Source organism: Roseimaritima multifibrata (assembly GCF_007741495.1).
GTDB classification, from domain to species: Bacteria; Planctomycetota; Planctomycetia; order Pirellulales; family Pirellulaceae; genus Roseimaritima; species Roseimaritima multifibrata.
In genome coordinates, this window is record NZ_CP036262.1 from 7,035,916 (window position 1) to 7,216,590 (window position 180,675).

At 54.6% G+C, this 180,675-nt stretch carries 129 protein-coding genes and 1 tRNA gene (1 of these 130 only partly in view); 62 read left to right on the forward strand and 68 right to left on the reverse strand.

Translation table 11 applies throughout. The annotated features are described in order from the left end of the window. Positions 1-338 carry the end of a DUF1501 domain-containing protein gene (locus tag FF011L_RS25410; RefSeq protein WP_145354723.1) on the forward strand. It extends 1,132 nt beyond the left edge of the window, so 338 of the gene's 1,470 nt are visible here — the last part of the coding sequence; its start codon lies beyond the left edge, outside the window; it ends in the stop codon at positions 336-338. A 218-nt stretch (positions 339-556) separates the two neighbouring features. Here the strand turns inward: FF011L_RS25410 and FF011L_RS25415 are convergent, their stop codons facing one another. From FF011L_RS25415 to FF011L_RS25425, 3 genes are all read right to left on the reverse strand, one after another. Beyond that, positions 557-3,868: a serine/threonine-protein kinase gene (locus FF011L_RS25415; RefSeq protein WP_145354724.1), complete on the reverse strand. Its 3,312-nt coding sequence runs from the start codon at positions 3,866-3,868 to the stop codon at positions 557-559. 290 nt (positions 3,869-4,158) lie between these two features. Beyond that, on the reverse strand, positions 4,159-4,578 hold the full coding sequence (locus FF011L_RS25420; protein ID WP_145354725.1) for a hypothetical protein: 420 nt from the start codon (positions 4,576-4,578) through the stop codon (positions 4,159-4,161). Positions 4,579-4,586: 8 nt separating this feature from the next. Continuing rightward, a complete protein-coding gene (locus FF011L_RS25425) occupies positions 4,587-6,383 on the reverse strand; it encodes an ExeA family protein (RefSeq protein ID WP_145354726.1) in 1,797 nt (598 codons plus the stop codon). A gap of 201 nt (positions 6,384-6,584) precedes the next feature. Between FF011L_RS25425 and FF011L_RS25430 the strand changes: the two genes are divergently transcribed. Both FF011L_RS25430 and folE read left to right on the forward strand, forming a co-directional pair. After that, on the forward strand, positions 6,585-7,295 hold the full coding sequence (locus tag FF011L_RS25430; RefSeq protein WP_145354727.1) for an LON peptidase substrate-binding domain-containing protein: 711 nt from the start codon (positions 6,585-6,587) through the stop codon (positions 7,293-7,295). A 242-nt stretch (positions 7,296-7,537) separates the two neighbouring features. After that, positions 7,538-8,152, forward strand: a complete 615-nt coding sequence (gene folE / locus FF011L_RS25435) for a GTP cyclohydrolase I FolE (RefSeq protein ID WP_246109627.1) — start codon at positions 7,538-7,540, stop codon at positions 8,150-8,152. 377 nt (positions 8,153-8,529) lie between these two features. Here folE and recG read toward each other — a convergent pair whose 3' ends face one another. Next, entirely contained in the window at positions 8,530-10,755 is a 2,226-nt protein-coding gene (gene recG, locus FF011L_RS25440; RefSeq protein WP_145354728.1) for an ATP-dependent DNA helicase RecG, read from the reverse strand. A gap of 282 nt (positions 10,756-11,037) precedes the next feature. Between recG and FF011L_RS25445 the strand changes: the two genes are divergently transcribed. The 6 genes from FF011L_RS25445 to FF011L_RS25470 all read left to right on the forward strand — a co-directional run bounded on the left by FF011L_RS25445 (position 11,038) and on the right by FF011L_RS25470 (position 21,299). Continuing rightward, positions 11,038-15,063 carry a DUF4332 domain-containing protein gene (locus tag FF011L_RS25445; protein WP_145354729.1) on the forward strand — a complete coding sequence of 1,342 codons (4,026 nt, stop codon included), beginning with the start codon at positions 11,038-11,040 and terminating at the stop codon, positions 15,061-15,063. A gap of 13 nt (positions 15,064-15,076) precedes the next feature. Beyond that, positions 15,077-15,718, forward strand: a complete 642-nt coding sequence (locus tag FF011L_RS25450; RefSeq protein ID WP_145354730.1) for a methyltransferase domain-containing protein — start codon at positions 15,077-15,079, stop codon at positions 15,716-15,718. Between the two features lie 343 nt (positions 15,719-16,061). Next, the gene (gene pepF, locus FF011L_RS25455) at positions 16,062-17,861 is read left to right on the forward strand and encodes an oligoendopeptidase F (RefSeq protein ID WP_145354731.1); all 1,800 of its coding nucleotides are present in this window, start codon (positions 16,062-16,064) and stop codon (positions 17,859-17,861) included. Between the two features lie 41 nt (positions 17,862-17,902). Continuing rightward, complete coding sequence (locus tag FF011L_RS25460; RefSeq protein ID WP_145354732.1) at positions 17,903-19,555, forward strand: formylmethanofuran dehydrogenase subunit A; 1,653 nt, start codon at positions 17,903-17,905, stop codon at positions 19,553-19,555. Then, positions 19,552-20,448: a formylmethanofuran--tetrahydromethanopterin N-formyltransferase gene (fhcD, locus tag FF011L_RS25465; RefSeq protein WP_145354733.1), complete on the forward strand. Its 897-nt coding sequence runs from the start codon at positions 19,552-19,554 to the stop codon at positions 20,446-20,448. Before FF011L_RS25460 ends, fhcD begins: the two co-directional genes overlap by 4 nt. Continuing rightward, positions 20,445-21,299, forward strand: coding sequence for a formylmethanofuran dehydrogenase subunit C (locus FF011L_RS25470; RefSeq protein ID WP_145354734.1), 855 nt, complete (start codon positions 20,445-20,447; stop codon positions 21,297-21,299). The genes fhcD and FF011L_RS25470 overlap by 4 nt, the downstream gene beginning before the upstream one ends. Here FF011L_RS25470 and FF011L_RS25475 read toward each other — a convergent pair. From FF011L_RS25475 to FF011L_RS25500, 6 genes are all read right to left on the reverse strand, one after another. Further along, on the reverse strand, positions 21,257-21,655 hold the full coding sequence (locus tag FF011L_RS25475; RefSeq protein ID WP_145354735.1) for a hypothetical protein: 399 nt from the start codon (positions 21,653-21,655) through the stop codon (positions 21,257-21,259). The two genes, FF011L_RS25470 and FF011L_RS25475, sit on opposite strands and share 43 nt — an antisense overlap. Positions 21,656-21,772: 117 nt before the next feature. Next, positions 21,773-23,839 (reverse strand): HlyD family efflux transporter periplasmic adaptor subunit, encoded by a 2,067-nt coding sequence (locus FF011L_RS25480; RefSeq protein WP_145354736.1) that lies wholly within the window; start codon positions 23,837-23,839, stop codon positions 21,773-21,775. Positions 23,840-24,028: 189 nt separating this feature from the next. Then, positions 24,029-25,486, reverse strand: a complete 1,458-nt coding sequence (locus FF011L_RS25485) for an efflux RND transporter periplasmic adaptor subunit (protein WP_145354737.1) — start codon at positions 25,484-25,486, stop codon at positions 24,029-24,031. Next, the gene (locus FF011L_RS25490; protein ID WP_145354738.1) at positions 25,483-26,451 is read right to left on the reverse strand and encodes an efflux RND transporter periplasmic adaptor subunit; all 969 of its coding nucleotides are present in this window, start codon (positions 26,449-26,451) and stop codon (positions 25,483-25,485) included. Before FF011L_RS25490 ends, FF011L_RS25485 begins: the two co-directional genes overlap by 4 nt. Beyond that, positions 26,448-28,286, reverse strand: a complete 1,839-nt coding sequence (locus FF011L_RS25495; RefSeq protein WP_145354739.1) for a preprotein translocase subunit SecA — start codon at positions 28,284-28,286, stop codon at positions 26,448-26,450. The genes FF011L_RS25490 and FF011L_RS25495 overlap by 4 nt, the downstream gene beginning before the upstream one ends. Continuing rightward, positions 28,283-30,052, reverse strand: a complete 1,770-nt coding sequence (locus tag FF011L_RS25500; RefSeq protein WP_145354740.1) for a TolC family protein — start codon at positions 30,050-30,052, stop codon at positions 28,283-28,285. The genes FF011L_RS25495 and FF011L_RS25500 overlap by 4 nt, the downstream gene beginning before the upstream one ends. Positions 30,053-30,319: 267 nt before the next feature. Here FF011L_RS25500 and FF011L_RS25505 point away from each other — a divergent pair, with 267 nt between their 5' ends. The 4 genes from FF011L_RS25505 to FF011L_RS25520 all read left to right on the forward strand — a co-directional run bounded on the left by FF011L_RS25505 (position 30,320) and on the right by FF011L_RS25520 (position 43,759). Next, positions 30,320-38,455, forward strand: a complete 8,136-nt coding sequence (locus tag FF011L_RS25505) for an Ig-like domain-containing protein (protein WP_145354741.1) — start codon at positions 30,320-30,322, stop codon at positions 38,453-38,455. Between the two features lie 5 nt (positions 38,456-38,460). Next, positions 38,461-41,049 (forward strand): ATP-binding protein, encoded by a 2,589-nt coding sequence (locus FF011L_RS25510; protein ID WP_145354742.1) that lies wholly within the window; start codon positions 38,461-38,463, stop codon positions 41,047-41,049. A 247-nt stretch (positions 41,050-41,296) separates the two neighbouring features. Then, positions 41,297-42,583 carry an HD domain-containing phosphohydrolase gene (locus tag FF011L_RS25515; protein WP_145354743.1) on the forward strand — a complete coding sequence of 429 codons (1,287 nt, stop codon included), beginning with the start codon at positions 41,297-41,299 and terminating at the stop codon, positions 42,581-42,583. 45 nt (positions 42,584-42,628) lie between these two features. Beyond that, positions 42,629-43,759 carry a serine hydrolase domain-containing protein gene (locus tag FF011L_RS25520; RefSeq protein ID WP_145354744.1) on the forward strand — a complete coding sequence of 377 codons (1,131 nt, stop codon included), beginning with the start codon at positions 42,629-42,631 and terminating at the stop codon, positions 43,757-43,759. A 194-nt stretch (positions 43,760-43,953) separates the two neighbouring features. Here the strand turns inward: FF011L_RS25520 and FF011L_RS25525 are convergent, their stop codons facing one another. The 3 genes from FF011L_RS25525 to FF011L_RS25535 all read right to left on the reverse strand — a co-directional run bounded on the left by FF011L_RS25525 (position 43,954) and on the right by FF011L_RS25535 (position 49,160). Further along, positions 43,954-46,458, reverse strand: coding sequence for a diguanylate cyclase (locus FF011L_RS25525; RefSeq protein WP_145354745.1), 2,505 nt, complete (start codon positions 46,456-46,458; stop codon positions 43,954-43,956). A gap of 173 nt (positions 46,459-46,631) precedes the next feature. Further along, on the reverse strand, positions 46,632-47,561 hold the full coding sequence (locus FF011L_RS25530) for a dihydrodipicolinate synthase family protein (RefSeq protein ID WP_145354746.1): 930 nt from the start codon (positions 47,559-47,561) through the stop codon (positions 46,632-46,634). Between the two features lie 45 nt (positions 47,562-47,606). Beyond that, on the reverse strand, positions 47,607-49,160 hold the full coding sequence (locus tag FF011L_RS25535) for a sodium:solute symporter (RefSeq protein WP_218932889.1): 1,554 nt from the start codon (positions 49,158-49,160) through the stop codon (positions 47,607-47,609). A 170-nt stretch (positions 49,161-49,330) separates the two neighbouring features. On the opposite strand from FF011L_RS25535, the gene FF011L_RS25540 reads away from it, so the two are divergent. From FF011L_RS25540 to FF011L_RS25550, 3 genes are all read left to right on the forward strand, one after another. Continuing rightward, the gene (locus FF011L_RS25540; RefSeq protein WP_145354747.1) at positions 49,331-51,727 is read left to right on the forward strand and encodes a VIT domain-containing protein; all 2,397 of its coding nucleotides are present in this window, start codon (positions 49,331-49,333) and stop codon (positions 51,725-51,727) included. Positions 51,728-51,962: 235 nt separating this feature from the next. Next, complete coding sequence (locus tag FF011L_RS25545) at positions 51,963-52,715, forward strand: ABC transporter ATP-binding protein (protein WP_145354748.1); 753 nt, start codon at positions 51,963-51,965, stop codon at positions 52,713-52,715. Next, the gene (locus FF011L_RS25550) at positions 52,697-54,379 is read left to right on the forward strand and encodes a hypothetical protein (RefSeq protein WP_145354749.1); all 1,683 of its coding nucleotides are present in this window, start codon (positions 52,697-52,699) and stop codon (positions 54,377-54,379) included. The genes FF011L_RS25545 and FF011L_RS25550 overlap by 19 nt, the downstream gene beginning before the upstream one ends. 174 nt (positions 54,380-54,553) lie before the next feature. Here the strand turns inward: FF011L_RS25550 and thiD are convergent, their stop codons facing one another. Together thiD and FF011L_RS25560 are read right to left on the reverse strand one after the other, a co-directional pair. After that, complete coding sequence (gene thiD / locus FF011L_RS25555) at positions 54,554-55,336, reverse strand: bifunctional hydroxymethylpyrimidine kinase/phosphomethylpyrimidine kinase (protein ID WP_145354750.1); 783 nt, start codon at positions 55,334-55,336, stop codon at positions 54,554-54,556. A gap of 5 nt (positions 55,337-55,341) precedes the next feature. Continuing rightward, the gene (locus FF011L_RS25560; protein ID WP_246109628.1) at positions 55,342-55,941 is read right to left on the reverse strand and encodes a peptidylprolyl isomerase; all 600 of its coding nucleotides are present in this window, start codon (positions 55,939-55,941) and stop codon (positions 55,342-55,344) included. 405 nt (positions 55,942-56,346) lie between these two features. Here FF011L_RS25560 and FF011L_RS25565 point away from each other — a divergent pair, with 405 nt between their 5' ends. After that, positions 56,347-57,249 (forward strand): 3-keto-disaccharide hydrolase, encoded by a 903-nt coding sequence (locus tag FF011L_RS25565; RefSeq protein ID WP_218932890.1) that lies wholly within the window; start codon positions 56,347-56,349, stop codon positions 57,247-57,249. A gap of 39 nt (positions 57,250-57,288) precedes the next feature. Continuing rightward, a complete protein-coding gene (locus FF011L_RS25570; protein ID WP_145354751.1) occupies positions 57,289-58,161 on the forward strand; it encodes an endonuclease/exonuclease/phosphatase family protein in 873 nt (290 codons plus the stop codon). 106 nt (positions 58,162-58,267) lie between these two features. Here the strand turns inward: FF011L_RS25570 and FF011L_RS25575 are convergent, their stop codons facing one another. The 7 genes from FF011L_RS25575 to bioB form a co-directional block, all read right to left on the reverse strand. Next, positions 58,268-59,563: a hypothetical protein gene (locus FF011L_RS25575; RefSeq protein WP_145354752.1), complete on the reverse strand. Its 1,296-nt coding sequence runs from the start codon at positions 59,561-59,563 to the stop codon at positions 58,268-58,270. Positions 59,564-59,742: 179 nt separating this feature from the next. Beyond that, positions 59,743-60,552, reverse strand: a complete 810-nt coding sequence (locus FF011L_RS25580; protein ID WP_145354753.1) for a hypothetical protein — start codon at positions 60,550-60,552, stop codon at positions 59,743-59,745. Then, a complete protein-coding gene (locus tag FF011L_RS25585; protein ID WP_145354754.1) occupies positions 60,549-61,376 on the reverse strand; it encodes a tyrosine-protein phosphatase in 828 nt (275 codons plus the stop codon). Before FF011L_RS25585 ends, FF011L_RS25580 begins: the two co-directional genes overlap by 4 nt. A gap of 43 nt (positions 61,377-61,419) precedes the next feature. Continuing rightward, positions 61,420-62,031 carry a hypothetical protein gene (locus FF011L_RS25590; protein WP_145354755.1) on the reverse strand — a complete coding sequence of 204 codons (612 nt, stop codon included), beginning with the start codon at positions 62,029-62,031 and terminating at the stop codon, positions 61,420-61,422. Positions 62,032-62,113: 82 nt separating this feature from the next. Continuing rightward, positions 62,114-62,563, reverse strand: a complete 450-nt coding sequence (locus FF011L_RS25595; RefSeq protein ID WP_145354756.1) for a DUF2752 domain-containing protein — start codon at positions 62,561-62,563, stop codon at positions 62,114-62,116. Between the two features lie 34 nt (positions 62,564-62,597). After that, positions 62,598-62,903 carry a hypothetical protein gene (locus tag FF011L_RS25600; RefSeq protein WP_145354757.1) on the reverse strand — a complete coding sequence of 102 codons (306 nt, stop codon included), beginning with the start codon at positions 62,901-62,903 and terminating at the stop codon, positions 62,598-62,600. Positions 62,904-63,000: 97 nt separating this feature from the next. Next, complete coding sequence (gene bioB, locus FF011L_RS25605; protein ID WP_145354758.1) at positions 63,001-64,032, reverse strand: biotin synthase BioB; 1,032 nt, start codon at positions 64,030-64,032, stop codon at positions 63,001-63,003. Between the two features lie 194 nt (positions 64,033-64,226). On the opposite strand from bioB, the gene FF011L_RS25610 reads away from it, so the two are divergent. After that, the gene (locus FF011L_RS25610) at positions 64,227-67,073 is read left to right on the forward strand and encodes a TolC family protein (RefSeq protein ID WP_145354759.1); all 2,847 of its coding nucleotides are present in this window, start codon (positions 64,227-64,229) and stop codon (positions 67,071-67,073) included. 112 nt (positions 67,074-67,185) lie between these two features. Here the strand turns inward: FF011L_RS25610 and coaD are convergent, their stop codons facing one another. Both coaD and FF011L_RS25620 read right to left on the reverse strand, forming a co-directional pair. After that, positions 67,186-67,695: a pantetheine-phosphate adenylyltransferase gene (coaD, locus tag FF011L_RS25615; protein WP_145354760.1), complete on the reverse strand. Its 510-nt coding sequence runs from the start codon at positions 67,693-67,695 to the stop codon at positions 67,186-67,188. Between the two features lie 15 nt (positions 67,696-67,710). Continuing rightward, positions 67,711-68,904, reverse strand: a complete 1,194-nt coding sequence (locus FF011L_RS25620; protein ID WP_246109629.1) for an aminotransferase class V-fold PLP-dependent enzyme — start codon at positions 68,902-68,904, stop codon at positions 67,711-67,713. Between the two features lie 122 nt (positions 68,905-69,026). Between FF011L_RS25620 and FF011L_RS25625 the strand changes: the two genes are divergently transcribed. From FF011L_RS25625 to FF011L_RS25635, 3 genes are all read left to right on the forward strand, one after another. Next, entirely contained in the window at positions 69,027-69,254 is a 228-nt protein-coding gene (locus FF011L_RS25625; RefSeq protein ID WP_246109630.1) for a hypothetical protein, read from the forward strand. A 67-nt stretch (positions 69,255-69,321) separates the two neighbouring features. After that, a complete protein-coding gene (gene aroC / locus FF011L_RS25630) occupies positions 69,322-70,569 on the forward strand; it encodes a chorismate synthase (protein WP_145354761.1) in 1,248 nt (415 codons plus the stop codon). A gap of 219 nt (positions 70,570-70,788) precedes the next feature. Beyond that, positions 70,789-71,184 carry a hypothetical protein gene (locus tag FF011L_RS25635; RefSeq protein ID WP_145354762.1) on the forward strand — a complete coding sequence of 132 codons (396 nt, stop codon included), beginning with the start codon at positions 70,789-70,791 and terminating at the stop codon, positions 71,182-71,184. On the opposite strand, the gene tnpA is transcribed toward FF011L_RS25635, so the two are convergent. The 5 genes from tnpA to FF011L_RS25660 form a co-directional block, all read right to left on the reverse strand. Continuing rightward, positions 71,137-71,589 (reverse strand): IS200/IS605 family transposase, encoded by a 453-nt coding sequence (gene tnpA / locus FF011L_RS25640; protein WP_218932891.1) that lies wholly within the window; start codon positions 71,587-71,589, stop codon positions 71,137-71,139. The two genes, FF011L_RS25635 and tnpA, sit on opposite strands and share 48 nt — an antisense overlap. 297 nt (positions 71,590-71,886) lie before the next feature. Next, positions 71,887-73,269: a transposase gene (locus FF011L_RS25645; protein WP_145352161.1), complete on the reverse strand. Its 1,383-nt coding sequence runs from the start codon at positions 73,267-73,269 to the stop codon at positions 71,887-71,889. A gap of 514 nt (positions 73,270-73,783) precedes the next feature. Further along, positions 73,784-74,293, reverse strand: a complete 510-nt coding sequence (locus tag FF011L_RS25650) for a Spy/CpxP family protein refolding chaperone (protein ID WP_145354764.1) — start codon at positions 74,291-74,293, stop codon at positions 73,784-73,786. 113 nt (positions 74,294-74,406) lie between these two features. Continuing rightward, positions 74,407-78,186, reverse strand: coding sequence for a hypothetical protein (locus tag FF011L_RS25655; protein WP_145354765.1), 3,780 nt, complete (start codon positions 78,184-78,186; stop codon positions 74,407-74,409). Between the two features lie 251 nt (positions 78,187-78,437). Continuing rightward, the gene (locus tag FF011L_RS25660) at positions 78,438-78,935 is read right to left on the reverse strand and encodes a YaiI/YqxD family protein (RefSeq protein ID WP_145354766.1); all 498 of its coding nucleotides are present in this window, start codon (positions 78,933-78,935) and stop codon (positions 78,438-78,440) included. Between the two features lie 89 nt (positions 78,936-79,024). Between FF011L_RS25660 and FF011L_RS25665 the strand changes: the two genes are divergently transcribed. The 5 genes from FF011L_RS25665 (at position 79,025) to FF011L_RS25680 (ending at position 85,995) form a co-directional block, all read left to right on the forward strand. After that, positions 79,025-79,420: a hypothetical protein gene (locus FF011L_RS25665; RefSeq protein WP_145354767.1), complete on the forward strand. Its 396-nt coding sequence runs from the start codon at positions 79,025-79,027 to the stop codon at positions 79,418-79,420. 296 nt (positions 79,421-79,716) lie between these two features. Then, a complete protein-coding gene (locus FF011L_RS26635; protein ID WP_218932892.1) occupies positions 79,717-79,884 on the forward strand; it encodes a hypothetical protein in 168 nt (55 codons plus the stop codon). Positions 79,885-80,018: 134 nt separating this feature from the next. Further along, positions 80,019-81,020, forward strand: a complete 1,002-nt coding sequence (locus FF011L_RS25670) for a DUF1559 domain-containing protein (protein WP_218932893.1) — start codon at positions 80,019-80,021, stop codon at positions 81,018-81,020. A gap of 260 nt (positions 81,021-81,280) precedes the next feature. Beyond that, positions 81,281-85,126, forward strand: a complete 3,846-nt coding sequence (locus FF011L_RS25675) for an AsmA family protein (protein ID WP_145354768.1) — start codon at positions 81,281-81,283, stop codon at positions 85,124-85,126. Positions 85,127-85,134: 8 nt separating this feature from the next. Then, complete coding sequence (locus FF011L_RS25680; protein WP_145354769.1) at positions 85,135-85,995, forward strand: polysaccharide biosynthesis/export family protein; 861 nt, start codon at positions 85,135-85,137, stop codon at positions 85,993-85,995. 57 nt (positions 85,996-86,052) lie between these two features. Here FF011L_RS25680 and corA read toward each other — a convergent pair whose 3' ends face one another. The 5 genes from corA to FF011L_RS25705 form a co-directional block, all read right to left on the reverse strand. Then, a complete protein-coding gene (gene corA / locus FF011L_RS25685) occupies positions 86,053-87,282 on the reverse strand; it encodes a magnesium/cobalt transporter CorA (RefSeq protein WP_145354770.1) in 1,230 nt (409 codons plus the stop codon). Positions 87,283-87,399: 117 nt separating this feature from the next. Next, complete coding sequence (locus FF011L_RS25690) at positions 87,400-88,848, reverse strand: sulfatase family protein (RefSeq protein ID WP_145354771.1); 1,449 nt, start codon at positions 88,846-88,848, stop codon at positions 87,400-87,402. A gap of 86 nt (positions 88,849-88,934) precedes the next feature. After that, entirely contained in the window at positions 88,935-89,936 is a 1,002-nt protein-coding gene (gene hemB, locus FF011L_RS25695) for a porphobilinogen synthase (protein ID WP_246109631.1), read from the reverse strand. A 39-nt stretch (positions 89,937-89,975) separates the two neighbouring features. Continuing rightward, entirely contained in the window at positions 89,976-90,353 is a 378-nt protein-coding gene (locus FF011L_RS25700; protein WP_145354772.1) for a hypothetical protein, read from the reverse strand. Between the two features lie 34 nt (positions 90,354-90,387). Next, positions 90,388-90,894, reverse strand: a complete 507-nt coding sequence (locus FF011L_RS25705; protein ID WP_145354773.1) for a hypothetical protein — start codon at positions 90,892-90,894, stop codon at positions 90,388-90,390. 331 nt (positions 90,895-91,225) lie between these two features. Here FF011L_RS25705 and FF011L_RS25710 point away from each other — a divergent pair, with 331 nt between their 5' ends. Both FF011L_RS25710 and FF011L_RS25715 read left to right on the forward strand, forming a co-directional pair. Next, positions 91,226-93,697: a DNA gyrase/topoisomerase IV subunit A gene (locus FF011L_RS25710; protein WP_145354774.1), complete on the forward strand. Its 2,472-nt coding sequence runs from the start codon at positions 91,226-91,228 to the stop codon at positions 93,695-93,697. Between the two features lie 243 nt (positions 93,698-93,940). Beyond that, a complete protein-coding gene (locus FF011L_RS25715; protein WP_145354775.1) occupies positions 93,941-95,854 on the forward strand; it encodes a DNA gyrase/topoisomerase IV subunit B in 1,914 nt (637 codons plus the stop codon). A 27-nt stretch (positions 95,855-95,881) separates the two neighbouring features. Here the strand turns inward: FF011L_RS25715 and FF011L_RS25720 are convergent, their stop codons facing one another. Both FF011L_RS25720 and FF011L_RS26640 read right to left on the reverse strand, forming a co-directional pair. Next, positions 95,882-97,111, reverse strand: a complete 1,230-nt coding sequence (locus tag FF011L_RS25720) for a GIY-YIG nuclease family protein (protein WP_145354776.1) — start codon at positions 97,109-97,111, stop codon at positions 95,882-95,884. Between the two features lie 145 nt (positions 97,112-97,256). Continuing rightward, the gene (locus FF011L_RS26640) at positions 97,257-97,463 is read right to left on the reverse strand and encodes a hypothetical protein (RefSeq protein WP_218932894.1); all 207 of its coding nucleotides are present in this window, start codon (positions 97,461-97,463) and stop codon (positions 97,257-97,259) included. Between the two features lie 293 nt (positions 97,464-97,756). Here FF011L_RS26640 and FF011L_RS25725 point away from each other — a divergent pair, with 293 nt between their 5' ends. The 4 genes from FF011L_RS25725 (at position 97,757) to FF011L_RS25740 (ending at position 102,487) form a co-directional block, all read left to right on the forward strand. After that, positions 97,757-99,367: a C25 family cysteine peptidase gene (locus tag FF011L_RS25725; RefSeq protein ID WP_218932895.1), complete on the forward strand. Its 1,611-nt coding sequence runs from the start codon at positions 97,757-97,759 to the stop codon at positions 99,365-99,367. A 737-nt stretch (positions 99,368-100,104) separates the two neighbouring features. Beyond that, a complete protein-coding gene (locus FF011L_RS25730) occupies positions 100,105-101,154 on the forward strand; it encodes a CehA/McbA family metallohydrolase domain-containing protein (RefSeq protein ID WP_145354778.1) in 1,050 nt (349 codons plus the stop codon). Between the two features lie 104 nt (positions 101,155-101,258). Further along, positions 101,259-102,137 (forward strand): DUF1559 domain-containing protein, encoded by an 879-nt coding sequence (locus tag FF011L_RS25735; protein ID WP_145354779.1) that lies wholly within the window; start codon positions 101,259-101,261, stop codon positions 102,135-102,137. 47 nt (positions 102,138-102,184) lie between these two features. Then, positions 102,185-102,487: a hypothetical protein gene (locus FF011L_RS25740; protein ID WP_145354780.1), complete on the forward strand. Its 303-nt coding sequence runs from the start codon at positions 102,185-102,187 to the stop codon at positions 102,485-102,487. A gap of 150 nt (positions 102,488-102,637) precedes the next feature. Here FF011L_RS25740 and FF011L_RS25745 read toward each other — a convergent pair whose 3' ends face one another. From FF011L_RS25745 to FF011L_RS25755, 3 genes are all read right to left on the reverse strand, one after another. Beyond that, the gene (locus tag FF011L_RS25745) at positions 102,638-103,606 is read right to left on the reverse strand and encodes an EamA family transporter (protein WP_145354781.1); all 969 of its coding nucleotides are present in this window, start codon (positions 103,604-103,606) and stop codon (positions 102,638-102,640) included. A 638-nt stretch (positions 103,607-104,244) separates the two neighbouring features. Continuing rightward, positions 104,245-104,631, reverse strand: coding sequence for a hypothetical protein (locus FF011L_RS25750; protein WP_145354782.1), 387 nt, complete (start codon positions 104,629-104,631; stop codon positions 104,245-104,247). A gap of 94 nt (positions 104,632-104,725) precedes the next feature. After that, positions 104,726-105,673 carry a DUF1559 family PulG-like putative transporter gene (locus FF011L_RS25755; RefSeq protein ID WP_246109632.1) on the reverse strand — a complete coding sequence of 316 codons (948 nt, stop codon included), beginning with the start codon at positions 105,671-105,673 and terminating at the stop codon, positions 104,726-104,728. Positions 105,674-106,465: 792 nt separating this feature from the next. On the opposite strand from FF011L_RS25755, the gene FF011L_RS25760 reads away from it, so the two are divergent. Then, positions 106,466-107,173: a hypothetical protein gene (locus tag FF011L_RS25760; RefSeq protein ID WP_246109633.1), complete on the forward strand. Its 708-nt coding sequence runs from the start codon at positions 106,466-106,468 to the stop codon at positions 107,171-107,173. On the opposite strand, the gene FF011L_RS25765 is transcribed toward FF011L_RS25760, so the two are convergent. The 5 genes from FF011L_RS25765 to fae all read right to left on the reverse strand — a co-directional run bounded on the left by FF011L_RS25765 (position 107,170) and on the right by fae (position 112,920). Then, positions 107,170-108,699, reverse strand: coding sequence for a hypothetical protein (locus FF011L_RS25765; RefSeq protein ID WP_246109634.1), 1,530 nt, complete (start codon positions 108,697-108,699; stop codon positions 107,170-107,172). The two genes, FF011L_RS25760 and FF011L_RS25765, sit on opposite strands and share 4 nt — an antisense overlap. 372 nt (positions 108,700-109,071) lie before the next feature. After that, positions 109,072-109,323, reverse strand: a complete 252-nt coding sequence (locus FF011L_RS25770; RefSeq protein WP_145354783.1) for a hypothetical protein — start codon at positions 109,321-109,323, stop codon at positions 109,072-109,074. A 138-nt stretch (positions 109,324-109,461) separates the two neighbouring features. Then, positions 109,462-110,868, reverse strand: coding sequence for an O-antigen ligase family protein (locus tag FF011L_RS25775; RefSeq protein ID WP_145354784.1), 1,407 nt, complete (start codon positions 110,866-110,868; stop codon positions 109,462-109,464). 318 nt (positions 110,869-111,186) lie between these two features. Further along, positions 111,187-112,068, reverse strand: a complete 882-nt coding sequence (locus tag FF011L_RS25780) for an NADP-dependent methylenetetrahydromethanopterin/methylenetetrahydrofolate dehydrogenase (protein ID WP_145354785.1) — start codon at positions 112,066-112,068, stop codon at positions 111,187-111,189. 354 nt (positions 112,069-112,422) lie between these two features. After that, the gene (gene fae / locus FF011L_RS25785) at positions 112,423-112,920 is read right to left on the reverse strand and encodes a formaldehyde-activating enzyme (protein WP_145354786.1); all 498 of its coding nucleotides are present in this window, start codon (positions 112,918-112,920) and stop codon (positions 112,423-112,425) included. Between the two features lie 65 nt (positions 112,921-112,985). On the opposite strand from fae, the gene FF011L_RS25790 reads away from it, so the two are divergent. Beyond that, positions 112,986-114,212 carry an ATP-grasp domain-containing protein gene (locus FF011L_RS25790; RefSeq protein ID WP_145354787.1) on the forward strand — a complete coding sequence of 409 codons (1,227 nt, stop codon included), beginning with the start codon at positions 112,986-112,988 and terminating at the stop codon, positions 114,210-114,212. Between the two features lie 59 nt (positions 114,213-114,271). Here the strand turns inward: FF011L_RS25790 and FF011L_RS25795 are convergent, their stop codons facing one another. Beyond that, positions 114,272-115,564, reverse strand: a complete 1,293-nt coding sequence (locus tag FF011L_RS25795) for a TMEM143 family protein (protein ID WP_145354788.1) — start codon at positions 115,562-115,564, stop codon at positions 114,272-114,274. Between FF011L_RS25795 and FF011L_RS25800 the strand changes: the two genes are divergently transcribed. Next, a complete protein-coding gene (locus FF011L_RS25800; RefSeq protein WP_145354789.1) occupies positions 115,554-116,258 on the forward strand; it encodes an HAD family hydrolase in 705 nt (234 codons plus the stop codon). The genes FF011L_RS25795 and FF011L_RS25800 overlap by 11 nt on opposite strands. Here the strand turns inward: FF011L_RS25800 and FF011L_RS25805 are convergent. After that, positions 116,245-117,252 (reverse strand): DUF1559 family PulG-like putative transporter, encoded by a 1,008-nt coding sequence (locus tag FF011L_RS25805; protein WP_391560950.1) that lies wholly within the window; start codon positions 117,250-117,252, stop codon positions 116,245-116,247. The two genes, FF011L_RS25800 and FF011L_RS25805, sit on opposite strands and share 14 nt — an antisense overlap. 541 nt (positions 117,253-117,793) lie before the next feature. Between FF011L_RS25805 and FF011L_RS25810 the strand changes: the two genes are divergently transcribed. The 9 genes from FF011L_RS25810 (at position 117,794) to FF011L_RS26645 (ending at position 128,434) form a co-directional block, all read left to right on the forward strand. Continuing rightward, a complete protein-coding gene (locus FF011L_RS25810; protein ID WP_145354791.1) occupies positions 117,794-119,182 on the forward strand; it encodes a sensor histidine kinase in 1,389 nt (462 codons plus the stop codon). 191 nt (positions 119,183-119,373) lie between these two features. After that, entirely contained in the window at positions 119,374-120,852 is a 1,479-nt protein-coding gene (locus tag FF011L_RS25815; protein WP_145354792.1) for a sigma-54-dependent transcriptional regulator, read from the forward strand. Positions 120,853-121,071: 219 nt separating this feature from the next. After that, positions 121,072-122,163, forward strand: coding sequence for a redox-regulated ATPase YchF (ychF, locus tag FF011L_RS25820; RefSeq protein WP_145354793.1), 1,092 nt, complete (start codon positions 121,072-121,074; stop codon positions 122,161-122,163). 47 nt (positions 122,164-122,210) lie between these two features. Further along, a complete protein-coding gene (gene trpS, locus FF011L_RS25825; protein WP_218932896.1) occupies positions 122,211-123,227 on the forward strand; it encodes a tryptophan--tRNA ligase in 1,017 nt (338 codons plus the stop codon). 236 nt (positions 123,228-123,463) lie between these two features. After that, a complete protein-coding gene (locus FF011L_RS25830; protein ID WP_218932897.1) occupies positions 123,464-124,927 on the forward strand; it encodes an anthranilate synthase component I family protein in 1,464 nt (487 codons plus the stop codon). Further along, entirely contained in the window at positions 124,924-125,571 is a 648-nt protein-coding gene (locus tag FF011L_RS25835; protein WP_218932898.1) for an anthranilate synthase component II, read from the forward strand. The genes FF011L_RS25830 and FF011L_RS25835 overlap by 4 nt, the downstream gene beginning before the upstream one ends. Positions 125,572-125,642: 71 nt before the next feature. Further along, the gene (locus FF011L_RS25840) at positions 125,643-126,905 is read left to right on the forward strand and encodes an aminotransferase class I/II-fold pyridoxal phosphate-dependent enzyme (protein ID WP_246109635.1); all 1,263 of its coding nucleotides are present in this window, start codon (positions 125,643-125,645) and stop codon (positions 126,903-126,905) included. Positions 126,906-127,244: 339 nt separating this feature from the next. After that, a complete protein-coding gene (locus tag FF011L_RS25845) occupies positions 127,245-128,273 on the forward strand; it encodes a DUF1559 domain-containing protein (protein ID WP_145355987.1) in 1,029 nt (342 codons plus the stop codon). A gap of 17 nt (positions 128,274-128,290) precedes the next feature. Continuing rightward, entirely contained in the window at positions 128,291-128,434 is a 144-nt protein-coding gene (locus FF011L_RS26645; RefSeq protein WP_218932899.1) for a hypothetical protein, read from the forward strand. Between the two features lie 610 nt (positions 128,435-129,044). On the opposite strand, the gene FF011L_RS25850 is transcribed toward FF011L_RS26645, so the two are convergent. From FF011L_RS25850 to FF011L_RS25870, 5 genes are all read right to left on the reverse strand, one after another. Beyond that, complete coding sequence (locus tag FF011L_RS25850; RefSeq protein WP_145354795.1) at positions 129,045-130,877, reverse strand: sigma 54-interacting transcriptional regulator; 1,833 nt, start codon at positions 130,875-130,877, stop codon at positions 129,045-129,047. A 272-nt stretch (positions 130,878-131,149) separates the two neighbouring features. After that, positions 131,150-131,542 carry a DUF3467 domain-containing protein gene (locus FF011L_RS25855; protein ID WP_145354796.1) on the reverse strand — a complete coding sequence of 131 codons (393 nt, stop codon included), beginning with the start codon at positions 131,540-131,542 and terminating at the stop codon, positions 131,150-131,152. Between the two features lie 214 nt (positions 131,543-131,756). Beyond that, entirely contained in the window at positions 131,757-133,991 is a 2,235-nt protein-coding gene (locus FF011L_RS25860) for a biotin/lipoyl-binding protein (RefSeq protein WP_246109636.1), read from the reverse strand. Between the two features lie 90 nt (positions 133,992-134,081). Next, positions 134,082-135,068: an efflux RND transporter periplasmic adaptor subunit gene (locus tag FF011L_RS25865; protein ID WP_218932900.1), complete on the reverse strand. Its 987-nt coding sequence runs from the start codon at positions 135,066-135,068 to the stop codon at positions 134,082-134,084. 32 nt (positions 135,069-135,100) lie between these two features. After that, on the reverse strand, positions 135,101-137,149 hold the full coding sequence (locus FF011L_RS25870; RefSeq protein ID WP_145354798.1) for an HlyD family efflux transporter periplasmic adaptor subunit: 2,049 nt from the start codon (positions 137,147-137,149) through the stop codon (positions 135,101-135,103). A 415-nt stretch (positions 137,150-137,564) separates the two neighbouring features. On the opposite strand from FF011L_RS25870, the gene FF011L_RS25875 reads away from it, so the two are divergent. The 3 genes from FF011L_RS25875 to FF011L_RS25885 all read left to right on the forward strand — a co-directional run bounded on the left by FF011L_RS25875 (position 137,565) and on the right by FF011L_RS25885 (position 141,481). Next, complete coding sequence (locus FF011L_RS25875; protein WP_145354799.1) at positions 137,565-137,957, forward strand: hypothetical protein; 393 nt, start codon at positions 137,565-137,567, stop codon at positions 137,955-137,957. A gap of 345 nt (positions 137,958-138,302) precedes the next feature. Next, positions 138,303-139,628: a UDP-glucose dehydrogenase family protein gene (locus FF011L_RS25880; RefSeq protein WP_145354800.1), complete on the forward strand. Its 1,326-nt coding sequence runs from the start codon at positions 138,303-138,305 to the stop codon at positions 139,626-139,628. 17 nt (positions 139,629-139,645) lie between these two features. Beyond that, positions 139,646-141,481 carry a serine/threonine-protein kinase gene (locus FF011L_RS25885; RefSeq protein ID WP_145354801.1) on the forward strand — a complete coding sequence of 612 codons (1,836 nt, stop codon included), beginning with the start codon at positions 139,646-139,648 and terminating at the stop codon, positions 141,479-141,481. A 415-nt stretch (positions 141,482-141,896) separates the two neighbouring features. Here the strand turns inward: FF011L_RS25885 and panD are convergent, their stop codons facing one another. The 5 genes from panD to FF011L_RS25910 all read right to left on the reverse strand — a co-directional run bounded on the left by panD (position 141,897) and on the right by FF011L_RS25910 (position 148,175). Beyond that, entirely contained in the window at positions 141,897-142,295 is a 399-nt protein-coding gene (gene panD / locus FF011L_RS25890; protein WP_218932901.1) for an aspartate 1-decarboxylase, read from the reverse strand. A 56-nt stretch (positions 142,296-142,351) separates the two neighbouring features. Continuing rightward, complete coding sequence (locus FF011L_RS25895) at positions 142,352-142,723, reverse strand: response regulator (RefSeq protein WP_145354803.1); 372 nt, start codon at positions 142,721-142,723, stop codon at positions 142,352-142,354. 47 nt (positions 142,724-142,770) lie between these two features. Continuing rightward, a complete protein-coding gene (locus tag FF011L_RS25900; RefSeq protein WP_218933246.1) occupies positions 142,771-144,786 on the reverse strand; it encodes an outer membrane protein assembly factor BamB family protein in 2,016 nt (671 codons plus the stop codon). Positions 144,787-145,599: 813 nt separating this feature from the next. After that, positions 145,600-147,807, reverse strand: a complete 2,208-nt coding sequence (locus FF011L_RS25905) for an outer membrane protein assembly factor BamB family protein (RefSeq protein WP_145354804.1) — start codon at positions 147,805-147,807, stop codon at positions 145,600-145,602. Next, entirely contained in the window at positions 147,807-148,175 is a 369-nt protein-coding gene (locus FF011L_RS25910) for a cupin domain-containing protein (RefSeq protein ID WP_145354805.1), read from the reverse strand. Before FF011L_RS25910 ends, FF011L_RS25905 begins: the two co-directional genes overlap by 1 nt. Positions 148,176-149,394: 1,219 nt before the next feature. On the opposite strand from FF011L_RS25910, the gene FF011L_RS26965 reads away from it, so the two are divergent. After that, entirely contained in the window at positions 149,395-149,634 is a 240-nt protein-coding gene (locus tag FF011L_RS26965) for a hypothetical protein (RefSeq protein WP_246109637.1), read from the forward strand. Between the two features lie 461 nt (positions 149,635-150,095). Continuing rightward, positions 150,096-151,796, forward strand: a complete 1,701-nt coding sequence (locus FF011L_RS25920) for a GspE/PulE family protein (RefSeq protein ID WP_145354806.1) — start codon at positions 150,096-150,098, stop codon at positions 151,794-151,796. A gap of 21 nt (positions 151,797-151,817) precedes the next feature. On the opposite strand, the gene FF011L_RS25925 is transcribed toward FF011L_RS25920, so the two are convergent. Beyond that, the gene (locus FF011L_RS25925) at positions 151,818-152,402 is read right to left on the reverse strand and encodes a DUF374 domain-containing protein (protein ID WP_145354807.1); all 585 of its coding nucleotides are present in this window, start codon (positions 152,400-152,402) and stop codon (positions 151,818-151,820) included. A 439-nt stretch (positions 152,403-152,841) separates the two neighbouring features. Between FF011L_RS25925 and FF011L_RS25930 the strand changes: the two genes are divergently transcribed. Then, a complete protein-coding gene (locus FF011L_RS25930) occupies positions 152,842-153,648 on the forward strand; it encodes a hypothetical protein (RefSeq protein WP_145354808.1) in 807 nt (268 codons plus the stop codon). Between the two features lie 189 nt (positions 153,649-153,837). After that, entirely contained in the window at positions 153,838-155,109 is a 1,272-nt protein-coding gene (locus tag FF011L_RS25935) for a polysaccharide biosynthesis/export family protein (protein ID WP_391560951.1), read from the forward strand. 4 nt (positions 155,110-155,113) lie between these two features. On the opposite strand, the gene FF011L_RS25940 is transcribed toward FF011L_RS25935, so the two are convergent. From FF011L_RS25940 to FF011L_RS25950, 3 genes are all read right to left on the reverse strand, one after another. Next, on the reverse strand, positions 155,114-157,915 hold the full coding sequence (locus FF011L_RS25940; protein ID WP_145354810.1) for a hsp70 family protein: 2,802 nt from the start codon (positions 157,913-157,915) through the stop codon (positions 155,114-155,116). After that, the gene (locus FF011L_RS25945; protein WP_145354811.1) at positions 157,912-159,729 is read right to left on the reverse strand and encodes an Hsp70 family protein; all 1,818 of its coding nucleotides are present in this window, start codon (positions 159,727-159,729) and stop codon (positions 157,912-157,914) included. The genes FF011L_RS25940 and FF011L_RS25945 overlap by 4 nt, the downstream gene beginning before the upstream one ends. A 66-nt stretch (positions 159,730-159,795) precedes the next feature. Continuing rightward, positions 159,796-160,326, reverse strand: a complete 531-nt coding sequence (locus tag FF011L_RS25950) for a DUF2760 domain-containing protein (protein WP_145354812.1) — start codon at positions 160,324-160,326, stop codon at positions 159,796-159,798. Positions 160,327-160,629: 303 nt separating this feature from the next. Between FF011L_RS25950 and FF011L_RS25955 the strand changes: the two genes are divergently transcribed. Together FF011L_RS25955 and FF011L_RS25960 are read left to right on the forward strand one after the other, a co-directional pair. After that, positions 160,630-160,701 (forward strand) — tRNA-Cys (locus tag FF011L_RS25955). 117 nt (positions 160,702-160,818) lie between these two features. Beyond that, a complete protein-coding gene (locus FF011L_RS25960; RefSeq protein ID WP_145354813.1) occupies positions 160,819-161,466 on the forward strand; it encodes a class I SAM-dependent methyltransferase in 648 nt (215 codons plus the stop codon). A 135-nt stretch (positions 161,467-161,601) separates the two neighbouring features. Here FF011L_RS25960 and FF011L_RS25965 read toward each other — a convergent pair whose 3' ends face one another. The 3 genes from FF011L_RS25965 to FF011L_RS25975 all read right to left on the reverse strand — a co-directional run bounded on the left by FF011L_RS25965 (position 161,602) and on the right by FF011L_RS25975 (position 166,167). Then, a complete protein-coding gene (locus FF011L_RS25965; RefSeq protein WP_145354814.1) occupies positions 161,602-163,638 on the reverse strand; it encodes an amylosucrase in 2,037 nt (678 codons plus the stop codon). Beyond that, positions 163,619-165,787 (reverse strand): HAD-IIB family hydrolase, encoded by a 2,169-nt coding sequence (locus FF011L_RS25970; RefSeq protein ID WP_145354815.1) that lies wholly within the window; start codon positions 165,785-165,787, stop codon positions 163,619-163,621. Before FF011L_RS25970 ends, FF011L_RS25965 begins: the two co-directional genes overlap by 20 nt. Positions 165,788-165,972: 185 nt before the next feature. Next, complete coding sequence (locus FF011L_RS25975) at positions 165,973-166,167, reverse strand: hypothetical protein (protein ID WP_145354816.1); 195 nt, start codon at positions 166,165-166,167, stop codon at positions 165,973-165,975. 80 nt (positions 166,168-166,247) lie between these two features. On the opposite strand from FF011L_RS25975, the gene FF011L_RS25980 reads away from it, so the two are divergent. The 3 genes from FF011L_RS25980 (at position 166,248) to FF011L_RS25990 (ending at position 169,083) form a co-directional block, all read left to right on the forward strand. Beyond that, positions 166,248-167,147, forward strand: a complete 900-nt coding sequence (locus tag FF011L_RS25980) for a DUF1559 domain-containing protein (protein WP_145354817.1) — start codon at positions 166,248-166,250, stop codon at positions 167,145-167,147. Beyond that, on the forward strand, positions 167,144-167,587 hold the full coding sequence (locus FF011L_RS25985) for a hypothetical protein (RefSeq protein WP_145354818.1): 444 nt from the start codon (positions 167,144-167,146) through the stop codon (positions 167,585-167,587). Before FF011L_RS25980 ends, FF011L_RS25985 begins: the two co-directional genes overlap by 4 nt. A 476-nt stretch (positions 167,588-168,063) precedes the next feature. Next, a complete protein-coding gene (locus tag FF011L_RS25990) occupies positions 168,064-169,083 on the forward strand; it encodes a hypothetical protein (RefSeq protein ID WP_145354819.1) in 1,020 nt (339 codons plus the stop codon). A gap of 341 nt (positions 169,084-169,424) precedes the next feature. On the opposite strand, the gene FF011L_RS25995 is transcribed toward FF011L_RS25990, so the two are convergent. Further along, positions 169,425-170,984, reverse strand: coding sequence for a sigma-70 family RNA polymerase sigma factor (locus FF011L_RS25995; RefSeq protein ID WP_145354820.1), 1,560 nt, complete (start codon positions 170,982-170,984; stop codon positions 169,425-169,427). Between the two features lie 538 nt (positions 170,985-171,522). Between FF011L_RS25995 and FF011L_RS26000 the strand changes: the two genes are divergently transcribed. Continuing rightward, the gene (locus FF011L_RS26000) at positions 171,523-172,065 is read left to right on the forward strand and encodes a hypothetical protein (protein ID WP_145354821.1); all 543 of its coding nucleotides are present in this window, start codon (positions 171,523-171,525) and stop codon (positions 172,063-172,065) included. 33 nt (positions 172,066-172,098) lie between these two features. On the opposite strand, the gene FF011L_RS26005 is transcribed toward FF011L_RS26000, so the two are convergent. The 3 genes from FF011L_RS26005 to FF011L_RS26015 all read right to left on the reverse strand — a co-directional run bounded on the left by FF011L_RS26005 (position 172,099) and on the right by FF011L_RS26015 (position 174,864). Next, on the reverse strand, positions 172,099-173,313 hold the full coding sequence (locus FF011L_RS26005; protein WP_145354822.1) for a hypothetical protein: 1,215 nt from the start codon (positions 173,311-173,313) through the stop codon (positions 172,099-172,101). Positions 173,314-173,398: 85 nt separating this feature from the next. Next, entirely contained in the window at positions 173,399-174,226 is an 828-nt protein-coding gene (locus FF011L_RS26010) for a class I SAM-dependent DNA methyltransferase (RefSeq protein WP_246109638.1), read from the reverse strand. 65 nt (positions 174,227-174,291) lie between these two features. Further along, positions 174,292-174,864 (reverse strand): DinB family protein, encoded by a 573-nt coding sequence (locus tag FF011L_RS26015; RefSeq protein WP_246109639.1) that lies wholly within the window; start codon positions 174,862-174,864, stop codon positions 174,292-174,294. A 161-nt stretch (positions 174,865-175,025) separates the two neighbouring features. Between FF011L_RS26015 and ccsA the strand changes: the two genes are divergently transcribed. Both ccsA and hemA read left to right on the forward strand, forming a co-directional pair. Next, positions 175,026-175,922 carry a cytochrome c biogenesis protein CcsA gene (gene ccsA, locus FF011L_RS26020; protein WP_145354823.1) on the forward strand — a complete coding sequence of 299 codons (897 nt, stop codon included), beginning with the start codon at positions 175,026-175,028 and terminating at the stop codon, positions 175,920-175,922. Then, a complete protein-coding gene (hemA, locus tag FF011L_RS26025) occupies positions 175,919-177,205 on the forward strand; it encodes a glutamyl-tRNA reductase (protein WP_145354824.1) in 1,287 nt (428 codons plus the stop codon). The genes ccsA and hemA overlap by 4 nt, the downstream gene beginning before the upstream one ends. Positions 177,206-177,208: 3 nt before the next feature. On the opposite strand, the gene scpB is transcribed toward hemA, so the two are convergent. Next, the gene (gene scpB / locus FF011L_RS26655) at positions 177,209-178,411 is read right to left on the reverse strand and encodes an SMC-Scp complex subunit ScpB (protein WP_246109640.1); all 1,203 of its coding nucleotides are present in this window, start codon (positions 178,409-178,411) and stop codon (positions 177,209-177,211) included. A gap of 108 nt (positions 178,412-178,519) precedes the next feature. On the opposite strand from scpB, the gene FF011L_RS26040 reads away from it, so the two are divergent. Next, the gene (locus tag FF011L_RS26040) at positions 178,520-179,248 is read left to right on the forward strand and encodes a hypothetical protein (RefSeq protein ID WP_145354825.1); all 729 of its coding nucleotides are present in this window, start codon (positions 178,520-178,522) and stop codon (positions 179,246-179,248) included. Beyond that, positions 179,245-180,390 carry a cysteine desulfurase family protein gene (locus FF011L_RS26045; protein WP_145354826.1) on the forward strand — a complete coding sequence of 382 codons (1,146 nt, stop codon included), beginning with the start codon at positions 179,245-179,247 and terminating at the stop codon, positions 180,388-180,390. Before FF011L_RS26040 ends, FF011L_RS26045 begins: the two co-directional genes overlap by 4 nt. Positions 180,391-180,675 lie beyond the last annotated feature (285 nt).

Here is a 180,675-nt window from a genome sequence, read left to right on the forward strand (position 1 = left end):
TACTGGACGACACGCTGGTGATTTGGGGAGGTGAATTTGGGCGAACGCCGTTCCTCCAGGGCGACATTAAAAATCGCGTTCGCTGGGGCCGCGACCATCACCCCTATGCCTTTACCGTCTGGATGGCAGGTGGCGGAGTCCGTCCAGGCATCAGTTACGGAGCGACCGACGATCTGGGGATCAACGTGGCTGAAAACCCGGTCCACGTCCACGATCTTCAGGCAACCATTCTGAATCAAATGGGAATCGACCACGAACGACTAACATACAAATTTCAAGGTCGACAATTTCGGCTGACCGATGTGCATGGGCATGTGGTTCGTGACGTGTTGATTTAGGCCGAGAATACGTCATCAATAAATAACGCGTCTCGGCGGATGCTTGCTAGCGGTGGGGGGCAAACGACCCGGCAAATACGTTTTGAAGTTGCGTTTTTGCGGTGATTGCTGTGGTCAATCGCCCTGATTTCCGTACTCTTGCAGATGCCAAAGGTGATGGCATTGAGCTGGCGGCGTTCCGGCAACAGAGAATGCCCGTCGATAAGGAGCACGCGCTGCTAGTCCTTAGACGCTTCGTGCTGCGTCTCGTACATGCGAATTTGACCACTGCCTCCTGCGATCGCCAATCGATCGCCCGCTGGCGAAAAGGCAGCCGAGCGGACGGCTTCTAGACCGGTGTCCAAGATCAATTGGGGTTGCCAAATTGTTGTATCCCACAGCAGTAGGGAGCCACCGAAGTGCCCACTAGCAACGACAAGTCCATCGGGCGAAGCGGCCAGGCCGCCTATCCGCCCTTCCGCCGACCCTAGGCGTTTCAAGTGTTTTAAGGGGACCGTCTGCCAAACGTCGATCGCTCCGTTGCCTCCTCCGGTCACAAACTGATTTTTTCCTGGAAGAATTGCGAGGCAGCGAGTCCCGACCGGACAGGGCAAGCGAGCGGACGTGACGCAATCGCCATCGTCTACCGTGCCAACGGCAACCATCGCATCGCGGGCGAGCCCCACCGTAACCCGCTGTGCGTCATCCCATTCCAGAATTTGAAAAGCGTTACACGTACCAACAATGTCTTGGTCTGCGAGGAAGAAATCACGTTGCTTAGGATCGACCGATTGCTGCTTTGAAACGTTGTCCGCCTGCAGTGGAAATTCCAACAGTCCGTTTTTGGGAACCAAGGCGAATAGCGACCGTCCCTGCGAATCAAATCGCAACCGAAACACAGACCCTCTGGATTGCTCAAAAACGGTCCTCATGGTCTGGGTATCGAAATCGTACAAATCGATATTCCCTCCGCCTCCCGAAACAGCCAGTTTTTTTCCATCGGGCGAAAAGCAAACACCGCTGATTGCCGCATACGGCGTTTGCAATAAGCGTGCAGCCGCCTGCGTTTCGGTCGGCATCAACAAAATGTCGCCCCCGCGGAGCGCACAAGCTAACAAGGGGACATCGTCAGCCACGGCAATCATCCGCGGCTCGTCGTCCACCCCATTGCTTGCCTCCGGTGCATCGCCGTTTAGCGATTCAAGAGAGGGGACGGAAACGTTGAATTGCCAAGCATCATAAAGAACCGATTCTCGCTCTCTGCCGGCCCACCGTGAAACACGACCTCGTCCCGAGAGAATCAATTTCAGCTCCGACAGAGAGACGGATGCCGAGGACATTAAGAGTTGCGGACTGACGCCCAAATAATTCCAGCGTTTCATCAACTTGTCACGCCGAACGTCCCAAAGAACGGTATTTGCCGTCCGCTCCGACACCGACACCCAGTGCAGTCCAGCATCCCAGCTTGCGTGAACCGCTGCGTCCAGGCCGACCTGAGCCCGATGGACCGGTTGGCCACTAACCAGCGACAGCACCTCCACTTTTCCGTCGCTTGCCACAACACCGACATTGTCCCCCGCCTCGTTTAAGGCGATTGAAATGATTGGCTGGTCTGAAACATCGTGAACCCACAGCAACGGTTGATCTTCACTCGCTGCCAACAGTGCCAGCGAACCTTGTGCGTCGCCGACAAGATACCGATCGGTACCGGGCACCCCACAGATAACGGTGCATTTATGCTGCGTCCCGGTAGGCAAGTCTTGGACCGTCGCTTGATCGACGTCCAGCCGAGACACCTTTTGATTACCACTGACAAACCAGACCACATCTCCGGTGGGCGAAACATCCAAGGCCTGCGAGTTCCCGGCCAGGACAATTTTCTTGTGGACCAAACATTCCAGCGATCCAGAATCCCACACGCGAATCCCAGCCAATCCCCCTGATACAACTCGCTTACCATCGGCAGATAAACCGACGTGTGTCAGTTCCCCTCCATCCGCAGCAAATCGACGGTAATCAGGCCGGGTCATGCGATTTAGCAGACTCCAGCCAAAACCACGGACCGACGCAGGAAACGTCTCTTCGTCATCCAATTTACGCTGGACCTCTTGAGGCAAACGTTCCGCGAGCGTGCTTAACCGTAGGAGCGTCGAATTTGCATTGGACCGGAGCATCCGATCGGACGAATCCTGCAAGGCAAGCGTTGAGCGACGCAGCTCGCTTTCATTCCTCTGGATTTTTTCCAGCTGATGTTCAACCCGTTGCTTCGCAATCTTCAGGTTTATGTTCGAAGTCGTCAGTAGATCACTGCGACGGGCAGCACTACTGGCCATCCACAGGGCGATGATACTAAGTGAAACCAGCGAGAGGACGGCGGCAGCCGACAACCGGGCCGCGCGAGGATGCCTTGAACACCACCGACGAAAGGTCACCAACGCGGTAGGCCGTTTGGCGTGGACAGGAAATCCTTGAGAGTACCGCCGCAAGTCAGCGATCAAATCCTGCATCGTCGCATAACGTTCGCTGGGCTCTTTCGCCAACATCGTCAGTACGATCGTTTCCAAATCGCCGCGTAAACTTCGATCGAAAGTCGAAGGCAAGACCGGAGGGGTTTCACGAATCACTTCCGCAACTTGCACGAACGATCGTTTCCGCACGTCATAAGGCAATTTCCCCGTCAACAGTTCGTAAAACACGACCCCCAGCCCGTAAATATCGGAGCGTGCATCCACTGCGGAGGGGTCTTCGTCAAATTGCTCGGGGCTCATGTAGGGCCGCGTTCCGACCAAGGTCCGCGACGTCAGACCAGCGACGATGGTCATGTCAGAATGGGGTTGAACGCGAGCGATTCCGAAATCGATCAGCCGGGGCCGTCCTTCGGAATCGACAAGCATGTTTGCCGGTTTTAGATCGCGATGGATCACGCCACTTTGGTGGGCATAACAGAGGGCATCGCAAAACCCCATCAGCAGCTCGACCGTTTTCTTCGTCGACCAATCGCCCTTCTTACACTGAGCTCGCACGTAGTCGCCAACCCCGTGCCCATCGATCCACTCCATCGTGAAGAACGCTCGCTCCTCACCATTCATTTCGACGCGTCCCGCATCGAATACTTTTACAATTCCGGGATGCTGAAGCGCCGACAACAAGCGGACCTCCAACTCAAAGCGGGATCGAATCCGCGGACTGGACGACGAGGCATCAAGCAACTTCAACGCGACGCGGCGACGTGGAAACGAGCTTTCCGCTTCATAAATCGACGAGGAACCTCCACGTGCGATCTGACGGAGGACCTTATAGCTGCCCACCTGCGAAGGGACTTCTCCCCGCGGCCGCGAAACCACCTCGCCATCCGTCATCGCCGCAATGCAAGATCGCAGGGGTTCAATCAGCTCTGGTGCGTCCCGACAAAGCTCTTCCAGCGAAACATTCTGGCCGCCCGCCCGAAGCGCGTTCCACTCGGAAAACAGCCGGTAGATCCGCTGATCGTCGACCCAAGTATCGGTTGAAGATTTGTCGTCCGAGGCGTCATCATGAGTCGCATCGTCCATCGAACCCGCCGCTCATTTTAATTCTGCATGGCATACGATCTACCGGTCCCGGGCGTCCGGTTTCCATGACTACCTTAGCCTAAAACAAAACCACCCGTCAGCTTGCCCATGTCGCTAGAGAATCGCTTACCCCCCAATCAGGGAGCAACCAACAGACGCTCCGTGGAAAGCCCTGGTTCTTCAAGAACGCGTGGCGGATGTTTTAGCAGCGAGAACCGACGTTGCTCCCGCTAGGCTGAACCGTCGGGAAGTTACCGTCAAAATCACACGGTGCTGCTGCAGGCCCGCATTTAGGCCGCTTCGATCGCCAAACGAAAATCGGCTTGAGGCGACGCGTGCGCGCTTAACCGGACGGCCGTTGCCCACGAGGGGAGCGACTGAACGGAGGTTGCAAATCCAAGCACAAATGGACGTTGATTGCCCGCGGGACGACTGACCACGGCGGTTCGTTCCACCGTCACGTCCCAATTCGTACTTGCTGCCAGCGACCGTTGCAGACGTTTTAACATCCAGGCCTGCCCCCATCTTTCCAGAACCGACAACCCGGTCATGAATTCGAAATGTACCTGACGTTCCGTCTTCTCCGCCAGCTGTTCGCCGATCGCAAGGTAAAACGGAATCTGCAGGTGCAAACCTTTTTCAGCGACCAAGACGGGGCTGACAGCTTGCTGATCGGCTAGATCCACCAACCGTTGGATCAAGGTGTTCATCGAACTCATTACGCCTGCCGCATTCGAGTAAGCAATTTTTGATAATCGATCGTGTCGCTTGGATCGTCATCGTATGCATACGCCTGCACCGGATTCGCTTCCACATCGACGACCTCTTCGATGATCAACATGTCACTGTCGTCAATCAGGTGAATATCGTCTGCAGGTGCTGGTTTCAGATCACTAGTCCCCGTTCCGACACCATCGGTACCGATAGCAGGGACCGCCAGCGAGTCGGCCTCTGATAGTGTGTCGCTAGGCGAATCGGTATGGATCTGCAAATGAGCGGCGGCTTGGGAAAGGCTTGCAACTTCGCGATGCAACCGTTGTTCCGGCTGACATTCTAGCGAGGAAATCGACAGTTCGATTTCGTCATCCAACTGCGCCGAAATCACTTCGCCGCGTTTAACGGCTCGCTCCGCAAGCCCATCGGAGAAAGATCGAGGCATCACGGGCGGAACAGGAACGACTTCTTCTTCATCGAAATCGTCGCCGAATAGCTGAGACGCTTCCACCCGATCGCATGCTACAGGGAACTCATCTTCGTAGAATTCGGATTGCGATTCGATGGTCCACTGTACCGGCGATTCTTCAGCAGTGGTTTCCTGGAAGGTTTCATAACCACTTTCATCCATTCCAGGATTGCGAAGACTCGCGTCCAATTCCGCAACTTCCTCTTTGGCTTCCGCGTCGTTCCACTCCACCTCCGCCTCTGGATCGGTGTAGTCGTCTTCGGAGATCCGCAGGAGGGAATCGGTGATCCGGTCTAAATCGGCAGCCACCTGGGGCATTGATTCGGACAACTCGTCCTTTACGTCTGCCTTATCCGTTTCTAAGACCTCTGGTTCCGGATCGCTTAGTTCGCCGTATTCAACAATGTCATCGACTTCGACTTGTTCGGTCACGGACACCGGTTGCTGTTCCGAAGGTGCTTGTTCCGCTGGAGCCATCGCTTGCGATGGACCGGCGATCGGTGCAGCCTGGAATTCAGGATCTTGGATCGGGCTGGCAAGTTGCTGTGCTTGGCTCCATGCCGCGTTAACATCGGCAGCGGTGATCCGAATTTTTGGTTTGTGCGGGGCGTCGTAGCGAACGATCTGCCGCATCAATTGTTGGATCAAACGTGGGACGCCGGTCGTCGCAAAATGGACGGCCGCCGCCGCGGCATCTTCGATCTCGGCAGTCTTGGACAATCGAAGCAGACCGTTACGCAGAAACTGCTGAGTCTCTTCCTGCCGGAAAGGGTGCAGGTAACAACGGACAGCGATGCGTTGAGCCAGCGATTCCAGTTGAGGCTGTCCGAGCCGGTCTTCCAGTTCATGGTTTCCCGCCAGAACGGTTCGCACGCAGGAACGCCCTCCACGAACAATATTGGTGATCATTCGCAGCTCTTCCAAAATCGTATCCGGAAGGGACTGCGCCTCATCGACGATCAGGACCAATTGGTTTTCTCTGGAATGGGCCCCTTGGGTCAACCGGTCAATCAGGGAGAGCCGCAGCTCACCCTCACTGTGGTTCTTGTAAGGCATATTCAAATGGAACAGAATATTCTGCAGCAGACTGATCTGATCCCGAGGCGAAGATTCCGCCAGCAAAACCACCTCAAAGGAATCCCGCAGGCTCTCGGCCAATTTTTGGCACAAAAGCGACTTACCTGTCCCTGGGGGTCCGACCACCACACCGAGACCCGCATCATTTCGAAGCGCCGATTCCAACTGCTCGCGACATGATTCGATCGATCCCAATGGCTGATAATTACGGGGATCAGGAGCAGCAGAAAAAGGGGTGACGGTGGCTCGTGTCATGAAAATGTCTTGCCGGATGGAGGAAACGCAAACGTGCGTTGATGAGACGCAGACGTCGTGAATATCGGCAAATTCGTCTTCCGACTATAACGGTTATGACGAAACTCTTCGCAAGTTCCGCTAATCTATACAGAAACCTCTCGAAACCCGCCGCCAAATGCCTTTGCTGGCATACTCAAAACGCGAATTAGGCCGTCCTCAATGACTGATATGGAAAGTGTGACTCAGTTGCCCGATGACTTTGACGGCCACGTGCGCCTGTTTCCACTGCCCGACCTAGTCGTCTTTCCGCATGCGATGCAGCCGCTGAATATTTTTGAACCACGATACTGCGATTTGCTAGCTGAATCATTGGCTTCGGACCGCCTGATCACGATGTCGACCTACCATCCACGAGCACCGGGAGCTACCGGGGATCCGTCGAAAATCGAGCCGATCGTCTGTATTTCACGGATCATTTCTCACACCCCCACCGATGACAACCGGCACAACGTCCTTCTTCTGGGAGCAAAGCGTGCCAGGATTCTGCGAGAATACGATACGCAGCGTTCGTTCCGAATGGCAGAGGTAGAGATTATCGAGGACGTCTACCCACCCACGGGTGCATCGAAACGGCAGCCCCTCCGCGACCGTGTGCTGCAAGCGTTTCGCAACCTAATCCCTGCAGCGGGAGGCGTGCACGCGAATCTCCATGAATTGATGGCTTCGCAGATGCCACTCGGCGCGATCACGGACATTATCGCCTATACATTGGCATTTGACGTGCGAAAAAAAATCGAACTGCTGGAGCTTGGTGATGTCGACCGAAGAGCGGACCTTCTGGCGAATCTATTAGAGGAACTGGCGACCAAGGAAAATCACCCCACCAATCCCCCTCCAAGCTCCTTCCCTCCTCCGTTCAGCGACAACTAGCGTTTTCGAGCGAATAAAAAACGGCGGCCCAGGTCGGCGCAAAGGAACTCGGATTCTGCTGTTTCAGGCCAATCGAACGAGCCGTGGAATCGATCCTTGCCCCGCTGCTAGGGTCTAACGTAAATGGGTTGCAGAGAGTAGGCTAAACGCTACAAAACTGTCGTCTCCCGGAGAAACATGAATCCTTCCCGGTGAATGCGAATGGCGACATCCCCCTCCCCCTCAAACTCCGATACTCGATAGTGACATCACCAAGCAACAATCGTTTGCATACCGATCGGAATGAACCAGTTCCGCAAGGCGTCGACTTAAAGCGGATCGAAAAGGCCGTTCGCGAAATCCTGGATGCTGTCGGAGAAGATCCGGACCGAGAAGGACTTCTGGAAACGCCCGCTCGAGTTGCACGAATGTATGCCGAGATGTTTGCGGGCCTGAAATATGACGCGGGCCGTCATCTCACCAAAGTATTCACCGAACGCTACGACGAGATCGTCCTGGTTCGCGATATCAGTTTCTGCAGCATGTGCGAACACCATCTCCTGCCGTTTACCGGAACCGCCCACATCGCCTACCTGCCAAGCGGCAAAGTCGTCGGGCTGAGCAAATTGGCTCGCGTGGTCGAAGAGGTCGCTCGCCGTCCGCAAGTCCAAGAACGGATGACCGAAACCGTAGCCGACCTGGTGGAGCAACGCCTGGAGGCCAGAGGCGTCGCAGTCGTTTGTGAAGCAACGCATTCATGCATGACCATGCGAGGCGTCCGCAAACCGGGCAGCCTCTGCATCACTTCATCGATGCGAGGCGTTTTTCGTGACGACCCATCCAGCCGAGCCGAAGTATTAGGCCTGATCAACCGGTAAACAGGGTGCTTCACCAAAACCAAACGCTTTGCAGACGTTCTTTCGCGGAGCGGAAGGCGACAATCAATCGGCGACGGTTTCGGAACAGGTTGCTGATGTGCGGCAAGACTTCAAACGATCCCAACCCGCTGCGTTAGCGAGGGATCGGGACCGGTTATTGCTGCCCCTCGCTTACGCAGCGGGTAGGGATTTCGGCAGCTTAACGGCCCCTGCTTGTTTCCGGCGGGCAAGCCCGGAAACGGAACTTTTTCGGCAGGCTAGAAGCTCGACGCGTCGGCGCAGTTGATTCCAGAGCAAGCAGGGCGGAAGCAATCCTAGCCGATTCGGAGCCAGACTTCCGTCAATTATAAACGTCACGTCCCACGCGAAAGGCGACATTAGGCGACGTCGCCTAGATCCAAAACCTTGCCATAGCGTTTGAGCACTTGCTTCTTTAGCGATTCGAATTCGGGTGCGGTGAGCTCGCTGTCGGCATCGACGATTTCCTGCGCTAATTCTCGAGCGACGTGGAGAATCTTCTGGTCGCGTTGAAGGTCGGCGACCCGTAGCGGCGGCATGCCGCTCTGCTGCGTTCCCATTAAATCGCCGGGGCCTCGCAGGCGAAAATCGGCCTCGGCCAATTCGAATCCATCACTGGTATCCGCAAAAACCTGCAACCGCTCATTCTCTTCCGGCGAACCTTCGGAATCGGTAAACACGCAGACATGCCCGGCAACTTTGCCTCGCGAGACGCGGCCGCGAAGCTGATGCAATTGAGCCAACCCAAAATGCTCGGCGCCTAAAATTGTCATGACGGTCGCGTTGGGGATATCGATACCGACTTCGATCACCGTCGTTGAAACCAAAACCTGCAATCGTCCCTGCGCAAACCGCTGCATGACAGCCGCCTTTTCGTTTGCTGACATTCGACCGTGCAACAACCCGATCCGATACCCTTTTAATCCCCCTTCGGCAAGCTCCTGAAAAACAGACTCCGCTGACGAGATGCTCTCCAATGAATCGGGGGTCTCTCCCAGTTCCTTGTCGCCCTGCGTTGTCGAGGTTTCGGCGGACTCATCGGCGTCGTCCAGTTCCCGAGGGCTGTCGGCCACTCGCGGTGTGACCACAAACGCTTGCCGACCTTCGTCCAAATGTTCACGGACAAATTTCCACCATCGTTCACGCCAGTTATCACGCCCCAGGTAGGTCCGAACCGGTTTACGGCCCGGCGGTTTTTCACGCAAGGTACTGACATCCAAATCCCCAAACATGGTCATTGCCATGGTTCGCGGAATCGGCGTCGCCGACAACACCAGGTAATGCGGATCCAGTCCACCACTCCGCAACATCGCTCGCTGACCAACTCCAAATTTGTGTTGTTCATCGATCACGACCAAACCCAATTTTGCGGGCGTCCATTCGCCATACAACAAGGCCTGGGTGCCAACGATCACGTCGACCTTTCCCTCGACCGCCTCCTTTACCAAAGCCTGGCGTTGGACCGCGGGCAGCGACCCGGTCAACAATCCGATCCGAACCCGACTGTGTGCAAGAGCCTTGGTCAACGTTTCGTAATGTTGTCGCGCGAGGATTTCGGTCGGCGCCATCAACATGGCTTGGTAACCATGCGCGACGGCCAGCAACATTGCATACTGAGCGATCACCGTTTTGCCGCTCCCCACGTCCCCCTGCACCAATCGATTCATCGGGAACTGACGCCCCATATCCTGGCCGACTTCCGCGATCGTTCGAACCTGATCACCGGTCAAAGCGAAGGGGAAACGTTTTTGAATCCGCAGATCGATTTCGGGCGTGGCGGTTAAAGGAGGCGATGCAAGATCGGTCGTTAGCCGGCGGCGACGCAGTGCCAAGGCAAGCTGCATGACAAGCAGTTCTTGAAAAACCAATCGCGTCCGAGCCTGCCGCAGGGCGTCTTCGCCACTTGGTTGATGAATTTCTCGCAGCGCGACATCGATATCGGGCAACGCGCACCCCAGTCGCTCGCCCGCGGACTGACGAATCTCCGCCGGCAACACCTCGCGTACATGCGACGCCAAGTGAGGTGCGATACCAGCCAGCATCCGCCGCATCGCGTACTGTTTGATCCCGTCGGTCAAACCGTACAGTGGCAAAATCTTCCCCGGTGGCGGGTCTTCGTCCGGTCCGAGGGTCGTCACCTTAGGGTGCGTGAACTGCCAACGCAGACCGACCAATTTTGGCGTCCCCGAAACCAGCACTCGCATTCCTCGCTCGATTTGATCGGCTCGGAAAGCCTGGTTATAAAAAACGATTCGGAATGCACCTTCGTCGTTTTCAACCAACACCCCCAGCGTTGATTTCCCCGCGGCCCCCGATCTCAGTTCGACTTCCGTCACCACCCCGACCAACGACGCGGGCACCCCTTCTTTTAGGTCTGGCAGCTTCGTTTCTATCGAAGGGAATTCATAATTTCGCGGGAAGAAAAAAAGGGCCTCCCCGGCGGCTCGAAGTCCAAGCTTTGCTAGCAAAACTGCTCTGTCATGCCCCACTCCGGGGACGAACCGCAGGTCGGTCCCCAGTTCCAGGTCAGACAATTCGTGCACGACGGTACCGGGCGCCGACGCGGCAGGAATGGGATCGGTCATGTAAAAGCCCCCGGAAAGCAGGAAAACGAGCTGCGAATCAGAACTTTAGCAAATCTGAAATTTTTTCGGCAGATTAGTGTTTCGGGAAAAGGGAACAATCGTGTAGATTTCCCGGACGGAATGATTGCCCAGCAATCGACCCCCCCGTTTTTCAAGGAAAGCAGGGAGACCCTTGGTCGATTGTCGCTGTTGAAATGATTCGATCGCGATATTGTTTCGTCCCGCGTTACCGCCCGTTAGGGGTGACTAGATAGGATTGTCGGCCAAGGAGGAGCCAGACTCATGTTATTGGAACGGATTGATATCGATCAGCAGGGACCCCTGCACCAAGTCCAATTAGGACCATTCTCTCATAAATTGAACGCGATTTTTGGAACCGCTGGCGTTGGCAAAACGACGGTGCTTCATTTTTTGCGTGAAACCATGCTAGGTGAACTCCAACCTAGCCAACCTCTACAAGACATCCAACGCGGGCGTGTCGTCTGGGCAGGACGCGACGGTTTGATGCACTGTGTCCGAGGATCCGACGGTGGCTTGGTGGTCGATTTCGAACCGCGCAACGGCCAACCGGTCCAGCACGGCCAGGAACATGCTCACCGCCTAGCCCATGTATCCCAGTCCGTTGTCGACGGGATCATCACCAGCAGCAACGAACACTCGATTACGCAAGCGATCGCAGCTGCCCATCGTGCGGGCTTGGACGATTTGCAGACATCGCCACCCCAAGACATTGAAGAACAAAACCGTCTGAAGCGACGGATTGCCGAACTGGATCGATTCCTTCATAGCGATCTGGCGGCCGGAGAAACGGTCGCTTCGCTTGATCGACGGCTGACTCAGCTGACAGCCGAACTGGCTCGAATTGATCGTTACGATGCTTATACCGAGCAACACCGCGTCAGCGCGACCCGTCGCCAGTGGGCACTGGACCGGGAAGCCAACCTCGAACGCGACCTCCATCGTCTACTGGACCAGAAGCAAGAACTTCAGCGAATGCTGGACGAAATCGACGCCGAACGCAGTGCGATCGCCCGTCATGCAACCGTGGAACAGCCTCGCTATTCGATCACCGACGGCGACCGCCAACAACTGGAAGAACTAGACAACCAGCTGATTCGCTGGCGTCGAACTCTGTTTGATGTCCGCCAACTTCGCAGTCGTCTGGCGAAAGAATTCGCACAGCGTAGCGATCGCCAATGCCTCGAACGGCCCGTTCGTTCCAGCTCGGCAGTCGATTCGTTGCACGCCCTGGAATCGCGACTAGAAGCGACGCAGCGTGAGATCGATTGGCTGGCAAGTCGCTATGACTTAAACGATCACGTCCTTCCACAGCAGACGTTCCCGAATCACTCTGCCGAACTGGAATACCGCAGTTTGTCGCAGAACCTTCAAGACCTGAAGGATCAACTGCAGCAGATCAACTCGCGTTTGTTTCATCGCAGTCCGGCCCGCTCGGGCGTCGAATCCCCACTCACCTGGACCCGCGAAACCAAAAGCGACCTGTCCCGTTGCGAGCGAGAACTACTGACGTCGATCGATCATCTGATCCGGCACCGCAATACGTTGCTAGACCGAATCGCAGCGGAATACAACGTCCCGCTGGAACAGATCCGAAGCTCGTTTGGCGACTGGCGTCCCGATGTCACCTCGACTGCCTACGGTGACGGACACGCAACACTGGGCGATTGGTTGCTCAGCCCTGGTTGCCCGCCAGAAATGAGTGATCGCCGAGCCCACTCCGCTCGAGTCGCTCGCCTGGAATCCGATCGCTTGGATTACTCGCGAGAACTGGATGCAACGGTTCGCCAGATCCAATCCATCCGCGACGAACTGACTCAATTGCAGGCGGAACGTTCGCGTCTAAGCGTTCAAGAAATCCCGGTCGACCATCGCAGTCGTCACGAGGTCATGCGAGAACGCCAACACGTCCACGACCTCCTTTCACGGGCCGGCTCCCATAGCCGCTACCAGCAAGAACGCGACGTATGCGTGGCTCGACTACGTGAACTTCAGCAGCCGGTCGCGACATCGTCGCGTTTGGCAACCCGCGTTGCTTATTGGTTGCAGCGTCTATCGGCTGGTCGCATGAAAGTCATGCAGTGGGAAACCGCTCAGCAGACCAACCTGCATCCGGCGGCAACCTATCAACGCGTCTATGTCGACGGCCGCAGCGACACCCAGCTTTCCTTGGAAGAACGCTACCTCGCAGCACTCGCAGTTCGGATGGCCGCCATCGATGAACTTGCACAGCGTGGCTACGTCGTTCCGCTGCTAATTGAAACGCCCAGTTCGATCGCCATCGACCGGCAGGCTCCGGTTTACGACAATCATTCGGGATCGATCCGCCCCAGCACCCACTACCTGGATGCAAACTACCCGTACGCCGGCTATCGATTCGAGCACGCTGCTTATGATCGACCAAGCTACGATGAAGCCGTCTACGACCATGGCTATCACCGCGCAAGCGTCGCGATGCCTAATTGGTTGGACACCGTCATGGCGTTTGCCGATGCGGGTCATCAAACGATCCTGTTGACGCGTCACCGCGAATTAGCAGATCGCGTTGCAGCGGCTGGCGGCACCGTCCACGGGCTGGATCGCCCCAACGTCCAACCTCGCGTATCGCAGCCTCAGCCAGCGGCTCGCCCCAACACGTCTTACAACCGCTCGGCAGACGTCAATCGGGACCTCGATGCGGCTTGGCAAGAAACGTACAGTTTCGACGACACCTTCGATCGTTACCCCACACGCCCGGCGACGCGTCCCCTCCACAGCGCCGAACGGCCCGCGGTCTCCGCACGCATTTACGCTCCTCCACAGGACCCTCCGTTCGGATCAAAATCCAGCCACCGGGAGGCGGCCCCAAGCCCTTTTTTCTTGACGGCCGACAGCCCCGTCGACCAAGCTCCTTCGATTGATGCCGTTGCCGGAGCTCGCCTGCGAGGCGTCGGAATTGCTCGAATCGGACAGCTATTGGTTGCCGATCCGGGACGTTTGTCCGATGCGATTGGAATGCCAAACGTCGACGAAGCAGCCATGCTTCGCTGGCAGAACGAAGCTCGACTGGTTTGCCGCGTCCCTCAATTGCGTCCTTTTGACGCTCGGGTCCTGGTTGGCTGTGGAGTCACCGATCCGAAACATTTGGCGGGCATGCATCCAGGCGAACTGCTTGACCGTGTCGAAGCCTTCCTGGCGACCGAACGTGGCCTACAGATCCTCCGCAGCGGAAGCAGTTACGAACTGTCCCGCATCACCAGCTGGATCGCCGCCGCCAACCGCTCGGTTTCCCGCGAAAGCCGTCATGGCCGCCGCAACAATTCATCGCGTCGCCGCAACTTGGCCAGCCAAGAACCGAGTGTCGAATTTGCTCCAGCAGCGACGACGTCTCGATCGGAACGCACCGCTGCCAGCGACCGCGTCACCGTTCCCGCCAGCCGCCACGATCACGAAGGTTATGACCGGGACGGGTTCGACCGCTCGGGATACGATCGTGATGGCTACAACCGAAATGGATACAGCCGCGCAGGATTCAACCGTGCCGGTTACGACCGAAACGGCCACAGCCGATCGACGTCGAATGGCCAAAGCCGATCCGGACATGGTTCCGGTAACGGGTACAGTCAATCCTCCGACAACCACTCGCGCACCCCATCCGAACGTGAACCGCGAAGCCGACGTGACCGAGACAATCGAGAACGGACGCGTCGCAACGAACGGGTTCGCGCCGAACGCCAACAGTACGAGCAAGATCGCACCGATCGTGAACGTCAACGCGTTGCCCGGGATGCCGAAGAGCGTCAAAACGCGATCGACGCTGCTGAACACGATGTCGTCCCGATGCAGGCCAGCAAAACCTCCGAATCCGCCAACTGGCGGTTCTACCTGGAACGCAATAGCCCAATTGTCGACGCCCCGACGATCGGCCCTCGTACGGCAAACAAACTAGAAAAAATCGGTTTGATCACCGTTGGGGATCTGCTGCAAGCCGACCCCGATGACGTTGCCAATCGCCTAAACAATCGTCGCATCGATGCCGATGAAGTCCGCCAATGGCAGCGACAGGCCGCCTTGGTCTGCCGAATCCCAATGCTCCGCGGTCACGATGCCCAGCTGCTAGTCGCGGCCGACGTCTACGACCCCGAGCGGATCGCGAGCAGCGATGCCGATTGGTTGCTAAATCTGATCGAAGAAGTCGTCGACACCAACGAAGGAAAACGAATCCTTCGCGGATCCACGCCTCCCGATCATGCCGAAATCGTCGATTGGATTCGGTTTGCTCAGCACCATCGTGAATTGCGTGCCGCGTAGGTAAACTGACGGAATGCCACGCATTGCCCTACAGTCCATCGAACTGCCTCGTCATTTGACCGACCGTCCCATCCCCGGCCCCATCCAGCAATTGCTGGATGAGTCCTTGCGGAGGACGGTCGCTTTTCATGATCGCCGTGAATCGACCGACGCCGAACATTTTGTCGCCAGCGATCATCCGCTGGTTTACCGAACGCTCGACTGGATCGCCGAAACGCGTTTAGCAACCGGCAACCGCTTCATCGAATGGGGCTGCGGTTTTGCCGTCAACGCATGTGCCGCCGCCTCTTTGGGCTGGGACGTGCTGGCCGTCGAAGTCGAACCGAAGGTCGTTGCCGAAGCGGCAAAAATGATCGCAATGTGGCAGCAACCTGTTGAACTGCTTCAGGGCAACTTTCTCCCGCCCAACGCCGAACGTTTCAGCGAAGATCCCTACCTTCCCTCTTTGGGGCACTCGGCAGAATCGATCTATGCAAAACTGGATATGCAAATCGATGACTTCGACATCATCTTCGCCTATCCATGGCCCGGAGAGCACCGTTTCATCGACGAACTGTTCGCCGTCACCGCCGCTCCGGGCGCCCTCCTAGTTACCTTCCTAGGCCCCAACGAAATCACCGTCCAACAAAAAATGGGGCGGGCGTTCAAGCGTTAAGCGAAGACCTATCAGGGCCAGACTCAGCTGCCAAGCGCATCAGGCCAATGCCATCTACTTTCGCATCCCCGGGCGGTTTTCTTAGCAGAGCAAGATTGTCGCCTTTGGCGGAGCGAAAGGCGACAATCACTAAATCAACATGCCGCTCGCGCCGTTCCGCTAAGAAAGCTGATGGCATCGGGTGTCAGATGACGATTTTTGCTGTGTTGCCTGGAAACAGTAGGCTGATAAACGTGGCCCTGTGTCGGATAGCTCGAATCGATACAATCTAAACCAGCTTTAATTGCCATTAAAACGAAATCCTTTCCGGGATCGCCTTTTAGAATTCAAGGATGGAATCACCATGTCCACGACAAGTCTCCCCAACCGTCAAGACGTCGCCGCCGAAGACACCTGGGACCTTTGCAGCCTGTACGAAAACGACGCTGCATGGGAAGAAGATTTCGCCCTCCAAGATGCCGAAATTGTTAAATATGAGCAATTCCAAGGACGGCTTGCCGAATCGGCCGAAACGCTGCTTGCAGCCCTTCGTTTTGACAGCGAATTCGATCGTCGCGGCGAACGTTTGGGAATCTATGCCTTCTTGAAAACAACTGAAAATCAGGCGGACAGCCACTACCAAGGACTGAAATCGCGATTTCAAAACCTGTCCGTGCGAGCCTCGCAGGCGGCCAGCTACATGCGGCCCGAACTGCTCGCGATCGACGACGAAACGATGAACCAGCGTCTGGCCGATCCGCTGTTGGCCCCTTTCCGTTTACAGCTGGAACGTCTCATTCGTTTTCGCCCTCACACGCTTAGCGATCGTGAAGAGCGTCTGCTGGCGATGCAAGGTGAAATGGCCGTCGCCGCTGGCAATGCATTTCGGCAACTGAACGATGCGGACCTGAAATTCGGCGACATGACCGATCACGAGGGGCGGACCTATGAGCTATCCCACGCAACGTTTGTGCAATTTTTACGGAGCCCTGACCGCGCGATCCGCAAACAAGCCTTCGATCAGTATTACCAACAATTCGAAGCTCACGAAAACACACTTGCCGCGACCCTCGGCGGCAGTATTCAGTCGGACGTCTATTACGCGAAGGCTCGCAACTACGACAGCAGCCTTTCCGCCGCACTCTTTCCCGACAATGTTCCGCAGTCCGTCTACGACAATTTGATCACGGCTGTCCGCGATTCTTTACCCGCGGTCCATCAGTACCTTGATGTTCGCCGTCGCAAAATGAAATTGGACGACATCCATCACTACGACACCTACGTACCGATCCTTCAGGGGATCAAAAAGCATCACACCTGGGATCAAGCGGTCAACGTTATCCTGCAATCACTGGAACCGCTCGGCAGCGAATACTGTGGCGTCCTGGAAGAAGGGCTTCGAGGCCGTTGGTCCGATCGCTATCCGAACCGCGGCAAACAAAGTGGTGCGTTCAGTTGCGGCAGTTTTGATGCCGACCCATTCATCCTGATGAACTTCAAAGAAGAGGTCCTCAACGACGTCTTCACGTTGACTCACGAAGCGGGACATTCGATGCACAGCTGGCACTCCGCTCGCAGCCAGCCATTCGAATACTACAACTACACGATTTTCGTGGCGGAAGTCGCCAGCACCTTCAACGAGCAATTGCTGACGGACCATCTGATCAAGAACGCGGCCGACGATACCGAGCGGGCTTATCTGATCAATGAAGAACTGGACAGCATTCGGGCAACGGTTGTCCGTCAGACGATGTTCGCCGAATTCGAAAAACGGACGCATGAGATGGCCGAAGCGGGTGAACCGCTAACGGTTGAATCGTTCCGTTCGGTCTACCGCGAATTGCTGACCGCCTACTTTGGGCCAGAATTTGTTATCGACAAATCTTTGGAACTGGAATGCTTCCGCATCCCTCACTTCTACCGCGCGTTCTACGTCTACAAATATGCCACCGGATTGAGCGCTGCCGTCGCACTTTCGCGACGTGTTCTCCAAGGGGGTGAACAGGAACTGGCCGATTACCTGAACTTCCTTTCCGCAGGATGCAGTAAAGATCCACTGGATCTGCTGAAAGACGCCGGAGTCGACATGACCGCCCCCGAACCGGTTGCGACCACTCTGAAACGATTCGCCGACCTGACCACGGAACTTGATAAGCTACTGTAAGCGAAGTCTTTTCTTATTCGACTACCAGAGCCCCTGCAACCATGCTGTGCAAACTGACCGGTGGACGGCTGTACGATCCAACATCCGAACTGCGTGGCAAGGTGCAGGACCTGTTCTTAGAAGACCAACGGATTGTTGCCGCTCCGCCGCCCGACCGGTCGATCGATAAAACGATCGACCTAGGCGGGCAAGTCGTTATGGCGGGTGCGATCGATATGCACACGCATATCGGTGGAGGCAAAGTTACGCTGGCAAAAATGCTACTGAGCGATTACCAGCGTGAGCGGACCATCCCCGGCGGAGTCGACGGATTCTTGCCGACGTCGGCAATTACCGGTCAGCAATACGCCAGGATGGGCTACGCGGCCTGCTTTGAACCGGCCGTGATCCCCTGCAACGCGCGGGCGGCCCATGCAGAAATGGCCGACACCCCATACATCGACACCGGCGGCTATTGCCTACTCGGTAACGACGACTGCCTGTTAAGAATGATCCGGGACGACGTCCCCCAGCCCTTCCTGAATGACTATGTCGCCTGGATGGTCCAAGCCACACAGTGCATCGCGGTCAAAGTCGTTAATGCGGGCGGGATCAGCGCATTCAAATTCCAGCGTCAACTGCTGGACGTCGATACGCCTCACCCCGAATATGGGATCACTCCCGGGCAGATCATTCGCCGCCTTGCGCGGGCGGTCCACGAAATCGGCCTTGTCCATCCACTTCATGTGCACTGCAGCAACTTGGGCGTGGCGGGCAATATCGAATCCACCTTAAAAACAATCGCGGCGGCCAATGGTTACCCGCTGCATCTAACGCATGTCCAGTTCCACAGCTACGGCGCCGACGGCGAACACGGTTTCTCCTCCGCTGCGGAACGAATCGTTCAAGCCCTACAACGGCATCCTCTCGTCACGATCGACGTTGGACAGGTGATGTTTGGGCAAACGGTCACGATCTCCGCCGACACTGCCCACCAGACCACCAATCGCAAACATGCATCGCCGCGCAAGAGCGTGATCGTCGACATTGAATGCGAAGCGGGCTGCGGAGTGGTCCCGTTCCGTTATCGCAAAAAGCGTTTTGTCTCCGCCCTGCAGTGGTCGATTGGATTGGAACTATTCTTGATGATGGACGATCCATCGCGAGTTTTTCTGACCACCGATCATCCCAACGGCGGCGCGTTCACGACCTACCCGCACCTGCTCCGCTTGCTGGGCGATCGCACGTTCCGTGAAACGGCACTTGCAGAAATCCACCCCGACGCGGCAGCCGCCAGCCAGCTTGGCGGGATGGATCGTGAATACAACCTGGACGACATCGCCACCATGACCCGGTCGGCCCCTGCGGCAATCCTCGGCCTTCAAGACCGAGGTCGCTTGTCTCCAGGAGCGATCGCCGACGTGGTTTGTTACGAAGAAGACCCAGCAGGCAACTTGGAAACGATGTTCGCCGCTCCTAAAAATGTTTTCCGCCGCGGCAAACAGATTGTCACCGATGGGGAATGGACGCCGATCGATCTGCCTCACGTCACCCTCTCGGCAAAGCCGCTTCACCATGCGGAACTGACCGATCAATTGACCGGTTCCGATTACTGGCAAGCCAGCTATCGCATTGAAAACTTAATGATCGGTGACGACGAAATGGAACAGCACATCGGCAGCGAAGTAACCGTTGCAGGGAGGCATTCCCTTTGAACATTCACGGAATCCCCATCGAGGAAACCTTTGCCGAAGCCTTCGACATGAAGGCGACGCGATTGATCCTAACGGCGCATGACCGTCAATGGGTCAGTGATGCCGCCCAAGCGTTTACAGGGTTTGCGACCAGTGTGATCGCCTGCGGAATCGAAATGGGGATCGAACGCGAACTCACCCCACAGGAAACCCCCGACGGCCGGCCCGGAGTCGCGATCCTGGCATTTGCGGTATCCAGCAAGGAACTGGAAAAGCAAATTCCCCGCCGCGCTGGGCAGTGCGTCCTGACTTGCCCAACGACGGCATTGTTTGCAGGTATCGAAAGCCCCAAACCGGTTCCGCTGGGCAAAACGCTTCGCTTCTTTGGCGATGGATTTCAAATCAGTAAAAGCATCGGAAGCAAACGCTACTGGCGCATTCCGGTCATGGATGGCGAATTCCTGTGTGAGCAGCAGACGGCCCGCGTCGACGCGATTGGTGGCGGCAACTTCTTCTTGTTCGGAGCCGACCTCGATTCCGTCACCATCGCCTGCCGCGCAGCAATCGCCGCAATCAAACCGCTTCCAGGGGTGATCACTCCGTTTCCCGGCGGAGCGACTCGCAGTGGTTCGAAAGTGGGATCCAAATACCCAGCCCTTTTCGCTTCGACCAACGAAGCCTACTGCCCTACGCTGCGGGGCTTGGTCGACACCAATCTTCCCGAACAAACCAACGTCGTGCTAGAAGTTGTCATCGATGGCCTGACGACCTCCGCCATCGCAGAGGCGATTCGCGTCGGTATCAGAGCGGCATGCGAAGCGAAGACCAAGCAACCATTGGTCGCCATTAGTGCAGGCAATTATGGTGGAAACTTAGGAAAGCATCACTTTCACCTGTACGAGGTACTGGCATGAACCTAATCGAACTTGAATTGGTTCAGGCCCCGCGTTTTCGCATCGACATGCGGTCGATCCATCCGACAGACTTGGCAACACGAACCGCTTCCCAGATCGAACACCTTGAATTGCCAATCGGCAGACAAACGATCCCGCTGGGCGAACTATTCAAAGTCCGCTGTGGCAACGACGATCATTCGGACGCAACCATTCGGCTTCGCGGCGATTGCCAATCCTGTGATTCCATCGGCCATCGAATGTCCGCAGGAGAATGGATCGTCGAAGGAGACTGCGGCGACTACTTGGGAAAAGAGATGCAAGCGGGATCGATCACCGTTGAAGGCAACGTCGCCGATCATACCGCCCAAGCGATGCGAGGCGGACAAATCAAAATCCGCGGCAACGTCGGCGACTACCTTGGTGGCCCCGCATCCGGCGAGCGTAGTGGGATGTCGGGCGGAGAGATACACGTCAGCGGAAATACCGGCAACCAGACGGGATATCGTCTCCGTCGAGGGACGATCATTATCGAAGGCAACGCGGGGAAAAACACAGCCGCTGAAATGGTGGCTGGGACGATCGCGATCCACGGGCGGGTTGGCGATCACATGGGACATGGAATGCGCCGCGGCACCATTCTGTTAAGCCAGCGACCTCCGCTTTCTCCGTTCGGATTCACGGAACCACGCCGCGAATCCCCTGCGATTCTGTCGATCCTGCTAACGCAATTTTCCCAAATCACCAATGGCGAATCGCAATTCGTCAATCAATTGCAAACCAACCTTCACGATTCACATAGAGTCCTTGGCGACAAAGCCGTGCAAGGTCAGGGTGAGATATTCTGGTTCGCAAACGAATTCGTAGCGTAGGCCAACCGCTGCGATTTATTAAATGCTTTTGTGCCAAACCGCTTCGTGGAAACATACATCAAATGGGCGGTGATCCGGCAGAGAATCGGTTTACCAGAGCATCCGCAGCTTGATTTCATTTGGTTGTAGAAATTCCGATCACAGCTCGCTTTGTCGACCCCAGGAATGCCATAACAAGCATCATGAGCACGGCAATAGGGACGCCAGTCCGCGTTCCCAACTCCCTGTGGAATCAAATTGCGAAGCGGTCCGGTCAAACCGTCTGGACCACAGGGGCAACGATCCTTATCCGCGGAATAGACGGTACCGGAAATCGAAATTGAAACAGCCGCAAAAAGCAACAGAACGCGATTCATATCAACCTCAACATTAAAAAGGGGCAGGCCTCTTCGTTTACTTACTCGACGGGCAGCAAGCTGGTTCCGTCGAACCACTCAAGTCTCTTCGAAGTCAGGACGACATACAAGGACGGATCATCTTTCTCCTCTCCTGACCAATCGTGCTGGCTGACCTCCCTTGAGGCCAACGGGCGGATTCAGCAGCGTCACTTCTAGTTTCAAATGAGGCTCTACTAATTGAGTCGCTTGGTCGCTGCGAGGATCCATCTGAATCGCTAGCGGGCCGCCGTTGGAGGCAATCAGCGAACGATGAGGCGCCACCAACTGAGCATGCCTATCGACCGACAGCAGTTCTGCCGAAACCACCTTGCCAGCGACTCGCACCTGTAAATGCGAATCTAACAACTCGCTTAATCCAGGCAAATCGGTTTGCGGAATCGCGACAATCGCTTTGATCCTAGACGTATCGATCACACGTGCCACGCCATCCCCCTGCTCCACCCATCGGCCCACCATGTCTTCGATTCCCGCAGCGACCACCACCCCGTCGCGGGGAGCCAGCACGGTCAGCGAAGTCAACTTCTTTTCAATATCCTGAATTTGCAAAGCAAGTGCTTCGGCGGATTTACGTTGAGCGATTGCCAGTCCATTTTCATGGCGTTGTTGGTAGCCGCGACGCTGCGCTTGCATCGCTTGCCATTCTGCATTGGCCGCCGCCAAACGGGTATGCAAACGAGGGTTCTCCAATCGGAGAAGCGGGTCTCCCTCTGCGACTTGCTGGCCATCCTGAACCCAGACCTGAGCGACAAATCCTTCGACATCGGTTCGGATCGGATTTGCATCGACGAATTCGATCGCGGCGGGATACCCCTGATCATAGAACGATGCTGCCCAAGAAACGCCAACTCCGCCACCACCCAACAACAATGCAATCAAGGTTAAACGCAGAAGGACTACCGGTCGCTGCAAACAGGCCTGTCCAGTTGCCTTATAGATTTTGCCCAACAAAGGAATCCCCAACGCAAGCACTAGCACGCCCGCCAGCACCATGCCGAAAATCCCCAACCACTGCACCGCTGCCCACAGCAAGGCGGCGATTACAAACAGCCGGTAAAATGCCGATGCGGTCCCAAACAGCAGAATGCCAGTCGATCGCTGCTCGGCGTGGGGATCGGTTTGAGCCAAGCACAACCACGTCATCGCGGACTGGAAAGCTTGCTGCCCATCGGTCGCCAGATTCGGTTGATCCAACCAGTCGATCAATGCGTAGTAGCCATCCAATTTAATCAACGGATTCAGATTAAACAGGACCGAACCAACGCTGGCGGTAACGGCGACCGTCGCCCAGAAGTGAAGCCAAAGCGGGGATTCCGAAGCCGTCCAAGCGAAGATCGCAAACGCAGAGATCGTCAATTCCAGATAGATCCCCGCCAGCGAAGTTGCAATCCGCTTCCAGCGAGAGCGAATTCGATAGGCGTCGGTCAAATCGACATACGCGACCGGAGCCACAACCATCCAAGCGAAACCGATTTCACCAACTCGACCACCAAACTTGTGACAACTAACCGCATGAGCCGCCTCGTGCACAACCTTCAGCACGAACCACACTGCGGCCAATTTCAACCATCCCAGTGGACTCCACAATCCAGCCAGGCTATCTCCCAACTCCGGCAAACGCTCCACTGCAATCCAGCCGGCAAGCATCCACAACAGGCCGACAACACAAGCAATTGGAAAGTTAAATACCCAGCCCGTGGCGGCCGTCAGGGTGTCCAACCAACGGCCTCCCTGCAGCAGCGGCACAGGGATCCAGGTCAGCGACGCTTTCCGTCGATTGAGGCTCGGGTCCGCTTGATTTGCGGCGTTCTGAAAAGCACCGGTAAACAGTTGCTCACGCCTAGCCCACAAAACCAGACTTTCGGTTTGCTCGACGCTTAGTGCACAGCCTTCCTGGGCAGCCAGGGCCCGCGCCTCGGCAATGGTTCGTTCCCCATCCAAGCGAGCCAGCAAGAGGGCTTCGTCTTTGCCGACTCGCAAAAAGCGATCTCGGTCGGAACTCCGGCCAACCGATTTGATCGCTGGCTTCATCAATCGATACCACTGTTTACCTGACCGATCCGAATGGACCGACACGCGCACGCCCGCACTCATCCGGGGTTTGCTTTGCAGCAAATCGATGCAGTTCGGAGCGTTCGTGTTCAAGCGGCTAACCTCCCTAGGGACGTCCGATTTACAAGTTGACCGTTTCGCCGATCGTCATTGTTCTAAATGAGTGTGGCAGTTGTTTGATTGCAGAAACCAGCAGTCTTCCTGCTCTCCTAAAGGAGCGCAAAAACAACTTCGTCACTCGCACTTTCTAATTACACATTGCCGGAAAAATGTCATTTACGATTAAATCCAAGTTCGGATCTGTTGCCACATCCTTTGCAGCAGGCACCAAGCCGCCGGTTTTCGGTCGGTCGCAATGGTTGCATTACCCTGCATTCCAGGTTTAAGATCAGAATTCGAGTTATCGACGGTCATGGTCGCGGTAAATGCGTACTTACCGGCTTCATTCAGTTCCCCTCTTGGAGCGACTCGGGCAATTTTCAATCCGGTTTGACGTCCAGCGGCCTCCAGTCGCATGGTGACTTCCTGGCCCGCTTGAACATGCTGGATCTGATCGGAAGGAATCTCCAACTTAGCAATCATTTGCGTTAACGGAGCGATCTCCAGGAGCGTTTGCCCTTCGGTCACAGGGACACCAACCATCGGTTGCAGGTCTTCTCCCAAGACGACGCCTGCAACGGGACTGCGGATATCCGCTTGGGATAGCTGAAGTTGCAGCTGATCGATTTCAGCTTGTAATTTCTTCGCCTGCAATCGAGCCAATTCGGCATCGCCCTGTCGACCGGCCGCGACATGGCCTGAACGCTCGGCACCAATACGTTCGATTTCTGCCGTCAGCGCCGTCCACTGATTCAGCGCTTCCTCACGATTCAGTTCAACCAGAATCTGGCCCGCTTCGACGGTATCGCCGGGAGCAACCCGAATCCCTTTTAGGCTTCCATCAAAGGGGACCGCTACGATTCGAGAATGCTCAGGTTGCAATGTGACATTTGCGCGCACAGGGTAATGCATCGGCAAGAAACCACAAGCGATGACGCCTCCGATTGCGGTTCCCACGACCAACGACCGTTGGGACCGCAAGCGTTTCTTCCAGCGTTCCCACCGCTGTCCCCATCGCGACGGCTGACCACGATCGATCGCCCCCAAAATGCCAGCCAACACGACTTGAATACGCAAGCAGAACGCTTCATGGTTCGGCTCCATCTGTGCGCGACCAAACCAGATCGCCTGCAGGCCGCCGATCGGCGTATCATCATCCTGCAGCAGAGGCAGGGTAAACGTCGCGTGCAGCCCCGCTTCGGGGTGATGAGCCGCCAAGGCGATTCGCAATCCGTTTGCGGCCAACGCCGAATCGGCGACCGCTTCGTTTGTTGAACCTCTCAATGGGCGTGCTGCAAACAGTGCTTCCGAAAGCGAAGCGGTTATTTCTTCGGTAAGAGCTTCGGCAATCGCGACTCGACCGGCCGCGATCGGCTGTACCGCCAGACCATTGTGCTGGCTACAGATTACGACGATGTCCGCCTGCAAGTATTCCAGGATCAAATCAGCCGCTTGCTGTCGTACTGCGACCGGCTGGACCTGGTTCAATAACCGTCCACAAAGGTCCAAACCGGCCTCCGCGTTCAGGTCATTCGCATTCCCAGCGGCAGCCCTTTGAATCGCCTCCAGCAAACTTTGCGAGGACGATTCAGAGCCTACTTGAGGATCATGACCTTTCGTCTGGGAATCTAGCAAGTTCATTTCCGATCCAAGAAGGGAAACTGTCGAATGGTTTGATTCAGTGACTGTTCGCGATCCAGACTGGAACGTTTGGGTTGCAAGCGCACGTCGACCGCGATACCGGCGGAATACTCTAGATTTGGATTTGGCAAACGAAGTTTGATGTGCCGCATTCCTGATTGGGCGTCGACGACTGGCGAGACAAATTCAACGACTGCCTCAAGTGTCTTACCGCGAATCGTGACTGGCAAAGAATCGCCAACCTCAATGACTCCCAATTGGCGGGCGTTCCCGCTGGCAATAATCTTCAGTGGATCAAGCTGTACGATTCGAAGCAGATGCGGGTCGGCAGGGGAAACCGCCTGCCCGACATCTTTCACTTGTTCAACAACCACCCCATCGATCGGAGATTTGATCGTCAGCCGCGCCAATTGAGCTTCCGCCTGGGCAAGTTCTAGCTGGCGGCGATGAGTCAATTCTTCATAAGCCTGAAGACGAGCGGTCGCTTCATCCAAATCGAGCCGCGCATTCCACAGTTCTTGGTCGGTGGCATGTTCGCGAGAGTGAAGTTCCTTCACCTGCTCAAGACGTCGTTTTTTATCGGCCAGCGAATGTTTTGCCGTATCGATTTCACCCTTCGCGGTCGCTGCCGAACGGGCGACTTCGACGGCGATCCTAACGACGGAATCATTTAACTGAATCAGCGTTTGGCCCGCCTTAACGGTCTCGCCTTCTTCGGCCCAAACATCTTGGATCACGGCCGTTTCAGAAGATCCGATCAGGATATCGCGGTATGCCTGCGTGTACGCTTCCAGCTGAATCGGTGCCGAACCTTTCGATTCCCCGGGCGTTCCGACGCCAACAAAATCGGAGCGTTCAGGTCTTGCCGACGAGCGACCGGACTCCTGGGCCTGGGCTACCACAGGAGCGCACGTCAGCAGGCTAAAGAGAACAAGACTCCATGGACGGGTCCTTGAATCGATCATACGGAGGCCTCTGCATTCGATGAATGAAAAAATGATTCGTGGTCCATATCGCGACGAGCCATCGAGGCCCGAGCCGCCACGGCCCGTTTATCAGCCCGCCTGGCAGCACGACGTACGATCGCTGGCAAACTGCCTGGATCACGCACCGCGGGAGCCGCTTCCTGAACTAACGAGTCCTCAAGACAGATAAATGTTCTGGCGGTGCCCGGCTGACCTTGACGGGCGGCACGCCCGATCAACTGCCGGTCCAAGCGAGGTGATTTTCGCGGCGAAACCACAATCACATGCAAACCACCAGCCTCTTCGACGGCGGGCGAAATTTTGATATCGGTTCCCCGACCAGCAAGGTCCGTGGCAATCGTGATCGCACCTGGATCTCCTGCCGCCGCGACGATGTCCGCTTCCTCAGCATCTTGAATGCCATTCAAAACCTGCAATCGGTAACCGACCAATCGCAAAAAGGCAGCCAATTCTTCAGACTGTCGAATCGATTCGGTCCCCAACAAAACAGGGCGACCGGAATCAATCACCTGCCCGATTTCGATCGCGATCGATTCGTACTTCTCTTGCTGCGAATGAAAAAGACTGGTTGGAAGCACTTGCCGTCGTGACGGAATACGCAGTGGAACGTTTAAGGTTTGCAAACCGTAAACGTCTAGCAATTCATCTTTCGCATCCAACGCCGTGCCGCTGCAACCGCCAAGCTGTTGGTACAAATCGAAGAATCGCCAACGCGATATCTGAGCCGTCGCATCTAGTTCGGCCGACACCGCGACGCCCTCTTTGACCTCAACTGCCTGATGCAAACCCGCCTGCCACTGTCGGTCGGACTGGATTCTTCCGGTCGCCGGATCGATGATCTGAATTTTTCCATCAACGACAACGTAGTCGATATCACGAACCACCCGCTGCCTCGCTTCGACCGCATGCTGGACGTATTCCTGCCAGGGGCGTAGCAGTTGCGATCGTTCGATGCCTTTAGGCGCATGCTGTGCAACACGCTGCAGACCGGCTGCGGTCCACTGGATGGCAAAGCCAGAACGTCCAGGAACCCAATCGATCGATTCCATCAGATCGGCGGCAACCGCATCGGCCTGACGAAAGATCTGCGATGCGTTCTCTTCAGCCGACGGGGGGCCGGGGTTTGAAAGAACTAACGGAGTCCCCGCTTCATCAATCAGAATATGATCGATTTCATCAATCAAAGCAAAATGGCGACGTCGATTCAAAAGTTCAAGCGGGCGTCCCTTCCCTAGGGCCGAGAGCTTGCGTTGTCGTTTGGCGGTGACGTCCCGGAGAAAATCGAAAGCGAAATCATCGGCGGTACCGTAGGTCACATCCGCTTGATACGCGTGCCGTTTATCCTTGGCAGACAACGCGGTTTCGACCAATCGAGTCCGCAGCCCTAATCGAGCGAGTGCAGGCCCGATCAGTTCGCAGTCGCGTCGCGCCAAATAACTATTGGCCGTTGCCACGTGCACGCAACCGCCACGCACCGCAACCATTGCCGCAGCCAGGCCAACCGAAATGGTTTTACCTTCACCGGTTGCCATTTCGGCAACGTTTCCCATCGCCATGACGGCAGCCGCCAAACGCTGCACATGGTAAGGAACCGGCCCGACCTCTTGCTGGATTGCAAGGCAAGCAAGCGCTAAGGCGCGTTCGTGAATCGCATCGGTATTGGAATTCTTTCGCCGCAAAGACTGCAAACGAAGCGATTCGTAGGCAGCCGCTAACGGCACCCCAGCAAACTCTTTTTCATAGCTTGCCGAAGCGACAGCCATCCGTTCTGCTGTGGAAGCTGCAACGAGGTTCTGTTGAGGACGCCGAATCAAAATGCATTCTCCTCAAGCATCTGAGAATCAAGCATTGGCGTCGCGAGGTCCGCTCGTGTTTGATCATCGCTGTCATGCAGGTCACCGCTGGGCGATTGCGTGAAGTGTGCGGACCTTAACAGAGTCCCCACAGCGCGATGGTACTGCAAGATCACAATGTTTAAATCGGCCTCAGCAGCGGAGAGCGACGTTTCTTCGTCGGCGACGCGAACCTGAGCATCAATCAGATTTTCCAGTAACAGAATGGCCGATCCATCCGCAACCGCCATGGTTTGCCAACGATCTTCCAGGTACCACAGTTCCGCTCGAGCGGCCTTTGCGGAAAGCTCTCGCTGCAGCATGGTTTGATAGTTTACTTCCATTAACGAAAGAGCCAATTCAACATCGGCCCTTGTTGTTTGAAGTGCAGCATCGTATTCAGAGATCGAGCGTTGGAGTTCTAGTTCATTGCGTTGGACAAGCCCTCGAGCGGCTCGATTCCCTACCGCACGTTCCCACACCAAGCCGACGTTTACGCTAGGGCGACCATCGACAAATTGGCGACCATAAGCCGGAAAAAGGTTTCGATGCGCATTCAAACCCGCAACATAAGTCCCTGCTAATAAATCCAGTCGTGGCAGCAACTGATTACGGCTGACACCTAATCGCAAGCTTGCTGCACGAACTTCGCGGACGGCCTTTACGATTTCCGGCCGACCTGTCAGCGCCGTTTGAACAACCGTTTCGCGGTCCCACGAAGGAGGGACGCGAGTCGGCAGTTGCGCGGGCACCAATTCGGTCTCGAAATCGACCTGCCCAATAAATCGCTGTAGGCGTGTCTCGGCCGTATCGGCGGCGGCGGCAATCGTCATCAATTCCGCACGACGCTGGGCCGCGGCTACCTTCGCCCGCAAAATTTGTCGACTGGTTGCATCCAGTTTCGACCGCTCGGTTAACGATACAACCAATTTGTCAGCTTCCTCGACCGCGCGCCGGCGAATTAAGAAGGCTGCTCGGGTTTTATAAAGCTGCCAGTACGACGTGCCAACACTCAGCACGTGGTCTTGTAACCTGGCCAATGATTCGGCTTCGGTCGCCGCCGTACCTAGCTGGGCTTCCACGACGCGGAAGTAGTTCACTTCTTTTCCTCGACCGGCCAACAGTGGCTGAGTGACGGTCAATTCCAACCTAGATGTCGACTGCGGGTTCGGAACAAGAAAATCCGAATTGTTTCTTTGCCAGCCTGAACGCTGTGAGATTTCCCATTCGGCTCCGGTCGTCGACCGCTTTCGAACCCCCAAACCACCATTCAGTTGATCGTCTATAAATCGCCCGGTGGTCGAACCTGTCGTTAGCACGCTGCCGATTGGGTCACTTCGATTTGCCCAGCTTGTCTCGAGAAAGTTCGTCCAATCAAAGGCCGCTTTTTGACGGGTGATATCGGTCCGCCGGATTTGAGGTTCGACCCGAATAATCTGCACTTCGGGCGAAAATTCAAGCGATTCCGCAGTTGCGTCGTCTGCAGAAATGGCCAAAGCGCGGGGCCCAATTCCTAGTGGCAACAGAATCGGTTCGTGCCACCAAAGGTCGACGCCCGTGGGAACCAAGCGACTTTCCGCCAATTCCACGCGTTCCTGATCACGCGAATCGCGAGAGATCGGTTCAGGTAATGAACCTGGAACCGAATCCTGAGCCAGCAACTTTTTAGGGCACGGCAGACTTCCGAAAGCGCACAGAACCAACCCCAATAGAAGGGTTTTCCCAATATTTTGATGGGGGCAGGTCATGAAACGTTCAATTCCGTCGAACAGCAGCAAGCTTCTGGGGACATCCGTGCCGCCAGCGATTCTCGCATTGCCTCACTCAAACCATCGGTCCACAGATACTTTGACTTGTCCTGGAGTCCTCAATTGCCGGTTGTATCGGATGTGCGAGAAACAGAAACCGCAAGAAGTTCAACCGCATTGGTTCGGGACGCTAACAAGAATAAATCCAACCTAGGTTTTTTATGGACCGTCGCCCCGCAGTTGCCTTTCTTCACAGTCAGTTAAACGATGCCTCAAAGTCGCCAAACCGCTCGCCGCACCACACGCACCGCCACTCCGTTGACGCGGTTAAGAAATCGGTGCGAAGACTGGTCAAACCGGGCGCGATACCTACTTAGGGAAACGCTTGTCAGTGAAGCACGTCCCTCCAGCGGAATCGATGCCGCGCGACTGGAGGACCGCATCCTCTTAAGTGCTTCCCCCATCGCTCAGGCGATCGGCGAAGGAACTGAAGCGATCACGCCGCTTCAGTTTGAACCAGCTGTAACGGTTACAACGCCAGAAAAGTCCAGTTCGATGTCGGCTCAAGCGAAAGAGCGAGCCTTGGTCATCATCGATCCTACGGTCCAAGACCTCGATGCGCTGGTAAACGATCTTGAACTGGCCGAATCAGCCGATGTCGACTTCTTGTTGCTTGATAGTGAACAAAATGGAATCGATCAGATCAGCCAATACTTGGCAAGCCAAGACGGAATCACCCAAATCCACTTGCTGACGCACGGCAACGAACAAGGCATCCAACTGGGCAACACCTGGTTGAACAATGAACAATTTGCAGCCCATTCCGCGTCGTTTGCCAGTTGGTCTGCAGCGTTAACTTCCGATGCCGACCTGCTCGTCTATGGATGCGATCTGGCAAGCAGCGCCGACGGCCGTCAGTTACTGCAGAATATCGCCGCAACCACCGGCGCCGACGTTGCTGCCAGCGATGACGTGACCGGGCATGCCAACCAGCACGGTGACTGGCAACTGGAATATGAAATCGGAACGATTGACACCCTGATCCCATTCTCTGCCGAATTCCAGCAAGCGTGGCATCACGTGCTTGCGGCCAACGTTGCCCCCACGATTCAAGCCCCCAGCGGCGAAACAATGTCCGCCGGTGGCGAAATCACCTTTTCAAACGACCGCGGAAACGCGATCACCGTAAGCGATACCGACGCGGGCAGTCTTGCGATCGAAGTTCAGATCAGCGTCGGTTCGGGGAACTTGACCCTTGCGTCCACGACAGGATTAACGTTTGTCACCGGAGATGGAACCGAAGATGGCACGGTAACGTTCCGCGGCGACCAAGCGGACATCAACACCGCCCTGGACGGCCTGCTGTACAAACGAACGAACGCTCAAACCGGGCAGCAAGCGTTACTGATTTCCGTGGACGACCTTGGAAATTCTGGCACCGGGACCGCGCTGACCGATTCACACACCGTTCAGATCGGAGTCGTCGCTGAATTCGACAATGCCAATCAGTGGATTGCCAATACATTCCTTGCATCCGAAACGAATTCCAGCGAGCACCGCGGTTCCGCCCAGTCGCTTGCCGTTTCTAAAAGCGGCAAACAGGTAGCCGTCTGGAGCGTGATTGGATTGGCCAGCAAAAGCGAATTTTCGCTGCTGGACACAGACGGCACGTTGATCAAACGAGCCTCAACTCCGCTGCACGGAAGCCAGTTGAGTGTCGCCATCGATGATGTCGGGAATTTCGTTGTCGTTGGTGTCGACAACGATACCGACCAAATTTTTGCACAGCGATATGACTCGGCCGGCAATACCATCGGCGCTGCCTTAACACTGAACACTCTCTCTCCAGAACAGGTCGCTCCCACCGTTGCCATGAATGGGCAAGGCGATTTCGTGGTTTCTTGGGAAGCTAAAACAGCAGGCGATTCGACAATCTATTTCCAACGATTCAATGCAGCCGGAACTGCCGTCGACGCCGCGCGAGTACAGGTCTCCTTGGGGACGAATCAACACGGTCCCTCCGTTGGTATCGATCAAAACCAGAATGTCATCGTTTCCTGGAACGAAGATGGTGGAATGTATTACACAACCTACCGCGGAGGAATACTCTCTAACAAAATCCTCTTAAGTTCCACCAATGAGGCCGGACGCAGTTCGTTGGCAATGAGCGAAATCGGCGAAGCGGTTATCGCCTGGGATGAATCGCCAGCGCAAATGCTTCCCAATAAATCACAGGTCCGCTACCAGCGGATAAATGCTGCTGGCGAAAGGATCGGCAATGTTGAATTTGCTGCGGCAAACCTAACCATCGACCATCACTCTCCTGACGTAGCGTTGGATGAATCCGGCGACTTTGTCATCGCTTGGGACGGAGACGATGGGATCACGTTGCGACGGTTTGGTGCCAATGGATCGATCGGCTGGGAAGAGCAAATCGATCTTTCTGCGCCGACAGCTAAAAACGTCAGTATCGGCATGCTGGATCAAAATAACATTGCCGTCATTTGGGCCGAATTTAATGGTCCTTCGATCTCCAATGGGATTCAACACACCACGCTCCATACTCAGGAAGTAACGGTCACCACCACCGCGGATACCAACGACGGGACAACAACAAGCATCGCGGACCTGAAATCCAACCGCGGAGCCGACGGCCAGATCTCTTTACGAGAAGCGATCCAAGCAGCCAACAATGAAGCCCACGCCGTACGGATCATATTGCCAGCGGGAACCTACACTTTCACTGGATCGAATAGTCACACGTTTGAGCAAGACATCTTTATTGAAGGGCAAGGGATCACCGAAACGATTATCGATGGTGGGCTAATGACGACGACATTCGTTGCGGACAACGATGCAAGTCTATCGATGTCCTCGCTGACACTCACCGGTGGCAATGGCACGTCGGGCGGCGCCATTCGCTTGGATGACGCAAGCGATTTCAGCGGGTCAAAGATTCGATTGACAGCCAATTTCTCGTCGGCCAACGGAGGCGCCATTGAAGGCAACACGGGAGAAATTGCAATCCAAAATGCAGAACTAGATACCAACAATGCAGGTGGTAACGGCGGCGCTATTAGCCATTCAGGAGTCCTGTTTCTCGAAAATACAACGTTGCGTGCCAATCGCAGCGGGGCGAATGGCGGAGCGATTGCCAGTCTGACCACCGATGCGTCCACGTTTCTGTTCAATGTGACCATTAGCGGAAACCAAGCTGGCAGTACTGGAGGTGCAATCCTTACCGATCAAAACCTTACCATTTCTCAGTCGACCATCGCCTTTAACACTGCAGCGTCGACCTACGGGATTCACACGACCGACGACGGCGACAAAATCAAGGTCTCCAATTCGATTCTCTACAATCCCGGTGGCAACAATGCGAACGCCACGTTTACGTCGTTCGGCGGAAACTTAGACGGCGATGCAACGGCCGGATTTGCGGAACTGACAGATCAAAATAACGTCGACCCGTTATTGCAAACGCTGGCCTATAACGGGGGCGTCGGGCAAACCCATGCATTGGACGCGGCAAGTACCGCGATCGATAGTGCGACGGACGTATGGACCTCCCTATTCGACCAAACCGGACAGATGCGAATGGGCGGCGCGGACATCGGAGCCTTCGAAACTCCGACGTCACTCCTCACCGTCGACACAAAATCGGACGTCGCGGATGGCGACACCAGCTCGATTGCAAACCTGCTGCTCGATCGTGGAGCCGATGGAAAAATCTCTCTGCGTGAAGCCATCCTAGCGACGAACAATACTGCGAATACGAATTCAAGTCCCGACCGCATTCAGTTTGAAATAGGCGAAATCGGACCTTGGGTTATCGACGTCACCTCCGCTTTGCCAACGATCACCGATGCGGTCAACATCGACGCGACAACGCAAACCGGTTACGTCGATCGCCCCCTGATCGCATTAGATGGTGGTGCAATCCTAGAAGATGGGATCAAGATAGGTACCGGCGGCAGCAACAGCACCATTCGTGGTTTACTGATTCGTGATTTTGGTTTAAGCGGAATCTCCGTCGTCGCGACGGCAGTGAATAACAAATTGCAAGCGAACTGGATCGGCGATTACCGCTTATCCGGAGAAGCCTCAGGGACTCCACAAGGTAACGACGAATCGGGAATCACCGTTCTGAGCTCAGGAAACCTCATCGGCGGTTCCTCCGCTGGCGACGGAAACCGGATCGGCGGAAATGGAGAGAACGGGATCCTGCTTAAGAATGCTACGGCGACGGCAAACCAAATCTGGGGCAACGAGATTGGCTTGGCAAGCGACGGCGCCACCCTGCTGCCTAATGGCGAATCCGGGATCTACCTCGATGGAAGTTCGCTAAATGAAATCGGTGGTACCACCAGTGAAAAAGGGAACGTGATTGTCGGAATGCTGCAACACGGCATTTTCCTTGAAGAAGCCGACAACAACACGATCCAAGGGAACTGGATCGGAACCAATTCGGCAAACGATTCCGGCCTAGGGAATGTGACCTACGGAATTGGGCTGGGAACCAACAGCGAACAAAACACCGTCGGTGGAGTCGGTGCGGGCGAAGCAAACGTGATTCGCAATAACGGGGTCGGAATCGCAAGCGTTGCCACGGCACGCCAAAACAGCATTCGCGGCAACATCATCACCGGAAGTACCGGGCTGGGGATCGACTTGGACCTGGATGGTGTCGGGACAAATGATGCCGGAGATGTCGACTCTGGCGCGAACACTGGCCAGAACTATCCGCTGCTGGGATCCGCCATATTCAGTGGTGGCAGCGTGACCATCGAAGGCGCATTTGATGGCATCGCCAACCAAACCCTCACCATCGATTTCTACAAAGCCGATGTCGATCTTAGCGGCTATGGTGAAGCGGAAGCCTACCTCGGTTCCACCACCGTTACCACGGATGGCACAGGACAGGGAACCTTCACTTTCAGTCAAGCCGTAACGAATTTTAATGTCGGTTCCACGGTCACCGCAACCGCTACCGATGCAGCGGGGAACACCTCGGAATTCGCCGCAAACATCCTAGCAGCAGCCCCCAACACGGCCCCTACGCTAACCCTTGATTCGACCTCTCTTACGACCCAGGAAGATACGGATGTTAGCTCCGCGGTTTTAATCACAAACATCACCGTTAACGATGACGGCAATGGCACCAATTCACTACAACTAAGTGGCACCGATGCCGCTCATTTCCAAATCATCGGTTCCGCACTTTATCTACGATCGGGTACCGTCCTGGATTACGAATCCAAAACGAGTTACTCCGTGACCGTATCGGTCGATGATACAACGGTCGGTGGAAGTCCGGATGATTCCGAAACCTTTACGCTGACGATCGGCGATGTGAACGAAGCGCCCGTCCTTCAAAACGATGCCTACTCTCTTGCCGAAGGGGGCTCGCGTGTTGTTCCCATTGGAACGGGCGTACTGGGCAACGACAGCGACGTTGACGGCGATACGCTAACGGCAAGCTTGGTGTCAGGACCTGCCAACGCAGCATCGTTCACGCTAAATGCTGACGGATCCTTTTCTTACACCCACGATGGAAGTGAAACCGCAACCGACCAGTTCACCTACCAAGTCAGCGACGGAACCGTCACTCGAAATGCGACGGTCAATCTGACAATTACGGCCGTCAATGATGCTCCGGTCGCTCAAAACGATGCCTACACGATCGGCGAAGGGGGATCGCTAACGATTCCTGTGGGGACAGGAGTCCTCAATAACGACAGCGATGCAGAGGGCGATACGCTAACGGCAAGCTTGGTATCAGGACCTGCCAACGCAGCATCGTTCACCCTGAATGCTGACGGATCTTTCTCCTACACCCACGATGGAAGTGAAACCGCAACCGACCAATTCACCTATCAAGTCAGCGACGGTACGGTCACTCGAAATGCGACGGTCAATCTGACGATTACGGCCGTCAATGATGCTCCGGTCGCTCAAAACGATGCCTATTCCGTCGCCGAAGGGGGATCGCTAACGATTCCGGTGGGGACAGGGGTCCTCAACAACGACAGCGATGCAGAGGGCGATACACTAACGGCAAGTTTGGTATCAGGGCCTGCCAACGCAGCATCGTTCACGCTAAATGCTGACGGATCCTTTTCTTATACCCACGATGGAAGTGAAACCGCAACCGACCAATTCACCTATCAAGTCAGCGACGGTACGGTCACTCGAAATGCAACGGTCAACCTGACGATAACGGCAGCCAATGATGCTCCGGTCGCTCAAAACGATGCCTATTCCGTCGCCGAAGGGGGATCGCTAACGATTCCAGTGGGGACGGGAGTTCTCAATAACGACAGCGATACAGATGGCGATACGCTAACGGCAAGCCTGGTGTCAGGACCTGCCAACGCAGCGTCATTCACGCTAAATGCTGACGGATCCTTTTCTTATACCCACGATGGAAGTGAAACCGCAACCGACCAATTCACCTATCAAGTCAGCGACGGTACGGTCACTCGAAATGCGACAGTCAACCTAACAATTACGGCAGTCAATGACGCGCCGGTCGCTCAAAACGATGCCTACACTGTTGCCGAAGGGGGATCGCTAACGATTCCGGTGGGAACCGGAGTCCTCAATAACGACAGCGATGCAGAAGGCGATACGCTAACGGCAAGCCTGGTGTCAGGACCTACCAATGCAGCATCGTTCACACTGAATGCTGACGGATCCTTTTCTTACACCCACGATGGAAGTGAAACCGCAACCGACCAGTTCACCTACCAAGTCAGCGACGGTACGGTCACTCGAAATGCGACGGTCAACCTAACAATCACCGGGGTCAATGATGCTCCGATTGCACAAAACGATGCGTATACCGTTGCCGAAGGCGGATCTCGCATCGTTCCTATTGGAACGGGCGTGCTTAGCAACGACAGCGACGTGGACGGCGATACGCTAACCGTCAGCCTGGTCACGGGGCCGTCCCATGCTGCGTCCTTCACATTGAATGCGGACGGATCGTTTGCCTACACTCACAACGGAAACGAAGGGGCAACCGATCAATTCACTTATCAAATCAGCGATGGAACGGTCACGCGAACCGCGACGGTAACGTTGACAATCACCGACGTAAACGATGCTCCCATAGCACTGCCTGACGCTTATACGATTAGCGAAGGGGGCCTGATCAGCATCCCAGCAGGCATCGGGTTGCTTCAAAACGACTCGGACATTGAAGGCGACACGTTAACGGCCAGTTTGGTCTCAGGGCCTTCAAATGCGCTGGCATTCGGTTTGAACGCCGACGGATCGTTTACCTACACGCACGACGGGAGTGAAACAGCAGTCGACCAGTTCGTTTACGAAATCAGCGATGGGACTTCGACGCATCAAGCGACCGTCACGGTCAATGTGACCCCGGTGAACGATGCCCCTGTTGGCAATAGTGATAGTTACACCCTGCTCGCAGGTTCCGAGCTAAACGTATCGGCTATCAATGGCGTACTGCAAAACGATATCGATGCAGAAAGTGACACTCTACGGATCGAACTTGTCTCTGGCCCCGATCATGCCGAGGACTTTACGCTGAATGCAGATGGGTCTTTCCATTATGATCACCACAACGACACCCATACCGTCGACCAATTCAGTTATCGCGTCTTTGACGGGGAATCCGGCAGCGAAGTTATAACGGTTACCATCAACATCCTTCCGATCCAGCAACCCGTCCCAATCGCACCGCAAGCACGTCCAGCGCCGCCTGAAGCTATCATTCCGGAAATCCAAGCGAGCGAAGAGGAAGCGGACACCGATTCGGGGAGTGAAGCGACGCAAGAGAGTACCGTTTCCCCAGTACCTCAGCAAACGTCCGATCAGCCAGCCAACAAACCATCTAGCAGTTTGCAGCCAGCCGTTACCGAGGTCGCCGATCCCGGGAGTTCCGACAGCCCGCAGCAATCGTTGGAATTGGGGCAAATTGAATTGATCGTGCTGAATTCAAACCGCACCAGCGACGTGGGCAGCCGATCACAAAACGGGGCGGAAGCACAAGACCTAGCCCAGTCCGCATTGGCTTCGGCAACGACTCGCGTCAACGCCGCTCTGGCACAACCTCAACTGTGGCAAGCCCTTGGTTCGATGCAAGACCAGATGGGTCAGTCGATCTCTACGGCGAATTTAACGATTGGGGCAACTGTTACCGCCACGACCGGAATTACCGTGGGGTATGTCGTTTGGGTGATACGTGGAGGCATTTTGTTAAGTAGTTTGATGGCCAATCTGCCGATGTGGCGTCTAATGGACCCGATGGCCATCCTCGATTCGAGCGGTTCTGTCGAAAGTGACGACGAGTCCCTTGAATCGATGGTTGAAGAAGAGGAGCGTCCCTCCGAGCCAACTTCGCACGCGTCACCAGTTCCCGTTAACCCGGCATAGACCCTATGAATCGTCAGATCACAGCACGCCTGCGACTGGCGATCGGTGCAGCTGGAATTGTTGCCAGCTGTTTGCTGACCTGTGCATTTCTAGGTTTGCTACCGGACGAACGTCCCGCGGTCGCTCAAGGCCGCGCCCACCTGTGCGAATCGATCGCCGTTTACAGTTCGGCGTTGTTGGCTCAGGGGGAAGTCCGAACGATGGACAACACCCTCCAGGCGATCGCCGCCCACAATCCGCAAGTCATCTCGGTCGGCATTCGACGTGAAAATGGCCGCCTTCTGAATAACACCGGGGATCATCAACAACACTGGCACCTTGAACCGGGGCAAACCTCGACAGTCGATCAAGTCCGCGCCCCCTTGCTGGCCCATGGTCAACCTTGGGGTTCTGTCGAAGTCGTCTTTACGCCGCTCACCCACCCTGGCATTCTTGGTGTGATCCGCCAACGTGCGATCGCATTCCCATTGATGGTCGGCGCCGCAACCTGCATCCTCTTTTGGTTCTACTTCGGCCGGATGCTGAAACAGTTGGACCCCAATGCGGCAGTTCCGGGACGGGTTCGAGAAGCTTTGGATGTGCTTGCAGAAAGCCTGCTGTTGGTCGATCACAAGGGCACGATTCGGTTTGCGAACCGCGTTTTCTCCGACCTTCTGCAAATGCCAGCGGAAAGACTGGTCGGCCGTCCAATTCGCAGCTTGCCGTGGTTAGAAACCGACACCAAAGGGGAACATCCTGAAGGTACCGTAAGAGACCTGTTACCTTGGGAAGAATCGCAGCAAGAAGGTCAGGCACTCGTCGGTCAAATGTTGGAACTGGTTGATTCGCATGGGACCAAACGAACCCTCAACGTTAGTTGCTCGCCCGTGTTGGCCGCAGGCGGGGTCGTCCGCGGGGTAATGATCTGTTGCGATGACGTGACCCATCTGGAAGAAATCAAGATTCAACTTCGCAATGCACGTGATCAGGCCGACGCCGCCAGTGCCGCCAAAAGTGCTTTTGTCGCCAACATGAGCCACGAAATTCGAACTCCGCTAAATGCGGTCCTTGGGTTTGCGGACGTTCTTCGCCGCGGGATGGCCACCAGTCGAGAGGAAGAAGTCGAATACCTCGACATGATCCACCGCAGTGGGCACCACCTTCTGGAACTGATTAACGACATCCTGGACCTTTCCAAAATTGAATCGGGGCGCCTGCAAGTCGAATCGATTGAATGTTCCGTCGCCCGCATCGCCCACGATGTCCGCTCGGTGTTGTCTCAACGCGCCTCCGAGAAAAGCCTATCGCTAAACGTTGAATTCAAATCGGAGCTGCCTGAATTCATTCAGTCCGACCCGACCAAGCTTCGCCAGATCCTGACCAATCTGACCGGCAATGCCCTCAAGTTTACCGAGCGCGGCGGCGTCACTATCGAAATCCGAATGGTCCGAGGCCGACAGCCACACATCGAAGCATCGATTCAAGACACCGGCATCGGGATGACACCGGAGCAGCAGAAAAAGATCTTCGATGCATTCCAGCAAGCAGACGGCTCGACAACGCGTCGCTTTGGAGGGACCGGGCTAGGGCTAGCGATCAGCCGCCAGTTCGCCGAGGCGATGGGGGGAACACTGACGGTATCCAGCGTTCCCGATAAAGGAAGCACGTTCCTGGTCCGCCTACCCACCGGATCACTGCGTGGGACACGATTGATGTCGATTGAGGAAATCGAAGCGGACCTAGAAGAGTTGACCGATACGAACGATGCCGCTCAGACGTTGCGTCTGCCAGCCAAACGGATTTTGATCGTCGACGATGGCGAGGCCAACCGCCGCCTGCTGGAATTGGTTCTTCGCCGCGCCGGAGCCGTTACCCATCTGGGCTGCGACGGCCGAGACGCCCTCAAAGCGGTCAGCGAACAAGACTTTGACTTAGTCCTGATGGACATGCAGATGCCTGTCATGACCGGTTACGAAGCGGCACAGCGAATCCGATCGACCGGCTGCAATGTGCCGATCATCGCGCTCACTGGCAACGCAATGAAAGGCGATCGTCAACGCTGCATTGAAGCGGGCTGTAACGAATTCCTAACCAAACCGGTCAATGTCGACCTATTGGTCCAAACCGTTGCCCAGTTTGTCGGCTGTGAACCACGCCCTATCGAGAAGGTCGAACCCGAACCAGCGATCGACGAAACGATGCTGCAGCTACCGGCAATCCCACCGCTCGAATTCCCCACGGTCGAAGAAGAACTGCAGGCGGATGTCGAGGAACTGCAGCAGGAAATCGACGCACAAAAGGTCGATTCCAAAGCGCCCGTTCGGTCCGCTCTACCAATGGATGACGAAGAGTTCCGAGAAATCGTGCAAGAGTTCGTTCCTCGGATGGAGCAACGTTTCGAAGAAATCAAACAGCTGCTAGCGAGCGAAGACTACGAAAACCTCAGCGAACTAGCGCACTGGTTAAAAGGATCCGCAGGGACCACCGGTTTCCTCCCCTTGGTCGAACCGTCAGAACGTCTGCAGGTCGCAGCCCGAGCGGGCAACGCCACCACCTGCCAAGCTACGGTCGCAGAATTAGAAGAACTAATCGGCCGCGTCGAAGTCCCCACCTAGCAAATCACCAACCGGTCTGGGAAACGTTTAAAAAACGCTCAACTCCCAACGAAGAGAACGATATCGGTTTGGTTCGCATACGTCCCCTCCATTGAATCGGCTAGCAATACAGTTTGATTGTTTCCGGTTCCTTAACGGCTCCCATTAAAGCGGGAGACGTCGAAAGGACGATAAGTGCTAAATCATACTTTTCTTTGCGGTTAATCATAGCTCGGCGATCCTCTCGCCTGCTTTAAAAGGTTTTACCATGGCTTCAGCGGACTATTCACCCACAAACAGCACAGACTTCTCATTGGGTGTATCCGCGTCGCCGACCGCAAGCGAAGTCGCGGCTCCGAGTCATGTTGCAGCCACCAAACCAGCAGCTCAAGACCTACCGTCCGATGCCGCGCCAGCGAATGGTTCATTTGGCCCGCAGACCTTAACCGCTGCCAAAATCCTGATCCTCGATGATGAATCGGCCAACGTCCGAGTCTTAAAGAGATACCTAGAAGGTTCGGGCTACACCAACATCCAGACGAGTACCGATTCCACCAATGCAATGGAATGGATCGAACAGCAAAGAGCCGATTTGCTGTTATTGGACGTGATGATGCCGGACGTTTCAGGGATCGACATCCTCGGCGAAATGCGGAAACATAGCCGCCTGCGGTTTGTCCCTGTCCTTGTGATCACCGCCAATACGGACAGCGAAACCAAACAGACCTGCCTCTCCTTAGGCGCGACCGACTTTTTGGCAAAACCTGTCGACCCAAATGATCTATTGCCGCGAGTCCGCAACACGCTGGTGACCCGTGCCTTTCAAAACCAGATGGCACGGTATACCCAACAACTAGAACGCCGCGTCAAAGAACGAACGGCAGAACTTGAAGTATCGCGGCGGGAAGTGGTCGAGTGTTTGGCTCGAGCGGCGGAGTACCGTGACACCGAAACAGGCAATCATGTTGTCCGCGTGGGACGATTCGCCGGCATCATTGCAAAAGGAATGGGCTTCAGCGAAGAAGAGGTCAGCAACATTGAATTAGCGGCTCAGCTGCACGACGTCGGAAAAATCGCCATCGCCGACGCGATCCTCCATAAACCGGGGCGTCTTGATCCCGATGAAATGGATTTCATGAAACGGCATGCAGCGATCGGCAATTCGATCATCCGGGCTCATTCCTCAGCCGACGCCGACACCCTTCGCAAGCACGTGATGGCAGGCGGCCAACTGCTGGCGGCTCAAGCAAGTCCACTGCTGCGGCTAGCAGCGACGATCGCCCTTTCCCATCACGAACGTTGGGACGGAACGGGATACCCGCTCGGATTGAAGGGGGATGATATTCCTCTGGAAGCAAGGATCACCAGCGTCGCCGATGTCTACGATGCCCTGAGCAGCGTCCGGCCGTACAAGAAAGCGATGCCAAGAGAAAAGTGTTTCGCAATCCTCGAAGAAGGGCGCGGAACGCAATTTGATTCACGTGTCCTGGACGCTTTCTTTGCAGCAAGCCCCGAGATCATCCAAATCCAATTAGACTTGGTCGATTTGACCTAGACTGCGCCAGCCCCAGCACCGGCGCTCCTACTTGGAATCACTCGCATGAAATCCATCCTTTCCATCGCGATCGCCCTGCTCTGCTTCATCCCCGTCACGGTTCGCGCCGATTCCCCGCCGCCCAATGACGTTTCTCCGCTACTGACTCCCATCGTTCAGAAGCATGACGTGCCGGGGATGGCCGTGGCCGTCATCCAGAGCGGCGAAACGGTCGCCGTCGGCGTTGCCGGCGTCCGCACGCGTGGCAAAGACGACAAAATCGCAGCCGCCGATCACTTCCATATCGGCTCGGTGACCAAAGGGATGACCGCCATGCTCTGCGGCATCCTGGTCGATGAGGGAAAAATGAAATGGTCTCAGACCCTCGGCGAAACTTTCCCCGAACTGAAGGAATCGATTCACCCCCAGTACCAAGCCGTCACGCTCGAACAATTCCTGACGCACCGCGGCGGAGCCCCTGGAGCGCTCGAGAAGGATGGACTGTGGGGCGAACTTTGGCAGTTCAAGGGGACGCCCACAAACGCCCGCCGGCGACTCCTTACGGGGGTCACGCGGAAGCCGCCCGAAGCCCCTCCCGGCACGAAGTTCATCTACTCTAACGCCGGCGTTTCCATCGCCGGTCACATGGCCGAAAAAGTCACCGGCGAATCCTGGGAAGACCTGGTGCGAGAGAAGGTCTTTCGGCCCCTGGGCATGACGACCGCCGGCTTCGGTCCGCCCGGTACGCGGATCAAGAACGACCAACCCCGCGGACACAAACCCGACGGCTCCCCCGTCGAACCCGGCCCCGCCGCCGACAACCCGGTCGCCATCGGTCCCGCCGGCATCGTCCACTGCTCGATCGGAGACTTGGCCAAGTACGTCGCTGCCAACCTGCGATCTGGCAAGACCCAACTGGTTAAACCCGAAACATTGGAAAGGCTCCACACGCCCGCTTCCGCTGCCCCCGGCGATCCGAAATACGCGATGGGCTGGTTTATCTCCGACGGGCAACCCTGGGCTGGCGGCAGCGCCCTTACCCACATAGGCAGCAACACGATGTGGTTCGCTGTCGTCTGGTTAGCACCCGAAAAGGACTTCGCGGTCGTCATCGCCTGCAACCAAGCTGACGGCAAATCCTGCAACGACGCCGCCCTCGCGCTCATCGCCGACCATTTCAAAGGCGACAATCGCTAAATCGACAGCCGCGACAAACCCGAAACGGAATTCATGCGGCGCGTCAAACCGGGCTTACTCGAACGACCACGCCCAGCTGACTGCAATGCACGGTTATGTCCCCAGTCCTCTTCATGCTTGACCATCGACAAGAAAACGACGCAGCGGTTCACTAGCCAATAGAGTTCCGTTTCGCTCTCGCAATTGGCAGCAACCTAATTGGTTGGCTCCGCCCCCCGCCCGACGGGTGATTCGACTCCGGTTAGGAATGCGTTTTGCGTCTCCCGGCACAGTTCTAGTAATGCGACAGTGGTTCCCAACAAGTGAATCCACTCGGCATCTTCACTGGCCGATTCTTCCTCCAGCTGTCTCGCGGCTGTCGCGAGTGCGGGGACGCCACCTTGTTGAGCAACATCGGCGACGCGGGATGCCAACGCTTGCAGACCATCGACATCCTGTTCATCAAGGGCTGTCGCTAACCGTTCGATCTGCAATCCAATTTGCAGGGCAGCCTGCTTCGGTACCGTCAATGGTGAACCGCTTGGGATCTGTCGCTTCCCATCTAACTTGTGAATGAAATGATCAACTAGTTCGGGATCGAACTGTGTTCCAGAACATCGTTTCAGTTCGGCGACAGCGTCTTCGTGTGACCTTCCTTTGCGATAAGGGCGATCCGAAGTCATCGAATCATAGCTATCGCAAATCGCCAGCAAGCGAGCTCCGACGGGGATATTCGTTCCTTCAGGGAGTGCCGAATTCTGCCCACCACCACCAAAGAACGCATGATGGGTACGAATGATTTCGGAAAGTTCGTGACAATTGAAACTTCCGGCGATGATCTCGACTCCGATCCGATCATGCTTGTTCATCAACTTCCATTCATCCACCGTCAATCGGCCCGGTTTCAGCAAGACATTATCGGGGACACCAACCTTACCGATGTCATGCAGCAACGCACCAATTTCCAAGATGTAGGTCTGTTTCTGATCAAGCAAACCCTTAGCTGCTAACACAGCCAGATCGGCGACTCGGCGGCTATGCTCCGCCGTGTTCGCATCACGAAACGCCAACGCCGAAAAGAGTGCCATGACCGCTTGAAACGGTACCGATTCGGTTTGTTTGTCTTCAACCTTTCGCGATCGTGCGCCCGATTCCTCTTCGGTTTCCATGACCGCGAACTGCGGCAGGTAAACGATCACTCGGTTACGTCCCTGTCGTTTTGCCACGTACAAGCAGCGGTCGGCCTGATTGATCAAATCCTGAGGATCCTCGGGATCGTATCGCAAGTCTGCAATCCCAAAGCTTGCCGTCGTCTTCAGCGCTGGAGCCTCTTCGATTCGAACGGTTTCGATTTTTTGCCGCAGTTGTTCCGCGAATCGTTCCGCATATTTTGCATCTTTACCGGGAAGCACGATACAGAATTCTTCGCCGCCATATCGGCACAACAGATCGTGTTCGCCGCAGACTTCTTTCAGGACCACAGCGACGGCGCGAAGGACTTGGTCCCCTACATGATGACCATAGTTATCGTTGACCGCTTTAAAGTGGTCATTGTCCAGCATCACACAAGCCATCGAACGGCCACCTTTTTGGGCTGCCGTCCAAAGGCGACTTAGGCCTTCGAAGAAAGCACGCCGGTTCAAGCAGCCGGTCAGTGGATCCTGCGTGGCCAGAACTTCCAGTTCCTTATTCTTTAAGCCGATTTCATCACGACTGGACTGCAGAACACTTAGCATTTTCTCCATTTCGATCCGTTGCTTTTCCGTTTGCGTCACATCACGGAAGGTCGCCAGAGTCCCATTGTTCTTCCCTCCAATGCCGACGATCGGAGCACTATTCGTCGAAAAGATCCGAAACTTTCCATCGGGAAGTCGGTAACGGAGCAATTGCTCGGTTTGCATTTCCGAGGTCTGAATGGCTCGAACCCAGGGAAAACCATTTGCTTCTAATCGTGAATCCAAAACCCACGGCAAAGCACTTGCCTGCGTTTCTTTTAATTGCTCCTGCGTGCACTGCGTCGTTTCGGTAAAGGACTTATTTGCCAACACAATTGTCCCTTTTTCATTCAACAACAGCAGCCCTTCGGCCAACGTGTCCAAGGCCCGTCGCACGCGGTCAGGAACCGTGCGGTCATTGTTGAAAACGCCGATCAGACGCGCTGCAATCAGCGTATAAATCCCGATCCCAGCGATCACAAAAAAGATCAATAGCCGAGCCAGCGGAATCTGCAGGATTGCGGGGATGCCGGGCTTTGCGATCGGTTGGTAACAGAGTTCCACCTGTCCCCACTGATACTGGTTCAGTGTAATGGGAACTTTCAAAGTATCGATGGTGCGAGACTTCGCGATTAACGACGAAGGTTCCACGTCCTTCGCCGCCACCGCATCGTTGCTTTCCTCGGCAGCTTGATTCCAATTCTCAGCATGCCCATCGGTTTCCAAACGGAGGAACCCCGATTGAGTCCGGACGCCGACCGATAACAGTTTCTCATCCTGGGCGGTGATCGAGCGGAGAGCCGCATCCAAATTCGCCCACTGGCTGCCACGGATCATGGTGGCAGCGTTGATTGCGATCGCTTCGCACTGCCGCTTGCGGCCTTCCAATTCTGCAAGCCGCGCGTCTGGCAATAGATTCAGCCACTGGGCAGCGAGAATCAAACTGATTCCGACGCATACCAGCGCAACAGCCAAACGCAGCGAATTGAAAAACAGCCTAATCACGGAGAGCTTCACAGAGATTCAGGGACACAACTTCCGGGAGACAAATAGAACCCGACAAATTGTTGCTTACTGCTTCTCGTTCGCTCTACTTTCGAACCGGCCAAGGTAACTTCCTTCCCCAGCCCGGCACCCTGCGACGGTTACACGGGCTGCGCCACCAGCGACCAACGCTGCTACTGAATCAGGTTCTGATCTAGGCTAGCCAAAATGGCGGCCACTCTTTCCCTTTCGGGGGGCAAGAAGTGCGAAAAGGGCTCGGCCAGTTGATCTGCACAAACCTCTAAAATGGCCAAGCCGCTTTTGGTTGCCTTGATGTGCCGCGACGCGTACTTACCGATGTCATAGATCGCTTGCAGTTGTTCAATTTGATCTTGCAACGCATCGATCCGGGGTGGGTCGCCATCACGGGTCGCTTCATAGCAACGAACGAACAACTTGGGATAGAGATTCGCACCGCCGTTGACTCCGCCGTCTCCTCCCATCCCCAATGACTTCGACATCAAGTGTTCTGGGCCAATCAGAATGGACCAGTCCGGACGGACCTGCTTCAGCTGAGTCAGTTTTCCGTAGTATTCCAGATCCCCTCCGCTATCTTTGACTCCGACGATGCCTTCCAAATCGGCCAACTGACGGAGCGTATCGATTTCAAACCAAACCTTCGTCAGACTGGGCATGTTGTAAAGCATGACGGGCAGCGGCAATTCCGCCACAAGATGCCGAACGTAACGGATTAATTCGGTTTGCCCTGCAGGGAAATAATAGGGCGTTGAAAGCACAACCGCCGTGGCACCCGCTTCCGCAGCGATTCGGGAAACGTTCAGCGATTCAACAAACGAGGTATCGGTAATCCCAACCAGCACGGGGACTCTGCCGGCAACCTGTTGGCATACCAAGCGAATGAATTCGGCTCGCAAACGGTAGCTCAAACTGGGCGCTTCGCCGGTGGTTCCAAGGATGAAGATTCCCCCGACGCCCCCTTCAACAAGCCGTTCGACCAAACGAACGGTTCCCTCCTGATCCAACGTATCCCGTTCCAATAACGGAGTCACCATGGGAGGAATGATGCCAGAAAACGAGATGTCGGTCGCAGAAGGTACAGTCATTATGTTTATTACATGGAGAAAACGGAAACAGATAAATCCAGGCTATCAAGACTCGCTATCGGCTGGCTCGTGTGGTGTACGCCGGAAAAAAACGGACAACAGACTACCAAGGACAAAGATCGTCGTTGTCCCGATAACAATCGCCATTTTCGAATCGAAAGGGCTCTGATATTTTTCGGCCAGCCAACTGGTTTCCGCTGGCAAACTAATCCAGCCAATGACCAACACTCCGACCACGACGGCGATGCCAGCGGCCAACCGCCCCACATGCTTTGAAACGATTCCCAGCAGAAACAACCCCAAGATGCCTCCGGCAAAAACGCCTTGCAGCGTCCACCAGGCGTCCAAAATACTGTGCACTCCGATCATCGAAATCGCGATCCCGGTTCCCAGCATCCCGACCAGCATCGTGGCGGCTCGTAGCACCCACAGCGATTCCTTCTCGCTAACATTCGGTCGGAGCCAACGCTGATAGACATCCTTCAGCAGTACGGTTGCGGACGAATTCAACGAGGTATCGATACTGCTCATCGCGGCCGCTGCGATCGCGGCAATCAGCAACCCAGCCGATCCGTATGGCAATTTAGCGGTAATAAAATGCGGTAAGACTTTGTCGCCGATCTCTTTCAGAGAAACCGGCGCGGACGCATCCTCGCCGACATTCCGATTCTCTACGACCTGCTGCTTCACGTCAGCCATTAATTCGGGGTTGGCCTGATAATACGCGTAACAAGCTGTCCCGATAAAGAAGAACAACAAGGAGATCGGTATATAGAGGATTGCCCCCAGCCATACGGCTCGGTTTGCCGCCGCGGGGCTGTCCGCCGTGTAATACCGCTGCACAAAGCTTTGGTCGATACCGAAATTGCCCAGGTTAATAAAGACACCAAACAGAAAGACCACCCAGACCGTCGACGTGGACCAATCGAGAGACCAACTGCCCAGGCTGAACTTATTTTCAGCCATTCCCATCGATATCGCCTGTCCCGGACCTTCCGGCATCCCAAACAGCAGCATTCCCAACAGCACAACGGCTCCGCCCATCAGCACCAACGACTGAACGACATCGGTCCAGATCACCGCTTCGATCCCGCCCAACAAAGTGTAGAGCGTCACGAACAATCCAGAGACCAGAATGATCATCACCATCGACCAGCCGGTCAGTGCGTGCAGGACCAAACTGACTCCGATCATGATCGTTCCCATCCTCGCGATCTGAGTTAACAGATAACAAACGACGGCGTACATTCGGGCCCAAACACCAAATCGATGCTCAAGGTGCTCGTACGCAGACCCTGCCCCGCTCGATCGGTAAAAGGGGACGAAGTAGCGTGTGGCCAGCCAAGCTGCCACAGGCAAGGAGAGGCTAAACACAAAGGCGTTGTAGTTACTAGCAAAGGCCTTTCCGGGGACCCCCAAAAAAGTATTGCTACTTAAAAAGGTCCCAAAGATCGATAAACCGACAGCCCATCCCGGCAATCCCCCTTTGGCAAACATGAATGCGTCGGAAGAATCGTTTCGGCGTACAAACCAACATCCAAACGCCACCACACCAGCGATATACAGAAACAAAACAATTAGATCGGCCGATTGCAGCAAAGGGCACCTCTGAAGGCTGGTGGGATAGGGTGGAGGGGAAACGTCAACGACGGCCCACAGGATAACAAAAATAAAAGTCGAGAGATTCTTCGGGAACCGAGCCAGACGGCATTCGTCTATCTTCGTGGTTCGCCCCCCCGGGTCTTTTTCCGCTTTCTGGAGTCTCTTCGATGCTTTCGATTCGAGCGTCCGTGTTGTTGTCGCTGTTGTTATCACTAATTGGAGCGAATTCAGCTGCCACGGTCTTAGGTCAGGGGTTTCTCATTCCCAGTGATCCGAAAGTCGCCTATTGGCATCCGCGTCCTGGAATTCCGATCACTCCCCCGATCCGCACGCCTCCGCCGCGGACCTACGAAGTCGAAAAAATCGCCGTCGACGCCTCGATCCAAGACCAAGTCGCGACGGTCACCGTAGCCCAGACGTTTCGCAACACCTCTGCTCAGACTTTACAGGTCCGCTTTGTATTCCCGATGCCGTATGACGGAGCGGTCGACCAGATGACGTTTCTGGTCGATGGCAACGAACTGCCGGGCGAACTGATGGACGCGGACGAGGCTCGAAAAAAGTTTGCGGATTACGTTCGTCGCCGCGAAGACCCCGCACTGGTTCAGTGGCTGGGGACAGGAATGTTCCAGACCCAAGTCTTCCCGGTTCCTGCGGGAGCCGAACGAACGGTATCGCTGCGTTACACCCAACTACTCCGCCGTACCGGTTCCATGACCGAATGGCTGCTTCCGTTGGACCCCGCCCGCACCGGCGGCACCCCGGTTAAAAAACTGGAAGTCCACGCGCGGATTCGCGGGGCGGCTCGACTAACGAACGTTTACAGCCCCACACACGATCTAAAAATCGACAAGCAAAATCGCCGTACGGTTTCCATCAAGATCAATGAATCGAAACCGGCCAATTCCGGCAACCTACGAATCCTGTGGGATCAAACCGAAGCCCCCGTCCCGATGTCGCTGGTCGGTTATCAAGGTTCCTCAAAAGAAGACGGCTATTTCATGCTACTGCTGCAGCCCGACCTTCCCGAACCGACAGCCGAAGACCGCCAACAGGGAAAACGAATCGTCTTGGTATTGGACAAAAGCGGCAGCATGAAGCAAGAGAAAATCAAACAAGCGCGCGCGGCGGTCAGCTACGTGCTCAGCCAACTAAAACCGCGTGACCGGTTTGAATTGATTGCCTACGACAACACCGTCGAAAGCTATGCGAGAACTCTAACCCCCGCCAAGAAAAAGACCGTCCAGGACGCAACCGAATATGTTGAATCGCTACTCGCCGGTGGGGGGACCAATATTAACGATGCCCTGCAAGCGGCTTTGCAGGTCACCGAAAAAGAATCCAAGCCTGCCTACATCGTTTTCTTAACCGATGGGCGGCCGACGGCAGGAGTCACCAAAATTGGTCAGATCGTCGCCAACGCGACGGCTGCCAACACGCAACGGGCGAGGTTGCTTAGCCTTGGTGTAGGGCATGATGTGAACAGCCGACTGTTGGACAAACTATCGGACGAGATGCTGGGTCAAACGATTTATGTCAGTCCGGGCGAAGCGATCGATGACCACGTCCGTAAACTTTACGACCGGATCGGTGCCCCCGCCCTGACCGATGTCGACATTCGCTTAAGCGTCGATGGCAAACCCGGAGCCATCCGCCAACTGTTCCCCCACGACATGGTTGATCTGTTCTCTGGAGACCAAGTGGTTATCGTCGGTCGCTACCGCCGCGCCGGAGAACTGAAGATCGAACTCACCGGCAATCTAGGTGACGAAAAACAGACCTACAAATTTCAAGGCATCCTCCCCAACGCCAATGAGAGCAAAGGGAGCCACGCCTTTGTCGAACGACTATGGGCGATTCGCCGAATCGGTTCCATCATCGATGAAATCGACCTCCACGGTGAACAGGCTGAACTGATTGACGAATTGATCGCCCTCTCCAAACGGCACGGTGTGCTAACCCCTTATACGGCTTTCCTGGCCGACGAAGAGGTTGGCCTGAATGACCGGCAAGCTCAAACGGGGGCCGCCAGATCATCCCTGGGACGCCTGCATCTTGAATCGGGCGCCGAAGCCTTCCACCAACGTTCGGCGAAAAGCCAACTGAAATCTGCCAATCGCTATGACCAGGCAGCCCAAGCTTACTCCCTTGCCGAAAACGCGCCGGCAAGCGGTTCCGCTTCGCCCGCGTCCAATCAAATGAACCAAGTTGGTCGTCCCGCACTGACCCCCAATCGATCGGCCAATGGTTTTGGAGCCGGGGGAATGCGACAGCCAACGCTTCATCCCGCGACCCCGTCGAAACCGCGTGCCAGTACCCCACCAGTACGCCTACTGGGTGAAAGAACGTTCTACCAGCGAGGCGAAATGCTGGTCGATGCAATGGCAACCGATAAACAACTTGCCCAGCCGCAAACGATTAAGCAGTTTGGCGACGGGTATTTCGACCTGCTAGAAAAATTGACGTCGGAGCAGAAAATCTGGCTGGCTCAGAACCAACCTCTGATCGTGGTGATCAACGACATCGCCTACAAAATCGTCCCCGCAGAGGCGGCCAGCGAATAAGGCGGAGCAGGTGACGAAAACCAGATCCTCCCGGATGGTTTTCAAAAAAGTCACCGACGTCCCTTCGCGAGTGACCTAAGCTTTCACGAAGGGACCCTCCACAATTCATTGCGAAACGGCTTGAGTCCTCTGGTTACCTAGTACCGGAAGGCTTGAGCCCGGACGCGATCGTTCCGGTTACCAATTTTGCTGGGCGTCCCGTAGCTTTCTCGCGATACGGGTCACTCCGGGCGTCATGATCACTGTTGAAAATCTAGAAAAATACTACGGCGATACTCTGGCCGTTGACCGGCTTTCCTTTTCCCTTGCACCAGGCCAAATATGCGGCTTGGTCGGAAAAAACGGAGCGGGAAAGACGACCACGATGCGAGCCATCGCAGGCCTGCTGACTCCAACAGATGGCAGCCTAACGGTCGCTGGTTTTGACGTGCTGTCCCAGCCGATTGAAATCCGCCGGCGACTTGCTTACGTCCCCGATGATCCACCGTTGTTCAATGACCTTTCGGTCGGACAACATCTTGATTTCATTGGCGGGGTTTATCAGGTTCCCGACCATCGCCAGCAGGCGGAAGCTTTGCTGGAAGAATTCGAATTGTTGGACAAACGGGCGACGGCCGCTCGCGCACTGTCGCGAGGGATGCGTCAGAAACTAGCGATCTGTTGTGCTTATCTATACTCTCCGTCCGTGATCCTGCTGGATGAACCTTTGACCGGTCTGGACCCTCCAGGCATCCGAACGCTGCTGCAATCGCTTCAGCGCCGAGCCGCCGCCGGAGCGACCGTGATTCTTAGCAGCCATTTACTGGCAATGATCGAAGACGTTTGCAGTCATCTGTTAGTGATGCAGGCGGGAAAAAGTCAGTTCTTTGGACCGACCGACTTACTGCGTAAGCAAAACGACCAATCGCAAACGCTGGAAGAAGCATTCTTCGCGACCACAACCTGGCTGCCCACCGGAGAGGAATTCCCATGCCCGGTACCACAGTAAAAGGGGCACCGTTTTCCGTCCTACTTCGATTGATTGGACAACAGTATCTGGGCCGGATGCGCAGAACGGCGGAACGTTTGCGATCCCCACGACGGATCTTTCCAACGTTATTGGTGCTGATCCCCGCAGCCATCCTGATCCCCAACTTCATCGCGGCGGCGGTTCTTCGCGCCGCAGCTCCGTCCGAACAGATTGCCCTTTGGCTATCGGGTGGGCTTGCCTTTTATGCGATCTTTCATCTGGTTCGGGCCGCATGGCAAGAACCTGAATTCAATTTCGGATTAACCCCAGCCCAACAACTATGGCTTGGCGGGGCTCCGATCCCTCGCAGTTCTTTGATCGCCTACAAAGCATCGATCGTCCTGGTCCCCACGCTGATCAAAGCATCGATGCTGTGCGTGATCATGGCCCGCGATACCCCGCAACCTTGGCTGACCGCCCTGGCAATCTTCGGTGCCTTACTGGCACTGGAACTGGTACGGATGTTGATCTTTACGATCGCTTCAGGATGTCACGGCCGGTCGCTGGTTTACCTGCGATTGCTAGGAACCGGTTTAGCGATCGCCGTCGTCAGCCAAGTACTTCTTCGTACAGTGCAGCAGTGGCCCGGCGGCTGGGACCATGCTGCACCTGTTCGTTTGGTCAAACTAATATTCGCATCGATCGGAACCACCGCAAGCGATTCGACAATGCAAACCCTTGCATTGCCTTTCCAACCGTTTGCAACCTTAGCGATTGCCGATCGATTCGACGGATCGTGCTGGCTTGCAATGCTAGGAATTGTGATCCTGTTTGGCACGTTGTTCAAAGCAATTCTCGTTGCAGACCGACGCGCGAATGCAGCCTGTTTACTCAATGAACAAAAACAACTTGCCGCCTATCGATCGGGTTTAAACACGACGAGGAAGCGGACCAAACGAACGCACACCGCACGACTGCGAACGCTGCCGTTCTGGGGCGGTGCAGGTCCCTTGATGGCTCGACAGCTAGTGACGCTAAGACGATACCGAACCGCAGTCTTTATCAGTTTGGCGTTACCTGGGTTGCTTGCGTTGCTGCCCGTGTTTTTAGGAACGTGGGGGACAGGCACGATTCTGGATGTTGTCGGAGGCTTGGCATTTTACACCCTGCTGCTGGCACCACCGGCCCTCAAGTTGGACTTCCGTCGAGACATCGAATCGATGGTTTCGCTGGCTGCGATGCCACTGACTCCCCTGCGAATGTTGATTGGGCAGATCGCATTGCCGGTCTTATTGACATTGGTATTTCAAACGGTCGTGATCGGGATCGCATTGGTCGCGCGTCCCACGTCCATTCTGCAAACCTGTTTTTGGATGACCACATTGGCAGGGACGGCCGTGTTTGCATTTGCGTTAGAAAACGCTCTCTTTTTGACTTTCCCTCATCGCTTAAAGCAGGAGGGGATCGAGATGTTTGTCCGAGCGAAACTGGTTTTTGTGGGGAAGAGCTGCCTCTGGATTTCGGCAACGGTGATGCTTGGTTTATGGGCAATGTTTTGTGCCCATTTTGTACCACCAGGTTTCCGTCTGCCGATCCTCTCCGCAGGAGTCCTCGGTTTGGTCTGGGGACTGGCACTCTTAATGTTATGGTTCGCAGCCCGCTCATGGCGCCGCTTCGACACCAGCAGCGATTTGCCAGCGTAGCGCGGGACAGGCTTTGCGGCCGGACGGCTAGCGTCCAATGCCATCTACTTTCTTAGCGGAACGGCGCGAGCCGTCCGGCAAATGTGCGCGGTTTCCAGGGCGACGGCCGGACGGCTTGCGCCGTACCGCTAAGAAAAGGATCGAGCACCTGAGAGCGCGGCCGGTTATTACCGTCTAAAACAAATTGACTGGTTGGATTCCTTTGCCAACGTGCATGCCTTTGGCTAATGCTGTTGTTAGGAACCGTTTTGCTTGAGAGATCGCCTCGGGTAATGCAATGCCTTTTGCTAGGTTGGCGGTGATTGCGGCAGAGAGTACGCACCCCGTTCCATGGGTGTGCTTGGTTGGAATCCGTTTTTCGACAAAGGTTTGGACGGTACCGTCGACCGATAACAAATCGATCGCCTCGTGCTTGTCTCCGCCGCCTTTGACCAGAACTCGGCGACAACCCCGATCGTGGATTCGCAGGGCAGCCTGTTCCATGCTGCTCAGATTGGAAACCTTCACGCCGGTCAATCGTTCGGCTTCCATTCGGTTTGGAGTCACGAGAAAAGCTTGCGGAAGCAAAAGATCCTGGAAAGCCTGAACGGCCGTATCATCGATCAGAGAGCCGCCATGTTTGCTGATCATGACGGGATCGACGACCAGCGGAAAAGCAAAATCAACCGCTTGCCGCGCCACCGCAGCAATCACTGCGGCATTGCCAAGCGCCCCTGTCTTGGCCGCCTTTACGTCAAGGTCCTCCAGAACCGCTGTCAGCTGAGCGCTAACAAAATCTTCCGCGACCATCGAAACGTCGCGGACTCCCTGCGTGTTCTGGACGGTCAGCAATGTGACCACGCTACTCCCGTAACATCCCAATTGATGGAATGTTTTCAGATCCGCTTGCAGGCCCGCTCCTCCCGAAGGATCGGAACCTGCAATGGTCAACGTGACGGGGGCCGTCGAATTCGTCACCGCGATTACTTTTCGATCAGTTTTGCGGTTTTCAAAACAACGTCCTTCTCGGGGACATTTGCATGGGGTGCCTTGGTGACGGTTTTAACACCGGCAATCTTATCGACAACTTCTTTCCCAGCAACAACTTTCCCAAAGACGGCATACCCAGCACCATCACGAGCATTTTCACGATTCAAGAAATCGTTGTCTGCAAGGTTGATAAAGAATTGACTGGTTGCACTATCGGGTGCTGGCGTGCGTGCCATCGCGACGGTGTAAGGCAAGTTCTTCAGGCCGTTGGCCGATTCGTTTTTGACGGGAGCACGAGTCGGTTTTTCAGTCAAACCAGCCACCATGCCTCCACCCTGAATCATGAACTGAGGGATCACGCGGTGAAAAATCGTCCCGTTGTAGTGACCATCTTTGACATACTGAACGAAATTGGCCACCGTTTGAGGAGCCTTGTCAGCGTCTAATTCCAGTTCAATCTTACCGAGCGTCGTATCCAGCTCCACTCGAACAGGCTCTGCCGCCGAAACGGTGACGACCGAAGCGGCCACGAAAGCCAACGAAGCAAACAAAACTCGACCGCCAAGCATCTGACTTCTAAACATCTGATTCATCCTCATCCAATCCTATTTCTTCGAGGCAGGAAATGTCGACCAACGATCCGGATTTAGCAAAGAGAAAATTGCTCGAATCCGCCAGTCTGGTGGGTATTGGGTCATTGTTGCTGCTACACCAAACAGGACAACCCCCAGATTCTGGTGAGCACCCGCTGACGCTGCAATTGGCTGAAATCATAGCCGAAGGCGGAAGCTGTCGCATGGTCAAGGCTAACGGTGTCGCGTCTGAGCCCCCGTTGACGTGGACTTTAGGCAGCCAAATGGGCCTCTCGCCCCAAAAGCTTGAGCGATCGGCTGTTTTTCACTTACCCACATACGTGACCGGCCGATTATACTGAATCACTTATCAAGACAAAAAATCAAAAGTCGAACAAATACCTACAGCTTTGGCTCATTCCCACCATGAATCACGTCCCTTCTATTCTCCTGTTCTCCGCCCTCCTCGCTTCGGTTCCCGCTTCATTGCTAGCGACCCCGGCGGACCCTGCGAAACCGACTGCCGATGCGGCCAAAGATGCCGAAGCAGCCAAAGAGACCACACCTGATATTGGCAGCTACCCGAAACTGCCAAAGATCGGATCCACGGGAACCGGCGCGATTGCGGATACCCCTTGGCACGTCCACGATGTCTATCGCCCTCGGCCCACTAAAATCACTCCTGGAAAGGTCGACCTTAGCCAGGGGCAAGGGACCACCGCCCCCAGCGACGCGATCGTCTTGTTTGATGGAACGGACCTGTCGCAGTGGTGCCACTTGCAGGGTGGCGACCAGATGTTCAAGCCTCGCTGGAAAATCGAAAACGGGTATATGGAAGTCACCGGAGGAACGGGCAGCCTTTACACCATCGATTCCTTTGGAAGCTGCCAATTGCACATCGAGTGGGCTTCGCCAAAAGAAGTTCGCAGCGACAGCCAAGGCCGCGGCAATAGCGGCATCAAGTTCTTTGGCTTGTACGAAATCCAAGTGCTTGATTCGTTCGACAACCCGACCTACGCCGACGGACAAGCAGGAGCGATCTACGGACAGTTTCCGCCAAAGGTCAATGCGACTCGCCCTTCCGGTGAATGGCAAACCTACGACATCCTCTTCCGAGCTCCGGAACTGAAAGACGGAAAGATGGTCAAACCGGCCGTCGTCACCGTCCTTCTGAACGGCGTTATGGTTCACCATGCACAGGAACTAAAAGGCGTTGCCCGCGCGGGCCGCTCACCCGTCTACTTTGACCATGCTCCGGCCGGCCAAATCATGTTGCAAGATCACGGGAACCCTGTTCGTTACCGCAACATTTGGATTCGCCCTCAGTAGTTGCCCTCCCCACCGCTCTATCCAATTTGCGAACGAATCATGACACGATCGATCCTTAGTTTCGTTTTGGTTGCAGCCTTTGGCTGGCCGACGTTTGCCCAAGAAGCCTCCCCGGCACCACTCAAGGTCCTGACCTACAACATTCGCTACGCCAGTTCAGGTGACGGGGAAGACATTTGGAAAAATCGTCGTGAACGAGTGAATGAAGTGATCCAGCAAAGCGACATTGTCGGTTTGCAGGAAGTCACCGCCGGACAGTTTGAGGACGTTCGCAAGGGGACTCCCGATTTCTCGTGGTATGGTCCAGCCCGGAACGACGGCAAACAGGATGGTGAAGCATGCCCGGTCGGCTATCGAACCGATCGCTTTAAATCACTCGGCAAGGGAACGTTTTGGCTCTCGGAGTCTCCGGACGTTGTGGGATCGAAGGGCTGGGACGCAGCGCTTCCTCGCATTGCTAGTTGGGTTCGGCTGCAAGCATCCAACAGCGACAAAACCTTCCTGGTGGTCTGCACTCACTTCGATCACCGCGGCCCGACCGCTCGCCATCGTTCGGGTGAACTGATTCGCGGCAAACTGCCTGAATTGGCCGGCCCAAACGACCGAATCATTGTGATGGGCGATTTGAATGCCCGTCCCGATAGCGACGCGTTGAAGGCACTTCTTGCCCCTCCTTCGGCTACCGAAGAAGGTCGCACCAACCTGTCGGACAGCCGGTCCCTTTCCAAATCGACGCCGAGTGGCCCGTCCGGGACATTTAACGGCTTTCGAAAGATTGTCCCAGATGTCCAAATCGACTACATCCTTTTGGCAGGCGACTGGACCGTACTAACCCACCAAACGCTTGATCCCAAAACCTCAACAGGTCGTTTCGCCAGCGATCATCAACCGATCATGGTCGAACTTCGCTAGTCATCAATCACCTGCTGCCGTTTCAATCGGAAACGGAGCAAGATGCTTCAAGAGAGCGTTCTTTCGCGGAGCGAAAGGCGACAATCACTACGACAGCCCGTGCTGCTTAGGACTTGTGCCAATAGGATGGCAGGTCCGCTTTGGTTTCTGACAAAATACTTAGGATGGCGGTTCGCGAGGGCGCATCGATGTGTGCGTAATCGTCGTCGGCTGCGGGGTTCGTAAGAACGTCCCACAATTGTTTGTAGACCTGAGCTTTCAACGGAGGCTCAAGCGATTCGAATGCAGCGGAGTCGATCAAGTAGCTGCATGGATAACGGAACAGCCGAGTCTTCAAATCAAAGTCTCTCAGCGATCGACCGTCTTTCGTTCTCGATCCCATCCGCCCGAAATCGGCCACGTAGGTCGACGATCCTTTGATCTCTGCTTCAATGGGGGCTTCACCGCTGAACAACAGATAAGAAACAATTTGTTCAGCGGCCTGCTGAATGACTTGATCGATATTGCTATCCGCATTCTCTTCGGTCGCTGCTTCCAATGCCGCCCGCCGTACGTCTAGGTTGGCTCGGGTGAATGTGTTCTGCATCTGCGTCTGATGTTCCATCACCATCAAAGCGACGATGTCACTGTGAGGCGAAAGCCAACGCGAAGTATCAAAGTCGGCTTCTAGATTCGCGCGGTTGTTCTCGCCAAAGGGGACCAGTTCTTCGCCTTCAAGAAAAGCGTTGCCCATATGCTGCATCGCACCGACGTTTCCGGTGACGTACCAGCCTCCCCAACGATCAGCAAATCGACTGGTATGGTCTGTCACAAACGACCGCTCCAGGCTATTGATCCGGCCGGTCTCCTTGGTAAGAACACTTCGGATCGCGTGCCCGGGAACCCCTTGAGTCATCGGGATATAGTGGCACGCCAAGCAGCGATTATTTTCCCGTTGGAAATGAACCCGTTCCGGCCGCATCCGCATCGTGTAAAACGCAGCCCCCAGACGAGGATCCGTCGTCGAAATTTCCAGCAGCGCACTCCCCTGAACCCAGCCGATATAGACATCGTCATTAAAGTAAATGGCTCGCGGATTCTGAGGCGAAATCCGCCCGGCCTGCAAACTGGTTTTCGAATAAACCAAGCTTTGCGAGGAAACAGGAATCTTCAGTTCGTCCAGCAAAGAGCGTAGATAGCCGTAGTGCGGATCGTATTCCAGTTGGACTTCCCCCGCTCGCACTTTTTCGAACAGATCGGTGATCGGGTTCTCGTCGCGAGTCTGTTCGTAGTTCAGGGTACTGTCATACGGACCGAACTGTGCGGCCGCTGGAGCGTTGACGACCAACGTTAAACCCACTGCGTAAAGGACCGGCAAAATGACCGAACAAGCGACGGTTTCTCGCATCAACATCCGAAACATAGAAACGATTTCTCTTAACGGTTGGGGGCTATGGACGCGGCGTGCATCCTCCTCAATATAACCGCTGACCATCGAAACTGTCTGCGTTGATTTTTCTAGGCCCCGCCTCGGGGGGAGGACAACGTGGATGCAGCCCTCCCTTCCATCGATGCCTTTGCCGCGAATAGAGGTCGCCAATCCTAGCGGAAATGGCTTAGAAAACGCTGGCGGTGATCGGGCATCTCGGCGGCCAACCGTCTTGCGAAGGAACCGGGGGGTGAATGTGCCTGCAGTTCTCGGAGAAACCGGATTAGGATCCCGCGGGACTGGTCACTCTCGTGAAGCAAAAAATGCACCCAGGCCCAGGAGTCACGATACTGGGCGTTCCCCATCTGGCCGATGCTGCCGATGTTTTCCAATTCCGTCACTTCGGGGGCTCGTCCAACCAGAGCCCGCAACTGCACGCTACGGCGGTGCGGGCTTCCCGTTTCACGTTCTGCGGCGGGCATTTCGAAATACTCCGCCAACCCTTCATCAAGCCAAAGCGGCACGTAAGGAAGCGAATCATTCAGCAAGGCATGGGTTGTTTCGTGTCGCAAATCGACTTCGATCGATCGGTTTTCATACGCAAAAACCATCCCGTGCCCCCGCTTCTTAACGTATAGGGCTTGGCGATCGGGAATGTCCGGAAAGTGCAGACGTAGATACGAACGGTATTCGTTGTGACGTGCAAAGAGAATCAGATGGATCGGATCCTCTTGAATCCGGATCTGTAATTGTTGAGCCAATTGCGTACGGAGCGCGGCCAATTCATTTAGGAGCGCCGTTCGCGAAGAAACGTCGTAATCGGAATGCACCTGAAACGCGCCGACTTGCGATTCAAACGGCCAGCGAGCAGGGGCGGTCCCTTGGCGGGCTGGTTCTGCGGCAAACAGAATCGGTGCACCAATCGCACAGAAGACGATCCATAGGCACCGACCAAACGTTCGCCAACACGGACGAGAAATCATGCCGACTTCCGCCCGAACAACCAGCTGGTTGTCCTTTGCATCCAGTTCGTATTGTTGACGACTGGAGGAAGCGCGTCCACGTTGCGTCCCTCCGCAACGGCTCTTGGATTTTCCGAACACATGGCATTGGCCATCGAACGACCCACCATCTGTTCCGCCAGGTCATAGGCCCGTCGCAACCGCGGCGGTCGCTTGGTACTTCCGTGAGCGTCGGTTGCCAGGAAATGGCACCATCCATTTCCGACGATATGTTTCGCCAACGCTTCGGGTTCCTGGCCAAATTCACCGACAAAACTATCGGCGGTAACCTGCATCAAACAGCCCGCTCGGATCAACGGTTCGATCACCTGAGGCTGTCTCATGATCCCGCGATTGCGTTCAGGATGGCTAAGGATTCCAACCATCCCGATCCGTTCCAACTGCTCGAGGACCGGTTCGAGAGGGAGGTATAATTCGTGAGGCAATTCCAGCAAGACATGCCGCCGTCGGTCGCCCAGGGAAACACAATCGCCTGACTGCAAGCGAGTGATCATGTCCGCATCGATTCGAACGTCGGCTCCGGGAAGCACGTTCAACGGAACTTGATTGGTCTGCAACCACTGCTGCAACTGTCCGGTTCGCTGGCGAATGGTTTGCCCGGTGGTCGACGTATAGTTCCCCAACTGGTGCGGCGTCACGCAAACGGTATCGATTCCTTCAGCAACCATTTGCTGCGCCATTGCAAGCGAATCTTCCCAGCTGCGGGAACCGTCATCGATCCCTGGCAACAAGTGGCAATGAATGTCAACAAAGGAGGGAACGTTTGAAAAAGCTACCGTCGACATACTCAGCGTGCCCTCGAAAAGCAGTGTAGGATTCCATCGGTATTTAAAGCAATTCAGCGTCCAAGGCGACGCTATCCCGATGATCATAGCGATGGAAGTATCGCGCCAGTTCTTCACTTAAGCGATGCAAGAAGACGCGTCGGAACTTCGCTTCGGTTGTCTCGCTGGTGTACTGGCCGCCGGTGATCGGGTAGGAGTAATCGTCGACATGGCGGCGAAATTCTCGCTTGCCCGTTTTGACATCAAAAACAGTTGTCGTCGCACTTACCTGGCCTCGGTAGAGCGTTTTCCCGTCCTGCAGCCTAAGATCGGTCAATTCAATGGCAACGATCTTGTCCGCTTTGACGCCTCGACCAATCGTGATGAAATCAAGCTGATCCCATCCGTTGCTGTCCCGCCAATCGGAGATTTCGTCTTCGCGAACCAGTTTGATGTCTTTGACTTCATCACTCAAGATTTCACTGATTTCGCGGCCGACCATTTGAGCGGCAACATCGTCGCTGTAGTGACTGCTATCGGTGACAGCGATCACAGCGACTCGCTGTTTCTCAAGGCCTTCAAACTGGGCCGGGATCATGTCGGCCCCGGTCGTGTGCAAGATGGTCGATACCAACCCCATGCAGCCAGCCTGACAGAGAGCAACAAGGCCCACCATGAGGAGAATATAATTACGGTTTCGAGTCACCAGATGCATCGCGAATCCTTTCGCACATCGACGTCTATTCAACTAAATAAGCTTAACTTAACAGCCGTATCGCCCAATCACCCAACGTCACCGCCAGTCCCACAATCAGGACGCCCGCGAGCAACGGCAGTGACCAATTCGGCCCCCGTTTCCCGGTAACAGCCAAATAGGCCAACCATGGTACGGCTACCGTAGCGATGACAGCAAACAGGAATCCACCGGGATTGGTACACCAACTGGTCCACCAATGGCCGTCGGTAAAGTACGCCCAGGAGGTGGTCATTCCACACGCCGGACAGCGAACTCCCCATAACACCACGATGGAGCAAGGCGGCAAACCCAATTGTTGATGGGTCCCCATGCCTGTCGGATTGGGTTGCAATCGCCAAGCGGTTACTAGCAATCCTGCTAGACCGATGACAAAAACCAGCCAAACCAGCCGCAAAAACCAACCGGCTTCAGCGACCGCGGGGAGAGTAGAGGAAGGGGCAGAGCCAGGCAAGAGCGATTTCCATCCTTATTCGATAGGCAGGCGTTTACTGATCGCCCAGTTCTTCCTCAACTGCGGAGAACCTTTTGCGATAAACAAGGCGTTCCCACCAATTGGGGAGCCGCAAACGAGGATCGTCTTTGGCGACCGTGTTTTGTTTGCCACGGCGAGTGCGAAGGAGGACTTGATCCTCCATAACCTCTTCAACCACCCAGTACTTATCGACCATGTACTGGTAGGTTTCACCCTGCGATGCAGCGCGCACCTCGACCGCCCGTGGCCCTGGAGACTGGCTCGCTTTTTGTTTGCGGTAAATAACCCAAGCACCAGGCTTTAAATTTCCAGATTGCACAGCAAACCCACTCCTTGATAGACACGATCATTGAAACGAGTGAGACCGACCGAACTTCATGCTCCATCGTAAAAAAGCATGACGACTGAAATTGCGACTATAGCGCAACTTCTTCTTCACGAGTCACCGTAAACCCTAAATCCTCGATCATCTGATAATCGGCTTCTGGGGCTTGGCCCGAGGTGGTCAGGTAATCCCCGACGAACATACTATTGGCGGCATACAGTCCCATGGGCTGCAGTGCCCGCAGGTGAATTTCGCGCCCGCCAGAAATTCGCAGTTCGCGATCGGGATTGACCAACCGGAACATCGCCAGCGCTTTCAAGCAGTAATTGGGCGTTAAGTGATGATTCCCGTGCAACGGAGTCCCTTCGATCGACGTGAAAAAGTTCAGCGGGATCGATTCCACTCCGATATCTCGCAGATCAAATGCCATGGTCACGACATCCTCATCGGTTTCCCCCATTCCGATGATTCCGCCACTGCACAGTTCCAGTCCAGCCTTACGGACATTTTGCAGCGTTTCGACGCGATCCCCATGGGTGTGGGTGCTGCAGATCTCTTTGTAGAACCGCTCGCTGGAGTTCAGATTGTGATTGACGCGGTCAACGCCACAGGCCTTCAACCTGGCCGCCTGCTTGTCGTCTAGCAGCCCCAAGCAAGCACAGACCTTCAGGTCGTATTTGGCTTTGATTTCGGGAACGATCTCTTCAACCGCTTTCATTTCCCGTTCGTTGGGGCCTCGAGCCGAAATGACCAAGCAATACGTTTTGGCATTCCGCTCCGCTGCGATTTTGGCAGCGGCCATCAATTTATCGCGTTGCAGGATGTTGTATTTGGGAACCGGGGCATCGGAGACCTTCGACTGACTGCAATAGCCACAATCTTCAGGACAAAGACCACTCTTGGCATTCATTAGGAAATAGAGCTGAACCGCTTTCCCAAAGTAGTGACGGCGGACCTTAAATGCTGCCGCCATGACCTCCAGCAAATCATCGTCAGGACTGCGGAGAACCGCCAAAGCCTGCTCAGAGGTTATTGGCTGGCCGGCCAAAACCTGCTGTGCCATCGAATCGTACAAGCCTGCGGAGGGGAGCGTATCGGACGACATGAGCGGTGTTGGACTCATCAAAAACGGGGATGGAAATCAACAAAAAACGCGAGGCAGCCAGCAAACATTACCCAAACTACCCGACAGAACCGCGATTCTCGTCATAAGTATTGAAACCGTTGTCTTCGTTTAGGTCTACCACCAATCAGGTCCGAATTAGATTCCTAAGCGTATTTTTTTTGAATCGAAATACTCAGAGATCGTCCGTAAGCATGCTGCTGAAGCCCTCATTTCGCGCTCTACACCCCGCTCTACTGGGGGTAATCGTGCTTGCGTTGGTCGCCGCTGCCGGGTGCAAACGAACCGATTATCGCCGCCGAGCCGATCGCGATGTCGACGGGATTTTACAAGAAAAAACCGCTGGCACCCTCTGGCAAACCCCGCCCGGGAACCATGTCTACCCCGATCCCCGCTCTCGTTTCTACGATCCGACGGCAACCGATTGTCCCAGCCTGCCCAATCCGACCCCAATCCTAAACCCCTACCCCATTCCTCCACTGGCGACCGGCGATCCGCTGGAACCGCCTCCGAACATCGATTTGGTTTCCGGAGAACGGAAACCTGACGACGAGCTTCCGGGCGGCGATTCCCCCGAATCGATTGAAACTCCCGAAGGACTGCAGGAAGCTATCGATCCTCCCTTGCTGGAAAGCCTTGCGCCTGAAGGAGTCGATAGCCTCCAAATTGTCCCGATTCCAGAATCTGCCTGGGAACCGTTGCCGGAAAGCTGCCTAAACCGAATGTTCGAATTCACGTCGATCCAGGCGGAATACGAGCGCAGTTTTGGACACCCAGCACCGCAGGGATCCAAGGACATTCCCAGAGTCACACTAGAAAACATTATGGAACTGGCGCTGATCAACAGCCGCGCCTACCAAACCCGCAAAGAAGCCTTGTATACGACAGCGCTGCGGTTGACGGGGGAACGCTATCAATACGATCTGAACCCTCGCCCCTTCAACAATGGATCGGCCGCCAATTATCAAAACTTCCGCAGCGGGGGTGCTACCATCGATACCCTGGGCATTCCAACAAGCGTCGGCGTGCAAAAATCGCTTTCCACCGGAGGCCAATTCCTGGCCTCCTTTGCGAATGATGTGGTCCTCACTTTTAACGGCCCCCAAGGGTTTACCGCCGACATCGGCTCCGCATTGCTATTTGATTTCCAGCAGACGATTTTCCAAACCGACATCCAACTGGAACCGTTGACTCAACAAGAACGGGACGTGGTCTACGCGGCCAGAGATCTAATCCGGTTTCGCAGAGGATTGTTTCGCGACCTGTCGGCACAGTATTACAACCTGCTGCTGTCGTATCGAAGCATCGAAATCGGCACGCAAGACTACTTCAGTAACCAGCGCGCCTTCCTCCAAGGGCGCGCGGAATATACCGAAGCCGGTCGCTTGCCCCGCGTCCAAGTCGATCAATTCGAACAGAACGCCCTCCGCAGCCGAAGTGAATTGGTCGCCAGCTGCAACAACATGGAAACCAGCCTCGATCGCTTGAAACTAGCGATCGGAGTTCCGCCGGAAATGCCGTTCAACCTTCGGCTGACCGAATTGGAAGCCCTCTCGACGACGGATCAATTGACCGTCGCGCAGCAGCTGGTCCGGCGGACCCAGGCGGAACTTCAAACCCAACACCAAACCTCTCGCGTCGCACCGATTGCCCTGCTAAACGCCGCTGCGGTTTTAACCGAACGATTGCTGGACATCGAAAAATTGGCTTCCCCCGAAGGCAAGCCGCGATCCGCATTGACCGAAGTCGCATCGCGACTGGCCGTTTTGGAGGCTCGAAACCAAGCGGATGTTAAGCGAGCCGTTCTGGATGAAGAAACGTTTGCAGAGGATAAACGCCAAAGCCAACTTCGCCCCCAGGCGGGCGATTCCCCAGAAGCGACGGCGTTGGACAGTCCTCTGCGAGCCTACCTGCGGACAGTCGATGTGATTGAATCGCTACTTGTCCTCTCCTATCGCTCCCTGGAAGCCGAAGCGATGCAGCAATCGCCCAACGCGCCACAGGGACCGCTTGGAGCCGATCCGCGGCGAGACCAGCTGAAACGTTTTGCGAAGGAGTTTGCCGCGGTAAATAGCAAAATGGACAGCGCCGTCGAAAATCGAGAACTGGGAAAAATTCGCGGCATCAAGGATGAAGCAACCGTCCTGCTCGGGAAGGCCGAGCAGTTGGCTACCGAATCAACTACCTGGTTGATTTCCGGCGACCGACAGGCTTTCTTGGGGACCGTCGAAGCGACCGTTGCCGAAGTCATTCAGTTAAGCGAAGAAGTGATCAGCCAATCCGACAGCGCGTTGCCGAAAGTCGACGTCGAGGAAGAAGAGGCGATGATGACCGCCCTCGTTCAGCGACTGGACCTGATGAACCGCCGCGCGGAACTGGCGGACAGCCGCCGAGCGGTCAAACTGGCGGCCGACGACCTCCGCAGCATAATGGATCTTCGCGCCACCCATATCTTGCGGACTCGTGACGATGCAAACACACCGTTTGATTTCTCACTAAACGACAGCGAAACACGCTTGAGTCTCGCCCTGGACACGCCGCTCAATCGAAGAAACCAACGCAACGTTTATCGACTTGCCCTGATCGACTACAACCGAACGCTTCGCAACCTGATCGAATCGGAAGATACGGTCAAACTAGATATCCGCCAGGATTTACGTCAGCTGCGATTGCGTCGCGATCAATATGAAATCGCAATCGCCAGTGCGGCACTTGCGTACGAACGGGTTGTCAGCACTCGTATGCAATTGCAATTTGCCATCAAGGACGTGGTCGCCCGCGACTTCCTAGAAGCCCAACAGGCCTACACCGCCGCCCTTTCCAGTGTCGCCCGTCAACACATCGCGTATATCCTCGATCGAATCGAATTGTTTTACGACATGGAAGGGATCCAATTGGATTCCACCGGATTCTGGGTCGGCCTAGAAGACGACTCACTGCAGCCGCCGGTCAACCTCGACTTCCGCGGAACCAATCCATTCCCCTACGGCCACCTGGTCCCAGGACTGCGATACTCCAAAGAAATTCTCAGTACCGAATAGCGGCGTCCTTTGCCCGCAGCCCCAAAGGATCGGCACCATCAATGCCGGGAGAGGAACGGGCCATCGGTTTAATCCAATGCGGAGAGCGATGATGGTCCGCGACCCATCTTGGCTACGAGTGCTTTCCGTTTTCGCTCTGCCGCTTGCGAATGGCCGGGATAATTTCGCGAGGAACAAACCGGGCAAGTCGTTCGTCGTCGTCGGACATCTGAGCGATCTGTTTCAGCAGCGAACTACTGACGTGAGCAAACCGATCATCCGCCATTAAGAAGACGGTTTCGATCGCTGGGTCAAGCTGCCGATTGGCCATCAACATTGTGAACTCTCCCGCCACATCGGTCATCGGTCGGATTCCCCGGACCATCACCTTTGCCCCGCAGCGCCGGACAAAGTCGACCGCCAATCCCGAAAACGTCTCGACACGGACCGACGGAATATCGGCAGTCACCTGTTTGACCAGGGCGACACGTTCATCCGGGTCGAACAGCGGGTGCTTGTCTTTATTGATCCCGATGCCGATCACCAGCACATCGACCAGGGCGGCCGCCCGATGGATAATATGAAGGTGCCCGAGGGTGACAGGGTCGAACGAACCGGTGTAGACGGCGATACGATTGGACATGAATTTGAATCCGGTTTAGGACCGTGCTACTTTTCGGACGACCGCGGCCAACCGTAAAAGATCTTCGCGATCATTGTAGGCATGAATACTGGCGCGAATCCCTCCGCCGCGACAACTTACGACAACTCCCTCATCCAAGGCAGCTTGGCGAAAAGCCGCTGGATCGATTCCAGGGATCTGGAATAAAACGATCCCACTTCGATGGCAACGTTCCTCGGGGACCTGGGGGATCGCCCCGGCCTGCCGAAGCAGCTCCACCGCCTCTTCGACCAAGTCCAACACCCTTTCGGCGATGGAATTGGGGCCGTGAGCTTCGATCACCTGCCAAAAGAGCTTCAGGCTGCGATGCATCGCCAGCAATCCGACCATATTTGCCGACCCCGCCTCATATCGAGCCGCCGTGTCCCTCAGATCGAACTCGGCGCCCCCGAACAGGTGAGCATTCTTCACGCTATTCCAGCCGACTGTCCGGCAGCGGAGCGATTCCAGGTGCTTCCGGCGTACAAACGCCAACCCGGCACCTTCCGGTCCCAGCAGCCACTTATGCCCATCGGCGGCCAGGAAATCGACCGGTGTCTGTCCCAAATCGATCGGAAAAACGCCCAAACCCTGGATCGCATCTAAAAAAAAGAGAGAATTTTTTGCGTGAGCAATGCGGACCAAACGGTCGATATCCAGCCGGTATCCCGACGCGTATCCCACCCAACTCGCGGCGACCAAACGGGTTGAGTTGTCGATGGCGGCATCGATTTCGTCCAGATCTGGAGGGCTTCCCTCGCTGCCGATCACGCGAACTTCGACCCCTAAATCCCGCTGCTGTAACCAAGGAAAAAGATTCGAGGGGAACTCGCCGGCGGGAAGCACAATGTTGTCGCCAGGCTGCCAGTCGATCCCTTCGGCCGCGATATTGATTCCATAAGAAGTATTAGGAATCATAGCGATTTCAGCAGGATCCGCCCCCATCCAGGTGGCCGCTGACCGTCTCATCTGTTCCACATCGCCCGACCACTGAAGCCAATCCACGTCCCCTTGCTCGGCAGCCTGAGTGGCAAAATCTCCGATCCGCTGAGCCGTCGGACCGGGGAGCGGCGCGACGGCAGCGTGGTCAAAGTACGCCCACCTCTGGACCACCGGCATCTGACTACGCCACCAAGCCCAAGGGGTTTTGAGGAGCGCGTCGGAAGGGTGCGAGTGGTATTCGTCAGACATGGCAAGGGCGTTATGATCGGACGCGAACAAAGAGGAAAAATTTAGATAGACCCGGCGGTCTTGGGAAACTGCGAAGTTTTCAATTATACTGCCGCAGATAGCCACGATATCAGAACTGCACCATGATCTTAAGCCGAGGATTCTTGATGCCCAAGGCGCTTTGCCTAACCAGCCTTGCGGTAGCCATTGTTACCGCCCTCCTTTTTCTTGCTGACCTCGTAATGGGTTTGGCCGGAATGGCTGATAGTGCACCACTGCGTGGGGCGAGTTCTCTCATGGACATCGCTTTTCTTGCCGCAGGCATTGCCATTGCCGTAATGAGCTGGAAAACTTATCGCGAGCTGGGATGACCGCGGGATCGCGGTCGATACGTCCCCATTCCGCGATCGTAGCGATCATTAAAGGTGAAGTGCACTTATGGAAATTCTTGGTGGGCCCCTGTACAGCGTCGCCGGTGCGGGAGAATCGCACGGACCCGCGATCACAACCATCATCAATGGCTGCCCTCCCGGCCTACGGATCGACCGAAATCAAGTTCAACAGGACCTCGATCGCCGGCGTCCTGGTGGCAACAAGCACGGAACTCCGCGGAACGAAAAAGACAAAGTCGTCTTTCTTTCCGGCCTGTACGACAGCCAAGACCACCAATCCCTGCTCGCGGGCCCCGAAATCTCCGTGAAAGTCGACGACACGACTTTCGCTACCGAATCGTACGAAACCGGCTACACCACGGGCGAACCGATCGCTGCGATCGTACTGTCGACGTCAAAAAAGTCGCACGACTATACCCAGCTGACCGGCGACCAAGGCGAAGTCCGTCCCGGACATACGGATCTGGTCAAATTCCATCAATCGCAGCAGTTTGTCGACGTACGTGGCGGCGGACGATCCAGTTACCGATCGACCATCAGCGATGTCATTGGCGGCTCCATCGCCCGTGAATTCCTGCGAATCCATTTTGGGACGGTCATCCTTTCTTCGATCCAGCAAGTCGGAAGTCTGGAAGCATCCGTATCGCTTGCCGACAAAATCGCCGCGCTCGCAGGGGATGGCGGCCGCCTGAGCTCCGAACAGCTGGCCGAAATCGAATCGGCCCTGTCGTCAGAAGTCCTCCACACGGCCGACGCTGAATTCGCGCAGGAAGCAGCCGAGCTGATCAAAGAGACGCGGAAAGATGGGGATTCATTGGGGGCGGCCCTGGAAGTCGTCGCGGTCAACGTTCCAGCCCTCGTCGGCGAACCGCTCTACCAAAGCCTAAAAGCCCGCTTGATGGGCACGCTGGGTGGCTTGAACGCCGTCCAGTCGTGTGAAATCGGAGCTGGCAAAGCGGTTGTCGAACGCCGCGGCAGTGAAAACAACGACCCCATTCGGCAAACCGGTTATCAAGCGAACAGCCATGGCGGGTTACTGGGAGGGATCACCACGGGGATGCCAATCGTCTGCAAGGTCGGTTTCAAACCAACCTCAACCATCCACAAACCACAATCGTCGATCCGCAAGAATTTCGAAGAGATCGAATTCCACCTCCAATCGGGACGACACGATCCCTGCGTAGGCGTCCGCGCCGGAGTCACGCTGGAATCTCGAGTCGCCATCGAATTGATGAATGCCACACTGATGCATCAATCCCAACACATCGACCCCAAAAGCTTCCAGCTCTTCTAAAGCCCCCCGCATAATCCTAGCCCAGCACGCGGCAAATATCTGTCGCCCTCCGGGCTATAAAGCCGCATTGAAAACCAGCCCGGAGGGCGGCACATACTTGCCGGCGGCGTCAGCCGCCGGGATGAATTTCTCAAACGAAAAAGCCCAGAGGGCGACAGAATCATCGCGCAATCCAATCTGTCGCCCTCCGGGCTTTCCCTGCCCGCAGTTTACTACCCGTTGGCTTACGCCAACGGCAAATATCTGTCGCCCTCCGGGCTATTAAGCCGCATCGAGAACCAGCCCGGAGGGCGGCACATACTTGCCGGCGGTGTCAGCCGCCGGGATGAATTTCTCAATCAAAAAAGCCCAGCGGGCGACAGAATCATCTCGCAATCCAATCTGTCGCCCTCCGGGCTTTCACTGCCCGCAGTTTACTACCCGTTGGCTTACGCCAACGGCAAGTATCTGTCGCCCTCCGGGCTAAAAAGCCGCACCGCAAATCAGCCCGGAGGGCGGCACATACTTGCCGGCGGCGTCAGCCGCCGGGATGAATTTCTCAAACAAAAAGCCCAGCGGGCGACAGAATCATTCCCAGAGATATCGCTCGTCGAACTCGATTTCATGTTGTTTTAACATCAGCATAAACTCGCTTTTGAAATCTCGCTTTGTGTGGTGCTGCAGTTGGTTTTCGATGTACCGCACTACTTCAGCCTCTTGTGATCGACTGACCGTGAACGCCCCATAGCCATCCTGCCAATGGAACTTCAAAACCGCATTGCGACTTTCATTGATATTTCTACTGGCATTGGACTTTAAAGTTCGGACGAAATCGGCGACAGCAACCTTAGCTGGAATTTTGACCAACACATGAGCATGATCGAAATGGCCGCCAATCCTAACGGCATGCCCGCCAAGGCTTGAACAGATTCCAGCCATATACCTCCAGGTCTGGTCGCGAAAGTTGTCGTCACGCAGTAGCGGACGGCGGTCCTTGGTACTGAAGACGATGTGATAAAGAAGGTGCTGGTGTGCGCCCATAACATGTTCCTCCTGAGTCATGGAATCTGTCGTCCTCCGGGCTTTCCCTGCCCGCAGTTTACTACCCGTTGGCTTACGCCAACGGCAAATATCTGTCGCCCTCCGGGCTATTAAGCCGCATCGAGAACCAGCCCGGAGGGCGGCACATACTTGCCGGCGGTGTCAGCCGCCGGGATGAATTTCTCAATCAAAAAAGCCCAGCGGGCGACAGAATCATCTCGCAATCCAATCTGTCGCCCTCCGGGCTTTCACTGCCCGCAGTTTACTACCCGTTGGCTTACGCCGAGCCCTTTCAAGCTAGCACTTAGCGGCTCTTTGGTCGAGGATTTTGGCAGTCGAAACATGGTTGCCGCGGTTACCGCTTTTCTTTTTTGGTGGCGGCTTCTTTGGGCCTCTGGGGCTCTTTTTGTAACGGCTGAAATCGAGCTGCTTTCCGATGTCGACCAGCTCCTTAGCGAGCTGCTCCAAGGTTAGTTCTCGATACACAGAATCAAACTCTTCTTCGGTGACCGCTATCGCAAAACCTTTCCACGATTCCGAGACATCATTGGCCGCGTAATAACTCGAGACCTTGTCGGCTAAATCCGCGTCGTTCGCTGCACAGCCAATCGATGTTTTTATCACGCTCAGAATGTTGTACATCATTACCGCCATGCAAAAACTGAATAGCGCCGCTTTGGGATATCCAAGCGTCTTGATTTCACTGTGAAGCGTCGTGGCGAGTTGCTGGAAGGCTGTTTCGATGTTCCATCGCTTACGGTATCCCTTCGCCACTTTTTTTGCGCTGACGCGTTTGGGCAGATTGGTCAAAATGTGGACGGCTTTGTCCCCTTTGCGAGTCGGCTTATCGAGTTCAATCGTGATCCGACGCAAGTGAAGGGGGCGGCCTTGGTACGTAAAAGAAATCTTCTGTTCATACAAAACGCCACCATCACAAGGCCCGATTTTACTGCGTTTTCCTTGCGATTCCCAGTTCGGCAGCAAAGCTGTTGAATGACGCAAAACGAAAAACGCTTGTTTGTCTAAGGCGATGGTCGTCATCATCTTCTGCGAAGCAAAGTGGCGGTCACCAATCCAAACTTGATCCTTTTGGACGAGGTCAAAAATTTGGGGATGCAAAGTGGCTTCGCCGGCATGTCCATCGCGACAAACAATCACGTCCACAAGTAGCTTCTTGTCGGGATCGAGTATTGGAATGGTGGTGGCCGGTAGGGCTGCAGCGCCAAGAGTCCGTAGCTCTTTGATGCGATGCTCCGTTCCTGCCAAGTGGTTGCCGTCCATGATCCGCGTGGCGTAGCCGTTAAACACTGGCAATGATTTGGGACCTTCAAGATGATCCCACAACTGTGAAAGCTCGGCTGCTGTTTCACTAACCAAAGCACGGCTCACCTGCAGCTCGATGCCTTGAAGTTTGTTGTAAACGGATGCGATGGAAACTTCGATATTTTCTTTGTGTCGTCTGTAAGCAGCATTCACCGAAGGTTTGATTTTCAGGGCAACACATGCCATGACGTCAGCGACTGAAGAAAACAATAGTTCACCGCACCTTTGGCGTTCTACATGCCTCGCAAAGAGAGCGTCCATCCGCTCGTTACTGAGCAAATGATTGAGCACTAAACGAGTTCCTAACGCTACAGGACAATCTTTTTTGAAGCGTTCGAGCAGTTCGTCAACATTCATTTCAACACCTCATTTTGCGTAACATCCTCTAAGTAAACTACTTAGATAGAGTCGCAAACAAGATGCCAAAACGCCAAAGTGCTAGCTTGAAAGGGCTCGGCTTACGCCAACGGCAAATATCTGTCGCCCTCCGGGCTATTAAGCCGCATCGAGAACCAGCCCGGAGGGCGGCACATACTTGCCGGCGGTGTCAGCCGCCGGGATGAATTTCTCAATCAAAAAAGCCCAGCGGGCGACAGAATCATCGCGCAATCCAATCTGTCGCCCTCCGGGCTTTCACTGCCCGCAGTTTACTACCCGTTGGCTTACGCCAACGGCAAATATCTGTCGCCCTCCGGGCTAAAAAGCCGCACCCCAAATCAGCCCGGAGGGCGGCACATACTTGCCGGCGGCGTCAGCCGCCGGGATGAATTTCTCAATCAAAAAAGCCCAGCGGGCGACAGAATCATCGCGCAATTTAACCTGTTCTCAAGAACAAGAAATTCTTGAGAACAGGGAACCCTGACACACTTGCCTATTCGGCCTTTTTCTTCTTCCCTTTTTCCTTCTTCTTTTCGCTGCCTGTTAGGCGAGCTGGCAACTGAGCTTTTTGCTCGTCGGTCAACAATTCGACAACCGCTTTCTGAAGCTTGGTTCGCATCATGCCCATCTTTTTCATGGCAGCCAGTTGAGCTTCATTCATGCCTGAATTCTTATCGACTTCGGCGGCAAGCTCTTTTCCTTTTAGCCCCGCCTGACGCGCTGCCTTCATCGCTTCGCCTCGCTTCTTGGTCAGTTCAGGCGTCAGCCCAGCTTCTTCACGAAGCGCCTTAGTCTCTTCTGCCACTTTCTGAACCAACACTTTGACCTTTGCTTTTTGATCATCGGTCAATTCGATGGCTGCGAAGGGTTTCATCAGTTGAGCGTTTGCGCGTTGCTTCCCTTTACCCTGTGCTCCCTTCTTTTTCGGTTTTGCATCGTCTGCAGAAACGGAAACCACCAGCGCCAAACTTAATACCAGCAAGCCCAAAATTCGTTGTTTCATAACAGTCAACTTTTTCCAGAATTTCCAGAGGGACCGGAGCAAATGCCAGCCCCAAGTCCGCTTGATTTTACTAACCTGCGGTCCGTAGCGTCTGAAAATTCCTCTCGGAATTGCTACTTAGGTTTGGCAGGCGGGTCGAACAACAACGTGATTTCGGCGACAAGGTCGGTCGGAATCCCCTGTGATTTCTCTCCGGCCTTAACCTCACCACGAACAAGCAGTCGCATCGAGCGGGCCGCGGGCCGTCCCTCGACGTATCCCTTGATGGCATTTCGCATCTGCGAATTCAAGTAGGCGACCGAGCTTGGATCGACAACATATCGAGATTTATCGGCCTCCGCTTTTAGCACCAAATCGAACGGATTCTCGGCTCCCGAGCAGATGGCTAGCCCCAGCGGTGTATCCGTTAGCAACTGAACCGAAACCTTCGCGTCTGCCACGACATCTTCAGGCTTAGGCATTTTGATCGACAACGTGCCGCCTCCCACGAAGGTCAGATCTCCCAGTTTAGGAACCGTATTTGGCCTAGAGATTTGCTGAGCCAACTGGAGCGACGCAGGATTCCAGGCGACTTTTGCCGCCGTCGGTTTCTTTTCCGGTTCATTCAGCGGAATCATCAGATGACTGCTGACTCCATACGGTGTCGCAACATGAACATCGACCAAGCGACTATCTTGCCCACGTCCCAAACTCTGGACTCCTTTCGGGACCGTGACCTTCATAATCTGCCTGGATAGCAAGTCGTGCTTCGCCGTCTTGCCACCGACGACCACCTGGGTCTCATGCACGCTAAAACCTTCCCCAACCAGAAACAGCGTGGTGTCTGCCTTGGGATCGATCCCTGGAGCCCCATACCAACTGGTCAATTCGACCGCCAGGTCACCGATCCCACCCGACACCAATTCAAATCCACCGACGGAGCTTTCGAAGGGAATCTGGACCACGGAAGATTGCAAAGGCAACCGCTGGGAAAGCTGATTTGCGGTACTTGAAAGATGAGCCACATCGGCCGGACGGTAGCAATCACACTGCGGAACACACTGCGTGAATTGATGAACCGCTTCACTGGCTCGACTGAGTTTCATCGTGTCCGTCAGCGTCAATTCGCGATCGGCCGGATTGGTGATCCGAAACCAACTGGTCCGGCTGTGCAAATTCATGTAGGGAACGAAACTGGGCATCACGATCACCGCGGTGCATTCCCGCTGCCCAGGCTCTAAACGCCTGGAACTAAGCAAACGGTCGCGTGACGGTCCTCCCAACAACGTCTGACTTATCGACCGTAACGTGTTTGCGTTGTCGGGGGACTGCAGACGGGGATAGAATCGCCAACCGAAGACATTGGTCCCGTGAGCAAACGCGACTTCGGTTGCGTTGACATCAATCGTATCGATATCGACTTCTAACTGTCTGGCAAAATTGCCCGCCGCCCGGACCGAAGCGTTCCCGGTGGCGATCGCGACCGCCGCAGCAAGCTGCAGTTCGCGGCGAAGATTAAACGAATCGGCAATGTTCTGCTCTTGAGTGTTGGGGTCGAGCGCAAACACCTGAATCGGCCATCGGTTCAACACGTACTGATTAAAAGCTTCTCGGGCTTCCGGTGAAGGATCGGGACCATGAAACTGAAGCTGCACAGACCCAGCCAAACCACAAGCAACCCCTTTTTCGGACTCCAAACGTTTCATCGATTCAAGCAATTCACGATTTAGCAAACTTGCTTCAACGATCAGCGACCAAGCGAGCGCCGAGGTCGGACTAAACCGAACGCCAACGCCCAGTTCGCTTAAGAACGACTCTCGTATCGAACGAACCATTTTGAAGTTGCGAGTCGTAATCGCTTCAGCCAGCTCCGGCGAAGCGTACTCCCACAGATGAACTTTGCTAGGCTGACACAACAGTTCGCAGGTGTGAATCAGTTCCTCTTTTAAGATCGAACGGACATCGCTAACAAGGACGTAGTTCCCGTCGTTCGGCGGGGTTTTGTTTAGAGCTCTAGCAATGGGCATTGCCAGATTAAAAAACGATTCGTATCCAATCACGGGAAGGTATTGACTGGGCGTCAGAGGTCGCCGAATCCGCCGAGATCGAGCGGGAGCAGTAGGACTGGCCGCAAAGGTTGTCGCGTTGATCTGTTGCTCTAAAACAATCGACGCCGAGCTTAGAGACACTCCTCCTGCAGCGTTCAAGGATTCAGAATTCATTGAAAAGGAGATGCCTGACGGATTGCTTGGGTCTTGCCCATCCACTTGCTTCGTAAGGTTCCCCCACTGTCGAAAGAATGCTTGAGAAGCATATTTGACAATGGCATCAGCCATTCCAAAGGACTCAGCTTCTGATCTGCATGTTTTATTAGCCAGCCATTTTTTCAGTGCTTCAATCGCTTGTTCATCTGTATCTAAGCGCTCAGCCAGCTTTACCAGCTTTGGCTCATCCGCAATGCGGCAAATCAACAAATCCATCCGCCGCTGATTCTCGATTTGCATCCCAGGAGCGAGAAGATCCGTTAGCGGATAAACCGGGTAATAAGGTAACTGTCGCCTTGTCGCTTGCTCCACTTTGTCTTCGATCGCGCCAAACACCATCTTGATTTTGATCGGCTTTAATTGGACTGATCCAGAACAACCATTAGGCTCAGGAGTGATTGAGATTGTCACCTCCTGCACCGTCGCGTACCTCGACAACAAGTCCTCAATTCCATCAAGCAAAGCTCCCGATTCGACCAGCACATCGACCTTTGCCTTGAAGTCCGATTTTTCAATCGTTCCAGACATAATCGGATACTGTTTATCCGAGGTTTTTCGTAGCTGCAACGATAGAGCATGATGAGCCAAGTCTTCAAAGCGAAGTCTCAAGTATTCGCGGTCATCTTCGGCATATTTGATCGCATCGTAAATTCCCGAATTGACCATGACTTCCGAGTTCATCTGTTCAATACGCTTATCGAACAACACCATCATTTTTGCTGCCCGTCGCTCTGCTGCAGCATGTAAACTCAATTGCTCGGTTGCATTTGGCGAGTCGTCTGACAAAAACCTTGTGATCGTCAGACCGTGCATGTCAACGACGTCGTTGATGATCAGGTCACGAAAGGTATTGGGCAGCAAATCGTCTCCCAGAATCGGCTCGGCCGTGAGAGTCACTTCACATCCATAACCTGTTCGAGTTCGCGATCCTGGCAGGACGCTTACCGGGATTCGAACCAAGTTCATCGCGTACCCGGTTCCATCGGCGGTGTCGTCCCCTTCATTGATCCGGCGCAGTTGATTAAGCGCGTTCAGGTAGCGGAAGCGTTGGTCATTCAACTTCACCGGTTCAAGCGATAGTTCTTGTGTTTTATGGCGATCGGCTGGAAGCGAGCTAAAATCACGAACCGCAGGAGCTTCAATCATTCCCTCCGCAACACTCTTGGCTGCTGAATCGCTCTCCGATTGCTGCGCGATCACCACGGTTGCCGGCTCGACGGCGGCCGCGGCATTCAACGCCAGCGAGAGCGCCGCTTGATCGCTACGACGGATCGCCCCCTGCAACGATTTGTCAAACGTCCCCAACTGATCAGCCAAATGCTTTTCGACTTCTTCGCGGTGGCGAGTCATGCGGGCTTCGCCCCAGACGTCGGGATGCTTGGGGACGACCGATCCATAGACATCCAGGTGGTGTTCTAGCCAATCGAGCTGCCCGGCGAGCGATTCGACACTTTGATGCGTACACGACTGAGGCCGATGCCGCTCCACGGTGGCCTCTTTGCCACCACGAACGATCCGGGTCACGGTTTTGAAAAACCCACCCATCGGCTCGCCTGCCTCTGCGAACGGAAGCCCCTGCAAAGTGAGGAAGCCTGCGAACAACGCTCCCATGCAAACCCAACGAACCACTTTCGAAACGCCAATAGACATCGTGTACTCCGATTTTTGCTGCAGAACTGCAGACGGAAAAGATCGCCCACCCCAAGACCTCGCGCCCTAGTGACGGTTCCTTGACCGCACGACCGAACGGAATTCAGCGATAGTGGAGCTACCGCAAAAAGAGGCCCCCCTTTTGATCGACCCCTCTACAGAGGCAACATTAGCCGACAGACCGCCCCCCCAAAAGAGAGTCCATATCGCCTCCGGCACCCAAGTCACCTGGGCTGCGCAGATCCCCGGAATTACTGACTGGCAGAATCGCGGTCCGCTTGCCGTTGACGCTTGCGGATCGCCTTGGTCAGCAGTCGATCAAAGGTCGCGGCAAACGCTTTTTTATCGGTATCGCTGTAGGGGGCTCCGCCTCCGACGACCATCCCTTCCCCGCGAAGGGAATCCATGAAATTTCGCATCGACAGCCTGGTCGCGATCGTATTGGGCGAGTACTCATCGCCGCGTGGGTCGATCACGAAGATCCCTTTTGCTACTAAATCGCCAGCCAAAGGCAGATCGGCCGTGATCGCCAAATCGCCTGCAGTGCTGTGTTCCACGATATAGCGATCCGCGACGTCCGCCCCTTCGCGAACCAGGATCGAACGAACGAGGGGCACATTTCGGGGGGTATCCAAGGGCTGATTCGCAACCAGCAGGGTTTCCAGTTGTAGTCTTTGGGCCGCCCGAAAGACAATTTGCTTGACTTCAACGGGTGCGGCATCGGCGTCGACCCAGATTTTTACGCTCACAACAAGGGCTTTTTGCAAGTAGGACCGAAGGTGTCAAACCCTCGTGCGATGTTATTCGTGTCACCCAATTCTCACGGAGGAAACATCGGATGTCCAAGTTTTACATTGTCTGCGGTTCACACTCACTTGTCATCACCGCCCCCTCAGCAGATCAAGCTGCCCTGCGATTAATCGACGAAGTTTTGGCACCCCATATCTGGATTTACGACGATCCCGACCTGAGCAACCAGGATCGTCTGGACCACCTGACCCTAGAAGCCCTCCTCCATATGGAACCGGAGGTGATGGTCAGCCAACGAGGATTAGGACGCGACGAAGCGGGGCGTTTTGAAGTCCCCAACATGATTCGCGATTGGCATCGCTTAATGACGGGCGTTAGTCGACTGTTTGTCGCCGCCGGACTGGCTCCGCGAAGAGTGCTTCCAGCTGGCATGGATGCCGGCGGAAGCGATCAGGACGAAATGGGGCCGAAATCATTGAAATAGGGCTCCATAACGAACTGGCCGGCCACCGCGTTTGCTAGGCAGGCGCCTCGATCGCTACCGCACGACTGCCCCTCGCGATCCCCCGTGCCAGCGGGATCAAATCGTCGAACCGCGACGTTTTCCGACCGATGGCTAAGCGGCTTGCTTGCCGCCAGCGACTGCAGAACCGATACAAATGCTCCAAAACACCACTTTTCATTGTGGGATCGGTGGATTACCCTAAAATAGCAGTTAGAGGTCTCTGATTCACCTAACTCCGCGACTCCCCGCCTAGTGCCCACCAATGAGCCCCCCCGATGAAATCGTTCTTTCAGTTGATGTTGTTGTCGTCGTTAATCCTCTGCCCTCTCTGCTTGTCAGGTTGCTCGAGTCAACTTAGCGAAGAAGAGACCCCGATGATGGCGACCGATGAAGACGCCCCTGCAGCCGATGCAGCAACCACCAACGATCCAGAAAATCCGTAACCGACGCGTCTTCACTGCGTTGCTCACCTGTTCTTAATAATCATTTCGCTCTGATGGTCGTTTAGGCCCTCAGAGCTATTTCTTTTGTCGTCGGTTCGATGACCACGGCTCAAACCCTGCTTTGGAGCTCCCCTATGCACTCCCCTAAACGAAGTGCGTTCACGCTTGTCGAACTGCTAGTCGTGATCGCGATCATCGGTGTCTTGGTTGGGCTTTTGCTCCCCGCCGTTCAATCAGCCCGTGAAGCGGCTCGCCGCATGTCCTGCGGCAACAACCTGAAACAGATCGGGATCGCACTGCACAACTACCACGACACCATGGGCAGTTTCCCTCCTGGCTGGATCCTGCCAAATGGATCCGGAGATGCACGCTATGCATGGGGCTGGTCCGCATCGATCCTTGGATTCATGGAACAGAAGAACGTCCAAGATGCTGCTTCTTATGGAGACACCAACATCCATACGGCCGCCAACATCCCCGCCCTCTTGGTCGCGCTTCAAACTCCCATTTCTAGCTTTCGTTGTCCCTCCGACGTCGCACCAGCAACCAACAATTGGCTAGCCATCCGCAGCCAACGAATGTCGACGTCCAGTTACGTTGGAACCCACAACAGCGACTACTGGGACAAGGACGGAGATCCCACACAGGGGGGGATCTTTATCGAAAACCGGGGCACGCGAATGGCGGACATTCAAGACGGCACCAGCAATACGGTAATGGTCGGCGAACGTGGCTGGCAGTTCCGTGACGCTAGCGGAAACGTCCTCATTTCGGGTTCGGCCCACGTCTGGGGAAATGTCCCAGGGCATGCGTCCGACTGGCGTTGGGGCTATCAGGTCGCTTTAGGCGTTTACAAATCGAACCTGCATGGCACCGACCAAACAGGCAAGATTTACGTGAACGAAGTCAGCATGCGTGGCGCCAACGCGTTTTCCAGCATGCACCCTGGCGGGACACAGTTCTGCCGAGCCGACGGTAGCGTTTCGTTGATTACCGAAACGATCGAATCCTACTTCAATGACCAAGGTGTCCAAACCGACGCATCGGGAAACCGCGACCGCGCCGCGCGTGCTCGCGTCGACACCCTCTGGGAACGACTGATCGCCAAATCCGATGGGCAGCCTCTTAACGAGTAACCAACGCTCCCTTCCAGGCTAGCTAATGTTAAAAGGAACGGCGAAGCAGGACATCCTGTCTTCGTCGCTCCAGCGGTCCGAATCCCCTACTTGATTCGCTTCTTACTCTGGCCCCATTTGGTGGTTAGGCAAAATTCCTGCCGCGGACGATCTTGACGGATCAGGGGCACGCGGACTATGCCCAACGTGAAAACCGCACTCCCCAACTTCCAAGGACGGAAGCCGGCGCGGTGAAGAGAAATTGCGAAAGGATTCGCTGATTGTTTCACGTTTTTGCCAATAAAAAGACCCGTTATGGGAGTCTTTTGCTAGCTGTATTGCTTTTGGGGTTGCTGCTGCGCAATCCACTGGCTCGCTTCACCGCGATAAAAATTGGCTCCTCCTTTTTGGAAACGGAACTAAAAATTGAGGCGGTCGATATTGGCTGGATGTCGGTCAGCGTGTCGGGGATCGAACTGCTGGAACCTCGGCTAGCAGAAACCCAACAAGCCCACATTGATAAGGTTGCCGTTGAACTGACTCCTTGGACAGGGATTCGAAAAGGCGTCTGGGCCAGCCACTTGGTGATCGATCAGCCAACGCTTCATGTTCGCTTTGATGCCGACGGCAAACTGATCAGCCAATTCCCCTCTGGCGGCGAAAGCGAACCGAATCCCGACCCGCTGCAAATCCCCATTGGATCGCTGGCCATTCGGGATGCAAAATTGGTCATCCATCAAACGGGCAAACCAAGTTTCGAAATCGCCGACGTCGCCGTAACGGGCCACTTCACCGATCAAATTGAATTCCGTTGCCTGGTCCCCAAACTGTTGAAAGGATCGATCGAATTCCACTCGCAACTGTCGGCGGATACGTTTGCGGGAACCAGTCGCCTGGACGTCCACAAGATTTCCTTGGACAGCAAGAACCTTGCACAAATGCCGCTTGTGCCCTCGGCGGTTGAACAAGAACAGATCACGGGCAATGCAGACCTGACCCTTCAGATCAAACATCCAGCCAACACCTTTGACCCTCTAAAACATTTAAAACATTCGCTCCAACTGCGAGGCGTTCTCCAGGACTTGCATTCCGAAAGCGTCGGAACGCTCGCCGATCAGATTGTCTTGACCGCCTCCTGTGACCAGGGTGTCAGCCGAATATCCGTCGTTGGCAATCCTCTTGAGGGGAATCTGAACCTGGAAGCGAGTGGAGACCTGAACCAGCATCCGCTTGCGGCTCACTTCAAAGCCAACCTCGATGACCATCGACTGGAACCGCTGCGGGCATTGATTCCCGACCTGCCTCCGTTTACAGCCGCGGCCAATCTTGCGGCAACCGGGACAGCCGACTGGGACAACCAGCGACTACGATTCCAGCTCGATTCAACAACGACGGCATCGGATTTAACCGCCGAGAACATTCCTATCGGAGATGTGATCCATCACCTGACCGCTGAGGGATCTTGGTCGCCGTCCGCCCAGCCTCCACTGTCAGGATCTGTTTCTGGCAGAGTGACCACTTCGGGAATTCAATTAGCGGACGTGGGGCAGCGTTATAACCTGCAGTCGCCATCGACGATGGGGCAAGTCCGTGTTGAAGCGAATTACAGTGCGTCGCTAGACCGCTTGCCCGCTCCCGATTCAATCCAAGCGACCGCCAAGGTGCATACGGTCGGCCTTACTATCGATGATTTTCAGATCGACGACACAACGGCCGAACTACAGGTGAAAGACGGTCAAGTCGCACTGCAAACAACAGGGGGAACGGTCCGGGATGCAGACCATCAACCGGTCTTACAGTGGCTGACAACAGGGTCCACCCAATTGGTGCGTTCCAGTCCTCTTCAGGTACAGTCGGTTTTCCAATTCACGCCCACCCAAACGTTTGGCAAACAACTGCAACTTCCCTCGACCGATAGTTCTGGATCCTTTACAGCAACGGCGCAAGCGGGCTGCAAAATCAAGGACATGGCCGACCCCAAGCGTTGGCTGGCAGCAACGACCATCCAGTCTAACAATTTGATCCTTGCGGGCGAACGGATCAACGATTTCAAGGCTCGCTGTGACCTTCGCGACGGGCAGATCACGCTTCCTGAAATGCTTGTCATTTGGCGTGAGAGTGAATTCCGAATTTCTGCGACAGGGAATCTAGACAAACAACTTCACCTGCAGGGAAAACTGAACGCATCGCCCATCCGGTTGACCGATGTCGCACGCTTGGCGGAACGTTTTTCAAACGCCCCTTTACTGGCCGACGGCATTGCAACCATCGAGGGTGGATTTCAATTGCAAAGTGCTCCCCTCCAATTCACCGCGGGGGGAACCGCGTTTTTGCAAGAGGCCCATTATGCGCACACTCGGATCGGCAATGCAAAACTTGACTGGAACGCGGACCTTGAAAAATTTTCGCTAACCAGTTCGTCCGCGGATTTTCTGGGCGGCCGTTATCGCATGACTGCGACCGCCAAAGAACTGGATTGGACACAAACGATTCTGGAAGGCGAATTCAACGACGTCTCCGTTCCCCGTTTGATTGGGCTTGGCAAACAGCCGATCGCCTCGACCGGCAAACTTGACGGCGGCCTACAGATCACCTCGCTCTCTAGCCTGAACGCTCTGACAGGATCGGCATGGGTGCGAAGCCGTGGCCTTTCCGTTCAGCAAGCTCCGATCGACATCGGTGAAACCACTCTGGAAATTAGCCAGGGTGCGTTGACGGCGAAGTCAAACGGTTCGATTCTGCACGGCACGTACCACGCGCAAGGCGGAGGAGACCTTCCAACCGTCGTTACGTTTTTGCAAGATGCGGACCCGAAATTCGAGAAGCTACCGATTACAGGTCGAGCCAAGTTGACGGGGGTGAACATCGACACCCTGCTGAAGCTTGCCGGGCAAAACTCACAGAAAATCCCCCTTCGTGGATCGCTGGAAACAGAGTGCATTCGCGATCCATCGACCATCGCAGCGGGACTGTACTGCACCGCTTCGGGAAGCGTCGAAAACCTTCGCTGGAAACATGCTCGTCTGTCCGACCGGATTACCGGCACCCTTCGACTCCACTCCGACCGTATCGAATTGCAATCGGTCGATGGGCAACTAGCGGACGGCAGACTGTCGGGAACCGCAGAGTTTGCGCTCTCGGCGATTCCGACCGGCAGATTTGAATTTGCCGCGCAGCGAGTGAACCTTAGACGTCTGCTGCAGCCGCTAACGGGTCAGGACATTTCCGGATCCGGATCGATGCGATTGAGTGGGCGAGCCGCTGGAGTCTTGAGTGGAAAACTGGACCTGACGGCCGACAACATAGTCGCCTCCGGCGTCTTGGCCCGCGAAGCTCGTTTACCGATCGACTGGTCTTTTAGCCCTCGATCGGGACTAGCCCGTTGGCAATGTCGTTCCGGAGTCATCGACACCGGTGGCGGAAAAATCCGCATCGCGAGTAGCGGCGATGGCAGCCGTCACATGAACACAACCACAACCATCCGCCTGCAAAAGATCGACACATCCAAGTTGCTACGTGGTAAATCGTTGGGTGCGGGTGTCTTGGATGGAGAAGTCTTTGTCCAAGCAAAACGAGCTCGATCGATCGAGCAACTGGTCGGCAACTTCGACATCAGCATCTCGCAGGCAAAATCACTGGAAATGCCGGTGCTGAATCAATTACCCTCCTCGATCAGTTTGTCTCCGATGGCAATGAAAGACGACGGGAATGGTTACGTTTACGGACGTTTTTCAAACGGCATGGTCCATATCGGTCAACTGGCGATATCGCAAAGCAACGTGCAAGTCTTGCTAGACGGAAACGCATCGATGACGGGGAAACTGGATCTTGATGTCACCGTTAGCACCCAGCAAACGGGCCCGGCCGATTCGCTTCTTTCGCTAGCCGATTCCCCTTTAATGTTGGCAGCCCCAGCTCCGGTTGCGCTGGTTGCCAAAGCCAACGATTTACTAAAAGACCGTGTCATCCACGCCCACGTCGGAGGGATCGCCGCACGCCCGACGATTCGCTTGCAGCCGGGCAAACAGTTAAGTCAAAGTGCCGTTCAGTTCTTCCTTAAAAACAGTCTTGGATCTGCGGTCGCGGATCTTGCCGAAAGGCAATCGCAACCTCAACGCAAAAGATAAACAGTGTTATGAATCAAAGTAAACCTAACCAGCCACTGATGCTGCTAGCCATGTTGCTACTGAGCGGGACCGTCTTTTTTGGCTGCCGGACGGCCGCCTCGCTTGGGCTGCCGATCTCCGCCGGTTCCAACACGATCATGTCCGATGCCGTTGCCTTGCGACAGCAACAAGGCCACCCCCAAGGGATCGCTACGGAACTGGCCAAGGTGCCACTTCCCCCGCACCCGGTGGAAGCAGGAGACGTCCTGGTCATCGAACCAAACGATTTCAATTCTCCCATTCGGTTGTCCAGCGACCAAACGGTCCAACAAGACGGGACCATCGAACTGGGAGCGTACGGGCGGATGCAGGTCGCCGGGCTGCCTCCTGCTGAAATTCAAAACCGCGTTCAACATGTGATCACCGAACACATCGCTCGCAAACAGCAAGAAGGAATTGGCCTGGCTTCCCACACCGGGCAAGCGGGAGCACTCGATCCCAGCATCGACTACGGGGTGACGGTTCGCTTGGTCAATCAAGAGAGTGCGATGTTCTATGTGATGGGCGAAGTGAACGCCCCCGGTTCTTATCCTTTGGTGGGACATGAAACGGTACTGGACGCATTGATCGCCGCCGGGGGCCTATCGGACCGAGCCAACGATCACAAAATCATCCTTACCCGTCCGCAACCTGCGGGCCAGCCACGAATCATCCTTCCGGTTTGCTACCGCCAAGTTTTACAGATGGGCGATGTTTCAACGAACTACCAACTGCGCCCGGGTGACCGAATCTACGTTCCCAGCCTAAGCCTCTGGGAAGACATCAAACAAAGTGTCTCCAGCAGCGAAAAGAGCTGCCCGCATTGTTCGGAATACCAGTTAGAAGATTAGTGCGGAGCGGTCGTTAGTGTCGCCTTTCGCGGAGCGAAAGACGACAATCCCCGCTTTTCAGCGACGCAGCCAACCACGCCGGAGGAAAAACAACAGCATTCCTACCGCAGACAAACCCATTAGCGCGAGTGCAAATGGATACCCGAATTCCCAGGCCGTTTCGGGCATGTTGTAAGGCGAATCGGCCGTGTTGAAATTCATTCCGTAGACGCCAGCGATAAACGACATCGGCATGAAAATGGTCGAGATGATCGTCAAGACCTGCATGATGTCGTTGGTGCGTTGACTTAGTTTTGTGAAGTACAAGTCTCGCAAATCGTTTACGACCTCTCGAAATGATTCGGTCACGTCAACGATGTGAAGAATATGATCATGTGAATCACGAAGAAAGATCTGAGTCTCCTGCGTAATGTATGGCGTTTTCTCGACCATCAATCGTTGAATCAAATCTCTCTGCGACCAGCTGGTTTTACGAATCGCAGCCAACTCTCGCTTGAACATGCGAATTCGAATTTGATCCTGACCGCTGGGGTCGTCCGACACATCCTCTTCCAACTGCTCTAACGACCGACCGTAGGCCTCCAGTAACGGGAAGTAGCCATCGATGACGGTATCCACCAAGCAGTAAAGCAAATAGTCGACGCCCGATTCTCGGATCCTACCATTGCCACGCTTTAATCGCCGCGAAACGGCTCCAAAAGAATCCTCCGCTTTCTCTTGAAATGAGATCAGCGTATTCCCCGAAATCACAAAGGAAACCTGTTCATAGTGGAAGGGAATCTTCTGGTCGGTGCGATGCATGATCACCGACAAAACGCCATCGGTCACTTCAAATTTTGGCCGCTGATGGGTTTGAACAATATCCTCCAAGGTTAACGGATGCAGACCAAAATGCTCCGCTAAATGTTTAAGGGCCGTCATGTCTGCCAACCCAAACACATTGATCCACTGGACGACGGGCAAATCGCCTTCCGCGGCGACTGGCAGCGAATCTAGGCCGGCATCGATGGCGGCAAGGTCCCCCAAAGTGGACAGATCAACCTCGGCCTCTTCGATAAAAGTTTCTTGGTTATAGATCACGCGCTGAATGAAGGTCGTTTCGGCCGACGTGTCGGCCGAAACCTGCCCCGGTGCTGCCCCTACCTTGGAACGCCGTCGAAATGGGCGATAGAAACGACTGCGAAATCGCTTATGACGTTTTTGCCTACCATGATTTTCAGCCAAAACGGAATCGAGTTCCTGTTCCAGTTCCTCTTCGGCGTTATCTCGGGAGGATGATTCTGCCACGCTTAACTTCCTTGCGGGTAGCGAAGCGGCCCAGACCGCTCGATAAAGGCTTCGTGTTTTTTAAGATTGCTATAGCGGGCAATTCAAATCGCTCCGCCAAAGGGGACACGATCCGGTTCAGCGTTCGTTCGTAAAACGTTGTTGGTCCCCCGCATCGACCGGAAGCGTTTGATTCCACTCCATCACCAACTTTTGCAAACGCTCCACCTGTTCCGGGTTCTGAACAGCGACGCTATTCGTTTCTTCAACATCCCGGTCCAGATCAAACAACTGCGGGGCCGAACCATCGTAGTTCACATAAAACTTCCAACGACCATCTCGGACGGCAAGATCGGGATTCGGGTCCTCTTTCGTGCCTGGTCGATCGGGCGGCCGTCGCCAAAACAAGGGTTCGATTCGAGAGGCTTGATCATTCCCCAGTAAAGTCCCCGACAAATCCTCGCCATCCAGGTCGATCGCTTCGGGCGGGGAAACCGATGTCAACGCGTACAGCGAACGATTCAAATCCAGGGCCGACAAAATGGAATCTGAATTGGTGGTCCCTTCCTTTCCAGCGGCCAACCAACCAGGTGCCCAAACAATCAAAGGCGATCGAACGCCACCTTCATACAGCAACGTCTTAAATCCCCGCAGGGGCGTGCAAGCGCCGACTCCTTCTTCGGGACCATTGTCCGAAGCGATCAGGATGATCGTGTTGTCTCGCAATTTTTCATCACTGCGAATTCGTTCGAACAACTTCCCAAGCTGCGTGTCCATCGCTTCAAGGACAGCGTAGTACAAAGCCCGTTTCGATTGATCGGTCTCCGCTCGCAAATCGGCTGGCGGAAAAAAAGGAGAATGAACATCATCGGGCCACAGGTTGACGAAGAAGGGTTTACCATCCGCTTCCGCTTGATCGATAAATTCCAACGCGTCGGTTACAAACGCGGCCGTTACCTGGCTGCGATCTTCCCAGCGAATCGGTCCCCTCCCCAGGTTGGCGGACCCCAAATCATGGGGCGCCGGCGGCTTGCCATCGTAGGCATCCTTCAAGGGAAGCACTCGAGGCCCCAAGCCTTCAAAATTCGTCAGGCTGGCATCAAAGCCATATTCTGAAATCAGAGGAGCCTCACCGACATCCCGCTGTCCCCCCATATGCCACTTTCCAAAATGGCCGGTTGCGTACCCTGCTTTTTGCAGTTCCCTTGGCAACGATGGTGCACTCGGATCAAGCCACTGGTCCATTCCCCGCTTGCGGTTTGCTTCCCGCCTAGCCAAATAGGAACTGATTCGCCAACGCTGTGGGTACTGCCCTGTGGTAAGGGCGACTCGAGAGGGCGAACAGATCGGAGAATTGACATAGAAATTCGTAAAGCGAAGACCTTCGCTTGCCAACTGATCGATCTGTTTTGTCTCGGTAACCGTCCCACCAAAACAGGATAGGTCCGACCAGCCCATATCATCGATAAAGACTGTCAACACATTGGGACGGCGATCGTCGGCAGAGGCGGAATGACTAAAAACCGAAATCGCCACCAGACTGAAAAACAGTCGATAGAAACGAGAACCAAATTCAATCGAAATCATGCTTCGCCAACTTGATGAGAAAGAAAAAAACCTTTTGCGCGGTCCTTCCCATCATAGCCAAAATCAGCAGGCGATATCGATTCCCGCTAGCCAAGTAACCGAGCGACATCGCGTGCGAAATAAGTCAGAATCCCGTCGGCACCGGCGCGTTTGAAAGCTAATAGACTTTCCAGCATCACCTGCTCGCGATCCAGCCATCCCATCTGCGCCGCCGCATTCAGCATCGCGTATTCACCGCTGACCTGATAAGCGAACGTAGGAACAGAGAACTGATCTTTGACTCGGCGAACAATATCCAGGTAGGGCATGCCCGGTTTGACCATCACGCTGTCGGCCCCTTCGCGAAGATCTAAAGCGACTTCGTGCATGGCCTCGTTCGTATTGGCGGGATCTTGCTGATAGGTTTTTTTGTCCCCACCGGCTAGATTTCCAGAAGAGCCAACCGCATCCCGAAAGGGCCCGTAGAAGGCGCTCGCGTACTTGGCGGCGTAAGCCATGACATGGACCTGGACGTGCCCATTTTCATCCAACGTATTTCGGATCGCTCCGATCCGTCCATCCATCATGTCACTCGGAGCCACGATATCGCAGCCCGCTTCGACTTGGATGAGAGACTGTTGGCATAACATTTCAACGGTCAGGTCGTTTGTCACATAACCGTTGCGAACAAGCCCGTCCTGGCCGTGACTGCTGTAGGGATCGAGTGCAACGTCGCACAAGACTCCCACCGCGTCGCCCACCTCTTCTTTTACCGCTCGGACGGTCCGGCAGACCAAGTTTTCAGGGTTGACCGCCTCGGCGGCATCCTCGGTTTTCAATGCGCTGTCGGTCGCGGGAAAAAGAGCTAGGACCGGAATCCCAAGTTCCGCAGCCTCGGCAGCGGCTCGGCGGACCTGATCGATCGGCAACCGTTCGACGCCAGGCATGCTGACAATCGGTTCGGACTGCGGTCGGTCAATCACAAAGATTGGCCAGATCAGATCGTCCACTGCCAAATGATTTTCACGAATCAATCTTCGCGACCAATCGTGCCGGCGCAAACGACGCATTCGCGTCGCTGGAAAATCACCGCGTGGTGTATCAAACATGGATGCTCATCCATTCCGTGAAAACCGATAACGTCTTCGTTACCAAGGGGCTCGGACGTAATGCACGCCAAACTGATCCGTATGGCTTGGCCAATTCGGGGTGTGGCGGAAACCAGTCCCCGGAGCGTAGCCGTAGCCAGGGTTGTTACGCCCATACTGCTGCGTCACCGGGTACATCAGGTTCTGGCTAACACCCCAGCTGTAAGTCTGACGCATTTTAACTGTCGGAGGAACGACCAATCCGATTGGCTGACCGTATTGGATGTTCTGGTAACCAGCGTGCCAGGGTTGTTCGACAGGAGCGTTCTGGGCGCGGCGATTCGCAAACCCAAACGGACCGCCTGCCTCTGCTGGCTGAAGATCCAACGCCAACGCACCAATCACCACCACGGCAACACAAATCACTCGACAAATCATAGGTCTCTCCTCAGGTCTCAGACAGGGAATAGAATTAACGCGGGATCCGTAAAACGTTCCAGTAGAAATTGCTGGCTGTCTGACGAACTGGCGGGTAGTAGTAAGTCGCTTTGGTGCGGTTCAAACCGCGACCATTGTCATAATAGTTATGAAATTTGTCTTTATGCGCGTATAACATTTCTTGCGGCATAAATGGCTGATACGTGTAGTAGGTATGCCCGACGTGCGCCGGAACCGGCAGCGGAGCAACGTACATCTGAGCGTTGACGCTGTTGCCGTACCCTTGGGTGTAGTTGTTGTAAAACAGGTCGGGCCGACCATACCCGCGCTGACCAACGGCCCCCGCTTGGCAGTTTTCACAGACCTCCCCGGAACCATCACTCACAACCGCTCCACCGATACCGCTGCCACCCACGACTTCGTCGGAGATGACCTGGGAGTTAACGATGTAACTACCCTGCTGTGCGGACGCCACACCAGCGGAAACGAACCCAACTCCAACGGCCATAGCGGCGACGGCTAATTTGATCTGCATACGCATGACGAACGTCCTTAATTTCCGAATTCGAACAACTTAATAAGCTGCGACGGTTTCCCAGCTAGGAATTCCATACCCGCCAAGGCAATCCATCACCCTAGTCTAGGTCCAGTATTGGGATAATTCGGCGATTCAATGCCCCCCAGCCCAATCTTTATTTACCAAATCCTCCCTTTGCCCGGATATTGCCTGGTCTATCCATATTGACACCTGGGATAAAACAGAGCTAATCGGTACAATCCCGAGACTTTAGGCAAGATAACAGGGTGCATCATGACGAAGAACTTGGATGCGAGTCATCGAAGTTGCATCCAACTGAAACAGGGTAGTTTGCGTGGCGAAACGGCGTTCAACATCAGGTACACGATCGAACCGAAACCGAAAATCGGGCGAACCGGACTTACCGACAGAATCGGCAGAGGACCGCTTAATTCCGATTCCGCTACGAGCCGCGGCCCAGTCACGCTATCTGAATTACTCACTTTCGGTAATCACTAGCCGGGCGCTGCCAGATGTCCGCGATGGACTGAAACCGGTTCAACGCCGCATTTTGTATGCGATGAACCAGCTAAATCTGTCCTCCACCGCCAAGCACCGTAAGTGTGCGAAGGTCGTCGGGGATGCGATGAGTAACTACCATCCGCACGGCGACAGTTCGATCTACGAGGCCTTGGTGCGGATGGCTCAGCCATTTGCGCTGCGGATGCCGTTGGTCGACGGCAGCGGCAACTTCGGTTCGGTCGACGGCGACAACGCGGCTGCGATGCGTTACACCGAATGTCGAATGACCGCGATTTCGGCAGAACTGCTAGCAGACCTTTCCACCAAAACGGTTGCCTTTCGTCCCAACTATGACGGAACGCGTGAGGAACCGGTCGTCCTGCCCAGCCGAATGCCCAACCTGCTGGTCAACGGAGCGACGGGAATCGCTGTCGGCATGGCGACGAACATCCCCCCTCACAATCTGAAAGAGGTCTGTCACGCCCTCCTGAAACTACTCAAAGACCCAGAGATCAAAGAGTACCAACTTGTTGCCAATGACGCGGTGCAAGGCCCGGACTTCCCGACCGGGGGGCAGATCATCAACAGCAAGGAAGAGCTCCGCGAAATCTATGCAACCGGTCAAGGGACGATCAAACTTCGGGGGACTTCGATCCTAGTCGAACCACCCAAACCGAAACGCGGAAGCAAAGCTTCCGCTGCCTCGGCAAACGTGTTGCAGATCACCTCCATTCCTTATGGAGTGAATAAAGCGGCGATGGTGGAGCGGATATCCGAACTGGTTTACAGCGGCAAACTTCCTTTGGTGGAAGAAGTACGCGATCTATCGACCGACGAAATCCGTGTCGACATCGTCCTGAAACCAAACGCCGATGCTGACAAAGTCCTGGCTTACCTGTTCAAGCACACCCCTCTGCAAAGCAATTTCCACGTCAACCTGACCTGTCTGGTCCCCAACGAGAATCCTGAAACCAGCGCGCCGGCGCGACTGGGCCTGAAGGAAATTCTCTGGCACTTCCTGCATTTCCGTTTGGATGTTGTCACCGCGCGACTGACAAACGAGCTTCGTGCTCTCGAGAAACGGATCCATATCCTGAACGGATTGGCATTCGTTTTTGACGTCCTGGACGAAATCATCCGGATCATCCGTGCCAGCGATGGGAAAGCGGATGCTGCGGAAAAAATCATGACCAAATACCCCGCCGAGACGGGCGGCTTGGACGCGGAGCAAACCGACGCGATCCTTGAACTGCGTCTTTACCGACTGGCCAAGTTGGAAATCAACGTGGTCATCAAGGAACTGAAAGAAAAAGAAAAACGAGCTCGAGAGATCCGCAAACTGCTGAAGGAAGATACCGCGGACACCAATGCGTCGGGCCGCTGGCAAATCGTGCGAGAAGAAATCCAGCACATTCGCGAAACCTATGCCACTGACCAAGCAGGTCGTCGTCGATCGATCATCGCTCCGTTGACCGAAGAGATCGAATACAACGAAGAAGACTTTATCGTTGCCGAAGAATGCCACATTCTGATCACGACCGATGGCTGGGTGAAACGTCAAAAACAGATCGCAGACCCCAATAAGAGCCGTCTCCGCAGCGGCGACAATGTCTTGACGTGCGTCGCGGGTTCGACGCGAGAAACGATCGCGTTTTTCTCTTCGCTGGGGGTTTGTTATACCGCTCGAATGGCGGACATTCCTGCCTCCACTGGATTCGGAGAACCGATCCAAAAACTGTTCAAACTGAAGGATGGCGAACAGATCATCGCCGCCCTTTCGCTTGATCCACGGGTGATCGGCAACATCCACGACGATCCCAAGTATCCCGACCACTGCCCCGAAACGCATGCGTTTGCGGCAACCAGCAATGGCTATGCCCTCCGGTTCGGGCTGGCCGGTTACCTGGACCCCTCAACCCGTAATGGGCGGCGATATGCCCGCCCAGCCGCAGGGTCCCATGTGATTGACGTCGTCCCCATCCACGGGACCGAAACCATTCTTTCCGTCAGTGAAAACTGTCGAGCGATGGTCTGCCCGGCCGAAGAGGTGAACTATCTATCGGGCCCGGGCAAGGGAGTTTTACTGGTACGCTTGGGTAAAGAAGATCGCCTGCTAGGGTTTAAGGCCTCTACAGGAGACCGTGATTTGATGGTCGTCCAGACCAACCGTGGGGCAAAAAAGACGATCTCGACTGCCAAATACCGAGTCACATCACGTGGCGGAAGAGGAACCGAGATCCAAAAGAATGGAAAGATTGCCGAAATCGTCGTCGATCCCCCAGCCGCACCCGAGACGCTTGAGTGATGAACGATTAAATCTTCGTATTGATTTTTCATCCGCCCTGTTGGCGGCCAGACGCTAGCACGGATGATTGATCAGTCGTTTAGGCATTAGCCCACGGTTCTCAGGATGCACTGAACGAACCGGGGGCTACCCCCGAACGATAGACATAGCAGCCCTCGCTCTTTCCCTTCAAGGAGAGTCGAGGAATGACTGCAGACGAACCCCACGCACACGTTTTTTTCCTCGCATTCAACGAGCCCCGCTGTGAGCACTGTCGCCAAGGAATATAGCGCCAAAGATATCGTCGCCCTGGAAGGGCTAGACCCGGTACGTAAACGTCCGGGGATGTACATCGGTGGCGTCAGCGCGGCAGGTTTGCACCACTTGGTTTGGGAAATCGTTGACAATAGCGTCGACGAAGCGATGAATGGGCATGCCAGCGAAATCAAGGTCACTCTGCATAAAGACGGACAATCGGTTTCCGTCAGCGATAATGGTCGCGGAATCCCCGTCGACAAACATCCCAAAACCAAAAAACCTGCTTTGGAGATGGTCCTTACAGTCCTCCACGCAGGGGGCAAGTTTGACGGCAACAACTACAAAACCTCCGGCGGTCTGCATGGCGTAGGGGCTTCGGTTGTTAACGCTCTTTCCAAAGAAATGGTTGCCGTTGTCAAACGGGATGGCATTCAATATCGAATGCAATTTGCCAAGGGGATCCCTCAGACCAAACTTCAGAAACTAAAGGGAGCGGTTCGCGGAACGGGAACGACGATCACGTTTTCTCCCGACCCCACGATCTTTCCTAAAACCGATTTCGACAGTGCAACCATTCGCACTCGATTGGAAACGGCCAGCTTTATCCATCGCAATCTGAAGGTCACCTACGTCGATGAAGTTCAGGGAACGACGGAAACCTTTCAGCACGAGCAAGGGATCGTCGACTACCTGGCTCAAGTCCTCAAAGAACGCTCCGCCAAACCGATTCATGAATCCCCATTCATCCTTCGCGAAGACAACAGCGACCGCCTAGAGGTGGTTCTGCAGTGGACCGAATCGACCGATGAACACGTTCGCTCTTATGTCAACGGGATCCCCACGGCCAGCGGTGGCTCCCACGAAACAGGATTCCGTGGCGGACTAACCAAGGGAGTCCGCAACTACATCGACACCCACAACCTAACCCCGCGCGGACTGAAGATATCCCACGAAGATATCCGCGAAGGAATGGTTGCCATCGTTTCGATCTTTACCGCCGAACCACAGTTCCAAGGGCAGACCAAAGACCGTCTGAACAACCCCGAAGTCCAACCGCTTGTCGAGGGGGCGGTACGCCCTGCCCTTGAACAATGGATGAACAACAACCGCTCGGTTGCCGACTTCATCGTCGCGCGGATCATTGCCGCAGCAAGAGCCCGAGCCGCATCGCGAGCGGCTTCCGATGCGATTTCACGGAAAGGTGGTTCAAAACGGACGATGCTGCCAGGCAAACTGAGCGATTGCGTATCGGGCGGCCGAGGCGAATCGGAACTCTTCATCGTCGAAGGTGACTCGGCAGGTGGGAGTGCAAAACAAGGACGGGACCGCAATTGCCAAGCCATCCTGCCACTGCGTGGAAAGGTTCTGAATACCGAATGCGCAACGGTCAAAAAGATGCTGGAGAACAAAGAAATCCAGGACATGCTGACCGCGATTGGATGCGGAATCGGAGGAAATGTCGACCTCGCCAACCTCCGCTACGATCGGGTCATCCTGCTGGCCGATGCGGACTCCGACGGGCACCATATCACGACCCTCCTGCTAACATTTTTCTACCGGCACATCCCACAGTTAATCAGCGACGGGCGGCTTTTCATCGCTCAACCGCCCCTATACCGAATCGATCTGGGCAAAGAAACCTTTTGGGCAGCAGACGAAGCCGATCGCGATCGCATCTTGGCAGAATATACCGGCCGATCTCTCCCCGAGATCACTCGCTTTAAAGGCCTGGGGGAAATGATGCCTAAGGTTCTCTGGGACACCACGTTAAACCCGGCCACCAGGCGGCTGCTAAAAGTCGAAATCGATGACCATTTGGAAACCGATCGAGTCATCAGCGATTTGATGGGACGGGACGCATCCGCAAGGTTCCACTTCATCATGGACCGCGCCGACGAAGTCGAAGTACTGGACGTGTAGACGTGAACAAGGTGTAAAGAACGTCACCTATTTCACAACCGTCCCGTAGTGCCTGGGGTTACTTACTTGGCTGCGATACTTTCGCCCAGCTTGACTTGGCAAAAACGTTTGCTGTAGATCGGTTTTGCGTTTGCGAAACCATCGCGATATCAGCGACAGCGTATGCGGGTATTCACCATGCACCGCGTTGTTGGACGAGCCGACTTCAGGACTTTCCAAAAGCATCGTCCAGTGTTTCAATTCGGGTTTTGCTGCGGCGTAGGTATCTTTGCATTTCGGAGCGATCATCCGGCCGGCGATTTCACCGTTGCGGATCAAATACCAGATCGCACAGCCATCAAATCCAGGCACGGCATAAATGAAGGAATAGGTCTGGCGGACATTCGCCAGGTAGGTCAAGCGACGATACAAGAATTCGATAACCTTGAATCGTTCACGAGCATGAAGCGCCAGTTCATACTGACGTCGCTCCGCAGCCAATTCCATGGTCTCCTGAAGTTCAATCAGGATCTCATCATTGAACCCATCCAAAAAACTCTTCGCGGCCATCACCTGTTGATCGTATTGGTCGGATGTACAAGCCGCAGCACAGGGCCCCAAGCAGGTTCCGATCTCCATGCGTAGGCATCCCGGCCGATGCTCTAGCTGAAACAGCGACAACTGCTCGGCAAAGTGCATCGTTTGCTGGCTACTACAATCTCGCAATTTGAAAAAGCTATTCAGCGCGTCGACCGCTTGATTCATTCGTCCGGCGCCATGAAAAGGCCCTTCGCAAGCGATCACGTTTTTCGGCGGCAGTCGCGACAAAAAGAATGTTGGCGCGGGCGATCGTCCCAAACATAAATAGACGGGTCGCTGCCGCTTCGGAATTTCCTGAACATTCCAGCGTGGCGTCAACGTCCGAATCAAATGTTGTTCACGGAGAAGGGCCGCAAACTCGCTCGGCTGCGTCTCCCACTGAATAGCTCGGGTTGCCGCAATGATTCGACCCGCCTTCTCTTCCGCATTGGCGTCGCTGAAGTAGCTAAGCAGACGAGACCTGAGCGCTTTCGATTTGCCGACATAGATCAAGCGTCCACGTCGGTCTAGCATTCCGTAGATGCCAGGGACCTTGGGACACGTTGTACGGATCTCCGCATGCAGATCGTTTTTCGAACGGCCGCCCACTCGGGTCAACGGACGAGGATTGGTGAACGGATGAAAGGGATCGACTCCAAAATCATCCAGCGGGTGATCTTCCCCCCAAATCGCATCCATGCAAGCTCCGTATTTTCATCCAGAAAGAATCGACGATTCGCCACCCCGTTAGCGAAACCCTGAACTTAATAATACCACGGCTGACCACCCCCGTCCCTAAAAAACCGCGTGCGAATGCACCGCGGCTGATAATCAAATCGCCCCTCTAGACCATCCAATCGACTCCGCCCGGCACCGGAACCCCTCGCCGTTCGCCAGAACTGCCACGTTCCCTGGCGGCCCGATAAGCAATGCAAACCCAGGTAGAAACGACCGCCAACGACGCCAGCATAACGACCAAGTGGTTCGTTACCCCCCTCAACAAGCCCTGTACGATTTGCTTTGGATTCCAGCGCATGATTCGATACATCATCGGATTGCCTCCACCCCCAGAATCGAAAACGACCAATGCCCTGCCAACCCAGCGGCTAGCATTCGACGAAGGATTCGTCCGATTTCCAGAGGTCGTTTTAAAGATAAGAAGAAAAGAGCTCCCGCAGGAGCGAAGCCGATGTCACCACCGGCGAAGGTCATCGACTTATACGCAGCTTCTCAGAAACGAGGCAAGACAAAACCACATTGATCGTGACTCGAATGGAAACCGCCTGATAGAATGAATTCACAATGGATTGTGCAACTTTCTTTACTTCCCGCCTCGGATCGCCAATGTTTTCTGTCCCAAGGTCGCTCCAGCCTTGTCTGCAAGCATTACTGCTGGGTGGAATTTTTACGCTTTGCCTGAACGTCTGCGCCACGGTTCAAGCGAACCAACAAGCCCTTCCTGCCAACGTCATCGTGGTTTGCCCGACGTCCTTCCAGGAAGCGATTCAACCATTGGTCCAGCGACGACAGGCCGAGGGACTTCGCGTCCAGGTCATTCCCAGCCAGGCCTCATCTGCGGACTTGGCCAAATCGATCCAGGCCGTTGCGGATCTGGATACGACCCGATATGTCATTTTGGTTGGAGACTGTTCTCTCCGTGATGCCACCACCGGCAGCGACCCGAAATACGAAGTTCCGACGCTGCAAGAACCGGCCACCGTCACCGCCGCCTGGAAGACGACGCCCATGCTGCCGGGCGACACGTTTTATGGTGACTTCGACAACGACGGATTTCCGGACGCCGCGGTCGGCCGCATTCCGATCGATTCCGCTAGACAGTTAACGACCTATATCGATCGCATCATTCACTATGAAGATGAAAGTGAATTTGGACCTTGGTGGCAACGCGTGCAGTTGACCGCAGGCGTTGGCGGGTTTGGATTCCTAGCCGACACAGCGATCGAATCGGTCACCCGAGGAATGGTCACCAGTTCGATGCCAGCCTGGACACATACTCAGGTGACTTATGCCAGCCCCACCAGCCCCTTCAATCCGGGTCTGAACCGTTTCCAAGAAGCGGTTCTCAAGCAGTACTCACAGGGGAACCGATTCTGGGTTTACGCGGGGCACGGCTGGGTCACGGAATTAGACCGCGTCCCTGCGACGGCTGCCGGCCGTCCTGTACTGGCAAACCATAACGTCGATGGTTTACAGCTAACCAATTCGCCTCCGCCCATCGCCTTGATGTTCGCCTGCTACACCGGCGCCTTCGACGCAAACGAAGACTGCTTGGCCGAACAAATGTTACGAACGCCCCATGGCCCGATCGCCGTGGTCGCTGGATCACGTGTCACCCTACCCTACGGAAATGCGGTCGTTGCCACAGGCCTAATCCGAGCCGTCTACGAGGACCACGCACCCCGTCTTGGTGACGCTTGGCGAACCGCCCTCCGCGAAGTCGCCACCGCATCCGAAGCCAATCCAGAACTTAAAAAACGTCGAACCATGATCGACACTTTGGCAACATTGATCAGCCCCACAGCCGCCAATTTGCCAGCCGAACGCCGCGAACACATGCAGCTGTACAACCTTCTGGGCGACCCCACATTGCGGTTGCTCCAGCCACAAAAGTTGCCGCTGAATGTGGCAGGCAACGTCCCGGCGGGAAATCCCATCACGATTACGGGAACCTCGCCGATCGACGGGACCCTAACCCTTTCACTCCATCGCGCCATCGGCAGCTTGCCGGCTGGAACCCCGCTGGAAGATCGACATCAACTTGCTAATTCAACCGAAGTTGCACGCGACCAAGTGATCGTCAAAGCGAAACAGCCTTTCAGCATGCAACTACCAACACTGGCAACCTTAACCGGAACTTTACACGTCATTGGTGCCGTGAAAGAAAGCAGCGCCTTTGCCATCGGCGATGTCCGTGTCTTGATCACTTCTGAATGATCGACATCCACCTGTTCGCAAAAGAACGCTCTCGTCAAGCTTCTTCCGCGGGCGAACATGAAATCGATTCGAAACGTGTTGCCGGTCTGTCCACGCTCCGGCGAGCATAGCGGCGTCACTGCCATTGCTACCGTCGCCAGACGGTAGTTCTTGCTGCATTCTTGTCTGAACGACACTAGTCGCGTCACTGAATTGCAACCTCACTCGGAAACCGGCACTTATTGAATGTCGCCTTTCGCGGGGGACGTGAAATCGATTCATGGCGTACTGCCGGATTGTCCACGCTCTGGCGAGCGCAGCGGCGTCACTGCCGTAGCTACCGTCGCCAGACGGTGGTACCTCACTCGAAAACCGGCACTTGTTGAATGCCAGATCCCTGAGACATCAACGTTTCGCGAAGAAGAAGTTAAGTAACGGCGAATTCTCGATTGAAAGCGATCCACCTTATTGTCCACTCGCAAGCGACCGTGCTACAACCCCGCCCTTCTGACAGCCCGCCTTGAAATGACTCACCCTGAATCCCACCTGCCAGGCTTATGTTCCCTCCTATTTCTTCACGAAGAAACTTTCTTTCTATAGCCGCATGTGCCGGAATAGGCTTCTATCAACAACCATCTGCCTGGGGTGTCATTGATTTACCGCACAATCGACAACCTTACGCCGCGATTGAATGGAATCGTTGTCGGCTAGTCGATTCGGTTTCACATGCTCACTGTCGATCACAAACATCGCTCGACATGCTTTGCCGTCGCGGAATCACTCATCTTGCGATTTCCAACTACTACCCGTCGGCTCCCTGCAAACCGACCGAGCGGATCAGTCAATTTAGAGAACAGCAGGACTTTGCCACGATTGCCGGCAAAGGTTATGTCCAGCAGAAAATGTCCTGGAACGACATCATTCGTGCTCCAGACACAGGGTGGTTCGACAAACTTCCAACGGCCCTGCAAGAGAAAATGCCGTTTGAAACAGGAGACCTTTGCTTCCCCCAACCGATTTCCGATGCAATCTTTTGTCCGAATGCTGAACATCATTCAATGACCGACAGCAATGGTCATTTCAATGCGGTTGGATCTGAATTCGCCAGCGGAACATTCGACGTCCGCGGCAAATACATGCTGCACAATCACGGGTATGCGATGGGAACCGGGCTGCCTTGGCGTGAGGCCTTTAGCCGGATGATCGATGCACTGCAAATCGAATCAGGGGGCGGGATCACCATCAATCATCCCAAATGGAGCGGCTTTTCCGCGGAAAAGATCCAGGAATATCTCGACTTCGACCCTCGTGTTCTGGGGATCGAAATTTGGAACAGCACCGCCGAATCGCTAAACGGCAAAGGATGGTCACTCGATGAATGGGATGCCGTACTCGCAACCGGCAGACGCTGCTTTGGATTTTCCGTTTCCGATCATGCACATAACTCCGACCCAGGATTCAAAGGCCGCAACGTATTGTTGATTGACGGAGCCATCACGGCTAGCGAATTGCCTGCCGCGTGCCTACAAGCCTATCGCAACGGCGATTTCTACAGCTCGCTGGACGGCAACCTGAAACTCAATCGCTGCCAATTCTCAGGTGACCGACTAACGGTCGAAGTCTCGGGTCCCAGCAGGTTGCGGGTCGTTTCGGCAACCGGAATCGTCCACGAACAAACCGGAACAACATTGGACTGGACGTTACCCACAGGGCCTGACTCCTCCCGACGACATGTTTATTTGCGTGTTGAAGCAGAAGAAATCGAAGGGGGCGATCGCCTTTTCACGCAAGCATTCCACTTGAATTAATCAACGACACGATGGCTGCCCGCTCGGGTCGCTAGAGAGATGAAAGGAATCATCTGCCTTCCATTTTCTCCCTCCCTTCTACGAAAACTTAACAAGAGAGAATCATGAAAACGACTTCCCGACGAACCGCGTTTACGCTTGTCGAACTATTGGTGGTGATCGCCATCATCGGTGTTTTGGTCGGCCTATTGTTGCCAGCCGTGCAAGCCGCTCGCGAAGCCGCCCGCCGGATGCAATGCAGCAACAACCTAAAACAAATAGGTCTTGCCATGCACAACTACCACGACACGTTCGGCTCCCTTCCACCGGGCTGGATCGACGAACCAACCAATCAAAACCGTATGGGCTGGGGCACGTTTATACTTCCGTTTATCGAACAGTCGGCCATGCACGACGGGATGAAAGATGTCGGTGCGTACGACGTCCCTTGGTACACCCTTCCAGAAATGACCACCGGTACCGCTGCAGTACCCACGCCGTACGCCAAGACAATCCTAAACGGGTTCATCTGCCCCTCCGATCCTTCCGGTCCAATTAACAACAACCTGCATGACTACGGCAAATCAAACTATACGGGTGTCGGTGGTGCTCACTACATCCGATCCGGAGGAGCCAACGGCACGTTTTACGACAACTCCTACATTCATTTCCGCGACATGAGAGACGGCCTAAGCAATCTAGTCATGATTGGTGAACGGAGCACGATCAACCAACCCTCTCGCAGTTTCGTCAAAAAGGGAACCCTTTGGATCGGAGGCACAACGGCTGGCGAGTACTACCTCAACAATGCGATCGTCAGTGCTTCAACGTACTACTCGATCAACGGGCAAGCCGGCAACTATAACCTTACCAGTGCCCACCCAAGCGGAATTCATTTTCTACTGGGCGATGGGTCCGCACGATTTGTTAGCGAAACCATCGACCTGACGACCTACCGCAACCTGGGATCGATCGCGGACGGATACGTCCTCGGTGAATTCTAAAAAATTTGACGATACCGAATACATTCAACTCAAACAGAAACAACCCCATGCGCATTATCTATATCTGTATCCTGGCAATGGCGATCGGCTGCAGTTCAAAAGAAGTGGTCCAACTGCCAACGCCTACCACGCAAGATCAATTGGTCGTCAAACTGGATCAAATTGCATCGACCGGCCAATACGAAAGCGTGCTTACCGAACTAACGATGGGCCTGGAAGAAGCAGGATTGATGGGCGAAGCAGCGGAACTACAACAGTTACCAGCTTTCGATGATGAAGCGAAAGTCAAGCAAGCCGCCAAAAAACTAACGGCACGGGTCAAAAAACTGCTGGCTACGTCCAACAAATAGGCTCAGCGACCACAATGGCCGCCGCTCAAGACCACAACCCCGGCAAGCTCAATCGCTTGCCGGGGTTGTTTTATTAATAGGGTTCCACTGATTAAAGAAAGACAAACCTGTTTGCTTCCAGACACAACGGGTTCACGATTCGGCAGTCGGCTACTCTTTCGCCCACTTCCATGGCAACAGGCTATATCGCCGGAGCGACATCTCACGCGCTGCCGATCGTTTTCGCATCACGATCAACATCACTCCGCAGACGATCAGCACCACCGCGACCGTCGTCTCCCAGGTAATTTCTTCGCCCAAGATTAACCAACCGAGGAACACCGCGATGACTGGATTAACAAAAGTGTAGGTGGAAACTCGAGTCACATTCACATTTTTCAGCAACCAACAGTAAGCGGTAAACGCGATGAGGGAACCAAACAGTGCGAGGTAGACCGTCGCCACCGCAGAACGTGCCGAAACCTCTCGCCAATCAAAATGCAACCATTCCCTTCCGAGCAGACTAAACACCAACAGAACCACTCCACCGCAAATCGATTCAAGTGCCGTGGCCATAAAAATGTTCTTGGGGAGATTGGCTTTACGGGAATGAAGCGAACCGATCGACCAGAAGACCGGCGCCATCATCAGGGCAAACATGCTGGGCAGATGTAACCCTTCGGCCCCCGCAAGCAAACGTTCCGGCTTCAAGAGAAACACGATCCCGATGAATCCCATCAGCAAGCCGGCTGCAACACGAACGCTTGGCCGCGGACCACGATAAAACAGCCATTCAAAAAGTGTCATCCAAAGGGGCATCGTCGCGACCACCAAAGCGGCAACGCCAGAGGGGACTCTTTGGACGGCCCACATCACCAAGCCATTCCCTCCGACCATCAATAAGCAACCGATCAGAGCGGCCGATTTCCACTGTCCTAAAGAAGGGGCCGGAACCCCTCGCATTCGGAGGACGGAATACGTCAACGTTCCTGCAACGAGAAAACGCCCCGCCGAAATCATAAACGGAGGGATGCTTTCGACCGCGATACGCATCGCCAGGTAAGTCGTTCCCCAAATCAGATAGACCGCAGCAAAGGCAATTACGACCTGAAGTGTCGTCGCCCCAGAATCCTTGTTCATCTCGATTCAACTTCCATCGGTGTCACCCATCGGGTCTAGATTCGTGCGTCGGCCTGGACATCCCTTCACATCAATGATGCTATGCACCTATCAGAGGGAATGCGAAGGATAAGGTTCACACGGCAACAGAGGTACTCCCCGGGAACCTAACGGACGCGATCCGTGCCTAACACTGCTAAAGCGGATGGTTCACTCCCTCAGGCAGAGCAATTTGCTCGGCTCTCGAAAGGTGCGATTGAAGAGCGACGGCCCTGCGGCTTTTGAGTGTAGCCTTTCGCAAGGAAAGTCGAATGAAGAGCGGGTGGTTCGGCAAATCCCAAGCATTTATTCAGCCTGCACTCTCTCTTAGGTTTGAACGCCCTTTTTAGCAGAACGTCGCATGCCGTCCGGCAATCGCATCGAAAACTCAATGAATTTGCCGGTCGGCTTGCGCCGATCCGCTAGGAAATTCGCCCGCAGATGCCAAAGAAGATGGCATTGGGCTCATGCCACTCCGCTAGGATTGAATCCTGCAGTAACAAGCTCGACATCCCCTGGGAGAGTCGAGCTTTAGCGAGGAGAAAGCGACCGCGCCACTCATTGGCGAGCAACGAATGGCTCGTCGATGTCACTACCTTACGGCCCATAACCAACGCAGGTTACTCGAGTTTGATGTCCAGTTCATTCGGACCATCGGCGCTGATCGTTTTACGAATTTCGGAGTTCGCATTGTATTTATCTGGAATCAAAGATTCCGTGATCAATTCGCCGTACTCGTCTTTCTTATCCGTCGATTTCATTGAACTGAATCGCAAGATCATCTCGCCTGCAGGGACTTCCGCCGTCAATTTCCCATTCTGAATGCCTCCCATCCCTGAAATACCTGCCCCACCAACAGGATCAAAGACAACGCTACCCGTTTCAATCGGCTCGCCCTTATAGGTAACGTTTCCGGTAACGGGATAGGTTGTTGGGCCGCTGGAGCCACAGCCGAGAATCGCAGCAACACCAAGCATCAAGCCACAAAAAGTCATACGCGCAATCACAGAACACTCCTTAGGACAAACTATGCAAAAACGGCTGAACCCTGACTGGGGTTCAGCCGTCCCACTGAAAAACAAAGAATCGCGAAGTCGCACTTTACGGCAGCTGCAATGATTCGCTTCCGATCATTGTGCCTGCCGCCTGGAAGATGGTTTGATCAATGGTCTCAGAGATAAACCGAACGGAACCGTCAGCCAATCCAACCATCGCTCCACTTGGATGCCAACTTCTCGAGTGAATTTCTCCGTTCGAACTTGAGCATTCGCGACAGGGCACCTTTGGGTTTCCATTGCAATACTGAGTTTTGTCCCCAACCAAAGTGTTTGGACCACGCATCGTTGTAAAGGTGGCATTCCCATGTCGAGTGTTGTGATAGCGACCGCGGAGGTCATGGGTGCCACCGCAAACGACATTACCCACTCCCTCGGCAGCGATACTATCCAACTGCAGCCGAATCTCTCCCATCATTATGGTGTTAGAAGTTCCATCCTTGATATCCGTCAAACGCGTCTTCGATCGAGGATAGAAAATCCCATTGGTGACACCGGCGCCACTACCGGTATGACTGGAGCCATGGCAGGGAAGGTAATTGCCATGGAAGCCCTGTTGAGTCGTCTTTTCCGTCACCGGATCGGATGGGCACATGAATCCAGCTACGACCGTGGTCGCTTCAGGCCATCCACCGGGAAATTCATTGTTTTCATTACGCCGTTTATAGATTTCGTACAAACCTGGCTGTTCAACATAAGGCAATATCATGTGGTACCAGGAAGCACGATAGTTTGACGACTCACCGGCGAAACCAGCATTGATGGTGCACATCGTGGGAGGAGGGAGCGTCTGCAGCGTGTCATGGTAGTTGTGCATCGCAATGCCCAACTGTTTGAAATTGTTACTGCACTGCATACGCCGAGCAGCTTCACGAGCCGCTTGAACGGCGGGCAAAAGCAAGCCGACCAGAACTCCAATAATAGCGATTACAACTAACAGTTCGACCAGAGTAAATCCAGCACGAGCTCGAGACCTAAGCAGTGGGTTTTGCATGAATAGAACCTTACAAAGTTGAACAGAAAAGGATGACCCCGCTGCAACGTTATACAGCAATCCCCCGCGAATAACACTTCTTTCCACCCCACTAAGCGAGTTATTATGCAACATCACGCCCCGTTAACAGTCCTTCAACCGCAGCAAAAACAGTGATCAAACGATCACGCACCTGAGATCAAAGCAAAACACTCGAGACGCGAACTCCCTAAATAGCCTGTCGCATCTAAGACTCATCAAGGAAAAGTCTCCCTCCCCAAAAAGAGAAAAAGACAGCCTCGCGACGGATGCTGATTAGCTTGCTGGCAAGCAAAATCAGGACGCACCAAGAAGGGGTGCCCTCTTGAGGGCTCTGGTTGCCTAACGCCTACAGGTCATCGCTTCGTCCATTCCCTGGCAGTGAAAACGGGAGGAATAATCCACTCATCATTTCACAGCCATTCTCAGTTTTCTCTCCCGCGCCCGCACTACTCATCAGCCGTTCGGCCGACAGTCCAATGCCATCTACGGGTGGTTTTTCTCGCGGATCAACGCAAACCGACACGCAAATTGATTCTGTTTTCAGTACGATTGCCGGACGGCTCGCGCCGTTCCGCTAAGAAAGTCGTTGGCATTGGGCGATAGCCCACGGTTACCAGGAAACTCAAACAAAAACGTGAGACAACGGTCATACTGTTTTCATCGCGATTTACGTAACGCTGGTCCGCCCCGTAAGTTACAGTCCAATGAGCGAGCTCCATGAATCAACCGAGCGAATGCCCGGTCTGCCCTCGAATAAATTAGGCCCATCGAATGCGAATCTACATCCTTGCGTGCTTCCTCTGCGTCTGCCTGACCGCTTCGGGGACGGAAAAGACGTTGCTTTTCCAGGACTCCTTTGATCGCGATGAACCGCAGGCAGAGAAGGAACAGATTGGCAACGGCTGGACTTCCAACAGCGTCAGCCGCGCCGGGGGCAACAAACAGGTCGACCTTCGCGACAATACGCTGCACATTAAAATGCACGCGACGGCCGATCATGCGGTTTCAGTAAAACACGATGCCGAATTCAAAAACGGAATCGTCGAATTGCGATTCATGCTCGAACATCCCCAAGATGTGCTGGGCCTGAACTTTGCCGATTTGAAACTGAAATCGGTGCACGCCGGGCACTTATTTAAAGTGGACATCGGAACACGAAAAACGACGATCGCCGACCTGAAGACCGGTGTCATGGACTTGAAAACTCGCGAACTGCGACTAGCGAAAAAGGTCAGCCCTCAGCTACTAGCGGAATTGGCAACCAAGCGTACCACTGTCCCCCATCCGCTAAAAACGAGCACTTGGTATTCCCTCACAGTCTCAATCGCCGGAGACAAACTGGACGTGGTCATCGACGATAAGGCAGTCGCATCGTTCCAGTCCCCTGGAATCGAACATCCAACCAAACGAACCCTGAGGATCTCGGTTCCCAAAGAAGTCGTCATCGACGACCTGCAGGTCTTTGCGGTGACCGATTAAATCCCCTGCAGCATCTCGGCGGCTTTTGCTTCGTACAAAGCCTGCCACTCGGGAGCGAGGATGCAATCACTATCCTCTTGGGCGCCCCCAAAGTTCTCCAGTTGCTTGGCGGTGGGGGCGTAGTAGATATAGCCGTTGGTGTATCCGGCAACCAATGTCTGCGGATGCGGCGAGGCCTTTTTGATATTCAAACCAATCTGAACGGTCAGCTCACCCGGAAAAGTTGTCAGCACCAGATCGCCGATGCGAACGGTCGTCAATTCCACGTCGACGGTTCTCTTGCCAGAATCGATTAATCCCCGTTGGTGCTTCCGCAGCAGCCGCAAGTTGGTGTTCACGCGGGTCAGTTCTTCCATCGCGTGAATGTTGCGAATGTAAGCCTGAAGGTTCTTTCGGTTCAGGGCGTCCAGTTTGCGAAAGTCGTCACGCCCCAATTGTTCATCATGCAAATAACGGTGGGACGCGTAGGACGGAAATTGTTCCGACAGGTTGTATTTCACCGTTAACGCGAGAAAGGCTTTTAGATCCAAACTGGTACCATTCAAGGAATTCAGCAAACGCTTTTGCTCCTTTTCCATTTCAAAGATACGGGCTGTGGGGTCTCTTCTTGGGAGCGTCAATTGTTGATTGCGGACAACCAGTCTTGAATCTTCCTTGCACTCAATCTCGCGAACCGCACGGAGGGTACTTAACCCCAGCAGGTTCCCCAGCGGTTCCGCGTCGCGTGGATGTTCGACGTCTTTGTACATCACTGGGTTGATATCGCCGCCGCAGCCTTGCAAGAAGAGCGCCAGCGTTTCGTCTCCGGTGTTCTCTTCGATAACCTTGGAAGCGAACCCGATCATGTCCGCGGTATTGGCACCACTGGGGACTCCTTGAATCGGATGGCAAGCGAAGTTGTAGACGACGCTAAGAATGGAACCGTCCATGCGATCCAGCCGCAGCACTCCGATTTGAGTATCCACCGGGCCAACCTTCGCGACAGCTTCATCGGGAGGCAAAGAATAAGCATGCCGAACGTCTACTTCGGTTCCATCGTTCAGGAACAGTCGTCGATTCTCCATCACTCGGTCTTCATGCCCGCTACCGGTTCCGATTTTGACCGGGACCAAATGAGAGGCAGCTTGCTCGATCGCTTGCACGGTCCTGTCAGCCACGTCCGCACAGACGACTCCGTGGCAATGGCTTGCATTGATCATCACATTGGCAGGCGGGATGCCGACCTGACCCTTGACCGCTGCCCGGACCGCAGGCAAGTACTCATTACTGATGTGACCAATTTCGCCGATCGCAACCGCATCCACCGTCACGATGGCAAACTTTGTCTGCCCCGACTGCAACACGAGTGCTTTCACATACAACGGGTCATTCACCGGGCCTGCTTCTCGATCGGTGATGTCAACTTTCGCCACCCCAGCCATCAATTCTCCGCCGTCTGCGGATTCCATCATCGCATCGCAGCAATGAAAGTAGAGCACCGAGAGAAAGACAAGACTTAGGAAACGGACATTCGGGAAAACATTCATTGTCGTATCTTGAGGCGGGAGAAAACGAATGATTGAAGGAGACCATCGCGGGTTACCAAAGCAAAAGCCTGATAGATCTGGGGAGGCTGAAACCTTGAAGGCTGGCAGAAGCAGAGATCGTCGCAGGAACCATCTTAGTCGTTTCACCCGGGAACTTCAGGAAAGGAGACACGGAGACACGGAGACACGGAGACACGGAGACACGGAGACACGGAGACTCGGAGACTCGGTGGCTGAGGATTCTCTTGTCCTGCAGGCAGCGCCGCTTCAGATTTTTTTGGTCGGAAGCCTCTGATTACTGTTGGCGCATAAAAAAACGCCGATCGCGGACGATCAGCGTTCTTTTATTCTTGTCTCTACTGGCCTAAGCAATTACTTAGTTGCGTCTTTAACGTCGGTTGCAGCGTCGTTGACAGCATCTTTAGCTGCGTCGCCAGCGTCAGCAGCAGCATCGGCAGCGTCGTCGCCAGCGTCTGCAGCGGCGTCACCGAGGTCGGTTGCAACGCCATCGGTGGTTTCAACAACATCGTCGGTTACTTTGGTCGCGTCGCCTTCGCAACCAGCGATTGCCAAAGGAGCTGCCAACAGAGCTACAACGAACATTCCACGGATGAAAGTTTTCATTTTTGTTTCCTTGAATTTGGATGAATTTTTTGTGAACGAACTTTCCACTGCATTACATACCCGCAAATTAGGGAATTGGCAACGATACGCTAGCAATAAAAAGCCCCTAACCGGCTCCACAACACTAAGATATACCGGTTAAGCAATCGAGGAAGGGCCAAGTGCCCCCCAAACGGGAATTTTCGTCGCCTCGGGAGAGCCGCCAGCAGCGGGTAACCTCTCCTGCAAGCTGGTTCCAACCGTTAAACCTGCGACAAAAAAGACCACCATCTGGACCATCGGAATGACCAAAACGTCCTGAAACATGCCGTTAAACAGGTACATCGCCAAAGTCGACAGCATGACCAGCCCCAAAGCTTTGGTAGTCAAATCGGAGGTTGGCGCCCTTGCCAGTCGCCAGGCTCTGGAGGTCCAGAACAACAGCGCTGCCATAAACGCACTTAATCCGATCAGGCCGGTATCGACAAGCAGCGAAAGGAGCAGGTTGTGCTGCACATACCCTCGAGCTTGGCGGATTGGCATGTCGTAGGCTCGGCTGCCATCGTATTCCTTGGCGGCCGTCAGATAGGTCCCAAATCCATGACCGGTCAACGGTGCGTCCTTAAACATTTCATACGCAATGATGCCCAGTAGCGGACGAAGTTCAAGCGATTTGGCGGACGCTTCGGCGGACAATCCCTTATCACGCTTGATGGCGATCAACTGATCTTTCAGTCCTAACATCATCGCTGCCGCTAGACAGACGGTGGCTGCCAGCCCCCAAATCCGCAGCCAACGGGGTGCATATGCCAGCGTCACGATCCCCAACACGAGAACTGCCCCAATCCAGACTCCACGCGTTAAGGTCGCGTAACATCCGGCCAGCATGACCATCACTAATAGTCCATAGGCGACGCGACCGATTCGCTCCGCCTGGAGAGATCGGACGGCAGCTGCGGCCAATCCAACAGCGATCACAATCCCATTACCCGCCGGATTCAGCAGCGGTCCACGGGCTCGCCCATAGAATTCCCAAACAGTTGGATCGACGATGTACTTTGGAAAAACCAGCCCATGCCAGCCTCGCCATTCACAGATTCCCGTCAAGCTAAGGTAGACCCCTAACACGATAAAAGCACTGAGCACCCAATCGATATCACGCCGCGTGAGCTGGACGCTGCGGGCAACCCAGTACATGCCCATCGGCAAAAAGATATAGAACAACCAGCGAGCGAATGGGGACGTCCCGGTTGGCGCCTGTCCATTTTGCGTACAGACGGCCAACCAGGCCATGAACAGGAAGAGTGCTATGTCGCAGCGCGTCAAAGGCTTTTTCTCGCTCTCGGTTTGCTGTCGCCAAACCACGGCGAACCAGACAACCATGACTCCCCACAGAACGCGGTCCAGGCTGACCTGGACAACACTATCGATCGCGAAAAAAGAGGGACCGAAAACGATTCCTAGCACGAGGACACCAAACCCAATCATCGGTAGGCTCGCTTGCCGCAGCAAGGGAATCATCCAAACCAGGGCGGCAAGTCCAAACAGGATGCCAAGCAATTCCATATCCAGCGAATCCAAGACGCAAGGGTTCTGAGGTAAAAAGTGGCTGCTTTTACAGCTCCATCAAGAGCCCACCCCGATCCGTTCATCCGTTCAATGAAGCGGCAATTGCCGGTCGGCAGTTGCAGACGGCTGGAGGGAATCCATGCCGCGCCAATTGAATCGGGTTACGATCGAAGCGATGCTTCTGCAAGGAGCGGACAGGCCCGGTTACAGGGCTTGTACCAATTACAGGCCCACACCCTTCGTGCGCAGCCCTCTCCTTGAGAATCTCTCTTTAACCCTAGCCCTTAAAATCGAAGAAGGACCTGCGAAATCAAATCAAAGCTTTGACTTGCCGATAACCTGTTCACCAATCGCGTAGATATGGTCGGCATCCAGCACCTGGTCATTGGCCGTAAACAAAGCCTTTACCGCAGCATGATGGATCTTCATTTTCAATCCACCAACGCCTAGGGCGCCGTAAACGATCACGCCATCGCAGTCACGCCCTTTGTCGGTCGCTTGGATTCCCTCGATACCAAGCGGAGGGACCGCATTCAAATCGATGGCTAACCGCAGATGTTTGTTGTGGTGAAGAGTGCCTTTATCCACAATTTGGACCCCAGCAGCACCGCTGGAAATCACCGCATCGCAGTCCTCCAAAGCCAACTGCAAAGCATCGTTACCGGCGGTAGTCACCGCGGATAGGTTCGCTCCCTCCAGTCCCACAGACACTTCGGCTGCCGCCTGATGAGCGCGACCATGGTCACGTGAACCCATCTTCACTGCAGCACCTTGCCGAGACAAAAGCCGAGCAACCCGTTGCCCCACCGGACCGGTCCCCCCCAGCACCAGAACGGTCGACTGCTTCAGATCCAGATGCTTTGCAGCCGAAAGAACTGCCGCGGAGGCCGTGGTATTGCAACCATTGCTGTCCAACATCACCGAGACGCGCACCGGACCGAAAAACGTATCTTGAACCGCGGCCAACACTCGTTCCCCCGCCTGAACGTCTGTGCCGCCAATGAATAACGCGGTCGATTTCAGGCCCTCTCCGCCACGGGTAAACATCGCGCCATGAACCAGCCCCGCGACCGTTTCCTCACAGATTCCACCATGCCGAAACAACTGGTCGACCCCTGCATCGACGGCAACAACCCCATCAAAAGTGCTTGGCTGGGGGTCCGTGTCCAACTGAATCAAAATACGTGGAATCGTCATGCTCGGTTGACCTCTACGGGGTACGAACGGGGAAGAATCCGGCTATCTATTGGCGGTAGGCCGCTTAGCAGAAACCTGAAGGCCCATTGAGCCACAACGCGGCGTGCAACGGGCTGTTGCCTAAATTGGACGCAGAGAAAGATTGTAGCCTCCGCTCCGTGAAAGTAGCTTTAAGAGTGAGAGAGCGTTCTTTCGCGGAACGAAAGGCGACAATCACTAAATCAACAACCCGCGAAGCGAGGGCCTTCACAAACTTCTCTCTAACCAGCAAAGAAGCTCTGCGACAACGTGGTCGGCAGAGCCTCGAAATGACTGGGTCGAAGATTTCTTCAAAAGCTTGATTGCTTGAGAAGCTTAGAATCCGCGGAAAGGATGTGCAGCGGAGTCTTTCTGAGCGAGCATTTCGTCAACCGAAGGCTTGTTCTGCATCGCGTTGGCGACAGCCATCTTGGTTGCACTGTAGTTGTAGTTGTAGATCTTCTGGTCGTCTTCAGCCGCTGGGTGAATGAAGACACCACAAACGACAACCAAGCTTTCAGCTTGATCTTTAGGGATGACGCCATCGGCAACCGAATCGGCGATCGCTTTGGCAACGGCTGCCTGAGCAGGTCCGAACATCTGAACCGCCTGCTTCATGCCCTTGATCGTCACTTTGGTGACCATCACGGTCGCTGGCTTAACAGCAACATTTGGAGCCAAAACGGCCAAAAGGTTGTTGTGACCTTCGCTCTGAGTGGCCAAAGCGTTTGCAAACGCAGTCCCAACAGGACCATTCTTATCGCCGATCATAAGGTCGATGTGAGCGATTTCGTTGCCGTCGCCGTCTAATGCTTCACCAATATAGAACTGCATGAGTCAGAACTCCGTACCAAAGGGGTTGTAAAATCGACTGGTGAGCGTAACAAACCCAGGTGCTGATGCAAACTACCCCGGCCATTCCCCCCTGCTGGTCCCCTTCCCGCCTTATTTTGATAGGCGGGTCGGTTCGCGCTGCCGCAATGTCCGCGGTTTCGGCCCGATTTCGCGTGCTGGCTATCGATCGCTTCGGCGACCAAGACCTCCGCGAGATCTGCGAATCGTGGCATCCCTGGCAAGATGGCCCGGACCCTTCCGGCTTAAAGATGACGGACCAGCTTGCCAAAATCACCGCCCAGGCCCCCGATCAGCCGACCGGGATTGTGCTAACAGGCGGCGGCGAAGCCGTCCTCTCGTCCAGCGGATTTCCCGAACTGCCATGCGACCGGAACCTCCGCTGGCTCACCGCTTCAGCCTCCGCCATCCAGAACAGCTCCGATCCAACCAACCTTGCCGCGATCGCCGCGGCCGCCGGGATCCATTTTCCGCAGTGGCGACATCCCAGCGAAATCAACGAAGGTGTATTTGATTCCGAGCCATCCAGTCCAAATCCGTTTCACCCAGATCCGTGGCTGTTCAAACCGCTGCTCGGCTGGGGAGGGATGGGAGTCCGGCAATTGAAAAAATGGAAGCCAGCGGATTCAACCGCCGGTTATCTTCAAAAGAGGATCACCGGAGTGCTGTTTGGAGCAAGCTTCGTCGCGTCTGCAAACGGCACAACCTGCCTGGGAGTCAGCCGAGGCCTGACAAGTAAACGGGAGCCCGCTCCATTTCAATACTGTGGTTCGGTCGGGCCGATCAACCTTTCGCAGGATGAACAGCAACAAATCGAACGTCTAGGATCCATCGCCGCTCAAGCTCTGCAATTGCAAGGCTTGTTCGGAATCGATTTCCTGGTCTCTCCCACCGGCTGGTACCTCCTGGAAATCAATCCACGATTCTGTGCGTCGATGGAATTGTTTGAGGACGGATCCAATTCCCCGATCGCGGCTCACGTCGCAGCGTTCACGCAGCAGGTTCTGCCACGTAAGCAGGCAGCCATTCTAGGATCCTATCGCTGCAAACATATCGTGTACGCGAAACAGGAATATCATTGGGATCAAGCAACGGCCCAATCGCTGGCAGGCTACCTGCAGAGGCATCCCGGATTATCGGTTCACGATCTGCCGGTAGCGGGGACGAAGATCACGAAATCGGCCCCACTGTTTACGATACGATCAACCGGTGCAACCGCTAGACAGGCACTTCGCAAGGCGATCGAACACGATCACCAATGGCAGCGGTCCTAAAGGATCACCAGGATCACGCCAACTTCCGTTTCCACGTGACATGCGAATCCTGTCCCCACCTAAAGCGACCCGACATGCACGGCGGCAAGCGATTGGGCATCCCACCAAGCATGCAGGTTTTCGTTCGCTTGCTGAGCCGATTCCCAGCGATAACGGCTCTCGGGAAGTTGCTGACAAATATCCAGCTCGGTCATTAACTGCAATGTTTCTTCGACATCAAAATCGATTTCCAGACTTAAGACCTCGCGGATAATCCGTTCAACTCGTCGTTTTAAGCGGCGTCGGCTTAGCGTACCGGTGTCGACATCGGTATCGGCCACAGTCAACATCGCGTAATAGGCAACCATTACCTCGCAGTGCCGTTGCTGATGCGCCTCTTCAAGCAATCGATACAGGACGCCTGCATTGGTTCCTAATTTTTGGTGATACAAACTTCTTGTTAGGCTGAGGATGTATCGATTCCGCGTCTGAAAGTAGTTCATCACACTGCGGACGATGTAGCCGATGGCCGCTAAAGTCAAACCGATCAGGATCACGGCGCTGTACACACTAAGGGCGGCGACCAACAGAGCGGTCCGCACGATTTTCCAGATCGTCATCCCGATTCCTCCCAAACTGGGAACCACGATCCGCGTCCGATCAAACCAAGTGATCCGGACCTCTGTCCCGGGCAGCAACATATCCACGTCCAGTTTGGGAATGTTCTTAAACATCCGCAAATGCAGCCCACTCGAATCAACACCCTCTTCGATCTGGCAATGATCCTCTAACTGAAACACCACGACCGCTCTTTGATAGATCGCGACATCGACCAGTTCCTGGCGCCAAGGACGGTACCAGCGACTGAGGTTTTTGGCCCCGATCACGTCCCCTCTCGCATAGACCGCCAACTGCTTAAAGACAGCGAAGTCAACATGCAGCGGAACTCCCCAGTGACTCGCCACTCCGACGGACGCTTCGATTTCTTCCTGCGTCAACTGGGTATAGTTTGCAGCCAAAAGAGCGTCGCGAATCGCCTTGGTCGCCATGCTTGCCGCCGCATCCACCTCCTCTTCACTGCCAAGGGCTGATCCCGTTTCATTGTCGGGATCCAGATCGACGTACAACCGGTTTAGGTGGTCATGCGTACGATGTGCCCGGTGATGAAGGACGGCCGTCAAAGCTTGATTGAATTTCCGAAAAGCGACTTGTTGATCCGCTGACAATTCGTCGCGGTCCATCAAGCGGGCTTGCAAATCATCCGGCAACAGCGGAATGTAGGGTTCTAGCGCCCAATGGGCCGGGTCCGCCGCGAGAAAAGCTCCGGTGGTATTTTGCAAAATTACTTTGCGGAGGGTTTGAATGGACGACAACGTGGATACTCCAGGAAACGGTCAGCGGCCAGCCCGTACCCTCCAAGGCGTTGCACTTGATTTGGACGGCTTGCTGTTCGACACCGAACCATTGTACTGGCAGGTGGGCAGCCAACTACTCGACCGCCGAGGCCATCGTTTTACCGACCAACTTCAACGCCGGATGATGGGACGGCCCGGCGTCCAAGCGATGCAGGTTCTGATCGATGCCCTTCAGTTGACCGATTTGCCAGAAACGCTTTTGGAAGAAAGCAACGATCTCTATGCCGAAATGCTGACCCAAGGCGTCACACCGATGCGCGGGCTGCTGCCCTGGTTCGACGCACTGGAAGCCTCGGGGCTGCCATTTGGAGTCGCTACCAGCAGCCTGCATCGATTTGCCGACCAAATCCTTCGCCAAAACGGGCTCCGCGATCGAATCCAGTTTTTATTGACCGGCGAAGATGTCCGCAAAGGAAAACCAGATCCTGAAATGTACCTTCTGGCGGCTAATACCCTGGGTATCGATCCAGCAAACATGCTGGTGTTAGAAGATAGCGAAAACGGTTGTGCGGCGGCCGTCGCCGCTGGGTCGGTCGCGGTCGCCATCCCCGGCGTCCACTGCGAAGGACACGCCTATCCCGGAGCTCACTTGGTCGCTGATGGCCTGGATGACGCTCGGCTGCTGGGACTGCTGACGACTAAGGCAGGTTGACCACTTCACCACCTGAACGCGTTCCCACGGCCCGCCAAGTCTGCAGGTCGATGGTTTCAGCGATCGTCCGGACCGAACCATCCAGCATGCCGATGTTCACGGAACTGGGATGGAAGCTCCGCGAGGTAATGATCGCGTAGCTGGGACTGCCCGACGTGCCATCCTTGCCTTCCTGCCACGAGTTGTAATCGGTTTCGGGATAAAGGGTGGTTCCGTCGTTGAAATGGCATTCACTATTCGGAGGCAAAGTAACCGTGACCCCCGTGTGATGGACTCGACCGTCGGGCCATTCCGTGTGCCCTGTATTCTTGAATTGCCCGCCACTAGCAACCATCGCCTCCGCTTCGGCTTGATTGTTTGGCATCGTCAGCGTGGCCGGCCCGCCATTACGTTGATAAGGAGTCCATGCTTTGACTTCCCCGACCAACATCGTATGACTGGTTCCATCGGTGCAGGCTTGAAACCCAAGGTAAGAATTCGGATAGAACAATCCGTCTCCGCCCTGTTTTGTTTGCGGGCTGAATACAAACCAGCGTCCATAGTTAAAGCCATAGGTGGTGGGATACAGCAACGGACGACCACTTCCAGGGTCTCGGACCACATCCGATTTCGGATCGCTTGGGCAAGCAAAGGTCGGAACCTTTACCCCACTGATCGAGGGCTGAAAATCCCACCCCAGCGACAGATCGACCAGGTCACTCAAATTCCCCTGCTCGATAAACGGGAGGATCCGGCCGTGAACGCCCCAAGCCTGATTGTTGGCGGTCGTCCCAGGATATAAATCGATCACGACCGACGGTGGCAACCTGCGGAATGTCGATTCGTAATTATGGCAAGCCAAACCAAGCTGACGAATGTTGTTGGAACATTGCATTCGGCGAGCGGCTTCGCGAGCGGCTTGCACGGCGGGCAGCAACAGCCCAACCAATACTCCGATGATCGCGATCACGACCAACAGTTCCACCAAAGTAAAAGCCCGACGTCGATTGGAAATCATGAATGTGGACAATACAACCTCGAGGTAAACGCTGGAGAGAACAGGAGGATATCGAACCCTCAAAAACCCAAGTGCTCCTTGCCTGGCAATCGAGCAACGGCACACGTAAAGCGTTTGAAAAGCAAAACCTATGCCAAAGCAACGATTCGGCAGTCCTTCACCCTCTTTCGGGGACGTGCGACAAACCAAACAATTTGCAATCGAATGACGCAATCCCTTCCCCCCCCTTCCTTGTTCAAAGGTACGTCGATCCTAAGCGAGGAGAGGACATTTTGCATCGCATTGCCATTGAATCGCAGTCCACTGCGTTAGCTGACAACCAGTCGGTCCAGCATCCTCCTTCATTTGATGGAAAAATTGTTTCCAGGAAGAGGGGAGCGACACTTTCTTTCCTTATCGATCGTGACGTCCCGTGGGAGAGAAAAGGCTGCTAAATTTCAGTTACCACGTTCGGCCCCCCGATCACTCAGCGGCGGAATTTGCGTCACCGACGTCGAATTTTCCGCCAACGCCTCCTTCCCTCTTTCCCGAGCTCAACTTGACTCAATCGCCGCTTCGTTCGATCCGCTCACGCATTCTGGTCCCCCTGTTTCTACTCACTGCCATCGCTGCGTTGGCGGTGGCTACCGGATCGGCGTGGCTTGGTTCTAGGCGAGCCGAAATGGAGACCCAGCAGCGTTATGAGGGAATCCGCAAGACGCTGCAAACCAGTTCGTTTCCGCTCAGCGCCCCGGTCCTGAGATGGCTGGCAGACCTTACCGATACCGAACTGGTGACCTACGACGAACAGGGCCGAATGCTTGCGGCGACTCTTGCCATTGCTCGTCCCGAAACCAAGCAACTGCGGGCCCTGGTCTTTGACACCGCCGATACTCGACCGGATGCAGCCCCGTTTGAATACGCAACCCAGCAAACAAAGTACACCGTCTTTGTTTCACCACGCCGAGCCTCGACAAGTGTCGGAGGATCACAGGAAACGGTTGCCGTTTTCTTCAACAATGCCCAACTACGCAAAGCCCGCTGGCAGGCCGCCTCGCTCCCCTTGGTTACCGGCCTGTCAACGGTCCTGCTGCTGGGAACCATGATGCTGTTTTTGACGAACCGTTTAGTCAAAAGAATTCAAGCGATCCAGCAGGCCGCGCAACTGGTTGCTGGCGGAAAATTTGACACGCGGATTGGCGACCGCCGCAAGGATGAACTTGGGCAACTGGGGGATTCGTTCGATACCATGGCGGAACAGCTGAAACAGTTGTGGGCAACGGTTCAGCAACAGCAAAGCACTCAACTGCTGCACCAGATCGCCGGCGGGATGGCCCATCAACTGCGCAATTCGCTAACCGGAGCTCGAATCGCAATCGAATTACACCTGCGTCATACAACCAGCGATAAAAAGGAAGAACTAGAAGTCGCCATCCAACAGATCGAACAAGTCGAACAATACGTCCAGCGATTGCTTACCGTCGGTTCCAGCGACCAACAAACCAACCAGCCTCAAGAACTTTCTGCCTGCTTCCAAGACATCCAGTCCAAGATGGGATTGATGGCCCAGCATCATCAGGTCGAAGTGAACTGGGACTGGGCGGCGACGCTTGAATCAAAAATCATCGCCGATGGACCGACCTTCACCGCCGCGATCACCAATTTGATCCTGAATGCAATCCAGGTCGCTCCCCAAGTCAACATCACGGCCCAGCCCATCCAGGACGAAAAGTTTCAGGTAACCATCCGAGACCGCGGGCCGGGGATTCCAGCCGAGATGGAAAGCCAGCTGTTTGACTTGTTTGCCACCTCCAAACCGGAAGGCCTAGGCCTGGGGCTTCCGCTGGTTCAAAGAGCCGCCGATCACCTGGGAGGCGAAGTTTCCTGGCGGCGCGATGGCGAATGGACCGAATTCACGTTTACCTGCCCGTTTGCAGACAAGCGGTGAATTTATGTTGACAGGCCAGGAGAGCGTCCCCTTTCGCTCGGGACGTGAAATTTACAGCTGACGGTTTCAACCCTGCCCATCGGAATCTGAGTGCAGTGCTTTTAGCCCGGAGGGTGGCAGACACTAAAAACTCCGGCTGGAATAGACTGTAATGACGCCCCTCCTTCACACTCCCCTTAAAGCCAACCCGAATGACTGAAAGCGACCCAGCAAACGTTTTAGTTGTCGACGATGAATCCTCGATCTGCTGGGCACTCGAACGCCTGCTCAGCGAAGAAGGGCATCACGTCCAGACAGCTGGTTCCGCCGAAAGAGGCTTAGAGATCGCGGCCGAGCAACCGATCGATCTGGTGATCCTGGATGTTCGCTTACCAAAACAGGATGGGATTGCGGCGCTCCCCGAATTTGTGCGAGTCACCTCCGGAGCCCCGATTGTTGTGATGACCGCGTTTGGTGATTTGAAAACGGCCGTTGCGGCGATGCAGAACGGAGCGAGCGATTACCTAATCAAACCGTTCAGCCTAGAAAACGTCACCCAGACCTGCCGAAAAGCTCTGATGGCCGCCCGTGCCCATCAGCGTGCCAACCAAGAACCGGAGGCCGCCCCTTCCTCTAAATCCGATGCGCCAGCGGCCGTCAATCAGTTGGTCGGTACGTCCCCGGCGATGCAGCAGGTCTTTCGGCAAATCGCTTTGGTCGCCGACAGTGATTTATCGGTACTGATCACCGGGGAAACGGGGACCGGCAAAGAATTGGTCGCCGCGGCCATCCACCAACACAGCCGCCGCCGCGACAGCACTTACCTGCCGGTCGCTCCGGTCGCGATGAACCCCGACCTGATCGAAAGCGAACTGTTTGGCCACGTCAAAGGGGCGTTTACCGGAGCCGCCGCGGACCGAGCCGGTCTATTTGAACGAGCCGCTGGCGGGACGGTTTTGCTTGACGAAATCGGCGACCTTCCGCTGGGGACTCAGGTCAAATTACTCAGGGTCCTCGAACAAGGCGAATACTGCCGGGTCGGCGACGTCGAACCCAAGCAAGCCGATGTCCGCATCCTGGCCGCCACCCACTGCGACTTGAGCGCGGCGGTCCGCAACGGCACCTTCCGTGAAGACCTGTTCTACCGACTGGCCGGCGCCCAGTTGCACCTCACCCCGCTGCGAAACCGCCCGGAAGACATTGGGCCGCTGTGCGAATCGTTCTTAAAACAATGGAACTACCCCGCGGCAGCCGACGCGATCCAGCCCGAATTACTCTCCGCCCTGGCGGCACGTCCCTGGCACGGAAATGTCCGAGAACTGAAAAATGCCCTCCAACATGCCTCCGTTGTCGCCCGCGGCCGGCCCTTGGTCATCAGCGACTTTCCCCAACCCACCCCCGGAAAGTCGGAATCGGCCAGCTCCACCGACGTCGTTTCTCGCTTGCAAGCCGACGTTGCCCGGTGGATGAAGCAACAAATCGACTCCAATCCCGAATCCGCAAGCGATCTTCACGAAAGTTTTTTGCGAGTCACCGAACCCATCCTGCTGGAAATGGCTCTTGAACAGACATCAGGAAACCGAGTCAAAGCGGCCGAATTGCTGGGAATCCACCGTGGCACCCTCCGAGACCGGCTGCGGACGTACGGAATCAGCGAGGGGAGCGAAAAAGAGCGGCTGCCGAAGAAATAGAGTCCGCAGCGCCAAATTTCCTCCCTCTGCGACGGTCGCCAGCCCCATTCTCTCCCTCTGCCCCGTTTCTTACCCATCGGTTACTATCTTCCGTAGAGATCACCGTCCTGAGCGATCTTGCGAAGGTTCCCCTCCAGGGAGCCCCAAGATCCTAGACAAACGTGTCCTGGACGAGAATTACCTGTTTTGAACCTTTTGAATTTGTAGGCTAGCGGCGCTATGGAAGCCGGAATTGTCGGCTTGCCCAATGTTGGCAAGAGCACTCTCTTTAATGCCCTGACCTCCAGTCAGTCGGCACAAAGTGCAAATTATCCGTTCTGCACCATCGAACCCAACGAAGGGATCGTAAGCGTTCCCGATGAACGGTTGCAGCGGATCACGAAGTACGTCCAGCCCAAAAAAGTCGTTCCTGCGATCCTAAAATTGGTCGACATCGCGGGGATCGTTAAAGGAGCCAGCGAAGGGCAAGGCCTGGGTAATAAATTCCTCAGCCACATCCGCGAAGTCGATGCGATCATCCAAGTGGTCCGCTGCTTCGAAGACCCCGACGTGATCCACGTGGATGGGCACATCGATCCGATCTCCGATATGGAAACGATCGAAACCGAACTGATGTTGGCGGACATCGACATGCTCCAAACCGCCCTTCCCAAAGCGGAACGGGCCGCCCGCGGTGGCGATAAAGAAGCGATTTTACGCGTCGCAGGAATCGGAGCCTGTCTGGAACAACTTTCCAAAGACCTCCCGCTGCGGACCTTGGAAATGGACGAGAAAGAACGCAAAGCGATCAATAGCTTTGGGTTGATGACCGCCAAACCGATCCTCTACATCGCCAATGTCGATGAAGACGACCTCGAAGGTAAAGGCGAATTGGTGGAAAAAGTCCGCCAGTATGCAGCGGAACGAGGCACTAACGTCGTCCCCGTCTGTGCGAAACTGGAAGCCGAAATCGCAGAACTGGACGAAACCGATCGCCAGGAAATGCTCGATTCGGTCGGACTACCCGAACCGGCACTCCATCAGGTCGCCCGGGCCGCTTATGCAACGCTTGGCCTGCAAAGCTACTTTACCGCGGGCGTCCAAGAGGTCCGGGCTTGGACCACGCCGCTCAACGCGACCGCTCCCGAAGCGGCCGGTGTGATCCACTCCGACATGCAACGCGGATTCATCCGAGCCGAAGTCTATACGTTGGAAGACCTGGAAACCTACAAGGGCGAAAAGGAGATCCGCGAGGCGGGCAAATTACGCGTCGAGGGAAAGACCTACATCATGAAAGACGGCGACATCTGCCATTTCCGGTTTAGCGTCTAGAGAAAAAGGCCGAACCCCTTTTTAACATTTGATTTTGAGGAACTCCTGTGACTGCTCTGCCAGACGTGCTGTCTTTGATCCAACCGACGGCCGATCTTCACATCGGCAATTACTTTGGCGCGGTCGCCAATTGGGTCAAACTGCAAGATACCCACTCCTGCGTCTTCGGCATCGCCGACATGCACGCGATCACGATGCCTTACAACCCAGCCGACCTTCGCACCAATACTCGGAATATGGTGATCGATCTGTTGGCTTGTGGCATCGACCCCGAGAAATCAACCCTCTTCATCCAGTCACTTGTCCCGGAACACTGCGAACTCTGCTGGATCCTCAGCTCGCAGTGCTCCTACGGCGAACTGTCTCGGATGACCCAGTTCAAAGACAAATCAAATAAACTTCAAAGCGAATCAGCGGATGAATATGTTTCGGCGGGCTTGTTTACTTACCCCATCCTGCAAGCGGCGGACATCCTTGCCTATCGTCCCACCAGCGTCCCGGTCGGCAAAGACCAAGAACAACATCTCGAGCTCTCGCGCAGCATTGCACGACGCTTTAATCAACGCTTTGACACCGACTTCTTTCCAGAACCGAAGGCCCTGTACACCAAAACCCCCCGGATCATGTCGCTGGCGCAGCCGACCTCAAAAATGAGCAAAAGTGCCGGCCTGAAACATTACATCGGGCTGTTCGAGGAAGAAAAGAGTATCCGCAAGAAAGTCAAATCCGCGGTCACCGACACCGGTGAAAAAGACCCGGCGGTCTACATGAGCCCCGGAGTCCAAAACCTATTTGAAATCCTTTGGGCGTGCGAAGCCCAGGAAGTCGCCGACCAATTAGAATCGGATTACAAAGCGGACCAACTAAAGTATTCGGAACTGAAAGGGGCCGTCGCCGACACCCTGGTCGAATTGACCGATCAATTCCGCCAACGTCGCGATGAACTGCTTGCCGATTCAGATCATGTCGATGCGCAAGTCCGGGCGATGTCGGAGAAGGCTCGACAAATCGCAGCCGAAACCGTCAAAGGTGTTCGCAAACTGGCAGGATTCCCCGCACTTTAACCCAAAGCGTAGCGGACTGTCGTTTTAATGGGAGCGGAAAAGGAATGTAGCCTTTCGCTCCGCGAAAGTAGCTTCAAGAGAACGTTCTTTCGCAGAGCGACGTAAAACAAACACATGGCGAATGATTTCCCGCAGTGGGTCACGCCCCCCCGCTTCATCCTCCCTTTTAAGGAGGGGCGTGAAGGCTGCTAGATCCCCAAATGTCAAACTCCAGACGACCGAAAGTTACGACAACCGTGAACTTACCCGCCGAAACCCAACTGGATTTCTCTTGGTTGAAACGTAAGCCAAGCGAGTGCGAAGTCGGCGTCGACATCGATTTCTACAAGCTGTTCTATGCGCTGAAATCCAATTTCAGCTGCAGCTATTTCTTTGAATCGCTAGAACTGCCCAGGCACCAAGACCGGTACTTCACAACCGGCTTTGACCCGCTGGTCCAGTTCATCGCCCGCGGGAACCAATTGACCATCCGGGGCGACGCCGAATCGATCCAGCGGATAACCGGCCAGCAAGGAACCCCGATCGAAAAGGGCTCCTGCGAAGTCATCGTCGACCTGGAAGGGCAAAGCGAGAATCCCTATGAATACCTCAAACGTCAGATTCCGCTTGAACGTCTGGGGCGAACGCACCAAGGTGGTTTAATCGGTTACTTCTGCTACGAATCGGTCAACTACTTTGAACCGGCGATCAAACTGGAAGAGCACGCCGATTACCCGACATTCCACCTGGGACTGTATACCGATGGATTGATCCTCGATAACGAAACCGGGATCTGCCACTATTACACCTACCACGAAGATCGGATGGACCAAGTCCGTCCGCTACTGGACGGACTGGACGATATCTCGATCCCAACCCGTTTGGATTCAGTCAAGGTTCTTGGGAATAGCGAAACACGCGAAGAACATACGACAGCGATCAACAACACGCTGGACGAAGTCAAAGCAGGCAACACGTTCCAAGCCGAAGTCGGCTTCAAGACGTTGTATAAGATCCAAGGGGACAAGATCGCGGTCTATGACCGACTGCGGCAGATCAATCCCAGCCCTTACATGTTTTATGTCGTTTTTGACGATGTGGAACTGATGGGGGCCAGCCCTGAAATCCTGATCGCCAATACCGGGCCGGCCGTCCTGACCACGCCGACTGCAGGAACGACCGGACGGAGCGAAGACCCTGACGAAGATCGTCGACTGGCAAGAGCCTTGTTGACCGATGCCAAAGAGATCGCCGAACACAACATGTTGGTCGACCTGCATCGCAATGACCTCTCACGCGTCTGCCGAATCGGTACCGTCCGGATCGCCAGCCTGATGTACTTGATCCGCTTCAGCCACGTCCAACACATCGTCAGCGACGTGGTGGGGGAATTGTCAGCCGACCAAACGGCGTACGACCTGCTGGCGGCGATTCTTCCCGGAGGCGTTGTTTCGGGAGCTCCCAAAATTGAAACGATGAAAATCATCGATCGCAACGAGAACACCCCCCGCGGTCCGTACGGTGGTGCCGTGGGGCGGTTTAGCTTTAATGGCGACAGCACTTTCTGCCTCCCCATTCGCAGCCTATTCTGCAAAGGGGACGAATGCTTCACACAAACATGCAGCGGAGTGGTGCTCGATTCAAACGCTGAAAACGAGTACCGCGAACTGACTCGCAAACTAGCTGCAATGCAACAAACTTTGCAGGAGTTAAGCCAATGATTCGTCTGCTACTGATCGACAACTTTGATTCGTTTACGTTCAACCTGTTGCACCTGTTCGGAGAACTTCCCGATGTGGAAGTCACCGTCCGTCGCAACAACGAACCGTTCCTGGAAGATATTAGCGCCGGGAAATACGACGCCATCGTCATCAGCCCCGGCCCCGGATCGCCCGACGACAAAGCTTACTTTGGCAATTGCGAACAAACGATCAAACGGTTTGGACCATCGGGAATCCCGATCCTCGGCGTCTGCCTGGGCTTCCAAGGAATCGCGTTGGCATTCGGAGCCAAACTGAAACGCGCCCCCTACCCGATGCACGGGAAAACAACCGGTCTGCGAATCACTCAGCCAGACGACCTGCTGGCAGAAATCCCAGACGACACCCCGGTCATGCGGTACCATTCAATCATGATCGACCGCGATCAACCGTTCCCCGAATCGTTGATCGTAACAGGCGAAACAACGCCCGGCGAATTGTGCCTGGAACAAAATGGCCCGGAAATCATGGCGTTCCGGCATGCAACCCTGCCGATCTACGGAGTCCAATTCCATCCCGAATCCTTCGGAACCGAATGTGGAACGGATATCGCCAAACATTTTGTTGCAATCGCCCAACAACGACTGGCAGCCAAGCAAGGCTGAACCTCCGTAAACGTTCCCTCACACGTCCCAAGCGAACGCCCATCCCAACACCGGGGTAAGCCAGAAAAGACATGAGCAATCGCATCGGTCCTCCGAAATTCGCATGGATGGATAAGCGGTTGCAGCAGTGGGATGATGTGCAACTGAAACGGCAACTGCGCCCCGTGCAAGCTGACGGCATGACGGTCATTGGCGAAGATGGCAAACCGCGAATCAACTTTGGCTCGAATGACTACCTCGGCCTAGCAGCCGAAAACTACTCGGACAGTGTCGCCACGTCTGCTTCCACAGACGCGGACATGCCGGACGAAGCGAGTTCCGGCGAAGACCATTCGGTCGACAGCAGCATCCGGACAACACTCCGCAAAGGAAGCGGATCCAGTCAGCTTGTTTGTGGTTACACCGAACAACATGCTCGCTTCGCTGCCGAACTTGCTGCCTGGGAACAAACCGAAGCGGTCGCCCTCTACAGTTCCGGATATGCAGCCTGCAGCGGTGTCGTTTCGGCTTTGGCCAGACGAGGCGATTTAATCCTGAGCGATGCTTTCAATCACGCCAGTCTGATCGATGGCTGCCGATTATCAAAAGCCGAGCGGTTCGTTTACCCGCACTGCGATGTCGCTGCCGTCGCCGCTTTGCTTCAGCACCACCGCAAGCGTTTCCAAAACGTTTGGATCATCACCGACAGCGTCTTCAGTATGGATGGCGACATCGCCCCCCTTTCCGACCTTGTCGATCTTGCGATTCGTTTTGATGCCACCATGATCGTCGACGAAGCCCACGCAACGGGAGTCTTAGGGAACGACGGGAGCGGAGCCTGCAAGGCATTGGGCGTCAAGGAAATGGTCGACATCCGCATCGGCACCCTCAGCAAAGCGTTTGGAGTTCAAGGCGGATTCGTCGCAGGGCCTCAGGTCGTGATCGATTACTTGCTGAACACGTCGCGACCGTTGATCTACAGCACGTCGCCATCGCCGCTAACCATTCAAATCGCCGCCCAGCATCTTCATGAGATCCAAACCAATGCAGCGCGACGTTATCGCCTTGCGGAGGTCAGCAGGCGGTTAAGAAGCAAACTGCAAGCGGCAAACCTGCTTTCGACCCTTTTCACGGCGTTGGAAAGTCGAATCCCGATCCATCCGATTCGGATCGGTTCGGCCGAAAAGACCATCGCAATCGCCAACCAACTATGGGATCGCGGTTTCTACGTCCCCGCCATTCGCCCCCCCACGGTCCCCGAGGGGACAAGTCGGCTAAGAATCAGCCTATCGGCGGCCCATACCGATTCCCAAATCGACGCTCTAGCGGACGAACTCCAAAGCCTGCTCGGCTAACGTCCTTGCTAGCAATGATTCCGGTGTGGAGGGGGGGTAACTTCTCAGCTCCCGGGGCGTGCGCTCCTTTAAACCGGTCTCCGCGAAATCTGCGAAAGCGATTGACGGTCGCTCAGTGCTAGAAAACCGCCCAAACCGCACATCCCCCACAACGGTCACCGGCGAACCCCCTGCAGATTAACTATTTTCTCAAAACTAAGGCAAAGTCTGGCACATTTTCTTGACGCAGCCGATCAGACTTCTTAGCTTAAAAGTGGCTTGTGTTGCCTATTCTGTCATTAAAGATGATTTATCGAGCCAAGTACACCCTTCCTTCTTTTCCATTCCGAGGTGTTTCATATGTATCGGTCCGTACCCTTTTCGCAGCCGAATTCGAAAAAGCGCGGTTTTACGCTCGTCGAATTGCTGGTTGTCATCGCTATCATTGGAGTCCTGGTAGGGCTTCTGCTTCCCGCTGTCCAAGCGGCCCGCGAAGCAGCTCGTAGAATGTCCTGCGGCAACAACCTGAAACAGTTGGGGCTAGCACTTCATAACTATCACGACACCTTCGGCACCTTTCCACCCAGTGCGATCTGGGGTCCGGGAGATCCTCCCTACACCCTGCCATACCATCACACCTGGAACGAAATGATTCTGCCATTCGTGGAGCAACAACCGCTTTACGATAGCACCAATCGCCTCCTTCCCGTCTGGGGACAGCCGATCGTTGAAGCGCAAGTTGCGTTTTTGCGTTGCCCATCCGACGGTGGTCGCTGGGAACTATCGGAGACCCACAATATCGCGGTGACCAACTACGCTGGCTGCGAAGGTTATCACTGGTGGGAAACAGGCACTGCTGGAAACAGCGCACCATGGAACACCTTTGGCGATCCAATCACCAAAAACGCAGACATCATGGGCCTGTTCACATCCAACCGAACACGGCGGATGTCGGACGTCACTGACGGATTGTCCAACACGCTTGTAGTTGCCGAAACCGACTCGATGGGCTTTGGCGGCGGACCGATCCGAACCGTGGGCACCGGAGCCCGTCGTACAGGAACCCCTGTCTTCCGCGGTGCATTTGTCGCTGCCGGTGTTAATGGCTGGGCTGGAAACGAAGGAGGCGGCCAGCGAGTCGTCAATCCCGATGGCACTCCAAAGGCTAGCAATGGCTGGTGGAAAAACCACGTCTATCCACCAACCTTCATCTCGGCTTGGGGTCCCAACGCTGACTGGCCAGGTCCTTCCAGCTACCATCCTTCCGGACTACAGGCTGCCTACGGCGACGGAAGCGTCGGCTTCCTATCCGAAACCATCGATTACGGTACTTGGTTGAAAATGACCAGCATCAAAGATGGCCACACTTACAACGATCCTCGTAACTAAACCGGAGTCCTTTCTGAATGCGTTTCTTCATGCTTCTCACCTTGGCTTTTTTCTCTTACCTAGTCGCACCTGGCTGTGGGGACGGACGCCCCGATCCACGCGCCAACCCCGACTTTGACGAAGAAGCCTTTAATGACCCTAGCGCTGTCAAACTAAACTAGAGTCACGGATTCAAGAGAGAAACGGTCGCTGGCATGATTGCCAGCGGCCGTTTTTTCGTTTGCGTAGGCCGGCCGGTACAACTTTTCCTAGCGGCAGGACGCGAGCCTTCCGGCCACGTCAACTATTCCAAAACCGCAAAGGGCCGGACGGCTTGCGCCGTTCCGCTAAGAATGTGAGTGACAACTTTTCCTAGCGGCAGAGCGCGAGTCTTCCGGCCACGTCAACTATTCCAAAACCGCAAAAGGCCGGACGGCTTGCGCCGTTCCGCTAAGAATGTGAGTGACAACTTTTCCTAGCGGCGGGACGCGAGCCTTCCGGCCACGTCAACTATTCCAAAACCGCGAAGGGCCGGACGGCTTGCGCCGTTCCGCTAAGAAAGTGAGTGACGGCTTTTCCTAGCGGCAGAGCGCAAGTCTTCCGGCCACGTCAACTATTCCAGAACCGCAAAGGGCCGGACGGCTTGCGCCGTTCCGCTAAGAATGTGAGTGACAACTTTTCCTAGCGGCGGGACGCGAGCCTTCCGGCCACGTCAACTATTCCAAAACCGCAAAGGGCCGGACGGCTTGCGCCGTTCCGCTAAGAAAGTGAGTGACGGCTTTTCCTTGCCGACTATCGATCGATCTCGTAATCGCTGATCTTGCGATAGGCGGTCGCTCGGCTGATGCCGAGCAATTTGGCGGCTTCGGGGACGTTGCCGTCGGTCCGTTTCAACGCCTTGCGGATCAACCTTTTTTCCCACAGATCCAGCCGCAGCGTATCCATTGTGCTGACCCCGGTATCCCGCAGGCCCAAATCTTCCAGCTCGATTGCAGGGTCCTCTGCCAGTACCACTGCGCTGTCAATCACATTTCGCAGTTGTCGCACATTCCCTGGCCATGCGTAGCGTAGGAGGTGTGCTCGTGCGTCGTCGGACAACTGCAGCGTCGGTCGCCCGTGCTGACGACAGAAATGGTCCAAGAAATGATCGATCAACGAACCGATATCATCTCCTCGATCACGCAGTGGCGGGACAATCAATTCAAAAACAGACAAGCGGTAATAAAGATCTTCGCGAAACTGTTTGGCCCGTACAAATTCAGCCAGATCCCGGTTGGTCGCCGCGATCACTCGCACATCGGCCAGAACTTCCTTGACAGCCCCTACCGGAAGAAACGGATGGCCTTCGAGGATTCGCAGTAATTTGGCTTGACCATCGAGCGTTAGTTCGCCAATTTCATCAAGGAATAAAGTCCCCGTATGGGCCTGCTGAAACCATCCAATATGCTCTGTATCGGCACCGGTAAATGCTCCCTTTCGATGGCCAAACAATTGGCTTTCCATCAGATCGCGAGGGATGGCGGCACAATTGACGCTTAGCATTGGTCGTTCGGCACGAGGGCTGGCGCGGTGCAAGGCTCGCGCGACCAGTTCTTTTCCTGACCCGCTTTCGCCGCGTACCAGAACCGAACCGTGGGCACGGCCAATCCGGCGGATCTTTTCCTTCAGCTTCACCATCGGCCGACTCTCGCCGATCAATTCATCGCTATGGGCGTTGCGATCGGCCAGACGCTGATGGTCGGCCTGCAGCGAATGTGTTTTTCTGGCATTGGCAAGCGCCGCGGCGATCAAGCGCCCCGATGCGATCGCCAACTCAAAATCTTCTTCACAAAAGTGCCGCTGTTCACGATACAGATGCAGCACACCCATCGAAAGCGACTCGGACATCATGGGAACACAGATCGCGTCCGACCAGTTTTCTCCCGACGTTGCCCCTTCCATCGCTTCGGGACGTTCGTGAATCCAAATCGCCTCTCCACCGCGGAGGACTCGCTGAGTCAATTTTTTACTTAACCGCACATGCCGTTTTGAATCGGGCGGAAAAATGCGTTCGGGGGTCAGTTTGCCGTCCCCGGAGTCCCATAAAAACCCAACCACGTCCGCTTGAGTTCGGTCCGCCAACAGTTCAATCGCTAGGCTGGTGATTTCACCGGGATCGTTGCACAGCAACAGGCGCAGGCTCAGCTGATAAAGGTCCAGCAGATGTCCGGTATTGGTCTGTTCCAATTCCGCGCCGAACTGGACGGCGGGAAAACCTTCGGGAATCAAATCGGCCATCGGACGATCGAGCTGCACGGTCTGGGAGAGAGGCAATTCCTCCACCGAATCCGAGACAGGATCGATAAGCTGCAACTCGGTTCCGCCAACCTGCAGTACCGACTGGTCCATCAGCATCGCATGATCGGTCTTTTGACCGTTGACCAACATCCCATTGCGGCTTTGAGTATCACGAACCTGCCAGCGATCGTCTTCGAAATAAACGACGGCATGGAATCGAGACGCGATCGGATCCGACAGCACGATCTGGCAATTGTTGCCGCGGCCGATATGGATGGGGCGCGCACGATCCAGCGGGAATTGTCGTCCCGTCTCTGGGCCGCTACGGACTTTCAAAAAGGTGACCATGATGACTCAAGAAAAAACGCGTTCCTAGAACCAGCATCATAGTCGATCCCCCCGATTCCTGCTCACTTTGAACGCTCCATAAAAAAACCTCACCAGGTCGCCAAATAAGGCACCGATGAGGTTTCAAAATCGTCTATCTGAACCGGACAATCGCCCTAGACGAACGGTAGATAAGTATCTCCCCGCAGCTACGCTCGCCAGAGCGTGGACAGTCGTTGGCTTGCCCTAGGACCACCGTCTGGGACGGTAGCTACGAAATGTGACAGATCGAACTAGCTCTTCTTCTGAGCTGCTGGGGCACCAGGGCCGCCGGCTTGAGGACGAACGCGTTTGTTGATGTCCGTTTCCAGCACACCAAAGACGGCTTCGTGACGCGCAACGGACATCTGCAATGCAGCGAGAAGACGTTTCGCGGTGTAGAAGTTAACGATGATCCGCTGCTTTACCTGAATGGGATCCTTGGGAACACCAACGGGTTGTGGATTCAAGCCAAAGTCAACGATCAGCTCTTCTGGTGAACCGGTTACTCGGCAGAAGTTTGCGTACGTTGCCATAGCATTGTCGTCGTTGACTTGAACCTGAACAGGTTGCTGGGTCTGAGCCTGAGCGGCAGGTGGTGCAGCTTCTGGCGTCTTTGCTTCGGTCTTGCTGTCAGAATCAGCCATTCAAAAATCTCCAAGGAAAGGTCTTCCAGCGCCATCGCTAGCGAAAGCCAGCAACTTGTCCGGTCAGGGGAAATATTAGGTTCGTATCGTACTGTTGTAGTCCATCGCTGCAATAAAAAAGCATGCCTATCGCTTGCTTTTCTCCATCGTGTGGGCTCCCTCCCACCCATCCATTGCAATCCTCACAAAATAGGCAATCTGCGAAGAGAGAATGTTAAAGTTCAAAGTTAAAAGTCTGAGTCACAATTCGCCATAATCTCCAGCCCAAAGATTTGTTCTCGGTGTGAACTTTCGCAGATCCGCGGTACCCCAATCGAATCGGCACGGTGTCGGGTGGCAATCGCACGCTCGCTTGATAGGAAACACTTCGAGGTTTGACCTGGCCGGTCTGCGGATCGATTTCAGTTTCCAAATCGCCTCCGCTTTGGCTGGACATACCCGAAGAAACGTATTCACGATCTTGAGTGGAAAGTTCCAGGATTTCACTCTTAAAGGAGGTCATCTTGCTGGCGTCCAATTTCATATCGACTGGATAACCAATCTTTACCAATTGGATGTCCCCTTGATCGATAATCAGCACGGCTTCCATCGAATCGGGCGATCCCAACTGACACAACAACGTGTCGGGGGTAATCAGTGCTCCGCGGTTATGTTCGGAAAGCGGCGACCCTGACCAATCAGGCAACATCCCGGAACCATCGTCACGGCTCGGTTTATCGGGTGGAGGCAAGACGACGCCATCACGTGGAGCACGAATGGTCAGTCTTTCGATTTCTTCTTCGGTCTTCGACAACATCTCATTAAGCGACGAAATCAGTTTGATCTGCGTCCGAATTTCGGAGACGACCTTCGGATCGCGCCGCGACCGTGCACCCATATTTTCAAATCGGTTTTCCGCTTGCCGCAGTTCGCCCACTTGTTCCGCCTGCTCGATCGCTAAATCGGGATTATCGAGGACCGCCAGAATGTCCCCTTTCTTGACGAAATCACCCGGTTTAACCGCCTTGATTAAGATCCCGGAGGTGTTGGCATAGACGTTCCCGGTTTCAGACAATTGGATTTCAAAAGCAGAATCGATGTGGTGCGGCAGAGGGACATAACAGACCACCCCGATTGCCGCTGCCACCACGCTTAGCGTGATGGCTAATGGAACACGTTTCACTTTGGCCAACCTCCCAGGGGTCCGGCAGAACTTAAATGTTTGAATAACAGGTTGAGCGACCAAACCAACGAACCCAACCATAGCGATCATCCGGCCCACGATCTGCAAACCATACGGTTCCAGAACTTTGATGACGAACCAGCAAATCGAAAAGACAACCACCCAACGATAGATCACCGAAGCGATGGTAAAGATCGCGAAAAACAATTTATTGCGTTGCGGCAAGAAAGGATCGTCCTGCAGTTCCAACCCCAAACAGGTTTGCTGAAACCAGCGTTTGAGAACTTCCGTGGCCTTCTGACGAAGGTTGGGAATTTCCAGGATATCCATCAAAATGTAATAACCGTCGAACCGCAACAACGGGTTTCCGTTGACCAGCACGGTGCTGACGACGTTTAAGAACATCATGTTCAAACACAGGTCATTTAGCATTCCAGGTTCGGTGAAATACCAAATGAAAGTGGCAAACGAGGCCAAGATCATCTCGACATAGATCCCCCCCGCCCCAATCCAAACCCGTTTCCATTTATTCGGCAACATCCAGGAATCGGAAACATTGCAGTACAAGCAAGGCGTAAAGACCAGCAGCATGAACCCTAATTCATGACACTCCCCCCCAAACTTTTTGCAACTGATCCCATGCCCAAATTCGTGTAGGACTTTGACGATTCCCATCGTCAAAGCCAGATACATCCAGCGATCCGCCGCAAAAAACTGCTGGAACGACGGGAGCCGCGCATAAACGGTCTCATACTGCATCGCCAACAGCAGCATCGCTGCCGAGCCCAAGCAGATAAAGAAGAACAACGCGGGGATCGTGAACAGCCAGCCCGTCCAGGGAAGAATCTTGGTCAGAATTCGCTCTGGATCAAAACCGCGGAAACGAAGCGCAAATACGTTGGTGAATTTCCCCATCAACTCTTTGCGGCGTTTGGTGCTTCCCCGCTGCTCCAGTGCCTTCCCTTGTCCCGGAGCATTACTGATCACCAATCCACTGCGGTGCAGCATCCCGATGAACTGCTGCAGGTCGCCAAAGGTAATTTTCTGCGGAGCAAACTGCTGCTCAAATCCATCCTTGATCTGCTGTAGGCTGACATGGCCATCCAGCATGTTCAAGATGAAGAATTCTTCTTCGTGAAAACGAAAGTACTGGAGGCCTACAGGTTCCTTCACGACCCAAAAAGCCGTTCCTTGATATAGCTGGCGTGCGTGCGACAGATCAGGCCGTTTGCGCACCGTCAGAGGTCGCGATGAACTGCTGACAAGGCTATCGGCAAGAGTCGTCATGGCCTAGAAATTCCAACATTCCGAATCGAAAGTGATTAAACATATGGACGCCGCACCGGAACCATTAGTTCCCGATGCCGTAACGACGCCTTAGCGACGAGCCAATTCTGGCTTGGCTTGTAAGACAATCGATGCTTCCATTCCTGGCATGATCAACCAACTATTTCCGACACGAACATTTTCGATATCAACCCAAATACGACGTTGCCCACGAAGATTGACTTGGGCACTGACAAAACCGATTTCAGTATTCACTTGATGGACTGGTTTGCCATTCAGTTTCACGACCACAAGGATGGGCGTTCCGGGAACAATCATTCCCGATGTATCGGAAGCCATGATGTCCCCTTCCACGCGAAGCCGGTCCATCTGCAGCAATTCAACCAACGGCGAACCGGCTTGCACCCATTCACCCAAATGAGCAATTCGAGTTTCAACGTAACCGGCAAACGGCGCTGTGACCTGACGTTTGGACAATTCCAATTCCGCCATTTCCCGTTCTCGTTTTGCCGCAACGACGGCCGTCTTATTCTGTTTTTCTTCCAGTTCCGCCAGTTCGACGCGGAGGGCTTGGCGTTCGGCTTCCAGACGTTTCTTTTCGGCTTCCCAAAAAGGAATCGAACGGTCTTTTAACATCTGTTCGTACGACTTCGATTCGGCTCGCGCGGATGCTTCGCTAGCCATCGCATCCCGCAGATTGACATCATTCGACGCCTGCAGGGTCGCTTTCATTTCTTCGGCTTGCTTTAATCCAAGCATCAGCAGCGCTTGACGATCATCAATCACGGCAATCGTCTGCCCCTTTTCGACATTGTTCCCCTCTTCGACTTTGATTTCGGTCAGCATCCCATCGATCTGCGCGGGAATCCGGACGCTGTTGATCAATTTGACCAAACAGTTTTGTGCCGACAGCGGTTGATCCGCCATCGACCCGGCAGGCGGCTGCTGTTGGGTTAACATCGAAGCGCGGACGGGTTGCTGCAAGGAGCGAACGGAACGGTCCTGAATCGGGCGATTCTGGGCCGAGACGAACACCGGACTGCAACCGATCAGAAGACCGAGTAATAGGTAACGCATATTATTATTTCGTACAGAAAAGGCTGGATGAATTAGAAGAGAAATTTGCATAACCATTCATAAACTTCGTGGAACACGACGTAACCGGCCGACTTCTTACCTGCCTGCACATCGGCGATCACTTTAGCCCCGGGACGCGGGTGCATCTTGGTCAAATCATCATTGTCAGGGATTGCCCGCATCGTGACGGTATTCCCTTCCTCTTGGTCGGGCTTGGCCCGCAGTTCAACCGATTTCGGATCGAGAACAGCATTCAGCGTCGTGTCTGGATCGGTCGCCAGGATGTATTCGACTTCAAGGCTTCCGTCCGTGCTTGCAGCAAAGGCGGCATCCAAATGGCTCATCCGTTTTTCCGGCATGTTCAGTTCGATATGCATCGGCTGAAAGAGGTCGGCAACTTCCAACAAAACCTGCCCGGTCGAAACGGGACGACTATACAAAGTCTTCTCGACATCCCAGGTCAACACTGTCCCGGCAATCGGCGAACGAATAATGAGTGCCTGGCTTTTTTCCTCCAGCAAAAGACGCTTGGATTCCAAACTTTCCAGACGAATTTCCGCTTCCGATTCTTCGCCTAACATCTGGTCGCGCTCGGTACGGCTTAGATCCTTGCTGCTGTTCATGACGCCGCGAATTCGATTCAGATCTGCCACCGAGGTATTGATCTGCCCGAGGGTTTCGACCATCTGCAGTTCCAGCTGACGGTTCTTTAATCGAATCAGTGGCTGGTTGGCTTCGACCACCGAATTGTGACCCACCAAAACTTCCATCACCTCGCCATCAATATTGGCGAATACCTGCTGACGAACGTCGGGCTCCAACGTCCCCTCCGCTTCAAGCTGCAGTTCCAGTGGAACGAAGATCAATCCCAGGATGACCGCTGCAATCAATCCAGCGACCGCCAATGTTTTGGGGAGCGTACGCGCCCGCAAAACCCAGGTCGCTCTGCCGATGGTTCGCCAGACCGGCATCAAAAATAGGTTGCTGTGAACCAGGGAATTGGCGAGGGCTCGCGTTCCGTGTTCGTATACCAAGTTGACTCGGGCACGAAACACGTCCGGTGGCAGATCGGTTTCAATCTGCTCGACAATCAAAGCGCCAATCACTTCTCCGCGATGGGCATTGTCGCGATCGACAACCCCGGCAGCACCCTGCTCTTCACGGCTAGCGTCACGCTGAGGTTCCCTGAGCGGGAGGACCGCAATGTTTCGTCCGTAGGATTGATCGACGTAGTCTTCCAATGCCTCCTCAATTTGTGGAGGGAGGTCCTCGGTTGTACCGTCATGCCAAAGGGGTTCGCCAGCGGCGATCACTCGAGTCGCTAATTTGTTTAATGAGGCCACGATATTCGAACGGTTTTCGATCGTGTCCTGACCACTAATCGCCTGGACTTTGCACTTCCGGCCTTTTTTTATCGCCACGCTAACGCGGTCGCAGCCAATCAGACGGCGACCTTCATTGGCAATGATGTACGCCGTCTCTTTGGCGTTCAGTGATTCATGAGCCGCGCGTGCAAAGGAGTCAGCTTGCTGCCAGAGAACCTGTCGATCGGTAAAGACGCGGAGCTTCTGTCCGCGTAACCATTCACTCGCCAGATCACACATCTGCTGAAGGAATTTCAAGTATCCCTTCTGGGTTTCCGGCGCCGTATCGGGGCGTTGGAAAACTTCGATCAGCCCATCAATTTTGTCATCATGCTTCAAGGGGGCAAGAACCAACAGATAGCGAGTCGGATTCCCTTCTTGCTCGCCATCGGCGGTACCGCTGTAGGGAGGCACGATCAGCGATTGGCCGCTTCGCATGACGCGATTGATCAACCGATTGTGCTGTACCGAGTCATCACTCCCCTCTTCGAGCAAGGATTGGCCAACGTTGATTTGGTATTTCAGACGGGGCTGTTGGTCTTCATCCATCAACCAAACCGCCCCCCCAACGGCTGCCAAAGCCGTGATGACGCGCTGCAGGAATTCCGGAAAGAACTCTTCCGACGTAGCGCCACTCTTCGTCAAAGCCGAGATCTCATTGACGAGAACCCGGATTTGCTGCTTGGTTTCTTCGATAGTTTGTTGATTGACCGTCATTGCTTGGTTGCTTCCCAGTACGAATGGGACAGTGCCGCTGATGAAAATGTCGTCAGTGCGGCCGGAGGACCCGAGTGAAGGCTATTAAGTTGTGGCTACAGCGGCTATAGCGAGTTCTCCAGATATCGCCAATCTCGATCGCTCGCGAAACGACCTTGCCGGTTCTATCAATCATGCACCGAAAGGTGCCGATCAAGCCACCAGCAAGAGGGTTCTCCTCAGACCAAGAAAATCGACTGTTTAAGTAAAATCCGTTTTTGCAAACCGTTTGCTCGCCTCTTTATACTTTTAGTATAGACTATCAGAACAAGGGAACCAAACATCGATTTTTTGATCTGAAAAGAAAGAAATCGCTTCAAACCACCAGTACATAGCTTTTTTTGGCCGCCGGCCTACTTATAGAGCCCAATTATCTATGACAAATCCCTCTGAATCGCTTCCTGATGCAAAGGTTCAGATGGGCCAGGTCAATCAACAGATCCACCACTATCAGCGTGCGATCCGGTTATCTATCGAGAATTACCTGCACGATTTGGCGGGCAAAACCTTTGGATCGGTAGAGGAAAACCAAGCTTTCACGCGTGAAGTCCAGCAGTGGCTAGAGAGCCACGGGCTGCGGGTTCGGTGCCCAGAATGTGGGCATCCAGCGATTTTGCGGACCTCCAAAAGCGGCAACTCGGCGGGCGGCCTGTTTGTATTCGACCACTACATCGATGGACGCAGAACATTCCATGGTGGTGGGTCGACAATTCCGAAGGTCCGCTTAATCGCCAAACCCCCCCGGCGGCCCCGCGCAGCGGCGTCCTAGATCCCAATCCGCCACGTGACGGGCTATCACTTCGATCGGAAGCAAAGAAAGATTGTCGCCTTTCGCTCCGTGAAAGCAGCTTTAAGGGAGCGTTCTTTCGCGAAGCGAAAGGCGCCTATCACTGTTCCTGTCAGCCTGGTGGTACATCGATCTACCGAATGGAGCGGAGAGACCGGTGGATTCAAAATTGCGGTTCCGATTATACATGTGGCGACCATTCGAAAGCGGAGCTGATTTTGCTAACCAGGTGCATCGTTGTTGGTCGATTCGAACTACAATCGACAATCGATGATTCATGAGTGCCTGTTTTTCCTTACCAGACAGTAGATTGCGGAGCTGTGTTAAATGAAGATTGCAATGATTGGTACCGGCTATGTCGGCCTAGTAACGGGCACCTGCTTTGCCGACAGTGGCAATGAAGTCGCTTGCGTCGACATTGACGAAACCAAAATTGCTCGACTGCGGGAGGGTAAGGTCCCCATCTACGAGCCAGGTCTGACCGAATTGGTCATCCGCAATAGCGAATCGGGTCGACTGACCTTCACAACCGACCTGAAGGCAGCGGTTTCCAGTTCACGAATCATCTACTTGGCCGTCGGCACCCCGCCCGCTGCAGACGGATCGGCCGACCTGACCGCGCTCAAGGGCGTCGTCGATGCAATGGCTCCGCACCTGACGGCGGATGCGATCGTGGTTACCAAAAGCACGGTCCCCGTCGGCACCAATCAATTCATTTATGAACGCCTAGAGGAACTGCTCGGACGACAGGTGGACGTTGCCAGCAATCCTGAGTTCCTAAAAGAGGGAGCCGCGATTGACGACTTTATGAAACCCGACCGCGTTGTCGTCGGCGTTCGTCGTCCAGAAGTGGGCGAGGTTTTAGCAGAACTCTATCGTCCTTTCTTGCGGACCGACCACCCGTTCCTAACGATGAGCCCTCAATCGGCCGAGCTAACGAAGTACGTTGCCAACGCGTTGCTGAGCACCAAAATTTCATTCATTAACGAAATGGCGAATTTGTGCGAGCACATGGGTGGGGACATCAATGACGTCCGCCGTGGAATCGGACACGATAGCCGGATCGGGTTTGCCTTCCTCTTCCCTGGCGTTGGGTATGGTGGCAGCTGTTTCCCCAAAGACGTTCGTGCACTTGCCAGCATGGCTCGCGATCAAGGCCTGAACCCGCGGATCATGGATGCCGTCGACGAGGTGAACCAACATCAGAAAACGATCCTCGTTTCCAAAATCGACCAACACTTCAAAACCGACATCGCGGGCAAACGATTTGCGATTTGGGGATTAGCCTTTAAACCGCAAACCGATGACATCCGGGAAGCCCCCGCACTGACGTTGATCGATTATTTGTTGGAAAATGGTGCCCTGCCTCAAGTCCATGATCCCGAAGCAAGCGAGAACATTCGCGCGATCTATGGCAGTAAACTAATCTATTGTGAATCGGCGATGGACGCATTAAATGGCGCCGACGCCTTGGCGATCAACACGGAATGGAAAGCCTATCACAATCCAAATTTCGAAGAGATGCGTTCACGAATGAATGGACACATCGTCTTTGATGGCCGAAATCTGTACGAACCTGAGAAAATGGTGGAGCGAGGATTCTCGTACCATAGCATTGGCCGACCGGCTGTTTATTCCGATGCCCCGCAATAAGCGACGACGTAAATCGAATGCCTGATCAATACCTGGGACCCTATCTTCTTCAAGACAAACTTGGTTCCGGTGGTATGGGATCGGTCTATCGCGCCCGGCATGCCAAAACCGGGCAGCCGGTGGCGGTCAAATTGATCGCCGAACAGGTCGCCGATTCAGAGCGTTTTCGCCGCCGGTTTTCGGTCGAAGTGGAGACCCTAAAAAAGCTGAATCATCCCAACATTGTCCGTTTGATCGGGTATGGCGAAGAACAGGGGCGATTGTTCTATTCGATGGACATCGTCGAAGGCCCCTCCTTACAGCAACACCTTCGTAAGGAAAAACGCCTGGACTGGCATGTCGTTTTACAAATCGGCATCGATATCTGTTCGGCGCTGAAGCATGCCCACGACCTGGGGGTAATCCATCGCGATCTGAAACCTGCCAACTTGCTGATGGCGCCTGACGGATCGATTCAGTTGGTCGATTTCGGGATCGCCAAAATGTTTGGCGCAGGGGACTACACCGCCGTCGGATCGGTTTTAGGAACGGCCGACTACATGGCCCCGGAACAAGCGGGCGATGGAAAAATCACCAACCGAACCGACCTGTATGCACTCGGTAGCGTGATGTACGCCTGCCTCGCCGGGCGGCCACCGTTCAATGGCAAATCGATTACAACCGTCATCGAAGCCCTCCGCCGCGATCCTCCAGTCCCGCTGGACCTGATCGTCCCCGAGACTCCAGAAGAGCTGACGGAACTAATCCATCAGCTGCTTAGCAAGGATCCGCAAGACCGCCCACCAACCGCGCTGGTGGTCGGTAACCGCTTGCGGGCGATGCGTGCCGGGCTGGAAGCGCGCGAAGTCCAAACCCACATGGATACCGCAGGACAAACTCAGATCGAGGACCCAACCGACAACGAAGAGTTAGACGTTGACGACGAATACCTGATCAAAGATGACGTCTCCCCTGTCGCGGGAACCCACGATCAACCGACCATCGATGCCACCATGCATTCAGGCGGCTCGGCGCCGCAGCGAAACCCCACACTTAAGTCACGTGGCGGGACCAATGGGAATGACAACGACGGCTTTGAAATTTCAAGCGGCCTATCCCAGTTCCAGACCGTGGCGGAAGCCGAACGGCGCCAGCGAACACTCAGCGGCACCGAATCGCATCCCGCTGCACATTGGCTATCCATCGCTGGGTTAGTCCTTCTGCTGTGTGGATTGATCGCCGGAGGGCTGTACTTGATCCGTCCCCCCACGGCCGATGATTTGTACTCAGCGATCGCCGCAGCCGACGCGACAGGCAACGTCGCGGAAAGCAAGACCGAAATTCAATCCTTCCTGCGTTTACACGGTGACGACCCGCGTGCCGATCAGGTCCGCCAGATCGCCGATGCAATGGATGTGGAAAGCACCGTACGCAAACTCCGACTGCGAGCTTTACGGTCCGGCGGGATTCAGCACCTCGATCCACCACAGCAAGCATTCCTCGCCGCGGCATTACTCCGAGAACAAGATCCCGGGGCGGCTCGTCAACAACTGCAACACTGGCTCACCGTCTATGGGCACAAAGACTTACCGACCAGTACCGAAGTCAAGCGGCTGGCAATCCTCGCTCGCAGCGAAGTGGAAGCACTGGGGAACCAGCACCAAACGAATAACGACCAACGAGCCGAGGAACTAGCGGAACTGCTAACCTGGGCGAATGACAATTTGCCACCCGAAGAACAGAAACGGTTCTACACCGGAATCATCGCACTGTACGAGGACCAAAGCTGGGCAAGCGAGCAAGTCAAGTCAGCCGAAGCGGCCCTCGGCAAACAAGAGGGTTTGGATCCGCAGATCCTAGTTCCGGCGCCCTAAGGAGGAATGGAACGCAATTGGTGGATCGAATGACGTTTGGTTTGCTCCAGCTTAGGATTGCGGGAGGTCTGAGAGGAGGACTCGGGGGATTAAGATTAAGAGTGTTGGCCGAACACTCAGTTACACCGGTGCCTTTAAAGGGCAATCAATCTGATCGGGTTGCGTTAGCATCTTGAGGCGTGGAAGACGGGAGGAAACCGTTCGAATCAAAACTTGGCGAGTCCCTATCTTCTGCAAGTCTTAATCGTAATCCTAATCTTAATCGTAATCTCCCACGGCCTAAGCACAGAGAGAGCGTTCTCCATCACCCAAGACGCTGCCGAAACCCGCTGGAAGATCCATTGATGTTGGTCCGCTTAGGGTTGCGGGAGGCCTGAGAGGAGGGCGCGGGGATTAGGATTAAGACCGAGTATGCTCACTCCGTCCCTATCGGTTCCCGCAGCTGCGGGCCGGCGATTTCCGGCCCCGTATGCGACAGCTGATTCTTTTCGTTGACAAAGATCAATCGTGGCTGATGAGCGCTTAGGTCTTCGTTCGCGACAAAAGTGTATGTCGCGACGATCACTTGATCTCCTGGGCAAATCAAATGAGCGGCGGCTCCATTGGCACAAACATCGCTGGAACCTGCTAGGCCTTGGATCGCGTACGTTTCCAGACGCGTCCCCCTGGTGACATTCCAGACATGCAACGATTCATACGGAAGAATCCCCGCCGCTTCCATCAATTCTGGTGGAAGCGTGAAGCTACCTTCGTAGGCAAGATCGGCGTGGGTGACCGTCAACCGATGCAACTTGGCGCTGAGGAGTTTTCGCATGGACATTTTTAGCTTTGAACACCGTTCTCAAATTATTGAGAACTTTCAACAATCGTTCAGCCGAGGACTTCTTTCAGCCGCTGATGGGTTTCGGGGGCCTGCAGGGCCAATTTACCAAACCCATAGATCGCCCCTTCTGCGATAGCGGCTTCCTGATGTTCTGCGTGATTGGTGACCAACATCACGGGAATCGAAGCGATTTCCGAGTCGGCTTTGATTTGGCGAATCACTTCGATGCCGTCGCTGTAGTCCTGATCCAGTTTTCGATTCACCGTGACCAAGTCGACCCGCTGAGATCTCAGCACCTTCAACGTATCCTCAGCCCCGTTGGTCTGAAGGACCTGGACGCTATACGAGGACTTCAGCATCGAACTGATTGAGTTGAAATCGGGAGAACAATTCCCGCAATCGACAACCGTTTTGGTCATGGAACTTCAAAACCTGGAGGAAAAATGATAGGAGGCGACAAACCGGTCTATTCGCTTGGTTTACCGATCGAGAACAATTTGTCTTTGGTAGAAATGTACAGGCGATCGTTTGCGGCCACGACCGTACTATAGACACTGCTGCCCATAAAAATTTCTTCAAGAGGCTCTTTGTTCTCTTTGCCGAATTCAAAGACAGCCACTTCACCGTCTTCGTCCCCGATAAACACTTTGCCATCGGCGATCAGCGGGCTACCCCAGCTTTGCGCAAACATATCGTAGGTGAAGTGGACAATTGGTTTGCCGTCTTTGGTTCCTTTAGCGTCTAAGCAGTGGAAAATCCCCGAAAAGTCGGCCAGATAGAGAACGTCGTCTTTGATCGCGACGGTTCCGCAACTGCGGTGCATTTCTTCTTCGAAATCGATTTCACCATCTTCATTTTGGTCGAAGATGCTGTAATGCCAGACGACGGCTGAATTCGGATTATCGACAGCAACTTGTCCTTTTTCGGGCTCGACCGCTTGAATTCGGGTATGAGCCAATGGGACTCGTTCATCCCCTTTGACTTCCAGAGCCAACTGCGGGCTGACGTCGCCACTCTTGGTTGGATCGATGCACCACAGGTGCCCTTCCCCTTCACCATGTTCAGGGTCTTGTCCCACAGCAACGTAGACCAAGTCATCGTAAATGACGGGGGTTGCGATGATATTGTTGCGAGTTCCCTCGCCACCAAGGATCCATTTCGATTCTTTTGGATTGCAATCAAACTTCCAAAGCAGTTCCGGTTTGCCATCTTTGCCACGGTCGGCCTTAAAGCTGTACAGCCAGCCATCACCGCCGGCGAACAGGACTTGAGGAACTCCGTTGATTTCAGCAACCGAAGGACTGGACCATTGTCCGTGCAAAATGTTTTGCCCAGGCAATCCATTGGTCCAGAGAACTTCCCCGGTGTTCTTATCGACACAGATAAAACTAGGTGCCGAAGGAGCAGGCAGGTTGATGTGCGTTTCATCAATCCCGTTACTGGTGTTTACGAACAACAGATCGCCATAGGTAGTGACCGAGCAAGCGGCCATGTTGTGTTGGCTAACGCCCAGAGGGGCGGCCATCATATCCAGCACCCAGATAACGTCCGCTTCGTCTTTGTCATGAACGGAGAGCGCCTTAAAGACCGACAACCGAGGTCCGGCAACCTTCAAAGTCAGCTGACGATCATTACCGGCGATATTCCCGGTCAGTGTCCAGGCTTTTCCGGCGGTGGTCGTTTCGATTTTGGCGTCCCCTTTAAGAGGATGTCCTTGGTCTTCCAACATTTTTTTCAATGCGTCAGAGACCTTTCCTTCGTCAAGTGCGGCGACGGTATCGGCATAACCTTCGGCCGCAGCCGCCAAATCACCAACGCGAACGACTTCGTCTTTGATCGGTCCATTATCGACGCCATCGTGGAAACCTTTGGTGTCCAAACAGCGAACTTCGCCGCGGCTGGTCACAAACCATAAACGGTCTCCTTCGACCAACGAAGCGCTACAAACCCCTTGCAAAGGCCAGTCATGGACTCGGCCGGTGATCAGTTTTTCACTGCTGTGCTGCCACAGAAATTTGCCATCCTTCTCGTCAAAGGCAAGCAAGCAACCGAGGTCGACATCGTTGGGGTAGCGAGGCAGATAGCCGGCTCCGTTGTTTGTTCCCACATAGACTTGGCCACCAGCAACCACTGGGTTTCCGTAGGTTTGGCTACCTAGGTTGGCGTACCAGTTGATGTTTTCGGCTTCGGCATTATCCCATTCGCCGGTACGGCGATCAAAATCGCCGACATTCCAGCTAGCAGGAAGGTTTTTTACGTTTGGGGTGTTATTTCGAAGACGAGTCCCGCCCCACTGTGGCCAATCGCCACCCGCATTGAGGACGACTTGAGGATCTTCAACGCTGCTTTTGTCAGCGGAAACCTTCGCTTCTGGTTTTGCTTCGGCTTTTGCTTCTGGCTTCGGTTCAGCTTTGGGAGCTGGCTTAGCAGCCACTTTGGCTTCTGGCTTTGCTTCAGCTTTGGGAGCCGGTTTCGCAGCCATCTTAGGTTCTGGTTTTGGTTCGGCTTTGGGGGCTGGTTTCGCAGCGACTTTAGGTTCTGGTTTTGGCTCAGCTTTGGGAGCTGGTTTCGCAGCCGCCTTAGGTTCTGGTTTTGGCTCGGCCTTAGGAGCCGGTTTTGGAGCTGCGGCCACTTTCATTACCGGAGCCGGTTTCGCGGCGGCCGCGGCCGTTTGGTTGCTGCTTGGTTTTGCCTGGTTGGCGCGAGTCGCACCAAACGGGGATTCGGCTGGGGCAACCTGGATATTTGCGGAGCCACCGACGGTCGAATTCGATCCAAAGGGACGCATCCCCGCGGCAGTCGAATTCGAATTGAGAGGACGGAACCCAGCGGCGGTCGAATTCGATCCAAACGGTCGCATGCCGGCAACCGTGGAATTACTTCCTAGCGGGCGAAAACCAGCGACGGTTCGGTTCGATCCTGTCGTCCAATTCGACCCTATTGTCCGATTCGATCCCATTGTCCGATTGGATCCAGACGTCTGGTTCGAAGCAGCTTGAAAGGACCCGATATCACCGATCGACGGAGCGGGCGGTTTGGCTGCTTTCTTCTCGACAGCTTCCCCATCGCTGACATCGATATCAAGCGACACATCGACATCGTCGTAGTCCACGTCATCTACAGGAGGACGACAACCACCGAGGGACGTTGCAGCAACGCTTCCCAGCAGTGCGGCACCCAGCAGCATCGACCAAGCAGAAAATTCTTTATTCATCAGATTATTATAGAAAGGGAGTTATAGGATTGGCTGACCGCAAAGTACGCTCCGCAAGGAGCCAACAGCGCGTGGTTTGAATCAATCGTTGGCAATGACTTGGACATTGTCCAAATACAATTCCGCGTCTTTGGCATTCCCATACAAACCAGGGCTGCCCGTCAAGTTAGGAACCTCATCCCGTGCGGTGATGGTCCATTCCTTAGGTTCTGACTCGGTTTTGGGCCAAATCTTGCCGGTGACAATTGCCACTGGTTTGCCATCTTCTTCTTCAATCACGACTTTCAATTTCATCCGGTACCAAACATCTTCCTTCCAAGGGAAGTCGATGGTTGAGGCCATTCGCAACTGAGCTGCCCAGGTTCGAATCTGCAATTCTTGATTTTCACCCTGCAAATCGAGGACATAACCTTGGTTAACCAGTCCGATATCGGGCAACTTCTGGGCCTGACGAGCCCCCTTCGCATCCGCTTCGATGGTGTAGTTCGAAAGCGAACTAGGTCCCATCCAGGCTCGGCTACGTGCTCCCTTTGGAATGGTCGTAATTTTTACCAGTGCTGGGGATCCATCGACGGTGCGAATGACGTGTCGGTAACGAGCTCCGATCCAGGTGACGGGAGCGTCGTTGGCTTTGTCGAAATCAAATTTCCAAGGGAGCGGCGGGATCACTCGCATGCGAGCCTCTCCACTGATGTCCCCTAATTCCGCGACAACATCGACAGCGACATGTTCGTTCCCTTCAGGAGCGGTGTAGGTCGCACCTTCAAAGCTACCACCTCCGTTGACACGGTAGGTCACTTCCTGCTCACCGGGGATCCGTTGACCAAGTGCGTCATACAGGCGGGTTTCAAACTGTACGGTTTCTCCGGGGGCGACAGTCGCTTCGGCGGGGATAACCTGAACCCAGGCAACCGCTGCGTCTTTGGCGGCGGCCGCTTGCTTGGCAGCAACAGGAAGCGCTTCGGCAGGTTTTGCATCCGCGTTACCGACGCAGTACATGGCCGATTTTCCGCGGAAGTAGAGTCGACCATTGGCGGCGATGGGCGAAGCGTTGAAGCCTTCATTGCGAATTCGGTCGCGGTTTAGCAGTTCCGCTCCGTCTGCGGTCGGTTTCAGAATCGCCCAGCGACCATTTTCGGTCAGGACATACAATTTGCCGTCAGCCACTAGCAGGCTGGACCACTGGCGGCTATCGCCCAGCGTGATCCGTTCGGCGATGAATTCACCTGTCTCCGCGTTGATCACATGCAATTTGCAGCGATCGTCGACAACATACAGACGTCCATCCAGTTCGACCGGCGTCGAACGACCGACAACAAGCTGTTCGATCTTCCAGGCCTCGGTCGCTTTTGTATCTTCTCCTGTACCGGTGATATCCAGAGCGACAATGGCTCCCATCGAGGTTCCGGAGACATTTTCTTCGCTATGACTTGCGAAGACTCGGTTACCAACCACCAACGGCGTGGCAAATAGACCGCGTCGCGACAGCGCGTAGTGCCAGAGGGGTTTACCGGTTTGCGGCTGGAATCCCCAGACGCTTCCATCACCGGCTCCAACGATCAGCTGTTGCTGTCCATCGATCGTCACCAAGGAGGGTGCCGAGTAGGTCGTATCATCTGGAAGGTCTCTGGTTCCGCTGAACCAGACGACTTTTCCGGTCCGTTTATCAAAACCGATGAATCGGTGATTTGGTTTAGCTTTATCAGCGTAGTTGATGATCACACCGCTGATAATTACCAGATCGTCGGCGATGATTGGGAAATTGGTCCGTCCCCCGTAGGTGCTCAGCATGCCGAATTGCTCGTGCAGCGGCAGGCTCCAGATGGTTTCGCCGGTTTCTCCGTTGATACAGAGGAAATAGTCGCAGACGCCCAGGACGTAAACGTTCCCGGTTTCGGGATCACAGGCAACGCTGGACCAACCGACACGGGTATCGGGAACATCGGAGAGCCATACGTTGAATCGATTCTCCCAGAGGATTTCGCCGGTGGCCGCATCGGCACAAACGACCTTCTCTCCTTCGCGGGAGGTTCCCGGTTCGGCGCGCATGATCGTGTAGAGGCGATCATTCATAACCGTTGGCGTCGAGCGACCTCCGAGCTCTTCGTTCTTCCAAAGCAAGTGGCTATCGTCTCCCCCTTTGGCATCCCAGTGATCGGGCAGCCCGGTTTCGGGACTGTGTCCGTCGAATTGGGGACCACGCCAGTAGGTCCAATCAGCGGCTGGCAGGTAGGAGGTCACCGCGAGGAGGGCCGTGGTGACAAACAGGAGGTTCTTTGTCGTGGGCATTAGGATTCGCTGGGAAGGAAGAATTCGTCGTTGGGATCAAATTTCGGAGTGCAAAACAGGATGACTTCCATCTCGCCGATCGCGCGATGATGCACGCCGGGGGGAATCAGCACCGCCATTCCGGGGTGCAAGGGATGGATTTGGCCATCCAATTCAATGGCTGCGTTCTCTTCGCACTTCACCACGACGTAGACCTCAGTCTGCTGTCGGTGGTAGTGCAGTTGGGCGTCTTTGCTGATTGAGGTGAGATGAACGGTTGCAGGGAAATCGCCACGGTCGGCAAAAGCCCGCCGCGCCTCACCGCAGGGGCACGGAATTCCAGGCAGGGCTTTTAGATCGACCAGCTCATAAGTGGAAGGGTTGGCCATAAACGGGTGGGTAGCTGATAATTTCTAGGGTTTACGTAAAGGCTCTGCTTTATTTTATACCGATTGTTTCGATCATGCCATGAGATACTTCAAAGAAGCCGTTTTATCAGGAAAAACAAGTCAAACCGGAGTAATAGAAACAGTTTACCAAGCGGCGCAAAATCGCCCGGAAAGCTAACCATGGAGCAACTTCGTTCCGATACCTTTTTCTGTCGCCCTGATGAAGCAGACGACTGACCTCTGTGTCAGTCATCTCCAAACAACTTGATTGGGGGGGCTTAAAGGAAGGGACCTCGCCATGGGATGGCGTTGTACCAACCAGTGATACTGCAGCAAATAACGAGTACCAATCTTTCGATCGCTCGAAAGGTTTCCGGTCCTTGTTAACAGAGCGAAGTCAGCGGGCCGGGTGTCCGCACCCGGCTGGTGAGTGTTAACGGACACAAGGAATCGATCGATGGCAACTTCGTCCACCGACTGACTCTTTAATCCAACCGGACATCGTTGTTTGCGAAGACACTGTATTGAACTGAAACAAATACGCTTCGGCGTTTAGGAGAAGATCTCCATGAAACGATCCATTCTTGTTGCTACCCTGGTTCTCGGCAGCTCAATCTGTTCGCAAAGCTTTGGGTTTGATTTACTAGACCGTATGCTCGGTCTTAAGGGTTGCGGAAGCAGCAGTGCTTGTTGCGAAGCCCCATGTTACGACGGTTGCGAGCCTGCTTGCGGCCTGGAATCAGCTTGCAACGATTGTTGCGAGCCAGCTTGTGGTGCTGAGTCCAAATGCTTGGGCGATCGCCTGTTCGGCAAGAAAAGTTGCTGCGAGCCAGCTTGTGGACTTGAGTCCTCCTGCAGCAGCTGCAACAGCTGCGAGCCAGCATGTGGACTTGAATCCTCATGCAACAGCTGCAACAGCTGCGAACCAGCTTGTGGTGCTGAAATCGCTTGCGAACCTACTTGCTGCGACAGCGGATGCTGCTCGGGCAAACGTGGTTTGCTAGACAAATTGGTTGGCAAACTACGTAACCACCATTGCGGTTGCGACAGCATCTGCGACAGCGGATGCGGATCGCACTCAGCATGCGGATGTGGCGAACCAGCTTGTGGCTGCGAATCGACTTTCGGTTGCAACAGCTGCGAACCAGCTTGCGGTGCTGAAATCGCTTGCGGACCTACTTGCTGCGACAGCCCTTGTGGCACCAAAAAATGTGGATTGTTGAGCAAACTGTTCGGCAACCTGAAGCACAAAAGCAGCTGCTGCGATAGCGGATGCGACAGCGGATGCGGATGTGGATCCACCTACGCCGCTCCTCTAGCACCAGCTGCTGCACCTGCTCCGGCTCCTGTCACTGAAGAAGCAGCTCCTGCTCCTCCAGCACCAGTTGTCGATCCAAGTGCAAGCAACTTGCACAGCAAGCGTCGCGTCATTCAGGCCAGTGCCCTCTACGTTCGCTGAATAAGCGAATGAGGATTCTGAATCCTTCAGACGTGACCTAAACAAGAACGGTCTGATCAGTGCAAACTGATCGGACCGTTTTTTTTTGGTTGGATGGTTTTGCCGATCAATGCAAACCTTCTCCCTCCGGTGGTGATGACGGACCTAATATCCGCCCTCTTCGCCCCCAACCTCCCTCCCAATCCCTACATTCCGCACAACAGCCCTCTCCTTCCACCCGGGGGGACTATTTCAACGATTGGATCGCTCCCCGCTTTTCTGGCGCTACTAAGTAACCGTTGGTGGCTTACTGCAGATCTCGCAGCAAGCCAACCCTTACGGGCCTCTACTTAAAAGCGCTGGGAGCGATTCTTGTGAGCCAACCTTCGACCCCCCCTCCGTCGGATTCCACCAACCCAGCCTCCAATGTCCCGCCGACGGACCTCCAGGATTGCCCAGTAATCCTCAGGCTTTTAGAAACGATGGATCAATTGGATCCTGAACGTTTGGGGGCGCTTTGGGATGCACAGAACGAAGACGAGGAAACGGTCGAACAATCGGTCATTCGGTTCGGTCTGGCGGATGAAAGCCAAATTGCCACGGCCTATGCGAAGCATTATCTGTTACCTCTGTTTGACCCGCCGGCCGACCAACCCTCGCCGGTTGATCCAGCGGTCGCCCAGCGGCTGCCGGCTCAGCTCTGCCTGAATCACCTGATCGCCCCGCTAACCGATGACGGCCACACGCTAGAGGTAGCGATCGCCTCCCCCGATGCACTCCGGCTAGCCGACGAAATTCAGTACCTTTCCGGGCGGCGCATGCGGGCCATGTTTACCCCTCTGTCTGCGATTGAGCGTCTGCTTGGGGACATGTACGAAGAAAGCCAGTGGTCACCGGACGACTATTGTTTTCAGCGTCATCATGAACCGACATCGCTCGAATCGAGCAGCACCTCTGCAAACGCCGAAGAAGACGATTCGGAATTCCATGAATTCGAATCCCTCAGCGAAGAGGCTTTTGTCAACGCTCAAACGGTTGATGAACAGACGCAAGCCTATATCCATAGCCTGATCGAGCAGGCGATCCTTGCCAAAGCAACAGCGATTCACCTGGAACCTTTTGAAGAGTGCTGCCGGGTGCGAATCCGCGTCGCGGGGAACTTTGAAGAACGGCCAGCGCCAGCGCCGTCGATTCAGGAGTCGGTGTTCGATCGACTGAAATCGCTAGCTAAAATGGATATCGATCAACGACATGTGCCCCAAGACGGAACCATCACGGTTCGCGCTGGAGAACGAAAAATCCAAATTCGAATGCATACCTGCCCGACGCTGACCAGCGAAAAAATCGTGCTTCAATTGCAATCGAAAACACCGATCCCGACCAGCCTAAGAGCCCTCGGGTTGGAGGAACGTCAGTTCAAGGATTTGAAAGCTGCGATTGAAAATCCCAGCGGAGTCGTTCTGGTCACGGGATCACAGGCAAGCGGCAAATCAAACACGCTATACGCTTGCCTCCAGCATCTAAATGATCTGGAAAACAACATCTACACCATCGAAGATTCGATTGCACAACCATGTGGCGGAATCAACCAAATTCAGACTCGCCCCGAGGTTGGACTGACGATCCCCAACGCATTGCAATCGGTGCTTTTCCAAGATCCGGACGTGATCATGATCGAGGAAATTCGGGATGCGGAAACCGCTGACCGAACCCTCCGCGCCGCGTTGGGAAATCACTTAATGCTATCAGCGCTACCAACCCCCGATGCGCTCTCCGCGATCGCTCGCTTGCAAGAATTGGATGTTGCTCCATACCTAATTGCCAGTTCCTTAAAACTGCTGATTTCCCAACGGCGACTGCGAACCCTCTGCGAAGAATGCTGCCAACCTTACCAGCTGAATCGCGAAGAATATGTCCGTTTTGGAATCCAACCTGGCACCGTTCTGAAACGGCCTGCAGGATGTGAACATTGTCAGCAAACGGGCTACAACGGCTACCTGCCGATGACCGAAGTGATTCCGGTCACAAATCCGCTACGCCGACTGATCCGCCGCGGTGCATCGCTTCAGCAATTGCGGCGAGCGGTCAAAGCAAATGGCACTCAATTGTTCGACCAAATCAGTTTGCAACAGGTCGCTGCGGGAGTCACCAGCCTTCAAGAAGCCCTGCTCCGGCCGATCTAAAGAGGCGTTAGCCCTGGGGTGCTACTTAGCCGTCGCCGCAGCATATTCCTGCGGATCATGTTCGGCTTCTAATTGAGCCAAATCACTCTGAATCCGCATGCAAAAATCCTCCAAACTCTCTTCGGGCTTGATCCGGAGTGGAGGCCCAAAGTAGGCATCAATCTTGGCCAGCGGTTTGGGAATCTGCAAGCGATCCCATGCCCGCGTGAGGATCCACCGGCGACTGGGGACCGGTGCAATGGTGATCACCGCCGCGTCAGCTTGGCGAGCCAACATCGCAATCCCTTTGTGAACGCGTCCGCGTGGACCGCGTGGACCATCGACCGCCAAATAAGCCGGTTTTCCACCAACGACGTGATCGATCATCGCTTGCAGCGCGGCGCGGCCTCCTTTGTCTTGACCCTGCCGGCGACTGGATCCTCGAATCGGCACACAGCCGCGCACTCGCAGGGCTGGAACAATCATTTGCCCATCGTTGGATCGCGAAACCATGGCCCCCGTACCCGGCTCGCTATCCATGATTGCCGAAACCTGATGAGCATGCAGAACCGCATAGATATACCGCTCCTCGTTCGCTTTCAGCGATTGGCGAGGATCATCATGCAAACGGATCCTGCAAGTAAATCGTAAGCAAAGAATCGCAAAGGCAACGGACCAACTGATAAACCAAGTTGAAAATGACTTGAAGATTGGAGGCCCCTCGTTCGGCGTTGAGACAAACAAATGGAGAATAACAAGGTACGAATCCGCCAAAGGTAGCGGATATCGTTTGGATCCGGAACCTACTCAGCTGCACTCAAACGTGCGATTCAGACGCGCCGTGAAACCGTCTTCGATAATGAATGGCGACATTCTCCCCGGGAACCTGCCGTTTAAGCAATCCGGATGATCCTTGCGCTGTGAGCGAAGCATCGACATCACCTGTCTCTTAAACACGGCCGTTTGCGGAGACTCCCGACGAGATTTAGGACGCGGAAAACCAGGGGGCAATAGGTACCCCTGCCTTGATTCCTATTTTCGTTAAATCTTACGCCTTCATCTGGCGATGAATAACCATACCAAGATGCGTTATTGGCGCATCCCACATATTTACACAGGCCGACGGACTTCCGGAGGCCACTGCCGTGCAGCCAAGGGGGGCCAAATGGCGGACCAGAAACAGCTTCGTGCTAAAACGACTCGATCCCGATACGGACGTCGGTCGCTATCCGCTTTGGTGGCTAGCCTGATTACCGGCGGGGTTTTATTAACCAGTTCCACCGGCTGCACTGCCTTTAGTGCTGCCAGTCAGAAACTGAAACGGAATGATTGCATTGATGATTTTGTCATCGGATATCGCAATCAAGCGTTGGCTGCCAAGGCTTGGCATGCTCAGAAACATTGCTTCGCCAATCAACCGCACACGCGTCACTTCGAAGCCGGATTTCGATCTGGATATGAAGATGTCGCCAGTGGTTCCGATGGCTGCACACCCTCGATCGCTCCACAGGAGTATTGGGGCTGGCGTTATCAGTCACCTGAAGGGCAAGCCAAAGTGGCCGCCTGGTTTGCGGGCTATCCGCTGGGTGCCAAAGCAGCCGAACAAGATGGCTTAGCCCACTGGTCTGAGATTCCAACGATGTTCTCCAAGCCTGCAGAGCAACCAACCGAACCGCCGGTTGAAGCTCCCGAGCCGGAACTACCTCAGCCGCCGCCTCAAGGGGTGCCCGTCATGATCCAACAAACGACTTTTGACATGGCTCCGACTCCTGCAGTCCCTTACCAACCGGCAACGACGCGAAGTCTCGCCGCACCGCCGGCGGGTTCAGGCAACGTACCGTTCCCTTCGTACCCGTTCAACGCATCTAAATAGGCTGCCACTACATAACGGAAACTCCGTTCCCTGTGGTCGTCTTACTGCACTCCGATTTGCCTGTTTACCTGTGAGTATATTGCGATGAGAATCTATCGCTCTCGATTTCGATCCATCACGCCCACCAAGGCGTCCTCGGGACCGTCCGGATGCGGACGCTGGTTGGCTCCATTGCAATTGGCGTCAGCCATGCTGCTATTGGTCTCGACCGGCTGTACGGCGCTGACCAATCCAATTCACGGGGTACCCGCAAATCGATTGCCATCGCAGCTATTTGCCAAACCAAAAAACAACTTGGTTCCCATTGATATTTCCCTGTTAACGTTGGAGCCGCCACGCAGCTACCAACTGGATTCGGGCGATATCCTGGGGATCTATGTTGAAGGCGTTATGCCGTTTGTTCCTTTGGACAAACCACCTGAGCCTCCTCCGGTGAACTTCCCAGATGCGAGCAGCCTACTGCCTCCTTCGATTGGGTATCCGATCCCGGTTGCTGAGGACGGGACCCTCTCCTTACCGCTGCTCTCGCCGCTGAACGTTCGCGGTTTGACACTGGACCAAGTTCGCGAAGCGATTCGACAGGCTTACATCGAACGGGAGATCATGCCCGCGGATAAGGCTCGACCTGTCGTAACACTGATCCAAGAGCGGACCTACAACGTAATCGTCGTCCGTCAGGACAATGTATCGAGCAATCTAAACGGGGAGATCCGAGGGAGCAGCGATGAAAGCTCCAGCGGCAAACTGGTGAAACTTCCCGCTTATCAAAACGATATCCTGCACGCCCTTGTGCAAACCGGTGGACTACCAGGATTGAAAGCGAAGAACGAAGTCCAAGTACTTCGCTCCAGCAAAGCCGATAAGATTAAACGGGCTCAGTTTGTTAGCGAATTCTATCGCCATCAAGCGGCCGCACAGTGTGACCCTTGTGCTTGCCCACCTGAATTGCCCGCCGACCCTTCGATCCTTCGCATCCCGCTGCGATTACCACCCGGCGTGGTTCCCAGCTTAAGCAATGATGATATCCGGCTAGAAGATGGCGACATCGTCTACATCGAATCTCGCGAGACCGAAGTCTTCTATACCGGTGGCTTGCTGCCTGGTGGCGAACACATGCTCCCTCGTGACTACGACTTGGATGTCCTCGGAGCGATCGCGATCACCGGCGGAAACATTGGTGGCACCAGCGGCAATGGCGGTGGCGGTGGCGGGATGAGGGGCGGTATCGGAGGCTTTGGTGGAGTCCCACCGGGGCAACTTTATATCCTCCGCGAAACCGAATGTGACGGACAAGTGATCATCGAAGTCGACCTGAACAAAGCGATCATGAATCCTCGCAGCCGACCATTGATCCAGGCCGGCGACGTCCTGATCCTTCAATACAAGTGTGAAGAAGAGATCGTGAACTTCGGTCTTGGAACCTTCTTCACCTATGGTATCCAAGAAATGCTCCGTAACTAACGGATCAGGACCGAACCAGACGAATACCGAGCGGCAGTGTTTCTCCGAACACTGCCGCTTCGTCGTCTGTCTCCAGTCGGCCGCCATCTCGAACCAACGAACAATAGTGTTCACTGGCTCCGGCCCCTCTTAACCAAGCGACGACCGCATCTCGGTCGTGTTCCGCCAGGTCTCGAAAACGATCTCCCGTTGGGAGCGAAAGCTGAACGAGGGCTAGCGGCAGACTGCTACAGTCTGCCTTGCGTGCCGTTAATTGCTCGACCCAACGAGCCACTTCGTCGCGTGGGACGGTTGTATTGAGTGGGCCGTAGGTTAGTTGCCGGCTTCCCAACCTTCCGATCGTCCAGATCATCGCCTCATGTAGTTTCGCGTGCTTTTTGTTTTTGGACATCTGCAACGCCAATCTTCCCCACTCGATTTTTGTTTGGATGTCCAAACGCTCCAGCGAACCAACCAATCGCCAATTCTCTAAAGCTTCATTGGTTGGCATTCGGACCCCTTTGCCTCGTAACATCGCGTTCAAGGGAAGGACCAATTGCTCTTGCTGTGCCGGAGTCAATCCACCAGCGATCCGCCGCCACAGAATGGCCGATTCGATGCTGGACGAAGCAGCAGGAAAAGCCAATTTATTGTGGATCACACGCCACGTCTGTGCGACTCGCCAATCGTCGACGGCCACTCCGTAGCCTGGACGCAAACAATAACCCAACAGATTCAGCCAACGCGATTCATGCTGAGGCGACACACGGCGTCCGGCCTGTTCATCAAACAGGGTCTGCCAAAAAGAACGCAGCAACGATGGCGGCCATGCGGCGCGGGGCTGTTCTAAAATGGACTGCAATGCTTTAACCAGCCGACTGGGTGGCTGCGAATCGCCTTTCCAATCACTCGCAAAGACCGAAGCTATCTGTTCTTCGCACTGGGACACGGTTTCACTGTCCACAATCCCTGCCGCTTCGCCTCCCCCTTGGTGTGCGGTACGATCGGTTTCCAGGGTACTGCGAATATCGAAGTCCAATTTCCATCGCTGCCCCGAAACGGGATCGACGCAATGAAGCCCAACCGTTCCGATCTCGCTTAGTTCGGCCTCGACCAAGACCCGCAGCGTGGTCTCTTTCCGGCGACGTTTCTGGACCAGTGCCGTACAAATCGGCGGCAACGGCGTCGCTTCCCCCGACTGCATGGGAATCACCTCTCCCACGTCATCAGCCAATCGCGTGCTGCTAACCCACAACGGAAACTGAACCGGAGTTCCAATTTGCATTTCTAGCGGATGCGTATCGGCGACAAACCGCTCTCCTGCCTCGGCACTGCCGGGGATCAGACAGAGCCCGGTTGGCGGGTGGTCGCTAACCTGCATGTAATAAGATCGTCCCAGGTTGGCCGCGATCCGAATGCCTTGCCCGCGACGAACCATCCCGTAATAGGCGGCCCCTCGCGAAACCGCTAAATCGAGGCGCTGATTATCCAGGACGGTTGGTTTCCAATCGGATTCGTCTGCGAACCAGCGAGTCAGCGAGTCAACGATCCGCTGGCCGATCGCCGGAGCTCCCATCACACCACCGTTAAACAGTACCAAGTCAGGGCGATCGGCTGCCTCGGTATCATCCCCCATCCCGCTACGGCGATGATCGGAGAGAAATGCAGCCAGATGTCGAGTGATCCCAGGGTCGGAGGCATACGGCAAACCAAACTCTTGGAACCCACTCTGCCCCGCTTCTGGACGCGTGTTGAGTTCCACCGCGGGAAAAAATCCGTCCAGTAGTGTCTGATCGACTTCGGCGGCCGTCAGCGAAATCTGAATCGCCCCGCCCACCAATCGTGCCCCTTCCGCAGGCAGATTGATCGTGTACTCCTCGGGCCTTTCGGTCGCCAACATCGTCTCCTTGACCACCCGTGACGCCTGTACCAACCGTTCCCATTGAGACGGGGTCAATTTCGTCTCAGGTTGATCCGCCTGCCATTTCGATTCGGCGTACTTGGCGATCGCCAGATCCAAATTATCACCGCCCAGGATCAAGTGCTTACCGACCGCGACACGATGAAACTGCACCTGTCCGCCACCGGCGGCTCGAACACGAATCAGCGTCAGGTCAGTGGTCCCTCCGCCGATATCGCAAACCAAAATCAACTGTCCCGGAGTAACCGCATCCTGCCAGGCTTCGCCCTGAGAATCGATCCAGGCATAAAACGCCGCTTGCGGTTCTTCGATCAAATAAACACGAGGCAAACCGGCCTGCTTCGCGGCTTGAACCGTCAATTCACGCGCCACTTCGTCGAACGATGCAGGCAACGTGATCACGACATCTTGATCGGCCAACAAGGCGTCGGGATGTTCGTAATCCCAAGCCTCGCGGAGATGTTTCAAGTAGGCCGCCGAGACATCGACCGGCGACAATCGTTGCACCCCCGCTTCACCGTGCCAGGGGAGCAGGTCCGCGGTCCGGTCGACCCCGTCGTGCGACAACCAACTTTTTGCAGACGAGGCTTGGCGGCCGGGATGTCGGCCTCCCGCATCGCGCGCGAACAAGCCAACGCAACTGGCCGGTGAGGACTCTTGCCACGGTAGCCGCGGCGCATCACCGGCCGCTTCCTCTACCGTCCATTCATAATGGAAAGAAGGCAACGTGTCGCGACGTTCCCATTGCCGCAGGTCGACCCACTGGGGGACTCGCAGCGATTCGACCTGCCAAGGATCTTGGGTCGTATCGACAAAACTAACCGCACAGTTGGTCGTTCCAAGATCGATGCCAACGACATACCGAGATAGATTAGTCTCCTCGGCCCCCTCCGCACTCTCGCTCATACCGGTTCCCCGTGACCCTCTTCACGAACGTTGAATTCCATCTTCCATTCTTCATCACTGCGGGTTGCCCGGCACCATAATTCGAACATTCCCAGTTCCGTGATTCGACTGTGAAACTGAACCGGCACGAAGGGTTCGTCCCCTGCGTTTTCGCTGGTCAATTGCAACTCGATGGGATCGCTTTCCACCAATTCTTCAGGACTCCAATGGTCCAATTTCGTGCCGGCGGTATCTTCGCTTCGCATGGTGGAAGCAAAGAAGCGAAACCGCGCCGACGTGCCGACAACCACTCCAACGGGATCGCTGGGAACGTCCATCTGTGTCCCTTCTTCCATACCCTGCGGGGCGACACAAAGAGCCCGCAGCGGACGCGGCATTCCGGGGATCGCTAGACCCGCGGTTTCAATTCCGATGTAATAAGCCCGTGCGGTCCCGCCGCGGATACGAATCCCACCTTGCCGTTTGGTCCACCCATAATAGGCGGCCCCGATGGCAACCGCGTGGTCCAGGTCTTCACCTTCGGTCAATGGCGTCAGTTTACCGTCACACCATCCACTCAATGTTGCAGTCAACCGTTCACGAATCGCGGGGCTGCGAAACACGCCTCCATTGAGAAGCAGATGCGTCGGACGACCGCCGGCCAAACCACTTTCCGAATCCCCCTCATTTTGATTCGCGAGGAAGGCGGCGATCTGTTTCGTGATCGCCGGATCCGATTCGTATGGCAAGCCAATATCTTGAAACCCACTGGCAACGTTTCGTTCGGGCCGAGCCTCCGCATTGCAGTTTGGAAAGAATCCATCCAGCAGGATTTCGGCCGCTTTCGTTTTGCTAATCGTTGTCGAAAGCGTCCCGCCGATCAACGAACTCCCTCGTCCTAAAACCGATACGGTTTGTTCTTCCGGTCCATCAGCCGACAGCAACTGTTCTTTAGCATTCCGGCAAGCATGCCAAAGCGAAACACTTTGCCATGGGTCAAGCGTATGTCCGTCCGCGGCCAACTGCTGCGACACCACATGGGCCAGCGTCAAATCCATGTTGTCGCCACCGACCAACAAATGATTCCCGACCGCCGTCCGCTGCAAAATCAATTCCCCTTCTTCCTCGGCAACCGAAACCAAAGTCAGGTCGGTTGTTCCCCCTCCAACATCGACAACCAACAGCGAATCCCCCGTCCCTAAACGCTGACGCCATTTGTCCGACTGTCCCGCTAACCAGCTGTAAACGGCCGCTTGCGGTTCTTCCAAAAGAACGAAATCGGCAGGCAACCCTGCATCCAAGGCGGCTTGTCGTGTCAATTCACGGGCCGCTGGATCGAAGGACGCGGGAACTGTCAGAACGACTTGTTGTTCAAGCAAAGGGTCTTCGGGATGAGCCGCTTCCCAGGCCGCAACCAAGTGCTGGAGGAAACGCGTCGTGCAGTCCATCGCCGAAACCTTGGAAACTTCGTCAGGAGCCTGCCAAGGAAGGATCGCCTGGCCGCGGCCCTGGCGATGGTGGCAGAGCCAGCTTTTGGCAGCCACGACGACCCGCTGTGGGTTCTCTGCCGCTTGCTGGCGAGCATAGATCCCCGCGACCCCATTGCGTGGATCGATCGGCAGAGAGCCTCGCAGCGATTCCAGTTCACCCTCACGAGGAAGGTACAAAAACGACGGAAGCGAAAATCGCGATTCCGTTTGCCCCGGCTGGACGATCTGTGGGATCGGCAGCAACGCGGGGATTCCTGCGGACTCCTCCAGAGGAGTGTACGCGACCACGGAATTGGTTGTTCCCAAGTCAATCCCGACGGAGAACTTTGCAGAAGTTGAGAGCACAGGGATTTCAGGGGTTTAGTAGGGGAAGACGTTAAGCAATCAAGTCACAAAAGTTTTGGTCGTCGATCAATGCTTTATCTGAGCCGGTGCAATAATTTTTGCGTCAGCATCCTGACCGGTCCACTCGGGCAAATCGACGCGGCTGGCTTTCCAACCTGGATGGACCAATTGTCCCGACGTTCCGCTTCCTTCGCCGATCCACTGATAAGCGGCCGGTGAAGCACCACTGGGAACTTCCACCTGGCTTCCCTCAGAACCTGCCACCACCGGCTGCAAGCCCATCACCCTTTCCAAAATGGATGCACACTGCAGCAGGCAAGGTCGAGCCGCAGCGCCGACCTGAGCGTCTGAATAGGCATCCAATTTTTCCTGCACCAAATCGACCAAGCGAGCCTCTCGCTGCAGAGTTGCTAGCAAGGCCACCGCATCGCTGCGCGCCGGCGGCAACGGAGCCGGCGGAACGGGAGCCGTTTCAATCCGAGCCGGTTCGGGCGCCGACACGGCGGATTCGCCCTCGAGTGCTAGCTGCACCCGCTGCGAAGTTTCTGAATTAAAAAGGGAGCCAAAAAAGGCTCGGAAAGCTGTACCCAGGGCCATGACAATCTCGAAGGGCTAAAGACTTCTAAAAATCGCAGATCTTGCGAACTATTTTTGCGAGCGATTTCTCTAGCTAATAGCCTGAATCGCAAAGTCGATTTCGTCCAGACGTGTGAAACCGCTCAAGTCGATCCGATTTCTGGCCGATATCTTTTCCATGCAACCAAGGGAACCTGTGAAACCGTCAGATATTGACCAATCATCACTGAATCCCTACGTTACTTAAATCACCAGCCGACAGCGGGTCGGACCGGTTTTTCAAAGCAAAAAGATCGGTATCGTCAAAAACGGCAGGTAACTATCGGCGACGTGGCCAAGCGGCTAAGGCATCGGATTGCAAATCCGACATCCCGGGTTCGAATCCCGGCGTCGCCTCTTTCGAATTCATCAGGACGAAACTTCGCTTTCTACCGATGAAACGGCAAAAAAACCCCAGCCCACCGTTTTTGGTGGGCTGGGGTTTTTTGTTGTCCTCCCGACGCTGGCTCTCGGATGATCAGCCCCGATTTATACAAAAATAGCCAAACCTACGACTTCTTCATCAAATTACTCGGCTACCAAGCGGGCATCGATCGGTATCTCCGGACGATGACGCTGGAAACCGCCCCTCGCCGGGTGCTTGATGCGGGCTGCGGCACCGGTCTGCTGGGACTGCATTTTCTTCAGCGTTTTCCCCAGACTCGTTTATTGGCGACCGACCTAGAACCCAATTTTCTGCAAGCGACGCTCGCCAATGCCGATTCGCGGAAAATCGACCGCAAGCGAATTGAAGTCGGCATCGCCAACATTTCAGCCCCCAGAAAAATCACCTCGCTAGATGGTCAACTGTCGACGCTCGATGAAGGGACTTTTGACCTGATCTGCGTCGGAGCGGTTGTGGGGTACGCGGACGATACAAAACAAAGCCTCCGTGAATTGGTCTCGCTGTTGGCTCCAGGTGGGACGTTGATCAATATCGAAATGAATGAAAGCCTCACCGGCCGATTTGTTTCCCATCGCTACCACTACCACAATATCCCGCTCGCTCAAATGCAACAGCTGCTCACGGAAGCTGGATGTGAGATGAAAGCGATGAAGCTAAGCCTAAAGCATCTGCCAGCCAAACTGACCAGAACCGCCATCGTCGCTCGCAAGAAGTAAAACCCTTTCTTGCGATCAGCCTAGAGGATCAATTCCAGCCAAACATCTGTGATATCGCAGTGGTGAAATCACCGCGGATTCGCATCAAATTCAGCCCAAAGGGAACGCCGCATTTCAAAAAAATGCGGCGACACCTTAGACTCTTTTCAACCAGAGAACCTGGTAGGGGGCAACTATCAGGTCCGTGCTACTGCCATAGGTTTGACCGCCGATCGCGTCTTCGAAGAACCGTCCTAGCCCCGCGGTTCGCAGCACATTACCCTCCAGTGACTGCGGTTGTTCGGAGAAGTTTGCGACCACCACCAAACGGTGGCTGTCTCGCGACCGAACAAATGTTAACAGATGTGTATTGCCTGACTGAACAAGGTCCATCTTTTGTCCGCCCAGCGCTGGCAATGACTTGCGCACCGTGATCATCCGCTGAAGCGACCGAAAGATCCGTCGCCTGAGCGATCCCGGCCCCGAGCCCAAACTGTCTCCCAGTTCCTCCAAGAACTCCCACTTCATTTTGGGACGGTGAACCCACCGCGTATCGCCTGCTTTGGCTGGATCTTCAACGAAATCATAATCGTTTAGCATTCCCCACTCTTCACCCAGATACAGCAGCGGAATCCCACCGATACTCAGTGCGACTCCCTGAAGAAGCAGGATACGGCCGATCGCTTCGTCCATTCCCTTTTCGTCTTCATGCTCAATCGCTAATTCAAGGCCTGCCAGGGAAGCCATCGTGCCGGCGATACGCATGTCCCCGGTCGCTTGGTTCTCTTGGAAAGGGATTCCGCGTGCAAACGATCCTTGAAACTGACCGGTGTAAAACCGATTGAGGAACTGCCGATGGTCATAGGCATTGATTCCTATCTTCGAGGCATCGGCATCATCAAAGGTCCAGCCGATATCATCATGGCAGCGAAGGTAGTTCACCCATGCCGTGTTTTCTGGCAATTGATGTCGGTGACTGAGCGACTGGGTCAATAATCGAACCTCACGCGTCGCCAACGATTCCCACAACAACGCCATCAACGTTGGATTATAAGAAATCTGGCATTCGTCGTGACCGATATACTTAACGACATCGTCCGGGTGCACGATCGCTTCGGATTTAAACAGCAGGCCTGGGGTTGCGATACTCGCCAATCGGTTAAACGCCTGGATCAAGGTATGGGCCTTCGGCAGATTTTCGCAATTGGTTCCCATCTGTTTCCAGATAAAGGCAACCGCATCCAGCCTTAAAATATCGACCCCGGTATCCGCGATAAAAAACAGCTCTTCCAGCATCGCTCGAAAGACCGATGGGTTGCTGTAATTCAGGTCCCACTGGAAACTATTGAACGTGGTCCAAACCCACTGTTGCATCCCGTCATGCCAAGTGAAGTTCCCTCTGCGGACGGTAGGAAAAATCTCGCGAAGGGTCTGCTCGTACCGGTCCGGAGTCTCTCGATCGGGATAGATGTAGTAAAACTCTTGATACTCCAACTCACCGGCCTGAGCTTTCTGAGCCCACTGATGATCATCCGAGGTGTGGTTAAAAACAAAATCGAGGACCAAGCAAATCCCCGCTTCACGGAGATCGTCCGCCAGTAGTCTGAGGTCCTCCATCGTTCCCAAGCGAGGATCGACCGAACGGTAATTACTGATCGCATAACCACCATCATTGTTTCCCGGGCGAACGGCAAACAGCGGCATCAAGTGAAGGTAGGTCAGCCCTAGTTCTTGAAAGTAACCAATCGATTCTCGCAAGCGTCCTAGATTGTCGCTAAACAAATCGACGTATAAGGCGCCGCCAACCATCTTCTCCGACGTAAACCAATCGGGATCGTTGATACGCTGATGATCCACCTCACGAAGCACCGGTGAACGATGAGCCCAAGCTTCCGCAGCGGTGATCAGAATTTGTTCTAGGTGGTAAAAGAAATCGTACCGCTGGCCATACAATTCGCGCAGCAGTTCAAACAGCGATTGCCAGTGGTCATGCAATCGAACTTCGAAATCGTGCCGCACACGTTCCGATGTTTTCGTTTTCTCCCAAACCGCGTCTAGCCTTGGCAGCAAACGCTGCAATGTAAGTTGTGCCTCAAACGCAAGACTTCCAGGCCTAAGGTTCCCGGACGTCCTTTTTCCTTGGCTAGGTGCACCGTTTTGGGAGGCGGCTCCGTTATTCTTCGTGCCGATCATTCGGGATAACGATATTGTCTAAGAATTGGTAGTAATGAATGCCCTCAATGATCCCTCGTGCGTGTTCCGCTTCGGCAAAGTAGACACGAGGTCGATTGCGTATCACTTCCAATTCGGGACTATAGTTCCCCACAACAACACCTAGCGTTCTACCCAGTAGCATGCCAGCGTCGTTACCGGAATCGCCTGCCACAAGAACATTGTCGGGCGAGAACCCCCATTTCCACAACAGGTGCCGCATCGACAAATCGCTGCCACCACGAACAGGAATCACGTCTAAGTACATTCCCAGGGATAGAACAACCTTAGCACGCAATCCAGCACTGCGAAGGGCCTTCTGAATTTCGGCAGGAGTCGGTGCTTTTTCTGGATCGATTTCATAGCTGATTTTATACTCGGATTGCTGAGATTCAGGCTGTATATAAAGCCCCTCGATCGAATCCAATTTTTCCCGAATCTCGGCAGGCTTCCAGGCGAATCCAATTTGCTGCCGCCAGCTGAGGTCCGGAGTCAACCGCTCTCCATAATGCAGTTGTGTCCCCGCATCGGTATCGATCAGGTCCGGTTGCGGCAGCCCCAATTCCTGAATCAAATTCAACGCGCTGTCCAATCGCCGACCGGTCGCGATCCCAAATCCAATGTGTGGGTGGTCCTTAATCAGCTGGATAAATTCGGCTAGCCCGTCAGGGTCGCCGGTCAACGTGTTATCCAAATCGGTGATGATGATCCGATCAAATTCAGGCAACCGCCGCTGCGAGTGTGTCTGTTGCAAGACAGGTGCTGCGCTATTCTGCAGGATATCATCCAAGTCTCGCAAATAGCGTTTGGCGTGGTTACTCCAGGAATAATGTTTTCGAGTACCAACGATTCCGGCTTTTGACCATTCGTCCCACTGCTCCGGTTCGGTCAACCCCCGTAGCAATGCCTTCTCGATCCCCTCGTTATCGAGCGGATCGATCAACAGCCCATTTCCGCAGTTAGCGATGATGTCGCGAGGCCCCCCATCATTGGTTGCGATAATCGGCAAACCGGTGGCTCCCGCTTCCAATAATGTCAGTCCAAACGGTTCGGTCAGCGCGGGGTTGATGAACAGCCCTCGTCGAGAGGTCGCCAAGCGATAAAGGTCCGGCACGTCTCGAGGGGTATGGTTTTTGGGATAGGCAACCTTGCCATACAAATCATACTTATCGATTTGTTCCATAATGTTACGGATGACATCTCGCTGAGCCTTGGGAAGATCTTTCAGGTCTTCACGCGTCCCCATGATGAGGACAAGATTCGCCCGTTCGCGAAGCTCTTCGCTTTCGCCGTAGACTTCAACCAACTTATGAAGATTCTTCCGCTCGTCTGGGCGAGCCAGCGTCAGAATCATTGGCTTTTCGGGTTCTTTCAAAAAGCGATGCAGTTCGTCTGCGAACGGAGTTGGTTTCCAGTCATCCGTCAGCGGGGAAAAATTATCCAGGTCCACTCCCGGCGGAATCACCTCCATCCGTGAAGGCTGGTAATGGTCGTACAATTCGTACTGCTGTTCGATCTCTTGACTGGTGCTTGTAACGACCATCGACGCGGTTTCCAGCGCGACCTCTTCCGCTTCGATCCGCTGCGTAAACTTGTACTTTCGCTCCATCGCATCCGTTGAATTGGCATGCTTGCCGACACTCAATCGCTGCTGTTTCACTCGACCGAGTGAGTGCCCCGTGAAGATAAAGGGGATATGCAGTAATTGCGCCAGATGAGCCCCCACCATCCCCGCATCGGCGTAGTGACCATGAATGATATGCGGCAAGCCATGGCGGCGAAAATGGACCAGGCATTGGTCGATGAACATTTCCAAGAATGGCCACAACGACTCTTTTTTCAAATACCGTTTAGGACCGAACGGGATCCGGACAATTTTTGCGTTCTCGCAGATAGCTTCTTCTAATTGAGCGTAATCATCATCCAGGCGGGGATCGATAATCTGCCGGGTCAATAATTCGACTTCACGGACGTGCGGCTGAGCAGCTAACTCTCGAGCCAATTCGAGGACATATTTGATCTGCCCACCGGTGTCTGAATCAAAGCCAAGCGGTGCGTCGGTCGCGCGAATTAAACCATGGAGACTAATGAGAGAAATTTTGAGTGAATTTTCTTCTTCAAGAAGTTTCATTTTGGCTTGGGGATAGACGAACGGAAAGTTGAAGACGACTAGATCCATCGACCAGCAAACACCGATTCTGTTTGCCTAACCTTAAACCCTACCCTAACTCGAAGCGGATTGCTGGCGCGCACCTAACTCAAACCAGGAAACCGGCATTCAATCAAGCAACAATGGATCCGAAAAAACGAACGTAATCATGAGTGTGCAAAAACCGTTCCAAGAACAGGATGCAGCCTGGGCATCGCTTCGACGGCAAGTTCACTGCCCCACTCAAAGGAATCGAAGCTTCCACTACTGTCCCAGTAGGGAGAAAACAGGTACCAATAACTGGCTGAGATGAATTGTGGCGTAAGCCAATTTCGATAAACTGAGGGTTTTCGTGTTTTCATTTCGAATCAACAGCAAATGAAAATCAACCTCAGAAGGTGCTAATCTGCCCTTCCTCACCTTTTATGGGCGAATTCCAAAAATGTGTTCCAAACAAACTTCGCGTATCTCGCGACGTGGTTTTACCTTAGTCGAATTGCTCGTGGTGATCGCCATCATTGGAGTGCTTGTCGGGCTGCTCCTGCCTGCGGTTCAAGCAGCCCGCGAAGCTGCTCGCCGAATGCAGTGTTCGAACAACATGAAACAGCTTGGCCTAGCCCTGCACAATTACCACGATGTCAACAAGCGATTCCCTCCATGCAGCATCGATGGTGGCGGCAAAATTGGGATTTTGGTCCGTTTGCTCCCTTTCATGGAGCAACAAAACCTCTTTGAACAGGTCCGTTACGACGGCAACTATGTTCAAAATCTTCCGATGGCTCAGAACCGAATCGACGGTTTCTTATGCCCCAGCGGGCCCGAACAGTTTTCTGTTAGCACCGCGGCAAATGAAGCCGATCTTTACACGACGCACTACTACGGAAACTCAGGCCCCATCGGTACCAACGCACAAACCAATCAGACCTACGTCCGCGACACAACTCGTGAAAATGCATCTTTTGGCGAATATGCCACAGACGGTGTTTTCCAATTACGTAGCAACCTGCGATTCGCCGACATTACCGATGGCACGACCAACACCATCGGCATGGGAGAAGTCTCTTACGAACAGTACAAGTTCTATCGGGCTTGGACTCGCGGGCTGTATTGGTACAACGGAGTCGCTTTATTGTCGACCAAAAACCACAAGTGGCCAATCAATGCCGCCAAAAATGGAGGGTTCACAATGACCTTCAACAACGGTGGATACGGATCGCAACATCCTTCGGGCGCGATGTTTGGGATGATGGATGGATCGGTCCGATTTGTCTCGGAGACGATCGACATGACGGCGTATCGCGCTGCGGCTAGTCGGGGTTCGGGTGAGGTTAAGGGACTATGAGCCAAACCATTCGTTTGAAGCATCAGCTTGTGCGATTTTTACCAGCTTTCCTGATCCCCGTTCTGTTCGCGATAAGTCTCGGCTGCGATTCTTCGGGGGTCCAGCGATACCGTTTTTCAGGCACCGTCTCCTACCAAGGGAAACCGGTCCCCCAGGGAACGATCATGCTGGAACCCGACACTTCCAAAGGGAATTCTGGAGCTGCGGGTTCCGCAGCAATTGTCGATGGACGATTCGATTCCTCTGCCAACGGCACGGGCTTCACCGGAGGCCCTCAAATAGTGAGTATCCAAGGCTTTGACGGGGTCAATCCTGAACCCGATTTCGCACCATATGGAGCTCCCATTGGAAAAGGAAAAAGCTATATCAAGCCTTTCGATTTTCCAGAAGAAGATGTCGAAATGGATTTTGAAATGGCCGACGTCATCGACGCCAAGTAGCCAAACACCAAAACCCAATCCATATTCCGACACGCCGCAACCAACAATAATCCTCGGCTCAAAGAATCGAGGATTACCATCTGAACGCGATAGCTGCTCAAACGGCTGAGGACACTCTACGCCAGCTGCTCCTCCATGCGTGCTAGCAACATCCCCGTAGAGGACACTCTATGGAAACAACGGCTGAGGACACTCTATGGACGCTAGCACTATGGCAGCTAGCAAATGATCTACTGGATTTGGTTCGCTTTCAGGTGTATTTAGATGTGCCATCTTTTTGGGACATGCAAGCAATTGGCAGGAATTGGCTCACGACATTTGCCCCTCTCCCTAACAGAGTTGCCCAATCACCCCGACAGTAGTAGGATACAAGTGTCGAGTTAACTCGCTCTTTTTTCATGCATGGGGTAGGTGAAATGTGCAATGTAAATCGAAGTGAAGTGTTCAGGGCAAAAGAGGTAAACGTCTATCATGCGATGAATCGCACATCACGTGGCATTTATCTGTTCGGAATCGACTTGAATTCCAAACGTGACTATCGGGATCGGCGAGTCTGGTATCGAGACCGGATGGCGTTGCTTGCTCGCTTCTTTTGTATTGATGTTTTGGCTTACAGCATCCTGTCGAATCATTGGCATGCCATCCTTCGGAATCGACCTGACCTGGCGGCCAAACTGACGCCACGTGAGATCGCTATTCGCTGGCTTTCAGTTACGTCGCGTGCGAAGTGCCGAGCGAAAAACGGCGGGAAGATTACCGAGTCGGAAATCGCTAAGATCGTCAACGATCCCGAGGTTGTCGAAGAGTACCGTGAACGGTTGTCGAATATCTCATGGTTTGTTCGGCAGATGTGTCAAACGCTTTCCAGACGCTGCAACAAAGAAGACGGAGTTACCGGACGTCTTTTCGGTAACCGCTTTAAATTGAATCGTTTGCCAACTGAAGAGGAGATTTTGGCGGGGATGCTGTACGTCGACTTGAACCCGATACGCGCCGGCTTGGCCGAAGCCTTAGACGACTTTGCCGAAGTGTCGATCAGCGAACGACTGAAAACCCTTGAAGGTAAAACCGCCGATCTCGAATCATGGCTAGCACCGCTGGAGCTAGAAGGAGAAGTCGATGGCCAGCAAGTTGTGGTCGCGAACAAGCTAACGACTGCTCAGATCGAAGAGCAAGTTCGCAAACGTGAAGCCTTAAGCGAGCGTCTCGGTTGCGTCCCGATGAAACTAAAAGCCTACGAGGAATTGCTTTGGCACCTGGCCATCCAGTCCCGGCCAGAACTTCAGGCCTCCGATCGACTACCGGCGCGCATGTTCCGAAGTCTAATAGAGCTAGATGGGACCGCCGTGAACGTTGAAGAGTTAGCCGAGCGACACGCACAAATGGGGCATCGCTACGCATCGCCGGTCGACCTGCAAACCCGCACCGCGATCTACCAACGTCAAATCGCCGACCAGGAAACCGTCCCAATCGACAATACATGGTCGATAGTCTGACCTAATCCCCGGTCGCCGAGTCCAAGTAGCGTCTCAAAAGTCAAGAAATGGGCCTTTGATCGCTACCGGTACACCCATAGCCCCAAAAAACGGCCTCAACAGGTAGTTAATCGGTCAAAATCTCTGTAACAAAGTGCCCACATTCATCAAAAAAACAAACATCAAAGCCAGCACACCCCCCCAACCATAGAGTGTCCTCGGACTAACTCGGACTAATCTCCCCCGACCATAGAGTGTCCTGGAAAGGTGATAGAGTGTCCTGGAAAGGGGTGGGTACCAACGACAATCCTCGACTCTTTGAGCCGAGGATTATCGTTTGACTGCGGTGGCTGCTGTCAGCTTTAGTCTAGGAAACCGACTAAGTCCTGGCTGCGGCTTGGTTGCTGCAGTTTGCGAACGGCCTTGGCTTCGATTTGTCGAATTCGCTCGCGGGTTACCTTGAAGATATGGCCTACTTCTTCCAGCGTGTAACTGTAACCATCCCCTAGGCCGTAACGCAATTTGATAATTTCGCGTTCTCGATAGGAGAGACTTTTCAGGACGTTGTTGATCCGATCACGGAGCATGTCCTGAGCCGCACCTATCGCTGGGCTTTCGGCAGTACCATCTGGTAGCAAGTCACCAAACTGACTGTCTTCGCTGTTGCCAACGGGTCGATCCAAACTGATCGGATATCGGCTCATCGCTAGAACTCGGCGAGCTTCTTCGATCGTCGTTTCAGCTCGACGAGCTGTTTCTTCGATCGTTGGTTCGCGGCCCAATTCCTGCAACAACTGACGAGCAACGTTACGTACGCGGCTCATCGTTTCCACCATGTGGACTGGAATCCGAATGGTTCGGCTCTGATCCGCGACGGCTCGGGTAATCGCTTGGCGAATCCACCAAGTGGCGTATGTGCAGAACTTGAAACCACGACGATATTCAAATTTATCGACGGCACGCATCAAGCCTGCGTTTCCTTCTTGAATCAAATCAAGGAAGGAGAGGCCTCGGTTACGGTATTTCTTGGCGATCGAAACAACCAACCGCAAGTTTCCTTCGCTCAGCTCACGTTTCGCTTGCTGATACTCGCTGTAAACCCGTTTCAGCAATTCGACACGGTTGCGAAGGGAGGTTGGTGTTTCCTGGCAAGCGGTCAGAATCTGACGACGCTCTTGCAGTAGCACCTCGCGATCTTCTCGGCCCTGTTTCGTTTTTGGGGCTTCACTGATTTGTGAATCGAGCTCTTCGATCCGGTTGTTGAATTTCTCCAACAGTCCGATTCGATTTTCGATCCGCTGGGTCCGCAATCCCAGTTCCTCGATCAGGCGAACCGCACGACGACGACGATGTGCCAAAGAACGCCATGCTTCTTGACGCCGTTCTTCGGTGGTCGATTTACTGAGGGCAATACGCCAGTCGTGACAGTTGCGGCGAAGCAGTACCGAAAGCGTTTTCAGGTTATGAGGCAACCGCCCCAAGATTTGCTCTTTTTCCAACCGATCAGTCACCGAGACCTGAACGGTCCGGTCAAAAGGCAGTTCCCCACGATGAACGCGTTTAAGCGTCTTGTAGGCCTCTACAAGTACATAGTGGTTTTCAAGCAATTTGGAGCGGAAACGACGGCGGGTCTCTTCGATCCGCTTAGCCAACAGAATCTCTTCGCGACGCGTCAACAATGGGATTTCGCCCATCTGCGTCAGGTACATTCGGACAGGATCATCGGACCAAGTTTCGGATTCATCCGGAACCAGCAGATCGTCGGGGCTATCTAACTGAACCTCACCTTCAACGGCTTCTACAGCTGAAATCGCTGCAGATTCATCTTCACTGTCATCGATTGGGAGCTTGCTGAAATTGCGAACGACGTCGGTTGCGGCCGGTGCGTCGTCTTCAAAATCGTCCAAAATATTTTGATACAAAGGTGTGACTCCTTTAACCCTAAATTAATAATGCCGTGGTATATTCAGCGGGAGACCAACGAAAAAACGCCGGTGAGCAATAACAGTGGATTGACAATCTATTCTACCACCGCTACAGCAAGTGACCGGATCCCTTCAAGCAATTGGTAAAACTTTGCGATTACGGTGACTTAACGGGCCTCAGTATCGACCCATTATTTTCCCTAATCAGGACAGTGCCGCCAAAATGCCAGCTACCTAGGGTCTTGACGAACCGAAGGCGGTCGTGGTTACGTACTAAAAATGGTGTCGTGTTTCAGTTGACCGTCATGGGTCGGCAACCTGAGTGACCGTCTATCGGTGGGATCCGGGAGTACGGACGAATCAGTCCGCTATTGGCGTTGAGCACTTGGTCTGACAATGGAAGGATTATCAAACGGAAGGTCATTACGGCCGGTGTTGCCGGTTGTCTCGGTTGTTCTTTTAAGATTCTAGTCAGCCGCCTTGCACGGTCCAGTCATTCCGCAAAAGTTCCTGTATCTTCATTGGTTTTTCTACGATGTACGCATTGCCATGTACCTGCGGCCAAATCCTCTCGGTCAGCCCCGGCCAAGCGGGTGATCAGACAACGTGCCCGAACTGCCAGACAATAGTCAAAATCCCACAACTAAGGGAACTCCGTTTACTACCAAAAACCGATTCCACCACCACCACCCCGCCAGTGGCGGAACACGCTTTCCCGCTGCGGATGCTGTTCGCCGTGATGGGATTTATCGCCCTGGTATTCGGCGCCTTCGGGACGTTTGCTCTCGTCAGCGCCTTGATGATTCCTATTGAATACGACACCGACAAATTTGTGGAATACAACGAAGCCGTCATGCTTTCGACGTCGACGGAAGACCTTGTGACCCGCTGGGAGCAGCTGGTCCGCCGCCCGCTAGGCGATCGCCAGCCATTTCCGTATCAAGTCCAAGCAAATACAAAAGCAAGCTGGAATTGGTGGATGACTTTTGGGTATAGCATCGCCGGAGTCGCTCTTCTAATCGCGATCGGAATTGCGATCCTTGAACGACGACGGACGCCCCCTTCTGTCGCCGCATAAAAAGGCTAAGGAAGCCCGCAAGTAAAGAGACACTTAGGGAGTGTCAAAAGTCCACTGCCGACGCAGGGGCCCCCTGTGTGCGACCCTGAGAACGGTTTGCTCACGCGGATCACAGATAACGGCCAAACCGCCACGCCAAGATTTCCCCACCAGGACAGCTCGCTCAGCGTCACGCCAGCCCCGCCAATTCCCATATTTCTCCCATTCAGGGTGCTTCTTTAGCAACGCAACCAATAGCGGGTCGTTGCCAGCGATCGGCTCCCCTTCGCGGCAATCGCTACATCGGTGACCCGAAATTTGACTAGGAACCACCTGTCGCTGACACCACTGACAGGATTCTAACAAATCGGTAATCGCCTTCCGCCCGCTTATCGCACAGACGGACAAAAATTCTGGAAGGACACGTTTGCCAGAAATTTCGCAGGTTTCCAGACGGCTGATCAGCGTCGCTATCTGAGAAGCCTGACAGATTCCAACGGCGGCTGAAACCGTCACGGTTTGCGAATCAAGCGCCACCAGTTCATAGCCAGTGATGCCGGTTTCAGGGCATCGAAACGGATCGGGTTTTTGACGTTTTGAGACAAAATCACTTGCCCAACCTGCAAACGGAATCCTGGCCGAAGCTCCATTGTCAAATCGGAAAGCTACCGTCCCCGAAGCCCAGCGACACCACAGAATGACGGTTTCAGGATCTTGACCTAAGAGGGCTTCCGAGCTGGATGCTTGAGTCGCTCCATCCGATGGGTTTTCTATCAACCGCTCCGACGCCAACTGATCGACCGCAATTTTCCGCCAACGCTCGACCATCGGCGTATCCCCGGCACGCAAACGAGCATCACACGGCTGATGCGAATCGAAACCCAATTTTCGAATCAAGGATTCGGAGACAGGCATTCCGTCTCCGCCGAACCACTTCCAATCCGCTGAAAGATTTTCATCCTCAACAGCGCTAAATCGCAATCCAAGAAACGGACGCGGGTCGAGCGTACATCCGGAAAATTCCTGATGCCCCTTGGAAACTTGATAAGCCCCTAAAATACTGGGCGACAACTCGCGAACCTGTTGTGGGTCGTTTACCGGAATCGCTTCCGTACAACCTAACACCCCGGCCTGATTCCCGGGTGAGAGCGTTACCGATTCTTGCAACGATGCCGAATCATCCGCGACGACGCTACCGACCACCGGATCAGCCGCATTCGAAGCGTCTGAATCAAAGGCTGCCGAATCGGCTTCATTTTGAGGAACCACCCATAAGCTCCCACGGAAAGGGGGAATGTTAAGTTCCTAGTCTAATCGCTCGAGTGGTCCGATGGGATAGGGTTTTGCCAGACTATTAAAGTCTTCTCAGCACATAGACCACATCTTCGGTGCTGGAATCGACTTTCAAGGGTGAATCGAGGTCATAAGCGAAATCGTAGGTTTCCAGAACCTCCCAAACCCCGCTCGCCGCAATCAGGGTCTCCATTTGCTTGACGGTGTAGGATCTTAAAACCAGTTCATCAACGATCCGAAATTGACGCCGAGGCGTATGCACATCGAACTGAATGCCAAACCGCTCGATCCTGGTTTTCGGGTTGCGGTCGACGGTCCACATTCGAGTATTGACTGCCAGGTGACCACGGCGGGCCGACCAAGATTCGCCTTCCTCTGGGATTCCATTCGTAGGGGATAGGTGAATCCCAAGCAGGTACAATCCACCTCGCCGGACGATCTTGCCCATGCATTCAAAATGCCCCTCAGCCTCCGCGGCCGTTCCCAAATGGCGGAAACTGTTGATCGTATTGAATGCCAAATCCCACTTATGAGGTTGTTTAAAGGCCGACATATCGGCGACCTGGACGCGATCTTCCCAGCCATTGCGTTTCAATCGATCATTGCAATAAGCGACCGCTTTCGGGTTCAAATCAATCCCGCCGACTCGGTATCCACGAGCCGCGAAGTGATTCAACAGGCGACCTGTTCCACACGCGGGTTCGAACAAACGTTCGACTCGACCTGACATAAACTGGGCCGCACAGGCTTCAATAAATTGCAGTTCGGATGCACAGTCGGACCCAAAAACCAAATCGTAATACTTGGGATGGTCGTAAATGCTCTCGTTGACGATTTCCAGTTCCATTTCCAGCGATCCGAATCCAATAGATGTAAGTGATTTTGGCACCATCCAACCTTAGCGCCTTTCGATTTTCGCATCTGGTTTTCCAACCAGAAAGCTGCAAGATCGACCTAACGGACAGGATCCAAACCCAACAAACGTCTTGTCAAACCGATTTGCCCCGCATGAATCTGTTCATGCAGCGGGCAGAAGAGAATCGCCCCTAACTTGATCGGATAGACCGCGTAAGGCATATCGATCGGATCAAGCAACCCTTCCCCGTCTTCCATCCCCTGCAGTTCTTCTCTAGCGATTTCATGAACTTTGTGAAGTTTGCTAAGCAATTCATCTGCTGACGGGTGTTGGTCTGGGCCCGATTTCGGCACCGAGCCTCGACTGTAGGTTTTGCGAAAACGCCCCGGAATCAATTCCAAATCATCGGGCTGGCGTCCGCGTTGCCGAAACAACAACAGCCCGTACTGCGAAACCGCCAAGTGCCCAACCTGCCAAGCGATGCAGGTGGGAGCTCCCGCGGGAACGTCAAACCATCGTTCGGCAGGTGTTTTCTCAAGCAGTTCCAGCGTATAGGCTCGAGCAAATTCCATTTGGCCGAGCGCCACTCGGCACATGACAAGCGCTTCCTCAGAACTTGGCAACGGCGGAGCGACCGAAGAATTGGTCGGATCGGACGGAGAAGCGGTCATAACAGAGAAACCCAAGAACTAGTAAGAAAGCTGATCAAACCGATTTCGACATAGGTGGCCTTTGGGATAGGCGGCTCGGTCCCCTATAGCATCGGTGGGAAAATCAGGCTCGCAAGCCCCACCCCTCGGGCCTTTTTTAAACAACGAGTTAGAATAGACGCATGATCCAATTTCTTTCCGGAATCTCCGTTACCTGTTTTGTAACCAGCTACCTAGTTGCTTTGGTGCTGGAATTGACTCGTACATGGTTCGAAATCCCTGTCCGCCGCATCGTGATCCTTGGATTCACGGTGGTCGGTTTAGTGCTGCAGCTAGCCTATTTGATCCTTCGAGCCCAACCAGATGGGACGACCGAAGCGGGGCTGATGGCAACCTGGTACGACTGGTCCCTGCTTTTATCGTGGGGATTGGCTGCCTGTTACCTTTTTTTCCTGCTTCGCAGACCTGAAACAACGGTCGGTTCCTTCCTCCTCCCCCCCGTTTTAGCGTTAATCGCCTTGGCAATATACGTCCAGGATTCCCCTCCTTTCTCTCGCGAAGAAGCGACCGGGATTTGGCGTAATGTGCACGCGATGGCAATGCTCTTAGGCTCGCTGGCTGTCTTGCTGGGATTCCTGGCCGGTGTGATGTACCTGGTTCAGTCCTCTCGTTTAAAGCAAAAACGAGCCGGAAGAGGTCGTGTTCGGCTACCAAACTTAGAAGGTCTGCAGCATCTAAACCGCCGCTGTTTGTACTTCAGCACGATCGCTTTGGCGTGCGGATTGTTCTCGGGAGTCCTGATGAATCTCAATCGCTGGGGATCTGTTGGCTGGACCGAAAGGGGAGTGATCTTTTCGGGAATCCTATTGTTGTGGTTGGTAGCAGCGACCCTGTTTGAAATTTTTTACCGACCGTCTCGCCGAGGCCGAAAAGTCGCCTACCTAACGTTTGCTAGTTTTGTCTTTTTAGTCCTCGCTTTTGCTGCCGTATTAACCTCGCCACACGGCAGAGGCCTCCCCGACGAAGCCCCCTCCTCCGCGGATACGTCGATCTCCCTAAACTGGAAGGGAACACGATGAAACTGCAAATGATTGGGTGCAATCACCGCCAGGCAGCGGTTGAATTCCGCGAACAGTTGTCTTTCACAACCGCTCAAGCTCAAACGGCTTTAAACGATTTCCGAAATCGCTTTCCGGCGGCAGAAATTGTGCTGCTAAGCACCTGCAATCGCGTCGAGCTGTATACAGGAGCCGCCGATGGCGATGGCCCTGATCAACGCGCGATGGCCGATTTCCTTGCCACCCAGCGAAACCTGCCTACCGATGGTTTGCTTGAACAACTGGTCTATCTGGACGGACAAGCCGCGATCGAACACCTGTTCACCGTAGCGGCAAGCCTAGACAGCATGGTGGTCGGAGAAGCTCAGATTATCTCACAGGTCAAACAAGCTTATGAACTTGCCTGCGAGAGTGGATCCGCCGGCCCTTTAACGCATGCCGCTTTCCAAGCTGCCAGCCATGTCGCAAAACGTGTGGACCGAGAAACCTCAATCCATCGTCGCCGGGTAAGCGTTCCCAGTGTTGCTGTGGGTGAGGTCATCCCTGAATTCTTCGATACCCTGGCCGACAAATGCATCGTGTTAATCGGTGCCGGCGAAATGGGAGAAGAAACACTCAAATATCTGGTCACCGCTGGTGCCAAAGACATTCATGTGGTCAACCGAAGCCGCGAGCGGGCTGAAAAAATTGCCAAAGAAATTGGTGGCACCGCTCGCCCTTGGCCTGAATTAGACCTGCTTTTGACCCACGCCGATTTGATCGTCAGCACCACCGGAGCGACCGACACACTGATCACTTTAGAACGGTTTCAGACGATTCACGAAGCCCGATATGATCGCCTGCTATTGATCCTAGACCTAGCCGTCCCTCGTGACTTTGCTCACGACATAGGGGAACTTGCGAGCGTTTATCTCTATTCGGTGGACGACCTGCAGTCGGCTTGTGAACGAAACCAGCGAGAACGTCAAAAACAGTGGCCCAAGGCTCAAGGCATCATTGCCGAGGAATCCCGTAAATTCATTGCGGACCTACATCACCGGGCAACCGGACCGGTCATTCGCCAATTAAGAGACCAGGCGGAGCAACTAAAACAAGAGGAACTGAAGCGGCTGATGGGTCGCCTAAGTCAACAGACCGAACTCGGTACACAAGCGACGAAAGACATCGAACAGGCCTTTGATCGGCTGGTCAACAAACTCCTTCACCCTCCCTTGGCTTCGCTAAAAGACGATGCCGCGGCAGGTCATAGCGGAGGCCTTTTGGTTGCACTCCGTGAACTCTTCAAATTGAATGATGGCGAATAGGGGTCAGTCCCACTCGTCATCGTCTTCATCGTCGTCGTCCAGATCTTCATCTAGATCGTCCTCGTCTAGATCATCGTCGTCGTCGAACTCGACGTCGTCCTCGTCACCATCTTCGGTGTCGTCGTCGTCATCAGCATCATCGTCGTCATCTTCTTCGTCGTCATCATCATCTTCATCGTCGTCCCCGACTTCTTCCCAGTCATCCTCTTCTTCATCGTCGTCCCAGTCGTCTTCTTCATCGTCCCACTCGTCATCATCTTCATCATCCCAGTCATTTTCTTCATCCTCGATGATTGCCGTGGGCGCATCGGTCCCCGTCTCCGTGACAAGGGCAACCGCCCCACCAAGGTCAGGTGAAATCAAATTACTAGAATGGGGGCCGAGAACGGCGGTTTCCAGAGCGATGCTCACGTCGGATTCCTCTACTGAATCGCTGGGGTCAATTTGTTCATTCAAAAGCTGCGGATCGGCAAGATCGGCCTGGCTGCCCTCTTCATCATTTTCAGACGTCTCATCAGGCAGCATATCAAAACGAATGTTCGGCAGCGCGTCTACACTATGTAAACCAAATATTTGTAGAAATCGCTTTGAAGTCGAATATAGGAAGGGTCGGCCCAATTCTTCACTGCGTCCACTAATCCTTACAAGATCTCTCTCCATAAGTTGCCGCAACAATTCGCCGCAGGCAACTCCGCGGATCGCTTCGATGTTTGCTCGCATCACCGGCTGGCGATAAGCCACAATTGCCAACGTTTCCATCGCTGGCGACGAAAGACTCACTGGAGCCGGCACATGCCCCAAGCGGCGAATCCAGGGCGCAAACTGGGGGCGCGTTAGCAATTGATACCCGCCTGCGATCGACTCCACACGAATCGATCGACCATATTCATCAAAAACTTCATTTAGCCGACGGATCATGGTTCGGGCCTCCGTCGCGTCTTCAAGATTTGCTAGCTGAGCAATTTTGCGAGCGGTCTGAGGTCCTTTGGCCAGCAAAAGAACCGCTTCCACTTTTTGCAGCCGAGTCTGTGGATCGTCTTGAGGGATCGCCGGGGCTTGAACTTCGTCTTTTGACGCATGATAGACCGCATAGGGACGTCCCCAACGATTTGCCTGCTTCGTTGACGCGGACTTCCAGCCATTTCGGGAAGCCCCAGCGACTAGACGAGCGCCTGAAGTTCGATTTCGGAAGGTTGTGTTTTTCAATCCGACCTCGTTTGGGAAAGAGTACGTCGTACCGTAGAATGAGATTGTTCGCTGCCAATCAAACCGGTGGCAACCTCAAATCTATTTATTCCGCAGGAAACCTCGTGGATGGCCGCCAAATCAACTCGCCGTAAAACCCGGCACCAAGTTCTGGTTGGAATCATTGGAACGGTCTGTTTGGTCGGAAGTATCGGTTTAGCCACGCTGATACAGGGAAACGTCCACGGACGCGAGTTCTCTCCGAGCAATTTTCAACTTCGAAATTTTTCCTTTTGGGAAATTCCCTTGGTCCATCTGCAGGTGCGGCCCATTCGACGTTCCGGATCGATGAACTCGCTCGCGTCTTATCTGATCGCTCAGAAACTGATCCAATCGCCTCAAAATGGCAAACTGCCCGGCAACTGGCACCTCGTTAAATTGTCACGCGGGACACTCCAGAGACCTCCGTCCGATGCTGAAATCTTGGTTCAGTACCTCGAAGGAGATCTCGGTACCAACTGGCGAGACTGGACCATCAGCCATCCTAAAGAGGCCGCCATCTTGTGGCCTGTCGTCCAAAACCTGGCCCAGCGAGAGCTGTATGTGCTGCTGCCCGAACTGTTCCGACTGGCAAAAAAGTCCGACGATCCGGCCCAACTTCAAGCCTCCATTCGGACCTTCCTGATCCGTGAAAATCTGCAAATTGCAAGCGATTTGAACGAGTCTGGCCGTTCCGGAATCGCCCGCGAATTACTGGCGGAAACGCTGCTTGAATATCCAGACAGTCAACCGCTTCAAGAAGCGATCGCTGCGTTGCCCCCTCCGCCGCCCGCTGCCGCCACGAATGCTCAACCGTGATCTACCTGGATAATAACGCGACCACCCGAATCGCTCCTGCTGTCCTTCAAGCGATGGCCAGCGTCTGGGAAAGAGGCCCGCTCAATCCTTCCAGCCAGCACGCTCAAGGGAGAATTGCCCGCTCCATTCTTGATCAAGCGCTCGCCCAAATCGGACGCCTCCTGGGCGCTGATATCGAAAAACCAGGAGGTCCGCAACTAATACTGACCAGTGGTGGAACCGAAGCGAACCAGTTGGCGATGTGCGGTTTCGGGGATTCCCATCGCCCCTTGGTTGTTTCCGCGATCGAGCACCCCAGCATCCTGGAAATGGCCAAAATCTGGAAAGCGGAAGGTCGTGAGGTGACCTTCTTGCCGGTCGACAAGCATGGCGTCGTCTCGCTGGAAAGCCTTCAACAAACCCTTGAACATCGATCGGGTGAATCTCCCCTGGTCTGCCTGATGGCTGCCAACAACGAAACCGGCGTGCTGCAACCGATCTTCAAGGCTGCCCAGTTGTGCCGTGCTGCGAAGGCTCATCTGCATGTCGATGCGACCCAGGCGATTGGAAAGATCCCTTTCGACTTTACCGCTCTGGAAATCGATTCGCTCGTTTTTGCTCCTCACAAATTTCACGGTCCAGCCGGAATTGGTGGGCTGCTGATCGCACCCCACATCCCTTTTAAAGCCATCTGGCGCGGTGGTGCTCAACAGCTTGGGATGCGTCCAGGAACCGAGTCCGTGCCGCTTGCCGTCGGCGCAGCGTCTGCTTTGCAGCTGGCATGCGATTCCCTTCACCAGATGCAAGCTGAGATCCAACCGCTCCGTGACTCGTTCGAACAACAACTTCAAAACGCGATCCCCGGACTGGTCATTCATGGCGGCCTAGCGGAAAGGTTGGCCACCACCAGCTGCCTCGGTTTTCCCCACATCGATCGTCAATCGATGCTGATGGGACTGGATATGAACGGTGTCTGCTGCAGCAGCGGATCGGCATGTGCCAGCGGTAGCAGCGAGCCAAGCTACGTCCTTCAAGCAATGGACGTGGCGGCTGAAACATTACAGGGTTCGCTCCGTTTTGGGCTTTCAAAGTTTTCCACGCCTGTTGAAATAAATGATGCATCAGACCGTATCATCAACTGCTTCAACAGGTTACGACCGTAGAACAATGTGGAAAAGATGCCGGATTCATCTCGCCTACCGGCTAACTGGCTGGTAAACTATTCGGGATGTACCCATTTCGCGTGCCATACTTCACGCAAAGACGATTCAACTTCCCAATGGTTCTCCGGGTGAACCTTGCGGAGTGGCGCCAGCGGTCTGTTGATTTGGCGATTCAACCAACAGCCTGCAAACCGGGTCGCCAAAGGTGTCGATGGCATTAGGCGACGCTCAAGCGACTCAATTCGACGTCCCGTAAGGCTGGGCGGCAACCAAGGGTAAATGGTT

Excerpts from the sequence above, each read along its gene's own strand:
- FF011L_RS25460 (WP_145354732.1), top strand. The coding sequence starts at position 17,903 with ATGCTGTGCAAACTGACCGGTGGACGGCTGTACGATCCAACATCCGAA.
- FF011L_RS25735 (WP_145354779.1), top strand. The coding sequence starts at position 101,259 with ATGAAAACGACTTCCCGACGAACCGCGTTTACGCTTGTCGAACTATTG.
- FF011L_RS25885 (WP_145354801.1), top strand. The coding sequence starts at position 139,646 with ATGCCTGATCAATACCTGGGACCCTATCTTCTTCAAGACAAACTTGGT.
- FF011L_RS26015 (WP_246109639.1), bottom strand. The coding sequence starts at position 174,864 with ATGACCGCTTCTCCGTCCGATCCGACCAATTCTTCGGTCGCTCCGCCG.
- ccsA (WP_145354823.1), top strand. The coding sequence starts at position 175,026 with ATGATCCAATTTCTTTCCGGAATCTCCGTTACCTGTTTTGTAACCAGC.
- FF011L_RS25855 (WP_145354796.1), bottom strand. The coding sequence starts at position 131,542 with ATGGCTGATTCTGACAGCAAGACCGAAGCAAAGACGCCAGAAGCTGCA.
- FF011L_RS25610 (WP_145354759.1), top strand. The coding sequence starts at position 64,227 with ATGCTGCTGAAGCCCTCATTTCGCGCTCTACACCCCGCTCTACTGGGG.
- FF011L_RS25420 (WP_145354725.1), bottom strand. The coding sequence starts at position 4,578 with ATGAACACCTTGATCCAACGGTTGGTGGATCTAGCCGATCAGCAAGCT.
- FF011L_RS25985 (WP_145354818.1), top strand. The coding sequence starts at position 167,144 with ATGAGCCAAACCATTCGTTTGAAGCATCAGCTTGTGCGATTTTTACCA.
- FF011L_RS25625 (WP_246109630.1), top strand. The coding sequence starts at position 69,027 with ATGATCTTAAGCCGAGGATTCTTGATGCCCAAGGCGCTTTGCCTAACC.
- FF011L_RS25950 (WP_145354812.1), bottom strand. The coding sequence starts at position 160,326 with ATGGCCCTGGGTACAGCTTTCCGAGCCTTTTTTGGCTCCCTTTTTAAT.
- FF011L_RS26040 (WP_145354825.1), top strand. The coding sequence starts at position 178,520 with ATGGCCGCCAAATCAACTCGCCGTAAAACCCGGCACCAAGTTCTGGTT.
- FF011L_RS26645 (WP_218932899.1), top strand. The coding sequence starts at position 128,291 with ATGCGTTTCTTCATGCTTCTCACCTTGGCTTTTTTCTCTTACCTAGTC.
- FF011L_RS25515 (WP_145354743.1), top strand. The coding sequence starts at position 41,297 with ATGGCTTCAGCGGACTATTCACCCACAAACAGCACAGACTTCTCATTG.
- FF011L_RS25870 (WP_145354798.1), bottom strand. The coding sequence starts at position 137,149 with ATGACGGTCAATCAACAAACTATCGAAGAAACCAAGCAGCAAATCCGG.
- FF011L_RS25585 (WP_145354754.1), bottom strand. The coding sequence starts at position 61,376 with ATGTCGACGGTAGCTTTTTCAAACGTTCCCTCCTTTGTTGACATTCAT.
- FF011L_RS25580 (WP_145354753.1), bottom strand. The coding sequence starts at position 60,552 with ATGATTTCTCGTCCGTGTTGGCGAACGTTTGGTCGGTGCCTATGGATC.
- FF011L_RS25650 (WP_145354764.1), bottom strand. The coding sequence starts at position 74,293 with ATGAAACAACGAATTTTGGGCTTGCTGGTATTAAGTTTGGCGCTGGTG.
- FF011L_RS25730 (WP_145354778.1), top strand. The coding sequence starts at position 100,105 with ATGCTTTGCCGTCGCGGAATCACTCATCTTGCGATTTCCAACTACTAC.
- FF011L_RS25705 (WP_145354773.1), bottom strand. The coding sequence starts at position 90,894 with ATGCGTATGCAGATCAAATTAGCCGTCGCCGCTATGGCCGTTGGAGTT.
- FF011L_RS25835 (WP_218932898.1), top strand. The coding sequence starts at position 124,924 with ATGATTCGTCTGCTACTGATCGACAACTTTGATTCGTTTACGTTCAAC.
- FF011L_RS25745 (WP_145354781.1), bottom strand. The coding sequence starts at position 103,606 with ATGAACAAGGATTCTGGGGCGACGACACTTCAGGTCGTAATTGCCTTT.
- fae (WP_145354786.1), bottom strand. The coding sequence starts at position 112,920 with ATGCAGTTCTATATTGGTGAAGCATTAGACGGCGACGGCAACGAAATC.
- FF011L_RS25770 (WP_145354783.1), bottom strand. The coding sequence starts at position 109,323 with ATGAAAACTTTCATCCGTGGAATGTTCGTTGTAGCTCTGTTGGCAGCT.
- FF011L_RS25475 (WP_145354735.1), bottom strand. The coding sequence starts at position 21,655 with ATGAATCGCGTTCTGTTGCTTTTTGCGGCTGTTTCAATTTCGATTTCC.
- FF011L_RS25550 (WP_145354749.1), top strand. The coding sequence starts at position 52,697 with ATGCCCGGTACCACAGTAAAAGGGGCACCGTTTTCCGTCCTACTTCGA.
- FF011L_RS25690 (WP_145354771.1), bottom strand. The coding sequence starts at position 88,848 with ATGATTTCGATTGAATTTGGTTCTCGTTTCTATCGACTGTTTTTCAGT.
- panD (WP_218932901.1), bottom strand. The coding sequence starts at position 142,295 with ATGCGAAAACTCCTCAGCGCCAAGTTGCATCGGTTGACGGTCACCCAC.
- FF011L_RS25445 (WP_145354729.1), top strand. The coding sequence starts at position 11,038 with ATGTTATTGGAACGGATTGATATCGATCAGCAGGGACCCCTGCACCAA.
- FF011L_RS25575 (WP_145354752.1), bottom strand. The coding sequence starts at position 59,563 with ATGTTTCGGATGTTGATGCGAGAAACCGTCGCTTGTTCGGTCATTTTG.
- hemB (WP_246109631.1), bottom strand. The coding sequence starts at position 89,936 with ATGTTTGATACACCACGCGGTGATTTTCCAGCGACGCGAATGCGTCGT.
- FF011L_RS25655 (WP_145354765.1), bottom strand. The coding sequence starts at position 78,186 with ATGTCTATTGGCGTTTCGAAAGTGGTTCGTTGGGTTTGCATGGGAGCG.
- FF011L_RS25760 (WP_246109633.1), top strand. The coding sequence starts at position 106,466 with ATGCGAATCTACATCCTTGCGTGCTTCCTCTGCGTCTGCCTGACCGCT.
- FF011L_RS25485 (WP_145354737.1), bottom strand. The coding sequence starts at position 25,486 with ATGAACTTGCTAGATTCCCAGACGAAAGGTCATGATCCTCAAGTAGGC.
- FF011L_RS25905 (WP_145354804.1), bottom strand. The coding sequence starts at position 147,807 with ATGCCCACGACAAAGAACCTCCTGTTTGTCACCACGGCCCTCCTCGCG.
- FF011L_RS25530 (WP_145354746.1), bottom strand. The coding sequence starts at position 47,561 with ATGACTGTACCTTCTGCGACCGACATCTCGTTTTCTGGCATCATTCCT.
- FF011L_RS25900 (WP_218933246.1), bottom strand. The coding sequence starts at position 144,786 with ATGGCTGCGAAACCGGCTCCCAAAGCTGAAGCAAAGCCAGAAGCCAAA.
- FF011L_RS25560 (WP_246109628.1), bottom strand. The coding sequence starts at position 55,941 with ATGAATCAGATGTTTAGAAGTCAGATGCTTGGCGGTCGAGTTTTGTTT.
- FF011L_RS25850 (WP_145354795.1), bottom strand. The coding sequence starts at position 130,877 with ATGGTCACCTTTTTGAAAGTCCGTAGCGGCCCAGAGACGGGACGACAA.
- FF011L_RS25520 (WP_145354744.1), top strand. The coding sequence starts at position 42,629 with ATGAAATCCATCCTTTCCATCGCGATCGCCCTGCTCTGCTTCATCCCC.
- FF011L_RS25740 (WP_145354780.1), top strand. The coding sequence starts at position 102,185 with ATGCGCATTATCTATATCTGTATCCTGGCAATGGCGATCGGCTGCAGT.
- hemA (WP_145354824.1), top strand. The coding sequence starts at position 175,919 with ATGAAACTGCAAATGATTGGGTGCAATCACCGCCAGGCAGCGGTTGAA.
- FF011L_RS25960 (WP_145354813.1), top strand. The coding sequence starts at position 160,819 with ATGATCAGCCCCGATTTATACAAAAATAGCCAAACCTACGACTTCTTC.
- FF011L_RS25860 (WP_246109636.1), bottom strand. The coding sequence starts at position 133,991 with ATGACGACTCTTGCCGATAGCCTTGTCAGCAGTTCATCGCGACCTCTG.
- FF011L_RS25490 (WP_145354738.1), bottom strand. The coding sequence starts at position 26,451 with ATGATCGATTCAAGGACCCGTCCATGGAGTCTTGTTCTCTTTAGCCTG.
- FF011L_RS25880 (WP_145354800.1), top strand. The coding sequence starts at position 138,303 with ATGAAGATTGCAATGATTGGTACCGGCTATGTCGGCCTAGTAACGGGC.
- FF011L_RS25500 (WP_145354740.1), bottom strand. The coding sequence starts at position 30,052 with ATGACCTGCCCCCATCAAAATATTGGGAAAACCCTTCTATTGGGGTTG.
- FF011L_RS25990 (WP_145354819.1), top strand. The coding sequence starts at position 168,064 with ATGAATCGCACATCACGTGGCATTTATCTGTTCGGAATCGACTTGAAT.
- FF011L_RS25430 (WP_145354727.1), top strand. The coding sequence starts at position 6,585 with ATGACTGATATGGAAAGTGTGACTCAGTTGCCCGATGACTTTGACGGC.
- aroC (WP_145354761.1), top strand. The coding sequence starts at position 69,322 with ATGGAAATTCTTGGTGGGCCCCTGTACAGCGTCGCCGGTGCGGGAGAA.
- FF011L_RS26640 (WP_218932894.1), bottom strand. The coding sequence starts at position 97,463 with ATGATGTATCGAATCATGCGCTGGAATCCAAAGCAAATCGTACAGGGC.
- FF011L_RS25540 (WP_145354747.1), top strand. The coding sequence starts at position 49,331 with ATGCTTTCGATTCGAGCGTCCGTGTTGTTGTCGCTGTTGTTATCACTA.
- FF011L_RS25590 (WP_145354755.1), bottom strand. The coding sequence starts at position 62,031 with ATGGTGGGCCTTGTTGCTCTCTGTCAGGCTGGCTGCATGGGGTTGGTA.
- FF011L_RS25645 (WP_145352161.1), bottom strand. The coding sequence starts at position 73,269 with ATGAATGTTGACGAACTGCTCGAACGCTTCAAAAAAGATTGTCCTGTA.
- FF011L_RS25545 (WP_145354748.1), top strand. The coding sequence starts at position 51,963 with ATGATCACTGTTGAAAATCTAGAAAAATACTACGGCGATACTCTGGCC.
- FF011L_RS25815 (WP_145354792.1), top strand. The coding sequence starts at position 119,374 with ATGACTGAAAGCGACCCAGCAAACGTTTTAGTTGTCGACGATGAATCC.
- FF011L_RS25425 (WP_145354726.1), bottom strand. The coding sequence starts at position 6,383 with ATGACACGAGCCACCGTCACCCCTTTTTCTGCTGCTCCTGATCCCCGT.
- FF011L_RS25970 (WP_145354815.1), bottom strand. The coding sequence starts at position 165,787 with ATGAAACTTCTTGAAGAAGAAAATTCACTCAAAATTTCTCTCATTAGT.
- FF011L_RS25965 (WP_145354814.1), bottom strand. The coding sequence starts at position 163,638 with ATGATCGGCACGAAGAATAACGGAGCCGCCTCCCAAAACGGTGCACCT.
- FF011L_RS25845 (WP_145355987.1), top strand. The coding sequence starts at position 127,245 with ATGTATCGGTCCGTACCCTTTTCGCAGCCGAATTCGAAAAAGCGCGGT.
- recG (WP_145354728.1), bottom strand. The coding sequence starts at position 10,755 with ATGACCGATCCCATTCCTGCCGCGTCGGCGCCCGGTACCGTCGTGCAC.
- FF011L_RS25670 (WP_218932893.1), top strand. The coding sequence starts at position 80,019 with ATGCACTCCCCTAAACGAAGTGCGTTCACGCTTGTCGAACTGCTAGTC.
- FF011L_RS25505 (WP_145354741.1), top strand. The coding sequence starts at position 30,320 with ATGCCTCAAAGTCGCCAAACCGCTCGCCGCACCACACGCACCGCCACT.
- FF011L_RS25800 (WP_145354789.1), top strand. The coding sequence starts at position 115,554 with ATGGACGACAACGTGGATACTCCAGGAAACGGTCAGCGGCCAGCCCGT.
- FF011L_RS25700 (WP_145354772.1), bottom strand. The coding sequence starts at position 90,353 with ATGATTTGTCGAGTGATTTGTGTTGCCGTGGTGGTGATTGGTGCGTTG.
- tnpA (WP_218932891.1), bottom strand. The coding sequence starts at position 71,589 with ATGGGCGCACACCAGCACCTTCTTTATCACATCGTCTTCAGTACCAAG.
- FF011L_RS25680 (WP_145354769.1), top strand. The coding sequence starts at position 85,135 with ATGAATCAAAGTAAACCTAACCAGCCACTGATGCTGCTAGCCATGTTG.
- FF011L_RS25725 (WP_218932895.1), top strand. The coding sequence starts at position 97,757 with ATGTTTTCTGTCCCAAGGTCGCTCCAGCCTTGTCTGCAAGCATTACTG.
- FF011L_RS25565 (WP_218932890.1), top strand. The coding sequence starts at position 56,347 with ATGAATCACGTCCCTTCTATTCTCCTGTTCTCCGCCCTCCTCGCTTCG.
- ychF (WP_145354793.1), top strand. The coding sequence starts at position 121,072 with ATGGAAGCCGGAATTGTCGGCTTGCCCAATGTTGGCAAGAGCACTCTC.
- FF011L_RS25775 (WP_145354784.1), bottom strand. The coding sequence starts at position 110,868 with ATGGAATTGCTTGGCATCCTGTTTGGACTTGCCGCCCTGGTTTGGATG.
- FF011L_RS25935 (WP_391560951.1), top strand. The coding sequence starts at position 153,838 with ATGCTGCTATTGGTCTCGACCGGCTGTACGGCGCTGACCAATCCAATT.
- FF011L_RS25720 (WP_145354776.1), bottom strand. The coding sequence starts at position 97,111 with ATGGATGCGATTTGGGGGGAAGATCACCCGCTGGATGATTTTGGAGTC.
- FF011L_RS25875 (WP_145354799.1), top strand. The coding sequence starts at position 137,565 with ATGACAAATCCCTCTGAATCGCTTCCTGATGCAAAGGTTCAGATGGGC.
- pepF (WP_145354731.1), top strand. The coding sequence starts at position 16,062 with ATGTCCACGACAAGTCTCCCCAACCGTCAAGACGTCGCCGCCGAAGAC.
- coaD (WP_145354760.1), bottom strand. The coding sequence starts at position 67,695 with ATGTCCAATCGTATCGCCGTCTACACCGGTTCGTTCGACCCTGTCACC.
- FF011L_RS25790 (WP_145354787.1), top strand. The coding sequence starts at position 112,986 with ATGCAAACTACCCCGGCCATTCCCCCCTGCTGGTCCCCTTCCCGCCTT.
- FF011L_RS25450 (WP_145354730.1), top strand. The coding sequence starts at position 15,077 with ATGCCACGCATTGCCCTACAGTCCATCGAACTGCCTCGTCATTTGACC.
- FF011L_RS26635 (WP_218932892.1), top strand. The coding sequence starts at position 79,717 with ATGAAATCGTTCTTTCAGTTGATGTTGTTGTCGTCGTTAATCCTCTGC.
- FF011L_RS25910 (WP_145354805.1), bottom strand. The coding sequence starts at position 148,175 with ATGGCCAACCCTTCCACTTATGAGCTGGTCGATCTAAAAGCCCTGCCT.
- FF011L_RS25920 (WP_145354806.1), top strand. The coding sequence starts at position 150,096 with ATGGATCAATTGGATCCTGAACGTTTGGGGGCGCTTTGGGATGCACAG.
- FF011L_RS25620 (WP_246109629.1), bottom strand. The coding sequence starts at position 68,904 with ATGTCTGACGAATACCACTCGCACCCTTCCGACGCGCTCCTCAAAACC.
- FF011L_RS25930 (WP_145354808.1), top strand. The coding sequence starts at position 152,842 with ATGAATAACCATACCAAGATGCGTTATTGGCGCATCCCACATATTTAC.
- FF011L_RS25980 (WP_145354817.1), top strand. The coding sequence starts at position 166,248 with ATGTGTTCCAAACAAACTTCGCGTATCTCGCGACGTGGTTTTACCTTA.
- FF011L_RS25895 (WP_145354803.1), bottom strand. The coding sequence starts at position 142,723 with ATGACCAAAACGGTTGTCGATTGCGGGAATTGTTCTCCCGATTTCAAC.
- FF011L_RS25415 (WP_145354724.1), bottom strand. The coding sequence starts at position 3,868 with ATGGACGATGCGACTCATGATGACGCCTCGGACGACAAATCTTCAACC.
- FF011L_RS25780 (WP_145354785.1), bottom strand. The coding sequence starts at position 112,068 with ATGACGATTCCACGTATTTTGATTCAGTTGGACACGGACCCCCAGCCA.
- FF011L_RS25975 (WP_145354816.1), bottom strand. The coding sequence starts at position 166,167 with ATGAAAACACGAAAACCCTCAGTTTATCGAAATTGGCTTACGCCACAA.
- FF011L_RS25665 (WP_145354767.1), top strand. The coding sequence starts at position 79,025 with ATGTCCAAGTTTTACATTGTCTGCGGTTCACACTCACTTGTCATCACC.
- FF011L_RS25470 (WP_145354734.1), top strand. The coding sequence starts at position 20,445 with ATGAACCTAATCGAACTTGAATTGGTTCAGGCCCCGCGTTTTCGCATC.
- bioB (WP_145354758.1), bottom strand. The coding sequence starts at position 64,032 with ATGAGTCCAACACCGCTCATGTCGTCCGATACGCTCCCCTCCGCAGGC.
- FF011L_RS25840 (WP_246109635.1), top strand. The coding sequence starts at position 125,643 with ATGAGCAATCGCATCGGTCCTCCGAAATTCGCATGGATGGATAAGCGG.
- FF011L_RS25570 (WP_145354751.1), top strand. The coding sequence starts at position 57,289 with ATGACACGATCGATCCTTAGTTTCGTTTTGGTTGCAGCCTTTGGCTGG.
- FF011L_RS25765 (WP_246109634.1), bottom strand. The coding sequence starts at position 108,699 with ATGAATGTTTTCCCGAATGTCCGTTTCCTAAGTCTTGTCTTTCTCTCG.
- FF011L_RS25755 (WP_246109632.1), bottom strand. The coding sequence starts at position 105,673 with ATGCAAAACCCACTGCTTAGGTCTCGAGCTCGTGCTGGATTTACTCTG.
- FF011L_RS25510 (WP_145354742.1), top strand. The coding sequence starts at position 38,461 with ATGAATCGTCAGATCACAGCACGCCTGCGACTGGCGATCGGTGCAGCT.
- FF011L_RS25940 (WP_145354810.1), bottom strand. The coding sequence starts at position 157,915 with ATGAGCGAGAGTGCGGAGGGGGCCGAGGAGACTAATCTATCTCGGTAT.
- FF011L_RS26000 (WP_145354821.1), top strand. The coding sequence starts at position 171,523 with ATGTACGCATTGCCATGTACCTGCGGCCAAATCCTCTCGGTCAGCCCC.
- FF011L_RS25865 (WP_218932900.1), bottom strand. The coding sequence starts at position 135,068 with ATGCGTTACCTATTACTCGGTCTTCTGATCGGTTGCAGTCCGGTGTTC.